Origin of the sequence: Pseudomonas sp. ATCC 13867 (genome assembly GCF_000349845.1) — a bacterium.
Lineage (GTDB): Bacteria > Pseudomonadota > Gammaproteobacteria > Pseudomonadales > Pseudomonadaceae > Pseudomonas.
This window is the reverse complement of record NC_020829.1, coordinates 5,195,422-5,423,037: the sequence shown is the minus strand read 5'-3', so window position 1 is coordinate 5,423,037 and position 227,616 is coordinate 5,195,422. Positions and strand designations below refer to the sequence as shown.

At 64.3% G+C, this 227,616-nt stretch carries 201 protein-coding genes, 1 tRNA gene and 1 pseudogene (1 of these 203 only partly in view); 97 read left to right on the top strand and 106 right to left on the bottom strand.

The window, feature by feature from the left end; translation table 11 throughout:
* Positions 1-280 precede the first annotated feature (280 nt).
* The gene (dut, locus tag H681_RS24265; RefSeq protein WP_015479549.1) at positions 281-736 is read right to left on the bottom strand and encodes a dUTP diphosphatase; all 456 of its coding nucleotides are present in this window, start codon (positions 734-736) and stop codon (positions 281-283) included.
* A 7-nt stretch (positions 737-743) separates the two neighbouring features.
* Positions 744-1,952: a bifunctional phosphopantothenoylcysteine decarboxylase/phosphopantothenate--cysteine ligase CoaBC gene (coaBC, locus tag H681_RS24260; RefSeq protein ID WP_015479548.1), complete on the bottom strand. Its 1,209-nt coding sequence runs from the start codon at positions 1,950-1,952 to the stop codon at positions 744-746.
* 142 nt (positions 1,953-2,094) lie between these two features.
* Between coaBC and radC the strand changes: the two genes are divergently transcribed.
* Positions 2,095-2,769 (top strand): RadC family protein, encoded by a 675-nt coding sequence (gene radC, locus H681_RS24255; RefSeq protein WP_015479547.1) that lies wholly within the window; start codon positions 2,095-2,097, stop codon positions 2,767-2,769.
* A 21-nt stretch (positions 2,770-2,790) separates the two neighbouring features.
* On the opposite strand, the gene H681_RS24250 is transcribed toward radC, so the two are convergent.
* Positions 2,791-4,362 carry an ABC transporter substrate-binding protein gene (locus H681_RS24250; protein ID WP_015479546.1) on the bottom strand — a complete coding sequence of 524 codons (1,572 nt, stop codon included), beginning with the start codon at positions 4,360-4,362 and terminating at the stop codon, positions 2,791-2,793.
* A 365-nt stretch (positions 4,363-4,727) separates the two neighbouring features.
* On the opposite strand from H681_RS24250, the gene rpmB reads away from it, so the two are divergent.
* Both rpmB and rpmG read left to right on the top strand, forming a co-directional pair.
* Positions 4,728-4,964: a 50S ribosomal protein L28 gene (gene rpmB / locus H681_RS24245; RefSeq protein ID WP_015479545.1), complete on the top strand. Its 237-nt coding sequence runs from the start codon at positions 4,728-4,730 to the stop codon at positions 4,962-4,964.
* 12 nt (positions 4,965-4,976) lie between these two features.
* Complete coding sequence (gene rpmG / locus H681_RS24240) at positions 4,977-5,132, top strand: 50S ribosomal protein L33 (protein ID WP_009614117.1); 156 nt, start codon at positions 4,977-4,979, stop codon at positions 5,130-5,132.
* Positions 5,133-5,476: 344 nt separating this feature from the next.
* On the opposite strand, the gene H681_RS24235 is transcribed toward rpmG, so the two are convergent.
* On the bottom strand, positions 5,477-5,839 hold the full coding sequence (locus H681_RS24235; RefSeq protein WP_015479544.1) for a cupin domain-containing protein: 363 nt from the start codon (positions 5,837-5,839) through the stop codon (positions 5,477-5,479).
* Between the two features lie 304 nt (positions 5,840-6,143).
* Here H681_RS24235 and H681_RS24230 point away from each other — a divergent pair, with 304 nt between their 5' ends.
* The gene (locus H681_RS24230) at positions 6,144-7,637 is read left to right on the top strand and encodes an aldehyde dehydrogenase (RefSeq protein ID WP_015479543.1); all 1,494 of its coding nucleotides are present in this window, start codon (positions 6,144-6,146) and stop codon (positions 7,635-7,637) included.
* Between the two features lie 199 nt (positions 7,638-7,836).
* A complete protein-coding gene (locus H681_RS24225; protein WP_015479542.1) occupies positions 7,837-9,006 on the top strand; it encodes an MFS transporter in 1,170 nt (389 codons plus the stop codon).
* Here the strand turns inward: H681_RS24225 and H681_RS24220 are convergent.
* The 3 genes from H681_RS24220 to dadR form a co-directional block, all read right to left on the bottom strand.
* Positions 9,003-10,556, bottom strand: coding sequence for a phospholipase D family protein (locus H681_RS24220; RefSeq protein WP_015479541.1), 1,554 nt, complete (start codon positions 10,554-10,556; stop codon positions 9,003-9,005). The genes H681_RS24225 and H681_RS24220 overlap by 4 nt on opposite strands.
* Positions 10,557-10,625: 69 nt before the next feature.
* Positions 10,626-11,945 carry an NAD(P)/FAD-dependent oxidoreductase gene (locus H681_RS24215; protein ID WP_015479540.1) on the bottom strand — a complete coding sequence of 440 codons (1,320 nt, stop codon included), beginning with the start codon at positions 11,943-11,945 and terminating at the stop codon, positions 10,626-10,628.
* A 147-nt stretch (positions 11,946-12,092) separates the two neighbouring features.
* Positions 12,093-12,581 (bottom strand): transcriptional regulator DadR, encoded by a 489-nt coding sequence (gene dadR / locus H681_RS24210; protein WP_015479539.1) that lies wholly within the window; start codon positions 12,579-12,581, stop codon positions 12,093-12,095.
* A 160-nt stretch (positions 12,582-12,741) separates the two neighbouring features.
* Between dadR and H681_RS24205 the strand changes: the two genes are divergently transcribed.
* The 8 genes from H681_RS24205 (at position 12,742) to H681_RS24170 (ending at position 20,330) form a co-directional block, all read left to right on the top strand.
* Positions 12,742-15,300 (top strand): YdbH domain-containing protein, encoded by a 2,559-nt coding sequence (locus tag H681_RS24205; protein WP_015479538.1) that lies wholly within the window; start codon positions 12,742-12,744, stop codon positions 15,298-15,300.
* Positions 15,301-15,317: 17 nt separating this feature from the next.
* Positions 15,318-15,509: a YnbE family lipoprotein gene (locus H681_RS24200; protein WP_015479537.1), complete on the top strand. Its 192-nt coding sequence runs from the start codon at positions 15,318-15,320 to the stop codon at positions 15,507-15,509.
* Positions 15,510-15,523: 14 nt separating this feature from the next.
* The gene (locus H681_RS24195; protein WP_015479536.1) at positions 15,524-15,868 is read left to right on the top strand and encodes a YdbL family protein; all 345 of its coding nucleotides are present in this window, start codon (positions 15,524-15,526) and stop codon (positions 15,866-15,868) included.
* Between the two features lie 361 nt (positions 15,869-16,229).
* On the top strand, positions 16,230-17,525 hold the full coding sequence (dadA, locus tag H681_RS24190; protein ID WP_015479535.1) for a D-amino acid dehydrogenase: 1,296 nt from the start codon (positions 16,230-16,232) through the stop codon (positions 17,523-17,525).
* On the top strand, positions 17,500-17,853 hold the full coding sequence (locus tag H681_RS24185; RefSeq protein WP_015479534.1) for a RidA family protein: 354 nt from the start codon (positions 17,500-17,502) through the stop codon (positions 17,851-17,853). Before dadA ends, H681_RS24185 begins: the two co-directional genes overlap by 26 nt.
* Positions 17,854-17,932: 79 nt before the next feature.
* Complete coding sequence (alr, locus tag H681_RS24180; RefSeq protein WP_015479533.1) at positions 17,933-19,012, top strand: alanine racemase; 1,080 nt, start codon at positions 17,933-17,935, stop codon at positions 19,010-19,012.
* Positions 19,013-19,176: 164 nt separating this feature from the next.
* Positions 19,177-19,725, top strand: a complete 549-nt coding sequence (locus tag H681_RS24175) for a cupin domain-containing protein (RefSeq protein ID WP_015479532.1) — start codon at positions 19,177-19,179, stop codon at positions 19,723-19,725.
* Between the two features lie 176 nt (positions 19,726-19,901).
* Positions 19,902-20,330: a c-type cytochrome gene (locus H681_RS24170; RefSeq protein ID WP_015479531.1), complete on the top strand. Its 429-nt coding sequence runs from the start codon at positions 19,902-19,904 to the stop codon at positions 20,328-20,330.
* Positions 20,331-20,575: 245 nt separating this feature from the next.
* On the opposite strand, the gene H681_RS24165 is transcribed toward H681_RS24170, so the two are convergent.
* Together H681_RS24165 and rep are read right to left on the bottom strand one after the other, a co-directional pair.
* Positions 20,576-21,151 carry a xanthine phosphoribosyltransferase gene (locus H681_RS24165; RefSeq protein WP_015479530.1) on the bottom strand — a complete coding sequence of 192 codons (576 nt, stop codon included), beginning with the start codon at positions 21,149-21,151 and terminating at the stop codon, positions 20,576-20,578.
* A gap of 241 nt (positions 21,152-21,392) precedes the next feature.
* Positions 21,393-23,402: a DNA helicase Rep gene (gene rep / locus H681_RS24160; RefSeq protein WP_015479529.1), complete on the bottom strand. Its 2,010-nt coding sequence runs from the start codon at positions 23,400-23,402 to the stop codon at positions 21,393-21,395.
* Between the two features lie 289 nt (positions 23,403-23,691).
* Between rep and H681_RS24155 the strand changes: the two genes are divergently transcribed.
* The gene (locus tag H681_RS24155) at positions 23,692-25,371 is read left to right on the top strand and encodes a putative bifunctional diguanylate cyclase/phosphodiesterase (protein WP_015479528.1); all 1,680 of its coding nucleotides are present in this window, start codon (positions 23,692-23,694) and stop codon (positions 25,369-25,371) included.
* A gap of 72 nt (positions 25,372-25,443) precedes the next feature.
* On the opposite strand, the gene H681_RS24150 is transcribed toward H681_RS24155, so the two are convergent.
* Entirely contained in the window at positions 25,444-26,829 is a 1,386-nt protein-coding gene (locus tag H681_RS24150; protein ID WP_015479527.1) for a NorM family multidrug efflux MATE transporter, read from the bottom strand.
* Positions 26,830-26,977: 148 nt separating this feature from the next.
* Here H681_RS24150 and H681_RS24145 point away from each other — a divergent pair, with 148 nt between their 5' ends.
* The 6 genes from H681_RS24145 (at position 26,978) to H681_RS26515 (ending at position 34,860) form a co-directional block, all read left to right on the top strand.
* Entirely contained in the window at positions 26,978-27,898 is a 921-nt protein-coding gene (locus H681_RS24145; protein ID WP_015479526.1) for a LysR substrate-binding domain-containing protein, read from the top strand.
* 161 nt (positions 27,899-28,059) lie between these two features.
* A complete protein-coding gene (locus H681_RS24140) occupies positions 28,060-29,112 on the top strand; it encodes a hypothetical protein (RefSeq protein ID WP_015479525.1) in 1,053 nt (350 codons plus the stop codon).
* Positions 29,113-29,325: 213 nt separating this feature from the next.
* Positions 29,326-32,976 (top strand): RHS repeat protein, encoded by a 3,651-nt coding sequence (locus tag H681_RS24135; RefSeq protein WP_015479524.1) that lies wholly within the window; start codon positions 29,326-29,328, stop codon positions 32,974-32,976.
* A 15-nt stretch (positions 32,977-32,991) separates the two neighbouring features.
* The gene (locus H681_RS26155) at positions 32,992-33,912 is read left to right on the top strand and encodes an RHS repeat domain-containing protein (protein WP_015479523.1); all 921 of its coding nucleotides are present in this window, start codon (positions 32,992-32,994) and stop codon (positions 33,910-33,912) included.
* 3 nt (positions 33,913-33,915) lie between these two features.
* Positions 33,916-34,293 carry a hypothetical protein gene (locus H681_RS26520; protein ID WP_157883357.1) on the top strand — a complete coding sequence of 126 codons (378 nt, stop codon included), beginning with the start codon at positions 33,916-33,918 and terminating at the stop codon, positions 34,291-34,293.
* A gap of 201 nt (positions 34,294-34,494) precedes the next feature.
* The gene (locus H681_RS26515) at positions 34,495-34,860 is read left to right on the top strand and encodes a hypothetical protein (protein ID WP_157883356.1); all 366 of its coding nucleotides are present in this window, start codon (positions 34,495-34,497) and stop codon (positions 34,858-34,860) included.
* A gap of 209 nt (positions 34,861-35,069) precedes the next feature.
* Here H681_RS26515 and betT read toward each other — a convergent pair whose 3' ends face one another.
* From betT to H681_RS24120, 3 genes are all read right to left on the bottom strand, one after another.
* Positions 35,070-37,046, bottom strand: coding sequence for a choline BCCT transporter BetT (gene betT, locus H681_RS24130; RefSeq protein WP_015479522.1), 1,977 nt, complete (start codon positions 37,044-37,046; stop codon positions 35,070-35,072).
* A 566-nt stretch (positions 37,047-37,612) separates the two neighbouring features.
* On the bottom strand, positions 37,613-38,416 hold the full coding sequence (locus H681_RS24125; protein WP_015479521.1) for a TlpA disulfide reductase family protein: 804 nt from the start codon (positions 38,414-38,416) through the stop codon (positions 37,613-37,615).
* Between the two features lie 109 nt (positions 38,417-38,525).
* Entirely contained in the window at positions 38,526-39,974 is a 1,449-nt protein-coding gene (locus H681_RS24120; protein ID WP_015479520.1) for an aminotransferase-like domain-containing protein, read from the bottom strand.
* 186 nt (positions 39,975-40,160) lie between these two features.
* On the opposite strand from H681_RS24120, the gene H681_RS24115 reads away from it, so the two are divergent.
* Positions 40,161-40,391 carry a DUF1127 domain-containing protein gene (locus H681_RS24115; RefSeq protein WP_015479519.1) on the top strand — a complete coding sequence of 77 codons (231 nt, stop codon included), beginning with the start codon at positions 40,161-40,163 and terminating at the stop codon, positions 40,389-40,391.
* Between the two features lie 157 nt (positions 40,392-40,548).
* On the opposite strand, the gene H681_RS24110 is transcribed toward H681_RS24115, so the two are convergent.
* On the bottom strand, positions 40,549-42,039 hold the full coding sequence (locus H681_RS24110) for a YifB family Mg chelatase-like AAA ATPase (RefSeq protein ID WP_015479518.1): 1,491 nt from the start codon (positions 42,037-42,039) through the stop codon (positions 40,549-40,551).
* Between the two features lie 54 nt (positions 42,040-42,093).
* Positions 42,094-42,378, bottom strand: a complete 285-nt coding sequence (locus H681_RS24105; RefSeq protein WP_015479517.1) for an accessory factor UbiK family protein — start codon at positions 42,376-42,378, stop codon at positions 42,094-42,096.
* 414 nt (positions 42,379-42,792) lie between these two features.
* Between H681_RS24105 and glnK the strand changes: the two genes are divergently transcribed.
* From glnK to sutA, 4 genes are all read left to right on the top strand, one after another.
* Complete coding sequence (gene glnK / locus H681_RS24100; protein WP_003457590.1) at positions 42,793-43,131, top strand: P-II family nitrogen regulator; 339 nt, start codon at positions 42,793-42,795, stop codon at positions 43,129-43,131.
* Positions 43,132-43,172: 41 nt separating this feature from the next.
* Complete coding sequence (locus H681_RS24095) at positions 43,173-44,507, top strand: ammonium transporter (protein ID WP_015479516.1); 1,335 nt, start codon at positions 43,173-43,175, stop codon at positions 44,505-44,507.
* A 106-nt stretch (positions 44,508-44,613) separates the two neighbouring features.
* Positions 44,614-45,039, top strand: a complete 426-nt coding sequence (locus H681_RS24090; RefSeq protein ID WP_015479515.1) for a secondary thiamine-phosphate synthase enzyme YjbQ — start codon at positions 44,614-44,616, stop codon at positions 45,037-45,039.
* 78 nt (positions 45,040-45,117) lie between these two features.
* On the top strand, positions 45,118-45,450 hold the full coding sequence (gene sutA, locus H681_RS24085) for a transcriptional regulator SutA (protein ID WP_015479514.1): 333 nt from the start codon (positions 45,118-45,120) through the stop codon (positions 45,448-45,450).
* 223 nt (positions 45,451-45,673) lie between these two features.
* Here sutA and H681_RS24080 read toward each other — a convergent pair whose 3' ends face one another.
* From H681_RS24080 to lptM, 6 genes are all read right to left on the bottom strand, one after another.
* Positions 45,674-46,366 (bottom strand): HAD family hydrolase, encoded by a 693-nt coding sequence (locus tag H681_RS24080; protein ID WP_015479513.1) that lies wholly within the window; start codon positions 46,364-46,366, stop codon positions 45,674-45,676.
* Entirely contained in the window at positions 46,363-47,280 is a 918-nt protein-coding gene (xerC, locus tag H681_RS24075; RefSeq protein ID WP_015479512.1) for a tyrosine recombinase XerC, read from the bottom strand. Before xerC ends, H681_RS24080 begins: the two co-directional genes overlap by 4 nt.
* An 88-nt stretch (positions 47,281-47,368) precedes the next feature.
* Complete coding sequence (locus H681_RS24070) at positions 47,369-48,070, bottom strand: DUF484 family protein (RefSeq protein WP_015479511.1); 702 nt, start codon at positions 48,068-48,070, stop codon at positions 47,369-47,371.
* Between the two features lie 52 nt (positions 48,071-48,122).
* Positions 48,123-48,953 carry a diaminopimelate epimerase gene (gene dapF, locus H681_RS24065; RefSeq protein WP_015479510.1) on the bottom strand — a complete coding sequence of 277 codons (831 nt, stop codon included), beginning with the start codon at positions 48,951-48,953 and terminating at the stop codon, positions 48,123-48,125.
* A 13-nt stretch (positions 48,954-48,966) separates the two neighbouring features.
* Complete coding sequence (lysA, locus tag H681_RS24060; protein ID WP_015479509.1) at positions 48,967-50,214, bottom strand: diaminopimelate decarboxylase; 1,248 nt, start codon at positions 50,212-50,214, stop codon at positions 48,967-48,969.
* A gap of 11 nt (positions 50,215-50,225) precedes the next feature.
* The gene (gene lptM, locus H681_RS24055) at positions 50,226-50,366 is read right to left on the bottom strand and encodes an LPS translocon maturation chaperone LptM (RefSeq protein ID WP_015479508.1); all 141 of its coding nucleotides are present in this window, start codon (positions 50,364-50,366) and stop codon (positions 50,226-50,228) included.
* Positions 50,367-50,519: 153 nt separating this feature from the next.
* Between lptM and H681_RS24050 the strand changes: the two genes are divergently transcribed.
* From H681_RS24050 to rnk, 4 genes are all read left to right on the top strand, one after another.
* Positions 50,520-51,581, top strand: a complete 1,062-nt coding sequence (locus tag H681_RS24050) for an AraC family transcriptional regulator (RefSeq protein ID WP_015479507.1) — start codon at positions 50,520-50,522, stop codon at positions 51,579-51,581.
* On the top strand, positions 51,578-51,913 hold the full coding sequence (cyaY, locus tag H681_RS24045) for an iron donor protein CyaY (RefSeq protein ID WP_015479506.1): 336 nt from the start codon (positions 51,578-51,580) through the stop codon (positions 51,911-51,913). Before H681_RS24050 ends, cyaY begins: the two co-directional genes overlap by 4 nt.
* A complete protein-coding gene (locus tag H681_RS26150; protein ID WP_015479505.1) occupies positions 51,891-52,097 on the top strand; it encodes a DUF1289 domain-containing protein in 207 nt (68 codons plus the stop codon). Before cyaY ends, H681_RS26150 begins: the two co-directional genes overlap by 23 nt.
* Positions 52,098-52,267: 170 nt before the next feature.
* Positions 52,268-52,672 (top strand): nucleoside diphosphate kinase regulator, encoded by a 405-nt coding sequence (gene rnk, locus H681_RS24035; RefSeq protein WP_015479504.1) that lies wholly within the window; start codon positions 52,268-52,270, stop codon positions 52,670-52,672.
* A gap of 47 nt (positions 52,673-52,719) precedes the next feature.
* Here the strand turns inward: rnk and H681_RS24030 are convergent, their stop codons facing one another.
* The 3 genes from H681_RS24030 to H681_RS24020 all read right to left on the bottom strand — a co-directional run bounded on the left by H681_RS24030 (position 52,720) and on the right by H681_RS24020 (position 56,239).
* Positions 52,720-55,569: a class I adenylate cyclase gene (locus tag H681_RS24030; RefSeq protein WP_015479503.1), complete on the bottom strand. Its 2,850-nt coding sequence runs from the start codon at positions 55,567-55,569 to the stop codon at positions 52,720-52,722.
* A 92-nt stretch (positions 55,570-55,661) separates the two neighbouring features.
* The gene (locus H681_RS24025; protein WP_015479502.1) at positions 55,662-55,895 is read right to left on the bottom strand and encodes a TIGR02647 family protein; all 234 of its coding nucleotides are present in this window, start codon (positions 55,893-55,895) and stop codon (positions 55,662-55,664) included.
* Positions 55,896-55,963: 68 nt separating this feature from the next.
* Positions 55,964-56,239 carry a hypothetical protein gene (locus tag H681_RS24020; RefSeq protein ID WP_015479501.1) on the bottom strand — a complete coding sequence of 92 codons (276 nt, stop codon included), beginning with the start codon at positions 56,237-56,239 and terminating at the stop codon, positions 55,964-55,966.
* 87 nt (positions 56,240-56,326) lie between these two features.
* Here H681_RS24020 and H681_RS24015 point away from each other — a divergent pair, with 87 nt between their 5' ends.
* Together H681_RS24015 and ppk2 are read left to right on the top strand one after the other, a co-directional pair.
* A complete protein-coding gene (locus H681_RS24015; RefSeq protein WP_015479500.1) occupies positions 56,327-57,295 on the top strand; it encodes a magnesium transporter CorA family protein in 969 nt (322 codons plus the stop codon).
* A gap of 164 nt (positions 57,296-57,459) precedes the next feature.
* Positions 57,460-58,341 carry a polyphosphate kinase 2 gene (gene ppk2, locus H681_RS24010; protein ID WP_162140841.1) on the top strand — a complete coding sequence of 294 codons (882 nt, stop codon included), beginning with the start codon at positions 57,460-57,462 and terminating at the stop codon, positions 58,339-58,341.
* A gap of 4 nt (positions 58,342-58,345) precedes the next feature.
* On the opposite strand, the gene H681_RS24005 is transcribed toward ppk2, so the two are convergent.
* Together H681_RS24005 and H681_RS24000 are read right to left on the bottom strand one after the other, a co-directional pair.
* Positions 58,346-59,113, bottom strand: a complete 768-nt coding sequence (locus H681_RS24005; protein WP_015479498.1) for a hypothetical protein — start codon at positions 59,111-59,113, stop codon at positions 58,346-58,348.
* A gap of 143 nt (positions 59,114-59,256) precedes the next feature.
* Complete coding sequence (locus H681_RS24000; RefSeq protein WP_015479497.1) at positions 59,257-59,946, bottom strand: Crp/Fnr family transcriptional regulator; 690 nt, start codon at positions 59,944-59,946, stop codon at positions 59,257-59,259.
* 74 nt (positions 59,947-60,020) lie between these two features.
* On the opposite strand from H681_RS24000, the gene H681_RS23995 reads away from it, so the two are divergent.
* Positions 60,021-60,545, top strand: a complete 525-nt coding sequence (locus H681_RS23995) for an Mpo1 family 2-hydroxy fatty acid dioxygenase (protein WP_015479496.1) — start codon at positions 60,021-60,023, stop codon at positions 60,543-60,545.
* A gap of 6 nt (positions 60,546-60,551) precedes the next feature.
* Here H681_RS23995 and H681_RS23990 read toward each other — a convergent pair whose 3' ends face one another.
* A complete protein-coding gene (locus H681_RS23990) occupies positions 60,552-61,340 on the bottom strand; it encodes an MmyB family transcriptional regulator (protein WP_015479495.1) in 789 nt (262 codons plus the stop codon).
* A gap of 144 nt (positions 61,341-61,484) precedes the next feature.
* Between H681_RS23990 and H681_RS23985 the strand changes: the two genes are divergently transcribed.
* On the top strand, positions 61,485-61,886 hold the full coding sequence (locus H681_RS23985; protein ID WP_015479494.1) for a hypothetical protein: 402 nt from the start codon (positions 61,485-61,487) through the stop codon (positions 61,884-61,886).
* Between the two features lie 105 nt (positions 61,887-61,991).
* Here H681_RS23985 and H681_RS23980 read toward each other — a convergent pair whose 3' ends face one another.
* Together H681_RS23980 and H681_RS23975 are read right to left on the bottom strand one after the other, a co-directional pair.
* On the bottom strand, positions 61,992-62,582 hold the full coding sequence (locus tag H681_RS23980; protein ID WP_015479493.1) for a 2-hydroxychromene-2-carboxylate isomerase: 591 nt from the start codon (positions 62,580-62,582) through the stop codon (positions 61,992-61,994).
* Positions 62,583-62,617: 35 nt separating this feature from the next.
* On the bottom strand, positions 62,618-63,349 hold the full coding sequence (locus tag H681_RS23975; RefSeq protein WP_015479492.1) for an SDR family oxidoreductase: 732 nt from the start codon (positions 63,347-63,349) through the stop codon (positions 62,618-62,620).
* A gap of 91 nt (positions 63,350-63,440) precedes the next feature.
* Here H681_RS23975 and H681_RS23970 point away from each other — a divergent pair, with 91 nt between their 5' ends.
* Positions 63,441-64,022, top strand: a complete 582-nt coding sequence (locus H681_RS23970) for a TetR/AcrR family transcriptional regulator (RefSeq protein ID WP_015479491.1) — start codon at positions 63,441-63,443, stop codon at positions 64,020-64,022.
* 95 nt (positions 64,023-64,117) lie between these two features.
* Here H681_RS23970 and H681_RS23965 read toward each other — a convergent pair whose 3' ends face one another.
* The 6 genes from H681_RS23965 to H681_RS23940 all read right to left on the bottom strand — a co-directional run bounded on the left by H681_RS23965 (position 64,118) and on the right by H681_RS23940 (position 70,714).
* Positions 64,118-65,107: a sulfate/molybdate ABC transporter ATP-binding protein gene (locus H681_RS23965; protein ID WP_015479490.1), complete on the bottom strand. Its 990-nt coding sequence runs from the start codon at positions 65,105-65,107 to the stop codon at positions 64,118-64,120.
* A 10-nt stretch (positions 65,108-65,117) separates the two neighbouring features.
* Positions 65,118-65,990: a sulfate ABC transporter permease subunit CysW gene (gene cysW, locus H681_RS23960; protein WP_015479489.1), complete on the bottom strand. Its 873-nt coding sequence runs from the start codon at positions 65,988-65,990 to the stop codon at positions 65,118-65,120.
* Between the two features lie 10 nt (positions 65,991-66,000).
* Positions 66,001-66,819 carry a sulfate ABC transporter permease subunit CysT gene (gene cysT, locus H681_RS23955; RefSeq protein WP_015479488.1) on the bottom strand — a complete coding sequence of 273 codons (819 nt, stop codon included), beginning with the start codon at positions 66,817-66,819 and terminating at the stop codon, positions 66,001-66,003.
* A gap of 123 nt (positions 66,820-66,942) precedes the next feature.
* Positions 66,943-67,953: a sulfate ABC transporter substrate-binding protein gene (locus H681_RS23950; protein WP_015479487.1), complete on the bottom strand. Its 1,011-nt coding sequence runs from the start codon at positions 67,951-67,953 to the stop codon at positions 66,943-66,945.
* A 166-nt stretch (positions 67,954-68,119) separates the two neighbouring features.
* Positions 68,120-68,302 (bottom strand): sulfur starvation response protein OscA, encoded by a 183-nt coding sequence (gene oscA, locus H681_RS23945; protein ID WP_015479486.1) that lies wholly within the window; start codon positions 68,300-68,302, stop codon positions 68,120-68,122.
* A gap of 138 nt (positions 68,303-68,440) precedes the next feature.
* On the bottom strand, positions 68,441-70,714 hold the full coding sequence (locus H681_RS23940) for a putative bifunctional diguanylate cyclase/phosphodiesterase (RefSeq protein ID WP_015479485.1): 2,274 nt from the start codon (positions 70,712-70,714) through the stop codon (positions 68,441-68,443).
* A 168-nt stretch (positions 70,715-70,882) separates the two neighbouring features.
* Between H681_RS23940 and desA the strand changes: the two genes are divergently transcribed.
* The 18 genes from desA (at position 70,883) to H681_RS23855 (ending at position 94,439) form a co-directional block, all read left to right on the top strand.
* Positions 70,883-72,064 carry a delta-9 fatty acid desaturase DesA gene (gene desA, locus H681_RS23935; RefSeq protein ID WP_015479484.1) on the top strand — a complete coding sequence of 394 codons (1,182 nt, stop codon included), beginning with the start codon at positions 70,883-70,885 and terminating at the stop codon, positions 72,062-72,064.
* 136 nt (positions 72,065-72,200) lie between these two features.
* On the top strand, positions 72,201-73,172 hold the full coding sequence (locus H681_RS23930; protein WP_015479483.1) for a GGDEF domain-containing protein: 972 nt from the start codon (positions 72,201-72,203) through the stop codon (positions 73,170-73,172).
* A gap of 577 nt (positions 73,173-73,749) precedes the next feature.
* On the top strand, positions 73,750-74,205 hold the full coding sequence (locus tag H681_RS26510) for a hypothetical protein (protein WP_157883355.1): 456 nt from the start codon (positions 73,750-73,752) through the stop codon (positions 74,203-74,205).
* 12 nt (positions 74,206-74,217) lie between these two features.
* Entirely contained in the window at positions 74,218-75,630 is a 1,413-nt protein-coding gene (locus H681_RS23925; protein WP_041712258.1) for a hypothetical protein, read from the top strand.
* Between the two features lie 53 nt (positions 75,631-75,683).
* Positions 75,684-76,778 (top strand): DegT/DnrJ/EryC1/StrS family aminotransferase, encoded by a 1,095-nt coding sequence (locus H681_RS23920; RefSeq protein WP_015479481.1) that lies wholly within the window; start codon positions 75,684-75,686, stop codon positions 76,776-76,778.
* 10 nt (positions 76,779-76,788) lie between these two features.
* Positions 76,789-78,309, top strand: a complete 1,521-nt coding sequence (locus H681_RS23915) for a lipopolysaccharide biosynthesis protein (protein ID WP_015479480.1) — start codon at positions 76,789-76,791, stop codon at positions 78,307-78,309.
* A gap of 2 nt (positions 78,310-78,311) precedes the next feature.
* Positions 78,312-79,241: a glycosyltransferase family 2 protein gene (locus tag H681_RS23910; RefSeq protein WP_015479479.1), complete on the top strand. Its 930-nt coding sequence runs from the start codon at positions 78,312-78,314 to the stop codon at positions 79,239-79,241.
* A gap of 31 nt (positions 79,242-79,272) precedes the next feature.
* Positions 79,273-81,486: a polysaccharide biosynthesis tyrosine autokinase gene (locus H681_RS23905; protein ID WP_015479478.1), complete on the top strand. Its 2,214-nt coding sequence runs from the start codon at positions 79,273-79,275 to the stop codon at positions 81,484-81,486.
* Positions 81,487-81,507: 21 nt separating this feature from the next.
* Positions 81,508-82,269: a WbqC family protein gene (locus H681_RS23900; RefSeq protein WP_015479477.1), complete on the top strand. Its 762-nt coding sequence runs from the start codon at positions 81,508-81,510 to the stop codon at positions 82,267-82,269.
* Positions 82,266-82,772, top strand: coding sequence for a transcription/translation regulatory transformer protein RfaH (rfaH, locus tag H681_RS23895; protein WP_015479476.1), 507 nt, complete (start codon positions 82,266-82,268; stop codon positions 82,770-82,772). Before H681_RS23900 ends, rfaH begins: the two co-directional genes overlap by 4 nt.
* A gap of 33 nt (positions 82,773-82,805) precedes the next feature.
* A complete protein-coding gene (locus tag H681_RS23890; protein WP_015479475.1) occupies positions 82,806-83,804 on the top strand; it encodes a glycosyltransferase in 999 nt (332 codons plus the stop codon).
* Positions 83,801-85,036, top strand: coding sequence for a glycosyltransferase family 4 protein (locus tag H681_RS23885; RefSeq protein WP_015479474.1), 1,236 nt, complete (start codon positions 83,801-83,803; stop codon positions 85,034-85,036). The genes H681_RS23890 and H681_RS23885 overlap by 4 nt, the downstream gene beginning before the upstream one ends.
* Positions 85,005-87,629, top strand: a complete 2,625-nt coding sequence (locus H681_RS23880) for a GH39 family glycosyl hydrolase (protein WP_015479473.1) — start codon at positions 85,005-85,007, stop codon at positions 87,627-87,629. Before H681_RS23885 ends, H681_RS23880 begins: the two co-directional genes overlap by 32 nt.
* A gap of 32 nt (positions 87,630-87,661) precedes the next feature.
* On the top strand, positions 87,662-88,753 hold the full coding sequence (locus tag H681_RS23875; protein WP_015479472.1) for a glycosyltransferase family 4 protein: 1,092 nt from the start codon (positions 87,662-87,664) through the stop codon (positions 88,751-88,753).
* 37 nt (positions 88,754-88,790) lie between these two features.
* Complete coding sequence (gene rfbA, locus H681_RS23870) at positions 88,791-89,666, top strand: glucose-1-phosphate thymidylyltransferase RfbA (protein ID WP_015479471.1); 876 nt, start codon at positions 88,791-88,793, stop codon at positions 89,664-89,666.
* Positions 89,667-89,774: 108 nt separating this feature from the next.
* Positions 89,775-91,175 carry an undecaprenyl-phosphate glucose phosphotransferase gene (locus tag H681_RS23865; protein ID WP_015479470.1) on the top strand — a complete coding sequence of 467 codons (1,401 nt, stop codon included), beginning with the start codon at positions 89,775-89,777 and terminating at the stop codon, positions 91,173-91,175.
* 42 nt (positions 91,176-91,217) lie between these two features.
* Complete coding sequence (locus H681_RS23860) at positions 91,218-92,342, top strand: polysaccharide biosynthesis/export family protein (protein WP_041712256.1); 1,125 nt, start codon at positions 91,218-91,220, stop codon at positions 92,340-92,342.
* A gap of 738 nt (positions 92,343-93,080) precedes the next feature.
* Complete coding sequence (locus H681_RS23855) at positions 93,081-94,439, top strand: OprD family porin (RefSeq protein WP_015479468.1); 1,359 nt, start codon at positions 93,081-93,083, stop codon at positions 94,437-94,439.
* 235 nt (positions 94,440-94,674) lie between these two features.
* Here the strand turns inward: H681_RS23855 and aguA are convergent, their stop codons facing one another.
* The 4 genes from aguA to H681_RS23835 form a co-directional block, all read right to left on the bottom strand.
* Positions 94,675-95,784, bottom strand: a complete 1,110-nt coding sequence (gene aguA, locus H681_RS23850) for an agmatine deiminase (protein WP_015479467.1) — start codon at positions 95,782-95,784, stop codon at positions 94,675-94,677.
* Positions 95,785-96,058: 274 nt separating this feature from the next.
* Positions 96,059-96,700, bottom strand: coding sequence for a TetR/AcrR family transcriptional regulator (locus H681_RS23845; RefSeq protein ID WP_015479466.1), 642 nt, complete (start codon positions 96,698-96,700; stop codon positions 96,059-96,061).
* Positions 96,701-96,755: 55 nt separating this feature from the next.
* Entirely contained in the window at positions 96,756-97,817 is a 1,062-nt protein-coding gene (locus H681_RS23840) for a polyamine ABC transporter substrate-binding protein (protein ID WP_015479465.1), read from the bottom strand.
* A 243-nt stretch (positions 97,818-98,060) separates the two neighbouring features.
* Entirely contained in the window at positions 98,061-99,440 is a 1,380-nt protein-coding gene (locus tag H681_RS23835; protein WP_015479464.1) for a glutamine synthetase family protein, read from the bottom strand.
* Positions 99,441-99,718: 278 nt separating this feature from the next.
* Here H681_RS23835 and H681_RS23830 point away from each other — a divergent pair, with 278 nt between their 5' ends.
* The 8 genes from H681_RS23830 (at position 99,719) to H681_RS23795 (ending at position 108,834) form a co-directional block, all read left to right on the top strand.
* Positions 99,719-100,468, top strand: a complete 750-nt coding sequence (locus tag H681_RS23830; RefSeq protein WP_015479463.1) for a gamma-glutamyl-gamma-aminobutyrate hydrolase family protein — start codon at positions 99,719-99,721, stop codon at positions 100,466-100,468.
* A 40-nt stretch (positions 100,469-100,508) separates the two neighbouring features.
* Entirely contained in the window at positions 100,509-101,867 is a 1,359-nt protein-coding gene (locus tag H681_RS23825) for a glutamine synthetase family protein (RefSeq protein ID WP_015479462.1), read from the top strand.
* 61 nt (positions 101,868-101,928) lie between these two features.
* On the top strand, positions 101,929-103,296 hold the full coding sequence (locus H681_RS23820) for an aspartate aminotransferase family protein (protein WP_015479461.1): 1,368 nt from the start codon (positions 101,929-101,931) through the stop codon (positions 103,294-103,296).
* A 117-nt stretch (positions 103,297-103,413) separates the two neighbouring features.
* Positions 103,414-104,514 (top strand): polyamine ABC transporter substrate-binding protein, encoded by a 1,101-nt coding sequence (locus tag H681_RS23815; protein WP_015479460.1) that lies wholly within the window; start codon positions 103,414-103,416, stop codon positions 104,512-104,514.
* Between the two features lie 220 nt (positions 104,515-104,734).
* The gene (locus tag H681_RS23810; RefSeq protein WP_015479459.1) at positions 104,735-105,829 is read left to right on the top strand and encodes a polyamine ABC transporter substrate-binding protein; all 1,095 of its coding nucleotides are present in this window, start codon (positions 104,735-104,737) and stop codon (positions 105,827-105,829) included.
* Between the two features lie 70 nt (positions 105,830-105,899).
* On the top strand, positions 105,900-107,054 hold the full coding sequence (locus H681_RS23805; RefSeq protein ID WP_015479458.1) for an ABC transporter ATP-binding protein: 1,155 nt from the start codon (positions 105,900-105,902) through the stop codon (positions 107,052-107,054).
* Positions 107,055-107,080: 26 nt separating this feature from the next.
* Complete coding sequence (locus tag H681_RS23800; RefSeq protein WP_086009633.1) at positions 107,081-107,962, top strand: ABC transporter permease subunit; 882 nt, start codon at positions 107,081-107,083, stop codon at positions 107,960-107,962.
* On the top strand, positions 107,959-108,834 hold the full coding sequence (locus H681_RS23795; protein ID WP_015479456.1) for an ABC transporter permease subunit: 876 nt from the start codon (positions 107,959-107,961) through the stop codon (positions 108,832-108,834). Before H681_RS23800 ends, H681_RS23795 begins: the two co-directional genes overlap by 4 nt.
* 400 nt (positions 108,835-109,234) lie before the next feature.
* Here the strand turns inward: H681_RS23795 and H681_RS23790 are convergent, their stop codons facing one another.
* Positions 109,235-111,622, bottom strand: coding sequence for a penicillin acylase family protein (locus H681_RS23790; protein ID WP_015479455.1), 2,388 nt, complete (start codon positions 111,620-111,622; stop codon positions 109,235-109,237).
* Between the two features lie 107 nt (positions 111,623-111,729).
* On the opposite strand from H681_RS23790, the gene H681_RS23785 reads away from it, so the two are divergent.
* Complete coding sequence (locus tag H681_RS23785) at positions 111,730-112,782, top strand: AraC family transcriptional regulator ligand-binding domain-containing protein (RefSeq protein ID WP_015479454.1); 1,053 nt, start codon at positions 111,730-111,732, stop codon at positions 112,780-112,782.
* Between the two features lie 6 nt (positions 112,783-112,788).
* On the opposite strand, the gene H681_RS23780 is transcribed toward H681_RS23785, so the two are convergent.
* Positions 112,789-113,292 (bottom strand): hypothetical protein, encoded by a 504-nt coding sequence (locus H681_RS23780; RefSeq protein ID WP_015479453.1) that lies wholly within the window; start codon positions 113,290-113,292, stop codon positions 112,789-112,791.
* An 83-nt stretch (positions 113,293-113,375) separates the two neighbouring features.
* Positions 113,376-113,945: a DUF6436 domain-containing protein gene (locus tag H681_RS23775; protein ID WP_015479452.1), complete on the bottom strand. Its 570-nt coding sequence runs from the start codon at positions 113,943-113,945 to the stop codon at positions 113,376-113,378.
* Between the two features lie 147 nt (positions 113,946-114,092).
* Between H681_RS23775 and H681_RS23770 the strand changes: the two genes are divergently transcribed.
* Positions 114,093-115,031, top strand: coding sequence for an alpha/beta hydrolase (locus H681_RS23770; RefSeq protein ID WP_015479451.1), 939 nt, complete (start codon positions 114,093-114,095; stop codon positions 115,029-115,031).
* A 138-nt stretch (positions 115,032-115,169) separates the two neighbouring features.
* On the opposite strand, the gene H681_RS23765 is transcribed toward H681_RS23770, so the two are convergent.
* Positions 115,170-115,910, bottom strand: coding sequence for a hypothetical protein (locus tag H681_RS23765; protein ID WP_015479450.1), 741 nt, complete (start codon positions 115,908-115,910; stop codon positions 115,170-115,172).
* Positions 115,911-116,009: 99 nt separating this feature from the next.
* Between H681_RS23765 and H681_RS23760 the strand changes: the two genes are divergently transcribed.
* Complete coding sequence (locus tag H681_RS23760; protein WP_041712254.1) at positions 116,010-116,633, top strand: 2OG-Fe(II) oxygenase; 624 nt, start codon at positions 116,010-116,012, stop codon at positions 116,631-116,633.
* Between the two features lie 9 nt (positions 116,634-116,642).
* Here H681_RS23760 and H681_RS23755 read toward each other — a convergent pair whose 3' ends face one another.
* Positions 116,643-117,191: a DUF6160 family protein gene (locus tag H681_RS23755; RefSeq protein ID WP_015479448.1), complete on the bottom strand. Its 549-nt coding sequence runs from the start codon at positions 117,189-117,191 to the stop codon at positions 116,643-116,645.
* Between the two features lie 253 nt (positions 117,192-117,444).
* On the opposite strand from H681_RS23755, the gene H681_RS23750 reads away from it, so the two are divergent.
* On the top strand, positions 117,445-117,939 hold the full coding sequence (locus tag H681_RS23750) for a DUF523 domain-containing protein (protein WP_015479447.1): 495 nt from the start codon (positions 117,445-117,447) through the stop codon (positions 117,937-117,939).
* Positions 117,940-118,071: 132 nt separating this feature from the next.
* The gene (locus tag H681_RS23745) at positions 118,072-118,503 is read left to right on the top strand and encodes a DUF4399 domain-containing protein (RefSeq protein ID WP_041712253.1); all 432 of its coding nucleotides are present in this window, start codon (positions 118,072-118,074) and stop codon (positions 118,501-118,503) included.
* 156 nt (positions 118,504-118,659) lie between these two features.
* Here the strand turns inward: H681_RS23745 and serA are convergent, their stop codons facing one another.
* On the bottom strand, positions 118,660-119,889 hold the full coding sequence (gene serA / locus H681_RS23740) for a phosphoglycerate dehydrogenase (protein WP_015479445.1): 1,230 nt from the start codon (positions 119,887-119,889) through the stop codon (positions 118,660-118,662).
* 193 nt (positions 119,890-120,082) lie between these two features.
* Here serA and H681_RS23735 point away from each other — a divergent pair, with 193 nt between their 5' ends.
* From H681_RS23735 to H681_RS23720, 4 genes are all read left to right on the top strand, one after another.
* The gene (locus H681_RS23735; protein WP_015479444.1) at positions 120,083-121,477 is read left to right on the top strand and encodes an FAD-binding oxidoreductase; all 1,395 of its coding nucleotides are present in this window, start codon (positions 120,083-120,085) and stop codon (positions 121,475-121,477) included.
* A 159-nt stretch (positions 121,478-121,636) separates the two neighbouring features.
* Complete coding sequence (locus tag H681_RS23730; protein WP_015479443.1) at positions 121,637-122,302, top strand: fumarylacetoacetate hydrolase family protein; 666 nt, start codon at positions 121,637-121,639, stop codon at positions 122,300-122,302.
* 82 nt (positions 122,303-122,384) lie between these two features.
* A complete protein-coding gene (locus tag H681_RS23725; protein WP_015479442.1) occupies positions 122,385-123,302 on the top strand; it encodes an SdiA-regulated domain-containing protein in 918 nt (305 codons plus the stop codon).
* A gap of 118 nt (positions 123,303-123,420) precedes the next feature.
* A complete protein-coding gene (locus H681_RS23720) occupies positions 123,421-123,798 on the top strand; it encodes a NirD/YgiW/YdeI family stress tolerance protein (protein WP_015479441.1) in 378 nt (125 codons plus the stop codon).
* Positions 123,799-123,971: 173 nt separating this feature from the next.
* Here H681_RS23720 and H681_RS23715 read toward each other — a convergent pair whose 3' ends face one another.
* From H681_RS23715 to H681_RS23685, 7 genes are all read right to left on the bottom strand, one after another.
* Positions 123,972-125,003 carry a histone deacetylase family protein gene (locus tag H681_RS23715; RefSeq protein WP_015479440.1) on the bottom strand — a complete coding sequence of 344 codons (1,032 nt, stop codon included), beginning with the start codon at positions 125,001-125,003 and terminating at the stop codon, positions 123,972-123,974.
* Between the two features lie 101 nt (positions 125,004-125,104).
* Positions 125,105-126,490 carry an APC family permease gene (locus H681_RS23710; protein WP_015479439.1) on the bottom strand — a complete coding sequence of 462 codons (1,386 nt, stop codon included), beginning with the start codon at positions 126,488-126,490 and terminating at the stop codon, positions 125,105-125,107.
* Positions 126,491-126,886: 396 nt separating this feature from the next.
* Positions 126,887-127,936 (bottom strand): ABC transporter substrate-binding protein, encoded by a 1,050-nt coding sequence (locus H681_RS23705; protein ID WP_015479438.1) that lies wholly within the window; start codon positions 127,934-127,936, stop codon positions 126,887-126,889.
* A 43-nt stretch (positions 127,937-127,979) separates the two neighbouring features.
* Positions 127,980-128,768, bottom strand: coding sequence for an ABC transporter permease (locus tag H681_RS23700; RefSeq protein WP_015479437.1), 789 nt, complete (start codon positions 128,766-128,768; stop codon positions 127,980-127,982).
* A complete protein-coding gene (locus tag H681_RS23695; RefSeq protein ID WP_015479436.1) occupies positions 128,765-129,679 on the bottom strand; it encodes an ABC transporter permease in 915 nt (304 codons plus the stop codon). Before H681_RS23695 ends, H681_RS23700 begins: the two co-directional genes overlap by 4 nt.
* Positions 129,676-130,725 carry an ABC transporter ATP-binding protein gene (locus H681_RS23690; RefSeq protein WP_041712251.1) on the bottom strand — a complete coding sequence of 350 codons (1,050 nt, stop codon included), beginning with the start codon at positions 130,723-130,725 and terminating at the stop codon, positions 129,676-129,678. Before H681_RS23690 ends, H681_RS23695 begins: the two co-directional genes overlap by 4 nt.
* A gap of 308 nt (positions 130,726-131,033) precedes the next feature.
* Positions 131,034-132,050, bottom strand: coding sequence for an AraC family transcriptional regulator (locus H681_RS23685; RefSeq protein ID WP_015479434.1), 1,017 nt, complete (start codon positions 132,048-132,050; stop codon positions 131,034-131,036).
* 138 nt (positions 132,051-132,188) lie between these two features.
* Here H681_RS23685 and H681_RS23680 point away from each other — a divergent pair, with 138 nt between their 5' ends.
* On the top strand, positions 132,189-133,118 hold the full coding sequence (locus tag H681_RS23680) for an SdiA-regulated domain-containing protein (RefSeq protein WP_041712249.1): 930 nt from the start codon (positions 132,189-132,191) through the stop codon (positions 133,116-133,118).
* A gap of 18 nt (positions 133,119-133,136) precedes the next feature.
* Here the strand turns inward: H681_RS23680 and H681_RS23675 are convergent, their stop codons facing one another.
* The 3 genes from H681_RS23675 to rpiA all read right to left on the bottom strand — a co-directional run bounded on the left by H681_RS23675 (position 133,137) and on the right by rpiA (position 136,372).
* Positions 133,137-135,080 (bottom strand): autotransporter outer membrane beta-barrel domain-containing protein, encoded by a 1,944-nt coding sequence (locus tag H681_RS23675; protein WP_015479432.1) that lies wholly within the window; start codon positions 135,078-135,080, stop codon positions 133,137-133,139.
* A 198-nt stretch (positions 135,081-135,278) separates the two neighbouring features.
* Complete coding sequence (locus H681_RS23670) at positions 135,279-135,611, bottom strand: YegP family protein (RefSeq protein ID WP_015479431.1); 333 nt, start codon at positions 135,609-135,611, stop codon at positions 135,279-135,281.
* Between the two features lie 89 nt (positions 135,612-135,700).
* Positions 135,701-136,372, bottom strand: coding sequence for a ribose-5-phosphate isomerase RpiA (gene rpiA / locus H681_RS23665; RefSeq protein WP_015479430.1), 672 nt, complete (start codon positions 136,370-136,372; stop codon positions 135,701-135,703).
* 201 nt (positions 136,373-136,573) lie between these two features.
* Between rpiA and ilvA the strand changes: the two genes are divergently transcribed.
* The 3 genes from ilvA to H681_RS23650 all read left to right on the top strand — a co-directional run bounded on the left by ilvA (position 136,574) and on the right by H681_RS23650 (position 139,108).
* Positions 136,574-138,088: a threonine ammonia-lyase, biosynthetic gene (gene ilvA / locus H681_RS23660; RefSeq protein WP_015479429.1), complete on the top strand. Its 1,515-nt coding sequence runs from the start codon at positions 136,574-136,576 to the stop codon at positions 138,086-138,088.
* A 74-nt stretch (positions 138,089-138,162) separates the two neighbouring features.
* On the top strand, positions 138,163-138,630 hold the full coding sequence (locus tag H681_RS23655; RefSeq protein ID WP_041712762.1) for a DUF2269 domain-containing protein: 468 nt from the start codon (positions 138,163-138,165) through the stop codon (positions 138,628-138,630).
* Between the two features lie 10 nt (positions 138,631-138,640).
* On the top strand, positions 138,641-139,108 hold the full coding sequence (locus H681_RS23650) for a DUF2269 family protein (protein WP_015479427.1): 468 nt from the start codon (positions 138,641-138,643) through the stop codon (positions 139,106-139,108).
* Positions 139,109-139,125: 17 nt separating this feature from the next.
* On the opposite strand, the gene H681_RS23645 is transcribed toward H681_RS23650, so the two are convergent.
* Together H681_RS23645 and H681_RS23640 are read right to left on the bottom strand one after the other, a co-directional pair.
* Positions 139,126-139,656 (bottom strand): hypothetical protein, encoded by a 531-nt coding sequence (locus H681_RS23645; RefSeq protein WP_015479426.1) that lies wholly within the window; start codon positions 139,654-139,656, stop codon positions 139,126-139,128.
* 29 nt (positions 139,657-139,685) lie between these two features.
* Positions 139,686-140,339 (bottom strand): HAD family hydrolase, encoded by a 654-nt coding sequence (locus H681_RS23640; RefSeq protein WP_015479425.1) that lies wholly within the window; start codon positions 140,337-140,339, stop codon positions 139,686-139,688.
* Between the two features lie 147 nt (positions 140,340-140,486).
* Between H681_RS23640 and H681_RS23635 the strand changes: the two genes are divergently transcribed.
* From H681_RS23635 to H681_RS23625, 3 genes are all read left to right on the top strand, one after another.
* A complete protein-coding gene (locus H681_RS23635) occupies positions 140,487-140,966 on the top strand; it encodes an RNA pyrophosphohydrolase (protein ID WP_015479424.1) in 480 nt (159 codons plus the stop codon).
* Positions 140,967-140,997: 31 nt separating this feature from the next.
* Positions 140,998-143,277, top strand: coding sequence for a phosphoenolpyruvate--protein phosphotransferase (ptsP, locus tag H681_RS23630; RefSeq protein WP_015479423.1), 2,280 nt, complete (start codon positions 140,998-141,000; stop codon positions 143,275-143,277).
* An 85-nt stretch (positions 143,278-143,362) separates the two neighbouring features.
* Positions 143,363-144,388, top strand: coding sequence for a sensor domain-containing diguanylate cyclase (locus tag H681_RS23625; RefSeq protein ID WP_015479422.1), 1,026 nt, complete (start codon positions 143,363-143,365; stop codon positions 144,386-144,388).
* Here H681_RS23625 and H681_RS23620 read toward each other — a convergent pair.
* Positions 144,385-145,131 (bottom strand): NRDE family protein, encoded by a 747-nt coding sequence (locus tag H681_RS23620; RefSeq protein ID WP_015479421.1) that lies wholly within the window; start codon positions 145,129-145,131, stop codon positions 144,385-144,387. The two genes, H681_RS23625 and H681_RS23620, sit on opposite strands and share 4 nt — an antisense overlap.
* A gap of 117 nt (positions 145,132-145,248) precedes the next feature.
* Here H681_RS23620 and H681_RS23615 point away from each other — a divergent pair, with 117 nt between their 5' ends.
* Both H681_RS23615 and lgt read left to right on the top strand, forming a co-directional pair.
* Positions 145,249-146,031 (top strand): sulfite exporter TauE/SafE family protein, encoded by a 783-nt coding sequence (locus H681_RS23615; protein WP_015479420.1) that lies wholly within the window; start codon positions 145,249-145,251, stop codon positions 146,029-146,031.
* Between the two features lie 20 nt (positions 146,032-146,051).
* The gene (gene lgt / locus H681_RS23610; protein ID WP_015479419.1) at positions 146,052-146,852 is read left to right on the top strand and encodes a prolipoprotein diacylglyceryl transferase; all 801 of its coding nucleotides are present in this window, start codon (positions 146,052-146,054) and stop codon (positions 146,850-146,852) included.
* Between the two features lie 151 nt (positions 146,853-147,003).
* Here the strand turns inward: lgt and H681_RS23605 are convergent, their stop codons facing one another.
* From H681_RS23605 to H681_RS23590, 4 genes are all read right to left on the bottom strand, one after another.
* Positions 147,004-147,450, bottom strand: coding sequence for an NfeD family protein (locus H681_RS23605; RefSeq protein ID WP_015479418.1), 447 nt, complete (start codon positions 147,448-147,450; stop codon positions 147,004-147,006).
* Complete coding sequence (locus tag H681_RS23600; RefSeq protein ID WP_015479417.1) at positions 147,450-148,376, bottom strand: SPFH domain-containing protein; 927 nt, start codon at positions 148,374-148,376, stop codon at positions 147,450-147,452. The genes H681_RS23605 and H681_RS23600 overlap by 1 nt, the downstream gene beginning before the upstream one ends.
* 107 nt (positions 148,377-148,483) lie before the next feature.
* On the bottom strand, positions 148,484-150,268 hold the full coding sequence (locus tag H681_RS23595) for a GspE/PulE family protein (RefSeq protein ID WP_015479416.1): 1,785 nt from the start codon (positions 150,266-150,268) through the stop codon (positions 148,484-148,486).
* Positions 150,269-150,405: 137 nt separating this feature from the next.
* A complete protein-coding gene (locus tag H681_RS23590; RefSeq protein ID WP_015479415.1) occupies positions 150,406-151,770 on the bottom strand; it encodes a CYTH domain-containing protein in 1,365 nt (454 codons plus the stop codon).
* A 174-nt stretch (positions 151,771-151,944) separates the two neighbouring features.
* Here H681_RS23590 and argE point away from each other — a divergent pair, with 174 nt between their 5' ends.
* Positions 151,945-153,084 (top strand): acetylornithine deacetylase, encoded by a 1,140-nt coding sequence (gene argE, locus H681_RS23585; protein ID WP_015479414.1) that lies wholly within the window; start codon positions 151,945-151,947, stop codon positions 153,082-153,084.
* 190 nt (positions 153,085-153,274) lie between these two features.
* A complete protein-coding gene (argA, locus tag H681_RS23580) occupies positions 153,275-154,573 on the top strand; it encodes an amino-acid N-acetyltransferase (RefSeq protein WP_015479413.1) in 1,299 nt (432 codons plus the stop codon).
* Positions 154,574-154,765: 192 nt separating this feature from the next.
* On the opposite strand, the gene gshA is transcribed toward argA, so the two are convergent.
* From gshA to H681_RS23565, 3 genes are all read right to left on the bottom strand, one after another.
* On the bottom strand, positions 154,766-156,352 hold the full coding sequence (gene gshA / locus H681_RS23575) for a glutamate--cysteine ligase (RefSeq protein WP_015479412.1): 1,587 nt from the start codon (positions 156,350-156,352) through the stop codon (positions 154,766-154,768).
* Positions 156,353-156,579: 227 nt separating this feature from the next.
* Positions 156,580-156,966, bottom strand: a complete 387-nt coding sequence (locus H681_RS23570; protein ID WP_015479411.1) for a PaaI family thioesterase — start codon at positions 156,964-156,966, stop codon at positions 156,580-156,582.
* A gap of 3 nt (positions 156,967-156,969) precedes the next feature.
* Positions 156,970-159,303 (bottom strand): Tex family protein, encoded by a 2,334-nt coding sequence (locus tag H681_RS23565; protein ID WP_015479410.1) that lies wholly within the window; start codon positions 159,301-159,303, stop codon positions 156,970-156,972.
* Positions 159,304-159,577: 274 nt separating this feature from the next.
* Between H681_RS23565 and ompR the strand changes: the two genes are divergently transcribed.
* Together ompR and H681_RS23555 are read left to right on the top strand one after the other, a co-directional pair.
* Positions 159,578-160,318 carry an osmolarity response regulator transcription factor OmpR gene (gene ompR, locus H681_RS23560; RefSeq protein ID WP_015479409.1) on the top strand — a complete coding sequence of 247 codons (741 nt, stop codon included), beginning with the start codon at positions 159,578-159,580 and terminating at the stop codon, positions 160,316-160,318.
* 104 nt (positions 160,319-160,422) lie between these two features.
* Positions 160,423-161,742 carry an ATP-binding protein gene (locus H681_RS23555; protein WP_015479408.1) on the top strand — a complete coding sequence of 440 codons (1,320 nt, stop codon included), beginning with the start codon at positions 160,423-160,425 and terminating at the stop codon, positions 161,740-161,742.
* 138 nt (positions 161,743-161,880) lie between these two features.
* Here H681_RS23555 and H681_RS23550 read toward each other — a convergent pair whose 3' ends face one another.
* From H681_RS23550 to rimB, 3 genes are all read right to left on the bottom strand, one after another.
* Positions 161,881-162,810: a S66 peptidase family protein gene (locus H681_RS23550; protein ID WP_015479407.1), complete on the bottom strand. Its 930-nt coding sequence runs from the start codon at positions 162,808-162,810 to the stop codon at positions 161,881-161,883.
* 259 nt (positions 162,811-163,069) lie between these two features.
* On the bottom strand, positions 163,070-163,975 hold the full coding sequence (gene rimK, locus H681_RS23545) for a 30S ribosomal protein S6--L-glutamate ligase (RefSeq protein ID WP_015479406.1): 906 nt from the start codon (positions 163,973-163,975) through the stop codon (positions 163,070-163,072).
* Positions 163,972-164,448 (bottom strand): retropepsin-like aspartic endopeptidase RimB, encoded by a 477-nt coding sequence (gene rimB / locus H681_RS23540; protein ID WP_015479405.1) that lies wholly within the window; start codon positions 164,446-164,448, stop codon positions 163,972-163,974. The genes rimK and rimB overlap by 4 nt, the downstream gene beginning before the upstream one ends.
* A gap of 101 nt (positions 164,449-164,549) precedes the next feature.
* Between rimB and H681_RS23535 the strand changes: the two genes are divergently transcribed.
* Positions 164,550-164,942 carry an RNA-binding S4 domain-containing protein gene (locus H681_RS23535; RefSeq protein ID WP_015479404.1) on the top strand — a complete coding sequence of 131 codons (393 nt, stop codon included), beginning with the start codon at positions 164,550-164,552 and terminating at the stop codon, positions 164,940-164,942.
* A 45-nt stretch (positions 164,943-164,987) separates the two neighbouring features.
* Here H681_RS23535 and H681_RS23530 read toward each other — a convergent pair whose 3' ends face one another.
* On the bottom strand, positions 164,988-165,788 hold the full coding sequence (locus tag H681_RS23530) for a phosphatase PAP2 family protein (RefSeq protein ID WP_015479403.1): 801 nt from the start codon (positions 165,786-165,788) through the stop codon (positions 164,988-164,990).
* A gap of 118 nt (positions 165,789-165,906) precedes the next feature.
* Here H681_RS23530 and hslO point away from each other — a divergent pair, with 118 nt between their 5' ends.
* From hslO to H681_RS23505, 5 genes are all read left to right on the top strand, one after another.
* Positions 165,907-166,800 (top strand): Hsp33 family molecular chaperone HslO, encoded by an 894-nt coding sequence (gene hslO, locus H681_RS23525; RefSeq protein WP_041712248.1) that lies wholly within the window; start codon positions 165,907-165,909, stop codon positions 166,798-166,800.
* Between the two features lie 169 nt (positions 166,801-166,969).
* A complete protein-coding gene (locus H681_RS23520) occupies positions 166,970-168,511 on the top strand; it encodes a phosphoenolpyruvate carboxykinase (RefSeq protein ID WP_015479401.1) in 1,542 nt (513 codons plus the stop codon).
* Between the two features lie 190 nt (positions 168,512-168,701).
* Entirely contained in the window at positions 168,702-170,639 is a 1,938-nt protein-coding gene (locus H681_RS23515; RefSeq protein ID WP_015479400.1) for a RecQ family ATP-dependent DNA helicase, read from the top strand.
* Positions 170,640-170,756: 117 nt separating this feature from the next.
* Positions 170,757-172,256, top strand: coding sequence for a flavin-containing monooxygenase (locus H681_RS23510; RefSeq protein ID WP_015479399.1), 1,500 nt, complete (start codon positions 170,757-170,759; stop codon positions 172,254-172,256).
* Between the two features lie 144 nt (positions 172,257-172,400).
* Positions 172,401-173,003, top strand: coding sequence for a nitroreductase family protein (locus H681_RS23505; protein ID WP_015479398.1), 603 nt, complete (start codon positions 172,401-172,403; stop codon positions 173,001-173,003).
* A gap of 145 nt (positions 173,004-173,148) precedes the next feature.
* Here the strand turns inward: H681_RS23505 and H681_RS23500 are convergent, their stop codons facing one another.
* Complete coding sequence (locus H681_RS23500) at positions 173,149-174,048, bottom strand: LysR family transcriptional regulator (RefSeq protein ID WP_015479397.1); 900 nt, start codon at positions 174,046-174,048, stop codon at positions 173,149-173,151.
* 104 nt (positions 174,049-174,152) lie between these two features.
* Here H681_RS23500 and H681_RS23495 point away from each other — a divergent pair, with 104 nt between their 5' ends.
* Together H681_RS23495 and H681_RS23490 are read left to right on the top strand one after the other, a co-directional pair.
* Positions 174,153-175,388 carry a 3-hydroxyacyl-CoA dehydrogenase gene (locus tag H681_RS23495; RefSeq protein ID WP_015479396.1) on the top strand — a complete coding sequence of 412 codons (1,236 nt, stop codon included), beginning with the start codon at positions 174,153-174,155 and terminating at the stop codon, positions 175,386-175,388.
* Positions 175,389-175,390: 2 nt separating this feature from the next.
* Positions 175,391-177,181: an acyl-CoA dehydrogenase C-terminal domain-containing protein gene (locus H681_RS23490; RefSeq protein ID WP_015479395.1), complete on the top strand. Its 1,791-nt coding sequence runs from the start codon at positions 175,391-175,393 to the stop codon at positions 177,179-177,181.
* A 247-nt stretch (positions 177,182-177,428) separates the two neighbouring features.
* On the opposite strand, the gene H681_RS23485 is transcribed toward H681_RS23490, so the two are convergent.
* The 3 genes from H681_RS23485 to H681_RS23475 are packed head-to-tail and all read right to left on the bottom strand — an operon-like array spanning position 177,429 to position 180,045.
* The gene (locus H681_RS23485; RefSeq protein WP_041712759.1) at positions 177,429-177,938 is read right to left on the bottom strand and encodes a dihydrofolate reductase; all 510 of its coding nucleotides are present in this window, start codon (positions 177,936-177,938) and stop codon (positions 177,429-177,431) included.
* Between the two features lie 20 nt (positions 177,939-177,958).
* On the bottom strand, positions 177,959-179,026 hold the full coding sequence (locus H681_RS23480) for a hypothetical protein (RefSeq protein WP_015479393.1): 1,068 nt from the start codon (positions 179,024-179,026) through the stop codon (positions 177,959-177,961).
* Complete coding sequence (locus H681_RS23475) at positions 179,023-180,045, bottom strand: hypothetical protein (RefSeq protein ID WP_015479392.1); 1,023 nt, start codon at positions 180,043-180,045, stop codon at positions 179,023-179,025. Before H681_RS23475 ends, H681_RS23480 begins: the two co-directional genes overlap by 4 nt.
* Before the next feature lie 176 nt (positions 180,046-180,221).
* Here H681_RS23475 and H681_RS23470 point away from each other — a divergent pair, with 176 nt between their 5' ends.
* Both H681_RS23470 and H681_RS23465 read left to right on the top strand, forming a co-directional pair.
* On the top strand, positions 180,222-181,607 hold the full coding sequence (locus H681_RS23470) for a DUF2868 domain-containing protein (protein ID WP_015479391.1): 1,386 nt from the start codon (positions 180,222-180,224) through the stop codon (positions 181,605-181,607).
* A complete protein-coding gene (locus H681_RS23465) occupies positions 181,600-182,973 on the top strand; it encodes a GTPase/DUF3482 domain-containing protein (RefSeq protein ID WP_015479390.1) in 1,374 nt (457 codons plus the stop codon). Before H681_RS23470 ends, H681_RS23465 begins: the two co-directional genes overlap by 8 nt.
* Positions 182,974-183,060: 87 nt before the next feature.
* Here the strand turns inward: H681_RS23465 and H681_RS23460 are convergent, their stop codons facing one another.
* Positions 183,061-183,528, bottom strand: coding sequence for a metallophosphoesterase family protein (locus H681_RS23460; RefSeq protein WP_015479389.1), 468 nt, complete (start codon positions 183,526-183,528; stop codon positions 183,061-183,063).
* A gap of 50 nt (positions 183,529-183,578) precedes the next feature.
* Positions 183,579-184,970, bottom strand: coding sequence for a uracil-xanthine permease family protein (locus tag H681_RS23455; protein WP_015479388.1), 1,392 nt, complete (start codon positions 184,968-184,970; stop codon positions 183,579-183,581).
* 103 nt (positions 184,971-185,073) lie between these two features.
* On the opposite strand from H681_RS23455, the gene H681_RS27155 reads away from it, so the two are divergent.
* Positions 185,074-185,712 (top strand): pilin, encoded by a 639-nt coding sequence (locus H681_RS27155; RefSeq protein ID WP_330217869.1) that lies wholly within the window; start codon positions 185,074-185,076, stop codon positions 185,710-185,712.
* 196 nt (positions 185,713-185,908) lie between these two features.
* Here H681_RS27155 and ilvD read toward each other — a convergent pair whose 3' ends face one another.
* Positions 185,909-187,747, bottom strand: a complete 1,839-nt coding sequence (gene ilvD, locus H681_RS23445; protein ID WP_015479386.1) for a dihydroxy-acid dehydratase — start codon at positions 187,745-187,747, stop codon at positions 185,909-185,911.
* Positions 187,748-188,123: 376 nt separating this feature from the next.
* Here ilvD and H681_RS23440 point away from each other — a divergent pair, with 376 nt between their 5' ends.
* Positions 188,124-188,438 carry a hypothetical protein gene (locus H681_RS23440; RefSeq protein WP_015479385.1) on the top strand — a complete coding sequence of 105 codons (315 nt, stop codon included), beginning with the start codon at positions 188,124-188,126 and terminating at the stop codon, positions 188,436-188,438.
* Between the two features lie 54 nt (positions 188,439-188,492).
* Here H681_RS23440 and H681_RS23435 read toward each other — a convergent pair whose 3' ends face one another.
* Both H681_RS23435 and H681_RS23430 read right to left on the bottom strand, forming a co-directional pair.
* Entirely contained in the window at positions 188,493-189,689 is a 1,197-nt protein-coding gene (locus tag H681_RS23435) for a class I SAM-dependent rRNA methyltransferase (RefSeq protein ID WP_015479384.1), read from the bottom strand.
* Between the two features lie 89 nt (positions 189,690-189,778).
* Positions 189,779-190,318, bottom strand: coding sequence for a type 1 glutamine amidotransferase domain-containing protein (locus H681_RS23430; protein ID WP_015479383.1), 540 nt, complete (start codon positions 190,316-190,318; stop codon positions 189,779-189,781).
* A gap of 192 nt (positions 190,319-190,510) precedes the next feature.
* Here H681_RS23430 and H681_RS23425 point away from each other — a divergent pair, with 192 nt between their 5' ends.
* On the top strand, positions 190,511-191,335 hold the full coding sequence (locus H681_RS23425) for an HDOD domain-containing protein (RefSeq protein ID WP_086009629.1): 825 nt from the start codon (positions 190,511-190,513) through the stop codon (positions 191,333-191,335).
* 163 nt (positions 191,336-191,498) lie between these two features.
* On the opposite strand, the gene H681_RS23420 is transcribed toward H681_RS23425, so the two are convergent.
* From H681_RS23420 to rfbB, 11 genes are all read right to left on the bottom strand, one after another.
* Entirely contained in the window at positions 191,499-193,397 is a 1,899-nt protein-coding gene (locus tag H681_RS23420) for a beta-ketoacyl synthase (RefSeq protein ID WP_015479381.1), read from the bottom strand.
* Positions 193,398-193,657: 260 nt separating this feature from the next.
* Positions 193,658-194,590: a carbamate kinase gene (gene arcC / locus H681_RS23415; protein ID WP_015479380.1), complete on the bottom strand. Its 933-nt coding sequence runs from the start codon at positions 194,588-194,590 to the stop codon at positions 193,658-193,660.
* 69 nt (positions 194,591-194,659) lie between these two features.
* Positions 194,660-195,670: an ornithine carbamoyltransferase gene (locus tag H681_RS23410; RefSeq protein ID WP_015479379.1), complete on the bottom strand. Its 1,011-nt coding sequence runs from the start codon at positions 195,668-195,670 to the stop codon at positions 194,660-194,662.
* 113 nt (positions 195,671-195,783) lie between these two features.
* Entirely contained in the window at positions 195,784-197,040 is a 1,257-nt protein-coding gene (gene arcA / locus H681_RS23405; protein ID WP_015479378.1) for an arginine deiminase, read from the bottom strand.
* 16 nt (positions 197,041-197,056) lie between these two features.
* Positions 197,057-198,505 (bottom strand): arginine-ornithine antiporter, encoded by a 1,449-nt coding sequence (gene arcD, locus H681_RS23400; RefSeq protein ID WP_015479377.1) that lies wholly within the window; start codon positions 198,503-198,505, stop codon positions 197,057-197,059.
* 573 nt (positions 198,506-199,078) lie between these two features.
* On the bottom strand, positions 199,079-200,473 hold the full coding sequence (dctD, locus tag H681_RS23390; RefSeq protein WP_015479376.1) for a two-component system response regulator DctD: 1,395 nt from the start codon (positions 200,471-200,473) through the stop codon (positions 199,079-199,081).
* The gene (locus H681_RS23385; RefSeq protein ID WP_015479375.1) at positions 200,470-202,281 is read right to left on the bottom strand and encodes a sensor histidine kinase; all 1,812 of its coding nucleotides are present in this window, start codon (positions 202,279-202,281) and stop codon (positions 200,470-200,472) included. The genes dctD and H681_RS23385 overlap by 4 nt, the downstream gene beginning before the upstream one ends.
* 123 nt (positions 202,282-202,404) lie before the next feature.
* A complete protein-coding gene (gene rfbC / locus H681_RS23380) occupies positions 202,405-202,950 on the bottom strand; it encodes a dTDP-4-dehydrorhamnose 3,5-epimerase (protein WP_015479374.1) in 546 nt (181 codons plus the stop codon).
* Positions 202,947-203,831, bottom strand: coding sequence for a glucose-1-phosphate thymidylyltransferase RfbA (gene rfbA, locus H681_RS23375; RefSeq protein WP_015479373.1), 885 nt, complete (start codon positions 203,829-203,831; stop codon positions 202,947-202,949). Before rfbA (H681_RS23375) ends, rfbC begins: the two co-directional genes overlap by 4 nt.
* Positions 203,828-204,754 carry a dTDP-4-dehydrorhamnose reductase gene (gene rfbD / locus H681_RS23370; RefSeq protein ID WP_041712244.1) on the bottom strand — a complete coding sequence of 309 codons (927 nt, stop codon included), beginning with the start codon at positions 204,752-204,754 and terminating at the stop codon, positions 203,828-203,830. Before rfbD ends, rfbA (H681_RS23375) begins: the two co-directional genes overlap by 4 nt.
* Positions 204,730-205,788 carry a dTDP-glucose 4,6-dehydratase gene (rfbB, locus tag H681_RS23365; RefSeq protein ID WP_015479371.1) on the bottom strand — a complete coding sequence of 353 codons (1,059 nt, stop codon included), beginning with the start codon at positions 205,786-205,788 and terminating at the stop codon, positions 204,730-204,732. Before rfbB ends, rfbD begins: the two co-directional genes overlap by 25 nt.
* Before the next feature lie 147 nt (positions 205,789-205,935).
* Between rfbB and H681_RS27005 the strand changes: the two are divergent.
* Together H681_RS27005 and H681_RS26145 are read left to right on the top strand one after the other, a co-directional pair.
* Positions 205,936-206,655: pseudogene (locus tag H681_RS27005) on the top strand (IS66 family transposase); the annotation flags it as partial.
* A gap of 148 nt (positions 206,656-206,803) precedes the next feature.
* Positions 206,804-207,823 (top strand): D-glucuronyl C5-epimerase family protein, encoded by a 1,020-nt coding sequence (locus H681_RS26145; RefSeq protein WP_080636257.1) that lies wholly within the window; start codon positions 206,804-206,806, stop codon positions 207,821-207,823.
* Positions 207,824-208,401: 578 nt separating this feature from the next.
* Here the strand turns inward: H681_RS26145 and H681_RS23355 are convergent.
* The 17 genes from H681_RS23355 to H681_RS23290 form a co-directional block, all read right to left on the bottom strand.
* The gene (locus H681_RS23355; RefSeq protein WP_086009578.1) at positions 208,402-210,402 is read right to left on the bottom strand and encodes a polysaccharide biosynthesis protein; all 2,001 of its coding nucleotides are present in this window, start codon (positions 210,400-210,402) and stop codon (positions 208,402-208,404) included.
* A 28-nt stretch (positions 210,403-210,430) separates the two neighbouring features.
* Entirely contained in the window at positions 210,431-210,982 is a 552-nt protein-coding gene (locus H681_RS23350; protein WP_015479368.1) for a sugar transferase, read from the bottom strand.
* Positions 210,983-211,082: 100 nt separating this feature from the next.
* Positions 211,083-212,036 carry a UDP-glucose 4-epimerase family protein gene (locus H681_RS23345; protein ID WP_330217868.1) on the bottom strand — a complete coding sequence of 318 codons (954 nt, stop codon included), beginning with the start codon at positions 212,034-212,036 and terminating at the stop codon, positions 211,083-211,085.
* A gap of 35 nt (positions 212,037-212,071) precedes the next feature.
* Positions 212,072-212,815 (bottom strand): glycosyltransferase family 2 protein, encoded by a 744-nt coding sequence (locus H681_RS26140; protein ID WP_015479366.1) that lies wholly within the window; start codon positions 212,813-212,815, stop codon positions 212,072-212,074.
* Positions 212,816-212,824: 9 nt separating this feature from the next.
* On the bottom strand, positions 212,825-214,099 hold the full coding sequence (locus H681_RS27000) for a hypothetical protein (protein ID WP_236620499.1): 1,275 nt from the start codon (positions 214,097-214,099) through the stop codon (positions 212,825-212,827).
* On the bottom strand, positions 214,086-215,231 hold the full coding sequence (locus H681_RS26135) for a glycosyltransferase family 4 protein (protein WP_015479364.1): 1,146 nt from the start codon (positions 215,229-215,231) through the stop codon (positions 214,086-214,088). Before H681_RS26135 ends, H681_RS27000 begins: the two co-directional genes overlap by 14 nt.
* A gap of 56 nt (positions 215,232-215,287) precedes the next feature.
* Positions 215,288-216,373, bottom strand: a complete 1,086-nt coding sequence (wecB, locus tag H681_RS26130; protein ID WP_015479363.1) for a non-hydrolyzing UDP-N-acetylglucosamine 2-epimerase — start codon at positions 216,371-216,373, stop codon at positions 215,288-215,290.
* A gap of 85 nt (positions 216,374-216,458) precedes the next feature.
* The gene (locus H681_RS26125; protein WP_015479362.1) at positions 216,459-217,691 is read right to left on the bottom strand and encodes a lipopolysaccharide biosynthesis protein; all 1,233 of its coding nucleotides are present in this window, start codon (positions 217,689-217,691) and stop codon (positions 216,459-216,461) included.
* A gap of 157 nt (positions 217,692-217,848) precedes the next feature.
* Positions 217,849-218,967 carry a DegT/DnrJ/EryC1/StrS family aminotransferase gene (locus tag H681_RS23335; RefSeq protein ID WP_015479361.1) on the bottom strand — a complete coding sequence of 373 codons (1,119 nt, stop codon included), beginning with the start codon at positions 218,965-218,967 and terminating at the stop codon, positions 217,849-217,851.
* Positions 218,968-219,552 carry a UDP-2-acetamido-3-amino-2,3-dideoxy-D-glucuronate N-acetyltransferase gene (gene wbpD, locus H681_RS23330; RefSeq protein WP_015479360.1) on the bottom strand — a complete coding sequence of 195 codons (585 nt, stop codon included), beginning with the start codon at positions 219,550-219,552 and terminating at the stop codon, positions 218,968-218,970. It lies immediately after the preceding gene.
* 7 nt (positions 219,553-219,559) lie between these two features.
* Entirely contained in the window at positions 219,560-220,510 is a 951-nt protein-coding gene (wbpB, locus tag H681_RS23325) for a UDP-N-acetyl-2-amino-2-deoxy-D-glucuronate oxidase (protein ID WP_015479359.1), read from the bottom strand.
* A 72-nt stretch (positions 220,511-220,582) separates the two neighbouring features.
* On the bottom strand, positions 220,583-221,887 hold the full coding sequence (gene wbpA, locus H681_RS23320) for a UDP-N-acetyl-D-glucosamine 6-dehydrogenase (protein ID WP_041712242.1): 1,305 nt from the start codon (positions 221,885-221,887) through the stop codon (positions 220,583-220,585).
* Between the two features lie 97 nt (positions 221,888-221,984).
* Positions 221,985-223,040 (bottom strand): LPS O-antigen chain length determinant protein WzzB, encoded by a 1,056-nt coding sequence (locus tag H681_RS23315; protein ID WP_041712241.1) that lies wholly within the window; start codon positions 223,038-223,040, stop codon positions 221,985-221,987.
* 681 nt (positions 223,041-223,721) lie between these two features.
* Positions 223,722-223,797: transfer RNA gene (locus tag H681_RS23305), tRNA-Thr, on the bottom strand.
* A 73-nt stretch (positions 223,798-223,870) separates the two neighbouring features.
* Positions 223,871-225,403 carry a DHA2 family efflux MFS transporter permease subunit gene (locus tag H681_RS23300; protein ID WP_015479354.1) on the bottom strand — a complete coding sequence of 511 codons (1,533 nt, stop codon included), beginning with the start codon at positions 225,401-225,403 and terminating at the stop codon, positions 223,871-223,873.
* A 13-nt stretch (positions 225,404-225,416) separates the two neighbouring features.
* Positions 225,417-226,601: an HlyD family secretion protein gene (locus H681_RS23295; protein WP_015479353.1), complete on the bottom strand. Its 1,185-nt coding sequence runs from the start codon at positions 226,599-226,601 to the stop codon at positions 225,417-225,419.
* A gap of 14 nt (positions 226,602-226,615) precedes the next feature.
* Positions 226,616-227,616, bottom strand: partial view of an efflux transporter outer membrane subunit gene (locus tag H681_RS23290; protein WP_015479352.1) — the 3' portion only. 481 nt of this gene lie beyond the right edge of the window; the window shows 1,001 of its 1,482 coding nt (coding positions 482-1,482); its start codon lies beyond the right edge, outside the window; it ends in the stop codon at positions 226,616-226,618.

Genomic DNA, 227,616 nt, shown 5'->3' with positions numbered 1-227,616 from the left:
GGCCTGGCCTTCCGACCAGGCGCTCGCCAGTTGCTGGCGATGGACCTGCTCGGCGCTGCCGAACAGGCTGAGCCAGAGCAGGGCGCCGGCCGCGACGACGCCCGCCACGCTGACGGCGAACGCGGGCGCCAGGGGTTTCAGATCGGATTTCGCGGCAGCGGGCACGCGTTTGGCTGCCTTGCCTGCCGGTATGAGCTCCGACAGGTCACCTGCGTCCTTGGCGGTGCGTTGGAAAAGTTTCATGCAACGTCTCCTCGGCGATTCATCCTGAAGTGAGCGATCAGTGGCTGCCTGAATGTCCGAAGCCGCCGGCGCCACGCTGGGTCTCGTCGAAGTGCTCGACCAGCTCGAAATGCGCCTGTACCACCGGCACCAGCACCAGTTGGGCGATGCGTTCGCCCACGGCGATGGTGAAGGCGCTCTGGCCACGGTTCCAGCAGGACACCATCAGCTCGCCCTGGTAGTCCGAGTCGATCAGCCCCACCAGGTTGCCCAGCACGATGCCGTGCTTATGGCCCAGGCCCGAGCGCGGCAGGATCAGCGCGGCGAGGCCCTCGTCGGCGATGTAGATCGACAGACCGGTGGGGATCAGCACGGTCTGGCCCGGTTCGAGGACGCAGTCCTCCTTGAGCATGGCGCGCAGGTCGAGGCCGGCGGAACCCGGGGTGGCGTACTGCGGCAGCGGGAATTCGTTGCCCAGGCGGGGGTCGAGGATCTTGGCTTGCAGAGAGTGCATTGAGTTCTCAGTGTCGTTTGATGCGGTCAGCGATGAAGGCGATCAACTGGCGGGCGATCTTGCCCTTGCTGGTCTGGGCGAACGCAGTTTCGTGCAGCTCGCGGTCGATGACCGTGATGGCGTTCTCTTCGCTGTTGAAGCCGATCGACGGATTTGCAACGTCATTGGCGACGATCAGGTCGAGATTCTTGTCCTTGAGCTTGCGCGAGGCGTACTCGAGCAGGTTCTCGGTCTCGGCGGCGAAGCCCACGCTGAAGGGGCGATCGCAGCGCTGCGCGAGGGTGGCGAGGATGTCGGGGTTGCGCACCAGCTGCAATAACAGTCCGTCGCCCTTGGTGGGGTCTTTCTTGAGCTTCTGCGAGGCGACCACTTCCGGGCGGTAGTCGGCCACGGCGGCGGCGGCGATCAGGATGTCCGCTGGCATCGCGGCTTCGCAGGCGGCGAGCATGTCGCGGGCGCTGACCACGTCGACGCGGTTGACTCGGTCCGGGGTCGGCAGGTACACCGGGCCGGTCACCAGGGTGACGCGGGCGCCGGCTTCGGCCGCGGCTTCGGCCAGGGCGAAGCCCATCTTGCCGGAGCTGTGGTTGGTGATGTAGCGCACCGGATCGATGTTTTCCTGGGTGGGCCCGGCGGTGATCAGCACGTGTTGGCCGGTCAGGTCCTTGACTTCGAAACAGTCGGCGGCGCGTTGCGCCAGCTCCTCGGCTTCCAGCATGCGGCCGGGGCCGACGTCGCCGCAGGCCTGGCTGCCGGCAGCGGGGCCGAACAGGTGCATGCCGCGCGAACGCAGCAGTTCGACGTTGACCTGGGTGGCCGGATCGCGCCACATGGCCTGGTTCATGGCCGGGGCGAGGGCGATCTGCGCATCGGTGGCGAGTACCAGGGTGGTCAGCAGGTCGTTGGCGATGCCCTGGGCCAGGCGTGCCATCAGGTCGGCGGTGGCCGGCGCGATCAGTACCAGGTCGGCCCAGCGGGCCAGCTCGATATGGCCCATAGCCGCTTCGGCGGCGGGGTCGAGCAGGTCCAGATGCACCGGGTGCCCGGACAGCGCCTGGAGGGTGAGGGGGGTGATGAACTCGCGGCCGCCGTGGGTCATCACGACACGCACCTCGGCGCCCTGGTCGCGCAGGCGGCGAACCAGTTCTGCGCTCTTGTAGGCCGCGATGCCGCCGCCGACGCCCAGGACGATGCGTTTACGATAGAGCCGCTGCATAGGCCAGCCTTAATTTACGGAAATGGATGACGCGCGCTGAAGCCGGCGACGCCTCCCCAGGCCTCCGGCTGCGCGAAGCGAGGCGGCTAAGATAACACAGCGCCCGCATGGGAACAGCGGGCTGGCATGACTGGGAGGTCTTGTGAGCATTCGTGACTGGCCCGCGGCGGAGCGCCCGCGGGAGAAGCTTCTCGAGCGGGGTGCGGCGAGCCTGAGCGACGCCGAATTGCTGGCCATCTTTCTGCGCACCGGCGTCGCCGGATGCAGCGCCGTCGATCTGGCGCGGCGGCTGCTGGGCGAGTTCGGCAGCCTTCGCGCGCTGCTGGAGGCCGATCTGGACTCCTTCTGCAGCCATCTGGGCCTGGGTGTCGCCAAGTACGTGCAGTTGCAGGCCGTGCTGGAGATCGCCCGGCGCCACCTCGCCGAGCAGTTGCGCCGCGACTCGGTGCTGGAAAGTCCGCAGGCCGTGCGGGATTTCCTCAAGGCGCGGCTGCGCCACGAGCCCCATGAGGTGTTCGCCTGCCTGTTCATGGACAATCGGCACCGGGTGCTGAGTTTCGAGGTGCTGTTCCACGGCTCCATCGACAATGCCAGCGTCTATCCCCGGCAGATCGTCAAGCGCGCGCTGGCGCACAATGCGGCTGCGCTGATCCTCACGCACAACCATCCGTCCGGCGTCTGCGAGCCGAGCCAGTCCGATCGCCTGTTGACCCGGCGCATCGTCGATGCGCTGGCGCTGATCGATGTACGCGTGCTCGATCACTTCATCGTTGGCGAGGGCGAGCCGCTGTCGATGGCCGAGCACGGCTGGCTGTAGCCGCCGTGCCCAGGCCGTGCCTCAGAAGGTGACCCTGGAGAAATCCTGGCGGCCGAACGGGCTCACCGCGTAGCCCTTCACGTCCTTGCGGATGATCGCCGAAGCCGTTGGGTGCGCCAGCGGCAGCCACAGCGCCTGGTCATGGATGATCTGCTGCGCCTGGTGGTACAGCTCGCTGCGCTTGGCCTGGTCGGCCACCGCCTTGCCCTGGCTGATCAGGCCGTCGAGCTTGTCGTCGCAGTAGCGCGCGAAGTTCAGCCCGGACTTCACGCTGGCGCAGGAGAATTGCGGGGTGAGGAAGTTGTCTGGGTCGCCGTTGTCGCCGGCCCAGCCCATGAACAGCAGGGCGTGCTCGCCGGCCTTGGCGCGGCGGATCAGCTCGCCCCATTCGATCACGCGGATCTCGGCCTGGATGCCGACCTGCGCCAGGTCCGACTGCAGCAGTTGCGCGCCGGTGCTGGGGTTGGGGTTGAGCAGGCTGCCGGAGGGGCGGGTCCAGATCGTGGTCTTGAAGCCGTCCTTCAGCCCGGCCTCGGCCAGCAGGGTGCGGGCCTTGGCCAGGTCGTGCGGATAGCCGGGGATGTCCTTGGCGTAGCTCCAGGTGTTCGGCGGATAGACGCCGTCGGCGGGGGTGGCGCTGCCGGCGAAAACTGCCTGCAGGTAGCTGCGCTTGTCGAAGGCGAGGTTGATCGCCTGGCGCACCTTGGGATTGTCCAGCGGCGCGTGCTGGCTGTTGATGCCGACGAACGCGGTCATGAAGGCGGGAGTCTGCTCGACCTTGAGGTCGGCGGCCTTGACGGCGGTCTCCACGTCCACCGGCTTGGGCGACAGGGCGATCTGGCACTCGCCGCGCTTGAGCTTCTGGATGCGCACGCTGGCGTCCGGGGTGATGGCGAACACCAGGTTGTCCACCGCCGGTTTGCCGCCGAAGTAGTCGGGGTTGGCGGTGTAGCGCACCACGGCGTCCTTCTGGAAGCGCTTGAAGACGAAGGGGCCGGTGCCGATCGGCTGGGCGTTGAGCTTTTCCGGGGTGCCGGCCTTCATCAACTGGTCGGCGTATTCGGCGGAATAAATAGAAGCGAAACCCATGCTCAGCATCGGCAGGAACGTGGCGTCCGGGTGGTTCAGGGTGAAGCGCACCTGGTGGGCGCCGATCTTCTCCACCGACTTCACCAGGCTCGGTAGTTGCATCGACTGGGCGTGGGGGAAGCCGCTCTGCGCCACCTTGTGCCAGGGCTGCGCGGGGTCGAGCATGCGCTGGAAGCTGAACACCACGTCGTCGGCGTCGAGCGCGCGATTGGGGTTGAAATAGTCGGTGCGGTGGAACTTCACCGCATCGCGCAGCTGGAAATCGTAGGTCAGGCCATCGGCGGATACCGTCCAGCGCTCGGCCAGGCTGGGGGCCAGCTCGCCGCGTGTGGCGTCGAAGTCCACCAGGCGGTTCATCAGCACGTCGGCCGAGGCGTTGGTGGTGGTCAGCGAGTTGTACTGGACCACGTCGAAGCCTTCGGGGCTGGCTTCGGTGCAGACGCTCAGCGAGGCGGCGCTGGCGAGAGCCGGGGAGATCAGGAGGGCGAGCAGGGCGAGACGCATGACGGACTCCGTACAGGGTGGCAAGATGCCCATCCGCGGGGTTGGGCGAGTCATGCAAGGCTGTTGGCAACCTCGAAGGCGCTACCCTAGACCAACATGCCCGCAGCGACAACGATGACAGGCGACGAACGGCACGAGTGCCACGCCCCACGGGGGCTGGCGTTGCGTTCCCGGAGTGGCGCCCGCCCTTGCAGCGCGGAGTGTCTTTCTGATATAAAGCTGCGCTCTTTTCTGGGGCCCTGCTCTGATCTTGCGACCCGTTCGCGGCGATGTGGCAGTTAAGACCCTGGTGAAACTGAGAATCCAATTGAGTTAAGCAGCCAACCCATGCCGGGTTTGGCATGTGGTTTACAGAGGGCTGAGCCATGTCGAGAGTTTGCCAAGTGACCGGTAAGGGTCCGGTTACCGGGAACAACATTTCCCACGCACACAACAAAACCCGTCGCCGTTTCCTGCCGAACCTGCAGCACCACCGTTTCTGGGTAGAATCCGAGAAGCGTTTCGTACGTCTGCGCGTTTCCGCCAAAGGCATGCGTATCATCGACAAGCGTGGTATCGAGGCCGTTCTGAACGACCTGCGCACCCGCGGCGAAAAATTCTAAGGAGCTGCAGTCATGCGTGAACTGATCCGTTTGGTGTCCAGCGCCGGTACCGGCCACTTCTACACCACCGACAAGAACAAGCGCACCAAGCCTGAGAAAATCGAGATCAAGAAATTCGATCCGGTTGTTCGCAAGCACGTGATCTACAAGGAAGCCAAGATCAAGTAATTGATCTTCGCCCTTGTGAAGAAACCCGCCCCTCGTGGCGGGTTTTTTCTTGCCTGCCGTTTCCCGCGTGACGCGGCAGGTACAAAAAAGCCCGCCAATCGACGTAATGCTGTTCACTTAGGCATTTAGTGGACAATCGCGAGCTCCGATAAACCGATACCAGGTGCTCTGGTATCGGTTTTTTGTTCCTTTTTCAGAGCCACAGAGGGAACAACCCATTCAAAATCTCCGCTTGAAGCGACCTGCGGAGCAAAGAAACGCCGCGATCCTGGCAAAGGAGTCGCGGCGTTTTTCTTAAGTGAACAGCATTACGCCAATCGACGGGCTTTTTCATGGTCGGGCGATCAGGCCTTCTGCTCGAAGATCACGTAGACCTTGCGGCAAGGCTCCAGCACTTCCCAGGTGCCGCTGAAGCCGGCCGGGATGACGAAGCGGTCGCCGACGCGCACGGTCTTGGCGCCGCCGTTGGCATCACGGATCACCGATACGCCCTGGAGGATCTCGCAGTACTCGTGCTCGGTGTAGCTGACGTTCCAGTGGCCCGGCTCGCCTTCCCAGATGCCCACGTTGAACTGGCCGCAGTCGCTGGCGTAGTGGTTGCGCACGCTCTGCGCCGGGTCGCCCTTGATGATGCGGTCCGGGGCGGGGCGGTAGTGTTCGGGGGCGGTGGTGGCCTGGGCGAAATCGACGATCTGCTCGACGTTCATGGCGGTCTCGGTTCTTTAGAGTTGTTGGCGAGAGTGCGTGCGGGCACGCGCAGCGCTGTTGGATATTTACTCCGATACGGCTGTCGGAAAACCATCAGCCGATGAATCAAGGCAGTCTATGTTTAATAAAACGAACGTGACAAGGCCATTTGGCCGCATAGTGTAAAAAATATTGAAAATTGCCAGGCTCCGGTTTAGGGTGGCGGACAGCATGCGTTTGCTCCGCCTTGCGGAATATTTGACAGCGCGCCCGCACCGGGCGCCTGGACCTTAGATAAGTACATTAATAAGAGGACACGTTGTCATGGGTACCCTCACTCGCGCCGATTGGGAAGCTCGCGCCAAGGATCTGAAGATCGAAGGCCGCGCCTTCGTCAACGGTGAATACGTCGACGCCGTATCCGGCGCCACCTTCGATTGCATCAGCCCCGTGGATGGCCGCTTCCTGGCCAAGGTCGCCAGCTGCGACCTCGCCGATGCCGAGCGTGCCGTGCAGGTCGCCCGTGCCACCTTCGACTCCGGGGTGTGGTCGCGCATGGCCCCGGCCCAGCGCAAGAAGGTCATGATCCGCTTCTCCGAGCTGCTGCTGGAAAACGCCGAAGAGCTGGCCCTGCTGGAAACCCTGGACATGGGCAAGCCGATCAGCGACTCGCTGAGCATCGACGTGAACAGCGCCGCCAACAGCCTGCGCTGGAGCGGTGAAGCGATCGACAAGATCTACGACGAAGTCGCTGCCACTGCCCACAATGAGCTGGGCCTGGTGACCCGCGAGCCGGTGGGCGTGGTTGCCGCCATCGTGCCGTGGAACTTCCCGCTGCTGATGACCTGCTGGAAACTCGGCCCGGCGCTGTCCACCGGTAACTCGGTGATCCTCAAGCCCTCCGAGAAGTCGCCGCTGACCGGTATCCGCATCGCCCAGCTGGCCATCGAGGCCGGCATCCCGAAAGGCGTGTTCAACGTCCTGCCGGGCTTCGGCCACACCGTGGGCAAGGCCCTGGCCCTGCACATGGACGTCGATACCCTGGTGTTCACCGGTTCGACCAAGATCGCCAAGCAACTGATGATCTACGCTGGCGAGTCGAACATGAAGCGCGTCTGGCTGGAAGCCGGCGGCAAGAGCCCGAACATCGTCTTCGCCGACGCGCCGGACCTGAAGGCCGCCGCCGAAGCCGCCGCCAGCGCCATCGCCTTCAACCAGGGCGAAGTCTGCACCGCCGGCTCGCGCCTGCTGGTGGAGAAGTCGATCAAGGCCGAGTTCGTGCCGCTGGTGGTCGAGGCCATCAAGGCCTGGAAGCCGGGCAACCCGCTGGACCCGGACACCAACGTCGGTGCGCTGGTCGACACCACCCAGATGAACAACGTGCTGAGCTATATCCAGGCAGGCCACGACGACGGCGCCAAGCTGGTCGCCGGCGGCAAGCGCACTCTGGAAGAGACCGGTGGCACCTACGTCGAGCCGACTATCTTCGACGGTGTGACCAACGCCATGCGCATCGCCCGTGAAGAGATCTTCGGCCCGGTGCTGTCGGTCATCGAGTTCACCGATGCCGAGGAAGCCGTACGTATTGCCAACGACACCCCGTACGGCCTGGCCGCCGCGGTGTGGACCAGCGATCTGTCCAAGGCTCACCTGACCGCCAAGGCGCTGCGCGCCGGCAGCGTATGGGTGAACCAGTACGACGGCGGCGACATGACCGCTCCGTTCGGTGGCTTCAAGCAGTCCGGCAACGGTCGCGACAAGTCGCTGCACGCGTTCGACAAGTACACCGAGCTGAAGGCCACTTGGATCAAGCTCTAAGGACGGCGCGGGGGAGCTCGCTCCCTCCGTAACGACCTTATCGATCCAGGCCTGGCCAGGTCGGCCCCGTTCAGGGGTCGCTCTGACAAGAGCCAAACCTGCGGCCGGGTTTCCCTCTGGGAAGCCCGGCCGTTGTGCATTGCGCATCGGGCAACCTGACGGGCCCGGCGTGCGCTCCGGATGGAACGGGAGAAAGACAATGCGTTGGGGTGCCTATTCTGCGGTCTGCCTGTCGGTCATCAGTATCGGTCTGGCCCTCGGGCTGACCATGCCGCTGGTGTCGCTGCGCCTCGAAAGCTGGGGCTATGGCAGCTTCGCCATTGGCGTCATGGCGGCGACGCCCGCGGTGGGTGTGCTGCTGGGGGCCGCACTGGCCGGCCGGCTCGCGGCGCGTATCGGTACGCCGCGGCTGATGCAGCTGTGCCTGATTTCGGGGGCCTTCTCGGTCGGCCTGCTGGCGTTGCTGCAGAGTTATCCGGTCTGGCTGCTGCTGCGCCTGCTGATCGGCGTGCAACTGACCGTGGTGTTCATCCTCGGTGAAAGCTGGATCAACCAGCTGGCCATCGAGAAATGGCGTGGTCGCCTGGTGGCGCTGTATGGCACCGGCTATGCGCTGAGCCAGTTGTCCGGCCCGGTGCTGCTGACCTTCATCGGCACTGCCGACGACCGTGGCTTCTGGTTCAGCGGGTGCCTGCTGATCGGCGGTTCGCTGCTGCTGCTCGGCCGTGGCGGCGCGCCCAAGGTCGATCCGCACAGCGCTTCCGGGCGCGGGCTGTTCGGCTTCTGCGCGCAGTTGCCGGCGATCGCTTGGGCGGTGGTGCTGTTCGCCGGTTTCGAGGCGATGATCCTCACCTTGCTGCCGGTCTACGGCGTGCAACAGGGCTTCACCCAGGCAGTGGCCCTGGCGATGGTCAGCACGGTGGTCATCGGCGATGCGCTGCTGCAACTGCCCATCGGCTGGCTGGCGGATCGCATCTCCCGGCAGACGCTGTTCAAGGGCTGCGGCCTGGTGCTGCTGGCGAGCAGCCTGGGCATTCCGCCACTGCTGCACGGTCCGGCGATCTGGCCGGTGCTGGTACTGTTCGGCGCCAGCGCGGGCGGGCTGTTCACCCTGTCGCTGATCCTCATCGGAGAGCGTTACCGGGACGATGCCCTGGTTCGTGCCAATGCGCACATCGCCCAGCTTTGGGGGATCGGCTGCCTGATCGGTCCGCTGGCCACGGGCGCCGCGAGCCAGTGGATCAGCGGTCATGCATTGCCGATGGTAATGGCGCTGGGCGCGGCGGGCTTCGTCGTGCTGGTGTCCTACCGCGGCTTGCCGCCGGCCATGCAGGCGACCGACGCCGAGCTGCAGCGGGAGCGTTTCTAAAGCATCTTCTCCAGCCCGATGGCACCGGCGACCCAGGCATTGAAGCGGCGCCAGAGGTTGCCCGGTTCATGGTGCCGCGTGTGGCGTTGGCCGTCGCGCTCGTCGATCCAGACCAACCGGGGCCGCGCGCCGCTGCGGTCGATCTTCACCTGGTAGCTGACGTTGGGCGACATGCCGGTCAGTGCCAGGCGGCGAACCTGTTCGGCCAGTTCCGGGCTGTCGACGATGACCCCGACTTCGGTGTTCCACAGCACCGAGCGCGGGTCGAAGTTCAGCGAGCCGACGAACACCTGCCGGCGGTCGAACACCGCCGCCTTGCTGTGCAGGCTGGCGCTGCTGGAGCCGCGCACCATCCAGGGAGCGCCGGCGATGCGCTGGTCCGGTTCGGCGCGCAGTTCGAAGAGTTTCACTCCGTGCTCCAGCAGGGCCATGCGGTACGGCGCGTAGCCGGCGTGGACGGCCGGTACGTCGGTTGCCTCCAGCGAGTTGGTCAGCAGGCGCACGCTGACGCCCTGGTCGGCGCGCCGGGTCAGGTAGTCGACCCCGGCGCGGGTCGGTACGAAGTAGGCCGAAACCAGGATCAGCTCATGGGAAACCCCGTCGAACAGCGGGGCGAGCTGGGTGCTCAGCAGTTGCTCGGGCCGGGAGTCGCCCTGGTCGAGCACTTTCAGCGGAGCGTCCCAGATGGCGTGGGCGGGCGCCCACACCAGGTCGTCCAGCCAGTTGTCCAGGTGCGGCCGGTTGCTGCTGAGGTTGAGCCGTGCGATATAGCCCGAGCGCTTGACCCGCGCACGCTCCAGGTAGCGGTCGAGGCGGCGCCGGACGCCGTCCAGCTCCTTCTTGCCCGGCCGGCTCCAGAGGTAGTCCTCGATGGGGCGGCTCAGGGTGCTGTTCCAGTACTGGTCGAAGCTCACCCCGAGGGACTGGGCGACCGGCCCGACGCCGAGCAGGTCGAGGTCGCTGAAATTCATCTCGGCCTTGGCGCCGAAGTACTCGTCGCCCAGGTTGCGGCCGCCGACAATGGCCACGCTGTCGTCCGCCAGCCACAGCTTGTTGTGCATGCGCCGGTGCTGCTCGGAGAGGTTGAACAGGCGCCCCATGTTGCGGGTGAAACCGGTGCTGCGGCCCAGGTGCAGCGGGTTGAACAGGCGGATCTGGATGTTCGGGTGGGCGGCGAGGGTGCCCAGCTCGTAGTCCCAGCCGTCGCTGCTGGTGTCGTCGATCAGCACGCGTATGCGCACGCCCCGGTCGGCGGCGCGCAGCAACTCGCGGATCAGGGCGCGGGTGGTGAGGCCGTCGTGGACGATGTAGTACTGGATGTCGAGGCTGCGCTGGGCCTTGCGGATCAGTTCGGCGCGGGCGAGGAAGGCGTCGATGCTGGAGGCCAGCAGGTGGAAGCCGGACTGGCCGGGATGGGCCGCGGCCTGCTCGCTGATCTGGTTGTCCAGCCGGGTACCCTGCACCGGCAGCACGTGCGAAGGCTCGGGCGGTGGCGCACTGGCGCAACCCCCCAGGACCAGCAGGATCGGCAGGAGCAGGCGATGAAGCAATGAGAAGTCTCCGACAAGCCCGCCGGTGACGGGCTGCGGAAGATTCTAGCCGCTGGATCGCGTGGGCGGTCAGCCGCCGAGGGTTTCCTTGAAGCGGTACCAGGCCATGCCCAAGGCCAGCAGCGGCGAGCGCAGCAGCTTGCCGCCGGGGAAGGTGATGTGCGGCACCTTGGCGAACAGTTCGAAACCGCTGCCGTGCTGGCCGGCGATGGCTTCGGCGAGCAGCCTGCCGGCCAGGTGCGTGGCATTCACCCCGTGGCCGGCGTAGGCCTGGGCGAAGTACACGTTGGGTTGGTTCGGCAGGCGGCCGATCTGCGGCAGGCGGTTGGCGCCGATGCCGATCATGCCGCCCCACTGGTAGTCGATGCGGACGTTCGCCAGGTGCGGGAACACCTTGAGCATCTTCGGCCGCATGTAGGCGGCGATGTCCGCCGGATCGCGGCCCGAATAGTGACAGGCGCCGCCGAACAGCAGGCGGTTGTCGGCGGAGAGTCGGTAGTAGTCCAGCGCTACGCGCTGGTCGCACACCGCCATGTTCTGCGGCAACAGGGCGTGGGCCTGCTCGGCGGACAGCGGCTCGGTGGCGATCACGTAGCTGCCGGCCGGCAGCACCTTGCCGTCGAGGTAGTGATTCAGGCCATTCTGGTAGGCGTTGCAGGCGATCACCAGGGTCTTGGCGCGTACGCTGCCGCCGGCGGTGCGCACGCGCACTTCGCTGCCGTAGTCGATCGCCGTGACCTTCGAATTTTCGAACAGGCGCACGCCCAGGCTCTGCGCTGCGGCGGCTTCGCCCAGGGCGAGGTTGAGCGGGTGCAGGTGGCCGGAGCCCATGTCCACCATGCCGCCGACGTACTGGTCGGAGCCGACGATGGAGCGCATTTCCTCTTTCGGGACCATACGCAGTTCGTGGCGGTAGCCGAGGCTTTTCAGTTCGTCGAAATCTTCCTGGAAGCCTTCGACGTCCGACGACTTGTTGGCCAGGTCGCAGTAGCCCCAGGTCAGGTCGCAGTCGATGGAGTACTGTTCGACGCGGCGGCGGACGATCTCCACGGCTTCCAGGCCCATCAGCTTGAGTTCGCGCACGCCGTCGGCACCGATCACCGGCTCGAACTGCTCGACGCCGTGGCCGACCCCGCGAATCAGTTGGCCGCCGTTGCGCCCGCTGGCGCCCCAGCCGATCCGGTGGGCCTCGAGCAGTACCACCGAGAGGCCGCGCTCGGCCAGTTCGATAGCGGTGCTCAACCCGGAGAAGCCACCGCCGATGATGCACACGTCAGCCTTTTCCTCACCGGCCAGGGGAGGCACTTCGAGGCGTCGATTGACGCTTGCGGCGTAGTAGGAAGGGGCGTGATGGTCGGTGTGCACCGGCTGGTGAACGCGGGCGTTCATGTGCGATATCCTGATTTTTATGTTGTTAAAATTTTACGCAGGATAAACGCCGACTTCCCGCCACGCCAATAGCCGGAGCCGTAAAAAGAGCCGGAAAGTTGTAAAAGTCTGGCAGGTTGCCGCGATCAGCCGGAATTCAATCCGCTCTCAATCCGGGATGGGCAAAGTCAGGCTTTCCTTTACTTCTTCCATGACGATGTAGCTCTTGGATTCGCGCACGTGCGGCAGCTTGAGCAGGATGTCGCCCAGCAGCTTGCGGTAGGAGGCCATCTCCGAGATGCGCGCCTTCACCAGGTAGTCGAAGTGGCCCGAGACGAGGTGGCATTCCAGCACGTGGGGCAGCTTGAGCACCGAACGGCGGAAGTCCTCGAAGGTATCGCCGGACTTGTAGTCCAGGCTGATCTCGACGAATACCAGCAGGCTGGCCTTGAGGTACTGCGGGTTGAGGCGGGCGTTGTAGCCCATGATGATCCCTTCGCGCTCCAGCCGCCGTACCCGCTCGGTACAGGGCGTGGTGGAAAGGCCGACCCGTTCGCCCAGTTCGGTGAAGGAGATTCGGCCTTCTTCCTGCAGGATGCGCAGGATATTGCGGTCGATCTTGTCCAGTTCGCGGCGGCTTTGGTGTTGGGTTCTCATCGGTGGACCGGCGTCGGCTTTGGGGGAATGTCGGCAATATAGTCGGTTGTGCAGGGAATATCACTGGTTGCGCTTGAACTTCCGGCGGTCGTTGGCCAGCCTGTAGACCCATGCTCCCACTGTAAGGTCGGAGCCAGACGTTTTTCCCCTGGAGCCCGGCATGTCGTTACCGCGTCTGCGCACTGCCCTGTTGCTGCTGTTGCTGATCCTGGCGCTGGCGGCGGGCGGCGTGTGGCTGGCGGTCCCGCGGCTGCTGGCCGGCGCCGGCGTGAGCATCGAGCAGTGGCAGGGCCTGGGTGTTTCGCGCACCGGACTGCGGCTGGAGCACCTCGCGCTGCAGCGCCAGACCCCGGAGGGCGGCCGGCTCGCGGTTCGCCTCGAACGACTGCGGGTGGGCTGGCCGCAGTATGCGGATGGTCGTTGGCGGTTGGCGGAAGTGTCGGCGCAGACTCTGGACGTGCGGCAGTGGCCGGACGCGGTGGAAAGCTCGGGCGCACTGCCGGCGCCAGAGCAACTGGGGCGCTGGCTGGCGTTGTTGCCCGGCCGTCTGGCCCTGGAGCGGGTGAGCGTCGAACTGCCCTGCGCCCGCGAGCAGCGCTGCTCGCTGAACGGCAGCGCGCACTGGGAGCAACTGCCGGGTGGCGCCGCCGCATTGGGTGGCGAGTTGCGCCAGGGCGGCCAGCAAATGGCCTTCAACGGGTTGCTGCAGCCCGGCGAGGGACAATGGCGCCTGCAACTGGACAGCTATCTGGATAACGAGCCACTGCTGTCCCTGCAATCGAGCTGGGCGCCGGCTAGCCGCCAGCTTGCCGGAACCCTGGCCAGCCCCGCGGTGCCACCGGTCCAGGCGGTGCGCAACTGGTTCGGCATGTGGCTGCCCACGCCGAACCTGCCGCTGCCGATTCCCGAAGCCGGCCGCCTGCGCCTGAGCTGGGACGCCACCCTGGCCGGTGATGCCGCCTGGCCGGACTGGCCGGGGCTGCGCGATGGCCGCGGCAGCGTCGATCTTGCCCTGCAACTCCCCCAGCCTTGGCCACTGCCCGGCCTGGGTAACCTGCAGGGGGACCTGCGGCTGGTCGCCAGCGCCGGTGAAACGGGCTGGCGGCCCTCGGTGATCGGCGGCGACCTGCGCCTGTCCGATCTCTACGGCGACTGGCTGCAGGCGCTGCCGGTCGGCCTGCGCCCGGCGCGCCTGACATTGCGCCTGGAACCCGGCGTGGACGACGAGGCCGGCAGCGTGCGGGCCGACCTGCGCGCCATCGGCGCCGCCGACCTGCGCCTGCGCTCGCGGGTGGCGCTGCTGGAAGCGACCCCTCTGGCGCTGCAATTGAATGAGGCGCGACTGGAGGGCAAGGTTCCGCACCTGGACGTGGCTGGCCTGCGCGCGGCCAACAGCCGTCTCGATATGCGCTTTGACGGCCGGGTGGACAGGCAGTCGGCGACCCTGGCCTTCGCTGCCGGCCCGCACGTGCAGGTCGGTACCCTGAGCGGGCCGGCAGCGCTCAGGATCAGCAAGCTCAGCGCCATCCTTGGCAAGGGCGCCTTCAACCTGGCCTATCCCGCCGATGCCCCACTGGGCCTGCAACTGGCCGCGCCACTGCAACTGGCACTGGGCGAACTGCGCCAACCCCGCGTCAAGCCGCTGGCCTGGAGTGCCAAGGGTGAGTTGTCCGTCAGCCTCGATGTCCAGCAGTTCAAGGGGCGGTTGCAGAACGGCGGCGGGCTGAACGCCACGGTCGATCTGAGCAACGCGGCGAACACGGGGCTGAGTCTCGACGCGCGGCTGCCGGAGTTTTTCCTGCGTACCGGCAACCCGCTGGAGAAGTCCCTGGCTGACTGGCCGCCGCTGCTCGGCCTGAACAACGGCAAGGCGAGTCTCGCGCTGAACTGGCGTCTACCACCGGGCAGCGCGCCGCAGAACCTCGATCTGCAACTGCGCGGACAGGGGCTGGAAGGCGTCTATGACCGCAGCGAAGTTCACGGGCTCGACCTGCAGGCGAAGCTCGGCCTGAAAGGCACGCAGTTGGAGCTGCAGTTGCCGCAGCTGAAGATCGCCACGCTCAACCCCGGTGTGACACTCGGCCCGCTGATCCTGCAGGGCAACTACAAGGCCGCATTGGCGGCACCCTTGGCCGGCCGTATCGATTGGCGCCAGGCGGAGCTGGCGCTGTTCGACGGGCGCGCCTGGCTGCCGGCTGGCGCGGTGGATCTTTCCGCACCGGGCCAGGGTCAGATGCTCAAGCTCGAAGGCCTGTCGCTGGAGGCGATCCTCAAGGCCTATCCGGCGGAAGGACTGACCGGCACGGGAATCCTCGACGGCACGCTGCCGCTGCGTCTGGAGAAGGGGAAGTTGAATATTCGCGGCGGCCAGGTCGCCGCACGCGCGCCGGGGGTGCTGCAGTTCCGTTCGGAGAAGATCCGCTCCCTGGGACGGAGCAACCCGGCCATGCAATTGCTGGCGACCGCCATCGACGATTTCCGCTACGACAAGCTGTCCAGCACGGTGGATTATGATGACACCGGCAAGCTGCTGCTCGCCTTGAGCCTGAGCGGGCACAACCCCGCGCTGGAGCAGGGCCGGCCGATCAACCTCAACGTCAACCTGGAGGAGAACGTGCCCAAGCTGCTCACCAGCCTGCAACTGAGCGAGCGGGTCAGCGACACCATTCGCCAGCGCGTGCAGGAGCGCCTGCGCAACGACCCGGCCGCCGCGCCATGACCGCAAGGAGAACCCCGATGCGCCTTCGCGCCTTACTCCCATTCCTGCTCCTGGCCGGCCTCGCCCAGGGCTGCACGCCCACCGTGCAACTGGCCGCCCCGAAGGAGCCGATCAACATCAACCTCAACGTGAAGATCGAGCACGAGATCTATATCAAGGTCGACAAGGCGCTCGACGGCATCATCAACGAGAACAGCGGCCTGTTCTGAGAAGGAGCCTTTTCATGAAATTGCACCGCAAACTGGGTACCGCGCTGGTTGCCCTCTGCCTCAGCCTGCCGGTCATGGCGATGAGCCTGGAGCAGGCCATGTCCGCCCTCGGCGGCGCCAAGTCCCAGGGACTGGTCGGCGAGCAGGCCGACGGCTACCTGGGCGTCGTCAGCAACAGCGGCCAGGCCGCCGACATCGCCGCGCAGATCAACGCCGCGCGCCGTGCCGAGTACCAGAAGGTCGCCAGCCAGAGCGGCGCCACCCTCAAGGACGTGGAAACCCTGGCCGGGAAGAAGGCCATCGAGCGCACGCCTTCGGGGCAGTACGTGCAGGTCAATGGTCAGTGGGTGCGCAAGTAGGCCTTCCAAGGGAATTTCCCTGCCCACCGTCGTCCGTGGCGGAGGGTGGGGAGAGGGCCATCGGAGGCAGGTAAGTCGTGCCTGGTCGGGCTCTGGCGAGAGAAGTTCCGGCAGATTGATCGTCGTTCGATATTTCTTCCTGATCTGGCGAAAATTTCGCCAGATCATCGACCATTCGGTTTCAGGTGAAAAGCGCTTTATCCTGGTGGATGTCCCTCCACAATTGCGGCTTTTGCCAGGATTTTTCGACAAATACCAATTGTTAAATAGTGAATATCACTGACGCTGTCTTCCTATACTGCGCGCATCTACGTTCAGAATAAAAAACGTCCGCGTTCTGACGCGGCGTGGGAGGCAAAGAATGCGTGTTCTGGTGCTCGGCAGCGGTGTGATCGGTACCGCCAGTGCTTACTATCTCGCCCGCGCGGGCTTCGAAGTGGTCGTCGTCGACCGCCAGCCCGGCCCGGCCCTGGAGACCAGCTTCGCCAACGCCGGCCAGGTGTCCCCTGGCTATGCCTCGCCCTGGGCCGCCCCGGGCATTCCGCTCAAGGCCATGAAGTGGCTGATGCAGACCCACGCCCCGCTGGCCATCAAGCTGACCGGCGACCCCAGCCAGTACGCCTGGATGTGGCAGATGCTGCGCAACTGCAACGCCAAGAGCTACGCGGTGAACAAGGAGCGCATGGTGCGCCTGTCCGAGTACAGCCGCGACTGCCTCGACGAACTGCGCGCCGAGACCGGTATCACCTACGAAGGCCGCTCCCTGGGCACCACCCAGCTGTTCCGCACCCAGGCCCAGCTGGATTCCGCCGCCAAGGACATCGCTGTCCTGGAAAGCACCGGCGTTCCCTATGAAGTGCTCGATCGCGCCGGCATCGCCCGCGTCGAGCCGGCCCTGGCCAAGGTGGCCGACAAGTTGGTCGGCGCCCTGCGCCTGCCCAACGACCAGACCGGCGACTGCCAGATGTTCACCACCAAGCTGGCCGAGATGGCCAAGGCCCTGGGTGTGGAGTTCCGCTTCGGCCAGGACATCCAGCGCCTGGACTTCGCCGGCGACCGCATCAACGGCGTCTGGGTCGATGGCGAACTGGTCACCGCCGACCGCTACGTGCTGGCGCTGGGCAGCTACTCGCCGCAGATGCTCAAGCCGCTGGGTATCGACGCCCCGGTCTACCCGCTCAAGGGCTACTCGTTGACCGTGCCGATCACCAACCCGGACATGGCACCGACCTCGACCATCCTCGACGAGACCTACAAGGTCGCGATCACCCGCTTCGACCAGCGTATCCGCGTGGGCGGTATGGCGGAAATCGCCGGCTTCGACCTGTCGCTGAACCCGCGCCGCCGCGCCACCCTGGAAATGATCACCACCGACCTCTACCCGGAAGGCGGCGACGTCAGCCGGGCGGAGTTCTGGACCGGCCTGCGCCCGGCCACCCCGGATGGCACCCCGATCGTCGGCGCCACCCGCTACCGCAACCTGTTCCTCAACACCGGCCACGGCACCCTGGGCTGGACGATGGCGTGCGGCTCGGGTCGCTACCTCGCCGACCTGATGGCGAAGAAGCGTCCGCAGATCAGCACCGAAGGTCTGGACATCTCCCGCTACGGTTCCGCCTCGGAGGCTCAGAATGGCCATCCAGCGCCTGCACACTAATCAGCGGATGAGCCAGGCCGTTGTCCACAACGGCACGGTGTACCTCGCCGGACAGGTGGCGGACGATCTTTCCGGTGGCGTCGAGCAGCAGACCCGCGAGGTCCTGGCCAGTATCGAGCGTCTGCTCGAAGAGGCCGGCACCGATACCTCGCGGATCCTCTCGGCGACCATCTACCTGAAGAACGTCGCCGTGGATTTCGCCGGGATGAACAGCGTCTGGGACCAGTGGCTGCCGGAGGGTGCCGGCCCGGCCCGCGCCACCGTCGAGGCCCGGCTGTGCTACCCGGAGATCCGGGTCGAGATCTCGGTCATCGCCGCCCTGCCCTGATTGTTTTTGCGTGGCCCGGCCGCAGTGCCGGGTTTTTTTCGCCTTCTGTTCTTGATCCACCCCACAAGAGAGCCTCGCCATGCGTCCCGCCCGTGCCCTGATCGATCTTGCCGCCCTGCGCCACAACTACCGTCTGGCCCGTGAAGTCAGCGGCGCGCGAGCGCTGGCGGTGGTCAAGGCCGATGCCTATGGCCACGGTGCCGTGGTCTGTGCCCGCGCGCTGGAAGCCGAGGCCGACGGTTTCGCCGTAGCCTGCATCGAGGAAGCGCTGGAGTTGCGCGACGCCGGTATCCGCGCGCCGATCCTGCTGCTCGAAGGCTTCTTCGAAGCCAGCGAGCTGGAACTGATCGAAGCGCATGACCTGTGGTGCGTGGTGCACTCGGTCTGGCAACTGGAGGCCATCGAGCGCGCCCGTCCGGGCAAGCCGCTGACCCTCTGGCTGAAGATGGACTCGGGCATGCACCGCGTCGGCTTCTTCCCGCAGGACTACGCTGCCGCCCTGGCGCGCCTGAAGGCGCTGCCCCACGTGGCCAAGGTGGTACTGATGAGCCACTTCGCCCGCGCCGACGAACTGGGCTGCGTGCGTACCCAGGAGCAGGTCGCGGCCTTCCAGGCAGTGCGCGAAGCCGTGGGCCAGGGCCATGAAGTCAGCCTGCGCAATTCCCCCGGCATCCTCGGCTGGTCCGAAGTGCCCAGCGACTGGGTGCGCCCCGGCATCATGCTCTACGGCGCCACCCCGTTCGAACAGGCGCACCCGCTGGCCGACCAGCTGCGCCCGGTGATGACCCTGGAATCCAAGATCATCAGCCTCCGCGAACTGCCGGCCGGCGAGCCGGTGGGCTACGGCGCGCGCTTCGTCGCCGACCGTCCGGTACGCGTCGGCGTGGTGGCGATGGGGTACGCCGACGGCTATCCGCGCCATGCGCCGGATGGCACGCCGGTGTTCATCGACGGCAAGCCCAGCCGCATCATCGGTCGAGTGTCGATGGATATGCTCACCGTCGATCTGACCGACCTGCCGGCCGCCGGCCTGGGCAGTCGCGTCGAGCTCTGGGGGCCGAACGTTCCCGCCAGCCAGCTCGCTGCACTCTGCGGCAGTATTCCCTACCAGCTGTTCTGCAACCTCAAGCGCGTGCCGAGGGTCTATAGCGGCGAGTGACGGGGACCGTCCGTAAAGTTTGCGCAGGATCGACAGTCGATCTGTTGTAAATACTGAACGGTGTTGCCATGATACGTGGCACTTGGAACCCGCTCGGCTCAAGCCGTTTGCGGGTTCTGCCTTTCAGAGCCTGCCTGAACACAAGAATAAGGAGGACCCCACCCTTGGACGTCGGTGCTCGTCTGCAAGCCATCCGTAAGCTCAAAGGTTTGTCCCAGCGCGAACTCGCCAAACGGGCGGGTGTGACCAACAGCACGATCTCGATGATCGAGAAGAACAGCGTCAGCCCCTCCATCAGCTCGCTGAAGAAAGTGCTGGGTGGTATTCCGATGTCCCTGGTCGAGTTCTTCTCCCTGGATCTGGAACAGAACAGCAATACCCCGGTGGTCTACAAGGCAGACGAACTCAGCGACCTGTCCAGCGGCTCGATCATCATGAAGCTGGTCGGCAAGGACTATCCCAGTCGCGCCATCACCCTCCTCGACGAGACTTATCCGCCGGGCTCCGACACCGGCGACGACATGTACGCCCACGAAGGCGAAGAGACTGGCGTACTGGTCGAAGGCCGCCTGGAGCTGACTGTCGGCGATGAGATCTTCGTGCTCGAACGCGGCGACAGCTACTATTTCGATAGCACCAAGCCCCACCGTTTCCGCAATCCATTCGATGCCCCGGCGCGGCTGATCAGCGCCACCACACCGGCAAATTTTTGAACAGCCGGTAGGACCGGCCAGACCAGCTGCGACCTAATGCCGCAAGGCCCGACAAGGTAGTGCAATTGTTTCGAGCTTGCGGGCTTTGCCGTTATACTTGCGCCCGCCCGCGCGGCCCGAGACTGTGATGACTGCTACCGCGCCTGGGTGTGATAAGCCACGATGAGGGTGAAAGGGTGAACCTGATTAAAAAAATGCTGGCAGCCCAAGCTGCCGTGCTGGCCCTGTGGGCTGTAAGCGCTCAGGCCGCGACCAACGATGACGCCATTGCCAAGCGTCTCGAACCAGTGGGGAAAGTCTGCGTACAGGGTCAGGAATGCGAAGGCGTTGGCGCCGTCGCATCGGCCGGTGGCGGCGGTGCTCCGCGTTCGGGCGAAGAGATCGTCGGCAAGGTCTGCACCAACTGCCACGGCACCGGCTTGCTGGGCGCGCCGAAAGTGGGCGACAAGGCTGAATGGGACAAGCGTGCGAAGGAGCAGGGTGGTATCGATGGCCTGCTGGCCAAGGCCATCTCCGGCTTCAACGCCATGCCGCCGAAAGGCACCTGTGCCGACTGCTCGGATGACGAGCTGAAAGCCGCGATTCATAACATGTCTGGCCTGTAAGCGCCGGCCTGTGCCGAAAGAGCCGCCTCCGGGCGGCTTTTTCATGCCTGCGATCTGTGCAGCACTGCGCGGCGAAACCGCTCCAGCGCCTGCTGCTGGCGGGGCTGACGGTCAGTACGGAACGAGCGAGCTTGCGCGCGAACCGCACGGCCGTCTGCCGGCGGATCGCGGACAAGATCCGCCGGGACACGGGCATGAAAAAAGGCGGGCCCTTGCGGTACCCGCCTTCTATACGCGTGGGGCGATCAGTCTTCGAGGAACTCGACCTGACCATTGACCAGGGACTTCACCCGGGCCAGGGATTCTACGCGGTAGCCTTCGCTTTCCAGCAGGGCGCGGCCTTCCTGGAAGGACTTCTCGATGACGATGCCCAGACCGGCGACGCTGGCGCCTGCCTGCTGGATCAGGTCGATCAGCGCCTTGGCGGCGTGGCCGTTGGCGAGGAAGTCGTCCACCACCAGCACGTGGTCGGCGCTGGTCAGGTGCTTGGCGGAGATGGCGATGGTGCTTTCGGTCTGCTTGGTGAAGGAGAAGACCTTGGAGATCAGCAGGTCGTTCTTCAGCGTCAGCGACTGGAACTTGCGGGCGAAGATCACTGGGATGCCCAGTTCGAGGCCGGCCATGACCGCCGGGGCGATACCCGAGGCCTCGATGGTGACGATCTTGGTGATGCCCTGGTTCTTGAAGCGTTCGGCGAACTCGTGGCCGATCTGCTTCATCAGCGCCGGGTCGATCTGGTGGTTGAGGAAGGCGTCTACCTTGAGGACCTGTTCGGAAAGAACGATGCCTTCGCTGCGAATTTTGTCTTTGAGAGTGTTCACGGGGGGGCTTCCGGAGCGGCTGTCGCTGATGAAGCGCGTAATTCTACAATGCCGGCGGGGTTCTGCGCGACGTTCCGACCAGTGCAATTGCTGATCGAATGGACAGTTTTTCGATGGGCGGCCGCGCGTGATCCCGGTGCGCTGCCTTTCTGTAAGGGCGAGCTTGCCCGCGAACCCGGTCGGCGTCGGAGCTGCCGGAAAATCCTGTTCGCGAGCAAGCTCGCTCCTACAGGAAATTAGATCAGCGCTTGAGCATCGCCCGGATATCCGCCAGCGCGGAGTTGCCCTTGGCCACCTTGACCTCCGGCGGCGCGTCTTCCTGGCCTTCCCAGACCAGGTCTTCGGGCGGCAGTTCGTCGAGGAAGCGGCTGGGCGAGCAGTCGATGATCTCGCCGTACTGCTTGCGCTTGGCGGCGAAGGTCATGGCCAGGTTCTTTTTCGCCCGGGTAATGCCCACGTAGGCCAGGCGCCGCTCTTCCTCGATGGTGTCGGCTTCGATGCTGGAGCGGTGCGGGAGGATTTCCTCTTCCACGCCGAGAATGAACACGTAGGGGAATTCCAGTCCCTTGGACGCGTGCAGGGTCATCATCTGCACGCCGTCGGCGCCTTCTTCCTCTTCCTGCTGGCGCTCCAGCATGTCGCGCAATACCAGCTTGGCGATGGCCTGTTCGATGGTCATATCGCCTTCTTCGTCGCGCTCCAGGGTGTTCTTCAGCGCGTCGATGAGGAACCACACGTTGCCCATGCGGAAATCGGCGACCTTGTCGCTGGAGGCGTTCTGCCGCAGCCAGTTCTCGTAGTCGATGTCCATCACCATGCTGCGCAGCGCGCCGATCGGATCATTGCCGGCGCACTGCTCGCGGACCTTGTCGATGAAGCGCTTGAAGCGCTGCAGGCGCTCGACGTAGCGGGCATCCAGATGCTCGGCCAGGCCCATTTCCTCGATGGCGTTGAACATCGAGGAACCGCGCTCGGTGGCGTAGTTGCCGAGCTTTTCCAGGGTGGCGGAGCCGATTTCCCGACGCGGCACGTTGATCACCCGGAGGAAGGCGTTGTCATCGTCCGGGTTCACCAGCAGGCGGAAATAGGACATCAGGTCCTTCACTTCCTGGCGTCCGAAGAAGCTGGTGCCGCCTGATAGGTGATAGGGAATCTGGTGGTGCTGAAGTTTCAGTTCGATCAGTTTCGCCTGGTAGTTGCCCCGGTAGAGGATGGCGAATTCGCTATAGGGTCGCTGCGTCTTCAGGTGGATGGTGAGGATCTCCATCGCCACCCGCTCGGCCTCGGACTCCTCGTTGCGGCAGCGGATCACCCGGATCGGGTCGCCTTCGCCCATCTCGCTCCACAGTTGCTTCTCGAACACGTGGGGATTGTTGGCGATGAGGATGTTGGCGCATTTGAGGATGCGGCTGGTGGAGCGGTAGTTCTGCTCCAGCATCACCACCTTCAGCGACGGGAAGTCTTCCTTCAACTGCATCAGGTTTTCCGGGCGCGCGCCGCGCCAGGCGTAGATCGACTGATCGTCGTCGCCCACCACGGTGAAGTGCGCGCGCTGCTGCACCAGCATCTTCACCAGCAGGTACTGGCTGGCGTTGGTGTCCTGGTATTCGTCCACCAGCATGTAGCGCACGCGGTTACGCCACTTGTCGAGGATCTCCGGGTGCTCCTGGAACAGCTTCACCGGCTGCAGGATGAGATCGTCGAAGTCCACCGCGTTGTACGCCTTGAGCGTGCGCTGGTAGTGCAGGTAGACCATTGCAGCGGTCTGTTCCTTGGGATTGCGTGCCTTTTCCAGGGCTTCTTCCGGAAGGATCAGGTCGTTTTTCCAGCTGCCGATCAGGCCCTTGATCTCGTCCAGACCGTCATCGCCGGAATACTCCTTCTGCATGATGTCGGTCATCAGCGCCTTCACATCGCTCTCGTCGAAGATCGAGAAGCCGGGCTTGTAGCCCAGGGCCGCGTGTTCCTTGCGGATGATGTTCAGGCCCAGGTTGTGGAAGGTCGAGACGGTCAGGCCCTTGCCCTCGCCGGAACGCAACAGGATGCTGACGCGCTCCTTCATCTCGCGGGCGGCCTTGTTGGTGAAGGTCACCGCGACGATGTACTGGGCGCGGATGCCGCACTGCTGCACCAGGTAGGCGATCTTGCGGGTGATCACGCTGGTCTTGCCGGAGCCGGCGCCGGCCAGCACCAGGAGCGGGCCGCCGACGTAGTTCACGGCCTCTTGCTGCCGGGGATTGAGTCGGGACATGAAAGGCGGGGGTCTGTAGTGGAGCGGGCGCGTATTCTAGCAGGCCATGCCGGGCGCCGGGGTGCCGCTCGGAATAGCGGCGATCTGTGACGGGATCGTGCTTCCTGGTTTTGGATAAATCCGTACTTGTATTAGGCTTGTGAAGGCAATAGTTGAAGAAAACTCTTAAGAGTTTCTCGGAAGCCACGTCCGTATCGGGGGAGCCGGATACGACGGAGGCTTCAAAACCGGGAGGGCAGGCACAGGGACGGCGCCATGTTTCTTCCCATCGCATGGACATGGGGGTCGCTTGGTAGCGTCGGTCGAACCAGCGCGCCTGCTCCTGTTGGCGGAAACGCCGCAGTGGGCCCAGCTACTTCGCGGGCACCTGGCCGCGTTGGGACAGGGCTATTCGCTGATCACCGCGCCCTCCTGGGAGGCCGCCAGCAGCCTGTTCGATGAGGAACAGGTCGGCCTGGTCCTGGCCACGCCTGGCAAGCTGCCGTGCCCACACCAGTGTCACCTGCCGATGGTCCTGCTGCTCGAACGCGAGCCCTCGGAGGATCCGGTGGGCGTCGCCGACTGGCTGGCTGCCGAAAGTCTCAATGCCGAAGTACTGCGCCGTTGCCTGCGCTACGTGCGCGAGCGCACCTCGCTGCAACACACCCTGCAGAGCCTGGCCGAACAGGACCCGCTGACCGGCATCGCCAACCGCCAGGGCTTCCAGACCCTGCTCGCCGCCCGCCTCAGCGAGTGCGGCGGCCGTGGCCTGGCGCTGGGGCATCTGGACCTGGACAACTTCCGCCACGTCAACGATGCCCTCGGCCACCAGGCCGGCGACCGGCTGATCCTGCAGGTGGTCGGCCGTCTCAAGGCGCAGTTGGACAACGGTGACCAGATTGCCCGCCTGGGCAGCGACGAGTTCGCCCTGCTGCTGGATACCCGCCGTGACCCGGAACGGGTGGAGAAGATCGCCGAACACATCATCGAGGTCCTGGGCGAGCCTTACTGGGTCGAGGGCGAAAGCCTGCTGCTGGGTTGCAGCCTGGGTATGGCCAACGCCCGCGCCGGCGACAGCGCCGACCCGTTGATGTGGCACGCGCACATCGCCATGCAGCAGGCCAAGTCTCGCCAGGGCTGTACCTTCCATGTGTTCGATGACCGCATCAACCGCGGCGCGCGCAGCCTTGCGGACCTGGAGAGCGAACTGCGCCGAGCCCTGCGGCGCGACGAGCTGGAGCTGCACTACCAGCCGCGCCTGGACCTGCACGATGGCCGCATCGTCGGCCTGGAGGCGCTGGTGCGCTGGCGCCATCCCGACCGTGGCCTGCTCACGCCGGGGGACTTCGTACCGCTGGCGGAGGAGAGCGGGCTGATCGTGCCGCTCGGCTACTGGGTGATCTCCCGCGCCCTGCGCGACATGCAGTGGCTGCGCGGGCGCGGCCTGCCGCCGCTGCACATGGCGATCAACCTGTCGTTCCGCCAGTTCCAGGACAGCCAGTTGCTGCCGACCTTGGAGCGCCTGATCCGCGAGCGCGGCGTCGACGCCCGGTGGCTGGAGTTCGAGCTCACCGAAACCGCCGTGATGCGCCGCAGCGACCAGGTGCTGCAGACCATGCAGGTTCTCGGCCGGCTGGGTGTGCGCTTCTCGCTGGATGACTTTGGCACCGGTTTCTCGTCCTTCGTGCACCTCAACAGCCTGCCGATCACCCTGCTGAAGATCGACAAGAGCTTCGTCGGCGGCATGCACGAGCGCCCCGAGAACCTGCAACTGGTGCGGGCGATGATCAACCTGGCGCACAACCTGAACCTCGAGGTGGTGGCCGAGGGGGTCGAGACCATCGAGCAGCAGAACCAGCTGAACCAGTTCGGTTGCGACCAGGTCCAGGGCTACTGGATCAGCCGCCCGCTGCCCCTGGCGGAGTTGACGCGTTTCCTGGTGTTCGGCGCCAATCGCGCCTTGCGCCTGCAGGATCCGATCAGTAGCTAGTGGCCTGTGTGGCTAATTCGACTAATCAATTTCGGCGCCAGGCTTCAATTGCCGAATTAACCGTACAGGTCACTAGCAGGTGCCGAGGGCGTTGCCCGCCGCCTGCGGCCGCAGCAGCCGGGCGGTCTTGGCTTCGAACGCCAGGCACAGGCCGATCGCCGCGCACGCCAGCCCCGATGCCAGTCCCCACCACACGCCGCCAGGCCCCCAGCCAAGCGGGAAGGCGAGCAGCAGCGCCATCGGCACACCCACCAGCCAGTAGCCGGCCAGCCCGACCAGGAAGGTGGTGCGCGCATCCTTCAGGCCGCGAATCGCGCCCATAGCGATGCTCTGGGTGCCGTCGAACAGCTCGAACCAGGCGGCGATGGCCAGCAGGCTGACGGCCAGTTTCACCACCTCCTGGTTGGCTGGGTCGTCATGGTCGAGGAACAGGCCGATGACCACTTCCGGCGCCAGCCAGAACAGTGCGGCGAAGGCGAACATGCAACTGGCGCCGAAGCCGATTCCCAGCCGTCCGGCCCGGCGCGCCTCGACCAGTCGACCGGCGCCGTAGTGCTGGCCGATGCGGAAGGTCACCGCGTAGGAAATCCCCACCGGCACCATGAAGGCCACGTACACCGACTGGATGGCGATCTGGTGCGCGGCCAGCGCGGTGCTGCCGATGGCGCCCATGCACAGCGTGGCGACGGTGAACATCCCCGACTCCACCGCGTAGGTACCGCCGATGGACAGGCCCAGGCGCAGGGACTCGCCGATCACTTTGAAGTCCGGCCGCGACAGCCCGCGCAGCAGCGGATAGGCGCTGTAGGCCGGGTGCCAGCGCAGGTACAGCGCGAGGATCACCGGCAGGGCGTTCATCACCACGGCGGTGACCAGGCCGATCCCCGCCAGCCCCAGGCGCGGCAGGCCGAACAGGCCTTCGATGAAGGCGTAGTTGAGGGCGAAGTTGGCCAGCGCGCCGATCACGCTGATCGCCATGACCGGGCCGGTACGCTCGATGGCGCTGGTGAAGCCGCGCAGCACCATGAAGACCATGTAGCCGGGCAGGGCGAAGACGATGCTGCGCAGGAAGCTCAGGGTACCGGTGACGGTTTCCGGCGCCTGGCCGAACGTCAGCAGGATCGGCCCCAGGTTCCACAGCAGCAGCCCCGCCAGCAGCGACAGCGCGAGGCCGATCCACAGGCCGGCCTGGGTGGCCTGGACTACTCCAGATGTGTCCCGCGCCCCGTGACGAATGGCGACCAGGTTGCCGGTGGCGGCCACCACGCCGACGCAGAAGGTGGAGACCAGCGCATAGCTGGACGCGCCCAGGCCGCCGCTGGCCAGGGCCTCGCGGCCGAGCTTGCCCATCATCACCGTGTCGGTGAACACCATGGCCACGTAGGCCAGCTGAGCGGCGATCAGCGGGCCGGCCAGGCGGAGGATGGCGGCGAGTTCGTCACGGTACAGGCGTTTCATGAGTCAGGCTCAGTCAGCAGTAGCCCGCAGTGGGGCCGTCCGAATGGAAAGTTCCTCATTTTCCGGTGTCTGCACGGGTGGGCACAAAAGGAAAAAAACGATGCCATTCATGAGTCATACTCATGCCTGTTTGTCCCTGGAGTCCGCGATGAACCGTCAGTTGCCGCCCCTCTATGCCCTGCGCGCCTTCGAGGCCGCCGCCCGGCATGCCTCCTTCACCCGCGCCGCCGAGGAACTGGCGATCACCCAGAGCGCGGTGAGCCGGCACATCAAGACCCTGGAAGAGCACTTCGCCTGCCGCCTGTTCCAGCGGCGCGGCCGGCAACTGGAGCTGACCGAGCCGGCGCGCCTGCTGCTGCCCGGCCTGCGCGACGGCTTCGATGCGTTGGAGCGCGCCTGTTCCAGCCTGCGCGCGGAGGAAGGTGTGCTGCGCCTGAAGGCGCCCTCGACCCTGACCATGCGCTGGCTGCTGGCGCGGTTGAGCAACTTCCGCATGCGCAACAGCGATGTCGAAGTGCAGTTGACCAGCGCCTGGATGGACGTGGACCGGGTGGATTTCGTCCACGAGCCCTTCGACTGCGCCGTGCTGCTCAGCGCCGGGCATTTCCCGCCGGATTGGGAGGTCACGCTGTTGTTCCCCGAGTACCTGATCCCGGTGGGCTCGCCCGCCTTGCTGGCGGACGGCCCCTGGGACGCCGAACGCCTGGCCGGCGCCGAGCTGCTGCATCCGACGCCGGACCGCCGCGATTGGCGTCGCTGGTTGCAGCGCATGGGGCTGAGCGAGCAGGTTTCGCTCAAGGGCGGCCAGGTCTTCGACACCCTGGAACTGGGCATCGTCGCCGCGACTCGCGGCTACGGCGTGTCCATCGGCGACCTGGTGATGGTCGCCGAGGATGCCAACCAGGGCCGCCTGGCGCTGCCCTGGCCCAGCGCGGTGGGCAGCGGCGAGAGCTATTACCTGGTCTGGCCACGGGCGCGCCGGCATCAGGAGCGCCTGCGCCGGCTGCGCGACTTCCTCCAGGCCGAGGTCCAGGCCATGCAGTTGCCGGCGGTCGAGCTGCTCGACTAGGGCGCCGCGAACAGACATGTCCTGGCGCGGACACGACGTTCCGTGTCGGCTTCGGTCGTCGAGTTGAAACAGGGCTTTGCTAGGGTCAGAGGTGGACTAGTCCAGGGAAGGGCCGCGAGGCGGACTTCCCCAACCTTCCAGACCACCACCGGGGGAACCCCATGAAGCCCTTCCGCTCCCTGATCGCCGGCCTGATACTCGGCGGCCTCGCCAGCACCGCCTTCGCCGCCACCGAGCTCAAGCACTGGCCGGAAGCCGCCGCCAAGCAGCTCGACGCCCTGATCGCCGCCAACGCCAACCAGGGCGCCTTCGCGGTCTTCGACATGGACAACACCAGCTACCGGTACGATCTGGAAGAGTCGCTGCTGCCGTTCCTGGAAATGAAGGGCGTGCTGACCCGCGAGAAGCTCGACCCGTCGCTCAAGCTGATTCCGTTCAAGGACGTCAACGGCCACAAGGAAAGCCTCAACAGCTACTACTACCGCCTGTGCGAGATCGACGACCTGGTCTGCTACCCCTGGGTCGCCCAGGTGTTCTCCGGCTTCACCCTCAAGGAGCTCAAGGGCTACGTCGATGAGCTGATGGCCTACGGCAAGCCGGTCCCCAGCACCTACTACGAGGGGGACGCGGTGAAGGCCATCGAGATCAACCCGCCGAAAGTCTTCACCGGGCAGGCCGAGCTGTACAACAAGCTGATGGAGAACGGTATCGAGGTCTACGTGATGACCGCCGCCCATGAAGAACTGGTGCGCATGGTCGCCTCCGATCCGAAGTACGGCTACAACGTGAAGCCGGAGAACGTCATCGGCGTCACCACCCTGCTGAAGAACCGCAAGACCGGCGAGCTGACCACCGCACGCAAGCAGATCAGCGCCGGAAAGTACGATCCCAAAGCCAATCTGGACCTGGAGGTCACCCCCTACCTGTGGACCCCGGCGACCTGGATGGCCGGCAAGCAGGCCGCGATCCTCACCTACATCGACCCGTGGAAGCGCCCGATCCTGGTCGGCGGCGATACCCCCAGCAGCGACGGCTACATGCTGTTCAACGGCACCGCCGACAACGGCATCCATCTGTGGATCAACCGCAAGCCCAAGTACATGGACCAGCTCAACGGGATGATCAAGCAGAACGCGGCTGCCCAGGCAAAACTTGGCCTGCCGGTCACCGCCGACAAGAACTGGGTGATCGTGACGCCTGAGCAGATCCAGTAATTCTGCGATATGGCTCAATCAGGCGCGCATTCCATGCGCGCCTACTGACAGACGTAATGGGGGACATAGTCTGACGGACGATTAATTCCACTGCAAAAGTGGGAAATTGGCTGAGGCGTTCCCATCCATGTTCCTGGGAACTTTTATATAGGTTTGACCTTGATATGCCTGGCTGCGAGAGCTGACCGGGCGTGCGGAATCAAGGAGAAACCTATGGTCAGTAAACGTGCAATCGCTGTCACATGGATGGTGTGCCTTGCCGGCTCCCAATACCTGGCTGCAGCTGAAGAGTTCAATAGTGCGGCAGTGGGGTCATACCAGGACCCAGGTTTCAATGCAGACCGAAACTATGCCAGCGATGGCCAGGTAGACAGCGTCGACCCGTTCAGCGGCGCACTCAAGATCCAGGTTCGGGATCTGGTGATTCCCGGCAACGGCGGCATGGATATCGAGATACTGCGTAACTACCAGAGTGTGACGAATAGCGTTGGTCCATACAGCAACGGGTATGCGGCTCGTACACCTTTTGGTACCGGATGGGATTTGCATTTCGGCCGGATCTGGGTTTCGCAGAAATACAACTATCTCAACCAGGCAGATACCAACCACGGCTGTCAGATATCTGAAATCTCCTCCAGTCTTAATCCGATTCTCGAATTGCCGGATGGCTCGCGGCAAGTACTGGCCAACGGTGACGGTAACGATTATGCGTTCATTACCAAGTCGCGCTGGATCGGTCGCTGTTTGCCGACTAGTCAGAACAAGGGCGATGGCGGTCTGCTGGTGTTTTCACCTGACGGGCGAAAATATATCTTCAACCTGAAAGGAACGGTCTCTCCCGATCAGCAACTGCGCAGCTACTTCGTCACCCGTATCGAGGATGCGGATGGCAATGCCCTGGACTTCAGCTACAACATCACCTCCTCAAACCAACTGGCGCCGCATCATCTACTCAAACGAATCAGCGCTTCGGATGGCCGTACGGTCAGCTTTTCGTATTCCGATGAAAGTGGGACGCGCGCGACCCTGAGCAGGATTTCCGCCAATGGTCGCTACATAGATTTCGATTATGTCGATGCGAACTGGGGCCAGGGGGCAAAGCCACACTACTTGTCGGCTGTCAAATACCCGGATGGTACGCGCTGGACCTACAGTTACAACAACTCGAACTCGATTGTGGGAACTGTCCCGGGGCGTTTTTCCATGACTGCCATGACCAGTCCCGCCAGATTGAAGACGAGCTATGACTATGACGTCCTGCAGTTGGGTGTGGATGTGGCGGAAAAGCTCAACGTCATCAAGCGCCGGACGCTGTCGGGTGTAACCGGTGTACAGCCTGGCAACCTGGTATGGGAGTACACGTACACCAAGGGTTATTCACCCGGAAATGATCAGACAGTGGAACGCGGACCACTGCAATGCATCACTTACGAACACGTTGGTACCAATACCATAGCCAATGGTGCATCCGGGGTGGACCAAGGGCTCTGGAAGGTGGGTAATCTGGTTCGCAAGAGTGTTGCAGCGCGAGGATGTGGCGCTGCCCTGCGAACAGAGACTTACACCTGGGATCGCCAGGATATCTCCGGGCAGAAGGAAATGCGGCGCTACAACCTGCTGGTCGAGAACAGCACGCGGGCGCCAATCCTCAAGCAACGTGTGATTACTCAGGATGGCAGCACCTATATCACGGGTTACACCTACGACCGTTACGGACAGCCGTTGACGGTCTCGGAGCAGGGCCAGGGTAGTCGCACTACCAGCTATACCTACACTCGGCCGGGCGGGCTATGGATGCTCGGCAAGGTGGCAAACAAGACCGTATCCGGTATTCCGGGCTCGATCAGCAACAGCTATACGAACTCCGGTCGTCTATCTCATACCTCCCGGTATGGTGTCGCCACTCGATATACCTATACCCCCAAAGGCGATCTGGCCAGCGAGACCGACGCCAATGGTCGAGTCGCCCAGCATTCCGATTACTACAGGGGCATTGCGAAGCGGACGGTACAGCCTGATGGCGGCATCATTGGGCGTGCGGTCAATGCAACGGGTACCCTGGCTTCGCTGATCGATCCCCTGGGGCGAGTCACCAGCTATGCCTACGATGCGATGAACCGCGTCACCATGATCCAGCTCCCCAAGAGCAGCGTTACTCGTTACGACATCGGCTACAACTTTACCTCCATTGGCGTCACGGAGACGGCGACGCGAGTGGGTTACACCCGGGTCCGTCAGTACAACTCCCTGGGGCATCTGATCAGCCAGAAGGAGCAGGGTGGTCCGTCTCCCATCGTGAGCAATGCGACCTACCAGGCGGATGGGCAGAAAGTTTTCCTTTCCCTGCCTGGATACGCCGTCGCCAGCAGCAATGGTGAGCGTTTCGAATACGACGGCCTGGGACGTCGCAAGCTCACCCGGCATGCGGATGGGACGAGTATCTCGGTTTCCTACGGGAGCAACTCAGAAACCTCTGTTGATGAACGAGGCAATCAGACCCGCCGAACCTATGCTTCCTATGGTGACCCAGTGGAGCGTGGACTCATTCGGATCGAGCAACCGGCGAGTGTCACCACGATCATCACCCGCGACCATCTGGGGCGCGTCACTGCCCTTGAGCAAGGCGGTCTGAAGCGTACCTATACCTATGACTCGAGAGGCTTCCTGGCGAGTGAATTCAATCCGGAAACGCAAACCACAACCTATGGCTACGATGCGGTAGGCAACCGCACGAGCCAGAAGGTGGGCGCCGCGGATGCGGACTACTTCGCCTATGACGCGATGAACCGCCTAACCGCCAGAAACCTCGCGGGAGGCCAGACCTTCGCATTCTCGTACGATCTCGGCGGCCGGTTGCTGAGGCAAACCTCTTATCAGGGGACCGTGTGGGACTTCACCTATAACGCCCATGACCAGATCATCCAGGAAACCCTGACGTTATCCACTCCCCGCCGCAGTTTCAGCATCGGTTATGGCTACAACTCCCTGGACCAGTTGCACACCATCACCTATCCCAGCGGGCTGCAGGTGTTCTACAACCCCGACATCTATGGTCGACCCACCCAGGCCGGTAGTTTTGCCAGCACCGTAGCGTACTACCCAAACGGTGCACTGAAGTCCCTGACCTTTGCCAGTGGGCGGACATTGACGGTCGGGCAGGATCCACAGCGACTGCATCCAACCGATCGGCGAGTCGGTGGCCTCACGCAGCTTCCCGTCCCCATGGCGCAGCGCTACCTCCATGACGGCGCTGGAAACCTGACGCAGCAGGTGGACGAAGTGGATGGCCGCTACAACCAGGTAATGAGCTATGACGGGCTCGATCGTTTGACCGGCTCCAGTGGTATCTGGGGTAACGCTATTTTCGCCTATAACAACCGCAATGACTTGACCGCCCAGAATATCGGCGGGCGGCAGTTGAACTACGGCTATGACAGCCAGGGGCGCCTGGCATCCATAGGCGGTACGCTCAATTTCGCGCTGACCTACAACAACCGTGGCAACACCACCCAAGGGCGCTCGCGCTACACCTATAACAGTGCCAACCAGATGATGCAGTTCTGCATCGATCCGAAATGGGACTGCCCGTCTCCCACCGAGAGCTACATCTACGACCCTCGCGGTTACCGCAGCGTCACTACCTTCGCCACTGGTATCCAGGAATTGGCTCTGTATGGCCAGGACGGTCGCCTGCTGCGCGAGGACTTCCCCGCCGATGGCGGGTTCGTCGAGCACATCTACCTGGCTGGCGAGCGAGTCGCCTCGCGAATGCAGTGTGAGTTCGTTGATAGCAATGGCAATGGCGTTTCCAACTGCCAGGAGCGCCGATATCCAGTTGCTGGACGCTCTGGGACCGTTTTTTGAATAGGGAGAACAACCATGCATCAGTGGATGAAATTGCTTGGCTTGTGTCTGCTGTCGATCTGCGGCGCGGCTCACTCCGCCGAAGTCTTCGTGACCTACTACCACAACGATCTCCTCGGCTCGCCCGTAGCGGCAACCGATGAGAGTGGCAAGGTTCTCTGGCGAGAACATTTCCGTCCCTATGGTGAACGGCAGGACACCCCGGCTTACCGGGGGTATGGCTCGATAGGGTTTACCGGGCACCTGCAGAGCCAGTCCAACGAATTGGTTTATATGGGCGCGCGGTATTACGATCCGGTAATTGGACGGTTTTTGTCGGTGGATCCATTCGGAGTTGATGCGAGAAAGCCAAAGACTTTAAATCGATATATATATGCAGTCGGAAATCCTTATGCGTATATTGATCCTGATGGGCGACAGATTGTGTCAGTTGATGCAAAAGATAATGGAAGAATTGCGTCTTGGATTAATAAATATGCGTCCGTGAGATTCGGGTTTAATGGGAATAATCAATTGCGGTATATTGGTGGAAAAAACAATAGTGGATCTGGTTATTATTCTGATCGAATTAAGAAGGCTATTAACAATGAAGGTGTGATCTATATAAGGGTTGGCGAAAGATATTTTGATGGAGGAACTTTAAAGGATGAGGATATATCCATGCAAGGCGGTGCAGTCACTAGCGGGTTGAGTGGGGATAGCTCTACAATGTTTGTGACTGTTAGTGCGAGTGAGGATAATTCTGCTGCTGCTTTGGAGGGGGGCGGATGGATGGGCTATGATCCGTCTGAGGCTTTGATGCATGAACTCGTTGGGCATGCAATTCCACATATGGTTGGCGCAGACACGGGTAATGCAATTTCCAATGAAAATAAAGCTCTCAAACAGATAAAAGGTCTTGCTCCTCGTTTAGCCAATCCTAATCACGTGGAGTGAGCTATGAAGAGTATAGTGAGTATAAGGTCTTTTGCTGTTCTTCTGATTTTGATCTTTTCGATGGATGTTGGTGCAAATAATATCACAAGGCAATCTTTCGAAGAGATTGTTCATGGCTCTGATTTGGTAGTAATTGGTCGGGTGGTTGGTATAGAAAAATCAGATTATCCTTATGATCGAGCAATAATAAGAGTTATGAGTACCTTGAAGGGGGATGAGAGAAGGCTTATTAATTTTGCGATCAATAGTAACATGCTTGGAGAACTTCCGGCTTGTTGTGTAAAGGGAAAGGTTTATTTGTTGTTTCTAGCTAGAAATAAAATTGGAGATTATTATCCAATAAATGGACCGTATGGTGTTTATCCTATAGAGAATGATTAGAGGGTGGGAAGGATTAAAGAGTTCTTCCAGTCAGGCGTCAAGGGGTTTAATTGCTGGTTAGATCGAGTCGGGTGAAGTTCTCATTTGTTAAGCTTTTTGTCTTGGAGGCGGCACGGGAGACGGAGTATTGAATGAAAGCAAGATGAGGCAGCAATTGCAGATCGCTCCGCTTCGATCTCCGTCATTTGCCGGAGCTCGAGAGTGAATAAGTATCTTCTGCGAGTCCTTGCAGGCTTTATGTTGATTATTCCTGCTATTTGTTTGGCGTGTTCACTAAGAAAACTATCTTTGGAGGGGGTTTCTGCTGCATCGGACGTGGTTTTTATAGGGAGAGTTACTTCTTTGGATAAAGTTGATCAGAGGGAAATTGCTAGATTCAGTCATGTCAAATTTTTGAAGGGAGGCGCAAGAGAGGTTAGATTTGTTTATAGAGGTAGTAGTGTGTCGGAGAATGATGCGGCACTATGCTGTGAGGTGGCGGGAGTTTATCTTGTTTTTGGAGTTAAAGGTTTGGATGGATATTATTACGGGGCAAATGGTCCTTATAGTACATACAGGGCCGAGTAATTACGCTGGGCCAGCCGCTGACCGCTCAAACCTGAAGACTTCCAGTAAATGAATTGTATGGTGATAGATGGGGTTGGTAATAAAGAGTGGGTTGTCGACTGGATGGGGAGCGTAATTGATGATTTGGGGTTCTTGTGGGTGAATGCCTGAAGTACGCCGATCCCGTTGCCCTGAAGTTAAAGAGGCCGGCATTTGCCGGCCTCTTTCATTCAGCGCACCACGTGCAGGAAGTGCAGGTGCCGTTCGTACTGGTCGAGGATGTCGCTGATCACCCCGTCGCGGCTCCAGCCCATGACGTCGTAGTCCTGGCCGCCTTCCTTGAGGTGCACCTCGGCGCGGAAGTACTTGCGGGATTCGCTGGTGTCCTCGGTGTCGCGCATGACGAAGCTGGGGGTGGTGAAGGCGCGCGGACGGACCTCGTAGATGAAGTCGACCTCGGTGCCATGCCCGACCTCCAGTCGCACCCGGCTGTCGTCGCCGGTCGTCACGCCGACGTCGTAGCCCTGCTTGCGCAGTTCGGCCGCGACATCCTCGCAGGCCGGGCGCGCCACTTCTTCGATGAAGCGGTTGACGTGGCTGCGCCGCGGGAACATGGCGATGTTGCGCAGGCGGCGCTGCCAGCCTTCGCCGCTGCTGCGGTGGCGGGCGGGAGAGAAGCTCAGCGCCTGGTAGCGGATGCCGCGCTTGGTGGCGTCCAGGCGCAGGGCCTTGAACAGCCCCCAGATCGAGGCGAGCAGGATGATCGCGAAGGGCAGCGCGCTGGCGATGGTCGCTGTCTGCAGCGCTTTCAGGCCGTCGGTCAGCAACAGCGCGATGGCCACCACGCCCATCAGCACCGACCAGAAGACGCGCTGCCACAGCGGCGAATGGTCGTGGCCGGAGGAGGCGAGCATGTCCACCACCAGTGCGCCGGAGTCGGCCGAGGTGACGAAGAACACCACCACCATCGCCACCGCGACCAGCGAGATCACGCTGCCCAGCGGGAAGTGTTCGAGGAAGGCGAAGAGCGCCACCGAGCTGTCCTGGTTCACCACGTCCGCCAGTCGGGTGAAGCCGTCCTGCAGGATCATGTGGATGGCGCTGTCGCCGAACACGGTCATCCACAGCAGGGTGAAGCCGGCCGGGACGAAGAGCACGCCGCAGACGAACTCGCGGATGGTCCGGCCGCGCGAGATACGCGCGATGAACAGCCCGACGAAGGGCGACCAGGACAGCCACCAGCCCCAGTAGAGCAGGGTCCAGCCGCCGATCCAGTCGGTAGGCTGGTAGGCGTACAGGTTGAAGGTCTTGTTGACGATATCCGAGAGGTAGGCGCCGGTGTTCTGCACGTAGGTCTGCAGCAGGAACACGGTGGGGCCGAAGACCAGCACGAAGAGCAGCAGGACGACCGCCAGCCCCAGGTTCAGCTCGGAGAGGATGCGGATACCCCGGTCGAGGCCGCTGGCGACCGAGAGGGTGGCCAGGCCGCAGGTCACGGCGATCAGGATCACCTGCACCGTCTGGTTCACCGGCCAGCCGAACAGGAAGTGCAGGCCGCTGTTGATCTGCAGCACGCCGTAGCCCAGCGAGGTCGCCACGCCGAATACGGTACCGATGATCGCGAAGATATCCACCGCATGGCCGATGGGGCCGTAGATACGTTCGCCGATCAGCGGGTAGAGCGCCGAGCGCAGGGTCAGCGGTAAACCGTGGCGGAAGCTGAAGAACGCCAGGATCAGCGCGACGATGGCATAGATCGCCCAGGCGTGCAGGCCCCAGTGGAAGAAGGTCAGCTTCATCGCTTCGCGAGCCGCTTCCACGGTGTGCGGCTCGCCGACGGGGGGTGCGATGAAGTGCATCACCGGTTCGGCGACGCCGAAGAACATCAGGCCGATGCCCATGCCGGCGGAAAACAGCATGGCGAACCAGGTGGTGTTGCGGTAATCGGGGCGGCTGTGGTCAGGGCCGAGCTTGATGTCGCCGTAACGGCTGACGGCGAGGAAGACCACGCTGATCAGCACCAGGGCCACGGTGAGGACATAGAACCAGCTGGCGTTGCTGATGATCCATTTCTGCACCAGGCCGAAGAGTGACTGGGCCTGCTCCGGCAGCAGCGTCGCGAAGGCGACGAGGGCGAGGATGAGTATGGCGGAGGTATAGAAAACCGGAGGGTTCAAGGTGCTCCGGGGGCGGGAAGGTGTCTCCATCTTGAGCTAGCTCTCCTTGTTATCGGATTGCCACCCTGAGGGCGGAAGACGCAGCATTCTAGCATAGATCGATAGCTTTTTTGATTTGAGATCATGGATTCGATAGTTTTTTGGTATTCATTAGTCGATCTCGAATATTTTCGAGGTTGTGTTCAGGCTGCGTGCCAGCAGTGGCTGCCTTTACTCAAGACCACGGCGAGAGAGACGGCAATTCCTGGCCGGAACGGCGCTGCCGGCGATCCGAAGCACGGCTACAACGTGAAGCCCGAGAGTATCGGCGACGGATCGCAAGACCGGTGAGTGGGATGGCCGGCAAGCAGCCCGCGAGCTTCTCCCGCATCGACCCGTGGAAGCGCCCGATCCTGGTTGGCAGCGTTATCCGCTGTACAGCGCTCTGTAGCTTTGCCTGTAGGAGCGAGCTTGCTCGCGAAAGACTACCTGCGCACGCCGGATGGCTCGGCGGAATACCAGGGTTCGCGAGCAAGCTCGCTCCTACAGGTGTGGGGTGGGTAGGGAAGGTCGGGCGGATAACGTCGAACGTTATCCGCCCTGCGGGTGTGGGTGGATCAATCCTTGAGGCGGCCCAGGCCGTATTCCAGGCTGGCGGCGGAGAGTTCGCCCATCTGGCTGTGCTTCAGGCGCCCCTGGGCGTCGTAGAACAGTGTGGTGGGCATGCCGTAGGAACCGGTGGCCTGGCCCAGGCGGTTGCCGCTGTCGAGCAGTATCGCCGCGTCGCTCAGGCCCTGGTCGCGCAGGAAGCCTCGTACGGCTTCGGCGGATTCACCCTGGTTGACCAGCAGGAAGCGCACGTCGCTGCGGTGTTGCTGCGCGGCTTCCAGCACCGGCATCTCGCGCCGACACGGTGGGCACCAACTGGCCCAGAGATTGACCACCATTGGCCGACCGTCCAGCACGCGCAGATCGACCGGTTGGCCGCCCAGGTCCAGCACCGTCAGCTCCGGGATCTGCTGACTGCGTTCCAGCGCCGAAGTCACGGCATTGCCGCCACCCCAGACGCAGGCGCCCACCACCGCGGCGACCGCCAGCGGCCGGCGCAGCGCGATCTTGCGCCAGGCCAGCAGCCCGCCGATCAGCACCGCCGCCAGGATGCCCGGCAGGGCGAGAAAGCCGCCATCGCGGATATCCACGATGCTCAGCGGCGTGGCCCCGTACTGTCCGGCATAGCGGGCGACGAAGGCCAGCCGCGCCACCAGCAGGCCGCCGAGGAACATGGCGAACAGCGCGCCTTCGGGGTTGGCGCCACGTTTGCGCCCGGCCAGCCAGCCGGCAAAGAGCGCGGCGAAGAAGCCGAGGTAGAGCAGGACGTGGGGCAGGGGAATGGCCAGGGAGCCGAGGGTGAGACTGGTCAACGCGAATCGCCTTGGGTCGGGAGCGCACGACGGCGCTTGGCAAAGGACCGTCAAGGTACCGCAGCCCGGCGCTGCGCGGCAGCGCCAGGCTGTGGATAAATGTTTCGTCTCAGGCCGGCAGCAGCGCCTCGTCCTGTGCGCGCAGCTCGGTGGTCAGCCGCGTGGCGCAGGCGCCGACCTTGCGCACGGCGTCCTCGATACGCGCCAGGTCGCGACTGGAGTAGTTCATGCGCAGGCAGTTGCGGTACTTGCCCGAGGCGGAAAAGATGCTGCCCGCCGCCACCTGCACGTTGTCGCGGCGCAGTTCCTGGTTGAGCCGCACGCTGTCGAACTGCGCGTCCAGCTCCACCCAGAGCATGAAGCCGCCGCGTGGGCGGCTGGCCAGGGTGCCTTCGGGGAAGTAGCGGCCGACCCATTCGCTCATCAGGTCGCGCTGGCGCTGGTACTGCGCGCGCATGCGGCGGATGTGCGGCTCGTAGTGACCGCCGCCGACGAACTCGGCCAGGGCCATCTGTGGCTGTGGCGCGCACGTGCCGCTGGCGATGTACTTGAAGTGCAGGATGCGGTCCAGGTAGCGCCCCGGCACCACCCAGCCGGTACGCAGTCCGGGCGCCACGGTCTTGGAGAACGAGCTGGCCAGCAGCACGCGGTCGTCGGTGTCGAAGGACTTGATGCTGCGTGGCCGCGGGTAGGCGTAGGCCAGCTCGCCGTAGACGTCGTCCTCGAGGATCGGCACGTCGTAGCGCGCCGCCAGGCACAGCAGGGCGCGCTTGCGGGCGTCGGGCATGATGTAGCCCAGCGGGTTGTTGCAGTTGGGGGTGAGCAGGATCAGCCTCACCGGCCACTGTTCCATCGCCAGCTCCAGCGCTTCCAGGCTGACGCCGTTGACCGGGTCGGTGGGGATTTCCAGCGCCTTGAGCCCGTACGCCTTGAGCGCCTGCATGGCGCCATGGAAGCTCGGCGAGTCGATGGCCACGATGTCCCCCGGCTGGCAGATGGCGCGCAGGGTGATGGCCAGGGCTTCCTGGCAGCCGGTGGTGATGACGATTTCGCTGGGCGGTACCTGGCAGCCGGAGTCGAGCATCAGTCGGGCGATCTGCTCGCGCAGCGCCAGCGAACCCTGGATGCCTTCGTAGCCGAGGCTGTGCATATCGGTGCGCCGGGCCGCCTGGACCATTGCGCGCTGCAGCGGTTTGAGCGACGGGCTGGCGATATCCGGCGTGCCGCGTCCGAGCTGGACGAAATCGCCGCCCGGCGCGCGCCGTACCTGTTCCAGTACCTGATCCCACTGCGAGACATCCACCGGCCGTTGTGCCGGCCGGGTCATCGCCGGCAGCGGCGGCAGGTGTCGGCGCTCGGGCACGAAGTAGCCGGACTTCGGTCGTGGCTCCACCAGTCCGGAGTCCTCCAGCACGCGATAAGCCTGCTGTACCGTACTGATGCTGACGCCGTGCTCCTCGCTCAGCGCGCGCACCGAGGGCAGACGGTCACCGGGGCGGTACAGCCCCTGCTCGATGCGTTCGCCGAGGGTGGCGGCGAGCTGCGCATAGCGCGTCATGACAGATATCCAAAGTCGTCGGTGGCTGTTCGAGTGCAGTACAGATTGCGCAAAAATACGCCATTCAGAGGTTTTTCGCGCCTGTCTGTATGGGAAAAATTCAGATGTGTTGAATCTGTAATGCTTTTGGTCGATTCGTCACGCTATCCCCACGTCTGGTGAACCCTAGAGTGGAGGAGCAACGACATGACCGGCATGAGCGATGTACGCCTGACCCTGTACCAACAGGAACTGCTGGAAATCCCGGGTACCCGCGTAGCCGCGCGTGGATCGCAGGAGAGCCGCTGGCAGCAGTTCTGGCGCCGCGTGCGCACCCGCAAGCAACTGCTGGAGCTCTCCGACGAGCAACTGCGGGACATCGGCGTCAGCCGCGAACAGGCGCGGCTGGAGGCGATGCGGCCGTTTTGGCGTTGCTAGTGGCCTGTGTGGCTAATTCGACTAATCAATTTCGGCGCCAGGCTTCGCCGTACTGCGTTGCCGCTCCTCACCGTAGCCCTGCTACGACTCGTCGCGGCGCCTTGTCTGGCAAACCCTGGCACTCGAACTTCAGTTGCCGAATTAACCGTACAGGCCACTAGTGCCCGGCGCGGTACTGCAGCGCCTCGGCCAGGTGCGCCCGGCCGATGGCCTGCGTCTGCTGCAGGTCGGCCAGGGTGCGCGCCACCTTGAGAATCCGGTGCAGGGCGCGCAGCGACAGGTTCAGGCGTTCGCCGGCCTTCTCCAGCCAGAGCTGGTCTTCGGCGCTCAACGCACAGAATTGGTGCATCTTCTTCAGATCGAGAAAGGCGTTCGCGCAGCCCTGGCGATTCAACTGGAGCTGGCGCGCGGCGGCAACCTGCACGGCCAGCTCGGCGCTGCTGGTGCTGGGGCCGCCAGGCGCGAGGCTGGTGCTTTCGCGGCTGACCGTCAGGTGCAGGTCGATACGATCCAGTAGCGGCCCGGAGAGCTTGGCGCGGTAGCGCTGGACCTGCTCGGGCGAGCAACGGCAGCGTCCGCTGGGGTCGCCGAGGTAGCCGCACGGGCATGGATTCATCGCCGCCACCAGCTGGAAACGCGCCGGGAAACGCACACGACCGCTGGCGCGGGCGATGACGATCTCGCCACCCTCCAGGGGCTCCCTCAGGACCTCCAGGACCTTGCGGTCGAACTCGGGCAGTTCATCCAGGAACAGCACGCCTTCATGGGCCAGCGTGATTTCTCCGGGTTGAGGACGGCTGCCGCCGCCCACCAGGGCGGGTGCGGATGCCGTATGGTGCGGCTGGCGAAACGGACGTTGCGGCCAGTGGGTCAGCGGTCCGCGTCCGGCCACGGAATGGATCGCTGCGACTTGCAGCGCTTCGTCTTCCTCCAGCGGTGGCATCAGGCCGGGCAGGCGGCTGGCGAGCAGTGTCTTGCCGGTGCCGGGCGGGCCGCTGAACAGGAGGTTGTGCGCACCGGCGGCGGCCACCAGCAGGGCGCGCTTGGCGGCGGTCTGGCCCTGCACTTCGGCGAGGTCGGGATAGGGTGGCGTGCTGCGCAGCAGGCCGTTCGCCTCATAAGGCCGCAGGCGCTCCCGGCCGCTGAAGTGCGCGGCCAGTTCCAGCAGGTGGCCGACGGCATAGACCGTCAGCCCGCTGGCAAGGCTGGCTTCCTCGGCATTCTCCCTGGGCACCACCAGTGCCCGTCCGGCGGCGCGGGCGGCCAGCGCGGCAGGGAGTACGCCCGGCACCGGGCGCAGGGTGCCGGAGAGCGCCAGTTCGCCCAGACATTCCAGGTCCTCCAGGCCACTGGCATCGGCCAACTGCCCGCTGGCGGCGAGGATGCCCAGGGCGATGGCCAGGTCGAAGCGGCCGCCGTCTTTCGGTAGGTCGGCCGGGGCGAGATTGAGGGTGATGCGGCGGGCGGGGAAGTCGAAGCCAGAGTTGAGCAGGGCGCTGCGCACGCGGTCCTTGCTCTCCTTCACGGCGCCTTCGGGCAGGCCGACCAGGGTCAGCGACGGCAGGCCGTTGGCCAGGTGCGCCTCGACGGTGACGCCGGGTGCTTCGACGCCGACCTGGGCGCGGCTGTGGACGATGGCGAGGGACATGGATCACTCCTTGATCACATGCCGCCCCGCCGGCGGGGCTTCCCTGCCTGCCCTTTATTCGGCTGGGGCGGCCGGGGCGGCGTCGGCGGGCGGCGAGAGCTTGGCTTCCATTTCCGCGACCTTGGCTTCCAGGGCCTCGAGGCGGGCGCGGGTACGGGCGAGCACCACCATCTGGCTGTCGAACTCGTCACGGCTGACCAGGTCGAGCTTGCTGAAGGCGCTCTGCATCAGAACCTTGAACTGGGCTTCCAGCTCGGCCTTCGGCAGGGGCGATTCGCCGCCGAACAGGCGTCCGGCTTGTTGGCTGATGGCGTCGAGGAAGGCTTTGGGCGGCAGCATGGTTCATGGGTTCCGGATTGAATCAGAGCGCAGTCTATCACGCAGCCGGTACCGGCTGCGGCGCGGAGGATTGCACGCTTTTTGAGCAGTATGCCCGCTGCATATGCGCGCTTTCGGTGCGCGGGATGGCAGCTGGCGATTGGCCAGGGACCGCGAATTTTCACCAAGTGACTGAAACCACGGGCATTTCATAGAGCTGGCAAGGTTCATGCTTTGGGGCAGATATGGCGTGCACCGACGCAGTTCCGGTGCGGCAGGCGACGCGGGGGATCGCGACGCATCAAGCGGCTGGATAAGAGTCGGAGTGCTGAGACAGGGCGGCCGGCGCATTACAAAAGCCAGACACTGCGCTTAGACTTGTCCTCGGGTTCGTTCTTCCTGGGGCGGGTCCACCAAAACACGGGAGAGAGTTACATGAAGCTAGTCACAGCCATCATCAAGCCGTTCAAGCTGGACGACGTTCGTGAGTCGCTGTCCGAGATCGGCGTGCAGGGCATTACTGTGACCGAAGTCAAGGGCTTCGGCCGGCAGAAGGGCCACACCGAGTTGTACCGTGGCGCGGAATACGTCGTCGACTTCCTGCCAAAGGTGAAGATCGACGTCGCCATCGCCGATGACCAGTTGGATCGCGTTATCGAAGCCATCACCAAGGCTGCCAACACCGGGAAGATCGGTGACGGCAAGATCTTTGTCGTAAATCTGGAACAGGCCATCCGTATCCGTACCGGCGAAACCGGCACCGACGCGATCTAAGCCAAGCCCACACCGAACCCCACGCCCCAGGAGAAACAACAATGACTCTGCGCAGATACGCAGGGCTAGGCGCCCTATTGCCTCTCGCAATGCCCGGACTGGCCCTGGCCGACGAGGCTGCGGCCCCCGTCCTGAACAGCGGCGACACCGCCTGGATGCTGATTTCCAGTGCCCTGGTGCTGCTGATGACCATCCCTGGCCTTGCGCTGTTCTACGGCGGCATGGTGCGCGCCAAGAACGTCCTGTCGATCATGATGCAGTGCTTTGCGATCACCGCGCTGATCAGCATCCTCTGGGTCGTCTACGGCTACAGCCTGGCCTTCGACACCGTGGGCATGGAAAAGGGCGTGATCAACTTCGCCTCCTTCGTCGGCGGCCTGGACAAGGCGTTCCTCGCCGGCCTGACCAACACCGGCCTGACCTCCGCCGCCGCGCTGTTCCCCGAAAGCGTGTTCGTGATGTTCCAGATGACCTTCGCGATCATCACTCCGGCCCTGATCGTCGGCGCGTTCGCCGAGCGCATGAAGTTCTCGGCCATGCTGATCTTCACCGCGCTGTGGTTCACCCTGGTCTACGCACCGATCGCCCACATGGTCTGGAGCGGTGATGGCGGCCTGATGTGGGACTGGGGTGTGCTGGACTTCGCCGGCGGCACCGTGGTGCACATCAATGCCGGTGTCGCGGGCCTGGTCGCCTGCCTGGTGCTGGGCAAGCGCAAGGGCTACCCGAATGCCGCGATGGCGCCGCACAACCTGGGCTACACCCTGATCGGCGCCGCCCTGCTGTGGATCGGCTGGTTCGGCTTCAACGCCGGCTCCGCCGCCGCCGCCAACGGCACCGCCGGCATGGCCATGCTGGTCACCCAGATCGCCACCGCCGCCGCCGCCCTGGGCTGGATGTTCGCCGAGTGGATCACCCACGGTAAGCCGAGCGCCCTGGGCATAGCTTCCGGCGTGGTCGCCGGTCTGGTCGCCATCACCCCGGCCGCCGGCACCTGCGGTCCGATGGGTGCCATCGTGATCGGCCTGGCCGCTGGCGTGATCTGCTTCTTCGCCGCCACCAGCCTCAAGCGCGCCATCGGCTACGACGATTCCCTGGATGCCTTCGGCGTGCACGCGGTCGGCGGCATCGTCGGCGCGCTGCTCACCGGCGTGTTCGCCGCGCCCGCCCTGGGCGGCTTCGGCACCGTCACCGACATCGGCGCGCAGCTGTTCACCCAGTTCAAGGGTGTGGCCTTCACCATCGTCTACACCGGTATCGTCAGCTTCGTGATCCTCAAGGTCCTGGACCTGATCATGGGGCTGCGCGTCACCGAGGAAGAGGAAACGATGGGTCTGGACCTCTCCCTGCACAACGAGCGCGGCTACAACCTGTAAGGGTTCGTGCATGTTCGACGAAGGGCGCCCTCGGGCGCCCTTTGCTTTTTTGAACATCACGCTAGAATGCGCGCGCATCACCGCTTCAGACGGAGGTCAGCCCGCCATGTGGCAGCAGAAGTCCATCACCCTGCACCCGCGTCCGCGAGGTTTCCACCTGGTCACCGACGAGATCCTGGCCGCGCTGCCGGAGCTTGCCAGGTGCCGGGTCGGCCTGCTGCACCTGCTGTTGCAGCACACCTCGGCGTCGTTGACGGTGAACGAGAACGCCGATCCCTCGGTGCGCCGTGATTTCGAGCGATTCTTCAATCGCCTGGTACCGCAGGGCGAGGGCGGCTATGAACATGATTACGAAGGCCCGGACGATCTGCCCGCGCACTTCAAGGCCAGCCTGCTGGGCTGCCAGCTGACCCTGCCGATACAGGATGGCCACTTGGCAATGGGCACCTGGCAGGGTATCTATCTCGGCGAGCACCGTGACCACGGAGGCCCGCGCAGGATACTGGCGACCTGGCAGGGCGAGCTTGTATGAATTTTTTCCGGCTGCGTTCGTCAAAGCGCGCAGCTGGGCTATAACTAACGTGCTTTGCAGCACCACAGAGGTTGAACAATGAGCGACGAAGAACTGGAACAGGACGAGCTGGACGGCGCTGACGAGGACGATGGCGAGGAGCTCGTCGCAGCGGACGACAGCGACGCCGAAGCAGACAGCGGCGATGGGGATGAAGCCCCTTCTCCCAAGGGCGGTGGCAAGAAAGCCAAGGCCGCTGCGGAAGAAGAGGAACTGCCCTCGGTCGAAGCCAAGCAGAAGGAGCGCGATGCCCTGGCCAAGGCGATGGAGGATTTCCTCAATCGTGGCGGCAAGGTGCAGGAGATCGAACCCAACGTGGTCGCCGATCCGCCCAAGAAGCCGGATAGCAAATACGGCAGCCGCCCCATCTGATATCCGACGCGACATGAAAAAGCCCCGCCAGTCCCGAGAGGGAGTGGCGGGGCTTTTTCATGGCCGTCTGTTGAGTGTATTGCCGTCTCCTGGCCTGAGCACCTAGCTCAACCAGTTGGGTAGCTGCCCTTGTAGGAGCGAGCTTGCTCGCGAACCGCCCAACATCAATGTGACCGGGAAATCCTGTTCGCGAGCAAGCTCGCTCCTACGAAGAGCCAAAGCCTCAGAGCTTCGCCAGAACTCCCGGCAGCTCGGAAAGGTTGTGGATGATCGCGCTGGGCTCCTCCTCGCCGTCCCAGACCTTGCGAGCCGGGTTGAACCAGATCGCCTTCATGCCCGCGCGTCGCGCGCCGGCGATGTCGTCGCTGGGGTGGTCGCCGATGTGCACCGCGTGATCCGCCGCCACGCCCCCGCGCTTGAGCGCTTCCTGGAACGGATGCGGATCCGGCTTGCCGACGCCCAGTTCCTCCGCGCACAGGGCGAACTGGAAGTAGTCGGCCAGGCCCAGCCGACGCACGTCGGCATTGCCGTTGGTGAGTACGCCGAGGATGAACTGGTTGGCCAGCCGCTCCAGCGTCGGATGCACCTCGGGGAACAGCGCCACCTGATGCCGCGCGTGGAGGAAGGTCTGGAAGCCGGCTTCGGCCAGGTCGCCGGCCTCGGCCTGTGGATAACCGGCATCGAGCAGCGCGTGGAACAGGATGCGCCGGCGTAGCTCGCTCAGGCGGTGCCTGAGCATCGGGTCTTCGCCCAGCAGGCGCGAGCGGATCGCCCACAGGTGTTCGATGGGGACCGGGCCGAGCTGTGCGGCATTCACCGCCAGCCATTCGCGCAGGGTGGCTTCCGCGCTGTTCATCACCGGGGCGACGTTCCACAGCGTGTCATCGAGGTCGAAGGTGACCAGACGGATACTCATTCTTCAGCTCCCGGCTCGCCGTCGGGTTTGCGGCGCGCCCGCGGGTGCGCCTGGTCGTAGACCGTGGCGAGGTGTTGGAAATCCAGGTGGGTGTAGATCTGCGTGGTGGCGATGTCGGCATGGCCGAGCAGCTCCTGTACGGCGCGCAGGTCCTGCGATGACTCCAGCATGTGGCTGGCGAAGGAGTGCCGCAGCATGTGCGGGTGCAGGTGCTGGCCGAGCTCGCGTACGCCGGCCTGGCGCACTCGCAGTTGAATGGCGCGCGGCGTCAGGCGCTTGCCGCTGCGGCCGATGAACACCGCGTTGTCCTGCGGCGAGACCAGCGCGCGCAGGGGTAGCCAGGCTTCGATGGCCTGCCGCGCGGCGCGGCCCACGGGCAGTTCGCGCACCTTGTTGCCCTTGCCGTGCACGCGTACCAGGCCTTCCTTGAGGTCGAGCCATTCCAGATCGAGGCCGACCAGTTCGGACAGGCGCAGGCCGGAGGAATAGAACAGCTCCAGCACGGCCTGGTCGCGGCGGGCGATGAAGTCGTCCTCGACGCCACCGTCGAGCAACTGTGCGGTACGGTCGGTGTCGAGGGTGCGCGGCAGCTTGCGCGCGCCCTTGGGGGCGGACAGGCCGTCCGCCGGATTGTGCCGGCAGCGCCCTTCGCGGATCAGGTACTGGAACAGCCCACGGGTCGCCGAGAGCAGGCGTGACAGGCTGCGGCTGGCGAGGCCCTGCTGGTGCAGGCGGGCGACGAACAGGCGCAGATCGCGCACCTGCAGCGCCGGCCAGACGGTGATCGAGGCTTTCTCGCAGAGCGCGGCCAGGCGCAGCAGGTCGCGGCGATAGCCGTCGAGGGTATGGACGGACACCTGGCGTTCGCTGCGCAGGTGTTCCAGGTAGGCATCGATGCCAGCTTCAAGCGTCAAAAGCTACAAGCTCCAAGTGAAAAGCGCCGTTCCCACCCACCGTACTGCGACCGCTTACGGCTTGCAGCTTATAGCTTGCGGCTTCGCGCTAGCGCACCGAACGCAGTGGCGTGGCGAAACGCGGCAGGACCCGCGCGAGGACTTCGGCGACGTAGCCCAGGAACAGGGTGCCCAGCGAGCTCTTGTAGTGTTGCGGGTCGGGGCTGCCGATCGCCAGCACGCCGTGCAGGCCCTGGAAGGTCAGCGGCACCACGGCGGCGGAGCCGACCTGCTCGCGTTCGTTTTCGCAGAACAGGAAGGCCAGCTCGTGGGGGCGCAGCACGCCGCTCACGGTCTTGCCGCCCGACAGCAGGCCGCCGATGGCCTGGTGCGCTTCGGCGCTGCTCACCGAGCGGCCCACCGGCAGGTTGTTGTCGCTGAACAGGATCAGGCTGACGTAGGGCACCTGAAATTCGTGGCGCAGGCTGTCCTCGACGGTGCTGACCACGTCTTCCAGGCTGGTGGCGTCGAGCAGGTCGAGCACCAGCCGGCGGGTCTTGTCGAACAGCCGGTCGTTGTCGCGGGCCACGTCCATCAACTGCGACAGTCGATGGCGCATCTCGATGTTGCGCTCGCGCAGCAGGCGCACCTGGCGCTCCACCAGCGACACGGCATCGCCCGGCTGGTGCGGGATGCGCATCTCCGGGATCAGCTCGTCATGGTCGACGAAGAACTCAGGGTGCCGACGGAGATAGTCGGCGACCTGGTCGGCTTCGAGGGTAACGGTGGGTTCCTGCGGAGTATCGGTCATAAGCGTCCCGGTTTATTGCCTGCGCCTGTTCATGCGGCGTTGGAAACAGGCCTTATAGACGTACCTGGCCTTCGAACACCCGCACCGCGGGCCCGGTCATCATAACGGGCTGACCCGGTCCTGCCCACTCGATGGACAACCGTCCGCCGGGAAGCTCGATCTGCACCGGCGATTGCAGCCAGCCCTGGCGGATGCCGGCGACCGCGGCGGCGCAGGCGCCAGTGCCGCAGGCGAGGGTCTCGCCGACGCCGCGTTCCCAGACGCGCAGGCGCGCCTGGTTCGGGCTCACCACCTGCAGGAAACCGATGTTGGCCTTCTGCGGGAAGCTTTCGTGGACTTCCAGTTTCGGACCCAGGGTGCGCACCGGGGCGCTGTCCACGTCATCCACGCGCAGCACGCCGTGCGGGTTGCCCATGGAGATCGCCGCCAGCTGATAACTCTGGCCGTCCACTTCAACGCCGTAGCTCAGCGCCTCGGCGTCGGCCTGGAACGGCACCTGCTCGGGCGCCAGGTGCGGCGCGCCCATGTTCACGGTGACCTGGCCGTCGTTGGCGATGGTCAGCTCGATCATCCCGCCCTTGGTTTCCACGCGGATGCTCTTCTTCGCGGTCAGGCGCTTGTCGATCACGAAGCGGGCGAAGCAGCGCGCGCCGTTGCCACACTGTTCGACCTCGCTGCCGTCGCAGTTGAAGATGCGGTAGCGGAAATCCGCCTCCGGCGTGCTCGGCGGCTCGACGATCAGCAGTTGATCGAAACCGACCCCGAAATTGCGGTCGCCCCACTGTTTCACGTGGCGCGGTTGCACATGGGCGTGCTGGCTGACCAGGTCCAGGACCATGAAGTCATTGCCCAGCCCATGCATCTTGGTAAAGCGCAGAAGCATCGTCGTCTCGGCCTCAGTCCGGCAGCAGGCTTTCGCCGGCGAACAGCTCTTGTATCGTCTCGCGGCGACGCACTTCGTGCGCGGCCGAGCCATCCACCAGCACCTCGGCGGCGCGGCCCCGGGTGTTGTAGTTGGAACTCATCACGAAACCATAGGCGCCGGCCGAACGTACGGCCAGCAGGTCGCCTTCTTCCAGGACGAGACTGCGATCCTTGGCGAGGAAGTCGCCGGTTTCGCAGATCGGCCCGACCAGGTCGTAGGCGCGCGCTTCGCCATCGCGGGCGACGACCGGCGTGACATCCATCCAGGCCTGGTACAGCGCCGGGCGGATCAGGTCGTTCATCGCCGCATCGACGATGGCGAAGTCTTTGTCTGGGGTGTGTTTCAGGTACTCGACGCGGGTCAGCAGCACGCCGGCGTTGGCGGCGATGTTGCGGCCCGGCTCGAACACCAGCGCCAGCGGGCGGTTGCCCAGGCGCTCGCGCAGGGCGCGGATGTACTCGGCAGGCGCAGGCGGCGTTTCATCGCGGTAGCGCACGCCGAGGCCGCCGCCCAGGTCCAGGTGGCGGATGGCGATGCCGCGCGCGGCGAGGCGATCCACCAGCGCCAGCAGGCGGTCGAGGGCGTCGAGGAAGGGTTCCAGGCTGGTCAGCTGCGAGCCGATGTGGCAATCGACGCCGATCACGTCCAGGTTCGGCAGCTGCGCGGCGCGGGCGTAGACCGCCTCGGCGGCGTCGATGGCGATGCCGAACTTGTTTTCCTTCAGGCCCGTGGCGATGTACGGGTGGGTCTGCGCGTCGACGTCCGGGTTCACCCGCAGGGACACCGGTGCCTTCACGCCCAGCTCGGCGGCGACCCGCTGCAGGCGCTCGAGCTCGACGTCGGATTCGACGTTGAAGCAGTGCACGCCGACCTGCAGGGCGCGGCGCATGTCCTCGCGGGTCTTGCCGACGCCGGAGAACACCACGTTCGCCGGATCGCCGCCGGCGGCCAGCACGCGCTCCAGTTCGCCACGGGAGACGATGTCGAAACCTGCGCCCAGGCGCGCCAGCACGTTCAGCACGGCGAGGTTGGAATTGGCTTTTACCGCGAAGCAAACCCGATGCTCGACGCCCGCCAGGGCATCAGCGTAGGCGCGGTATTGCTGCGTCAGGTGCGCGCGGGAGTAGACGTAGGTCGGCGTGCCGAAGCGCTCGGCGATTGCCGACAGCGGCACGTCCTCCGCGAACAGTTGCCCGTCGCGGACGGTGAAGGCGTCCATCGGAGCTGCCCTCAGAGACCGTAGCGGTCCTTGCTGTGTTCGCTCTTGGCCTTCTCGTCGTCCGGCAGGTACAGCGGACCTTTCTGGCCGCAGCCGGCCAGCGCGGCGGTCAGCACGGCCAGCGCTACGAAGGGAAGCAGCAGTCGCTTCATGGCGGAATCCTTGTAATAAAGCGTCAATTGGACCGGAGTATACCGACCCCCCGCCGCCTTGCCTATTCAAGCGGACTCCCGCCTGGCGGGGCTTGCGGGTCGCGCGGGGCGGGCAACTGGCCCTATGATTGCGGACAAAAAACGGAAAGCCCGATGGACTATCGCGATCCCCTGCCCAGTTCGGTGTCGGTGGCCTACCTGCAGGGCCTCGTGGAGCATCTGCAACGTCTGGATGTCGAGCCGGCGCGGCTGCTGGCGACAGTGCACCTGGAACCCTCGATCCTCGCCCAGCGCGACCAGCGCATCGCCGCCAGCGCGTACCTGGAACTGATCGGCGCCGGCGTGCGGCTGAGCGGCGACGACAACCTCGGCCTGCACCTGGGCGAGGCGGTGCGTCCCGGCTACTACGGCGTGCTCGGCTACCTGATCATGAGCTGCGCGACCCTCGCCGAGGCGCTGCACCGCCAGGCCCGCTACGCCGCGCTGGTGGGCAACCTGGGCCGCGTCGAGCTGGCCGACGAGCCACCCCGCGCGGGCTTCGAGGCGCTGGTGAAGCACAGCTGGGAGCCGCTGCTGCCACAGCAGCAGCGGCAGATGAGCGAGGAGACGCTGGCCGGCTGGGTCAGCTTCGGCCACTGGCTCAGCGGTGTGGACGAACCCCCCGTCGAGGTGCGTTTCCGCCACGGCGCGCCGACCGATACCCGCGAGCACCAGCGCATTTTCCGCTGCCCGGTGCTGTTCGATCAGCCGGACAATGCCCTGGTTTTCCCCAGGCGCCTGCTTTCGCTGCCCCTGGGCCAGGCCGACGCCCAGGTGCAGCGCACCCTGGACGCCTACGCCGAACGCCTGCTGGCACAGATCAACAAGGGCGACAGCGTGCTCGATCGCGCGCGCCTGGAGCTGGCGCGCCAGTTGCCGGAGCAGGGCGCGGACCTCGAACGCCTGTCGCAGACCCTCGCCCTGAGCCCGCGCACCCTGCAGCGCCGCCTGCGCGATACCGGGCTGTCGTTCAGCGACCTGGTGGACGAAACCCGCCAGCAACTGGTGCTCCACTACCTGCGCGACCCGGCGCTGGACAATGCCGACCTCGCCTACCTGCTGGGTTTCAGCGAGGCCGGCTCGCTCGCCCGCGCATTCCGGCGCTGGACGGGGCAGAGTCTGGGCCAATACCGGCGTAAACTGGTGCCTTTGACCGATCCCGAGGACGATGCATGAGCACTTTGAGCGAAGCCCGCTTCCATGACCTGGTGGACGCCGTACAGGTAACGGTGGAGGACGCCTTCGACGACAGCGACCTGGACGTGGACCTGGAGAATTCCAGCGGCGTGCTGACCGTACGCTTCGAGAACGGCACCCAGCTGATCCTCAGCCGCCAGCCTGCCCTGCGCCAGCTGTGGGTGGCGGCGCGCTCCGGCGGCTTCCACTTCGACTACGACGAATCCGGCTCGCTGTGGATCAGCGACAGCACCCGCGAGCCGCTGGGCGCGCTGCTCAACCGCGCCACGCTGGAGCAGGCGGGTGAGGATGTCGACTTCCCCGGCATCTGAACCGAGGGCGAGCGCCGCCTCGCCGTGCTGCCGGCGCTGCTGCCTGGACGAGGCGGATGTCTGCGTCGGCTGCGGCCGGACCCTGGGCGAGATCCTGGAGTGGAACGAGGCGGACGGCGAGCGCCGCCGGGCGATCCTGGCGGACTGCGAAAAGCGCCGAAACAACCACTTGCCGAAGTGCTGACGGGACGGTGTTGCTTATTTTCTGCACTGTGTTAGTGTCCGGAAAAACCCCGCCTTAGGGCGGGGTTTTTTCATTTTTCCGAATACCCGATCGCTTTCACCACAAGATTGAACCAGGGCCCCGAACGCGCGAGCGTCCGGGGCTCTCCTGTAAGGAGACTGCCAACCATCATGACCACGACACCCATCACCGTTACCCGACTCGACCTGCAACGTCTGGAGCGCCTGCTCGACAGTCTGGATGAGTACGGCCCCGCTGCCGAAGCGCTGGAAGCCGAGCTGTCCCGTGCCACGGTCGTCGGCCACGACGAGGTACCGCCGGGCGTGGTCACGATGAACTCCACCGTGCGCTGCCGCGAGGAATGCAGCGGCAAGGAATACCACCTGACGCTGGTCTACCCGGCCGATCTCGGCGGCGAAGGCAAGGTGTCGATCCTGGCGCCGGTCGGCACCGCGCTGCTGGGCCTGACCACCGGCCAGAGCATCGATTGGCCGGCGCCCGGCGGCAAGACCCTGAAGCTGACCCTGCTGGAAGTGGAATACCAGCCGGAAGCGGCCGGCGATTTCGATCGCTGATCCGCCGCCTGCTCGATGCCTCTCCACCGGGTGCCTGGCGCGGCCGTTCAGGCCTCGGCCAGTGCCCGGTTCAGTGCCTGCTCCAGGCTCTGCTTGTAACGCAGGAAGTGCACCGTCTGTAGTTCGCCGCCATCCTGCATCGCCGTCAGGTCGAGGTCGGTGATGTAGCAGGGGTAGCGTTCCTGGCCGCTGCGCTGGCCAAGGATGTGTTTCGCCACCGCCTGGAACAGCCCGTCGCCGTACTCCAGTTCGGAGAACTCGCGGTGGTTGCAGTACAGCGTGGTGCGCGCGCGCTGCCCGTCACCGGGCTCGATGATCGCCTGCACGTTGTAGTACGGCAGCGCCTCCAGCGCCTGCGGGGCGCTGCGCCGTTCGATCCGCCGCGTGCGCGGGTGCCCGTTGGGCAGCACCTCGTAGAAGAGTATTTCCGCACCCACCGTGCCCTGGCCTTCCTGCAGCGGCAGCATCGCGTTGCGCCGATATTGCACCGACTGCAGGAAGCGCTGCAGCGGCAGCAGCAGGCTCTCCTCGCTGTCGTAGGGCTGGCGGCGGCGCCAGAGCGCGTTGCGCTCGTCGAGAACGCTGATCTCGGCATGACCTTCGTCCAGGCGATAGAACACCTGGACGCAGTCGACACGGCCCAGCGGCAGGATCAGCGCCAGGTCTTCGCCTTCCAGGGCGTGCCGGTCCAGTTGCAGGAAGCCGCCGCCCTGCGGGGTGTCGCCCAAATGTTCGATCAGCGCCGGCAGCCCTTCCACCACCCGGTGGCTGACCTCGCCGGGGATCAGTTGCAGCAGGTGGAAGTGTTGCCGCACCTGCAGCAGGTAGCGCCCGCCGCGTCCGCCGGCGAGCTGCCCGTGGGCATCGCGGATCAGGTCTTCCACGCGCTGGGCGATGGCTACCGCGCGGTTGCGGCAGAAGCAGCGCACCAGCAAGCGTGGCGGCGGGGCGTCGGCGGGCAGGCCGTTGAGGAAGTCGCGCAGGCAGTCGAGCAGTGCGTGGGGGCCGGCGAAGCGGTTGACCACCAGCTCGTTCCAGCTGTTCAGGGTGAGCTGGTCGAGGGTCAGTACCAGATTGTCGCGCACGCCGGAGTAGCCGAGGGCGTCGGTGCGCTCGGTGGTCATGTGCACGTTCATCTGGCTGTGTTGGCGCAGCGGGTCGAGGCCGACGTTCACCAGGATCAGCGTCTGCGCCGGTACGCTGCTGCGCAGCAGGGCGCTTTCCGGCACCTCGGCGAGCGGCAGCGGGAAGGCCTGTTGCAGGCAGCCCAGCAGGTTCTGCAGCTCGAACTCGCTCAGGTCGCTGGCGCCCGGTTGCAGGGACAGGCGCGTGGTGGCGTCGATCACGCCGTTGCGGTGACTCCAGGCCAGCAGCTCCATCAGGTCGCGGGCGCGGCGCAGCGGGGCGAAGTCGGCCATTTCCTGCAGCGACAGGCTGCCGTTGAACAGCGCCCAGGACGGCGGCTTGCCGGCCTCGCTGGCGGGCAACTGGGCGAGGGTGAGGGTGTCTTCTGCGAGGTCCGGCGCGATGCCCGGGTTGATGAACTCGACCTTGCCGGCCTTGCGCTCGAAGGCCGCGTACAGGCGGCGGCCGAGCACGCTCAGGTCGCGCGGGTTGATGCCGCTGGCGGCCTGTTGCAGGCGGGCGAACTGCGAGAGGAAGCGGAAGCTGTGGGTCAGTTCGTTGACCAGTGCGCGGCGTTCCAGCAGCACCTGGCGGACTTTCCACTGGCTGCGGCTGTCGAGCAGGCCGTAGGTGCGGCTGTCCCAGTTCCATTCGGCGGACAGGCGCTCCATCAACGAGCGCTGCCAGCTCTTGCGGCCCAGGCGCGGCGGTCGGCTGAGCTTCTTGCCAACCTTCAGGTACAGACAGCGGCGGATCAGCTCCAGGCGCTCCCGTTCGCCGCGCGCCGCCAGGTACTCCTCCAGGCGGCGGTAGAGCATCACGTAGGGGTCGAGCTCGTCCTCGTCGAGCCGGCCGGAAAAGATCGCCTGCTTGTAGCGCAGGCTCAGGCAGGCGCCGTCCGGGTGCTCGCTGGCGTAGACCTCGGTAAGCAGGAGTTTGAGCACCGACTTGTAGGGCGACTCGATGCCCTTGAACAGTTGCCACATGCCGGCGCCGATGAACTCGCCCGGTGGGATGCGCGCCAGGTGGCCGAGGTCGAGGACTTCGTCGGCGCGGATGAAGCGTTTGCTCAGCAGGGTTTCGCAGTATTCGGCATAACGACCTTCCTCGTAGACCGGCACCAGCCACCACAGCGGTGTGCGACCGCCGAGCCAGAGGGCGGTGCGGTAGAACTCGTCGAGCAGCAGGTAGTGCTGGCTGGTGCCGCAATCGTCGGAGGTCAGGCGGGCGTCGCGCGCGCCCTGGGCGAAGCGCTGCGGCTCGATGAAGAAGCAGTGCACTTCGGCGCCCTGGGTGGCGGCCCATTGTTCCAGCAGGTCGCACTTGCGGCGCAGTTCGCCCAGTGCCTGCGGGGAGAGGTCGGCGGCGTGGCAGATCCACAGGTCCAGATCGCTCTGCTCGGCCTGGGCGACGGTGCCCAGGCTGCCCATCAGGAACAGGCCGTGGATCGGCAAGGCCGGGTTGCCGCGACGCGGCTTGTAGCTGAAGGAGCGGGTCAGGCGCTGGGCCTCGGCCAGGAGCTCGTCGTCCGGGACGAAACCGGACAGGCCCGCCGGCGTTGCGGCCGACACATAGCCGGGGAGCAGCGGATGATTGACGTCCAGCAGCAGCGGCAACAGGCGCAGCACCAGTTGCTGGCGGCTGGACAGCGCCTCGCTGGCGCGTCGCAGGCGGCCGGCGTTGACCTTGAGGAAGCGCTGGCGCAGCTGTGCCAGTACCTTGCGGTCGATGCCGTCGTCGATGTCCGGGCGAATCTCGGGGGGGAGCGTCATGGCGTACTGCTGCCTGGCCAGCGGCGCCGCATCGGGAGGTGCGGCGCCCGGAAATTTGCCAGGTTATCGCCCGCTCGTGGCGAATCTTGAGGTCAGCCGCGCAGGATGCCCAGCAGGACCTGGGCGTGCTCGGCGGCGTCGAGCCCCAGGCTGGTCAGGTAGCCGCCGTCGGGTTTGTCGATCAGGCCCTTGGCGTGCAGCCGTTCGGCGGCGGCGACCGTGTCCCGCGAGGCGTCATGGTGGACTTTCAAGCCCGCCTGGCTGTTCTCCAGATCGAAGAGCGCCAGCAGGTCCAGTTCCGCAACCATATCTTTCGTGAAAGCCATACACCCAACTCCCAATGGTCAATGAGGCCCCAGTGTAGTCCCAAGTCCGGCCCGTTCGGCAAGCGCCGTCACTCATCCTCGCCGGGCAGGGTCGGCAGCGCGCGCAGCGCCTGCTCGTACCATTCGCCGTCGAAGGCGCGGTCTTCGGCCAGCATGGCCTCGATCTCATGGGCGAGCACCAGGGCCATCAGGTGCAGGGCGTCCTCGCGTTCGTAGCCGACCAGGGAGAGTTTGTTGAATACCGCGCGGGCGGCCGGCGGGCTCTCGCTGTCGATCTGGTTCTCGATGGCCTGGATCAGGGTTTCCTCGGCGAAGGACTCTTCGCCGTCGTCTTGGTCGGTCATCGCATTGCTCTCCGATGGGCTTGTGAAGCGGCGGGAAGTTGGCCAACCTGCGGGCAACTTCCGGCTGTGAAAGGATCGTCGGGCGACATGATCACCTATTACACCCTCGTCGGCGACCGCCTGGTGCGCCACAACGGCAACGAATGCCACGGCATGCCCAGCGATACCCTGTGGATCGACCTGTTCCAGCCCACTCCCGAGGAGGAGCAGTTGCTGGAGTCGATCATCGCGGTGGACGTACCGACCCGCGAGGAGATGGCCGAGATCGAGGACTCCTCGCGCTTCTACGAGAACAACGGCGCGCTGTACATGACCACCACCGTGGTCGGCGGCATCCGCGAGCACAAGCCGAGCACCTCGGAGGTCACCTGCGTGCTGACCCCGCACTGGCTGGTGACGGTGCGCTACACCGACCTGCTGGCCTTCCGTACCTTCGAGACGCGCACCCAGCGCGGCGGTTGCCGGCGCGCCAGCGATCAGTTGTTCGTGACCCTGATGGACAGCGTGGTGGACCGTATCGCCGACGTGCTGGAAACGGTGCAGAAGCAACTGGACTCGCTGTCCAACGGCATCTTCCGCGAAGGCCAGGCCGAGGGCGGCAAGACCGATCTGCAGGGTATCGTCAAGCAACTGGGGCGCAGCAACTCGCTGCTGTCCAAGCTCAACGAAAGCCTCTTGAGCATCAGCCGGCCGCTGGCCTATTTCCGCCAGGGCAGCAACGGCTGGATCAGCGAGGAGGTGAAGCTGGGCATGAAATCGGTGGAGCGCGACGTGCGCTCGCTCAGCGAGTACCAGTCGAAGATGTCCGGGGAGATCACCTTCCTGCTGGACGCTACCCTCGGCCTGATCAACATCGAGCAGAACAGCATCATCAAGGTGTTCTCCATCGCGGCGGTGCTGTTCCTGCCGCCGACCCTGGTGGGCACCGTGTACGGCATGAACTTCCAGCACATGCCCGAGCTGGCCTGGCTGGCCGGCTACCCGATGGCGCTGGTGGCGATGGTGGTTTCGGCGATCATTCCCTACTACTGGTTCAAGTACAAAGGCTGGCTGTAAGGCGTTGATGCGGGTCAAGAAGGCGCGGCAACACGGGTGCACAGTGGAGAGCCGACCCCGTCTCACAGGAGGAGACCATGCCGCAGCCCGACTCCAACAAGCCCGCTCCCGCCAGCGCACCCACCGTGGGTGGCGAGGAAATCCGCGCGCAAAGCCACGGCCCGGTGGCGCTGACCGTCGCCCTGGCCCCGCGCGGCAGCAACGAGGACTCCACCTCCGCCGAGTTGCCCGCCGGCTATCCCTACCGCCGCCGCCTGCAACGCAAGGAGTACGAGGCACAGAAGGCGCAACTGCAGGTCGAGCTGCTGAAGGTGCAGAGCTGGGTGAAGGAAACCGGCCAGCGCATCGTCGTGCTCTTCGAGGGCCGCGACGCCGCCGGCAAGGGTGGGACCATCAAGCGCTTCATGGAGCACCTCAACCCGCGCGGCGCCCGCGTTGTGGCGCTGGAGAAGCCCAGCGACGCCGAGCGCGGGCAGTGGTATTTCCAGCGCTACATCCAGCACCTGCCCACCGCCGGCGAGATCGTCTTCTTCGACCGCTCCTGGTACAACCGCGCCGGGGTCGAGCGGGTCATGGGCTTCTGCTCGCCGCGCCAGTACCTGGAGTTCATGCAGCAGACCCCGGAGCTGGAGCGGATGCTGGTGCGCAACGGCATCCACCTGCTCAAGTACTGGTTCTCGGTGAGCCGGGAAGAGCAGCTGCGCCGCTTCGTCTCGCGCCGCGACGACCCGCTCAAGCACTGGAAGCTGTCGCCCATCGACATCCAGTCGCTGGACCGCTGGGACGAGTACACCCAGGCCAAGGAGGCGATGTTCTTCCACACCGACACCGCCGATGCGCCCTGGGTGGTGATCAAGTCCGACGACAAGAAGCGCGCGCGGCTGAACTGCCTGCGCCACTTCCTGCACGTGCTGGACTACCCCGGCAAGGACCTGAGGATCGCCCGCGCCCCGGACGACCGGCTGGTGGGCCGGGCCGCCGAACTGGACCGCGACGAGCTGGAGCGCCCGATACCGGCTCCGGTGGCGGAGCCGATACCGGCCTGAGCCCTTACTGCTGGCTGAGCTGCATCAACTGGCCGGACACCGCCCGAGCGTTGCGCTCGACGATGATCGGCGCCCAGGGCCGGCCCGAGGCGCTGACCACCGCGTTGCTCTTGCTGTTCATGTCCTGCAGCGCCGTGCTCAGGTACTCCCAGCGGGTGCGCAGTTTGCGGGTCGCGTCGTTGTCCGGCAGTTGCGCGATGCGCTGCGACAGCAGCGGCACCAGCACGCTCTCGTCCTGCCCCAGGTAGGCCTGGGGCTGCTCGCGCGCCAGCTCCAGGCCGCTCAGGTAGGCGCGGCCCAGGTACTGGGTGGCGAGGAACTCGACCCGTACCGGGAGCTCCCACAGCGGAACCTGGCTGGCGTCGGCGCTGGTCGGAACGAAGCGTTCGATCTGGGTCAGCAGTTCACGCAGGGCGCGGCTGAGGTCCTGGTTGTAGCGCCAGGGCAGATTCTCTTCCTTGGGGCCATAGGAAACGCCATTGCGTATTTGGGTAACGAAGTTGGCGTGGGCCTTCTTCAGCGCCTCGTCGGACCTGGGGTAGATCCTGATCGCCTGGTCCAGCGTGGCCAGGTCCTTTTCCAGCTTGGCCGCGTGGTTTTCCTGGAACCCTTCGCCGCGCAGCAACAGCAGGCTGTTGATCGAGCGGCAGGTATAGACCTGCAGGGTCTGCACCTGCAGTTCGTCGCTGGGCAGGTTGGCGTGGGCGGAGAGGGCGAGAAGTCCGAAACAGCACAGCAGGATACCGCGAAGCACATCGAGCTTTCGGAGCATGGCGGGAGTTTCCTTATTGTTATTGTGTGCCGCGCCAGGCGCCGGGTGCAGGGGTTCGGGTAGCAGCGTCGCGGCTACTCCTAGGCTAGCGCCGAACGCCGTCGCTGCAACCCTCCCAAAGGGGGATTCTTCAGGTCGAATGCCTAGGCATGCGCGGCGTGGCGCAAGCGCTCGCGGTCGAGGATCTCGATCCCGCCGTAGCTCAGGCGCAGGATGCCCTGGGTTTCCAGGTCCCTGAGGATCTGGTTGGTGGTCTGCCGTGACAGCGACAGCATGGCCGCCAACTGCTCCTGCGGCAGGTGCAGCTCGCGCTTGCAGGTGGCCGACTCGCCGTAGCCCTCGGCGATCATCAGCAGGCGCCGGGCCAGGCGCGGCGCGGCCGGCAGCAGCGACAGCTCCTCCAGCACGGCGAAGGTGATACGCAGCTTGTGGCTCATCAGCAGGGCGAAGTCGCGCCAGTACTCCGGGTGTTTCGCCAGCAGCGCTTGCAGTGGCGCCAGGGGCACCTGCAGCAGGGTCGTGGCGCCTTCGGCGCAGGCGTCGTGGGTGCGCGGCTGGCCGTCGAACAGGCAGATCTCGCCGAACCAGTTGGGTGACTCCACCAGCGCCAGCAGCGCTTCCTTGCCGGTCTCGCCGACCACGCTGATCCGCATCGCGCCGTCCACCACGCAATACAGGCCGCAGGGCGCATCGCCACGGGCGAACAGCCGCTGCCCGGCCGGCAGGCGGCGCACCGTGGCGGCGTCGCACAGGGCCTGGCGCAGGCCTGCGGGCAGCGCCTGGAACCAGCGGCCCTCATTGAGGCGGGGCAGGTAGGACTTGGCGTCGGTCATGGGCAATGTCGGCTAGCTGACAGAGTGGGAAGGCGTACGACGCCATCATGCCAGCACCTTGCGGGAGAACAACAATGAAAACGCTCGTCGATCATCTTGCCCAATATGCCGCCTACCACCGTGACCGGCGGAACATCGTCAGCCATTTCATCGGTATCCCGATGATCGTCCTGTCCATCGCCACCCTGTTGTCGCGCCCCGGCGTCGAACTGGCCGGCCTGATCCTGGCGCCCGCCACGCTGCTGGCGCTGGCCTCGGTGATGTTCTACCTGCGCCTGGACCTGCGCTTCGGCGTGCTGATGGCCGCGTTGCTGGGGCTGTCGCTCTGGGCGGGCGCGGCACTGGCCGCCGGTTCCACCGCCTACTGGCTCGCCTGGGGGATCGGCCTGTTCGTGGTGGGCTGGATCATCCAGTTCGTCGGCCACTGGTACGAGGGGCGCAAGCCGGCGTTCGTCGATGACCTCACCGGGCTGATCGTCGGCCCGCTGTTCGTCGCCGCCGAGGCCGCTTTCCTGCTGGGAATGCGCGATGACGTGCGCCACGCCGTGGAAGAGCGCGCCGGCCCGACCTGCATCCGCGAGAAGAAGGCGACCGCCTGATTCCTTTCAGTCCGCGCCGCTGAGCTGGCGCAGGATTCGTGCGCTGTCGGGGTCGGCGGGGAAGAAGGTTTCCAGCGCCAGTTCCGACAGCGTCACGTCCACCGGTGTGCCGAACACCGTGATGGTGCCGATCAGGCTGCAGACGCCCAGCTCCGTCTGCAGCTGCACCGGGATCAGCACCATGTCGCCATTGGCCGCCTCGTCGTAGGGCGGCGCCGGATAGGCCGCCACTTCGTCGCGCAGCGCCGCCAGCGCGGGATCGCCGCTGGCCTCGAAGTCGCGCTGCAGGCGCTCCAGCACATGCGCCTTCCACGCCCCCAGATTGAGGATGCGCGGCGCCAGTCCCTTGGGATGCAGGCTCATGCGCAGCACGTTGATCGGCGGCTGCAGCAGCTCCGGGGCGACGCCGATCAGGAAGATATCCACCGTGCGGTTGGAGGCCAGCAGGTTCCAGTGGCGGTCCACCACCATCGCCGGGTTCGGTTCGTGGGCCTTGAGCAACTGGTCGATGGCCTGCCGGGCCACGGTCAGCGCCGGGTCGTCCAGGCCCCTCTCCGAATACACCGGGGCGTAGCCGGCGGCGCTGAGCAGGCGGTTGCGTTCGCGCAGGGGGATGTCCAGCTGTTCGGCCAGATGCAGGAGCATCTCGCGGCTGGGCAGGGCGCGGCCGGTTTCGACGAAGCTCAGGTGGCGCGTGGAGATCTCCGCGTCGCAGGCGAGATCGAGCTGGCTGAGCCGGCGGCGCTGGCGCCATTGGCGGAGCAGGGCGCCGACCGGTTGGGCTGGATTATTCATGGCTGGACTGGTCATGGCATCGAACGATAGACCCCGGGCCGCGTTGCGGCCATTACCTGGCAGGTAATCGACGTGCGTACGGCTCGGGCGGATTCTGCAGTCACACGCCGCCAACCGGTGGCGATCGTTGAGGGAGATTTCGCCATGACTCTGCTGCAACCGTCCCCGCTGCTTCGCCGTGCCCTGCAACTGGACGCCCTTGCCGGCGGCGCGGTGGGGTTGCTGATGGCGCTGGCCGCGCAACCGCTGGGCCAATTGCTCGGCCTGCCGTTCGTCCTGCTGCTGGTGGCCGGTATCGTGCTCCTGCCGCTGGCGCTGGTGCTCTACTGGATGAGCAACCAGAGCATTCTGTCGCGCACTGGCGTCTGGGCGGTGATCGCCCTGAACGCACTCTGGGTAGTGGAAAGCGTCGCCCTGCTGGTGACCGGCTACGTGCAGCCGACCGCCCTGGGCTACGCCTTCGTCATCGGCCAGGCGCTGGTGGTCCTGCTGCTGGCCGAGCTGGAGTTCTTCGGGCTGCGCCGGTCGGCGGTCCTTGCGCTGTGATGTTCGCGAGCAAGAACTAGGCGTCCCCCTCGCTCCTACGAAGAGCGCATCGGCGCCGACCTGTAGGAGCGAGCTTGCTCGCCAACCGCTTCAAGGAGAAGCGCTTTACGCCAACGCCTCGCGGACGAAATCGAGACGGTCCTGGCCAAAGAACATCTCGCCGCCGACGAACATCGTCGGCGCGCCAAACATCCCGCGCTTGATCGCCACCTCGGTGTTGGCCTTCAGTGCATCCTTCACCTCCTGCTCGGCGGTCAGCGCCAGCAGCGCCTGCGGATCGAAGCCCGCCTCGGCCAGCAACGGGCCGAGCACCGCCGGGTCGCCCAGGTTCAGCGCGTCCACCCACATACCCTTGAACACGCAGGCCAGCAGTGCCTCGAAACGTTCCGGTTGGCGCAGCTGCACGCCGGTGGCGGCGCGCATCAGGGTGAGGGTGTTGATCGGGAAATGCGGGTTCATCTTCAGCGGCACGCCGTAGCGGCGGGCGAAGCGCAGCATGTCGATCATCGTGTAGCGGCCCTTGGCCGGGACGGCGATGGGCGAGGTATTGCCGGTGGCCTGGAACACACCGCCCAGCAGCACGGGGCGATAGACCAGCTCGGCGCCGGCTTCGGCGCAGATCGCCGGCAACTGGGTATAGGCGAGGTAGGAAGTCGGGCTGCCGAAATCGAAGTAGAACTCGACGCTCTTGCTCATGAGTGGCTCTCTTTCTGGTTGTCGTTATGGGCGGATCACCAGCGCTCGATCCACGGGCGCAGGTCCAGCTCGAAGGTCCAGGCATCGCGCGGCTGGCTGTGCAGGTACCAGTAGCTGTCGGCGATGTGCTCGGGGTCGAGGATGCCGTCCTGGTCCTTGAGCTTGTAGCGCTCGGGGAAGGTCTCGCGGATGAATTCGGTATCGATGGCGCCGTCGACCACCACGTGGGCGACGTGCAGGCCCATCGGCCCCAGCTCGCGGGCCATGCTCTGGGCCAGGGCGCGGATGCCGTGCTTGGCCCCGGCGAAGGCGGCGAAGCCCGAGGCGCCGCGCAGGCCGGCGGTGGCGCCGGTGAAGAGGAGCGTGCCGCGCTGGCGCTTGACCATGCGCCTGGCCACTTCGCGGCCGGTGAGGAAGCCGGAGAAACAGGCCATTTCCCAGATCTTGAAGTACTTGCGCGCAGTCTCTTCGAGGATGCTGCACGGCACGTTGGCGCCGATGTTGAAGACGAAGGCTTCGATGGGGCCGATGTCGCGCTCGATGGTTTCCACCAGTTCGATCACCGCCTCTTCCTTGCGCGCGTCGGAGGCGAAACCGTGGGCCTCGCCGCCTTCGGCGCGGATCGCATCCACCAGCGGCTGCAGCTTGTCGGCCGAACGCCGGGTGACGCAGGCGACATAGCCTTCGCGGGCGAAGCGGCGGGCGATGGCGCCGCCGGTGGCGTCGCCGGCGCCGATCACCAGTACGACTTTCTTGTTCTGCGACATCCTCGTTTTCCTCTTTGGTAAACGGTCGTTAGGTAAACGAACGTTATGTTAATCTTCGTCGTATCGTCAACCGTTTCCCGGAGTCGCCCTGATGCGCTACTCAGCCACTCACAAGGAAGAAACCCGCCAGCGCCTGCTCGACAGCAGCGGTGCGCTCGCCAAGCAGGGTGGCTTCGCTAGCACTGGCGTGGATGGGCTGATGAAGGCGGTGGGGTTGTCCGGCGGGGCGTTCTACAACCACTTCGGTTCGAAGGATGAGCTGTTCGCCGCCATCGTCGAGCGCGAGTTGCGGCAGAGCGTCGAGCGGCTGGCGGCCAAGGGCAAGGTGCTCGATCGCGCACGCCTGGAGCGTGGGCTCAAGCGCTACCTGAGTGTCGCCCACTTGCAGGACGCCGGCGCCGGTTGCGCGATTCCTGCCCTGGGGGCGGAGATTGCCCGGGCGGATGAATCGGTGCGGCAGAGCGCCGAGGATGCGCTGGTGGAATTGCAGCAGGCCTGGGCCGAGGCGCTGGGTTCGCCGGAAGACGCCTGGGCGCTGCTGGCGCAGTGCGTCGGCGCGCTGGTGGTGGCGCGGATGGTCGCCAGCGAGAAGACGCAGAAGGCGATCATCGACTCGAGCCGGGACTTCCTGTTGCGGCACCTGGATGAGGCGTCGCAGGACTCAACCCTGTAGGAGCGAGCTTGCTCGCGAACAAACCCCGCTGCGGGGCCGGGTTCGCGAGCAAGCTCGCCTACGAAAAGCGCCGTTGCCCCGGCGCGGGTCGCTGATCAGATATTCGCCACCGGCTGGAACGCCTTCGGCTTGAAGTACAGCGTCTCGCCACGCGCGAGACCGGTCAGGCTGTCGTGGTCCTTCACCACTTCGGCCTCGATCAGCTCGTCCTGGCCGTCGACCTTGAGCGTCACCCGGGTGATCGCGCCCAGCGGGCGGATGTCGCGGACTTCGGCGGCGCGGTGCTCGGCCACTTCGGAGCGCGACAGCGAGATCTCGTGCGGGCGGAACAGCACGTGCTCGTCACCGCCGATGTGCAGGCGGTTGGAGTCGCCGAGGAAGTGGTAGACGAAGTCGCTGGCCGGGTTCTCGTAGACCTCGCCCGGCGAGCCGATTTGCTCGATCACGCCCTTGTTCATCACGACGATGCGGTCGGCGACTTCCATCGCTTCTTCCTGGTCGTGGGTGACGAACACACTGGTCAGGTTGATCTCCTCGTGCAGGCGCGCCAGCCAGCGGCGCAGCTCCTTGCGCACCTTGGCGTCGAGGGCGCCGAAGGGTTCGTCGAGCAGCAGGATCTTCGGCTCCACCGCCAGCGCGCGGGCCAGGGCGATACGCTGGCGCTGGCCGCCGGAGAGCTGCTCCGGGTAGCGGTCGGCGAGCCAGTCCAGCTGCACCATGTTGAGCAGCTCGTGGACCTTCTCGGCGATGCGCGCTTCGCTCGGACGTTCCTTCTTCGGCTTCATGCGCAGGCCGAAGGCGACGTTGTCGAACACCGTCATGTGGCGGAACAGCGCGTAGTGCTGGAACACGAAGCCGACGTTGCGATCGCGCACGTCGTGCTGCGAGACGTCCTCGCCGTGGAACACGATGTTGCCGGCGTCCGGGGTTTCCAGGCCGGCAATGATGCGCAGCAGGGTGGTCTTGCCGCAGCCGGACGGGCCGAGCAGGGCGACCAGCTCGCCGCTGTGGATGTCCAGGTTGATCTCGTTCAGCGCCTTGAAGGCGTGGAAGTTCTTGCTGACGTTACGGATCTCGATGCTCATGGCGTGGCTCTCACTCTTCGTCAGCTTTGACTTTCGTACGGGACAGGCGCGACTCGCTCCACTGCTTGAGCAGCAGGATGACCAGGGCCATCAGCAGCAACAGGGTGGCGACGCTGAAAGCGGCGACGTGGTTGTATTCGTTGTAGAGGATCTCGACGTGCAGCGGCAGGGTGTTGGTGACGCCGCGGATGTGCCCGGAGACCACCGACACGGCGCCGAACTCGCCCATCGCCCGCGCGGTGCACAGCACCACGCCGTAGATCAGGCCCCATTTGATGTTCGGCAGGGTCACGTGCCAGAACATCTGCCAGCCGTTGGCGCCGAGCAGGCGTGCGGCCTCTTCCTCCTGGGTGCCCTGTTCCTGCATCAGCGGGATCAGTTCGCGAGCGATGAACGGGAAGGTGACGAAGAGGGTGGCCAGGACGATGCCGGGCACGGCGAAGACGATCTGGATGTCGTGGTCGCTCAACCACTGCCCGAAGTAGCCCTGGGCGCCGAACAGCAGTATGTAGATCAGGCCGGCGATCACCGGCGAGACCGAGAACGGCAGGTCGATCAGGGTCACCAGGATGCTCTTGCCGGGGAACTCGAACTTGGTCACGCACCAGGCGGCACTGACGCCGAACACCAGGTTCAGCGGCACCGAGATACCCACGGCGATCAGCGTCAGCTTCAGTGCGGACAGCGCGTCGGGTTCCAGGATGGCCTCGAAGAAGGTGCCGAAGCCCTGCTTCAGCGCCTCGCTCAGTACCACGAACAGCGGCAGCAGCAGGAATAGGGTGAAGACCAGCCAGGCCAGGCCGATCAGGGCCCGGCGGCCCCAGACATTGCCCCGGCGAGCAGCGTTGGCAGCGGCCGCGGCGGAAAGGCTTGCGGTACTCATGGCGCGCTCCTCAAGGCGTTTCGATGCGGCGTTGCAGCAGGTTGATCAGCAGCAGCAGGACGAAGGCGACGACCAGCATCAGCACGCCGATGGCGGTGGCGCCGGTGTAGTCGTACTGGTCCAGCTTGACCATGATCAGCAGCGGCAGGATCTCGGTCTTCATCGGCATGTTGCCGGCGATGAAGATCACCGAGCCGTACTCGCCGACGCCGCGGGCGAAAGCCAGGGCGAAACCGGTCAGCCAGGCCGGCAGCAGCGCCGGCAGCAGCACGTGGCGGAACACCTGCAGCGGCTTGGCGCCCAGGCAGGCGGCGGCTTCCTCGACTTCACGCGGGATGTCCGCCAGTACCGGCTGCACCGTGCGCACCACGAAGGGCAGGACCACGAAGGTCAGCGCCAGGGTGATGCCCAGCGGGGTATAGGCGATCTTCAGGCCGATCTCGGTGGCGAAGCGGCCGACCAGGCCGTTGGGCGCGTACAGCGCGGTGAGGGCGATACCGGCCACGGCGGTGGGCAGGGCGAAGGGCAGGTCGATCATCGCGTCGATGATCTTCCGTCCCGGGAAGCGGTAGCGCACCAGCACCCAGGCCAGCAGGGTGCCGATCACGCCGTTGATCAGGGCGGCGATCAGCGCCGTGCCGAAGCTCAGCTTGAGCGCGGCGATCACCCGTGGCGCGGTGATGATGGTCCAGAACTCGCCCCAGCTCAGTTGGGTGGTCTTGAGGAACATGGCCCCCAGCGGAATCAGCACCAACAGGCTGAGATACACCAGGGTGTAGCCCAGAGTCAGCCCGAAGCCGGGTATGACCGGGGAGATGCGTCGTGACATCGTCTGTCCTTTCTCATGAACGCGTTTAGCCCTTGTCTTGGGACCAGGGTTTTTCGTTCCACGCAAGCGGCGCGCCGCCTGCGTGGATCGTGTTGCCCGGCGCGAGGCCGGGCGCCGGGCGCATCACTGCGCCTGGTAGATCGTGTCGAAGATGCCGCCGTCGTTGAAGAACTTGGGCTGCGCGACCTTCCAGCCACCGAAGTCCTTGTCGATGGTCACCAGGTTGAGTTTCGGGAACTGCTGGGCGAACTCGGCGGCGACCTTTTCGTTGCGCGGGCGGTAGAAGTTCTGCGCGGCGATGCGCTGGCCTTCTTCGCTGTACAGGTACTTCAGGTATTCCTCGGCGACCTTGCGGGTGCCCTTCTTGTCGACGGTCTTGTCGACCACGGCCACCGGCGGTTCGGCCAGGATGGACACCGACGGCACGACGATCTCGAAGTTCTCGCCGCCCTGTTCCTTCTTGGCCAGGAAGGCTTCGTTCTCCCACGCCAGCAATACGTCGCCGATGTTGTTGTTGACGAAGGTGATGGTCGAACCGCGGGCGCCAGTGTCCAGAACCGGGACGTGCTTGTACAGGCTCTTCACGTATTCCTGGGCTTTCTCGTCGCTGCCGTAGGCCTTCCTGGCCCAGGCCCAGGCGGCCAGGAAGTTCCAGCGGGCGCCGCCGGAGGTCTTCGGGTTCGGCGTGATGACTTCCACGCCCTGCTTGGTCAGGTCGCCCCAGTCCTTGATGCCCTTGGGGTTGCCCTTGCGCACCAGGAACACGATGGTCGAGGTGTAGGGGGTGCTGTTGTCGGGCAGGCGCGCCTGCCAGTCGGCGGGCAGCAGTTTGCCCAGCTTGTTCAGTTCGTCGATGTCGCCGGCCAGGGCCAGGGTCACCACGTCGGCCTTCAGGCCGTCGATCACGGCGCGGGCCTGCTTGCCGGAGCCGCCGTGGGACTGCTGCACGATCAGGTCGTCGCCGCCCTGGGCCTTCCAGTGCTTGATGAAGGCGGCGTTGTAGGCCTGGTACAGCTCGCGGGTCGGGTCGTAGGAAACGTTCAGTAGTTGGGTCGCGGCGGATACCGGGCCTGCGACCAGTGTGGAAACCAGTGCGCTGGCCAGGGCGGCCAGGGCGAAACGGCGGATGGACATGTGCAGCTCCTGAAAAAATGCGGTCTTCTAGTGTTTGTCTGGCAGGGTTTTCGGGGCGATGTCAGCCGCGCATTCGCGGCTGGCTGCTGCAGTACCGGTGGGGCAGGGCGATCATGGCGACGCTCCGGTGGTCCGGTCATGTCACGTGTCGAGAACGCTCGGGTACTCAGGCTGGCTTGCCGGTGCTCTGTTGCAGGCGGAATTTCTCCTTGCGCTCGATCTGCACGACCTGGCCGTTGTGCACGGTGATCTCGACGGCGCCAAAACGCAGGCCACGCAGGGCGCTCTGCACTTCTCGCAGGATGTTGGCGTCGTCCTGGCCATCCAGGCTACGGAGGGTTGCGCTCATGGGTATCTGCTCCTAGTGGGTTGACCGGCGGCCGTTTCACTGACGACGCGTGCGGTGTGAGCGCATCTTAGGCAGGAGCTGAATATTCTTAAAAATAATGTTTAAGAATTTTTATATATCCGAAAGTTTTACAAGCGCTCAGCCGGGGTTGCGTGGCAGCTTCGCCAGCAGGGCCTCGGCGGGCTGCGGCTTGCCGTACCAGTAGCCCTGGCCGAAATCGCAGGCATGGGTGAGGAGGAAGGCGGCCTGGTCCGGCCGTTCGATGCCTTCGGCGACTACCCGCAGGCCCATGCTCTGCCCCAGGGCGATCACCGCGCAGGCGATGGCGGCGTCCTCGGCTTCGTCGGGCAGCCCGGCGATGAAACCCTGGTCGATCTTCAACTTGTGTACCGGCATGCGCTTGAGGCGCATCAGCGAGGAATAGCCGGTGCCGAAGTCGTCGATGGCCAGGTGCACGCCGAGCAGGCGCAGCTGGCAGAGCAGTTCCAGGGCCTGGTCGAAGTTCTGCATCACCGCGCTCTCGGTGATCTCCAGCTCCAGGTGATGGGGCTCCAGGCCGCTCTGCTCCAGGGCCAGCGCCACCCGCTGCTCCAGCCCGCCACGGCCGAACAGGCGGCTGGAGACGTTCACCGCGATGTAGTCCAGGGCGATGCCCGTATCGAGCCAGGCGCGCATCTGCCGGCAGGCCTGGTCGAGCATCCAGGCGTCGAGCGCGGTGATCAACCCGCATTCCTCGGCCACCGGGATGAACTCGCTGGGCGACACCAGGCCGCGCTGCGGGTGTTGCCAGCGCACCAGCGACTCGACGCCGATCATGCGCCCGCTGAGCAGGTCGTGGACCGGCTGGAAATAGATGCGCAGTTCGTTGTGGTCCAGCGCGTGGCGCAGGGCCGCTTCCACCTGTACGTGGGAGCGCGCGCGGGCGGTCAGTTCCGGGGTGTAGAAGGCATACAGGCTGCGCCCGCTGGCCTTGGCCTGGAACAGCGCGGCGTCGGCGTGCTGCATCAGGTGATCGACGTTGCGCGCGTCCTCGGGGAACAGGCTCACGCCGAGGCTGACGGACATGTAGATGGTCTGCCCGTTGACCTCGAAGGGCGGATCCATCGCTTCCAGCAGGCGCTGGGCGAGGCTGCTGGCGTGCTGTTGCCGGGGGCTTTCGAGGATCACCGCGAATTCGTCGCCGCCCAGGCGCGCCAGGGTACAACGCTCGTCGAGGCAGGTTTGCAGGCGTTCGGCGACGGCCTTGATCAGCAGGTCGCCGGTGCTGTGCCCGAGGCTGTCGTTGATGTGCTTGAAATGGTCCAGGTCGATGCTCAGCAGGGCGCCGCCGCCCTGTTCGCGTTCGGCGCGGGCCAGCGCCTGCTCGATGCGTTCGCGCAGCAGCAGGCGGTTGGGCAGGCCGGTGAGCGGGTCATGGTGGGCGAGGAAGTCCAGCTCATGCTGCGAGCGCTTGAGGCTGCTGAGGTCGGAGAACACCGCCACGTAGTGGGTCAGTTCGCCCTGTTCGTTGCGCACCGCGCGGATGTGCTGCCATTGCGGGTACACCTCGCCACTCTTGCGACGGTTCCAGATCTCGCCGCTCCACACGTCGTCACGCAGCAGGGATTCCCACATGCGGCGATAGAAGGCGGCGCCCTGCCGTCCGGACTTGAGGATCGACGGCTGGGCGCCGAGCACGTCCTCTGCCTGGTAGCCGGTGATGCGCGAGAACGATGGATTGATGTGCACGATGATGCCGCGGCTGTCAGTGACCAGCAGGCCTTCCTGGGTTGCCTCGAACACCGCCGCGGCCTGGCGCAGGTGATCCTCGTTGCTGCGCTGGCGGGTGATGTCGCGGCTGATGCCGGTCATGCGCAGAGCTTCGCCGTCGGCGCCCCGCTCGACGCGGCCGCGTGAGTGGATCCAGCGATAGCCGCCATGGCTGTGGAGGATGCGGTAGACGCAGTCGAGCCGTTCGCTCAGACCGTCGATGTGCTCCTGGTAGGCGGCGAGGGTGGCGCTGCGGTCTTCGGGGTGGAGGCGGTTTTCCCAGAGCAGGAAATCGTCGCTCAGGCGTTCGCTGGGCAGGCCGATCAGGTTGGCGTAGCCCTGCGAGTAGTAGACGCGATGGGTGCGCAGGTCCCAGTCCCAGACGCCGTCCTCGACCACGTTCAGCGCGCGGTTCAGGCGTTCCTCGCGGTCGGACAGGGCGCTCAGGGTCGCCTGCTGGCGGCGGAACTGCTGGTGCAGCAGCAGGAACAGCAGCAGCGCGCTGACGCCCAGGAACACGAACTTCTTGGTGGTCATCCAACGCAGGGTCTGGGCCGGCTCGCTGAAGGCCATGTGTAACCAATGGTCACCCAGCAGCATCCAGAGGGCAGCGAGCACCAGGTACAGCAGGCTGATGCGAAGGGCGCTAAGACGAGGGTTCATGCAGTGGCAAGGCGAAGATATTGGCTGTGCAGTATAAAGGATGCCCGGTGACGGTCGTTCTTATCTAAAAGACCGGATGGTTTTCCACACCCGCTTGGTGATAATGCGAGCTGACCTTGTCTGACGAGGTCGGTCTTTCACACCCCCTTTCGAGGTTCATTATCGACCATGTGGTACAACGGTTTTCTTGATCTGTCGCCGTGGCAGTTGGTGGCGGTCACCCTGGTCCTGACCCATATCACCATCGTCAGCGTCACCGTCTATCTGCACCGCTATTCGGCGCACCGGGCACTCGAGCTGCACCCGGCGCTGCAGCATTTCTTCCGTTTCTGGCTGTGGATGACCACCGCCATGAACACCCGCGAGTGGACCGCCATCCACCGCAAGCACCACGCCAAGTGCGAAACCGCCGACGACCCGCATAGTCCGGTGTACAAGGGCCTGGGCACCGTCCTGCGCCGTGGCGCCGAGCTTTACCGCGAGGAAGCGAAGAACGAGGAGACCCTGCGCATCTACGGCAAGAACTGCCCGGATGACTGGCTGGAGCGCAACCTCTACTCGCGCTTCCCCATCGGCGGCATCGTGCTGATGGCGATCATCGACCTCGCCCTGTTCGGCGCCCTCGGCATGACCGTCTGGGCCGTGCAGATGATGTGGATCCCCGTCTGGGCCGCCGGCGTGATCAACGGCCTGGGCCACGCCATCGGCTACCGCAACTTCGAATGCCGCGACGCCGCCACCAACCTGGTGCCCTGGGGCATCCTGATCGGCGGCGAGGAGCTGCACAACAACCACCACACCTACCCGAACTCGGCGAAGCTGTCGGTGAAGACCTGGGAGTTCGACCTGGGCTGGGCCTGGATCAAGCTGTTCAGCTTCCTGCGCTTGGCCAGGGTGGCCCGCGTGGCACCGATTGCCCACCGCGTGGAAGGCAAGGGCAGCCTGGACATGGACACCGCGATGGCCATCCTCAACAACCGTTTCCAGATCATGGCCCAGTACCGCAAGCTGGTGATCGGCCCGCTGGTGAAGCAGGAACTGGCCAAGGCCGACGAGTCGGTGCGCCACCTGTTCCGCCGCGCCAAGCGCCTGCTGTCGCGTGAAACCAGCCTGCTGGAAGAGCGCCACCATGCGCGCATCCAGGACCTGCTGGCCCAGAGTGCGGCGCTGAAGGTGATCTACGAGAGGCGCCTGGCCCTGCAGCAGATCTGGGTGAAGACCAGCGCCAACGGCCACGACATGCTGGCGGCGATCAAGCAGTGGGTGCAGGAGGCGGAAGCCAGCGGCATCCAGTCGCTGAAGGAGTTCGCCGAGCAGCTCAAGACCTACTCGCTGCGCCCCGCCATGTAACGCGCGACATCGTCCTCGGGCGATGCGCAGCCAGTGACGAAAAGCCCGCCGTTCGGCGGGCTTTTCGTTTATTTTGCAACGCTCTGGCGTAGCGTGCGGTCATAGTCCCGGTCGATGAGCGGGAGGGCGCCCATACATGGATGAACAGAACAAGATGCCTGTGGATCAGGATGAAGCCTTGCTGGCGCTGCTGCACAGCCGCGCCGAGGTGCAGCGGCTCAAGGAGCGCGAGCAGCTCTTCAGCGCGCTGCTGGCCAGCGTCAATTCGGTACTCTGGGCCCTCGACTGGCAGGCCCAGCGCATGGTCTATGTCAGCCCCGCCTACGAACGCATCTTCGGGCGTTCCGCGGCCCTGCTGCTGGCCGATTACAACGAGTGGCGCAACTGCATCTATCCCGATGACCTGGACTACGCCCAGGACAGCCTGCGGGAAGTGCTCGAACGCGGCGCCATCGAGCATCGCGAGTACCGTATCCTGCGTGCCGACGGCGAGGTGCGCTGGCTGAGCGACAAGTGCTTCGTCAGCCAGCACAGCGAGGCCGGGCTGCCGCAGATGATCGTCGGTATCGCCGACGACATCACCGACAAGAAGCACATGGAGACCGAGCTGCACCGCCTGGCCACCACCGACGTGCTGACCCAGAGCAGCAACCGCCGCTACTTCTTCGACAGCGCCGAGCAGGCGTTCCGCGACTGCAAGGCGACGTCCACCTCGCTGGCATTCCTGCTGCTGGATGTCGACGACTTCAAGAAGATCAACGACGCCTACGGCCACCAGGTGGGCGACGTGGTATTGCAGCGCATCGCCCAGAGCGGCGCGGGCGCGTTGCGCCGGGGGGACCTGTTCGGCCGTATCGGCGGCGAGGAGTTCGCCGTGCTGCTGCCGGGGTGCGACGAGACGATGGCGCGGCAGATCGGCGAACGCCTGCAACGGGAAGTTCAGCGTCTGCGCTTCAACGAGGCCGAGCATTTCTTCAGCGTGACCATCAGCCAGGGACTGACTTTGCTGCAGCCGGACGATCAGAACCTGTCGGCTCTCTACAGCCGTGCCGATGCAGCGTTGTATCAGGCAAAACGCACCGGCAAGGACCGCATGGTTCAAGGATGAAACACTGCCGCCCGTACCAGGGTGGCAGGATTAATACTTTTCGACTAATACCATGTGTGCATCAGGGTGTGGATAAGTCGGACCGTTGGTATTGGGGTGTCATTAAATTGGCATCTTGTAAAACAACAGGTTACAAGCTCCATGTTGCCTCTTGTCGGATTATTGGCGGTTCCGTGTTTCATGGATTGACATGCCCAAGGCACCCCCCTATTACTAATCACATAGCAATATCGTGTGGTGTCTGGATGAGACACCAGGGGATTTGTCACACGAGCAGCGTGTCACGGAAGATTCGATCCACCCCCTGTCTTCCCGCCACCTCCTGTCCTCCGCACGAGCACTTCCGTCGCCTTGGCCGCAACGGAAGCGAGATATTTTTTGCTGTCGTTTTCCAGATTTTCGGAGTTGGCCGAAGGGCGGTAGCTTTGCCCGATGAAAAGTAACGGCCATATCCAGGGATAAGCAGTTGACCAATCGTTGATTGAATCGGGTCATTCGAACTCGGGCGGTAGCCTTGTCTTCGAATTTTGCCGAAAGGCCCGGCGCACAGCGACCTCCGTGAGCGGAGCCACTGTCGATGACCAAAGAGAAGAAGACGGCGGACGGAACTTCAGATTCCGTCGAAACCGCCGGTAATCCCCCCGCTATTGCGCAGCGGTACGCCTCCGGCGGAACCGCCAGGAAGACAGGCGTCAATATTTACGAGTTTCCCAATAGGTTCTATCGGGCCTGCGGAAGTGTCGCCAAAGGTATTTATCCCTCTCTGCGAAGTTCCACGGGTTTTGCACTTCCAGTTGAACTTCAAAAGCACCAATCGCGATTTCCCCTATCGCAGAAACTGCAACTTCGGTCTGTTTCCGAGGTTTTCTCTCCGGCACTCGCCCGCGCTGTGCCGTTCACGCACCCCGTCCCTGCCATGACCGAGCACCCGAAGCGGGTGACGGGATTCCGGCGCGAGCGCGCGCCCCTTACCGGCCGGTCGAGCCGGCATCACGACGAGAGCCGCGCGGCCCGCTGCGCCCGCGCTCGCTAGGGAGTCAGGCTGATGACTGATCAATCCTTTCGCTCCAACTATGCCTGTGTGGTCGGTGGTGCAGGCCCGGCAGGCATGGGCTTCCTGTTCAACGCTTACAAGACCGGCGCGCTGGCCAGCCTGGCGCGCTCCGGCCTGCTGGTGGTGGATGCTGCGCTGGCGGTTGGCCGTGGTCGGCTGGGGGACTACCACATCACCGCCAACTCGGTGGGTGACGTGTTCCTCGACTGCCTGCGCGATCCGGCGCTGCTGCCGATCTTTGCGCCGCTGGAACATTCCGCAGCATTCCGCGCCCTGCGCAACGACCCTCATGGCGCGCCGATGCTCACGCAAGTGGGCGAGCTGCTGGCCCACGCCTCGACGCTGTTCATGCGCTACGTCACCCGTCACCTGGGTGTCGAGGTCGCGCTGGGTACCCGTATCGAGAAGATCACCGCCCAGGACGACGGTACCTTCCAGTTGGCCTTGCGCAGCGGTTCCTGCTCCTGGCAGGCGGCGGCGGGCGGCCTGGTGCTCAACCTCGGTGGCCGGCAGAACCGCGAGTACCTGCATTGGAGCCTTGCCGAGCAGGACCTGCACCTGACGTCCGACGGCCCCATCGTCTATTCCTCCGATGCGCTGCTCAGCCTCAGCCCCGCCGAGCTGGTGGAGCTGTTCAGCGACCGCGTGACCCCGGGTAGCCACTTCACCGTGGTCGGTGGTTCGCACAGCGCCTTCTCGGTGCTCGACAACCTGGCCTGCGCCCTCGACTGCCTGGGGCTCGAGCAACTGACCCTGTTGCATCGCGCGCCGATCCGCCTGTTCTTCGAGAGCGCCGAGGAAGCCCGCGCCGCCGGCTACACGGTGGACGAGGGCATGGACGTGTGCCCGGTGTCCGGCCGGGTCAACCGCTCCGGCGGGTTGCGTTATCGCGCCCACCAGGTGGGCAGCGACGTGCTCGCCAATGGCCATGTCAGCGGCACCCGGGTGAAGGTCGAGCTGCTGCGCCTGGAAGACCGCTCGCCCGCCGTCCGCGAGCGCCTGGAGCAGTGCTGCAGCGAGCCGGGCGTGATGGTCCAGGCCATCGGTTACCAGCCCTGCCTGCCGGCGCTGCGCCGCGCCAACGGTGAACCGTTGCAGGTACGCGAGAGCAAGGGCGGACTGGACTCCGACGCCGCCGGCCGCCTGCACGACCTCAGTGGTCAGCCGATTCACGGGCTGTACAGCTTCGGCCTGGGTTCGGGACTGGCGGCCAACCCGATGCTCGGCAGCGAGCGTTCCTTCGACAGCCGCATCTACGGTGTCTGGCAGTTCCACCACGACGCCAGCGGCCGGGTCATCGAAGCCCTCCAGGAACACCTGGCCGGCCATGCGCCGCAAGCGACGCCGTCGTTGCCGGACACCCCGCTCGAGGGCGCGCCTTTCGTGCTCTCCGCGCTGGGCTAGGCGGTGCGCCGGCCGCTATCAGGGATCTTTTCATCCATTAGAGGGATGCGACTGTGATCAATGTGACCAAGACGTACCTGGGCGATCTGGAAAAGTTCAAAGGCTACGTGGAGCAGATCTACGCCACGGGCTGGCTCACCAACCACGGGCCCTTCGCCACCGCGCTGGAGGAACGTCTGCAGGAGTACCTGGGGGTACGCAATGTGATCCTCACCTGCAACGGCACCATCGCCTTGCAGGTGGCCTACCGGGCCCTGGGCGTCACCGGCAGCGCGGTGACCACCCCTTTCAGCTTCGTTGCCACCAGCAGCACGCTGCAGTGGGAGAGCATCCGCCCGCGCTTCGCCGACATCGACGCGCGGACCTGGAACCTCGACCCTGCGCGCATCGAAGCCAGCCTTGCGCCGGATACCACCGCCATCGTCGCCACCCACGTGTTCGGTAATCCCTGTGCGGTGGAGGAGATTCAGGCGGTGGCCCAGCGCAACCAGTTGAAAGTGATCTACGACGGCGCCCATGCCTTCGGCTCGCGCTACCGCGACCGCTCGGTGCTGGCCTGGGGTGACGCCACGACCCTGAGCTTCCATGCCACCAAGCTGTTCCACACCATCGAGGGCGGCGCCATCGTCACGGCCGACGATGAGCTGGCCCGGCAGGTCCGCCTGATGTGCAACTTCGGCATTGCCGGGGTGGACCAGATCGTCGGCCTGGGGATCAACGCCAAGCTCAACGAGATCTCCGCCGCGATGGGGCTGTGCCTGCTCGACGACATCGACAGCATCCTCTCCCAGCGCGAGGAGATCGCGGCCCGCTATACCGCGGCCCTCAGCGGTTACTACGACCTGCAGGCCGTCCAGGCCGGCGCTCGGCAGAACAACAGCTACTACCCGATCGGCCTGCGCAACGAGGAGCAGGTGCTGCGCGTACGCAGCGCGCTGAATGCCATCGGGGTCAACCCGCGGCGTTACTTCTATCCCTCGCTGGATACCCTCGACTACCTCGCGCCGCAGGCGCCGCAAGTGCTCTCGCGGGAACTGAGCCAGCGCATCCTCTGCCTGCCGTTGTACCCGGGGCTGCCGCAGGACGTGCAGCGCGAGGTGATCGAGGTGCTGCTGCTGGAAAGCGGCCGGGTCGCCGTGGCGGTATGAGGGGACGGTCATGTCGGGTAAACGCTCGCTGTCGATGATCAGGAATACCCTGCTGAATTATGCGGGGCAGGCCTACGCCATCGTCATCGGCATCCTGATCCAGCCGTTCTACCTCGGCCACCTGGGCGCCGAGGCCTACGGCCTGATCGGTTTCTTCGCGGTCCTGCAGACCTGGCTGCTGCTGCTGGACGTCGGCCTCTCGCCGGCGCTGGTACGGCAGGTGGCCCATGTCCGCGGCACCCAGGGCGAGACGTATGGCCAGGCGAACCTGCTGCGCTCCTTCGAGCTGATCCTGCTGCCGCTGACCCTGCTCAGTTCGCTGGCGGTGTACGCCGGCAGCTCCTGGATCGCCGGGCGCTGGCTGAACGTCCAGGCGCTGAGCCCCGAGCTGGTGGCGCAGTGCATCAGCCTGATGGGGCTGCTGGTCGCCCTGCGCCTGTACGGCACGCTGTACCGCAGTGCGCTGCAGGGGCTGGAACTGCACGGCTGGATCAACGGGATCAACGTCTTCATCACCACCCTGCGCTACTTCGGCGGCCTGCTGCTGGTGGTCAGGGTCAGCCAGGATCCGCTGGTGTTCTTCGAGTTCCAGGTGACGGTGTCGCTGCTCGAAACGCTGTTGCTCGGCGCCAAGGCTTACCGCTGGATGGAGGTGCGGCCGCTCACGCGCTTCTGCTGGGACACCTTGCGGCCGGTGATTCCCTTCGCCCTGGGCATGAGCTTCACCTCCGGCCTGTGGATCATCCTCACCCAGCTCGACAAGGTGTTGCTGTCGAGCCTGATGCCGTTGCGGGACTACGGTTACTTCTCTCTGGTGGCGCTGGTCAGCGGCGGCATCCTCAGTCTGGTCAATCCGTTGGCGCAGTCGCTGCTGCCGCGCATGACCATGCTGATCGCCGAGGGGCGCCACGACGACATGCAGCAGCTCTACCTGAAGGCGAACCGTTTCGTCTGTGTGCTGCTGTTCCCGATGGTCGCGGTGATCGCCGCTCATGGTCATGACCTGGTCCTGGCCTGGAGCGGCGATGCCGTGGCCGCCAACTGGTGCCAGCCGGTGCTGGTCTGGTACGTGCTCGGCGCCGGCCTGATGGCGGTGAGCAGTTTCCAGTTCTACCTGCAGTACGCCCACGGCCAGTTGCACCTGCATGTCTGGTACAGCGTGGTGTCCGCGCTGGTGAGCATCCCGCTGGTGGTCGCCAGTGCCTACCTGTACGGCGTGCTCGGCGTGGCGCTGTGCTGGTTCGGCCTGCGCCTGGCGTCGTTCCTGCTCTGGCCGCCGATCGTGCACCGTCGCTTCGGCGATGACCTGCACGGCCCCTGGCTGCGCGACACCCTGCAGATCGCCGCGCTGAGCGCCGCGGGGCTGCTGCTCAGCGAACCCGTCTACGTGCTGCTGGCCCGCTCCGGCGAACGCCTGTCGCTGCTGCTGGCGCTGGCCGCCTGCGGCCTGATCACCCTGACCCTGGTGGGCGTGGGCTCCGCTCCGGCGTTGCTGCGCCTGCTCAAACCGTCCCAAAAGCCGAGTGTCTAGACATGGATATCCGCTCCGAGCTGCAGATCCTCTCCAACTGGCCGGAAGCCCCTGAACCGCTGCTGAGCGTCGTGTGCCTGGCCTACAACCAGGTGAACTACATCGGCCGTACGCTGGATAGCTTCCTCGAGCAGGTCACCGACTTCCGCTTCGAGGTGCTGGTCAACGATGACGCCTCCACCGATGGCACCGCCGAGGTGATCGCCGACTACGCCGCGCGCTACCCGCACATCATCAAGCCGATCCTGCACAGGGAAAACCAGTACTCCAAGGGCCTGTCCCACGGCATCGCGACGTTCCGCAAGGCGCGCGGCCGCTACATCGCCTACTGCGAGGGCGACGATTTCTGGACCGATCCGCACAAGCTGCAGCTCCAGGTCGACTTCCTCGAGCGCAACCCGGACTACGTGATCACCTATCACGACGCCTACGTCTTCAACGAGGGTGGCGTGATCAAGCCGCGCCAGCTCACCGGTCGCTTCCGCCGTGACGCCAGCCGTCGGGAGCTGCAGCAGGCGCGGGCGATTTCCACCCTGACCGCCTGCTTCCGCAACGTCCTGGGCGAGATGCCCGAGGAGCTGCGCACTACCCGCATGGTGGACCTGTGCTGGTGGTCGCTGCTGGGCGCCTATGGCAAGGGCAAGTTCCTCGAACAGATCCGCCCCGCCGCCTACCGCCGGCACAAGGGCGGGATCTTCTCCATGCAGGCCGAGCGCGTGCAGCAGCAGATGACCCTGCACACCTACTACTGCCTGGCGCGCTACTACCAGCGCATCGGCGACCAGGCGCTCCACGAGTACTTCCTCGTCCAGGTCTGCCGCCTGTCGATGGCCGCGATTCCCGTGCCGCGCAAGATCGAGGCCTTCCTGCTGCTGGTCGGCAACCACGGCCTGAACCTGCTCAAGCGGCTGAACCCGATCCACGCGCGCTGAACCGCGTCACGTCACCGGAGGATGGATATCCATGAGCATCATGTCCCGCTCGTCCCTGGAGACTTTCCAGGACACCCGTATCGACGTGGCCGGCCTGCTGCGCCTGCTCTTCGACCACAAGCGAATGATCCTCGTCGTCACCGGACTGTTCGCGGTCCTGGGGCTGTTCTATGCGGTGGTCGCCACCCCGATCTACGTATCGGGGGCGATGATCCAGGTCGAGCAGAAGAAGAACGGCCTCAACGGCACCCCCGAGGTGATCAACCGTCCCGACTCGGTGTCCCTGGCGGCCACCGAGATCGAGCTGCTGAAGTCCCGCGCGGTGCTCGGCAAGGCGGTGGAGATCCTCAAGCTCTATATCGTCGCCAAGCCCAGGCATATGCCGTTGATAGGCGACTACCTGGCGCGGCGCTTCAAGCCGAGCGCCGCGCAGCCGCTGGCCGCGCCGCTGTTCGGCATGGGCAGCTATGGCTGGGGCGGCGAGCAGATCAAGGTGTTCCAGCTGGAGGTGCCCGAGGACTATCTCGGCGAGCCGCTGACCCTGGTCGCCGAGGGCGGCAACGCCTATATCCTGCTCAATGCCGACGGTGAACAGCTGTTGCGCGGCGAGCTGAACAAGACCGTGATCGAGAAGGGCTTCACCATCGAGGTGGACCAACTGGTGGCGAATCCGGGTACCGAGTTCGTCCTCACCCGCGAGCGCCTGCTCAGCTCCACCCTGGCCTACCAGAAGCTGCTCAAGGTGGTGGAGGCCGGCAAGGATTCCGGGATCATCTACATGACCCTGGAAGACCCCAATCCGCTGCAGGCCGATCTCATCCTCGACAAGATCAGCCACCTCTACGTGCTGCAGAACGTCGAGCGCAGTTCCGCCGAAGCCTCCCAGCGCCTGCAGTTCCTGCGCTCGCAGCTGCCGATGGTGCGCATGGAGCTGGAACGCGCCGAGAGCGCCTACAACGCCTACCAGACCAGCGCCAAGTCCGCCGACATCAGCGTCGAGACCCGTGGCGTGCTGGACCAGGTGGTGACGATCGACAACCAGCTCTCCGAGCTCAAGCTCAAGCGCGCCGAGTACGACCGTCTCTACACTCCCAGCCACCCGGCCTACCAGGCGCTGATGAAGCAGATGGGCAGCCTGGAGGCCCGCAAGCAGGGGCTCCAGGGCCGCATCCAGAACCTGCCGGCCACCCAGCAGGAACTGCTGCGCCTCTCCCGCGACATGCGGGTCACCCAGCAGACCTACACCACCTTGCTGAACAAGGCCCAGGAGCAGGACATCCTGCGCGCCGGCACCATCGGCAACGTACGGGTGATCGACACCGCCCAGGCCAACGTCGAACAGCCCGCCAAGCCGATGCGCAAGGTCATCGTGCTGCTCGCCACCCTGCTTGGCTTCTGCGTCGCGCTGGGCATCCTGTTCCTGCGCCAGGCTTTCTACCGGGGCGTGGAGAATCCCGAGGCGATCGAACAGCTCGGTCTCTCGGTGCTCGCGGCGGTGCCGTATTCCCGCCAGCAGGAGCGCCTGGAAAGGGAGCGCAAGGGCGATATCGCCGCCCATGCGCCCAAGCTGCTGGCCGCCGCCCATCCGGGCGACCTGGCCAACGAGGCGCTGCGCAGCCTGCGCACCAACCTGCATTTCGCCCTGCTCGAAGCGCGCAACAACGTGGTGATGCTCACCAGCCCTGCGCCCGGCGCCGGCAAGTCGTTCGTCTCCAGCAACCTGGCGGCGATCATCGCCCAGTCCGGCCAGCGCACCCTGCTGATCGACGCCGACATGCGCAAGGGCTACCTGCACCGCGTCTTCGGCCTGACCCCGCGGCACGGCCTGTCCGATGCCCTGAGCAGCCATCGTCCGCTGAGCGAGGTGATCCTGCCGACCGAAGTGCCGGACCTGGACTTCATCTCCTGCGGTTTCGCCGCGCCGAACCCGTCGGAACTGCTGATGCATGACAACTTCGCCCAGCTGCTGCGCGATGCCTCGGCGCTGTACGACCTGGTCATCATCGACACCCCGCCGGTGCTGGCGGTGACCGACGCGGCGCTGGTTGGCCGGCTGTGCGGCATCAGCCTGCTGGTGACCCGCTTCGGCCAGAGCCCGACCAGCGAGATCGACACCGCACGCCGCCGCCTGGGACAGAACGGCATCCACCTGCAGGGCGCGATCCTCAACGGGGTCAAGCGCAAGGCCTCGACGGCCGCCTACGACTACGGCGCCTACGCCTACCGCTACGACTCGCGAGATTGAGACGCGAACAAGGATGAACTCATGGCCCATATCGTCAGCCTGATGCAGCCGTACCTGTTCCCCTACCTGGGGTACTTCCAGCTGATCGCCGCCAGCAGCCTGTTCCTCCTGGGGGACAGCCTGCAGTACACGCGGCGTGGATGGATCAACCGCAACCGCCTGCTGGTCGGTGGCCAGCCCTGGTCCTTCAGCTTTCCGCTGGAGCAGGGCTCGCGCAGCCAGGCGATCAATGAGCGGTTGCTCAGCACGCAGATGCGCCCCACCAGCCAGCGTCTGCTGCACACCATCCGGCACGCCTACAGCCGGGCGCCGTGCTATCGCCAGGTGTTCCCGCTGGTGGAGGAAATCCTCGAGCACCCGGAGCGCAACCTGGCGCGCTTCGCCGAGCACTCGATCCGCCGCATCTGCCACTACATGGGCATCGACACACCGATCGAGCGGGTCTCCGAGCTGGACCTGGCTCCGGACATCGACCGCGACCGGCGCCTGATCGAGGCGGTGAGGCGCTCGGGCGGCGACGTCTACCTGAACCCGGAGGGCGGCCGTCACCTGTACTGCCCGGACCTCTTCCACACCCACGGCGTCGAGCTGCGCTTCCTGCGCATGGACGAGCTCAGCTACCGGCAGTTCGACGACAACTTCGTCCCCAGCCTGTCGATCATCGACGTGCTGATGTTCAACCCGCCGGATGAAATGCAGCACCTGCTGGGGCGCTACAGCGTGGACCGTCCCGCACCGTCCCCGGGCAGCGCCCGACCCGGCGTCGAGGAGTACGAATCATGAGCCAAGCCGACCCGCTGCATCGCTGGTACCTGATCCAGACCAAGCCGCACCAGGAGCTGCGCGCCGAGGAAAACCTGACGCGCCAGGGCTTCGCCTGCTACCGGCCGGTGGTCGGGCAGGGTGCGCGGCCGCAGCCGCTGTTCCCCGGTTACCTGTTCATCCACCTGGATCAGCAGCACGACAACTGGTTCCCGATCCGCTCGACCCGCGGCGTGGCGCGCATCGTCAGCTTCGGTCCGCAGCCGCTGCCGGTGGCCGACGAACTGGTGGAGGACATCCGCCAGCGCCTGCGGGCGATGCCCGAGCGGCCGGCCAGCCGCTTCCAGCAAGGCCAGGCGGTACGGCTGCACTGCGCCGGGGATTGCGAAGTGGAGGCGATCTTCCTCTGCGACGACGGCGCCGAACGGGCGCTGATCCTGCTCAACCTGTTGCAGCGCGAACAGCGCGTGCGCGTTCCACTGAGCCGGCTCTCGGCGGCCGACGGGGACAGATGGCGGGCCTGAGCGCCCGGTAATCGACGAGGGAGATGCACCATCATGAGTGGATCGACTGTACTGGTGACGCTGACCTATGGCGACCGCCTGGAATACCTGGAGGAGTTGCTGGCCAGGGCCTTCCTGGAGCCGGACATTGGCCGCGCGATCATCGTCAGCAACGCCTCGGTGGCCGAACTGGACCGCTTGTTCAGGCTCTGGCACAACCGCGTCCAGGTGATCGAGCTGGACAGCAACACCGGCTCGGCCAACGGCTATTGCGTGGGCATCGCGGCCGCGCTGAAGACCGGCTGCGAGTACATCTGGCTGATGGACGACGACAACGCGCCGATGCCGGGCGCCTTCCCCCTGCTCAAGCAGCGCCTGCTCGACTGCATGCAACGCCACGGGGCGGACAAGACTGCGGTGCTGGGCTTCCGCCCGGAGCACCAGGCGGATGTCGTCGCCGGCGTGCCGACGCGCTTCATCGCGCCGCCGCGCTCCAGTTACTTCGGCTTCCACGTGCACCAGCTGCCGTACAAGCTCTGGCGCCGCACGCCCTGGGGCAAGCCGCACCCGCGTCCGGTGGAGCCGCTGCTGGAACTGCCGTTCGCCTATTACGGCGGACTGCTGGCGCATCGCAGCCTGATCGAGCGCATCGGCCTGCCGCGCCGCGAGCTGGTGCTCTATGCCGACGATACCGAATACACCTTCCGCATCAGCGCCACGGGCGGGCATCTCTACCTGGTGCCCGACGCCGGGCTGGATGACCTGGAGCGCTCGTGGAACCTCAAGCAGCGCACCTCCAACATCTACGAGACCTACCTGCTGGGCAGCTCGGACCTGCGCGCCTACTACGCCGCGCGCAACCAGGCCTGGTTCGACAAGAACCTGTGGGTCAGCTCGCCGCTGATGTACCGCTTCAACCGCTGGGTGTTCCTGCGCCTGCTGCACTTCTTCGCCCGGCGGCATGGCCGCGACGGACGCCTGCAACTGCTGCTGCGCGCCATTCGCGACGGTGAGGCCGGCGCGCTGGGCATGAGCCGGATGTATCCGCTATGAGACTCCTGTTCCTCAACACCCTCTATGCCCCGCACATCGGCGGCGGCGCGGAGGTGATGCTGCAGTCGATGGTCGAGGGCCTGCAGGCGCGCGGCCATGCGGTGCAGGTCCTGAGCACCGGCCCGGACGCCGGCCTGCGGAGCGACTCGCACAATGGCGTGCCGGTGCTGCGCGCCGGGATGCGCAACCTGTACTGGCCGTTCTCCGAGCAGCGCCAGGGCCCGCTGCGGCGGCTCGCCTGGCATGCCCTGGACCGTTACAACCGGGGCATGCGCGAGGTGCTGGCGCAGGTGCTGGCGCAGAGCGAGCCGGACCTGGTGGTGTGCCACAACCTGTCGGGCTGGTCCATCGCCGCCTGGGATGCGATCCGCGAGGCCGGGCTGCCCATCGTGCAGATCCTGCACGACCAGTACCTCACCTGCCCGCGCGGGATGCGCTTCAACAAGGGGCGGCATTGCCAGCGGCAGTGCGGTTCCTGTGCGCTGCTTAGGCGTTCCCATGCGGAGGCGTCGGCGCGGGTCGATGCGGTGGTCGGTGTCAGCCGCTACCAGTTGGCCGCCCTGGTCGAGGCGGGCTACTTCGCCCACAGCCAGCGCTATGTCGTCTACAACAGCGCGCCGTTCGCACCGGCACAGGGTGCGCCGGCCGCCGTGATGCCGCGTCGCCCGTTGCGCTTCGGCTTCATCGGTTCGCTGACCCCGAACAAGGGCGTGGAGTGGCTGATCGAGCAGTTCCAGAAACAGTCGCTGGACGCCTCGTTGCTGATCGCCGGGCGCGGCGAGGCGGCCTACGTGAATGCGCTGAAGTCCTCCGCCGACCCGCAGCGCGTGCACTTCGTCGGCTACCGCAAGTCCTCGGAGTTCTTCGCCGAGATCGACGTGGCCGTGGTGCCCAGCGTCGGCCCCGAATCCTTCGGCCTGGTGGCGCTGGAGGCCTGCGCCCATCGCCTGCCGGTGATCGTCTCGACCCGTGGCGGCCTCGTCGAGATCGTCCGCGACGGGCTCAACGGCCTGCACTGCGCACCCGAACGTCCCGACTCGCTGGGCGAGGCGATCCGCCGCCTGGCCCAGGACGCGCCGTTGCGCCAGCGCCTGGCCTCCCGCGCGCGGGACAGCGTGGCGTCGATGCTCAGCGTCGAGCGGATGCTCGACGAGTACGAAGCCATCCTGCGCCACACCCTGCTCAACCGTGGAGTCCGCCATGGATCTGCAATCGCCGTATCCACGCTTTGAGCCCTCGCGCGGGATCGCCTTCGACCGCTCGCTGCTGGCGCTGGCGGTGCTGGTGTCGCTGCTGCTGGTGGAGACGTTCAGCGGGGCGCTGCGTTTCTATGCCGACCAGGTCGGTCTGTCGGCGCTGGTCTACCTGCCGAAGGTGGCCTGCGTGATCGCGGTGGGCTGGGAGCTGTTCACCCGTCCGCAGCAGCGCGGCCTGTGGTTGCTGCTGGTGCTGGCGGCCGCCTCGCTGATGCTCGGGCGGTTGCACGGCGCCCAGTGGCAGGCCGGGGCGTTCAGCGTGTTCATCTACGCGCCGCTGCTGTTCGGCCTGCTCTGCGGACCCTACCTGGAGATGCACCGCAAGGCGGTGGGCTGGGCCATCGTCTTCTGCCTCGTCGCCTCGCTGGCGGGCATCGTGCTGGACATCCTCGGCAACGTGCCGTGGAAGGGATACACCTACTCGATGGGCGGGGTCGAGATCAGCGGCAACCGCGCCTGGAGCGCCTACGGACTGGATCGCATCGCCGGCTTCTCGCGGATGTCGTCGAGCCTGGCGATCATGCTGTCGATCTTCAGCCTGTACCTGGGCTCGTTCCGGCTACCGTTGCTGGTGCGCGGGCTGATCTACCTGGTGGCGCTGGCGGGGATCGCCCTGACCACCAACAAATCCTCCGCCGTCGCCTTCGTCATCGCCCTGCTGGTGATGAGCGTCGCCCGCAATCGCCTGCTGTTCCTGCTGGCCGCCCTCGTGGTGGTGCTCGGCGCGCTGGCGCTGCCGCTCTATGGCCTGTTCGGGGGCATCGAGCCGTACCTGGCCAGCTCCAGCGGCGACAACCTGATCGGCTCGATGGTGGATCGCCTGGTCAACACCTGGCCGAGTCTGATCAAGGTGATGGAATACAACGGCTGGACCGTCACCGGCGCCGGGCTGGGGATGACCGGAAGCGCCTACGGGGCGTACCCGGTGTTCGGCGTCGAGCAACTGGCGGTGGCGGACAACTCGCTGCTGTACCTCTGGCTGCTGTTCGGCGTCGCCGGCGTCGCGCTCTATGCGCTGGCGGTACCGATGCTGATGCGCCTGCAGCGCCAGCCGGGCAGTGAGGCGCGCGCGCTGCTGGGCATCGCCTACTGCACCCTGCTGGTCGGCTGGACCAGCGACGTGCTGGAGGCGCAGGTGCCCAGCCTGTTCCTCGGCCTGGCGATCGGCCGGGCGCTGCGTCTGCCGGATGAGCTGGCCACGCCGCCGGCGCCGCAGGCCTGGCGCCTGCAAGGCAAGGGACGGTTGCTGAGCCTGCTGCTGGGCGGGACACTGTTGTTCGCCGGAGCAGGGCAGGCGCCCCAGGCGCTGGCCAGCCAGACGCCGGCGGCCGGACAGGACGCGCCGGAATTCATCGTCGGCGCCAGCACGCACCAGAACCTCCGTCCGGGCAACCGCGACGGCATCAACCGCCTGGCGCAACGGGCCGGCATCCTATCGTTCCGCGACGACGCCTTCTGGTCCAGCGTCGAGCGCGAGGCCAACGTGCTGTCCATCGACGCCAGCTGGCGCGCGCAACTGCGCAGCACCCGCAGCCTGGGTATCAGCACCCTGCTGATCCTCGGCCTGGAGAATCAGTTCCACGGCAACGCCAAGCCGCGCGACGAGACCTCCCGCGCCGCCTTCCTGCGCTATGTGCGCTACGTGGTGCGCAGCTTCAAGGGGCAGGTGGCGATCTACGAGGTGTGGAACGAGTGGGATGTGGAAAACCCCACCGACAAGGCATTCAGCGACGACTACCTGACCCTGGTCCGCGCCACCGCCCAGGCGATCCGCGAGGAGGACCCGCAGGCCAAGGTGATCGCCGGCGCGGTGACCCTGCGCGGCATCCGCCAGGGCTTCGCCGAGCGCCTGGTCGCCGGTGGGCTGCTGGACGTGGCCGACGGCCTGTCCCTGCACCCGTCGGTGTATTGCGAGGGCGAGCTGGCGACGCCGGAGAACTGGCTGGCGTGGTTCAAGGGCGTCAACCAGACGCTCGAACGCGCCGCCGGCAAGCCGGTGCCGCTGTACTTCACCGAGTTCAGCTGGCCGGCCCACGACGGCGCCTGCGGGATCAGCCGCGAACGCCAGGCGGCCTACCTGGCGCGCGCCTACTTCCTGTTGCGCAGCCTGCCGAACGTGAAGGGCTCCTGGTGGTACGACCTGGTGGACGACGGCATCGACCGCCGCGACATGGAGCACAACTTCGGCCTGCTCACCGCCGACGGCCAGCCCAAGCCGGCCTACCACGCGATGACCAGCGTGGCCGCGATCATCGGCCACTACCGCTTCGCCGGCCGGGTGCCCAACGATGACCCGAACGTCTATCTGCTGCGTTTCGCCAAGGCCGACGACGAAATCCTGGTGGCCTGGACCCTGGGCCGCGAGCAGAGCCTGAAGATCACCAGCCAGCCGGGCAGTTCCGACACCCTCTGGCGCCTGCGCGACTTCGACGGCGTGAGCACCGGCCAGGGCGAGAAAGTGCCCTGGGACTGCCCCTCGGGCGGTGGCGCGTGCCAGGCCAGCATCCGTATCGATAACGCTCCGACGCTGCTGCGCAGCGCCCCGGGCTACCAGCTGTCGCTGCGTTGAGCACAACGCGACGACTCGCCGAGAGGACTTCCATGATCGTGATCAACGGGCGTTTCCTGTCCCAGGAAATCAGCGGCGTGCAACGCTTCGCCGAGCAGATCTCGCTGTCGCTGGCGCGCCTGCGCGGCGATGTGCGCTTCGTCGCGCCACCCGGCCCGCTGCCGCGGGAGGAGATCGCCCAGCGCCTGAACGTCGAGCGCATCGGGCGCCACCGCGGGCACCTGTGGGAGCAGGTCGACCTGCCGCTGTGGCTGGCGCGCAACGGCCGGCCGCTGCTGGTGTCGCTGTGCAATACCGCGCCGCTGGCCTACGGCCGGCAGTTGGCGACGCACCACGACATCGCCTATGTGCGCCATCCCGAGAGCTTTTCCTGGCGCTTCCGCGTGCTGTACCGGACGCTGACCCCGCTGATGCTGCGGCGGGTGCTGGCGCTGGTCAGCGTCAGCGAGTTCTCCCGCCGGGAGATCGCCGCGCACTACCGCTTCCCCGCCGAGCGCATCCATGTGATCGGCAACGCGGTCTCCGCCGCGTTCTGTCCCGGCCCCGTGGCCACGGGCGGGCGGCCCTATCTGCTGGCGGTGTCCTCGCCGGCGGCGCACAAGAATTTCGCCCAGATGATCGAGGCGTTCGACCTGCTGCGGGACCTGGACGTCGACCTGCATATCGTCGGCTCGGCCAGCCGCAGCTTCGTCGATTACCGGCTGCAGTCCAGCGAACAGCACGAACGCGTGCGCTGGCTGGGGCGCATCGACGATAGCCGGCTGATCGAGGAGTACCGCGGCGCGGCGGCCTTCGTCTTCCCCTCGCTCTACGAAGGCTTCGGCATACCGCCGCTGGAGGCGCAGGCCTGCGGCTGCCCGGTGATCGCCGCCCGCAGCGCTTCGATACCCGAGGTGCTGGGCAACTCGGCGCTGTATTTCGATCCCGTCGATACGCAGGCCCTGGCCACGGCGATGCGCCGCGTGCTGCGGGACGCGAAGTTGCGCGGCGGCCTGCGCAACGCCGGGTTGGAGAACGTCCTGCGCTACTCCTGGGACCTTTCCGCGCTGCGTCTTTCCAGCCTGATCGACTCCTTTCTAGCCGAAGGCGCGGACTGTCTGCCGCGCTTCAACTCGCTCGAATAGCCCGGTTTCGGGCGATTCCGCCAAGGAGGCAATTGCCATGAAAGGCATCATCCTCGCCGGAGGCTCCGGCACCCGCCTGCACCCCATTACCCTGGGGGTGTCCAAGCAACTGCTGCCGATCTACGACAAGCCGATGGTGTATTACCCGCTGTCGGTGCTGATGCTCGCCGGCATCGACGACATCCTGTTGATCTGCGCGCCCGCCGACCTGGCCAACTTCCGCGCGCTGCTCGGCGACGGCGAACGTTTCGGTGTGCGCCTGCAGTACGCGGTGCAGCCTTCGCCGGACGGCCTGGCCCAGGCCTTCCTGATCGGCGCGGAGTTCATCGGCGACGACTCGGTGTGCCTGGTGCTGGGCGACAATATCTTCTACGGCCAGAGCTTCACCCAGACCCTGCGCGAGGCCGCCTCGCGCGAGCGCGGCGCCACGGTGTTCGGCTACCAGGTGGCCGACCCCGGGCGCTTCGGCGTGGTGGAGTTCGACGACGACGGCAACGTGCTCTCCATCGAGGAGAAGCCACGGCTGCCACGCTCCAACTACGCGGTCACTGGCCTGTACTTCTACGACAACCGGGTGCTGGAGATGGCCCGGCAGATCCGCCCCTCGGCGCGTGGCGAGCTGGAAATCACCGACATCAACAATGCCTACCTGGCGCTCGGCGAGCTGCGCGTGAGCCTGCTGGGGCGCGGCTTCGCCTGGCTGGACACCGGGACCCACGAATCGCTGATGGAGGCCGGTCACTTCGTCCAGACCATCGAGGCGCGGCAGGGGCTGAAGGTCGCCTGCCTGGAGGAAATCGCCTTCCAGCAGGGCTGGCTTTCCACCGAGGGCCTGGCCTTGCAGGCCGAGCGCCTGGGCAAGACCGGCTATGGCCGCTACCTGCAGCAACTGCTGCTGGACGCCCGCCCTTGAGCCCGCTCGCCGCCGCCCTGGCCGGTCGGCCGTGGCGGCGCGTCATCGATCCGTCTGCCTTGAGTGGCAGCGGCGCCGGGATGGGCGCCGAGTGTTGTGAGGTTTTCCATGTCCATTCGATCGAAGGGAATACTGCGGGCCAACCAGTCACTTCTGGCGCTGGCTCACCGTCTGCTCGATCTGCTGGTCATCGTCCTCTCCGGGGCGATTCTCCTGAGTGACGGCAGCGGTCTGCCGGATTCCCGTGCCTGGGTGTCGGTGCTGCTGTGCGTGATGTTGTTCCACTGGCTGGGCGAGCTCAACCGGCTCTACGGTTCCTGGCGCGGCGAATCGATGCTGCGCGAGTCGCTGATCGTCACCAGCTACTGGTCGCTGACGTTCTTCGCCGTGCTGCTGCTGGACGTGGCCGTGCGCCACGGCATCGTCATCGACGCCTCCCGCTTCGTCTGGTTCGCCGTTGCGCTGCTGGTGATGTGTGCGTACCGCCTGCTGTTGCGCATCCTCCTGCGCCTGGCGCGCCGGCATGGTTTCAACAGCCGCAATGTCGCCATCTACGGCACCGGGGAAGTCGGCGCGCACCTGGCCTCGACCATCCTCGATGCACCGTGGATGGGGTTGCGCCTGGTCGGCTTCTACGACGACCGGCCGCAGCAGATGGCGTTGGATACGCGGGTGGCGGTCAAGGGCGGGCGCCTGGCGCTGATCGAGGCGGCGCGCAGCGGACAGATCGACAAGGTCTACCTGACCCTGCCGCTCTCCCGCGAGCCGCTGCTCAACGAACTGATTCGCGAACTCTCCGACACCACGGTGTCGGTCTACCTGATTCCCGACCTGTTCATGTTCGACCTGCTGCACGCGCGCAGCGAGAGCATCAACGGCCTGGAAACCATCAGCATCTTCGACACCCCTATGGACGGGCCCAACGCAGTGCTCAAGCGCATCGAGGACGTGGTCCTCGCCTCGCTGATCCTGCTGCTGGTGTCGGTGCCAATGCTGCTGATCGCTGTGGCGGTGAAGCTCACCTCGCGCGGCCCGGTGCTGTTCCGCCAGACCCGCTACGGGATGGATGGCCGGCCGATCCGCGTGTGGAAGTTCCGCAGCATGACCGTCATGGAGGACGGTGCGCAGGTGATCCAGGCCTCGCGCAACGACTGCCGTGTCACCCGCCTGGGCGCGTTCCTGCGACGCTCCTCGCTGGATGAGCTGCCGCAGTTCTTCAACGTCCTGCGCGGCGACATGTCGGTGGTAGGGCCCCGGCCCCATGCGGTCGCGCACAACGAGCAATACCGCCGTCAGGTCAGTCGCTACATGCTGCGCCACAAGGTCAAGCCCGGTATCACCGGGTGGGCCCAGGTCAACGGCTGGCGTGGCGAGACCGACACCCTGGAAAAGATGCAGAAACGCATCGAGTTCGATCTGGACTACATCGAGAACTGGTCCGTCTGGTGGGACCTGAAGATCGTTGGGCTGACCCTGTTCAAAGGGTTCGTCCACCGTAACGCGTTCTGAGTCAGTCCCCCTACCAACACCCTGCTTCAAGGAAGGATCGCCATGAAAACTCTGTTCGTGATCGGTCTTGTTGTCGGCAGTCTGACGCTACAAGGCTGTGTGTTCTCCCCCGGTCAGCACATGACGGATTCCGATATAGAAAAAGAGGCGCAGAAAGAGGGCATGCGCATCACCCTCGTCCCCATCACGCCGCAAGTGCTGCAAAGCCAGGAAATGGCCCGCGGCAATGATCCGGGGCTGCCGGCGGAGCTGCTGTCGTACCGGCCGCAGCAGGGCGAATACGTGATCGGCGCGGGGGACGTCCTGCTGGTCACCGTCTGGGACCACCCGGAACTGACCAGCCCCGGCTCGACGCAGCAGATGGAAGCCAACGGCCGCGTGGTCGGCGCCGACGGCAACATCTTCTTCCCCTACGCCGGCACCGTGGCGGCGGAAGGCCGGACGCCCACGATGCTGCGCGGCGAACTGGCCCGCCGACTGGCCAGGAAGGGCATCGTCGACCCGCAGGTGGACGTCACCGTGCTGCGTTATGCGAGCCAGCACGTGGTGATGTCCGGGGCCTTCCAGAACGGCGGCCAGATGGAGCTGAACAACACGCCGACGACGCTGGTGCAGGCCGTGAGCAAGGCCGGCGTGATCGCCGGCGAGGCCGACCTGTCGGGGCTGACGCTCAGGCGCGGTGGGCGTGAGTACCTTATCGACGTCGATGCGCTCAACCGCACCGGTTCCACCCTGAGCGGCATCTACCTGAAGAACGGCGACCAGATCCACCTGCCCTACAACGATCGCAAGAAGGTCTACGTGGTGGGCGAGGTCGAGCGTCCGCAAGTGGTGACCTACCGCACCACCGGCCTGACGCTGCTGGAAGTGTTGGGCAGCGCGGGCGGCCTCAGCCCGGAAACCTCCGACGGCGACTCGGTCTACGTGATCCGCGCCGGCCAGTTGCAGCCGAGCGCCAACGGCGCCCAGGCCGCCGTCACGGCACAGGTCTTCCACCTGGAAGCGAAGCGGCCCACGGCCTTCGCCCTGGCGCGCGACTTCGCCATGCAGCCGCAGGACGTGGTGTTCATCGGGCCGGCCAACATTACCCGTTGGAACCGCTTCATCAGCCAACTGCTGCCGTCGGCGTCCTTCATCGGCACCAGTTCGGCGGTAGGAAATAACTGACCGGGACCGTCCACCCCGCGGTTCCGTCTTTTCTTGGGCATCCCCTAGCAATGCCCATAACCCGTCAGCGTTGCAGCGTTGGCGGGTTTCTTTTTTTCTGCCATCGGGTATCCCGCCTATTGGCGTGGGAATCCGGCTATGCGCTGTTTCGCGCTTTCCCTCTATTTCGTACTGATTCGAGGTACCTCGTCCGAGGAGCAGCCTCGGGCGGAGCCTCGTGGTAACATATATTCCATACGGATATTACGTTCTAATAATTAATTCTTTTTTGATTTATAGAGCATCTTTTATCGTGACCCCAGCGCTGCCGCGAGGACGGTTGGCCAGTGCGGTTGGGGTGGCGGTTATCCGCCAGCGGAACCAAGGTTCGTGGCGGTTTCCCGCTGATGTGTCCGAGGGAATGGGTCGGCCGGCAAGCCTGAAAGGCTGAGCTGGCGGGGGATCGGGCAGGCGAGGCCGGTTGGCCTGGGGATTGCCTAGCCAGTGGTGCATGCCCTGTGCAGCGCCACAACAACAAGACACGAGACCCGATCCATGCACTCCCTTCCTTCTTCCGCCTTCCCGCCTGCTTGCCTGCGCGTCACCCCTGCCTAGGGGAGCGCTGAAAACCTGTGAATACCGCAGCCGCGCGCATCCGTACGCGCCGTGGCCGCTGCTTGCCGTTCGGGCGGGCTCCGGGGGAGCCGACTGTTGCGCTGAATGGCCTGTTTTCAAGATCAATAAAATGGGGAAATTCCAATGAAAAGCCGCACTCTCACACAATCGAGCCTGGCGCTCGCCATCGCTGCCGCAGGCCTGGCCCAGTCGGCCGTCGCCGGCGGGTTCATCGAGGACAGCAAGGCCAGCCTCACCCTGCGCAACTTCTACATCAACACCGATAACCGCAACGGCAGCAACGAGCCGAGCAAGCAGGAAGAGTGGGGCCAGGGCTTCCTGCTCAACTACACCTCCGGCTTCACCGAAGGCACCGTGGGCTTCGGCGTCGACGCGCTGGGCCTGCTCGGGGTTCGCCTCGACAGTGGCAAGGGCACACATTACAACCCGAGCAGCTCGAACTTTTCCGGGACTGTCTTCCCCACCGACAGCGATGGCCGTGCGGTGGACGATTTCGCCCACCTGGGCGCCACCGGCAAGGTGAAGGTGTCCTCCACCGAGCTGCGCTACGGCACCCTCCTGCCGAAGCTGCCGGTGGTCACCTACAACGACGGCCGCCTGCTGCCGCAGACCTTCGACGGCGGCCAGATCACCTCCAACGAGATCAAGGACCTGACCCTGATCGGCGGCCAGCTGGAACACACGAAGGGCCGCAGCTCCAGCAACAACGAGGGGCTGTCCATCGCCGGCGCCAACAACGCCCGCACCGGCGAGTTCGTCAACAAGTTCTACTACGGCGGCGCCGACTACAAGCTGACCAAGGACCTGACGCTGCAGTACTACTACGGCAACCTGCAGGACTTCTACAAACAGCATTTCCTCGGCCTGCAGCACAGCTGGGCGATCGGCCCGGGCGTGCTCAAGAGCGACCTGCGCTACTTCCACAGCAGCGACGACGGCAAGAACGGCCACGACAAGAACTTCTACACCACCGGCTACTACGGCAGCGGCGTGACCAAGGGCGAGGTCGACAACCGCGCCTGGAGCGGCCTGTTCACCTACACCGTGAGCGGTCACAGTTTCGGCGCCGGCTACCAGCAGCTCAGCGGCGACAGCGACTTCCCGTTCATCAACAACGGTGACGGCGCCACGGCCTACCTGATCACCGACGTGCAGATCGGCAAGTTCCTGCGCGCCGGCGAGCGCACCTGGCAGGTCCGCTACGGCTACGACTTCGCCCAGTCCGGCCTGCCGGGCCTGACCTTCCAGACCCTGTACCTGCGCGGCGACAACATCGACACCGCGTATGGCGACAAGAGCGAGTGGGAGCGTGACATCTCCCTGGCCTACGTGATCCCGGACGGCACCTTCAAGGGCCTGGGCTTCACCTGGAAGAACGCTGCCCTGCGCAGTGGCCTGCCGACCAGCGGCACGGGCACCGCGACCCAGCGCGACCAGGACGAGAACCGCCTGATCGTCAGCTACACCATCCCGCTGCTGTAAGTCTGGCGGGCTCTCCGAAAGCCGCCGTCCTCGCAAGAGGCGGCGGTTTTTTTCTTGGGCGCCGGGCTGCTTTTCGTAAGCGAGCTTGCTCGCGAACGGATTCGCCGGCGGCGCCGGAGCCGATGCGGTTCGCGAGCAAGCTCGCTCCTACACGAGACGTTCCGGTAGGGGCTTCTGCGGAATGTAAAAGGGCCGTCGTCCGGGAAGGCGACGGCCCTTTTTCAGTGCCAGCGAGTCAGCGCTTCTGCGGTGCCGGCTGCTGCTGGGTGATGCAATGGATGTTGCCGCCGCCCAGGAGGATCTCGCGGCCCGGTACCATCACCACTTCGTGCTCGGGGAAGATGCGCTTCAAGGTGGCTTCGGCCTCGGCATCCGCCGGATCGTCGAAGCGCGGGGCGATGATGCCGCCGTTGACGATCAGGAAGTTGACGTAGGAGCCGGCCAGGCGGATCGACGGATCGCGCGGCTGGGTGCCGATCACCATGTCGACGCCTTCGCACTCGGCTTCGGTCGCATGGATCGGACCGGGGATGACGATCTTGTGCACGGTGAGTTGGCGGCCCTTGGCGTCACGGGCGGTCTCCAGCACGCGCAGGGCGGCCTGGCAGCGCGCGTAGTTCGGGTCGTTGACGTCGTCGGTCCAGGCCAGCAGGACTTCGCCGGGGCGCACGTAGCAGCAGAAGTTGTCCACATGACCGTCGGTTTCGTCGTTGAACAGGCCGTCCGGCAGCCAGATCACGGTGTCGATGGCCAGGTGCCCGCGCAGGTTGGCCTCGATCTCTTCGCGCGTCAGGTGCGGGTTGCGGTTGTGGTTGAGCAGGCATTCCTCGGTGGTGATCAGGGTGCCTTCGCCGTCCACGTGGATCGAGCCGCCTTCCAGTACGAAGCCTTCGGTGCGGTAGCCGGCGCAGCGCTCGATGCCGAGGATCTTGCTCGCCACCTGGTCGTCGCGGTGCCAGGGGAAGTACAGGCCGCCTTCCAGGCCGCCCCAGGCGTTGAAGGTCCAGTCCACGCCGCGCACTTCGCCCTTGTCGTCGGTGACGAAGGTCGGGCCGGTGTCGCGCACCCAGGCGTCGTCGTTACTGATTTCCACCACGCGAATGTTCGTTGCGTCGGCCAGTTGGGCGCGGGCGTTCTCGTACTGACCGGCGGAGACGCCGATGGTCACCGGCTCGAAGCGGGCGATGGCGCGGGCCACGGCGCTGAAGGCGGCCTGCGCGGGCTTGCCGCCCAGGCGCCAGTTGTCCGGACGCTCGGGCCAGACCATCCAGGTCTGGGTATGGGGTTCCCATTCCGCCGGCATGCGGAAGCCATCGGCGCGGGGAGTGCTGGTCAGCGTGGTCATGGGGCGGTCCTTGGTGAGTGCTTCGACGGGTGTGGGCAAGGTGGATACTTATCGATGGGTACCGTTGCGTTCCACCCATCCTGCGGTGTGGGTTATGTCATTCGAGAGGACGTCGCCGTCGAGTGCCGCAAGCGGCCAGTATAGGTCGCCCGCCAAGGCACCGCGCCGAGGCGTCTTCAGGTGGAAGGATTTATAGCCGATAAAAATCGATTTATGAAGGGTGATATGGAAATATTTCGCCCGCCTGTCCGAGTGCTTGTCGGATATAAATCGATTATTTGAGGGGCGCGGGCCGTTTCGGCAGGCAGGGCGGCAGGTACAGCGACAGGTAGGCGTCGATCACCCGCATGCCTTCCTCGGCCAGGCGCTCGGTGATCTGCCCGTGGCGTTGCACGGAGAGGGCGTAGACGCGGTCGCCCAGTTCGATGGCCAGGCTGAATACTTCGAGGTCCTGCGGTAGCGGCGGCAGCTCGAAGTGGCGTTCGAACAGTTCGCGCATGGCCTGGCCGAGTTGCACGTCGTGCTGGCTGTCGGCCTGGGTGACTTCGGCGAGACCGTGGCTGGCGAGGATCAACTGGCGCGCGGCGGCGTCATCGGCGTACACCGCGAGGGTGCGTTGCTCGACCAGCCGCGCAAGGTCGCGCCAGTCGCGCAGGGAGGCGTGGTCGACGGGCTGCTCCAGGCAGGCGCGGAAGGCGGCGTGGACGTCGCTGGTCAGGCCCTGGAGCAGGGCCGGCACGCTGGGGAAGAAGTGGTAGACGGAGGATGGCGGTATCCCCGCGCGTTCGGCCACTACGTAGATCGACAGGTTCGCCGCGCCGCTCTCGGCCAGCAGGGTGCGGGCAGCCTCGAGGATCACGGCGATACGTGCCTGGCTGCTGGCGCGGGGCTTGCGAGTAGGAGAGGGGGCGAGCATGAAGACCTCCGGAGCTGGGCGGCTATTGGACGCCAGCTCCGGGGTACTCGGCAAGTCAGCTGCCGCCGGCGCGCAGCGTGTCCCAGACTTCGAGGATCACCGGAGCGGTCTTCTCCGGCGCGGTTTCCAGGGCGAACAGGCGGCGCTTGGTCTCCTGGTCCGGGTAGAGGCCGGGCTGGTCGCGCAGGGCGGCATCGAGGAACGGCGCGGAATCCTTGTTGCTGTTGGGGTAGAGGGTGGCGGTAGTGATCTGCGCGGCGATCTTGGGCTGCATCAGGTAGTCGATGAACCTGTGCGCCAGGTCGGGATGCTCGGCGGAGGTGGGGATCACCAGGTTGTCGATGAACAGCACCGAGCCTTCCTGCGGCACCACGAAGCGTACCGGCTGGCCGGCGTTGGCCGCGCCCAGGGCGTCGCCGACCCAGGCCATGGCGACGCACAGCTTGCCGGCATTGAGGTCCTGGATGTAGCGCTCGCTGTCGATGTAGCGCAGGTTCGGGCGCAGCTCGGCGAGCACTTCGCCGGCGCGGCGGATCTGCGACGGCGCGCTGCGGGCGAAGTTGCGGCCCTGGTAGTTCATCAGCACCGAGAAGGCTTCGTCCGGGGCATCCAGGATGCTCATCCCGCAGGCCTTCAGGCGTTGGCTCTGCTGCGGGTCGAACAGGATGCTCCAACTGTCGGGCAGCTTGCCGCCGTAGGCCTTCTCCGCTTCGGGTTCGTTGATCGCCAGGCCCACGGCGCCCCACAGGTAGGGTACGGCATGCCGGTTGTTCGGGTCGACGGCGGCCAGCTTGCTCAGCAGCTGGGTGTCGAGGTGGCTGCGGTTGGGCAGCTTGGCGAAGTCCAGCGGCTGGATCAGCTTGTCCCTGATCAGCGCCGGCAGGTCGTTGTGCGAGGGCACCGCGACGTCGATGTGCTCGCCGCTGGCCAGGGCCTTCTTGACCTCTTCGGCGGTGCTGTAGGTGTGGTACTCGACGCGGATGCCGGTGTCCTTCTCGAAGTCCTTGAGCACCTCGGGGGCGATGTAGTCGTTCCAGTTATAGATGCGAATGACCGAGTCGGCCCAGCCGGACAACGGGCACAACAGCAGCAGAATCAAGGCGTACAGGCGTGGCATTGGCGATCTCCCTGAATGAACCACGTAATCAGCGGATGCGGCGTCAGCCGCGGAAAGCGCGAGCAGCAAAGACACGACGAAGCGATGGACGCCCGGATCGGGCGGACGGAGGCATCGCGGGCAGGAGGGAGCGACGGATGCGGCTCGCCCTGGCGCCCCTCCTCGCCGTTGCGATGTCGCAGTCCCCTGTGTGCCAGAGGCACAAGAAAACGCCGGCGCGAAGGCCGGCGTTTCATTTACCACTTATACGGTATGCAGATACCAGTTGTACTCGAGGTCGGAGATCGAATATTCGAACTCCTGCATCTCATGCTCCTTGCACGCGACGAAGATGTCGATGTACTCGGGGCTGATGTACTTGTTCATCACGTCGCTGTCGTCCAGCTCGCGCAGGGCATCGCGCAGGTTGTTCGGCAGGCTCTGTTCCAACTGCTCGTAGGCGTTGCCTTCGATCGGTGCGCCCGGCTCGACCTGGTTGGTCAGGCCGTGATGGATACCGGCCAGTACCGCGGAGAGCAGCAGGTACGGGTTGGCGTCGGCGCCGGCGACACGGTGTTCCAGGCGCACCGCTTCCGGCGCTCCGGTCGGCACGCGCAGGGCGACGGTACGGTTGTCCAGGCCCCAGCTCGGTGCGTTCGGCACGAAGAAGGCCGAACCGAAGCGGCGGTACGAGTTGACGTTCGGGCAGAGGAACGCCATCGACGCCGGCAGGGTCTCGAGCACACCGCCGATTGCGTGGCGCAACGCGGCGTTCTGCTCGGGATCCTCGCTGGTGAAGATGTTCTTGCCGTCCTTGTCGAGCAGCGAGACGTGGACATGCAGACCGTTGCCGGCCTGACCCGGGTAGGGCTTGGCCATGAAGGTCGAGTCCATCTCGTGGTCGTAGGCGACGTTCTTGATCAGGCGCTTGAGCAGGACCGCGTAGTCGCAGGCCTTCAGGGCGTCGTCGACGTGGTGCATGTTGACTTCGAACTGGGCCGGGGCGCTTTCCTTGACGATGGCGTCGGCCGGGATGCCCTGGGCGCGGGCGCCGTCGATGATGTCCTGCAGGCAGTCGGCGTACTCGTCGAGGTCGTCGATGGAGTAGACCTGGACCGATTGCGGACGCTTGCCGGAAATCGGCGAGCGCGGCGGCTGCGGACGGCCGTTCACGTTCTCCTGGTCGATCAGGTAGAACTCCAGCTCGAAGGCCGCGACGATGGTCAGGCCCATGTCGGTGAACTTCTGCGCCACCTGGCGCAGCACTTCACGGGGATCGGCGAAGAACGGCTGGCGCTCTTCCATCTCGTGCATGGTCATCAGCAGTTGCGCGGTCGGGCGCTTCTGCCAGGGCTCCATCGACAGGGTGTTGGGGATGGGGTAGCAGACGCGATCCGCGTCGCCAATGTCCAGGCCGAGGCCGGTGCTTTCTACAGTGGAGCCGGTGATGTCGAGAGCGAAGAGAGAGGCGGGGAGATTGATGCCTTTCTCATAGACTTTGGGCAGGTTGGTGCGTTCGATGCGCTTGCCGCGGACCACACCATTCATGTCTGCAATCAGGAGGTCGACGAACTGGACCTCGGGGTGTTCCTTCAGGAACTCACTCGCTTCTTCAAGCGAAACGGCACTCTGGGGTACCGGCATGATGTAACACCTTTATTGTTAAAAATTTCAATCATTCGAAGGCTGAGGTGTGAGTCAATCCGAATTGGCAGGGGTTGTCAATGTCGCACCAAAAAGGGGCATATCAGCGCTGATAGGCCATTTATGGGGCGTTTCAGGTCGCTTTAGGCGCTCGGAAAGCCTTGGCTGGCGGGCTGTTCAGTAGGGCGTGTTTGATTTTTTACATCCCTATTGTGTAAAAAAATGAACAAGGCTAAGCTCGGTCCCAAGCCCATAACACATACAAACACGGGTGCCTCATGTCTCGCCTGCCGATAATCGGCGTGTCCGCCTGCCTCAAGCAGATCGGTTCGAAACCCTACCACGTCACTGGCGACAAATACCTCAGAGCTGTGATCTCCGGGGCCCGGGGCATTCCGGTGATCGTTCCCTCCCTGGGCGAGGCTATCGACCAGGAAGCCATGTTGGCCGCACTCGACGGCCTGCTGTTCACAGGCTCGGCGTCGAATGTCGAACCTCATCATTATAGTGGCTCCGCGAGCGTTGCCGGCACTCTTCATGATCCCGCGCGCGACAGCACCACGCTGCCGCTGATTCGCCGCGCCGTCGCGGCCGGGATTCCGGTGCTGGGGGTCTGCCGCGGCTTCCAGGAAATGAACGTCGCCTTCGGCGGTTCGCTGCACCAGAAGGTGCACGAAGTCGAAGGCTTCATGGACCACCGCGAACCCGCCGGTGAGCCGATCGAAATCCAATATGGTCTGCGGCACGTCGTCGACGTGCAGCCGGGCGGCGTTTTCGCCGGCATCGGGCTACCCTCGCAGTTCCAGGTCAACTCCATTCACGGCCAGGGCGTTGATCGTCTGGCGCCCGGCCTTCGTGTAGAAGCTCTGGCGCCTGACGGGTTGGTTGAAGCCTTCTCCGTCGAAGGTGCGGCCTTTGCCGTCGGGGTGCAGTGGCACCCGGAATGGCAGGTCGAAACGAACCCCAACTATCTCGCTATCTTCCAGGCATTCGGCAAAGCCTGCGGCAAGAGGGCGGGGAACCGTTGAGTCCGGCGTTGGGGCCGGACTCTCAACCCCTGAGGTCTTTATGACTAGCAAGTTAGACCAGCTGAGCAGCTGGCTGAAGGAACGCAAGATCACCGAAGTGGAATGCATGATCGCCGACCTGACCGGGATCGCCCGGGGCAAGATCGCGCCGACCGCGAAATTCCTCAACGAGAAGGGCATGCGCCTGCCGGAGAGCGTTCTCCTGCAGACCGTGACCGGTGATTACGTCGAGGACGACATCTATTACGACCTGCTGGACCCGGCCGACATCGATATGGTCTGCCGCCCGGACGAGAATGCCGTGTTCCTCGTCCCCTGGGCCATCGAGCCGACCGCGATGGTCATCCATGACACCTACGACAAGCTGGGCAACCCCATCGAGCTGTCGCCGCGCAACGTGCTCAAGCGTGTGCTCAAGCTGTACGCCGACAAGGGCTGGAAGCCGATTGTCGCCCCGGAAATGGAATTCTACCTGACCAAACGCAGCGACGACCCCGACTACCCGCTGCAGGCTCCGGTAGGCCGTTCCGGTCGCCAGGAAACTGGCCGCCAGTCCTTCTCCATCGACGCGGCGAACGAGTTCGACCCGCTGTTCGAGGACATGTACGACTGGTGCGAACTGCAGGGCCTGGATCTGGATACCCTGATCCATGAAGAAGGCACCGCGCAGATGGAGATCAACTTCCGTCATGGCGATGCCCTCGACCTGGCCGACCAGATCGTGGTGTTCAAGCGCACCATGCGCGAGGCCGCGCTCAAGCACAACGTCGCCGCGACCTTCATGGCCAAGCCGATGACCGGCGAGCCGGGCAGTGCCATGCACCTGCACCAGAGCATCGTCGACATCAAGACCGGCAAGAACATCTTCTCCAACGCCGACGGCAGCATGAGCGAGCTGTTCCTGCACCACGTCGGCGGCCTGCAGAAGCTGATCCCCGAGGCGCTGCCGCTGTTCGCCCCGAACGTCAACTCGTTCCGCCGCTTCCTGCCCGACACCTCGGCGCCGGTGAACGTGGAGTGGGGCGAGGAGAACCGCACCGTGGGCCTGCGCGTACCGGATTCCACCCCGGACAACCGTCGGGTGGAGAACCGCCTGGCCGGCGCCGACGCCAACCCTTACCTGGCCCTGGCCGCCAGCCTGTTGTGCGGCTACATCGGCATGGTAGAAGGCTTCAAACCCAGTGCCCAGGTCAAGGGCCGTGGCTATGAACGGCGTAACCTGCGTCTGCCGCTGACCATCGAAGCCGCCCTGGAGTGCATGGAGGGTAGCAAGACCCTGGAGAAATACCTGGGTGACAAGTTCATTCGGGGCTACGTCGCGGTGAAGCGCGCCGAGCACGAGAACTTCAAGCGAGTAATCAGTTCCTGGGAGCGCGAGTTCCTCCTGCTTTCTGTCTGATCGGCGTGGGGTCCGGCGCGTGGCCGGGCCCCGTGTTTCTTAGAAAAGAGGTTTTATCAAGATGACTAACCAGACCAGCGCCAATACCCAACATTGGCAGGCGCTCAGCCGCGAACACCACCTGGCTCCGTTCACCGACTACAAGCAGTTGAACGAGAAGGGCGCGCGCATCATCACTAAGGCCGAGGGTATCTACCTGTGGGACAGCGAGGGCAACAAGATCCTCGACGGCATGGCGGGCCTGTGGTGCGTGAACGTCGGCTACGGTCGCAAGGAGCTTGCTGAAGCCGCCTACAAGCAGATGCAGGAACTGCCCTACTACAACCTGTTCTTCCAGACCGCCCACCCGCCGGCGCTGGAGCTGGCCAAGGCGATCGCCGACATCGCCCCCGAAGGCATGAACCACGTGTTCTTCACCGGCTCGGGCTCGGAGTCCAACGACACCGTGCTGCGCATGGTTCGCCACTACTGGACCATCAAGGGCCAGCCGCAGAAGAAAGTGGTCATCGGCCGCTGGAACGGCTACCACGGCTCCACCGTCGCCGGCGTCAGCCTGGGCGGCATGAAGGCGCTGCACGAGCAGGGCGACCTGCCGATTCCGGGCATCGTGCACATCCCGCAGCCGTACTGGTATGGCGAGGGTGGCGACATGTCGCCGGAAGAGTTCGGCATCTGGGCTGCCGAGCAACTGGAGAAGAAGATTCTCGAAGTCGGCGAAGACAAGGTCGCCGCCTTCATCGCCGAGCCGATCCAGGGCGCGGGCGGCGTGATCGTTCCGCCGGAAACCTACTGGCCGAAGATCCGCGAGATCCTCGCCAAGTACGACATCCTGTTCATCGCCGACGAAGTCATCTGCGGCTTCGGCCGTACCGGCGAGTGGTTCGGCAGCCAGTACTACGGCAACGCCCCGGACCTGATGCCGATCGCCAAGGGCCTGACCAGCGGCTACATCCCAATGGGCGGCGTGATCGTTCGTGACGAGATCGTCCATACCCTGAATGAGGGTGGGGAGTTCTACCACGGCTTCACTTACTCCGGTCACCCGGTCGCGGCCGCCGTCGCGCTGGAAAACATCCGCATCCTGCGTGAAGAGAAGATCGTCGAGAAGGTGAAGGCCGAAACGGCACCGTATTTGCAGAAACGCTGGCAGGAGCTGGCCGACCATCCCCTGGTAGGCGAAGCCCGCGGCGTCGGTCTGGTGGCAGCACTGGAACTGGTGAAGAACAAGAAGACCCGCGAGCGCTTCGACGGCAAGGGTGTGGGGATGCTGTGCCGCGAGCACTGTTTCCGCAACGGTCTGATCATGCGCGCGGTGGGAGACACTATGATTATTTCGCCGCCGCTGGTGATCGAGAAATCGCAGATCGATGACCTGATCACCCTGGCGCGCAAGTGCCTCGATCAGACCGCCGCAGCCGTTCTGTCTTGAGTCTTTCACCGGACCTTTGACAGACTGCGCCTGTGCGTTGGCCAGGCTCACCGGGTGGTGACGGATCGAACTGTCCACGCCACCCGGAACATCAAAAAAACAAATGGAGCTACCCGCATGTTCAACACCTTCGGCAAATCCCTGCTCGCTGTGACGCTGGCGGGCGCTGTGGCTGGTATGGCGCAGGCAGATGACAAAGTGCTGCACGTCTACAACTGGTCGGATTACATCGCGCCGGACACCGTAGACAAGTTCACCAAGGAAACCGGAATCAAGGTCGTCTACGACGTCTACGACAGCAACGAAGTGCTGGAAGCCAAGCTGCTGGCCGGCAAGTCGGGGTATGACATCGTGGTACCGTCCAACTCCTTCCTCGCCAAGCAGATCAAAGCCGGCGTCTACCAGCCGCTGGATCGCGCCAAGCTGCCGAACTGGAAGAACCTGAACCCGGACATCATGAAGACCCTGGAGATCAGCGACCCGGGCAACCAGTACGCGATCCCCTACATGTGGGGCACCATCGGCCTGGGTTACAACCCGGACAAGGTCAAGGCCGCGCTGGGCGACAACGCCCCGGTGGACTCCTGGGACCTGGTGTTCAAGCCGGAGAACATCCAGAAGCTGAAGGCGTGCGGCGTGAGCTTCCTCGATTCGCCGACCGAAATGCTGCCGGCCGCCCTGCACTACCTGGGCTACAAGCCCGATAGCCAGGACCCGAAACAGCTGAAGGAAGCCGAAGCGCTGTTCCTGAAGATTCGTCCGTACATCTCCTACTTCCACTCCTCGAAGTACATCTCCGACATCGCCAACGGCAACATCTGCGTGGCCGTCGGCTACTCGGGCGACGTGTACCAGGCCAAATCCCGCGCGGAAGAAGCCAAGAACAAGGTCACCGTGAAGTACAACATTCCGAAGGAAGGTGCCGGTGCGTTCTTCGATACCGTCGCGATCCCGAAGGATGCCGAGAACCCGGAAGCCGCGCTGAAGTGGATCAACTTCCTGCTTGAGCCGAAGGTCATGGCCGAGATCACCAACGTCGTCCAGTTCCCGAACGGCAACGCCGCCGCCACTCCGCTGGTGGATGAGGCGATCCGTAACGACCCGGGCGTGTATCCGACGCCGGAAACCATGAAGAAGCTGTACGCCTTCCCGGACCTGCCGGCGAAGACCCAGCGTCTGATGACCCGCAGCTGGACCACCATCAAGTCCGGCAAGTGATCGGGTAGTCGCCGGTGCGCGCGCGCGCCGGCAGGTGTACCGGGCAGGTGGCGGGGGAGTTCGCTCCCCCGTCCTCCCGGCGGGCAATCCGTAGCTTCCATCAGTGGAATGGCTGCGCAAGTCGGGGTGCTCTCGCGCTCCTGAAGGCTTTGGCGCTATCCACGGAACGGCCGTCGTCGCCAACCGACAGAAGAAGTCAAAACAACGAGAGGACTCACGTGTGCGCACTCCCTTCCGCAGAACCCTGATCGCCGCACTCTCCGTTTTCGGCCTGGCCAGCGTGGCCCAGGCGGGACCGACCGTGCATATCTACAACTGGTCGGACTACATCGGCGAGACCACCCTGGACGATTTCGAGAAGGAAACCGGTATCAAGCCGGTGTATGACGTCTTCGACTCCAACGAAACCCTGGAAGGCAAGCTGCTGGCCGGCCGCACCGGCTATGACGTGGTCGTGCCGTCCAACCACTTCCTCGGTCGCCAGATCAAGGCCGGTGCGTTCCAGAAGCTGGACAGGAGCCAACTGCCCAACTGGTCGAACCTCGATCCGAAACTGATGAAGCAGCTCGAGGCCAACGACCCGGGCAACCTGTACGGCGTGCCGTACCTGTGGGGCACCAACGGCATCGGCTACAACGTCGAGAAGGTCAAGGCCGTCCTGGGTGTCGACACCATCGATTCGTGGGCCGTCCTGTTCGAGCCCGAGAACATGAAGAAGCTCAGCCAGTGCGGCGTCGCCTTCCTCGATTCGGGCGACGAGATGATGCCGGCCGTGCTCAAGTACCTGGGGCTGGATCCCAACAGCACCAACCCGGACGACTACAAGAAAGTCGAAGACAAGCTGATGGCGGTGCGTCCGTACGTCACCTACTTCCACTCCTCCAAGTACATTTCCGACCTGGCCAACGGCAACATCTGCGTGGCGGCGGGCTTCTCCGGCGACGTATTCCAGGCCGCCAACCGTGCCAAGGAAGCCGGCAAGGGCGTCAACATCGCCTATGCGATTCCGAAGGAAGGCGCCAACCTGTGGTTCGACATCCTCGCCATCCCGAAGGATGCCTCCAACCCGAAAGCCGCCCATGCCTTCATCAACTACCTGCTCAAGCCCGAGGTGATCGCCAAGGTCAGCGATTACGTCGGTTACGCCAACCCGAACCTCAAGGCTGGCGAATTCATGGATGAGTCCGTGCGCAACAATCCTGAGGTGTATCCACCCCAGGAGGTTCTCGACAAGCTCTTCGTGCAGCACGAGCTGCCGCCGAAGGTCCTGCGCCTAATGACCCGTTCCTGGACCAAGATCAAGTCCGGCAAGTAAGCCGCAGACGTAGTTATCCAAGCATGCCCGGCCGCGGGGGCCGGGCCTCTATGATTTGGGAGTTGTGGTAATGGCAATAGCCTCCGGTGCCTACAAGAAAGCCTTGAGTGGCGACCAGAAGCCTAAAGAGGTTCTGGTAAAAATCGACCGGGTCAGCAAGCAGTTCGACGAAACGTTGGCTGTGGACAGCGTGTCCCTTGACATCAAGAAGGGCGAGATATTCGCCCTGCTCGGTGGCTCGGGTTCGGGCAAGTCGACCCTGCTGCGCATGCTGGCTGGTTTCGAGCGTCCCACTGAAGGTCGCATCTTCCTCGATGGCCAGGACATTACCGACCTGCCGCCCTATGAGCGGCCGATCAACATGATGTTCCAGTCTTACGCCCTGTTCCCCCACATGAGCGTGGCGCAGAACATCGCCTTCGGCCTGAAGCAGGACGGCCTGCCCAAGGCCGAGATCGACAAGATCGTCGACGAGATGCTCAAGCTCGTGCAGATGACCCAGTACGCCAAGCGCAAGCCGCACCAGCTCTCCGGCGGCCAGCGCCAGCGCGTGGCCCTGGCCCGCTCGCTGGCCAAGCGTCCGAAGCTGCTGCTGCTCGACGAGCCGATGGGCGCGCTGGACAAGAAACTGCGTTCGCAGATGCAGCTGGAACTGGTGGAGATCATCGAGCGCGTGGGCGTGACCTGCGTGATGGTGACCCACGACCAGGAAGAGGCCATGACCATGGCCCAGCGCATCGCCATCATGCACCTGGGTTGCATCGAGCAGATCGGCAGCCCGATGGACATCTACGAGACTCCGGCCAGTCGCCTGATCTGCGAGTTCATCGGCAACGTCAACCTGTTCGACGGCGAGATCGTCGAGGACCTGCAGGACCACGCGGTCATCGCCTGCCCGCAGCTGGAAAACCCGATCTACATCGGCCACGGCATCAGTACTCGTGCCGAGAACAAGCGCATGACCTACGCGCTGCGTCCGGAAAAGGTCATGGTCAGCGCGCAGAAGCCGGAAAACCTCGAGCACGAAGGCTTCAACGTCGCCCAGGGCACCGTTCACGACATCGCCTACCTGGGCGGTCACTCGGTGTACTACATCAAGCTGGCTTCGGGCTTCATCGTCCAGGCCTTCATGGCCAACGCCGAGCGCCACGTGGCGCGCCCGACCTGGGACCAGCCGGTTTACATCAGCTGGTACGACGACAGCGGTGTGGTACTGCAATCATGAACATCAGCAAATCGCTCATGAAACGCCTGCCGAACGGCCGGCATGCCGTGATCGGTGTGCCGTTCCTCTGGCTGTTCCTGTTCTTCCTGCTGCCCTTCGCCATCGTGCTGAAGATCAGTCTGGCGGCAGCGGACGTAGCCATTCCGCCGTACACCGAAGTGTTCCAGTACGCCGACCAGACGCTCCAGGTCGTGATGAACCTGGGCAACTACCTGATGCTGACGGACGACCCGCTCTACATCGACGCCTACCTGGGCTCGCTGAAGATGGCGGCGATCAGTACCTTCCTGTGCCTGCTCATCGGCTACCCGATGGCCTACTCCATCGCCCGCGCCAGCAAGGAAATGCAGACCGTGCTGCTGCTGCTGATCATGATGCCGACCTGGACGGCGATCCTGATCCGCGTGTACGCCTGGATGGGCATCCTGTCCAACAATGGCCTGCTCAACAGCTTCCTGATGTGGCTGGGCGTGATCAACGAGCCGCTGACGATCCTCAACACTAATTTCGCGGTGTACATCGGTATCGTCTACTCCTACCTGCCGTTCATGATCCTGCCGCTGTTCGCCAACCTGGTGAAGCACGACATGAGCCTGCTCGAAGCCGCGTCCGACCTTGGCGCGCGCAGCTTCACCAGCTTCTGGAAGATCACCGTGCCGCTGTCCAAGAACGGTATCATCGCCGGCTGCATGCTGGTGTTCATCCCGGCGGTGGGCGAGTTCGTGATCCCGGAACTGCTCGGCGGCCCCGAGACGCTGATGATCGGCAAGGTGCTGTGGCAGGAGTTCTTCAACAACCGCGACTGGCCGGTGGCTTCCGCCCTCGCCGTGGTGATGCTGGCGATCCTGATCGTACCCATCATCCTGTTCAACAAGAACCAGGCTAAAGAGCTGGAGGGCAAGGTATGAACAAGCGTTGGTCGTTCTCCAACATCATGCTGGTGTTGGGCCTGCTCTTCATCTACGTGCCGATGCTCATTCTGGTCATCTACTCGTTCAACGGCTCGAAGCTGGTGACCGTGTGGGGTGGCTGGTCGATCAAGTGGTACGTCGGCCTGCTGGATAACCAGCAACTGATCGGTTCGGTGTTCCGCTCGCTGGAGATCGCCTTCTACACCGCAATCTCCTCCGTGGCACTGGGCACCCTGGCCGCCTTCGTGCTGACCCGCATCCCGCGTTTCCGTGGCCGTACGCTGTTCGGCGGCATGGTCACCGCGCCGCTGGTCATGCCCGAGGTGATCACCGGTCTGTCGCTGCTGCTGTTGTTCGTCGCCATGGCCCAGCTGATCGGCTGGCCGCAGGAACGCGGCATCGTGACCATCTGGATCGCCCATACCAGCTTCTGCTCGTCCTATGTGGCGGTGGTGGTGTCGGCGCGCCTGCGCGAGCTGGACCTGTCCATCGAGGAAGCGGCGATGGACCTGGGCGCCAAGCCCTGGAAGGTGTTCATGTTGATCACCATCCCGATGATCGCCCCTTCGCTGGCGGCGGGCGGCATGATGTCCTTCGCCTTGTCGCTGGATGACCTGGTACTGGCCAGCTTCGTGTCCGGTCCTGGCTCCACCACCCTGCCGATGGAAGTGTTCTCCGCCGTGCGCCTGGGCGTGAAGCCGGAGATCAACGCCGTCGCCAGCCTGATCCTGCTGACCGTTTCGCTGTTCACCTTCTTCGCCTGGTACTTCACCCGCCAGGCCGAGGAGCGTCGCAAGCGCGCCATTCAGGAAGCGATGGAATCCAACGCGACCGATTGGCAGCAAAAGAGTTCGACAGCCACCGCCTGACACCGTCTTGTCGGCCGGTTGCTTCCGGCGATTGTCGAACCACGGGCCACCTTCGGGTGGCCCGTGTTTTTTGTGTCCGCGTTATTCCGAAGTGTCTGGATTCCCTGGAATTATCGGAAAAATCTGTAAGTACAAAGCCCTACTCCGGTGAAATGGCCAACTAGTATTTAACTCGTTCGATGGCGTCTACCGGCCTCCCCCGAACCAGGGCCGGGAACGTCAGCGGCATCGTCTAGTGAAATCCTTGGCATACGTGCGGGAGAGGGCGCCCAATACAACACCCCAAGAGTTATCCCTAGGGGAAATAACGCGCCAGGGAGCTTCGGCATCTCCCGCAGCACTCTCTTTCAGGCCCCAAAAGAAAACCCCGCTTTCGCGGGGTTTTCTTTTGGGCGGGGGTTCAGCGGCTCGCCGGGACCAGCTTGAGAAGCCCCTGGGTGTTTGCCTTCACCTCGGCGTCTTCGTAGTGCTGGGGCACGTACTGGCCCTCGATGTAGGCCTGCGCCTGGTCGTCATAGTGCTTGTCGAACGGGACGCCGCTTTGCCCGACCGGGTTGATGCCCAGGCTGTGAGTGGGATCGGCGAAGTCGATCAGGCGCCGGGTGGACGGGCCATAGACGACCTGCCAGGGCGCCGGGCCGACGCGGGCGGACAGGTTGTTGGGCACTTCGTGGCCGCCAGGCGCTGCGAACGGGCCGACGTTGAAGATCCGATCCAGCGGCTTCTGCTGGCCCAGCGGGTGGCCGTGGGTGAGAGTGTGCGCCTTGCCCCACTGCCACTGTTTCGAGTCCTGGCCGAGGGTGGCGCGCAGGTGCGCCAGGCTGTCCTTCCAGGCCGCCTTGACGATATCGGCGCGGGTTTCCTTCTGCGGCGTCTTGCGGTTGTCCCACCAGGGCGAATTCTCGTCGGCGGCCAGGCGCGGCAGGGCCACGTCGAGCACGCGGGTGGACAACAGGTTGTCGAAGAAGGCGTCGCCCATCTCGTCGCGCATGGCGCCGTCGGCGACCTGGTAGAGCAACTGGTTGAACACTGTGGCAGTGATCGAATCCAGCGGGTGGTCACCCTGCCAGTTGGCCAGGTTGTCCACCAGCGCCTTCTCTTCGTCGGTCGCGGCCGCTTCGCGCAGGATTGGCAGCAGCGGCTTGAGGACGCGCGGGCCGTAGCCGGTGGCGGTGTCCAGTTGCAGTGCCTGGCTGTTCTGCAGGTCCCATTTCACCGATGCGTCGGCCAGGCGCTGGTTCAACTGCTGACCGCGATCGGGCAGGTTGTAGTAACCGGGCACCGGGCGGCCGTTGGCGGGCACCGGCTGGAAGTTGGCGGAGACGATGTAGCCGCGCGCCGGGTTCTCTTCCTGTGGGTTTTCGCTGAAGGGGTAGAAGCCGGACTTGTCGGCCTGGCCGCTGGCGCCGTCGAGCAGGAAGTTCGGATTGACCCCGTCCGGACGCACCGGCAGTTGCGCCGAGGCCCACCAGCCGATGTCGCCACGGGCGTTGGCCCAGACCACGTTGAGGCCCGGCGAGTGGATTTTCGAGGACGCGGCGCGGGCCTTGTCCAGGGTGTCGGCGCGGTTGAGCTGGTAGAAGGCGTCGAGGATCGGGTTCTGGGTTTCCAGGAAGGCCCACCACATGGCGATTGGCGTCTTGCCCGACGCCGTGCCGAGGGCATCGTTGACCAGCGGGCCGTGGGGCGAGCTGCGCAGGGTGATCTTCACCGGCGCCTCGCCCTTGACCGCGATGCTCTGTTCTTCGCTTTTCAGGTCGACCCACTGGCCGTGGTACCAGACCTGGTTGGGGTTGTCCGGGTTGACCTTCTCGGCGACCAGATCGACATCATCGTTCTGGAACATCGTCAGGCTCCAGCCGAACTGCTCGTTATGCCCGAGCGACGCGAAGGGGTTGAGCGCCTGGTAGTGCCCGTAGAGCTCGAAGCCTGGAGCGCTGGCCTGGATCTCGTACCACACCGCCGGTACGGCGAAGCGGATGTGCGGGTCGCCCGCCAGCAGCGGTTTGCCGCTCCTGGTGCGGCTACCGGAGACGGCCCAGGCGTTGCTGCCCTCGAACTGCGGCAGGCCGGCCTCTTCCAGCGCCGCATGGCTGATCCGGGCGATGGCATTGAGGTCCTGCCAGTCGGCGGCGGCCAGCGGGCTCGGCTTGAGCACGCCGTCGGGGTGCCAGTCGAGGTCGAAGACCTTCAGGTAGTCCGCGCCCAGCTCGTCGCGCACATAGGTCAGCACCGGTTCGGTGCGGAAGGCGGCGGCGAAGCTGTAGGCCATGTAGCCGGCGACGCTGACGGTGTCCTCGGGAGTGAAGGGTCGCTTGGGAATGCCAAGGATGTCGAACTCCAGCGGCCGCGGGTGGCTGGCCTGGAACTGGTTGACGCCGTCGAGGTAGGCCTCCAGGGCCTTCCAGGCCGGGGAGTTCCTGTCCTGGCGCGCCACGTACTCGGCCGCCTTGTCGCGGATGCGCAGGCTGCGGAACATGCGATCGGTGTCCACCAGCTTGGGCCCGAGCACCTCGGCCAGCTCGCCACGGGACAGGCGCCGCAGCATCTCCATCTGGAACAGGCGATCCTGGGCGTGGACGTAGCCGATCGCCCGGTACAGGTCATCCTCGCTGCCCGCCTTGATGTGCGGCACGCCACGTTCGTCGTAGCGAACCGTGACCTCGCTGTGCAGGCCGGCCAGGGGCAGTTGTCCATCGCGTACCGGCTGCTTGCCGTGCAGGTACCAGCCGGCACCCGCCGCGGCAGCGGCGACAACGACGGCGAGGACAGTCAAAGTGCGTTTCATGCGGCAACTCCTTGTTGTTATGCGGCGATTCTGCAAAGGAACGTCGCTGCCGTTCATTGACCAAATCTCTCCATGCTGAAATTCTTCGGTCAATCCAAGGAGAGCCCATGTCCTCCCCCGAACTGAACTTCCCCGAGACCCCGGCGCTGACCCAGTCCGCCACCTTGCGCCGCCTGCTGTACGAAGCGTTGGCCGAACTGGGCTTCGACCCGACCGATATCTATCGCCAGGCCTTGCAGAAGGTCCGCCTGCCGGCGCCGGCCCAGAGCGGGCGGCTGGTGCATGACGACGCCCCGCTGTTCTGGGCGACCCTCGACGAGATCACCGGCGACCGCGACATCGGCTTGCACCTGGGCGAGGTGATGAAGCCGCGCCTGCTGGATGTGGTCGGCTACCTGTTGATGGCCAGTGCCGACTTGCGTGAGGCGCTGGCCAGCTTCCTGCGCTTCCAGCACATCCTCTCCGGCGGCTTCGCCGCGCAGATGCGCGAGGAGGGCGAGCAGGTGCGGCTGATCCTCGACCTCAACTACCTCGGCGTGCCGAGCCTGCGGCAGCAGATGGAGTGCCTGATGCTGCTGTTCCTCAAGCTGCTGGCGCTGATCACCGACGGCGAGTTCCATGCCTGCGCCGTCGAATTCCGCCATGCCCAGCCGCGCCGCCTGACCGAGCATCGGCGGCTCTTCGGGCTGACGCCGAGCTTCGGCCAGCCCAACGATGCCCTGCTGTTCGACCGGGCGCTGTTGTCGCGCCCGTCACGCACGGCCAACCCCGACCTGCACCGTCTGCTCAGCGGGCATGCCCGCGAGCAATTGGGGACTTTCGACGAGAATGACCTGCTCAATCGTCTGCGCTACCTGATCGGCATTCGGCTCGGGGCGGGGGAGTGTTCGCTGCGCAGTTGCGCCGGCGAGCTGGGCGTGCGTCCGGGGCTGTTGCAGCGCAGCCTGGCGGCCAGGGCGCAGACTTTCAGGGATGTGCGGGAGGAGGTTCGACGGCAGCGCGCCGCGCAGATGCTGGAGCAGGGGGTGGCGATCCGCGAGGTGGCGCGGGCCTGCGGCTTCGCCGAGCTGTCGCCGTTCTACCGGGCGTTCCGGCGTTGGTACTCGGCGCCGCCGGAGCGCTACCGGCAGCGGATACGCGGGGGCGGTGCCGAGTCCTGAGGGGGCTTACTGGGCCAGCGGGATCTCGCGGGTCACGTCCAGCAGGGCCATTGCATCGAGCTGGTCTTCGATCTGCAGGAAGCGCAGGGCGCGCTTGGGCGACACTTCCTTGGCAATACGCTTGACGTATTTCTCCTTGAGGTCCTGCTTGTCGTCCTGCAGCTCCAGTACCTGCTTCTGCAGCTTGGCCGCGTCCTCGTCGCTCACCGAGCCGGTGTTATAGCTCTTCGCATAGTCGAGGATGATCTTCAGCGTCTGCTTGCTCAGCTTGTCCGCCTCGGTGCGGTAGCTGTTGTAGATCGGCCAGAATTTCTCGGTTTCCTTCGCGTCGAGCGACATGTTGGCTTCGACGATGCGCTTGCGCTTGTAGTCGATGTCGGCCAGGCGGTTGTCGATCGCCTGCTTGTGCTCGCTCATGACCGCGTTGCTGTTGGGTGCCGGATCAGCGGCGGTGGCGGTCAGGGGCAGGCCGAGAACGGCACACAGGGCGAGGGCGGGATGAAAACGCATGTGAACTCCTTGATAGCGAACGGCCCCTCATGGGCCGGCGCTACAAGTGTAGCCACGGATCGCCGATCATTTCTGCCGTTGTGTCATGACTTCGTCCAGGGGCAGTAGCAGCCGACGGCGAGGGTGTGGGTCGCCTGGACGCGCCGGCCCTGCACCAGCGCATCGAGGATCGGCTCGATGAAGCTGTTGCTCGAGGTGCACACGGCGCCTTCGCTGTAGGGGCCGACGTAGGCGAGGTTGCCCTGGGCGTCCCAGATCGCCACGGCGGGGCTGGCCGGCAGTTGTTCGGCGCCGGGCAGGGGCGGCAGCGTGCGCATGGATTTGAGGGTGTCGGGTAGTTGCCCGTGGCTGCCGGGCCGCTGTACGGCATAGAAGTCCACGCCCTGCGGCGCGAAGCGCGCGATCAGCTCGGCGAGGTGCTGCTGGTTGCCGACATTGCACGGACAGGCCGGGTCCCAGAAATGCACCAGGCGGATGTGTCCGGGGCCTGACAACTGCGCCGGCAGCATCAGGTGGTCGCCGGAGAACAGCTGCGGCTGGTGGCTGAAGGGTCGGATGTAGCGCTTCTCGTACCACCAGTAGGCACTGAGCAGGCCGGCGAGGCAGAGGGCGGCGATCAGCCAGCCGATGAGTGTTTTGCGGCGGGTGGACATGCTGTTCTCGGAGTGAGCGGCCAGAAAAACGGCCAGTGACAAAGCCGGTAAGATAGCTGCCAAGCTTGCCATGAGGACGGCCGCGGCTGAATATCCCGCAACGCGCAGTGCTCTTCCTTTCCCTCCCGTCGATAAGCGAATCGCCCCATGTCCGAAGCCTTCCAGCCCGATCTGCTGCGTCCGCTCCTGCGACCACTGACCGCAGCGACGACGGAGGGCGGGATCGCCTTGTACCAGCGTTTCTACGGGCTCGACCTGTCCGGGCGTCATCCCGGCCTGCAGAGCCGCCTGGGCACCTTCGAGGCGGGCGGCTATCGCATCGCCGCGCAATTCTGGCGGCCGGCGCTGGCGCGCGGCACCCTGCTGCTCTTGCACGGCTACTACGACCACATGGGGCTGTACCGCCACGTGATTGACTGGGCCGTCGGCCTGGGCTTCGCGGTGCTGGCCTGCGACCTGCCGGGGCACGGCCTGTCGGAAGGCAAGGCGGCCAGCATCGGCGACTTCTCCGAGTACCAGAGCGTGCTGGCCGGTCTGCTCGCCCAGGCCCAGGCGCTGGACCTGCCGCAGCCGTGGCACCTGTGCGGACAGAGTACCGGTGGGGCGATCCTGCTGGATTACCTGCTGACCGGCGATGCGCGGCCGGAATTGGGACGTACCATCCTGCTGGCGCCGCTGGTTCGTCCACGGGCCTGGGGCTGGTCGAAGTTGAGCTACCAGGTGCTGCGGCCTTTCGTGGATTCGATTCCGCGACGCTTTACCGATAACTCTTCCGATGCGGAGTTCCTGGCTTTCCTGCGGGATCGCGATCCGTTGCAGCCGCGCACGCTGCCAACTGCCTGGGTGGGGGCGCTGGCTCGCTGGATTCCGCATATCGAGGCGGCCTCGCCGGGCCAGCAGAGTCTGCTGGTGATACAGGGCGACGCCGACGAAACCGTGGACTGGCAATACAACCTGAGGGTGCTGGAGGACAAGTTCGAGAGGATCGAGTGCCTGCTGCTGACGGGGGCGCGGCACCATCTGGCGAACGAGAGCGAGACCCTGCGCCGGCGCTATTTCGAGTTTCTCAGCGAGCGCTTGGGATAGAGGCGGAACGAAGGCGGGAGGGGGTGTGTCCTTCACTCCTTGCGCCATCCTCCTCAGGCGCCACCCCCAGTACAACGGGGAGGATTCTACGGGCTCGGTTCCTCGGAATGGTCTTCAAGCTCGGCAGGAAAAGTCCGATTACTGAGCGCCAGACGAAACGGACAGCCCGGCGCGCAGGGCGGCCAGCGCGGCGCGGTAGTAGTCGCGTCCGGCCTGGGACTCGCTGAAGGCGGCGAACTGGCTCAGTTCGGCATCGCTCAGCCCGCGATAGACGTAGAGCAGGGTGTTATCCAGATCGGCGCCGATCTGCCCCATCAGCTTCTGCCGTTGGCCGTCGAGCATGCCCTGGGCCTGTCCGCCACCGAGCAGGCCGGGGAGCATCTGGCTCAGGCTGTCGGCGGCCACGCTGGCCAGCGCCAGGCTGACCTCGGCGCCGGCTTCGCGGGCCGGCAGAACCTGGCTCAGGCGATGGACGATCTGCTTGCGGGCCTCGCTGGCCTGCTGGCGCGGCAGGCCGTTGGCGTACTTCTGCAACTGGTCGCTGCGGGTGGCCAGGGACTCTGCGCCGGCGACCTTGCGGCCCAGCGGGGATTCGAAGAAATTCACCGCCGCCGTGCTGTCCGGCAGGTTCTGGCGCAAGCCGTTCAGGGCGCGCTGGTCGATGTCGGCGGCGGCGAAGCGGCGGTTGCTGTTGTCCACCAGGGCCTGGTAGAGCGCCGGCGGGAGATTGCCCTGGTAGCGCTTCTGCGCCGCGTGCAGGGCGTCATTGAAGTGCGCTCGCTGCTCCGGCCAGCCGGCGGCCTGGTACAGCCGCTGGTAGTTGTCGGCCAGGGCAGGCATGCCCAGTACAAGAAGGGTGAGGGCCAGCAGTACGCGCATTGCAACTCCTTTTGGGCGGCAGGGTTCGCTCGCCGGGGCTATTGTCGGCAAGGCTTGCCCTGCTTGTCGAGCCACTGGCGTCGGACGTTACAATGCGCAATGAACTTCGACGCCAATTCTCTCCCGTTGCAACGCATTGCCGACGACCTCGCAGAAAGGGGCTGGTCGGTGCAGGATGCCTTTCTTCCTGTTTCTCTGACCGCCGCGCTGGCGGCGGAGTGCCGTGCCTGTGACGTCGCCGGGATGCTGGCCGCCGCTGCCATCGGGCACGGAGACGGGCTGGCCGTGCGCGAAGGGGTTCGCGGCGACCGTACCCAATGGATCGAGCCCGGCCAGTCCGAGGCCTGCGACCGTTACCTGGCGGTGCTCGATGCCTTGCGCCGGCAGATCAACCGTTCGCTGTTCCTGGGGCTGGAGGACTTCGAGGGACATTTCGCCCTCTATCCGCCTGGCGCCTTCTACCAGAAACACCTGGACCGCTTCCGCGATGATGACCGCCGTACCGTATCGGTGGTGCTTTATCTCAACCCCGGCTGGCAGGAAGAGCAGGGCGGCGCCCTGCGGATGTACCTGCCCGGCGAGCAAACGCTGGACCTGGCGCCGTTCGGCGGACGGCTGGCGGTGTTCCTTTCCGGCGATTTTCCCCATGAAGTACTGCCCGCCAGCCATGATCGGTTGTCGCTGACCGGCTGGTTCCGCCGGCGCGGGGATTCGTCCTTCTGAGCCTTGGGCTCAGTGCCCCCAGACCTTGATGGTCCCGCTGATGTCTTGGATGTCGCGGACTTCCAGCCTTCCCAGGCGCCCGTTGCCGACATAGAGATCGCCCATCACCCGTACACGGATGGTCTGCGCCGGCAGGCCGCTGTTGTTGAGCTGCTGGTTGATGGCGGTGAGGTCCGGCAGCGTGAGGGCCAACTGTTGTGTGCCGTTGGCGCCTTGCACCACGTCGATCTTCAGGGTGGGCAGCTCGATGCCGAAGATCGGCAGGCTCAACCCCAGTTGCGCGGCGCCGTAGGGCAGGCTGCCGCCGCGGCCATTCGGGCAGTCGCCGGCGTTCACGCAGCCGTTGTCGATGTAGACGTTGCGCAGCGAGACGCTGCCGCCGTCATCGTTCCAGGCCGCGCTGCCGATGCGGGCCAGCACGTCGGCACGAATGCTGATGCCGTCCTGTCCGCTGACCGCGCCGAGGCGCTCGTTGTCGAGGGGCTCGAGGGCCGCCTGGCTGAGTGGCAGGTGGAATAGCGCCGCAGTGGCTGCGGACAGGGCGAACAGGCGGGACATGGTGGGGCTCCGTGGCGATTGGCCGGTGCGCCAGTCTGGTCAGGCGCTGGTCGGACGGCCAGTGCCGGGCAGCTGTTCCCGACAAAGGTTGTGCCCGGATGGCAGGCGACGACCGGTAGCGGAGCGCGCGCCCAGACTTTCGGCGGGCTCGAAATATCCGGAGGCGGATCGCCGATGAACGTCGTGTTACCCCGCGTGACCCGGTGGAGTCGAGCGGCTAGTCTGTGACGATTCGAAATGGAGTGATTGGCCCATGCAGAAGGTTCTCGTCAGCCGTTGCCTGCTCGGACACCGCGTTCGCTACGACGGTGGCGCGCACGGCCCGTTCGACCTGCTGGCGCGCTGGCTGGCGCAGGGGCGGGTGGTGGCGCTGTGCCCGGAAGTGGCCGGCGGCCTGCCGACGCCTCGCGCGCCGGCGGAGATTCCCGGCGGCCAGGGCATGGCGGTGCTGACGCGGGTCAGGCCGGTCGTCACCGTCGATGGCGAGGACGTCAGCCAGGCGTTCCTGGCGGGTGCCGAGGCGGCGGTGAAGCTGGTGCAGCATCACGATATCCGTCTCGCCGTGCTGAAGGCGCGCAGCCCCTCCTGCGGCCACCGCGAGAACTACGATGGCAGCTTCAGCGGGCAGAAGGTTGCCGGCGAGGGCGTCACCGCCGCCGCGCTCAAGCGCATGGGGGTCCTGGTGTTCAGCGAGGAAGAGCTGGATGCCGCCGCGGTCTGCCTGGCCGGGCTGGAAGCCGGGGGCTAGAGCGGTCGAAGACATTTGAAGACGCATTCTTTTTCTTGAGCCTGCGGTGGCGCCGCCTATGCTTGTGGGTTCCATGTGGGTGAGCGGCCCCCTTTTCGCCGCTTCCCGAATCCCGTGAAGAAGGAGAATCCCATGAGAACCATGCTGCCTTGCCTCGGCCTCGCTGCGCTGCTCGCCGCGACTTCCGCGGTCGCCGCCGATCTGCCGCGCACCCCCGCCCCGGAAGGCGCCAAGGTGTACTTCATCGAGCCGGCCGACGGCGCCACCGTCGGCAAGACCTTCACCGTCAAGTTCGGCCTCAAGGGCATGGGCGTCGCGCCCGCCGGCGTCGATTCGCCGGCCACCGGCCACCATCACCTGCTGATCGACCTGAAGGAGCAGCCGGCGATGAACCTGCCGCTGCCGATGACCGACACCATCAAGCACTTCGGCAAGGGCCAGACCGAGACCCAGGTGACCCTGCCGCCAGGCAAGCACACCCTGCAGTTGCTGGTGGGCGACAAGAACCACGTGCCATTCGACCCGCCGGTGGAGTCGCAGCAGATTACCGTCAACGTGAAGTGAGCCCGAAAGGCCGCTGCTTTTCGTAGGAGCGAGCTTGCTCGCGAACAATCCGCCATGACGCGGTTCGCGAGCAAGCTCGCTCCTACAAGGGAAACGCCCGGTGCAAAAACGAAAAAAGGAGGCCGAGGCCTCCTTTTTCTTGCCACCGTACCGCGCTTAGAACAGCACGCGGCTGCGGATGGTGCCGTTCACGTGCTGCAGCTTCTCCAGCGCCAGGTCCGAGTACTCGGCGTCGACGTCGATCACCACGTAGCCGACCTTGTCGTTGGTCTGCAGGTACTGGCCGGAGATGTTGATGCCGTTGTCGGCGAACACCTTGTTGATTTCGCTCATCACGCCCGGGATGTTGGCGTGGATGTGCAGCAGGCGGTGCTTGCCCGGGTGCGACGGCAGGGCCACTTCCGGGAAGTTGACGGAGGACACCGAGGTGCCGTTGTCGCTGTACTTGACCAGCTTCTCGGCCACTTCCAGGCCGATGTTGGCCTGGGCTTCGGCGGTGGAGCCGCCGATGTGCGGGGTCAGGATCACACGGTCCAGGCCACGCAGCGGGCTTTCGAATTCTTCGTCGTTGGAACGGGGCTCCACCGGGAACACGTCGATGGCGGCGCCGATCAGGTGCTCGTCCTTGATCGCGGCGGCCAGGTGGTCCAGCTCGACCACGGTGCCGCGGGCGGCGTTGATCAGGATGCCGCCTTTCTTGATGGCACGGATTTCCTTCTCGCCGATCATCCACTGGGTGGACGGCAGTTCCGGCACGTGCAGCGAAACGATGTCGGACATGCCGAGCAGATCGTGCAGGTTGCCGACCTGCTGGGCGTTACCCAGCGGCAGCTTGGTCACGGTGTCATAGAAGAACACCTGCATGCCCAGGGCCTCGGCCAGCACCGAGAGCTGGGTGCCGATCGAGCCGTAGCCGACGATGCCCAGCTTCTTGCCGCGGATCTCGAAGGAGTTGGCCGCGGACTTGATCCAGCCACCACGGTGGCAGGAGGCGTTCTTCTCCGGGATGCCGCGCAGCAGCAGGATGGCCTCGGCCAGCACCAGCTCGGCGACCGAACGGGTGTTGGAGTAGGGCGCGTTGAACACGGCGATACCGCGCTCGCGGGCTGCGTTCAGGTTGACCTGGTTGGTGCCGATGCAGAAACAGCCGACGGCGATCAGCTTCTTGGCAGCATCGAAGACTTCTTCGGTGAGCTGGGTGCGGGAGCGGATGCCGATGAAGTGTGCATCGGCGATCTTTGCCTTCAGCTCGTCACCGGACAGGGCAGTCTTGAGGTACTCGATGTTGGAGTAGCCGGCCGCCTTGAGGGTGTCGAGGGCGTTCTGGTGCACGCCTTCAAGGAGAAGGAATTTGATCTTGCTCTTGTCGAGAGAAGTCTTGCTCATCTGCTTTGAACCTGTAGTCCCGGGATGTGGCGAGAAATTGAACAGCTCAGGCCGGACCGGCCGGTGCCAGGCAGCTCGGCGCCAAGTGGCGATCTGTCTGGGGTGCGTATGCTAGCATGTTCTCCCTTTTCCTTGCCCGGTTGCGACCTGAGCTGTTCTCAGGACGACCATGAACCATTTGAGAGTTCCTCCAATGACCCGCGACGCCCTGATCGAATCGCTCAAGCCCCTGCTGGACGCCGGGAAGCTGCTGACAGACGCCGATTCCCTCGATACCTACGGCAAGGACTGGACCAAGCATTTCGCCCCGGCGCCCCTGGCGATCGCATTCCCCAAGAGTACCGAGCAGGTCCAGGCCATCGTCCGCTGGGCCAATGAGCACAAGGTCGCGCTGGTTCCCTCGGGTGGCCGTACCGGTCTCTCCGCCGCCGCCGTCGCCGCCAACGGCGAAGTGGTCGTGGCCTTCGACTACATGAACAAGGTGCTGGAATTCAACGAATTCGACCGCACCGTGGTCTGCCAGCCGGGCGTGATCACCAAGCAGCTGCAGACCTTCGCCGAAGAGCACGGCCTGTACTACCCGGTGGACTTCGCGTCGTCGGGTTCCAGCCAGATTGGCGGCAACATCGGCACCAATGCCGGCGGTATCAAGGTCATTCGCTACGGTATGACCCGCAACTGGGTGGCCGGCATGAAGGTCGTCACCGGCAAGGGCGACCTGCTCGAACTGAACAAGGACCTGATCAAGAACGCCACCGGCTACGACCTGCGCCAGCTGTTCATCGGCGCCGAAGGCACCCTTGGCTTCGTGGTCGAGGCCACCATGCGCCTGGAGCGTACGCCCAAGAACCTCACCGCGATGGTCCTCGGCACCCCGGACTTCGACTCGATCATGCCGGTGCTGCACGCCTTCCAGAGCAAGCTGGACCTGACTGCCTTCGAGTTCTTCTCCGACAAGGCGCTGGCCAAGGTCATGGCCCGTGGCGATGTACCGCCGGCCTTCGAGACCGACTGCCCGTTCTATGCCCTGCTGGAGTTCGAGGCGAGCACCGAGGAAGTGGCCAACGAGGCACTGGCCACGTTCGAACATTGTGTAGAGCAGGGCTGGGTGCTGGATGGCGTGATGAGCCAGAGCGAGCAGCAGCTGCAGAACCTGTGGAAGCTGCGCGAGTACATCTCCGAGACCATCTCCCACTGGACGCCATACAAGAACGACATCTCGGTGACCGTCGGCAAGGTCCCGGCCTTCCTCAAGGACATCGATGCCATCGTCGAAGCCAATTACCCCGACTTCGAAGTGGTGTGGTTCGGCCATATCGGCGACGGCAACCTGCACCTGAATATCCTCAAGCCCGAGAACCTGTCCAAGGACGAGTTCTTCGGCAAGTGCGCCACCGTCAACAAGTGGGTGTTCGAGACCGTGCAGAAGTACAACGGCTCGATTTCCGCCGAGCACGGCGTGGGCATGACCAAGCGCGATTACCTGGGGTACTCTCGCTCAGAGGCTGAAATCGGCTACATGAAGGCGGTCAAGGCGGTGTTCGATCCGAACGGGATCATGAACCCCGGCAAGATCTTCGCCGAGTAAGCCGACGCATACACAGGAGGGCCGGTTCTTTGGATAGAGGGGCCGGCCCTTCGCACGTCAGCGCCACAGGAAGTGGCGCGTGCGCCGGCAGGATGCGGGCAACCGCGCGGAACCACGAGCCCCGCGCGGCTCACTCTTCCATGCGTTCAGGAGTCGGTCATGAGTTACCAGCATCAGTATGTCGATGGCACCCCGATCCATTTCACCCTGGGCAAGGTGGTCTGCGTCGGCCGCAACTACGCGGAACACGCCAAGGAGCTGAACAACCCGGTGCCGACCGAGCCGCTGCTGTTCATCAAGCCCGGTTCCTGCACCGTCTCCCACGCGGGCGGCTTCGCCATCCCGGAAGACCGCGGCTCGGTCCACTACGAGGCCGAGATCGCCGTGTTGATCGGCAAGCCGCTGTCGCGCAAGCCGAGCACCGAGGAAGTGCTGGATGCCATCTCCGGCTACGCCCCGGCGCTGGACCTGACCCTGCGCGACGTGCAGGCCAAGCTGAAGGAAAAGGGCCTGCCCTGGGAGCTGGCCAAGTCCTTCGACGGCGCCTTCGTGCTGGCGCCCTTCGTCAGCGCCGACCACTTCCCGGACCCGACCGACATCGGCATCCGCCTGGAGATCGACGGTGAAGTCCGCCAGGACGGCAACAGCCGCGATATGCTCAACCCCATCGTGCCGCTGATCCAGCACATCTGCGGGCACTTCTCGCTGCAGCCGGGGGATGTGGTGTCCACCGGCACGCCGGTGGGCGTCGGCCCGCTCAAGAGCGGCAGCGCCGTGGTGCTGGAACTTCCCGGCGCCAGCCGTTTCGAAAGCCGCGTGCTTTAACCGTTGTCCCGCCGAAGGCCGCCGTTTGTGCGGCCTTCGCTTGTTGCGGGGTACCTTGCCGTGCTGACCAACAAGAGTCGTCATGACCATGTCCATCCTTCGTCCACGCTGGCTGCTGCTGGCTCTGCTGTTCGTCCTGGTGATCCTCGGCTACCTGACTTCCCGCTTCCATTGGGATGACCGCGCTCGCCTCTGGTTGCGCGAGCAGGACACCAGCGCCCAGGCGCGCTCGGAAAGCGTCTGGCTGCCCGGTTACCGCGCGGTGATACAGGCCAAGCCGCTCAAGGGTGGCCTCGAAGGACAGGAGACCTCCGACCTGGCCTACAACCCGGTGACCCGCACCCTGTTCACCGTCACCGGCAAGAAGCCGCTGCTGGCCGAGCTGTCGCTCACCGGTGATGTGCTGCGGGTGATCCCGCTGCTGGGCATGTCGAACCCCGAGGGCGTTGCGGTACTGGAGAGCGGCAATGTCGCCGTGACCGACGAACGCCAGAACTCCCTGACCATCTTCCATATCGACCCGCAGACCCGTGAGCTGAGCACCGCCAAGCTCTCCAGCTTCGACCTGGGCGAGCGCGGGAAGAAGAACAAGGGTATCGAGGGCATCGCCTGGGACCCACGGCAGCATCGACTGGTGCTGGGGCAGGAGCGTGACCCGCTGGCGCTGTTCACCCTCGCCAGTGACGGCGGCCCCCACCTGAGCGGTGCGCTGCAGCCGCTGCCCAGCGATCTGTTGATGACTAATGTCTCGGCTCTGAGCATCGACCCGCGTACCGGGCACACCCTGGTGCTGTCGGCGGAATCGCATCTGCTGCTGGAGTTGGACGAGAAAGGCGAGCCAATCAGCTTCATCAGCCTGCTCGGCGGGCTCAACGGCCTGGACGACCGCATCCCGCGCGCCGAGGGCGTAGCCATCGACGAGCAGGGCACCATCTACATGGTCAGCGAGCCGGACCTGTTCTACGTGTTCAAGCGCGAGCCGACCGCCAAAACAGATTGATCCAGAGCGGGGGAGTGCAGGTCGGATGGCTTTAAGGTTGGGTTAAGTCCGGATTCAGGCTGATTTCAGCCACTGGCACTAAGCTGACTCCATCGAAAACGCCGCAGGAGGCACTTCCATGAAACTTCGTCATCTCCCCCTGATCGCTGCCGCTGGTCTGTTCTCCACCCTCACCCTGGCCGCCGGCTACACCGGACCGGGCAGCGATGCCAAGCCCGTTGCCGCCGCCGCGCAGATCACCACGGTCAAGCAGGCGCAGTCCGCCGCCGACGATACCCCGGTGGTGCTCGAAGGCGTCATCACCAAGCGCATCGGCGGTGAGCACTACGAGTTCAAGGATGCCACCGGCAGCATCCAGGTCGAGATCGACCACGACGACTGGCCGGCCGGCGCCTCGGTCTCCGAGAACACCAAGGTGCGTCTGACCGGTGAGGTTGACCACCACCGGCAGAAGGCCACCGATATCGACGTGGACCGCGTCGAAGTCCTCCAGTAATCCGCTCTCGATAAAAAAGCCGCGCCGGGAACCCCATCCCCGGCGCGGCTTTTTTGCTTTTGGCATTTGATCTTTGTAGGAGCGAGCTTGCTCGCGAACATCTCCCAGCGCATGCCGGGCTATCTGTCGGATTGCCAGGGTTCGCGAGCAAGCTCGCTCCTGCAGAACAGCCCTCAACCGAAGCTTTCGAAACCCTGCAGCACGTTGATCGCGTTGATGCCGATCTCTTCCACCGCGTACCCCCCCTCCATGACGAACAGGGTCGGCAGGCCCAGCTTGCCGATGGCTTCGCCCATGCGCAGGTAGTCCGGGCTGTCCAGCTTGAACTGGGAGATCGGGTCCTCCTTGAAGGTGTCCACGCCCAGCGAGACGATCAGCACGTCAGGACGGTACGCCGAGATCTGCCGGATCGCCGCCTGCAGCGCCAGGCTCCACACCGACCAGTCGCTGCCCGAGGCCAGCGGGTAATTGAAGTTGAAACCTTCGCCCACACCCTCGCCCTTCTCGTCGGCGTAGCCGAGGAAGTACGGGTACTCGAAACGCGGGTCGCCGTGGATCGAGGTGAACAGCACGTCGGCGCGGTCGTAGAAGATATCCTGGGTGCCGTTGCCGTGGTGGTAGTCCACGTCGAGGATGGCCACCCGGCTGGCGCCCTGGTCGAGGATCGACTGGGCGGCGATGGCGGCGTTGTTGAGGAAACAGTAGCCGCCCATGAAGTCCGCCGAGGCGTGGTGGCCCGGCGGACGGCAGAGGGAGAACACCGAGCGCGCGCCCTTGGCCAGTTCGGCCTGGCCGGTCATGGCGACGTTCACCGAGCTGGTGATCGCCTGCCAGGTGCCGGCGGTGATCGGTGCGCCGGCGTCGAAGGAGTAGTAGCCCAGGCGGCCGTCGATGCTGTCGGGCTCCTTCTGCCGCAGGCGCCGGGTGGGCCAGGCGATGGGCAGCATGTCGTGGGTGCGGCCGGTGGCCAGCCAGTCGCGCCAGGCGTGTTGCAGGAAGCGCACGAAGCCTTCGTCGTGCACCCGCAGGATCGGCTCCAGCCCGAAGTCGCGCGGCGGCTGGATGTCGCCCAGTTTCACCGCCTTGACCCGGTCCAGCACCATGTCGGCGCGGCTGGGCTTTTCGAAGCAGGGAGTGAACTGGCCGCCGATCAGCTCGTGCTGACCGTGGTGCAAGCGATGGTCGTCGGTGTAGATCGTCAACATCACGCGCTCCTCATGGCGCCGGGTGGCGCCCGCTGGTTCCGGTTGTCGGGTCGCGTTCAACGCAGCAATGGGCATGGCCCGGCGCCGCGTCGAACACAGGGTCAGGCGTTTTCCTCGAAGTTCACGCTCGGCGCCTTGCGGCGGAAGCCGCCGGTGTGCAGCGCCAGGTAGGTGAAGCCGATGGCGAACCAGCTCAGGCCCACGATCAGGGTCAGCTGCGACAGGCTGGTCCACAGCCACAGGGTCAGGCACAGGCCGATGAAGGGAATCAGCCCGTACTTCAGCAGGTTGCCGGCGCCGCGGCGGCGTTCGACGCCCAGGTAGGTGCGGATCACCGCCAGGTTGACCACGGAGAAGGCCACCAGGGCGCCGAAGCTGATCATCGAGGCGAGGGTGGTCAGGTCCAGCACGATGGCCAGCAGGGAAACCGCCGAGACCACCAGGATCGCCACCACCGGGGTCTGGAAGCGCGCGTGGAGGACGCCGAACAGGCTGCGCGGCAGGATGCCATCGCGGCCCATCGTGAACAGGATGCGCGACACCGAGGCCTGTGAGGCCAGCGCCGAGCCGATGCAGCCGGCGATGTAGGCGGCGGTGAAGAAGTTGGTCAGGAACTGCCCGCCGGCCTTGAGCATCACCTCATTGGCCGCCGAGTCGGCGTTCTGGAACACGCTGCCGGGGAACACCAACTGGCTGATCACAGCCAGCAGGGTGAACATCAGGCCGGCGATGACAGTGGTGATGATGATCGCGCGCGGGATGTCGCGGCGGGCGTCACGGGTTTCCTCGGCCATCGTCGAGACGGCGTCGAAGCCCAGGAACGACAGGCAGAGCACTGCGGCGCCAGCCATCAGCGGGGCGAAGCCGGGCTGGCTGCCGTCGCCGACGAAGGGCAGGCTGAAGTCGATCGCGGCGCCACCGGCCAGGCTCTTGATCGACATCACCACGAACACCACGATGAACACCAGCTGAGCGCCGACGATGACGTTGCTCATGCCCGCCACCTGGCTGATGCCGACCACGTTGAGCACGGTGACCAGGGTGATGGAGGCGACCACGAACACCCAGGCCGGGACTTCCGGGAAGGCGATGTTCATGAACAGGCCGATGAGCAGGTAGTTGATCATCGGCAGGAACAGGTAGTCGAGCAGCAGCGACCAGCCGGACAGGAAGCCGACCGCCGGGCCGAAGCTCAGGCTGGTGTAGGAGTACGCCGAGCCGGCAATGGGGTACTTGCGCACCATGAAGCTGTAGGAGGCGGCGGTGAACAGCATCGCCAGCAGGGTGATCAGGTAGGCGCTGGCGGTACGCCCGCCGGTCATCTCGGTGACCACGCCATAGGTGGTGAACATGGTCAGCGGGACCATGTAGACCAGGCCGAAGAAGACCAGGGCGGGCAGGCCCAGGACGCGTTTCAGGCGGGCGTCGGCGGAGGCCGCGTCACCCTTGATGGTGTGTGCAGTGCTGGCGCTGTGTTGGCTGGCCATTGGGGATTCCTCGCGATTGTTCTGGCTTTTGTATGGAGCGCGATGGGACGGCGATCGGCGGCCGCCCGGTTGTCGTCGGGCTGCGGATCAGCCGCAGCAGCGACGACGGGCGAGGAATGAAGGGCTGTGCAGCAGGGTGACGCAAAAGCTGGTCATGGGCGTTCTCGGGGACTTTGTTCTTGTGGATAACGCGCTCGCGTTCCCTTGGGATTTTCCTGCGCCAGTCAGGTGGCGCCGGAGCTGGCCGCCTTTCCAGCCGCTCCCTGCGCGAGCCGCCCGACTCTAGCAACCGAGGGGGCCGGGCAGAACCTTGCAAAGGGTCAAAAAGGGATCGAGATGGCCAAATTGGCTGTCAGAGCCACCCGGCGCGCACCGCCGCGCCGGGTGACCTGCGGGTCATTTCTTCAGCTTGGTCCACACCTTGGAGCGCAGTTGCAGCGCCTTGGGCGAGCACAGCTGGAAGGGTTTGAGGCGGTCCAGCTTGTCGGCCGGGGTGTTGATCGCCGGGTCGTCGAACAGCTCCTTCTCCATGTACTTGTCCGAGCCTTCGATGGCGTTGTTGTACTTGGCGAAGTTGGAGGCGGCGGCAATGTTTTCCGGCTGCATCATCCAGTTCAGGAAGACGTGGGCTTCCTTGATGTTGGTGGCGTCCTTGGGAATGGCCAGGTTGTCGATGAACAGGCGGATGCCTTCCTTCGGATAGACGTAGACCAGGCTGGCGCGCTGGGCGTGGGCGCGGTGGAAGGCGCCGTTCCACTGCTGGTGCATGGAGACTTCACCGGCGGCCATGCGCTCGATGGTGCCGTCGCTGTTGTACATCGCCAGCATCGGCTTCTGCTTGAGCAGCAGGTCCTGGATCTTCGTCGCTTCCTTCGGGTCCTCGGTGCACTCGTCGATGCCCAGGTAATAGGACGCCGGGGCATACAGCTCCTCGATGGAGTTGAGCGCCACCACCTTGCCCTTCAGCTCGGCCGGCGGCTCGAAGAACGGCTTCCAGCTTTCCTCCAGCTTACCGCCGGGGACCTTGGCGCTGTCGTAGCTGTAGCCGGTGGTGCCCCACAGGTAGGGCACGGTGTAGTCGTGGCCCGGGTCGTAGGTCAGGGTCTTGAACTTGTCCTTGAGGTTGGCCAGGTTCGGCAACTGCGCCTTGTCGAGCTTCTGCAGCAGGCTTTCCTTGACGAAGATCTCGATGAAGCTGTCCGACGGCACCACCACGTCGTAGGCGCCGCCGCCGGCCTTGAGCTTGGCCAGCAGGGTTTCGTTGCTGTCGTAGGAGTCCAGGGTGGCGTGGATGCCGGTGTCCTTCTCGAACTTCTTCAGCAGCTCCGGCGGGAAGTAGTCCGACCAGTTGGCGAAGTGCAGGGTGCCTTCGGCGTGCGCGCTGCCGGCCAGCAACAGGCTGGCGGCGACGAGCGCGCGGGCGATGGGAGTACGGCGGAATTTCATCGGTGAAGCTCCTTGCAATGTTGTTTTGCTTGGCGGCAGGAGGTCAGCGGCGACGCTGGCCGACGTAGTACGACAACGCAACGAACGCGATGGAAATCAACAGTATTATTGAAGATATGGCGTTGATCTTCGGGGAAATCCCCATGCGGATGGAGCTGAAGATGTACACCGGCAGGGTGGTGGCCCCGGCGCCGGCGACGAAGTAGGTGATGACGAAATCGTCCATCGAGATGATGAACGCCAGCATCGCCCCGGACACTATCCCCGGCGTCAGCAGGGGGAAGGTCACCTTCCAGAAGGTCTTCCACGGCGAGGCATAGAGGTCCGCCGCCGCTTCCGCCAGTCTGGGGTCCATGCCTTCGAGCCGGGCGCGGATCGGCAGGTAGGCGAAGGGAATGCAGAACACGATGTGCGCCAGCAGGATGGTGAACAGCGACAGCTTCAGACCGATGAAGGCGAAGAACATCAGGGTCGCGACGGCGGTGACGATCTCCGGCACCAGCAGCGGCAGGCCCAGCACGCCGCTCATCAGGCCCTGGCCCCGGAAGGTACGACCGCGCATGCCGAGGGCGGCGAGGGTGGCCAGCGAGGTGGCGATGAGGGTGGCGAGGCTGGCGACGATCAGCGAGTTCTTCGCCGCGCGGAGGATTTCCGGGTCATCGGCCACCACGGCGTACCACTTGAAGCTGAAGCTCTCCCACAGCGTCGCCGACTGCCCGCTGTTGAAGCTCAATACCACCAGCACGATGATCGGGACGTAGAGGAAGGCGAAGAACAGCCAGGCGGCGGGCCTGACCCCAGTGAAGCGCCAGAGCGGATTGGCCGACTTCATGGATGACCTCCCGCGCCGCCCTGCTTGAAGCGCATGCTGTAGATCAGCATCGCCAGCAGCACGAAGGCCAGCAGGGCGAAGGACAGCGCCGCGCCGAACGGCCAGTTGTGTGCCGTGCCGAACTGCAGCTGGATCAGGTTGCCGATCATCAGCGACTTACCGCCCCCCAGCAGTTCGGGAATGATGTAGCTGCCCAGCGAGGGGATGAACACCAGGATGCAGCCGGCGACGATGCCCGGCATGGCCAGCGGGATGATGATCCGCCTGAGTGCCTTCCAGCGGTTGGCGCCCAGGTCGAAGGCCGCTTCCACCAGGCGCCAGTCCATCTTCTCCAGGCTCGTATAGACCGGCAGCACCATGAACGGCAGGTAGGTGTAGAGCAGCCCGATGATCACCGCGTTGTCGGTATAGAGCAGGCCCAGCGATGCATTGGCAAAGCCCAGCCCGTGCAGCCCCTCGTCGATCAGCCCGCCGTTGCGCAGCAGCAGGATCCAGGCGTAGACCCGCACCAGCAGGTTGGTCCAGAACGGCACCGTGACCAGGAACAGCAGCAGGTTGCGCCGACGCTCGTCCTGCAGCGCCAGGTACAGCGCGGTGGGGAAGCCGATCAGCAGGCAGCCCAGGGTGGTCAGGACCGACAGCCAGAACGAGCGCTGGAAGATGCCCAGGTAGTCGGCGTTGAACGCCAGGCTGTCGTCCAGGTCGCGTTCCCAGAGGAAGTTGATGTAGGCCTCGACGCTGTGCTGGCCCCATTTCACGCCGCCGTAGTCCCCCGGTGCCTGGATCGACACGGCGAACATGATGCCCAGCGGCACGACGAGGAACACCACCAGCATGATCATCGCCGGGCTGGTCAGGGCCAGGCGATTGAGCAGCGATTTGCGTTCGGCTTGTGCGCGCAGCGTACTCATTCGGCCAGCACCCGGATGGCGGTGGCGGGCACGCGGACCCGTACCCGTGCGCCCGGGGCGTGGGTGGAATGGGCGCCGTCGCGGTTCTGCTGACGGACGCGGAAGCCGCCCTGACCGGCGACGTTGAGGTGGTACACGGTGTCGGTGCCGACGTAGACGATGTTCTCCACCACGCCCTCGAGCTGGCCATCCAGCGCAAGCTCGGTGCGTTCCGGGCGGATCGCCAGGGTCACCTTGCCCGGCAGGGTGGTGGCCGCCGGCAGCAGTTGGCCGTCGGGCAGGCGCACGCTGTCGCCGCTGGATTCCCCTTCGAGGAAGTTGGTCTCGCCGATGAAGTCGGCCACCAGGCGGTTGACCGGCGCTTCGTAGATTTCCGTGGGCGTACCGATCTGCATGACCTTGCCGCGACTCATCACCGCGATGCGGTCGGACATGGTCAGGGCTTCTTCCTGGTCGTGGGTGACGAAGATGAAGGTGATGCCGGTCTCGTGCTGCAGGCGCTTGAGCTCGATCTGCATTTCCTTGCGCAGCTTGAGGTCCAGCGCGGACAGCGATTCGTCGAGCAGTAGCACCTTGGGCCGGCTGGCCAGGGCACGGGCCAGGGCGATGCGCTGCTGCTGGCCGCCGGAGAGCTGGTCGGCGCGGCGGTTGCCCACGTCCGGCAGGCGCACCAGGTCGAGCATCTTCTGCACGGTGGCGTCGATGTCGCCACGCTGCTTGCCCTGCATTTCCAGGCCGAAGGCGATGTTCTGGGCCACCGTCATGTGCGGGAACAGGGCGTAGCTCTGGAAGACGGTGTTGACCGGGCGGCGGAAGGGCGGAAGGCCTTCCATCGCGTCGCCGTAGAGGCGGATGCTGCCGGAGGAAGGTTGTTCGAAGCCGGCGATCAGTCGCAGCAAGGTGGTCTTGCCGCAGCCCGAAGGCCCGAGGAGGGTGAAGAACTCATTGGCGCGGATTTCCAGTGACACGTCGTCCAGGGCCTTGAGGCCTTGTCCGGGTGTACCGAACTCCATGCATATCCGCTCGATGGTGATCGCGCTGGTCATGCTCGTACCGTGCAGTTAAGCAGTTGTTATTGTTGAGGTTTTACGGTTTCTAGGACCGTTTCACCTAGCTGCGGATTGATAATGACCAAGGGCTGGGACGCGCAGAACGATAGATCAGGCCAATAAGGGATAAATCAGGCCAAGTTGAAAATCGCTTTTGGGGCACGGGATTCCGGGCGTCAGGAGATGTCGTGCGGAGTTCCGGCTCTTTGTAGGAGCGAGCTTGCTCGCGAACGAATTTCCCGGGAGCTCGGTGTGCATGCGATTCGCGAGCAAGCTCGCTCCTACAGGGAGGGGACGTCAGCGCCTCAGCCGCGATACAGGCTCGGGCTCGCCCCGCTCCAGCGCTGGAAGGCATGGCGGAAGCTGGCCGTCTCGCTGTAGCCGAGCTGCTCGGCGATCAGGTAGATCGGCAGGTCGGTGTCCTTGAGCAACTGCCGGGCACGGTCGAAGCGCACCTCGTCGAGCACCTGTTGATAACTGGTGTTCTGCTGCTGCAGGTGGCGGCGCAGGGTGCGGGTGGAGCGGTGCAGGTGCCGGGCCACGGCGTCCAGGCTGGCAGTGTCCTGCAGATGGCTGGCCAGGTGCTGGCGCAACTGTTCGATCACATCGCCGCGACTGCTGAGCGTCGCGCTCATGCGCAGGCACTGCTGCACGCCGTTGTGGCAGCTCACCGGGTCGGCCAGCGGCAACGGGCGGTCGAGCAGCGCCGGGCTGAAGCACAGGGCGCTGGTCGGCGCGCCAAACTCCACCGGGCAGCCCAGGCGCTCGGTATAGGTGGCGGCGTGCAGCGGCGGTCGATAAGCCAGCAACAGGCGACGTGGACGCACCGACTCGCCGAGCAGGTCGCGGATCACCGTGAGCAGCGAGGTCAGGCACAGTTCGGTGTTGAACACCGTCAGCTCCGGTGCGTAGCGGTAGCCGTCGGCGGTAAATCGGACCTCGTCGCCCTGCGGTTGCAGCGCCAGCCGGAAATAGGTGCCGAGCAGGTCGGGAAAGGACAGCGCCAGTTGCAGTGCATCGCGCAGGGTGCGGCTGGCGAGCATGCTGTAGCCGAGGATGCCGTACGCCGAGACATGCATGCGCAGGCCGAGGTAGAGGCCCAGCGCCGGATCGCGGTGGCAGCCCAGGGCGTTGGCGAAGACCCGCAGTTCCTGGGCATGGGTGATGAGCTTGTGCGGGGTCAGCAGGTCCGTTTCGTCGATGCCGCTGCCTTCCAATAGCCGCTGGCGCGGCACGCCCGCGTGATGCAGCACCTCGGTGGCCAGCACCACGGTATGCAGGGTGGCTTGCTGGCGTTGTTCGGGAAGCAGGGACGCGGGCATCGGTACACCTTTGCGGATGATCGATCGGTCTTGCGCTAACCTGACTCTAGCCTGCGGGCATTTCCATCGCCGCCTTTAAGTTTGGCTTCAGCCGTGGCTGCGAAGCTGCGCGGCCCTTCCGAGATCATCGAGTCCTCCATGCGCCGCCTGCTCACCCCTCGTCGCCTGATCGCCGCACTGCTGCTGCTCGCACTGGCGCTGTTGCTCTGGCTGGGGCAGGTCCTGCGCGTCTATGAGCGGGCCTGGTTCGCCGTCGAGGAGTGGCGTCACGCCGAGGTCTGGCGCGAGCAGTCGCTGTGGCTGCCGGACTACCGGGTGGTGCTGGAGGCGCAGCCGATCGAGGGGCTGGACGACGATGTCTCGGCGCTGACCTACGACCCCGACCGCCAGACCCTCTTCAGCGTGACCAACCAGCCGGCGCAGATCATCGAGCTGTCGCTGGAGGGGCGGGTTCTGCGCAAGATCAGCCTGGAGGACTTCGGCGACACCGAGGCCATCGAGTACATCAGCAAGGATGTCTACGTGCTGAGCGACGAGCGCCGCCAGCGCCTGTTCCAGGTGACCCTGCGCGACGACACCACGCACGTCGATGCCAGCGAGGCCCAGCAACTGTCGCTGGCCCTCGGGCGTGGTGGCAACAAGGGCTTCGAGGGGCTGGCCTACGACTCGGTCGGCAAGCGCCTGTTCGTCGCCAAGGAGCGCGATCCGGTGCGCATCTACGAGGTGCGCGGCTTCCCCCTGGCGCAGGCCGGCGAACCCTTTGCCGTGCACGTGGTGGACGACCTGCGGCACAACCGCAACCTGTTCGTCCGCGACCTGTCCAGCCTGCAGTACGACGAGCGCAGCGGGCACCTGCTGGCGCTGTCCGACGAGTCGCGGCTGGTGCTGGAACTGAGCGCGGATGGCGAGCCGATCAGCTCGCTGTCGCTGCGGCGCGGCATGCACGGACTGCGCCGCAGCGTGCCGCAGGCCGAGGGCATCACCCTGGACGACAACGGCACGCTGTACCTGGTCAGCGAACCCAACCTGTTCTACGTGTTCAAGAAGCGTGAGACGGGCACGCCCTGAGCGTCCCCGACTCCTTCCTCAGAACTGCCACTGCACCCCGAGCGAATAGGACGCCTGGCTGCCTTCGCTGTGGGCGAAGCGCGTATTGGCCTCGGCGAACACGCCCAGTTGCTCGGAGACGGCCAGCAACGCGCCGGCCTGGGCGCGGCCGAAATCCTTGTCCACATCGCCCAGGTCGGCCTCGCGGGTGCGGCCATCGCCCAGGGCGGCCAGCGCGATGTCATCCAGCCGGCCGTCCTCCAGTTCCTTCACCCAGCGCACGCTGGCGTAGGGTTTCACAGCCATCCGCTTGCCCAGCGCCAGTTCGCCGCGCAGGCCCCAGCCGAGGCTGGCCTCCAGCGAGTCGTAGTCCTGTTCCTCGAAGCCCAGCGCAGTGCGCAGGTCGTCGTCTTCGTCGAAGTCGTCGATGCGGTAGTGCACGTAGTCCAGTCCGCCCTGCGGACCGGTCCTGATGCCGGCCACATCGAAGTCGTAGCCGCCGTCGACGCGGGCGCCCCAGAACCAGGCATTGGTGTCGCCGTCGAGGCGCTGGTCGAGCAGGACGGGGCCGTTCTTCGCCTGCAGGTAGACCGCGCGCTTGCTGTCGAGGTCGCTGTAGCCGGCGCTCAGTTCGCCGCCCAGCCAGGCCGGGCCGCCGTCGTTGAACAGACCGTAGAGCCCCAGCTGCCAGGTTTCCGCTTCCAGGCGGGCGCTGTGGTCCAGGTTGTCGCGGCTGCGCTGGAAGCTCAGGCTGCCGCCGAGGGTCAGTGCCTCGCTGGCGCGGTAGTCGCCCAGCAGGTGCACGCCGGCGCGGTGCGAGCGCGGGTCGCCGGGCATGTCGAAGCCGCTTTCCGGGGTGGTTTCGCCTTCCACGCCGACTTCGCCGTCGAAGCTGCCCACCGCGCGGGTGCTGCCCAGCAGGCTTAGCCAGCGGCGGTCATGCAGCCGGGTAAGGGCCAGGTGCTGGCGCTGCAACTGGTCTTCCATCTGCCGCGCCATCGCGCCGCCGGAGGCGGTGGAGGCCAGCAGGTCGGCGTTGGTCAGCTCCAGCACCAGGCGCGTGAGCAGGCGCGAGAAGTCGCGCAGGCGCTGGTCGATGCGTTCCTGGCCGAAGGCGCCGGTGAGCACCTGCTCGTTGTCCAGGGCCGGATTGTGCCAGGTGGCGCCGCCGGGGATGGCCGGGTTGTCGGTCTGGATGTAGCCGTCCAGGTCGCCGAGTTCCCAGTTGGTCGCCTCGACGAACAGTACCGGCACGTTCAGGCCTTCGAAGCTCTCGCCATCGCTGCAGCAGCCGGTGCCGGCGGGGTATGCCGGGTCAAGCCCGGGATTGGTGAACAGCGGAATGTTCAGCTCCTGGGCGATGCGCAGGACCTGCTCGCGGTAGGCGGCCAGCGCCGGGTTGTCGACGCTGTTGAAGCCGGCGTGGGCGTACATCTTGTCGCCGGTGACCAGGCTGTCGAGGTTGATCATCCCCAGCAGGTTGGCGCGCTGCTCGTCGCCGAGCGAGGCGACGTAGGCGCGGGAGCCGCGCAGGCCTTCCTCTTCGGCGCCGAAGCCGACCACTTCCAGGCCGTTTTCCAGGGCAATGCCGCCCAGGTTGCGGGCGATCTCGGTCAGCACGGCGGCCCCGGAGCCATTATCGTCCAGGCCCTGCAGGGTCGGGCGGCCGTAGTAGGTGTCGTAGTGGGCGCCCAGCACCACGAACTGGCCGCTGCTGCCTGGCGCGCTGGCGATGACGTTCTGCGAGCTGCGGTTGCCGGCCCAGGTGAAGTCCTGGACCTGCGTCTGGTAGCCGAAGCTCAGGCGCGACTGCATCAGTGCGGTGGCCCCGGCGAAACTGGTGGTGCCGCGATAACGCCCGGGATAGTCGTTGATCAGGCTATCCAGGGTGTCCCCGGCGTAGTCCCCGTATTCATAGGCGTCGATATTGGCCGACAGCGCGGCGCATCCAAGGCTGACGGCAACGGCTAAGGGTTTGAACACGGCACTTTCCTCTGTGTCGGTTGAGTCGCGCATCGTTTGATGCGTGCGCCGAGCAAAGCAGGATGTGGACCGTTTCGCCGAAGATGGCCGGAATTTGACGCATGGGCGACTGGACGTGTCGCCTCGCTGTAACAATGATGATACACGGCCGGCCGTTGGGCCGGCCGTGTTGTCCGAGGCACTCCGAAAGGATGCGCTTCAGGTTTCGTCGCTGATCGTGGCCTCTGGCGCGTAGCGCTTCACCGCGGCCACGCCGCCCTCGGCATTGGCAAGGCTCGCGTACATCTGGCTCTGGCCGACGACCTGGCCGTTGGTGGCCTTGAGCACGAAGTAATGCTTGCCGTTGGAGGCGCTCTTCACCTCGAAGGCGCCTTCGCGCTGGGCGTTCTTGCGTACCGACTCGATGCCGTCCTGCGCCGAGGTCTTGGCCTTGTACAGCTCGCTGGTCAGCACGATCTCGCCGTTGCTGGCGTGCAGGTTGAAGTGGAACTGGCCATCACTGGCCTTCTTGAGATGGAACTTGCCGGCCATGCCGTTTCTCCGTTGGGTGATTGGTATCCCCAGCGTAGACGGTCGCGAGCGGGAAGAAAGGCGCCATCGGGCAGATGGCGCCCTGGCGGTCAGGCCTTGAGGGTCTTCACGCCTTCGGCGGTGCCCAGCAGCAGCAGGTCGGCCGGGCGCGCGGCGAACAGGCCGTTGGTGACCACGCCGACGATGTTGTTGATCGCCTCTTCCAGCTGTACCGGGCTGTCGATGCGCAGGTTGTGCACGTCGAGGATGATGTTGCCGTTGTCGGTCAGCACGCCCTCGCGGTACACCGGGTCGCCACCCAGCTTCACCAGCTGGCGCGCTACGTGGCTGCGGGCCATGGGGATGACTTCCACCGGCAGCGGGAAGCCGCCGAGCATCGGCACCCGCTTGCTGGCGTCGGCGATGCAGATGAATTCCTTGGCCACCGCGGCGACGATCTTTTCGCGGGTCAACGCGGCGCCGCCGCCCTTGATCAGTTCCAGGCGCTCGTTGGTCTCGTCGGCGCCGTCGACGTAGAACTCCAGTTCGCTGACGGTGTTCAGGTCATAGACCGGGATGCCGTGGCCCTTCAGACGGGCGGCGGTGGCTTCGGAGCTGGCCACGGCGCCGTCGAACTCGGCCTTGTGCCTGGCCAGCAGGTCGATGAAGAAGTTGGCGGTGGAGCCGGTGCCCACGCCGACGATGCTCTTGCTGTCGAGGTGCGGAAGGATGTGGTCGACGGCGGCCTGGGCCACAGCCTGCTTGAGCTGATCCTGGTTCATGGCGAGGGTCTTCTTACCTGGATGGGCGCAACGGCGCCGGAGAATGGTCGAAAGGGCGGATTATAGCGGTCGACGACGCGCCGGTGTTGCGCCGCCGGGCAACTGTTATGGTCATCTGCGCGCGGATTGTTCGGTGGCCCGCGCCGCGCCGGCTGGAGTAGACTCGCGGTTCCTCGAAAAGCCGCCGATATAGCCCTTCCGATGCTCGAACAATACGTCAAGAAGATCCTCACCTCGCGTGTCTACGACGTTGCCGTGGAAACGCCCCTGCAGCCCGCCCGCCAGCTCTCCGAGCGCCTGGGCAACCAGATTCTGCTCAAGCGCGAAGACCTGCAGCCGGTGTTCTCCTTCAAGATTCGCGGCGCCTACAACAAGCTGGCACAGCTGACGCCGGAGGAACTGGCGCGCGGCGTGGTCACCGCCTCGGCGGGCAACCATGCCCAGGGCGTGGCGCTGGCGGCCCGCGAGCTGGGGATCAAGGCGACCATCGTGATGCCGCGCACCACGCCGGAGCTGAAAGTGCAGGGCGTGCGCGCCCGTGGCGGCAAGGCCGTGCTGCACGGCGACGCCTTCCCCGAGGCGCTGGCGTACTCGCTGAAGCTGGTGGAAGAGAAGGGCTACGTCTACATCCACCCCTACGACGATCCGGAAGTGATCGCCGGCCAGGGCACCGTGGCGATGGAAGTCCTCCGCCAGCATCCGGGGCGCCTGGATGCGATCTTCGTCCCGGTCGGCGGCGGCGGCCTGATTGCCGGTATCGCCGCCTACGTCAAATACCTGCGCCCGGACGTCAAGGTGATCGGCGTCGAGCCGGATGACTCCAATTGCCTGCAGGCCGCGATGGCCGCCGGCGAGCGCGTGGTGCTGGGGCAGGTCGGGCTGTTCGCCGACGGCGTGGCCGTGGCACAGATCGGCCAGCACACCTTCGACCTGTGCAAGACGCATGTCGATGAAGTGATCACCGTCAGTACCGACGAGATCTGCGCGGCGATCAAGGACATCTACGACGATACCCGCTCCATCACCGAGCCGGCCGGGGCGCTGGCGGTGGCGGGGATCAAGAAGTACGTCGAGCGCGAGAGCGCCAGTGGGCAGACCCTGGTGGCCATCGATTCGGGCGCCAACATCAACTTCGACCGCCTGCGCCATGTGGCCGAGCGCGCCGAGCTGGGCGAGAAGCGCGAAGCGATCATCGCGGTGACCATCCCCGAGCGTCCGGGCAGCTTCAAGGCGTTCTGCGAGGCCATCGGCAAGCGCCAGATCACCGAGTTCAACTACCGCTACAACACCGACAGCGAAGCGCACATCTTCGTCGGCGTGCAGACGCACCCGGAGAACGACCCGCGCGCGGCGCTGGTGCAGCAGTTGCAGGAGCAGGGCTTCCCGGTGCTGGACCTGACCGACAACGAGCTGGCCAAGCTGCACATCCGCCACATGGTCGGCGGCCATTCGCCGCGCGTCTCCGGCGAGCAGGTGTTCCGCTTCGAGTTCCCCGAGCGGCCGGGCGCGCTGTTCAACTTCCTCAACCGCCTGGGCGGGCGCTGGAACATCACCCTGTTCCACTACCGCAACCACGGCGCCGCCGATGGTCGCGTGGTGGCGGGTCTGCAGGTGCCGGACGAGGAGAAGCACCTGGTGGCCGAGGCGCTGGAAGAAATCGGTTACCCCTACTGGGACGAAAGCGACAACCCGGCCTATCGCCTGTTCCTCGGCTGACGCCGGGGAGCGGGGCCGTCGCGGCGGGTGCTAGTCTTCGCTGAACGCAGGATTGTTCACAGGAACGCATGATCATGGAAAGCTACCAGACCTTCCGAATCCTCCACGGTGCCGCGGCGGTGCTGCCGTTCCTCGCGATCATCGGCCTGGCCTGGTACGGCTGGCGCAGCTGGCGCGGCGGCGACGCCGGGAAGATCGCCACGGCGTTGCAACGTATCGGCCTGGCCGGCTGGGTGCTGGTCGCCGGCAGCATCGCCAGCCTGCCGGTCACCGGCTGGCAGATGGTGCACGGCGCAGGCCTGCCGCTGGGGCAGACCTGGCTGCTGGGCAGCGCCTGCCTGCTGATCGTCGCCACGCTGTTCTGGCTGCTGTTCACCACCCGCCTGTGGCGTATCCGCGGGCTGGCGCTGGTGGCACAGAGCAGTGGCGAGCCGATTTCTGCGGGCGCGGCGCGGCAGTGGAAGTACGGCCTGGCGTTCTTCGTGCTGGCGCTGCTGTGCGTGATCGCGATTCTGGTGCTGATGATCAGCAAGCCGGTGTGATGCCTACCGCGTGAACCTCTACCTGCTGCTCAAGACTCTGCACATCCTGTCTTCCACGCTGCTGTTCGGTACCGGGCTGGGTTCTGCCTACTACAGCTGGCGCGCCTGGCGCAGCGGCAACCTGGAAGCCATCCGCATCACCTTCCGCCATCTGGTCACCGCCGACTGGCTGTTCATCGCCACCACGGCGGTGTTCCAGCCGCTGAGCGGCATCGCCATGGCGCACATGGCTGGCTGGCCGCTGGATTCGGGCTGGCTGCTGTGGAGCCTGGCGCTCTATGTGTTCGCTGGTGTCTGCTGGCTGCCGGTGGTCTGGCTGCAGATCCGCGTGCGTGACATGGCCGAGGCGGCGCACCGCGATGGTGCAGCGTTGCCGCCCAGGGCCTTCCTCTATATGCGCTGGTGGTTCGCCCTGGGCTGGCCGGCGTTCCTGGCCTTCCTGGCGATCTTCTACCTGATGGTCAACAAGACGCTGTAGGCTCCAGCGCTCGGCCGTCAGCAGTTGAAGACGGGGACGTAGCGGGATTCCGTCTTGTGGAAGCGAACGGGCTGGATATCGAGCGCTTCGCCGTTCACTCGAATGACTGGCAGGGTCAGGATGAAGTCTTCCAAGGCGCCGTCGTAGAGCTTTGCCCCACTGGATCGACTACTGATTCGTGGGTCGTTGCTCTGGAAGCCATTCTCCAGCAGGGGAACGCGAATGGTCCGGCGTTCTCCTGAGGGGAGTTCCAGTTCGACGTCTGCGGAATCGGCGCTGATCATTGCAGGCTCGGCGTCACTCGCACCGTAGCTCCATACGAACAGCCTCAGCTCGGTGCCGGCCGTGCTGGCGGTGGGCAGGTCAACGTAGATGAGCAGGCTCTCTGAGCGCTTGGCATTGAAGTACTGCAGTGCCTGCTTGGCGCCGGGACATGTTCTGTCAATTCCGCGAGGCTGGCCCGATTGCGACTCGGGTTGCAGGTATGGGCCTGTGCTGCAGCCTGTCAGTGCCAGCAGGGAAAATAGAGGCAGCAGTCTGCATTTCATCCTTGAAACTCCGGTTTGGCAGCTGCGAATCAGCGCAGGCTGATCACCGGCCAGCCGCGCTCGGTGGCAGTGGCGCGCAGGGTGTCGTCGGGGTCGACGGCCACCGGGTTGGCCACCCGTTCCAGCAGCGGCAGGTCGTTGCGCGAGTCGCTGTAGAACCAGGCGTCGTCCAGCTTCAGGCCGGTTTCGTCGAGCCAGCGCTGCAGGCGGGTCACCTTGCCGCCCTGGAAGCAGGGCACGTCGAAGGTGCGGCCGGTGTAGAGACCGTCCTTCATTTCGCATTCGGTGGCGATCAGCGTTTCCACGCCCAGGCGCTCGGCGATGGGGCCGGTGACGAAACGGTTGGTGGCGGTGATGATCACCAGCTTGTCGCCGGCGGCGCGGTGCTCGGCCAGCAGGGCCTCGCCCTTGGCCAGGATGATCGGCTCGATCACCTCTGCCATGAACTGGCGGTGCCAGATCGCCAACTGCTCCAGGCTGTTGCGGCCAAGGATGGCCTGGGTGAAGGCCTGGTAGGCGAACACGTCCAGGGTGCCGGCCAGGTAGTCGGCGTAGAAGGTATCGTTGCGCGCCTGGTACTCGCCGGCATCCACCAGCCCGCGCTGGCACAGCCATTCGCCCCAGCTGTGGTCGCTGTCGCCGGCCAGTAGGGTGTTGTCGAGATCGAAGAGAGCCAGTCGCACGTTCAATTACCGTTGGTTGCCAATGCTGGAAAGTCGCCTAGAGTAACGGCTTTTGCCGGCCCTGCACATGACGCCGCGCCTCGCGTTGCCGCTGTCACAAGCTTTGTGGAACAATGCGGGCACACGCGATTTCGAGGATGTACCGCCGTGATCGATCCCGATGGTTTTCGCCCCAATGTCGGCATCATCCTTTGCAACGATGTCGGACAGGTACTGTGGGCACGGCGAATCAACCAGGAAGCCTGGCAATTTCCCCAGGGTGGCATCAACGCCCGCGAAACCCCTGAGGAAGCGCTGTTCCGCGAATTGAACGAAGAAGTCGGCCTGGAGGAACAGGACGTACGGATTCTTGCCTGTACCCGTGGCTGGCTGCGTTACCGCCTGCCGCAACGCCTGGTTCGGACCAACAGCCAACCGCTGTGCATCGGGCAGAAGCAGAAATGGTTCCTCCTGCGCCTGACCGGCGAGGAAAGCCGGGTGCGCATGGATGTGACCGGCAAACCGGAGTTCGACGGCTGGCGCTGGGTCAGCTACTGGTACCCGCTCGGCCAGGTCGTGACCTTCAAACGCGAGGTCTACCGCCGGGCCCTGAAGGAATTGGCACCGCGCCTCCTGGCGCGCGACTAGCACGCAAGTTCAAGGAGTTAGACCCCGAGCCATGCTCAACACGCTGCGTAAGATCGTCCAGGAAGTGAACTCCGCCAAGGACCTCAAGGCGGCGCTGGGCATCATCGTGCAGCGCGTGAAGGAGGCGATGGGCACCCAGGTGTGCTCGGTCTATCTGCTGGACGCCGAGAGCAACCGCTTCGTGCTGATGGCCACCGAGGGCCTGAACAAGCGCTCCATCGGCAAGGTCAGCATGGCGCCGAACGAGGGCCTGGTCGGCCTGGTCGGCACCCGCGAGGAGCCGCTGAACCTCGAGAACGCCTCCGAACATCCCCGTTACCGCTACTTCGCCGAAACCGGCGAGGAACGCTATGCCTCCTTCCTCGGCGCGCCGATCATCCACCACCGTCGGGTGATGGGCGTCCTGGTCGTGCAGCAGAAGGAAAAGCGCCAGTTCGACGAAGGCGAGGAGGCCTTCCTCGTCACCATGAGCGCGCAACTCGCCGGTGTGATTGCCCATGCCGAGGCGACCGGCACGATCCGTGGCCTGGGCAAGCTCGGCAAGGGCATCAGCGAGGCCAAGTTCGTCGGCGTCCCCGGCGCGCCCGGCGTGGCCGTGGGCAAGGCCGTGGTGGTGCTGCCGCCGGCCGACCTGGAAGTGGTCCCGGACAAGCCCATCGATGACGTCGAGGCCGAGGTCGAGCTGTTCAAGCAGGCGCTGGAATCGGTCCGCGAGGACATGCGCAACCTCTCCAGCAAGCTGGCCACCCAGCTGCGCAAGGAAGAACGCGCGCTGTTCGATGTCTACCTGATGATGCTCGATGACGCTTCCATCGGCCTGGAGGTCAAGCGCATCATCCGCGCCGGCCAGTGGGCCCAGGGCGCCCTGCGCCAGGTGGTGATGGAGCACGTGCAGCGTTTCGAGCTGATGGACGACGCCTACCTGCGCGAGCGCGCCTCCGACGTGAAGGATATCGGCCGCCGCATCCTCGCCTACCTGCAGGAGGAGCGTAAGCAGACCCTGGCCTACCCGGACCAGACCATCATCGTCAGTGAGGAGCTGTCGCCGGCCATGCTTGGCGAAGTGCCCGAGGGCAAGCTGGTGGGCCTGGTGTCCGTGCTTGGCTCGGGCAACTCCCACGTCGCCATCCTCGCCCGCGCGATGGGCATCCCCACGGTCATGGGCGCGGTCGACCTGCCGTATTCCAAGGTCGATGGCATCGACCTGATCGTCGACGGCTACCACGGCGAGATCTACACCAACCCGTCGCCGCAGCTGGTCAAGCAGTACGGCGAAGTGGTTGCCGAAGAGAAAGAACTGAGCAAGGGCCTGGCCGCATTGCGCGAGCTGCCCTGCGAGACGCTGGACGGCCATCGCATGCCGCTGTGGGTCAACACCGGCCTGCTGGCGGACGTGGCGCGTGCCCAGGAGCGCGGCGCCGAGGGTGTCGGCCTGTACCGCACCGAAGTGCCGTTCATGATCAACGACCGCTTCCCCAGCGAGAAGGAACAGCTCGCCATCTACCGCGAGCAGCTTTCCGCCTTCCACCCGCTGCCAGTGACCATGCGCACCCTGGACATCGGCGGCGACAAGGCGCTGTCCTACTTCCCGATCAAGGAAGACAACCCCTTCCTCGGCTGGCGCGGCATCCGCGTCACCCTCGACCACCCGGAAATCTTCCTGGTGCAGACTCGCGCCATGCTCAAGGCCAGTGAAGGCCTGGACAACCTGCGCATCCTGCTGCCGATGATTTCCGGCACCCACGAGCTGGAAGAAGCGCTGCACCTGATCCACCGCGCCTGGGGCGAGGTGCGCGACGAGGGCGTGGACATCCCCATGCCGCCGATCGGCATGATGGTGGAGATCCCCGCGGCGGTGTACCAGACCCGCGAACTGGCGCGCCAGGTGGATTTCCTCTCGGTCGGCTCCAACGACCTGACCCAGTACCTGCTGGCGGTGGACCGCAACAACCCGCGCGTCGCCGACCTCTACGACTACCTGCACCCGGCCGTGCTGCAGGCGCTGAAGAAGGTGGTCGACGACTCCCATGCCGAAGGCAAGCCGGTGAGCATCTGCGGCGAGATGGCCGGCGATCCGGCCGCCGCCGTGCTGCTGATGGCCATGGGCTTCGACTCGCTGTCGATGAACGCCACCAACCTGCCCAAGGTGAAATGGCTGCTGCGCCAGATGACCCTGTCCAAGGCGCACGAACTGCTCAGCCAACTGATGACCTTCGACAATCCGCAGGTCATCCACAGTTCGCTGCACCTGGCCTTGCGCAACCTCGGCCTCGGTCGCGTGATCAACCCGGCGGCAACCATCCAGGCCTGACGCCGGGCCTCCTATCCTCCCGGCTCCGTGCATTGCCGGGGGGCTCCAAGACGGTGAGGCCGGCGTGCCGGCCAAGGCGAAGCTTATGGGCGAGCTCGACGTCGACCCTGGCACGGACTCCCACGACAATACCCTCACCTTGCGCCTGGCGCTGGACATCGTCAGCGACGGCATCTGGGACTGGCACATCCGTAGCAACCATGTCAGCCGCAGCCCCGGCTGGTACGCCATGCTCGGCTACGATGCGGACAGCCTGCCGGAGAACGTCGCCACCTGGCATGAGGTCATCCACCCGGAAGACTTCGAGCAGGTGATGAACGGCTTCAACGCCTACGTCGAGGGGCGCAGCCAGCAGTACGCCGAGGAATACCGTTGTCGTTGCCTCGACGGCAGCTACTTGTGGGTCAGCGATCATGGGCGCTTCGTCGAGTACGACGAGACGGGACGGGCGACCCGGATGATCGGCGCGCATCGCAACATCCACGAACGCAAGCTGGCCGAGCTGGCGCTGCAGCAGAAGAATCTGGAACTGCAGGCGCTCAACCAGCAACTGGAGGCCTTGGTGGACGCGCGCACCGAGGCGCTGCGCCGGGCCAACCAGGCGCTTGCCGAGCAGGCGGCCATAGCGCTGCGCCTCTCCGAGATCGATCCGCTGACGCAGATTGCCAACCGCCGCCGCTTCGAGCAGCAGTTGCACGCCGAATGGCAGCGTCTGCAGCGCCACGGCCATGCCTGCGCCGTGATGATGTTCGACCTCGACCATTTCAAACGCATCAACGACAGCCTGGGGCATCCGGCCGGCGATCGCGTGCTGGTGGCCGTGGCGGAAGTGGTGCGGCGGCGGTTGCGAGAGGAAGACTGTTTCGCCCGCTGGGGTGGTGAGGAATTCATCGTGCTGCTGCCGGAAACCGCCTGCGAGGAGGCGCGGGAACTGGCCGAGCGGCTGCGCCTGAGCCTGCGCCGCGCGGATATCTCCCTGCCGGTGCAGCTCACCGCCAGTTTCGCCGTTACCGCGATGCGCCCCGCAGAGGATCTGATGGGGCTGATGCGCCGGCTGGACGACGGGCTCTATCGCGCCAAGCAGCAACGCGACTGCATCGTGGCCTGCTAGACGCTCAGGCGCACATCGCCCAGGCGCGCGCCGCTGGGGCCGAAGCTGCGCTCCAGCAGCTCGCGGTGGCCGTCCGCGTGGACGATCAGCGCCGTGCTGGCGCGGGTGCCGTAGTTCTGGCTGGCGATGAATACGCTCGACAACAGCTTCTCGGTGGCCAGGCCCACGCCGGTTTCAGGCAGCTCCCCGTCGCTGGCCTGGCGTTCGTCGGCCAGCAGCGAGACGAGCGCTCCGGCGTCCGGCCGTTCGAGCCGGGTTTCCAGGGCGTTGCAGGCGCGGAGCAGCTTCGGCCAGGGCGTATCCAGCGCGGCATTGGACAGGCCGTGCACGCCGGGGGCCACGGCTGTCGGCGGGCCGATGCGCGGGTTGAAATAGCAGAGCTGTTCCGCGTCCCCGACCAGCAGGTTGAAACCGCTGTAGTCGCTGGCGCGGCGCGCGACGTGCTGCAGGTACTCCAATGGCGCCTGGCGGCCTTGCAGGAAGGCGGCGACCAGTTCGCCCCGCGAGCGCGGCCCCAGCGGCTGGCCTGGATCACGGACGTTGGTCAGCGCCGCGAAGCGGCCACCGGGCGCGATGCCCATCCAGGTGCCGCCGGCTTCCAGGTCGCGGCCGGCGTACAGGCCGGGGGAATCCTCCCACGCCGCCAGCGGCAGGGTGGGGCGGGCGTAGAACTCGTCGCGGTTGGCGGCAACGATCAGCGGCATGGCGTGGTCGGGACGCCAGGCGAAGACGATCAGGCACATCCGGCAAACTCCTCAGTGTGCCGGCAGTCTATCAAGTCCGCCGGAGCCCGTGGGTGGCTGGAGCGCCTGGGGCGCATCGGCTACCATGCCCGCTTTCATTCGTCCGAGGTTGCCCGCATGGAGTTCGTGCTCTATCTGGTACTGGGCGCCTGCGCCGGTGTGCTGGCCGGCCTGTTCGGCGTCGGCGGTGGGCTGATCATCGTCCCGGCCCTGGTGTTCAGTTTCACCGCCCACGGTTTTTCGCCCGATGTGCTGACGCAAATGGCGGTCGGCACTTCACTGGCGACCATCATCTTCACGTCGGTCAACTCGATTCTCGAACATCACCGCCGTGGCGCGGTGCGCTGGTCGCTGTTCATCTGGATGACCGTCGGTATCCTGCTCGGCAGTGCCCTGGGGGCGCTCACCGCGTCGAAGATCCAGGGACCGGTGCTGCAGAAGATCATCGGGGTTTTCGCCATCCTGGTATCGATCCAGATGGCGCTCGGCTTGCAGCCCAAGGGCAGCGGCGAGCCGCCCGGCCGCGTCGGACTGGGCGTCGCCGGCAGTGTGATCGGCTGGGCGTCGGCGATCTTCGGTATCGGCGGCGGCTCGCTGACCGTGCCGTTCCTGTCCTGGCGTGGCGTCCCCATGCAACAGGCGGTTGCGACTTCGTCCGCCTGTGGACTGCCGATTGCCATCGCCGGTGCGATATCGTTCATCGTCGTCGGCTGGCACAACGCGCAGTTGCCGGAGATGAGCATCGGCTTCGTCTATCTGCCGGCGCTGGTGGGCATCGCCCTGACCAGCATGTTTTTCGCGCGCATCGGGGCGCGACTGGCGCACCGCCTGCCGCCCCTGGTACTCAAGCGTTTGTTCGCCCTGCTGTTGTTCGGCGTGGGGCTGAGTTTCCTGATCTGAATTCCTGCTAGGAGAAGCGGATGCTGCCTTATCCACAGATCGACCCGGTCGCCGTAGCGCTCGGGCCGCTTAAAATCCACTGGTACGGCCTGATGTACCTGATCGGTATCGGCGGCGCCTGGCTGCTGGCGTCGCGCCAGCTCAAGCAGTTCGACCCGACCTGGACCAAGGAGAAGCTCTCCGACCTGGTGTTCTGGGTGGCCTGCGGCGTGGTGCTGGGCGGTCGCCTGGGCTACGTGCTGTTCTACAACCTGGACGAGTACATCGCCAACCCGACGCTGATCTTCGAGGTATGGAAGGGCGGCATGTCGTTCCACGGCGGGCTGATCGGCGTGATGCTGGCCACCTGGTGGTTCGGCAAGCGCAACAACAAGAGCTTCTTCCAACTGATGGACCTGATCGCGCCGCTGGTGCCGATCGGCCTGGGCGCCGGGCGCATCGGCAACTTCATCAACGGTGAGCTGTGGGGCAAGGTGACCGACGTGCCCTGGGCGATGATCTTCCCCACCGGCGGCCCGGAGCCGCGCCACCCGTCGCAGCTGTACCAGTTCGCCCTGGAGGGCGTGGCGCTGTTCGTCGTGCTCTGGCTGTTCACCCGCAAGCCGCGCCCGACCGCCTCGGTGTCCGGCCTGTTCGTGCTCTGCTACGGCATCTTCCGCTTCATCGTCGAGTTCGTCCGCGTACCGGACGCCCAACTGGGCTACCTCGCCTGGGGCTGGCTGACGATGGGCCAGGTGCTGTGCGTGCCGATGATCCTCGGCGGTATCGCGCTGATGGTCTGGGCCTACCGCCGCGCCCCTGCGCAGCCGGCGGCGAGCTGAGTTTCGCCTGAATGAAAAAGCCGCCCTAGGGCGGCTTTCTGCTTTTCGTAGGACCGAAGGGGACGCCCAGTCCTTGCTCGCGAACCGAACTCCGCAGCGGGGGCGGGTTCGCGAGCAAGCTCGCTCCTACAGATACCGGTTTGATCGGAGCTCAGATCGGCTCGACGAGCAGCAGCACACCGTCCTGCCCGGTCACGCGCACCTGCGCGCCGGCGGGCAGGTCAGGCCCGCTGACCAGCCAGACGCTGTCGCCGACGCGGATCTTGCCGCGGCCGCCGACGATGGCGTCGTGCAGGGCGAACTGGCGGCCGACCAGCTCGCTGCCGCGGCGGTTGAGGCCGGAGGGTTCGGCCTGGCGCTTGTTCAGGCGCTGGTGGTTCCACCAGTACAGCGCGGTGAGGATCGCCAGCACGCCGAAGGCCAGGCACTGCCAGAGCCAGTCCAGCCCCGGCAGCAGGAATGCCAGCACGCCGGTCAGCGCCGCGGCGATGCCGATCCACAGCAGGTAGCCGCCGGCGCCGAAGATTTCCAGGATCAACAGGACGATGCCCAGCCCCAGCCAGTCCCAGAAGCCGAGATTCTGCAGAAAGGCGGCCATCAGTTGCGGCCCTTGGCGTCACCGAAGGTGGCCTTGACGATCTCGCCGATGCCGCCGACCGCGCCGATCACCTGGCTGGCTTCCAGCGGCATCAGCACGATCTTGCTGTTGTTGGAGCTGGCCAGTTGGCCGAGGGCGTCGACGTACTTCTGCGCGACGAAGTAGTTGATCGCCTGCACGTTGCCGCTGGCGATGGCCTCGGAGACCACCCGGGTCGCCTTGGCTTCGGCCTCGGCCTGGCGCTCGCGCGCCTCGGATTCGAGGAAGGCCGACTGGCGCAGGCCTTCGGCTTCGAGGATCTGAGCCTGCTTCTTGCCTTCGGCGGTGAGGATTTCCGCCGCGCGCTTGCCCTCGGCCTCGAGGATCTGCGCGCGCTTCAGGCGTTCGGCCTTCATCTGGCTGGCCATCGCTTCCACCAGGTCGGCCGGTGGGCTGATGTCCTTGATCTCGATGCGGGTGACCTTCAGCCCCCAGGGCGCGGTGGCCTCGTCGACGGTGCGCAGCAGGCGTTCGTTGATTGCGTCGCGCTGGCTGAGCATGTGGTCCAGCTCCATCGAGCCGAGCACGGTGCGGATGTTGGTCATCACCAGGTTGCGCACGGCGTTTTCCAGCCCGCTCACTTCATAGGCCGCTTGCGCCGCGTCGACCACCTGGAAGAAGCACACGGCATCGATCTGCACGATGGCGTTGTCGGCGCTGATCGCTTCCTGCGGCGGGACGTCCAGCACGCGCTCCATCATGTTGATCTTCTGGCCGATGCGGTCGACCACCGGGATGATGATGCTCAGGCCCGGCTTGAGCGTATGGGTGTAGCGGCCGAAGCGCTCCACCGTCCATTCGAAGCCTTGCGGGACCACCTTGAAGCCCATCAGGACGATGGCGATGGCCAGGATGACGAACAACAGGACGACACTACCGATTTCCATGTGAAAAGCTCCTTGGTCGAAAACTGCCTGTGGGGCGGCTACGGGCCCTGCGCGCTATCGTGGACCAACCCCCGCGCCGGCCGGAAGGGCGATACCCCGCCGACAGGCTACTTCTGCTCGCTCTGCGGAGTGACCCGCAGTACTTCCTCGATGGTGGTCAGCCCGGCGGCGACCTTCTGCGCGCCGGACAGGCGCAAGCTGCGCATGCCCTCCTTGAAGGCCTGGCGGCGCAGCGGGATCAGGTCGGTGTCCGCGCTGATCTGCTCCTTCACGGTTTCGCTCAGCAGCATGATCTCGTAGACCCCGGCGCGGCCCCGATAGCCGGTGTCGCGGCACTCCAGGCAACCGACGGCGCGATGGGCGCTGGTCGGCAGCGGGGCGTTCCACGGCCGGGTCAGTTCCTGCCAGTCCGCCTCGTCCAGTTCCATCGGTTCCTTGCAGTGCGGACACAGGGTGCGCACCAGGCGCTGGGCCATGACGCCGAGCACGGTGGCGCGGATCAGGTAGTAGGGCACGCCCAGTTCGAGCAGGCGGGTGATGGCGGTGGGCGAGTCGTTGGTGTGCAGGGTGGAGAGCACCAGGTGGCCGGTGAGCGCCGCCTGGATGGCCATCTCGGCGGTCTCCAGGTCGCGGATCTCGCCGACCATGATGATGTCCGGGTCCTGGCGCAGCAGGGCGCGCACGCCGCTGGCGAAGGTCAGCTCGATGTTGTGCTGCACCTGCATCTGGTTGAACGAGGGCTCGATCATCTCGATCGGGTCCTCGATGGTGCAGACGTTCACCTCGTCGGTGGCCAGTTGCTTGAGCGTGGTGTACAGCGTGGTGGTCTTGCCCGAGCCGGTGGGGCCGGTGACCAGGATGATGCCGTTGGGCTGGCTGGTCATGCTCTGCCAGCGGCGCAGGTCGTCCGGCGAGAAGCCGAGCTGGTCGAAGGTCTTGAGCAGCACTTCGGGGTCGAAGATCCGCATCACCATCTTCTCGCCGAAGGCCGTGGGCAGGGTCGACAGGCGCAGCTCGACCTCGGCGCCGTCCGGGGTCTTGGTCTTTACCCGGCCGTCCTGCGGCTTGCGCTTCTCGGCGACGTTCATCCGGCCCAGGGACTTGAGGCGGCTGACCACCGCCATCGTGACCTGCGGCGGGAACTGGTAGACGTTGTGCAGCACGCCGTCGATGCGGAAGCGCACCGTGCCCTGCTCGCGGCGCGGCTCGATGTGGATATCGCTGGCGCGCTGCTGGAAGGCGTACTGGAACAGCCAGTCGACGATGGTGACGATGTGCGCGTCGTTGGCATCGGGCTCCTGGTCCGCCGCGCCCAGGTTGAGCAGTTGCTCGAAGTTGCCCACGCCGCTGACCTTCTGGTCCTTGGCGGTGGCGCCGCTGACCGACTTGGCCAGCCGGTAGAACTCCACGGTGAAGCGCTGGATGTCGGTGGGGCTGGCGACCACACGCTTGATCGGGCGCTTGAGGACGTGGATCAGGTTGCTTTCCCAGGCCTGCACGAAAGGCTGCGCGCTGGCGATGGTGACTTCGTCCGGCGCCACGGCCACCGCGAGGATCTGGTGGCGCTGGGCGAAGGCGTAGGACATCAGCGGGGTGACCGCCGCCACGTCGATCTTCAGCGGGTCGATGCGCCGATAGGGCTGCCCTGAGTAGTCCGCCAGCCAGTGCACCAGGGCGTCGAGGTCGAGCTTGCGCCCGCAGCGCTGGCGATCTTCGACCTGCTGCGCGGCGAGAAACTCCAGCGGGTGCTGCTGGTTGTTCACCGCGCTGCGGCGGATGGCCAGGCACTGCTCGGCGTCATCCTGGGCGACGCGGCCCTGGCTCACCAGTTCGCGCAGAATATCGCCCAGGTCGAGCAAGCGGTCCTGGGCGGAGGGGGCGTAGGCGGACATCTGAACTCCTGTTGGTCCTGGCGTGAAGTGACAGGCTTATGTAGGAGCGAGCTTGCTCGCGAACCGCTTTGGCTTGGTGCCAGGCCTGGTTCGCGAGCAAGCTCGCTCCTACAAGGGCCGGCGAGCTCGCCCGGAGCTTATTTCAAAAGCGCCTTCCACGGCTTGAGGGTGAGCACAGTATGGGCCTGGGCCGCCAGGGCATCCAGGCGATCCTCGGCCTCCGGGGCGGCCAGCAGTTCTTCCAGCTTGGCCAGTTCACCGTACAGGCGGTCGACCTCCGGCAGGTCCAGCACGCCGCGCGCCGGGCGCAGCCAGACCAGCATGCGCTGCAGGCGCGGCAGTTGGTCGGCGAGCACTTCGGGCAGTTGCTGGGCGCGTTGCAGCGGCATGGCCTGGGCCTCTTCGGCGAGCGTGCGTTGCAGCCACTTGCCGACCGCGGCGCCGCCCAGGCGGTTGGCGCGCTCGTTGCGCGCCTCGGTCCAGGCCTTGGCCAGCAGCCAGCGCGAGGTGCCCAGGGAGAACTGGCCCCAGCGGGTGTTCGCCAGTTCCTCGCGGAAGGCGTCCGGCATCTGCTGGCGCACGGCTTCGTCGTCGCGGCCCTGTTCGATGCGCGGCAGCCAGTCGGCGATCAGCGCATCGAGGGCGGCGCGCAGCTCGCGGGTAGTGGCGCGCGGCACGGCCTGGCCGAGGCTGCCGAGCAGGGCGCGCAGGTCCACCAGCTGGCGTAGCCAGTCTTCCAGCAGACGCCAGTGGCCGTTGAAGCGGTATTGCTCGGCCAGGCGCTGGCTGCTGCCCAGCAGCGCCCAGGCCAGCGCGGCGAAGGCGCCGTCGAGCGGAGTTTCCGCCAGCAGCTTCTGGGTATCGGGCTGGATGCTGTAGCTGGCCGGGTCGAACAGCCGGTAGCCGCGCTCGGCCTTGCTGATGTCGCAGGGCATCAGCGCCAGGTCGGCGGCCAGTTCCAGCGCCAGTTCCAGCAGCGCGGCGGGTTCGCCCTGGCGCAGCTCCAGCTCCAGCTCGCAGATTTCCTCTTCCTGCTTGCCGGCGATGACCTTGCCCAGGTCCAGCGCGGCCTCGATGACCACCTTGGTCTTGCCGCGACCCCAGGCGATCTCGGCGCGCTGGCGGGTGAAGTCGGTGCTGAAGATCGGCTTGAGCTGCTTCTTGTCCAGGTCGGCGAGGGCGGCCGGCCAGCACTGGTCGTCGAGCTTCTTCAGGTCGAGCTTGTTCTTCTCCAGGTCCCAGTCCCACTCGTTGCGCTCGGACAGCCCGGCGACGCTCTGGCCGCGGGTCTTCAGGGTCTGGATGAACTGCTCGCCGTCGCGGCGCATGCGCAGGGCGACGCGGGCGCGGGCCAGCTCGCGGGTGGGCGTGTCGTAGTACTGGTTGAACAGCTCGCGGAGTTCCCAGCCGGACTTGTTGCGCTTCTTCAGCGCCGGATGATCGCGCAGGGCGTCGAGAGTTTCGCGGCTGGCGCGCAGTTTGATTTCGGTTTCTTTCTGCATGGCGATGTCCGGTCAGAGCGGATGCGCCCGTCTGGCGAAAAGCCTGAAGAGGGGCACGGAAAAGGCGTCAAAGGTGTGCAGTTTACAGGTAGTTCGGTGCGCCTGCCGGGCGGCGCGAGGTTTTACCGCAGGCCGGCATGGTCCATAGTGGAAACCACGCCCTCGGAGGACACCATGCCGTTGCCGCCCTTGAAACAACGCTTTGCCGAACTGATCGCCCTGTCGTCGGTGAGTTGCACCCAGGCCGCGCTGGACCAGTCGAACCGACCGGTGATCGAGCGCCTGGCCGGTTGGCTGGATGACCTGGGCTTCACCTGCGAGCTGCAGGCCGTCTCGCCGGGCAAGTCCAATCTGATCGCCGTGCTGGGCAGCGGCCCCGGTGGCCTGGTGCTGGCCGGGCATACCGACACGGTGCCCTACGACGAGGCGCTGTGGAGCAGCGATCCGCTGCGCCTGGACGAACGCGATGGCCGCTGGTACGGCCTGGGCGCCTGCGACATGAAGGGCTTCTTCGCCCTGGCCATCGAGGCGTTGCTGCCCTTGTTGGACCAGCCGTTGAAGCAGCCGCTGATCCTGCTCGCCACCTGCGACGAGGAAAGCTCGATGGCTGGCGCCCGCAAGCTGGCCGAGTCCGGGCGGCCGCTGGGGCGTGCGGCGGTGATTGGCGAACCCACCGGCCTGAAGCCGATCCGCCTGCACAAGGGCGTGATGATGGAGCGCATCGACATCCTGGGCCAGAGCGGTCACTCCTCCGACCCCAGCCTGGGGCGCAGCGCGCTGGAGGCCATGCACGCCGCCATTGGCGAGCTGCTGGCGCTGCGCGGCGAGTGGCAGCGCGAGTTCGCCAATCCGCAGTTCAGCGTGCCGCAGCCGACGCTCAACCTCGGCTGCATCCACGGCGGCGACAACCCCAACCGCATCTGTGGCCAGTGCGCCCTGGAGTTCGACCTGCGCCCGCTGCCCGGCATGCAGCCGGAGGCTCTGCGCCAGGCCATTCGCGAGCGCCTGCGGCCGGTCGCCGAGCGCCATGCGGTGCAGCTCGACTACCGCCCGCTGTTCCCCGCCGTGCCGCCCTTCGAAGAGGCGGTGGACAGCGAGCTGGTGCGTATCGCCGAAAGTCTCAGCGGATATTCGGCGCAAGCGGTAGCCTTTGGCACTGAAGCACCGTATCTTCAGCAGCTCGGCTGCCAGACCCTGGTGCTCGGCCCCGGCGACATCGCCTGCGCCCACCAGCCGGACGAGCATCTTGCCCTGGACCGCATCGAGCCGACCGTGGAATTGCTGCGCGGACTGATCCGCCACTATTGTCTGTAGAGCGTCGTCCCTGGAGCGCTGCCTCCGGGAAGTCGCCTGCGGAGATTCGCCTGTAGAACGCCCGCAACAGGGCCCGACGTACTGTAGAGGAGAAGCCTGTCGATGTTCCTGCGACGACGATAACCGCGCCGCCCGGCCCCGGCCGCATTCGACAGACTTCCGCCCACTCGCACGACAGGCTTTTCAAGCAATGCACGACTACGTCAACTGGCTGCGCCACGCTTCGCCCTACATCAACTCGCACCGGGACTGCACCTTCGTGGTGATGCTCCCCGGCGAGGGCGTCGAAGACCCCAATTTCGGCAATATCGTCCACGACCTGGTGCTGCTGCACAGCCTGGGCGTGCGCCTGGTGCTGGTGCACGGCTCGCGCCCGCAGATCGAGGCGCGCCTGGCCTCGCACGGTCTGGCGCCACGCTTCCATCGCGGCCTGCGGGTGACCGACGCGCCGACCCTGGGTTGCGTGATCGACGCCGTGGGCAACCTGCGCATTGCCATCGAAGCGCGCCTGTCGATGGACATGGCCGCCTCGCCGATGCAGGGCTCGCGCATGCGCGTGACCTCCGGCAACTTCGTCACTGCGCGGCCGATCGGCGTGGTCGACGGCATCGATTACCACCACACCGGCGAAGTCCGCCGGATCGACCGCAAGGGCATCAACCGCCAGCTCGACGAGCGCAGCATCGTGCTGCTCTCGCCGCTGGGCTACTCGCCCACCGGGGAAATCTTCAACCTCGCCTGCGAGGACGTGGCCATGCGCGCGGCCATCGACCTGGGCGCGGACAAGCTGATCCTCTACGGCGCCGAACGCGGCCTGCTGGACAGCAACGACAAGCTGGTGCGCGAGCTGCGCCCGCAGCAGGTGCCGGCGCACCTGGAGCGCCTCGGCGCGAGCTACCAGGGCGAGCTGCTGGATGCCGCCGCCCAGGCCTGCCGCGCGGGCGTGCGTCGCAGCCATATCGTCAGCTACACCGAGGACGGCTCGCTGCTCAGCGAGCTGTTCACCCGCACCGGCAACGGCACCCTGGTGGCCCAGGAACAGTTCGAACAACTGCGCGAGGCGGGCATCGAGGACGTCGGCGGTCTGCTGGAGCTGATCCGCCCGCTGGAGGAGCAGGGCATCCTGGTGCGCCGCTCCCGCGAGGTGCTGGAGCGCGAGATCGAGCAGTTCAGCATCGTCGAGCGCGAAGGGCTGATCATCGCCTGCGCGGCGCTCTATCCCATCGCCGATTCCGAGGCTGGCGAACTGGCGTGCCTGGCGGTGAACCCGGAGTATCGCCACGGCGGGCGTGGCGACGAGCTGCTGGAGCGTATCGAGCAGCGCGCGCGCAACCTCGGTCTGAAGACCCTCTACGTGCTCACCACCCGCACCGCCCACTGGTTCCGCGAGCGCGGCTTCCAGCCCAGCAGCGTCGACCGGCTGCCAACGGCGCGCGCCTCGCTGTACAACTACCAGCGCAATTCGCAGGTGTTCGAGAAGACCTTGTAACGGCTGCCCTGCGTAGGAGCGAGCTTGTGACCCACAGGAATGTGGGGAATGCCGTTATCCGTAGGGAATGGATTCGGCCTCGCGAAGCAACCCCGCAGCGGGCCCATTCGCGAGCTCGCTCCTGCAGGGCGCAGTACCGTGGAAACGAAAAAGAGGCCCGAAGGCCTCTTTTTCGTTTGCGTGGCGGCGCGCTCAGACGCTGATCAGGCCGAGGATGCTCGCCTGGTAGGCAGCGATGAAGGTGTCGAAATCGCCTTCGGGCTGCGCTTCCAGTTCCGCCTGCTCTTGCAGCGATTGACTGGCCATGTCCTCGAAGCGCGCCTGCTCCTCGGCGGACAGCGGCTGTGCGCTCAGGGTCGCGGCGTGCTGACGGCTGTAGCGCAGGGCGAAGGCTTCGAAGCTCTCGCCGCGTTCGCGCATTTCCGCCAGGACCTGGGCGGATGGCGTCAGGTTGGCGTCGGCAACCTTGGCGCGCTGTTGCGCCAGGCTTTCGGCATGCAGGCTGCCGCCGTGGGCGCGGTCGAGCAGGTCGATGATCGGCGCGATGGCGTCGAGCAGGCCGTTGGCCCAGTCCTTCATTTCCACCTGCTGGCCGCCGCGCTCCAGTTTCAGGCCGGGGCGACGACCTTCCTTGACCACCTTGAGGAAGTTGCTGGTGGCCGCGCCGCACTCGCAGCCGCCCAGCGGCGGGCTGTCGGAGAGCGCGCAGTAGAGCAGGAAGGCGTCGAGGAAGCGCGCTTCGGTGACGTCGATGCCCAGCGGCAGGAAGGGGTTGATGTCCAGGCAGCGCGCCTCGACGTACTGCACGCCACGGGAGATCAGTGCCTGGATCGGCCGTTCGCCGGTGTAGGTGACGCGCTTGGGACGGATGCTCGAGTAGTACTCGTTTTCGATCTGCAGGATGTTGGTGTTGAGCTGCACCCACTCACCGTTGACCTGGGTGCCGACCTTCTCGTACGGCGCATAGGGTGTGCTCACCGCGCGGCGCAGGCTGTCGATGTAGCTGTCCAGGTCGTTGTAGCAGGGCGTGAGGCCCGCCTGGGCGTTGTTCTGGTAGCCCAGGTCGCTCATGCGCAGGCTGGTGGCGTAGGGCAGGTAGAGGGTGTTCTCGTCGAAGGCTTCCAGACCATGCGGGCGGCCATGCAGGAAGCCGGCGTCCAGGGCCGGGGACGCGCCGAACAGGTACATCAGCAGCCAGCTGTAGCGGCGGAAGTTGCGGATCATCGCGATGTAGCGGTGCGACTGGAAATCCCGCGCGCTCTTCTCGCTGCCTTCCTCCTGGCGCAGCAGTTCCCACAGCTCCTCGGGCAGGGAGAAGTTGTAGTGGATGCCGGCGATGCATTGCATGGTCTTGCCGTAACGCAGGGCCAGGCCCTTGCGGTAGACGTATTTCAGGCGGCCGATGTGGGAGCTGCCGTAGCGGGCGATCGGGATGCTCTCCTCGTCCGGCAGCTCGCAGGGCATCGACGGGCTCCACAGGTATTCGCCGTCGAGTTTCTGGTTGGCGAAACGGTGGATTTCGCCCAGGTTCTCCAGGGTCCTTTCGACGCTGGTGGAGGTGGGCGTGATGAACTCCAGCAGCGACTCGGAGTAGTCCGTGGTGATCTGCGGGTTGGTCAGCGCCGAGCCCAGCGCGCGCGGGTGCGGGGTCAGCGCCAGTTTGCCGTGTTCGTCGACACGCAGGCATTCGCGTTCGATACCGTGCAGGCACTGGGCGAGCAGGGACAGGTTGGCGGCATCGTCGAGCAGGGCCAGGCGGCGGGAGAGTTGGTCGCTCAAGTTGGAAATCCTTCACACGGCAGTCGACCCACTATGGGGGTGGACTGGGCGGTCTACAAGGGGAAAGCATGCCGGCGTCGCCGCCTGGGCAAGGGAGAAACGCCAATAGCCTAGTCGCGCGCAGTGTGCGGCGAAAGCCGGCGGCCTGGCGCGCGGCGATCCCGGATATGCGCGTGCCGCTTTGTGGCGGAATGGAAGCCGGGTGTCGTGCCCGGCTCCCGGGTGGGTCAGGTCCTGGCGAAGGTCGCCTGGGCCTTGGCGATCAGTTTCTCGCCCTGGTAGGTGTCCGCTTCGACCACCAGCGTGCGCTTGCCGTTGTGCAGCACCCAGGCGCGGCAGGCCACCTCGCCGTCGCTGACCGGACGGATGTAGTTGATCTTGCTCTCCAGGGTCACGCTCTGCGCCATGCCACCGGACAGGCTGTGGCAGGCCTGGCCCATGGCGGTGTCGATCAGCGAGAACAGCGCGCCGCCGTGCAGCTTGCCATGCACGTTGCGCAGGCCGTCGTGCATCGTCATGTGCACTTCGGCCTTGCCGTCGGCAGCCTGGACGATCTCCAGGCCGAGCAGGCGGCTGAAGGCGCTGCCGCTGGAAACATCGAGCTCTTCGGCCATCGGTTACTTCCTCAGTTGCTTGGCGTTGGCGAACAGCGAGGCCATGGCGTTGTTCGCCGGGGCTTTCTCCTGCTGGCGCGGGGCGCCACGGTCGCCACGCGGGGCACCGCCGCCCGGACGACCGCCGCGCTGGCCTTCGACCTTCTCGCCGGGGGTATCGCCCATGCGCATGGACAGGCCGACGCGGTTGCGCGGGATATCCACTTCCATGACCTTGACCTTGACGATGTCGCCGGCCTTGACCACTTCGTACGGGTCCTTGACGAACTTCTCCGACAGCGCGGAGATGTGCACCAGGCCGTCCTGGTGGACGCCGATGTCGACGAAGGCGCCGAAGTTGGTGACGTTGGTCACCACGCCTTCGAGCACCATGCCCGGCTTGAGGTCCTTGAGGCTCTCGACGCCGTCCTGGAACTCGGCGGTCTTGAACTCCGGACGCGGGTCGCGGCCGGGCTTGTCCAGTTCCTTGAGGATGTCGGTGACGGTGGGCAGGCCGAACTGCTCGTCGGTGAACTTCTTCGGATCTAGGCGCTTGAGGAAGCCCGAATCGCCGATCAGCGAGCGGATGTCGCGGTCGGTATCGGCGGCAATGCGCTGCACCAGCGGGTAGGTTTCCGGGTGCACCGCGGAGGCGTCCAGCGGGTTGTCGCCGTTCATCACGCGAAGGAAGCCGGCGGCCTGCTCGAAGGTCTTCTCGCCCAGGCGGCTGACCTTCTTCAGATCGTCGCGGGTGCGGAAGGCGCCGTTGGCGTCGCGGTGGGCGACGATGTTTTGCGCCAGGGTGCTGTTCAGGCCGGAGATGCGCGCCAGCAGCGCGGCGGAGGCGGTGTTGACGTCCACGCCGACGGCGTTCACGCAGTCTTCCACCACGGCGTCCAGGCTGCGCGCGAGCTGCAGCTGGGAGACGTCGTGCTGGTACTGGCCGACGCCGATGGATTTCGGCTCGATCTTCACCAGTTCCGCCAGCGGGTCCTGCAGGCGGCGGGCGATGGAGACGGCGCCGCGCAGCGATACGTCCAGCTCCGGGAATTCCCTGGCGGCCAGTTCCGACGCCGAGTACACCGAGGCGCCGGCCTCGCTGACCATGATCTTGGTGCACTTGAGCGCCGGGTATTTCTTGATCAGCTCGGCGGCCAGCTTGTCGGTCTCGCGGCTGGCGGTGCCGTTGCCGATGGCGATCAGTTCCACCTGGTGCTTGGCGCACAGCGCGGCGAGCACGGCGATGGTCTGGTCCCACTGGTTCTTCGGCACGTGCGGGTAGACGGTGGCGGTGTCCAGCAGCTTGCCGGTGGCATCGACCACGGCGACCTTCACGCCGGTGCGCAGGCCCGGGTCCAGGCCCAGGGTGGCGCGCGGGCCGGCCGGGGCGGCCAGCAGCAGGTCGTGCAGGTTGCGGGCGAAGACGTTGATCGCCTCGGCGTCGGCGCCTTCGCGCAGCTCGCCCAGCAGGTCGGTTTCCAGGTGGGTGTAGAGCTTGACCTTCCAGGTCCAGCGCACCACTTCGGACAGCCACTTGTCGGCGGCCCTACCCTGGTTACTGATGCCGAAGCGCTCGCCGATCATGGTTTCGCACGGATGCGCGGTGCCCGGCAGCTCCTCGCCGACCTTCAGAGCGACGCTCAGTACGCCTTCGTTGCGGCCACGGAAGATCGCCAGGGCGCGGTGCGACGGAGCGTTCTTCAGCGGCTCGTCATGCTCGAAGTAGTCGCTGAACTTGGCGCCTTCGGTTTCCTTGCCCGGCACCACGCGCGCGGTGAGGGTGGCGTTGTCCTTGAGGAAGCCGCGCAGGCGGTCCAGCAGGGTGGCGTCCTCGGCGAAGCGCTCCATGAGGATGTACTTGGCGCCTTCGAGCACGGCACGGGTGTCGGCGAAGCCCTTCTCGGCATCGACGAAGCGTGCGGCTTCGGTTTCCGGGGTCAGGGTCGGGTCGGCGAACAGCGCGTCGGCCAGCTCGCCCAGGCCGGCTTCCAGGGCGATCTGGCCCTTGGTGCGGCGCTTCTGCTTGTACGGCAGGTAGAGGTCTTCGAGGCGGGTCTTGGTGTCGGCGAGCTTGATCTCGCGGGCCAGTTCCGGGGTCAGCTTGCCCTGTTCCTCGATGCTGGCGAGGATCGCGCCACGGCGGTCCTCCAGCTCGCGCAGGTAGCGCAGGCGTTCTTCGAGCATGCGCAGCTGGGTGTCGTCCAGGCTGCCGGTGACTTCCTTGCGGTAACGGGCGATGAAGGGGACGGTGGAGCCTTCATCGAGCAGTGCGACGGCAGCGGCGACTTGCTGCGGTTGAACGCGGCCGGAGGGCAGTGCGGAAAGCTCTTCGGCGATACGGGTGTTGATGCTGTCCATGAATCCACCTGACAAGACAATCGAAAACGGGGCGCATGATCTGCGGCGTGAGCTCGCAGGATCATCGAGAGGTCCGTGACAGAGCGCCAATGCCGGGCTTCCCGGTCATTCGACAGGCTCTGTGACAACGCCCCGCCGCAAAAGCGCCGCATTATACCCACGACAATTTCACCCGGTGGTCGGCTGGTCGGGGAAAAATCTGCTAACAATGGACAGGCCGTGTGCCACGGCGGCTGGGCGATAATGCCCGTCGAATCAGATTCTGGGAGTTTCCATGAGCAACGCTGCCACCCTGCCGGAAGGCGAAAAGATCCTCGTGGTCGATGACGACGCGCGCCTGCGCCGTCTGCTGGAACGCTTCCTCGATGAGCAGGGTTACCGTGTCCGCGCCGTCGAAAACACCGAACAGATGGATCGCCTGCTGGCCCGCGAACTGTTCCAGCTGGTGGTGCTGGACCTGATGATGCCGGGTGAGGACGGCCTCTCCGCATGCAAGCGCCTGCGCGAGTCGAACAACCAGATTCCGATCATCATGCTCACCGCCAAGGGCGATGAAGCCAGCCGCATTTCCGGCCTGGAGCAGGGCGCCGACGATTACCTGGCCAAGCCCTTCAACCCGCGCGAGCTGCTGGCGCGGATCAAGGCCGTGCTGCGCCGCCAGGCGCCGCTGGTGCCGGGCGCGCCGGCGGGCGAGGACGAGATCGTCACCTTCGGCGACTACGAGCTGCACCTGGCCACCCGCGAGCTGAAGAAGGGCGAGGAAGTGCACATGCTCACCACCGGTGAGTTCGCCGTGCTCAAGGCGCTGGTACAGCATGCCCGCGAGCCGCTGACCCGCGACAAGCTGATGAACCTGGCCCGCGGCCGCGAGTGGGACGCCCTGGAGCGCTCCATCGACGTGCAGATTTCCCGCCTGCGCCGGCTGATCGAGCCCGATCCGTCGAAGCCGCGCTACATCCAGACAGTCTGGGGCGTGGGCTATGTATTCGTACCCGATGGCGCCGCCCGCAAGTGATGTTTGCCCTGTAGGAGCGAGCTTGCTCGCGAACAACACCTCGCGTCGATGCAGGTTCGCGAGCAAGCTCGCTCCTACAATTCGTGCTTCCTGGTAATCCGTTCTTGAAAACACCCCTCTGGTTCCCGCAAAGCTTCTTCTCCCGCACCCTCTGGCTGGTGCTCATCGTCGTGCTGTTCTCCAAGGCGCTGACCCTGGTCTACCTGCTGATGAACGAAGACATGCTGGTCGACCGCCAGTACAGCCACGGCGCGGCGCTGACCGTGCGCGCCTACTGGGCGGCGGACGAGAAATCGCGGGAGGCCATCGCCCAGTCCGCCGGACTGAAGTGGGCGCCCCACGAGCAGGGGCAGCCGGAGGAAGTGCACTGGCCGTACACCGAGATCTTCCAGCGGCAGATGCGCATGGAGCTGGGCATCGACACCGAGACCCGTCTGCGCATCCATCATCCGTCGATGCTCTGGGTGCGAGCTCCGACCCTGGGTGACGGCTGGATCGGCGTACCGCTCTACCCGCACCCGCTGCGCGGTCAGCAGATCTGGAGCGTGCTCGGCTGGTTCCTTGGCATCGGCCTGCTCTCCACCGCCGCCGCCTGGATTTTCGTACGCCAGCTCAGCCAGCCGCTCAAGCGCCTGGTGTTCGCCTCCCGCGAGTTCGGCAAGGGACGCAGCGTGCGACTGCCCCTGGGGCCGGAAACGCCCAGCGAGATGGCCGAGGTGTACCGCGCGTTCAACCAGATGGCCGACGATGTCGAGCAGGGCGGTCGCGAGCGCGAACTCATGCTGGCGGGGGTTTCCCACGACCTGCGGACGCCGCTGACGCGCCTGCGCCTGTCACTGGAACTGATGCCCGACAGCGACCGCGAGATGGTCGAGGACATGGTCCGCGATATCGAGGATATGGACGCCATCCTCGACCAGTTCCTCGCCTTCATCCGCGACGGCCGCGACGAGTCGGTGGAGGAAGGCGACCTCGCCGACCTGATCCGCGAGGTGGCCGATGCCTTCAACCAGAATGGCAACCGTGTGCGCCTGTGCCTGGAGACGCTGCCGTTGTTCCGTTTCCGCCGGGTGTCGATCAAGCGCCTGCTGGGCAACCTGATCGAGAACGGCCTGAACCACGGCGGCGGCAAGGTCGAAGTGGCGGCCCACGTGGCCGGTGGTGGCGGCGCGCCCTATGTGGTGCTCAGCGTGCTGGACCGTGGCGCGGGCGTCGATCCGCAGGAGCTGGAGAACATCTTCAACCCCTTCTTCCGGGGCGACAAAGCGCGCGGCGGCAAGGGCACCGGCCTCGGGCTGGCCATCGTCAAACGCATCGCCGAACAGCACGGCGGCAGCATCGAACTGCGCAACCGCGAAGGCGGCGGTGTGGAAGCGCGCGTCTGTCTGCCGCTGGGGCTGCTGCTGCCGCGCGACGCGCACTAAGAGCCTGCTTACGATCTGCTGCGCGTCGGCATAACTGCGTTGAGGCCAGCCGAGAAGTGCTCATTGACTACAGTCAACTCCGCTTTCTCAGCTGCCCTCGCCTTGTTCTGCTCTAGCTCGCGAGATCGTAAACAGACTCTAATCCCAGCGCAGGGACTTGCCTCCCAGAACCGCCCGCCGCCCATAGGGCCAGGCGCGGTTGTGCGCGCCGTGGCCGCTGGGTAGGCCGTGGTAGAGCGGCACGCCCAGCTGCGCGGCGTATTCGGCGAAGATTTCTTCCAGGCTGTGAGCCACGCCCTTGCGCGGGCAGTCGGTGAAGGTGCCGAGGCAGATTGCGCCGAGGCGCGCGCCGTCCAGGCTGTTCAGCAGTTGCCAGAGACTGCGCTCGAGGCGGTAGTAGGGCTCGCCGACGTCCTCGAGGATCAGGATCGCGCCGTCCGGCACGTACAGCGCACCTGCAGTACCGGCCATGCAGGCCAGCGCGGTGAGGTTGCCGCCGATCAACTCGCCTTCCACCGCCGCCTTCGGTCCCGCCAGATGCTGCGCCGCCAGCTTGCCGGGGCCGCCGGCCAGCACGTGGCTGATCGAGGCCAGCGACGCCAGGCGTTCACGTTGCTCGCTGGGGGCGCTCAGCGGTTGCAGGCCCAGCCCGGTGGCGACCATGCCGTGGATCGCCGGCAGGCCTTGGCGGTGGAAGGCGCTGAGCAGGATGGAGATATCGGAGAAGCCGATCAGTGGGCGCGGCGAGGCGGCCTTGATGCGCTGCCAGTCCAGCTGTGGGATGAGTTGTCCGCAGCCGTAGCCACCGCGCAGGCACCAGACGGCGCTGACGTCTTCCCGCTCGAAGGCGGCGTGGAAGTCTTCCAGGCGCTGCTCCGGCGTACCGGCCAGGTAGCGGTAGCGCGCGTCGGCGTGCTCGCCCAGGTGGTGGTCGATGCCCTGCACCTCCAACTGGCGCAGGGTGGCTTCCAGCACCTCCTCGGCAATCGCCGAGGCCGGTGCGACCAGCGCAATGCGGCCTTCTATGGGCGACCAGGTGAGTTCGGCGTGGGGGCGGGAAGCGGGCATGAGTGCATCCGATAGCGGTGGGAGGAGCCTGTAGGAGCGAGCTTGCTCGCGAATGGTTCAGCCTGGCAACGCAGGCAAGAGGTTCGCTCCCGTAGGGCGGATAAAGCGGGACGCTTTATCCGCCGTTTGGCTGGAAGGTGCTTCCTGAGAAGACAATTCAGACATCCCTGTCGTGACTACGTGCTCCTCTGAGACCCCTGCCAGGCTATCCCTGGCCTGGCGTTCGCCGGCGTGACGCATGCGTCACGAAAGCCCCGGCTCACCCTTTGCCCTTCGTCCGCGCCAGATGCGGCCCGCCGTTCTTCTCCAGGTACTCGATGATCACCCCGGCGATGTCCTTGCCGGTGGTGGTCTCGATGCCTTCCAGGCCCGGCGAGGAGTTCACTTCCATCACCAGCGGGCCATGGTGGGAGCGCAGGATGTCGACGCCGGCGACCTTCAGCCCCATGATCCGCGCGGCGCGGATGGCGGTCATGCGTTCTTCCGGGGTTATCTTGATCAGGCTGGCGCTGCCGCCACGGTGCAGGTTGGAGCGGAATTCGCCAGGCGCGGCCTGGCGCTTCATCGAGGCGATCACCTTGTCGCCCACCACGAAGCAGCGGATGTCGGCGCCGCCGGCCTCCTTGATGTACTCCTGCACCATGATGTTGTGCTTGAGCCCCATGAAGGCCTCCAGCACGGATTCGGCGGCCTTCTCCGTCTCGCAGAGCACCACGCCGATGCCCTGGGTGCCTTCCAGCAGCTTGATCACCAATGGCGCGCCGCCGACCATCTCGATCAGGTCCGGCACGTCGTCGGGCGAATGCGCGAAACCGGTGATCGGCAGGCCGATGCCCTTGCGCGAAAGCAGCTGCAGCGAGCGCAGCTTGTCGCGGGAACGGGCGATGGCCACCGATTCGTTGAGCGGGAACACCCCCATCATCTCGAACTGCCGCAGCACGGCGCAGCCGTAGAAGGTCACCGATGCGCCGATGCGCGGAATCACCGCGTCGAAGCCTTCCAGGGGCTGTCCGCGATAGTGGATCTGTGGTTTGTGGCTGGCGATGTTCATGTAGGCGCGGAGGGTGTCGATCACCACCATCTCATGGCCGCGTTGCTGCCCGGCCTCCACCAGTCGACGGGTGGAATACAGGCGCGGATTGCGCGACAGCACAGCAATTTTCATTGATCACCTGAAGGGGTGGAGGAAACCATGATGAGGGGTTTGTCCTGGACGTAGGTCAGGCCCGGGTTGACCACCAGTTGGCCGTGGACCAGGGCCTTGGAGCCTAGCAGCACGCGGTAGCGCATGGTCTTGCGGCAGGCCAGGGTGAATTCCACCGGCCAGGCGCGGTCGCCCAGGGCCAGCAGGGTGCGGATCACGTAACGGGTCTGGGCCTGGCCGTTGGAGCTCTTGATGGTCTTCATCGTCACCACCGGCGCTTCGCAGCGGTGGCGGCGCTGCACCTGGGTGCCGAGGTGGGCGACGAAGCGCACCCAGCTCTGGCCGTTGCGCTTGAACGGCACGATCTCGCTGGCATGCAGGCTGGAGGTGCTGGCGCCGGTGTCGATCTTCGCGCGCAGGCCGACCATGCCCAGTTCAGGCAGGGCGATCCATTCGCGCAAACCGATTACCGACAGCTGGTCGAATGTCTTCAAGGCAGGCGTCCCCGGCGTTTGCCGGCATTCTAGTCAGGCCGCTTGTGCCCCGCCAGCGGGGCGCGCGGTACACTCGCAGACCCGCATGACGAGGTTATGAAGTGAGCGAGAAAGACGACGACAAGGTCCGCCTGGACAAGTGGCTGTGGGCGGCGCGCTTCTACAAGACCCGCTCCCTGGCCAAGGAGGCCATCGAGGGCGGCAAGGTGCATTGCCGGGGCGAGCGCTGCAAGCCGGGCAAGGAACCCAAGGTCGGCGAGGAATACGTGATTCGCACCGGCTTCGACGAGCGCACCGTGGTGGTGAAGGTCTTGTCGATGGTGCGTCGCGGCGCGCCCGAGGCGCAGCTTCTTTATGAGGAGACCGCCGACAGCATGAAGCGCCGCGAGGACGCGTCAGCGCTGCGCAAGGCTGGCGCGCTGGGCGTGCAGACCGACGGGCGGCCGACCAAGAAGCAGCGCCGCCAGCTGTTCAGTTTCCGCGACCGGGAATGATCGACCGGCGCGGGCGGCGGGTGCCTCGCCGGGATCGGGCGGCCGTCAGGCCGCGACGACGCTCAGGCGGTTGAGCAGCGGGATCTTCGCGGCCAGGCGGAACAGTGGGTCGGTCCAGCGCAGCAGGGCGGCGCTGCCCCTGGCGGCGAACGGGGTGAAGCAGCTCCAGGCCAGGGCCACCAGCGCCATCTGCACGCCGCCGATGTAATCGTCCTGACCCCAATGGGCGCCGGCCACCAGGCGCGGCAGCATGAACAGCAGCGCCAGGCCCCAGATCACCACCCACTGCAGGGCATTGCGGGCGAACAGGGTGAGGAACAGCGCCCAGACCAGCAGCACCGAGGCGTGGTCGCCGGGGAAGCTGCGGGCGGACTCGTCCTTCACTTCGAAAGCGGTGTCCTGCCACTGCGGGAAGAAATTCTCCAGGCGTACGGTGTCCGGCGCCACGGCGGAAATGCTCGGATGCTGCCAACCCAGCTTGTGGGCGATCTTGGCGTAGAGGATCCGCACCACCACCAGGACGATGGCCGAGCACAAGAAGCCGAAGGTGGCGGCGCGGGTCTGGGTGGCCTTGAACACCCAGTCGCCGCGGATCAGCAGAAGCAGCAGGATGACACCCACCAGCAGGTCGAACGGCCGCGTGCTCGCCACGGCCCAGGTCAGGCGCCAGGCTGAGTGGGTCGCCAGCGGCTGGTTGAGCAGGCTGAACAGGCTGAAATCGAACAGGTCCATCGCGCCGCGAGTGGGTTCCCAGAGCCATAGCAGGAGCAGCAACAGTGCCATCAGGTGGCAGGCGATGAAGGGCTTCCAGGACCAGGTGGCTTGGAACGGCGTGGTTTTGTCCATAAAATCGATCCCCCCTTACGGAACCACCCGGGTACGGGTGGGTGCTGCAAAGCGCGCTTTATAGGCCTTTGCCATCAACTTGTCATTTATTTGTGCCTCTCCCAGCGTTGTGCCCAGCATGCCCCAGATCGATCAAAGTCAGCGTTTCCTGTTCGACAACACCGATGTTCGCGGTGAACTGGTGGAGCTCGAGCGCAGCTACGCCGAAGTACTCGCCAAGCATCCCTACCCGCAGCCGGTCGCCCAACTGCTGGGGGAAATGCTAGCCGCCGCCGCGCTGCTGTGCGGTACCCTGAAGTTCGACGGCCTGCTGGTCCTGCAGGCGCGCTCCAGCGGCGCTGTGCCGCTGCTGATGGTGGAGTGCTCCAGCGATCGCGAAGTGCGCGGCCTGGCCCGTTATGATGCGGATGCCATCGGCGATGCCGCGGGGCTCGCCGAGCTGATGCCCCACGGCGTGCTGACGCTCACCGTCGATCCGAAGAACGGCAAGCGCTACCAGGGCATCGTGCCGCTGGAAGGCGCGACCCTGGCCGAGTGCCTGTCGACCTACTTCGCCACCTCCGAGCAGTTGCCCACCCGTTTCTGGCTCAACGCCGACAGCCGCCGTGCCCGTGGCCTGCTGCTGCAGCAATTGCCGGCCGACCGCCAGCGCGATGCCGAATCCCGCGAGGCCAGCTGGCAACACGTCACCACCCTGGCCGACACCCTCACCGCCGAGGAACTGCTGGGCCTGGACAACGCCACCGTGCTGCATCGCCTGTACCACGAGGACGACGTGCGCCTGTTCGATCCGCAGCCGCTGGTCTTCCGTTGCAGCTGCTCGCGGGAACGCTCGGCCAACGCGCTGGTCAGTCTTGGGCAGGACGATGCCGAGCGTCTGCTGGCCGAGGAAGATGGCGAGATCGTCATCGACTGCCAGTTCTGCAACCAGCGCTACCGTTTCGACGGTTCGGACGTTGCCCAGCTGTTCTCCGGCGGTGGTAGCAAGACCCCGTCAGAAACCCGTCATTGAGCGCTTCTATCCGTCCGATAGCCGCACCAATGGCGCTCTTGCCGGATCAGAGGCTGCACGAGAACAGTTCTTTTCTGGCATAATCCCGCGACTTTTTTCCGCGGTAGTGGGAATTAGAAGTCACTACGCAAAGTTTGGAGGACTCGGCCTCTGGCCGATGGGGACCCACATGACGCAAGCCAATAAAGCCGTTTACACCGATCTCAGCGTTGCCCAACTGGTCGAGGAAGCCATTCGCCGCGGCGAAGGCGAACTCGCCGACAATGGCGCGCTGGTGGTGCGCACCGGCCACCGTACCGGCCGCTCTCCTGTCGACCGCTTCATCGTCGAAGAGCCGGGCAGCAAGGACTTCATCGCCTGGGGCGCGATCAACCGCCCGTTCCCGGCCGACAAGTTCGACGCCCTGTGGGACCGCGTCGAGGCCTTCAACAACGCCCAGGACCACTTCGTTTCCCACGTTCATGTAGGCTCCGCCGAGGACCACTACCTGGCCGTCAGGATGACCACCGGCACCGCCTGGCAGAACCTGTTCGGCCGCGCGCTGTTCATCGAGCCGGCGCAGTACAACCCGGCTGGCCGCGAAGAGTGGCAGGTCCTCAACGTCGCCAACTTCGAGTGCGTGCCCGAGCGTGACGGCACCAACTCCGACGGCTGCGTGATCCTCAACTTCGCCCAGAAGAAAGTGCTGATCGCCGGCATGCGCTACGCCGGTGAAATGAAGAAGGCCATGTTCGGCGTGCAGAACTACCTGCTGCCGGAAAAAGACGTGCTGCCGATGCACTGCGCCGCCAACATCGGCGAAGAGGGCGACGTGACCCTGTTCTTCGGCCTGTCCGGCACCGGCAAGACCACCCTGTCCGCCGACGAAAGCCGCTACCTGATCGGCGACGACGAGCACGGCTGGGGCGAAGGCGTGGTGTTCAACATCGAGGGTGGCTGCTACGCCAAGTGCATCGACCTGTCCGAGAAGAACGAGCCGGTCATCTGGAAAGCCATCAAGTTCGGCGCCGTGCTGGAAAACGTCGTCCTCGACGACAACCGCACTCCGGACTACGCCGATGACAGCCTGACCCAGAACTCCCGCGCGGCCTACCCGCTGGAAAACGTCGAGAAGCGCTCCGAGAAGAACCTCGGCGGCGAGCCGAACGCCGTGATCTTCCTGACCTGCGACCTGACCGGCGTTCTGCCGCCGGTGTCGATCCTGAACAACGAGCAGGCGGCCTACCACTTCCTGTCCGGCTACACCGCGCTGGTCGGTTCCACCGAAATGGGTTCGGGCGGCGGCATCAAGTCGACCTTCTCCACCTGCTTCGGCGCGCCGTTCTTCCCGCGTCCGGCCGGCGTCTACGCCGAGCTGCTGATCAAGCGCATCAAGGCCTTCGGCTCCAAGGTCTATCTGGTCAACACCGGCTGGACCGGCGGTGGCTACGGCGTCGGCAAGCGCTTCAACATCCCGACCACCCGTGGCGTGATCTCCGCCATCCAGAGCGGCGCTCTGGTCGGTGCCGAGACCGAGCACCTGGACATCATCAACCTGGACGTGCCCAAGGCCGTTCCGGGCGTCGAAACCAACCTGCTCAACCCGCGCAACACCTGGGAAGACAAGGCTGCCTACGACGAAGCCGCCAAGGGCCTGGCCGGCAAGTTCATCGAGAACTTCAAGAAGTTCGACGTGAGCGACGCCATCAAGAACGCCGGCCCGCAGCTCTAAGCGCGCCCGTTCTGCGAAAGAGCCGCCTTCGGGCGGCTTTTTCATTGGTGCCTGGGAATGGTCCTACGTCATTGGGCTCTTCGTAGGAGCGAGCTTGCTCGCGAACAGCCCAGCTCCGGTTCGCGAGCAAGCTCGCTCCTACAATGACGCTTCCTAGGCTGGGTGGACGCCCATGAAAGGAGTTACCCACATGCACGACACCCTCGAACGCGTCTTCGGCTTCCGCCAGTTCCGCCCCGGCCAGGAGGCAGCGGTCAGTGCGGTGCTGGCCGGGCGCTCGGCGGCGGCGATCTTCCCCACGGGCTCGGGCAAGTCGCTGTGCTACCAACTGCCGGCATTGCTGCTGCCGCACCTGACCCTGGTGGTCTCGCCCTTGCTGGCGCTGATGCAGGACCAGCTCGCCTTCCTCGCCCGCCACGGCATCGCCGCCGCCAGCATCGACTCGGCGCAGAGCCGCGAGCAGGCGGCGCAGACGATGGCGCGGGCACGCAGCGGCGAGCTGAAGGTATTGATGATCTCGGTGGAGCGCCTGAAGAACGAGCGTTTCCGCAATTTCATCAGCGAGGTGCCGATCTCCCTGCTGGTGGTGGACGAGGCGCACTGCATTTCCGAATGGGGCCACAACTTCCGTCCCGACTACCTGAAGCTGCCGGACTACCAGAAGCAGTTGCGCATTCCCCAGGTACTGCTGCTCACCGCCACGGCGACGCCAGCGGTGATTGCCGACATGCGCGGCAAGTTCGCCATCGCCGAGTCCGACGTGGTCACCACCGGCTTCTACCGCGCCAACCTCGACCTGCAGGTGGAGCCGGTGGCCAGCGCCGCCCGCCGCGCGCGGCTGGTGCAGTGGCTGGGCGAGCGCGCCGGGCAGCCGGCCATCGTCTACGTCACCCAGCAGAAGACCGCCGAGGAAGTCGCCGCGCACTTGGCCGAGCGCGGCATTCCCGCTTGCGCCTACCACGCCGGCATGGAACACCCGGAGCGCGAGGGCATCCAGCGCCGCTTCATGGAGGGGCGGCTGAACTGCATCGTCGCCACCATCGCCTTCGGCATGGGTATCGACAAGAGCGACATCCGCCAGGTGGTGCACTACGACCTGCCCAAGTCGCTGGAGAACTACAGCCAGGAGATCGGCCGTGCCGGGCGCGACGGCCAGCGCTCGGAATGCCTGGTGCTGGCCAACCGCGACAGCCTCAACGTGCTGGAGAACTTCGTCTACGGCGACACGCCCGAGCGCGAAGGCATTCGCTTCGTGCTGGAGGAAATCCGCCAGGCTGCTGGCTATCAGGGAGGTGGCCAGTGGGAGACCATGCTGGTGCCGCTGTCGGACCAGTCCAACATCCGCCAGCTGCCATTGAAGACACTGCTGGTTCAGCTGGAGTTACGCGGCATTATCGCTCCACGATTCGCCTATTTCGCCGAATATCGCTTCAAGCTGCTGATCGATTCCGCTGAGCTGCTAGGGCATTTCCAGGGCGAGCGGCGCCAGTTCGTCGATGCCATCCTCACCACCTCGGCGCGGGCCAGGACCTGGGCGACCCTGGATTTCGACACCCTCTACAACCGTCACGGCGCCGAGCGCGCGCGGGTGGTGAAGGCGCTGGACTACTTCCAGGAGCGCGGCTGGGTGGAGCTGGAAAGCAAGCAGATGACCGAGGTCTACTCGGTGCGCGATGCGTCCTTCTCTGTGGATGAGTTGAGCGACGAGCTGCATCGCTACTTCAAGCGCCACGAGGACAGCGAAATCGCCCGTATCGGCGCCATGCTCGAACTGCTGGGCAGTTCGGAGTGCCTGAGCTGGCGGCTGGCGCAGTACTTCGGCGACCAGCAGGCTCCCCGCCGTTGCGGGCACTGCTCGGTCTGCGCCGGCCGCGTCGCCCGCCTGCCGGAGCCGCCCGCGCTGCCGCCACTGGAAGGGCAGAACCTGCACAACCGCTGTGCCGCCTTCCTGGAGAAGTACCGCAGCGCCCGTGGCCTGGTACCCAGCGCCGACTGCGTGACGCGTTTCCTCTGCGGTATCAGCGTGCCGGCTTTCACCCGCATGCGCGCACGCACGCTGCCCGGCTACGCGATGCTGGAGGACTACCCCTACGCCAGGGTGCGCGATTGGGTACAGGCTCAGTTGTAACCGCGCCGGCGCCACGCACGACTAAAGGTCGGCGTGGCGTTGGGGGAGACGCTTGTAGGGTGCAGGGAGACATTCCCACCTAGACTCTTCAGGGCGTTGCAGCAAGGAGCCCCGCGCATGTCCACCGAGCACCTGGATGTACTGATCATCGGCGCCGGCCTGTCCGGCATCGGCGCGGCCTGTCACCTGCAGAAACAGTGCCCCGGCAAGTCCTACGCCATCCTCGAAGGCCGCGAGGCGATGGGCGGCACCTGGGACCTGTTCCGCTATCCGGGCATCCGCTCCGACTCGGACATGTACACCCTGGGCTACAACTTCAAGCCCTGGACCGATCCCAAGGCCATTGCCGACGGCCCGTCGATCCTCAACTACATCCGCGAGACCGCCCGCGAGTACCGCGTCGAGGACAAGGTGCGTTACCGCCACCGCGTGCTCAAGGCCGACTGGGACAGCAATAACGCGCGCTGGAACCTCGTCGTGCAGCGCGGCGATGAGGAAGAGCCGGTGCGCATGAGTGCGCAGTTCCTCTTCATGTGCACCGGCTACTACCGCTACGACGCCGGCTACACCCCGGAATTCGCCGGGCGCGAGAGCTTCGCCGGGCAGGTCATCCACCCGCAGTTGTGGCCGGAGAGCTTCGACTACAGCGGCAAGCGCATCGTGGTGATCGGCAGCGGCGCCACCGCCGTCACGCTGGTCCCCTCGCTGACCGACAAGGCCGCCCACGTCACCATGCTGCAGCGCTCGCCGTCCTACGTGATCACTCTGCCGGCGAAGGACCCGATCTCCAACTTCCTGCGCAACTTCCTGCCGGAGAAGTGGGTGTACCGCCAGGCGCGGGCGCGCAACGTGACCATGCAGATGATCTTCTTCATGGCCTCCAAGGCGTTCCCCGGCGCGGTGCGCAAGCTCATGCTCAAGCTGGCCAACCTGCAGCTGGGCAAGGATTTCGACATGCGCCACTTCAGTCCGCGCTACAAGCCGTGGGACGAGCGCGTGTGCTGCGTGCCCGACGGCGACCTGTTCAAGGCGCTGCGCCAGGGCCGCGCCTCGGTGGTCACCGAGCACATCGAGCGCTTCACCGAGAAGGGCATCCTGCTCAAGTCCGGACAACTGCTGGAGGCGGACGTGATCGTCACCGCCACCGGGCTGGATCTGGTGATGTTCGGCGGCGCGGAGCTGGCCATCGACGGCAAGCCCTTCGACGTCACCCAGAGCATGGGCTATCGCGGCATCATGCTGCGCGACCTGCCCAACCTCGCGGCCATCGTCGGCTATACCAACGCCAGCTGGACGCTCAAGGCCGACCTCTCCAGCGAGTACTTCTGCCGCCTGATCAACCACCTCGATGCCATCGGCATGCGCCAGTGCACACCGCGCCAGACCGACGGCTCGGTGAAGGAAGAGCCCTTCCTCAACCTCAACTCCGGCTACATCCAGCGCGCCGCCGACCGCATGCCCAAGCAGGGCGACCGCACGCCGTGGAAGCTCTACCAGAACTACGCGCTGGACCTGGCGCTGCTGCGCTTCGGCAAGATCGAGGACGGCTACCTGAGCTTCACCTCGCCCAAACAGCGCCAGGCCACGGCGGCACCGGTGGAAGCGCTGGAGAGCTGATCTCCGATCGGAGCCCGCCTACCCTGGCGGGCATCGTTCTATCGAGGCATCGGATAGACATTATCGATACGCCGCCCTGCAACGGGGCTGCCTCTCGGCTTACCATGCGCGCCATTTCCGCCCATGCCAGCCAGAGGATTTTCCATGCTGATCGAAGACGCCATCCGCAGCCGCCGTTCCATCCGTGGTTTCGATACTTCCTACGTGATGAGCCGCGAGGAGAAGGACGACCTGCTGCAACAGGCGCTGCTCGCCCCCACCTCCTTCAACCTGCAGCACGTGCGCCTGGTGGAAGTCAGCGACCCGCAGCTACGCGCGCAGATCCGCGAGGCGGGCTGGGATCAGGTGCAGATGACCGAGGCTTCGATGCTGGTGGTCGTCTGCGCGCAGGTCGACAGCTGGGAGAGGAACGCCGAGCGCGTGTGGGACGGCGCCCCGGTCGAAGTGAAGAACTACATGGTCGGCGCCATCGACGGCTACTACCGCGACAAGCCGCAGACCCAGCGCGACGAAGCCATGCGCAGCAGCGGCCTGGTGGCCCAGACGCTGATGCTCGCCGCCCGTGGCCGCGGCCTGGACAGCGTGCCGATGGTCGGTTTCGACTTCGACTCCGTGGGCAAGCTGATCAACCTGCCGGCCAACCATGTGATCGGCCTGATGATCGCCGTGGGCAAGCAGGCGGTGGAAGCCCGACCGCGCATCGGCCGTTTGCCGCTGGAAGAGACGATCGTTCGCGATCGCTTCTGAGCCACACGAAACGCGCCCTCGGGCGCGTTTCTGCTTTTGCTCTTCGTAGGAGCGAGCTTGCTCGCGAACAGATGTCACCCGATGCTCCGATGTTGGGCTGGTTCGCGAGCAAGCTCGCTCCTACAGGTGGGCTTTGCCCACTCATTCACCTCGGCGCCGCCTCCACAATCCGCTCCACCAGCCACTGCAACGCCGTATCCCGCTCCCGCTGGGCGAGATAGACCAGCTCCAGGTGGAACTGCCCCACGTCGAACGGCAGCTCCAGCACCTGCAACGGCAGCAACTGTGCGAAATAGGCCGCCAGCCGCGTCGGCAGCACCGTCAGCAGATCCGTGGTCGCCACCAGGTGCGCCGCCTGCAGGTAGTTGGGCGTGGTGTAGGCGATCTGCCGTTTCAGCCCCTGGCTGGCCAGCCACTGGTCGACCATGCCCTTGGTCTGCCCGCCGGAAACCCACAGGTGCCGCTGGCCGAGGAAGGTCTCCAGATCGATCGTGCCGTCCACCTGCGGATGCCCGCGCCGGGCCAGCAGGCGCAGCGTTTCGCTCGCCCACGGGCGGCGCTGGAATCGCGCTGGCAGCTCCTCGAAGCGCCCCAGCACCAGGTCGAGGTTGCCCTTGTCCAGCGCTTCGGCCGGCAGTGTCGGCGTCAGGTGCTGGATGGTCAGGCCCATACCCGGCGCCGCGCTGCCCAGACTTTCGAGCAGGTGCGGCATGCACAGCGCCTCGACATAGTCGGTCAGCGCCAGGGTGAAGCGCTGGCGGCTGCGCGCCGGGTCGAAGATGTCGCCGCCGGCCAGGCTCTGGCCGATGCGCTGCAACGCGTCGCGGATCGGCGCCTCCAGCTCAAGCGCCCGCGGCGTCGGTTGCATCGCCCGGCCGACGCGCACCAGCAGCGGGTCATCGAGCAGCTCGCGCAGGCGGTTCAGCGCGTTGCTCACCGCCGGCTGGCTCAGCGACAGGCGCTCCGCCGCGCGCGAGACGTTGCGCTCGCGCAGCAGCGCATCCAGCACCCGCAGCAGGTTGAGGTCGAAGGTGTTCATATTCATTGAGTGAATGCCACGTATCACAACTCAAAATTTCAAAAATAGTAGCGCCTTCCCTAAGGTGAGTGGTCTTCAAATGAGCGTTTTCGGCTGACAAGAGGAACAACATGAGCCAGAACATCCGCATCGCCAGCGCCGCCGTCATCGGCGCCGGCACCATGGGCCGGGGCATTGCCATGTGCCTGGCGAACGCCGGCGTGCAGGTCCTGTGGCTGGACAATAATCCGCAGATGCTCACCCAGGCCCTCGGCGCGGTGGCCGATACCTACGCCCACAACGTGCGCCAGGGTCGTATCGACGAGGCCGAAGCCGCCCGTCGCCGCGCACGCATCTCCCAGGTGGCGAACTACGCGGCGATCCGTGAGGTGGACCTGGTGATCGAGGCGGTATACGAGAACCTCGAGCTCAAGCAATCGATCTTCCGCGAGCTGGATGCGGCGCTGAAACCCTCGGCCATCCTGGCGTCCAACACCTCCTACCTGGACGTCGACGCCATCGCCGCAGTGACCTCGCGGCCCTCCCAGGTGCTCGGCCTGCACTTCTTCAGCCCGGCGCACATCATGAAGCTGCTGGAGATCGTGCGCGGCGCGAAGACCGCTCCCGCGGTGCTCGAAGCGGCCCTGGAACTGGGCGAGCGCATGGGCAAGGTCAGCGTGGTCGCCGGCAACTGCCACGGCTTCATCGGCAACCGCATGCTGGAGAAGTACGTCCAGGAATCGCGCCGGCTGATCCTCGAAGGCTCGCTGCCGCATCGGGTGGACGCGGCGATCCAGGGTTTCGGCTTCGCCATGGGGCCGTTCCGCATGTTCGACGTGGTCGGTATCGACCTCGAATGGCGCGCCCGCGAGCTGGCCGGTAAGGGCCAGGACGCGCCGACCGTGCAGGTGGACAACCGCCTGTGCGAGATGGGCCGCTTCGGCCAGAAGTCCGGCAACGGCTTCTACCACTACGAGCCGGGCAGCCGCCAGGCTGAGCACGACCCGGAAGTGGACGCACTGGTGCTGCACGAGTCCGAGCGCCTGGGCTACCAGCGCCGAGATATCGGCGCCGAGGAAATCCTCGAGCGCTGCCTGCTGGCCCTGGTCAACGAAGGCGCGAAGATCCTCGACGAAGGCATCGCCTCCACCAGCGCCGATATCGACACCGTTTACCTCAATGGTTATGGCTTCCCCAAGGACAAGTCCGGCCCAATGGCCTGGGCCGATGCCCAGGGCCTGCAGAGCGTGCTGGCGCGCCTGCGTGACCTGGCCGGCGAGCACGGCGCGCACTGGCAGCCGGCCGCGCTGATCGAGCGCCTGGCCGCCGCCAATGGCCGCTTCGCCGACGTGAAACAGGAGCATTGAACATGAGTTACCAGGCACCCCTGCGCGACATGCGCTTCGTCCTCCACGAGCTGTTTGACGTCAGCGCCCATTGCGAGCAACTGGGCAACGGCCTCGACCGCGAGCTGATCGACGGCGTGCTGGAAGAAGGCGCGCGCTACACCGGCGAAGTGGTCGCCCCACTGAACCGTAACAGCGACGAGCAGGGCGCGACCCTGCTGAACGGCGAAGTCACCACGCCCGACGGCTTCCGCGAGGCCTACCGGCAGTACTGCGACAACGGCTGGGCAAGCATGACCGGCCCGACCGAATTCGGCGGCCAGGGCTTCCCGCAGATGGTCGCGGCCAGTTTCCACGAGATGCTGATGGCCGCCTCGCTGTCCTTCCGCGTCTATTCCGGTCTCACCGAGGGCGCGGTGCTGGCGCTGTACAAGCACGGTGCGGCGGAACTGCAGCGCGACTACCTGGCGAAGATGGTCAGCGGCGTGTGGACCGGCACCATGTGCCTCACCGAGCCCCAGGCCGGCACCGACCTGGCCCTGCTGCGCACCCGTGCCGAACCGCAGGCGGACGGCAGCTACAGCGTCAGCGGCAGCAAGATCTTCATCAGCGGCGGCGAGCAGGACCTCTCCGAGAACATCGTCCACCTGGTGCTGGCGCGCCTGCCGGATGCGCCGGCCGGGGTGAAGGGCATCAGCCTGTTCCTCGTGCCCAAGTTCATCGCCAACGCCGACGGTACGCCGGGCGCGCGCAACGCCCTGAGCTGCGGCGCCATCGAGCACAAGATGGGCATCAAGGGCGCGTCCACCTGCGTGATGAACTTTGACGGCGCCACCGGCTGGTTGATCGGCCAGGCCAACCAGGGCCTGGCGTGCATGTTCACCATGATGAACGACGCGCGCTTCCAGGTCGGCCTGCAAGGTCTGGGCATCGCCGAGCGCTCCTGCCAGGGCGCGCTGGCCTATGCCCGCGAGCGCCTGCAATCGCGTGCGCTGACCGGTGCGGCCGAGCCCTCCAAGGCCGCCGACCCGATCATCGTCCACCCGGACGTTCGCCGGATGCTGCTGACCCAGAAGACCCTCACCGAGGGTTGCCGGATGATCGCCGCGCTCTGCGCCCGCGAGCTGGACCTGGAACACGGCCACCCCGAGGCGGACGGTCGCAGGGCAGCGAGCAAACGTGCGGCGCTGCTGATTCCCATCGTGAAGTCGTTCTTCACCGACGTCGGCCAGGAGGTGTCCAGCCTCGGCGTGCAAATCTACGGCGGCCACGGCTACATCCGCGAGTGGGGCATGGAACAGCTGATGCGCGACAGCCGCATCACCCAGATCTACGAAGGCACCAACGGCATCCAGGCGCTCGACCTGATCCGCCGCAAGCTGCTGGGTGACGGTGGCGCGGAGCTCAATGCACTGATCGGCGAGCTGGCCGCCGCCTGCGAAACCGCCAGCGCCCACATCGAGCTGTCGACCCTGGCGGAAACCGTCCGGCAACGCCTGCTGGAATGGCGCAGCCTCACCAGCGAAGTGATCGCCGCCTGCCAGCGCGACCCGCAGGAAATCGGCGCCACCTCGGTGGACTTTCTGCAGTACTGCTCCTACGTATTGCTCGGTGGTCTCTGGCTACAGGCCGCCGGCGTGGCGCAGGCGAAGCTGGTGGCCGGCGAGGGCGACGCGGACTTCTACCGTGCCAAGCTCGCCAGCGCCGAGTTCTACGTCAAACGCATCCTGCCGCGCGCCAGCATGCACCGCGAGGCCCTGCTGGGCGGCGCGGACTGCCTGATGGGGCTGGATGCGGAGCATTTTGCGTTCTGATGGGCGGGTAAAGAAAAACGCCGCGCCGGTTAACCGGGGCGGCGTTTTTCCCGGTGGGCCTGGAGTGGGACGTGCCCTCACCCCAGCCCTCTCCCAGGGGGAGAGGGGGCCGTACGTGCCGAGATAAACTCCATTCTCCCTGACTCACCGGCTGATAACAGACTCCCAGAGCGCTCCGGACAGTCCCCTCTCCCTCTGGAGCGGGGCGCGTAGCCAGGGTTAGGGTGAGGGGCCCTGCTCTGAAATTTCAAGCCCGCTCCCACACCTCGAACGCATAAGCCGGCGTCTCGCCCTCCGCGTCATGCTCGATGCTCGACGCCAGGTGCCAGTGCGCCTCGTCCACTTCCGGGAAGTGCGCATCGCCCGTCGGGCTCAGGCCCACGCGGGTCAGGTAGAGACGGTCGGCACGCTCCAGCGCCTCGCCATACAGCTGCGCGCCGCCGATCAGCATCAGCTCCTCGGCTTCCTCCTGCTCGGCCCATTGCGCGGCGCGCTCCAGGGCGGCGTCGAGGCTGGTGAAGACTTCCGCGCCGTCGAGCGTCAGGCCCGCCTGGCGGGTGACCACGATGTTCAGCCGGCCCGGCAGCGGGCGGCCGAGGGAGTCCCAGGTCTTGCGGCCCATGATCACCGGCTTGCCCAGGGTCATGGCCTTGAAGTGCTTGAGGTCCTGCGGCAGGTGCCAGGGCAGGCGGTTGTCGACGCCGATCACGCGGTTCTCGGCAAGGGCGGCGATCATCGCCAGGGGCAGTTGGGCCATCTCGACTCCAGTGGTGAACATCAGCGGGAACTCCCGTTGCCAGAGGATACCAGCCGCTCGCCGTCGGCGGGGCTGGCCGGTGGCGGAACGCGCATGAAGAAGGTGCCGTCCTCGTTGACCTGGGTGATGCCGGTGGCCAGCACCTTGCGATAGTCCTTGAGGTTGAAGGCCAGGGTCTGGTCCGCGTGCTCGGCCTTGAGCAGCACCTGGGAGTAGGTGATGAGGATCTCGAAGATCTTCAGGTCGCCCGATTGCAGCCAGATGTAGGACTGCCCGGCCTGGCGCGGCGGTTCGAAGGCCAGCGAGGCGGCGCCCGGCTTGGGCGCGAATTTCAGGTGCAGGCCCTTGGCGTCCAGCCAGCTGGATTCGACGCGGCCACCGATGCCCACCAGCGGAAAGACCTGGTGGTAGTTCAGGTGCATCACGTTGTCCTGCAGCACCGCGCCGGGGCGCTCCAGGGTCACCAGCGAATCCAGGCGCAGGCCCACCAGGCTCATGGCGCCGTAGCTGGGCACGCCGAGCACCTTCACGCTGTCGGGCTGGTAGTCGAGGTTGTCGCCGTCGAGTTTCACCGTGCCGGAGAGCCGCAGCGGCAGCCAGGGGCCGACGCCCAGCGGCTGCACTTCGCCCGCCACCAGCAGGCGGTCGCCTTCGACGCTCAGCTTGAAGTCGCGCAGCATGGTTTCCGGGTAGGCGAGAATGTGCTGGTTGAACAGGTTGGCGAGCTGTTCGGGGCTGAGGATCACCTCGCCCTCGGAGACCTCGATGCGCATGTCCTGCGGGCGGTCGAAGTCGATCGGCTCGCCGGCCTTGAGCGGCACCAGCCAACCCTTGAGCTGCGGGCTGTGGAAGCCGACGCCGCCCTGGAAATACATGTCCACGTTGTTGAGCAGGATGCCCACGCCGTCCTGGCCGGAGTCGCGCAGGCCGCCCGGCCGGCTGGCCTTGAAGTCCGCCGCCGGCGGCGTCTGCTGGAACCAGCCCTGGCGCAGTACGCCCAGTTCGCGCTGTTGCTTGTCGATGGCGCTCTCGGCGACGGCCTGGCCGGCCAGCGTGAGGCAGAGCAGGGAGGCAAGGAGGGTTCTCATAGGGCTTTCTCCTCCGGGGCGGGCGCCTTAACGGGCGAGACGGCGATGTGTACCATGCCGTCTTCGCGCAGGCGGATTTCGCCGTACTGCAACTGGCGGCGGTAGTCGTACAGATTGAACAGCAGCGGCGCATCGGGGCTCAGGCTGGTGAACAGCGCGTAGGCCTTCACCAGGATGGTCCGCGCCATCTTGATGTCGCCGCCTTCGATGAACATGTAGCTCTGCGGCGCCTTGAGCTGCGGCCATTTCAGCTCGGCCAGCTCGCTGCCCAGCAGCAGGTCCATGCCGCCGTCGGCGAGCTTCAGGCTACGCACGGTGAAGTCCAGGCGCGGCGGCGGGAACAGGCCGTCGAGGTCGACCAGGATGCGGTTGCCGATCAGCTGCATGTGCGCGGTGTGCAGTTGCAGCACCTCGGACATCTCGATGGAGGCGGCGCTCAGCGAGGGCGTGACGTCCACCCCGTCGACGAAGATCCGCTGCGGTACTAGCGCCACCTTCAGCGGCCCGGCCTGCTCGATCCCGGTGACCATCCGCAGCGGCCGCCAGCGGCCCTTGCGCAGCAGTTCGCCGTGGACTTCCTGGCCATCGGCGCGAGTGCTGAGCTTGAGGTTGCGCACCGGCGCGTTGGCGTTGCGCAGCTCCTCGTTGAGCAGCGTGGCGAGGGTAGCGTCGGCGACGAAGATGTCCCCGGCCTGGATGCGCGCGACCATGGATTTCGGATCATCCAGCATCAGCGGCGTGCCGGCGCCCGCTACCGGGCTCATCTGGATCAGCATCCTGCGGATGAAGAAGCCGATGTCGTCATGCAGGCGGAAGTCGGTGTGGCTGATCCACAGTTGCGAGGTGTTGCTGTCGGACTGCCGGGCGCTGACCTTGGCGTCCAGCACGCGCGGCGGCACCGCCTGCATCAGCGGGGTGTCCGGGCCCCAGTCGGAAGGGCGCACCGGCGGGGTTTCCACGGCCGCCGCGGTGGCGGCGGCGAGCAGCAGGGGCAAGGCACTGAGCAGCGAGCGCAGCATGGTGAGGCCTCATTGTTATTGTTGTAGGCGTGTTGTCCGGCGAGTCTGAGCCCGCGCGGCGTCGGTGCGAGCCCCTCCTTGGTTTGGTTGACGCCACCGGGTGTTACCGGCGGTGCCGGGACGCGGCGGCGAGCAGCGGTTATCCTTGGTGCCGAGTACCGATTGTCGGAGACCCCGTGAGCGAACCCCCCGCTTCCGCCCTCGAATCCCTGTGGCTGTGCGAGGCCGTGCGCCTGCGCGAGGAGCAGATCGGCCCGCTGGAAGACAGCGAAGCCAACCGCCGCGCTATCGTCAGCGGCGGTGATCTCGCCCGCCGCCTGCAACATCGCGCGCTGCTGCTCGCCGAACGCGACGGCCAGCTCGCCGCCCTGCGCACCTGGGTGCAGGGCTCGCGCCTGGCGTTGTACCTACTGCTGGCGCTGGCGCTGTTCACCGGCGGCGGCCTGGCCTTCGCCGCCCTTGGTGATGGAGTGCGCCCGGTCAACGTGTTCTGGGCCCTGGCCAGCCTGCTCGGCCTGCACCTGATTACCCTGATGGGCTGGACCCTGGCCTTCTTCGCCGGCGGCGAGGCGACCGGTGCGCTCGGCCGCCTGTGGTTGTGGCTGAGCGGCAAGCTCGCCCGCGACGCCCACGCCGCCCAACTGGCGCCCGCGCTGCTGGTGCTGCTGGACCGGCAGAAACTCACGCGCTGGGCGCTCGGCCTGCTGGTCCACGGTCTCTGGTTCGTCGCCCTGGCCAGCGCGCTGGGCGTGATGCTGGCGCTGCTGGCGACGCGACGCTACGGCTTCGTCTGGGAGACCACCATCCTCGGCGGCGATACCTTCATCGCCCTGACCCACGGCCTCGGCGCGCTGCCATCACTGCTCGGCTTCCCGCAGCCGGACTCGGAGTTGGTGCGCGCCAGCGGCGATGCCCTGGTGGCCAGCGAGAACGCGCGCCACGCCTGGGCCGGCTGGCTGGTGGGGATTCTGCTGGTGTACGGCGTGCTGCTGCGCGGTGCGCTCTGGCTGCTTTGCCTGTGGCATTGGAAGCGCGGGCGTGCGCAGCTGGCGCTGGATGTCTCGCTGCCCGGCTACGCCCTGCTGCGCGAGCGCCTGATGCCGGCCAGCGAGCGCCTGGGTGTCAGCGATGCCGCGCCGGGCGAGCTGGTCGAGCCGCAGGCGCAAGCCCCGGCGACCACCGCCGACGGCGCCGTGCTGGTGTCCATCGAACTACTCGACCGGCCCAACTGGCCGCCGAAGCTGGCCGAAGGCATCGCCAATGCCGGCGACCTCGACGACGGTGCCCAGCGCCGTCGGCTGCTGGAGCAGCTCACTCGCTACCCGCCGGCGCGCCTGGTGATCGCCTGCGACCCGCGTCGCTCGCCGGATCGCGGCACCCTGGCGCTGATCGCCGAACTCTCGCGCTGCGCCGCCGCCACCCGCATCTGGCTACTGCAGGCGCCGGCGGGCGAAGCGCTGGACGCCGAGCGCCTGGGCGACTGGCACGCCGGCATCGAGCGCCTGCAACTGCCGCACACCTCGGCATCGCCCCTGGGCTGGCTGGAGACCGGGCATGACTGATGCGCTGAAACTGGCCGTGGTCGGCCACACCAACGTCGGCAAGACCTCCCTGCTGCGCACCCTGACCCGCGACGTGGGCTTTGGCGAGGTGTCCCACCGTCCCAGCACCACGCGGCATGTGGAAGGCGCGCGGCTGTCGGTGGACGGCGAGCCGCTGCTGGAGCTGTACGACACGCCCGGCCTGGAAGATGCCATCGCCCTGCGCGACTTCCTCGATGGCCTGGAACGCCCCGGCGAGCGCCTGGACGGCCCGGAGAAGCTGCGGCGCTTCCTCGACGGCAGCGAAGCCCGTGGCCGCTTCGAGCAGGAGGCCAAGGTGCTGCGCCAGTTGCTCGCCTCCGACGCCGGCCTCTACGTGATCGATGCCCGCGAGCCGGTGCTGGCCAAGTACCGCGACGAACTGGCAGTGCTCGCCGCCTGCGCGCGGCCACTGTTGCCGGTGCTGAACTTCGTCGCCAGCCCGCAGCACCGCGAGGAGCAGTGGCGCGAGGCGCTGTCCCGTCTCGGCCTGCACGCGCTGGTGCGCTTCGACAGCGTGGCGCCGCCGCTGGATGGCGAGCGGCGTCTGTACGAAAGCCTGGCGTTGCTGCTGGAGCGCGCGCGCCCGCAGCTGGATCGGCTGGTGGCCGATCACGAGGCCCAGGCCGTCGCTCGCCGCGAGGCCGGGGCGCGATTGATCGCCGAACTGCTGGTGGATGTCGCCGCCTGCCGCCAACTGGTGCCCGCGGGGGATGCGGCGGTGCGCGACGCCACCGAGGCGCTGCGCAATCAGGTGCGCAAGCGCGAAGACACCTGCGTGAAGGCGCTGCTCAGTCTCTACGCCTTCCGCAAGGATGACGCCCGCGCGGCCGACCTGCCGCTGCTCGACGGACGCTGGGGCGATGACCTGTTCAACCCGGAAACCCTGCGCCAACTGGGCATTCGCCTCGGTGGCGGCGTTGCGGCCGGTGCGGCGGCGGGGGCGGGGATCGACCTGCTGGTCGGCGGCCTGACCCTCGGCGCGGCCACTGCGCTGGGTGCCATCGCCGGCGGCGCCTGGCAGACCGTTGGCCACTACGGCCAGCGCCTGCTGGGCAAGCTGAAGGGCAGCCGCGAGTTGTCGGTGGACGACAGCGTGCTGCGCCTGCTTGCGCTGCGGCAGCGGCAACTGCTGGCGGCCCTGCAGACGCGCGGGCATGCGGCGGTGGAAGCGATCCAGGTGCAGTCGCCCGAAGACAAGCAGTGGCGCGAGGGCAAGCTGCCCGAGGCGTTACGCAAGGCGCGGGCGCATCCGGAGTGGTCCGGCCTCAATGGCCGCTTGCGCAGCGAGAAGACCGAGCGCCAGGAGGCGGTGGCGCAGTTGGCCACGCAGCTGCTCGAGCCGTGAACACGGCGTGGCGGCGGTTCGCGAGCAAGCTCGCTCCTACGAAGAGCTGCGCCCGCGCTGTAGGAGCGAGCTTGCTCGCGAACACTCTTAGACGAGCGAAATCATCTTCACCTCGGCCTTTTCCTCGCTCAAGGTCAGGATCGCCAACGCAATCGGCAACTTGAACCGCCGTGGCCCCGCGCTGCCCGGATTCAGGTACAGCACGCCATCGCGCACCTCGTTCAGCGGTTTGTGCGAATGCCCCGCCAGCACCACATCGACGCCTTCTGCCACCGGGTCGATAGCCAGCTGCTTGAGGTCGTGGATCAGGTAGAGCCGCAGCCCGCCCAGTTCCAGCCGCAGCGTTTCCGGCAGCGCGGCGGCCCAGTCGTCGGTGTCGTTGTTGCCACGCACCACGTCCAGCGGCGCCAGTTCGCGGAGTTGATCGAGGAGTGATTCGGGGCCGATGTCGCCCAGGTGCAGGATGCGCGCGCAGCCTTGCAGCGCCGCCAGCGCTTCGGGGCGCAGCAGGCCGTGGGTGTCGGCGATGACGCCGATGCGCAGGGAAGAGGTCATGCCAGGGAGCATAAACGACGACGCCACCCGAAGGTGGCGTCGTGGCTGGATCAGCCGTTGTGCGAGACCTTGGTGGCGTCGAGCTCGGGCAGGAACCAGTTGAGCAGCAGGGCGCAGATGCCGCCGGTGGCGACGCCGGACTCCAGCACGTTGCGCAGCGCATGGGGCATGTGCGCGAGGAACTCCGGCACCTGCGATACGCCCAGGCCCAGGGCCAGGCTGACGGCGATGATCAGCAGCGCGCGACGGTCCAGGTGGATGCCGGCGAGAATGTTGATGCCCGAGGCGGCGACCGCGCCGAACATCACCATCGCGGCGCCGCCCAGCACCGGCTCCGGCACGGCCTGGATCACCCCGGCGACGCTGGGGAACAGGCCCAGCACGATGAGCATCGCGGAGATCCACAGGCCGACATGGCGGCTGGCGACGCCGGTCAGCTGGATCACACCGTTATTCTGCGCGAACACCGAGCTGGGGAAGGTGTTGAACAGGCCGGCCAGCAGCGAGTTGGCGCCGTTCACCAGCACGCCACCCTTGATGCGCTGCATCCACAGCGGGCCTTCCACCGGCTGGCGGGAGATCTTGCTGGTGGCGGTGATGTCGCCGATGGCTTCCAGCGAGGTAACCAGGTAGATCACCAGCATCGGGATGAACAGGCTCCAGGAGAAGCCCAGGCCGAAGTGCAGCGGTACCGGGACCTGGAAGGCCGGCGCTTCGTGCATGCCGGTGAAGTCCAGGCGGCCCAGGTAGCCGGCCAGCGCGTAGCCCACGGCCAGGGCGATGACGATCGCGCCGCTGCGCATCCATACCACCGGGATGCGGTTGAGGATGACGATGATCGCCAGCACCAGGCCCGACAGCATCAGGTTTTCGCCGTTGGCGAAGGTGCCGTTGCCCATCGCCGAGAAGCCGCCGCCCATGCTGATCAGACCGACCTTGATCAGCGTGAGGCCGATCATCAGCACCACGATGCCGGTGACCAGCGGGGTGATCAGGCGCTTCACGAAGGGCAGGATGCGCGATACGCCCATCTCCACGAAGGAGCCGGCCATGACCACGCCGAAGATCGCCGCCATCACCGCTTCCACTGGCGTACCGTTCTTCACCATCAGCGCACCGCCGGCGATCAGCGGGCCGACGAAGTTGAAGCTGGTGCCCTGGACGATCAAGAGGCCCGCGCCGAACGGCCCGAAGCGCTTGCACTGGACGAAGGTGGCGATGCCGGAAATCACCAGCGACATCGACACGATCAGGTTGGTGTCGCGCGGCGATACGCCCAGCGCCTGGCAGATCAGCAGGCCGGGGGTGACGATGGGCACGATGATCGCCAGCAGGTGCTGCAGCGCGGCGAGCCACGCGATCGGCAGGGACGGGCGGTCTTCCAGGCCGTAGACCAGATCGGGCTGGGACTGGGCGGCGGACGGGTTTTCGAAGGAACTCATGGGGGCGGTCCGGGAAAAAAGAGCGCGATTTTACTGGCCTGGACCGGGATCGCACAGTGCCATGAGACAAGGGAGGACGAACGGGAAGGAGGATTTCGTTCAGATGGGCACTAAAGGGCTGCGGCTGCGTCTTTCAGTGTTTCAGAAAAGGGAGAAATTTCAGCATCTTGCGCGGATTTGTCTGAATGCGGCGGTCTTTTGCGGCGACTTGAATGGAGCGAGTCCGGCCCGGCTCACCGGCGGCGGATTTCCATCAACGCTACAAAAGGATTTGATGATGAAGAACGTGCAACGTGGTTTTACCCTGATCGAACTGATGATCGTCGTGGCGATCATCGGCATCCTGGCTTCGGTTTCCCTTCCCTTGTATTCGAACTATTCATCGCGCGCGCGAGCGGCGGCGGCCAAGACCGAGTTGTCCGGGGTGAAGACGGCAGTCAGCCTCTGTATCGCGGAGGCGGCGAAATTGAGTGAATGCAAGACAGGCGACTTCGGGATACCCGAAGCCTTCGCGGAAACGTCGAACGTCACGGGTGGCTATTCGGTTGCCAGTGGTGTCATCGAAGCGAATACCGCGGCGACCGACGCGGAAGGCAATGCCCTGACTATCAAGTTGACGCCTGCGAAGGACAGCAAGACCGGCAATATCACCTGGGAAGAAAAAGGTTCGATCTGCAACGCGGAGCGTGGCATGAAGCCGGGGTATGGTGATTGTCCGAAGGCTGCGAAAGGTGACTCGTAAGGTTTAACGAGATCCGCAACCAGTCATCAGGTAGCGGGGTCGCATGAACCTGTAGGAGCGAGCTTGCTCGCTAACCCGATCAGCCTCGGCGTCACCGGTGGGCTCTGTTCGCGAGCAAGCTCGCTCCTACGAAAAGCATCGCAGACCGAAACAAGAAGCCCGGCATTCGCCGGGCTTTTCAGTGTCACTGCCAGGCTCAGCCGTCCAGCAGCGCCTTGTTGCGCACTGCGCCCTTGTCGGCGCTGGTGGCCAGCAGGGCGTAGGCCTTCAGCGCGGTGCTCACCTTGCGCGCGCGCGGCTGGGCCGGTTTCCAGCCCTTCTTGTCCTGCTCGGCGCGGCGGGTGGCCAGTTCCTCATCGCTCACCAGCAGGTTGATGCTGCGGTTGGGGATGTCGATCAGCACCTTGTCGCCGTCCTGCACCAGGCCGATGGCGCCGCCGGCGGCGGCTTCCGGCGAGGCGTGGCCGATGGACAGGCCCGAGGTGCCGCCGGAGAAGCGGCCGTCGGTGAGCAGGGCGCAATCCTTGCCCAGGCCCTTGGACTTCAGGTAGCTGGTCGGATAGAGCATTTCCTGCATGCCCGGGCCGCCTTTCGGGCCTTCGTAGCGGATGATCACGATGTCGCCTGGCTTCACTTCGTCGGCGAGGATGCCCTTCACGGCGCCATCCTGGCTTTCGAAGATCTTCGCGCGGCCTTCGAACACGTGGATGGATTCGTCCACGCCGGCGGTCTTCACGACGCAGCCGTCGAGGGCGATGTTGCCGTACAGCACGGCCAGGCCGCCTTCCTGGGAGTAGGCGTGCTCGACGCTGCGGATGCAGCCTTCGGCGCGGTCATCGTCCAGGCTCGGCCAACGGGTGTTCTGGCTGAACGCGACCTGGCTCGGGATGCCGGCGGGGCCGGCCTTGAAGAAGGTGTGGACCTTCTCGTCGGTCGTCTGGGTGATGTCCCATTCGGCAATGGCCTCACGCATGCTCGGGCTGTGCACGGTGCCCACGTCGGTGTGCAGCAGGCCGCCGCGGGCCAGTTCGCCGAGGATGGAGAAGATGCCACCGGCGCGGTGCACGTCTTCCATATGGTACTTCTGGATGTTCGGTGCGACCTTGCACAGCTGCGGCACCTTGCGCGACAGGCGATCGATGTCACGCAGGTCGAAGGCGATCTCCGCCTCCTGGGCAGCGGCCAGCAGGTGCAGGATGGTGTTGGTCGAGCCGCCCATCGCTATGTCGAGGGTCATGGCGTTCTCGAACGCCTTGACGTTGGCGATGCTGCGCGGCAGCACGCTGTCGTCGCCTTCGCCGTAGTAGCGCTGGCACAGCTCCACCGCCAGGCGGCCGGCGCGCAGGAACAACTGCTCGCGGTCGGCGTGGGTGGCCAGGGTCGAACCGTTGCCCGGCAGGGACAGGCCCAGGGCCTCGGTCAGGCAGTTCATCGAGTTGGCGGTGAACATGCCGGAGCAGGAGCCGCAGGTCGGGCAGGCGCTGCGCTCGTACTCGGCGACCTTCTCGTCGGAGCAGGAGTCGTCGGCGGCGACCACCATGGCGTCCACCAGGTCCAGGCCGTGGCTCGCCAGCTTGGTCTTGCCGGCCTCCATCGGGCCGCCGGAGACGAACACCACCGGGATGTTCAGGCGCAGGGCGGCCATCAGCATGCCGGGGGTGATCTTGTCGCAGTTGGAGATGCAGACGATGGCGTCGGCGCAGTGGGCGTTGACCATGTACTCCACGGAGTCGGCGATGATCTCGCGCGACGGCAGGGAATAGAGCATGCCGTCATGACCCATGGCGATGCCGTCGTCCACCGCGATGGTGTTGAACTCCTTGGCCACGCCGCCGGCTTTCTCGATCTCGCGGGCGACCAGTTGGCCCAGGTCCTTCAGGTGCACATGGCCAGGCACGAACTGGGTGAAGGAGTTGGCGATGGCGATGATCGGCTTCTTGAAGTCTTCGTCCTTCATCCCGGTGGCGCGCCAGAGGGCGCGGGCGCCAGCCATGTTTCGGCCGTGGGTGGAGGTTTTCGAGCGGTAATCGGGCATGACAGGTTCCTGCGCATCAGGTCACGGTGGGAGTCGATCCGGGTCTTTAAGTGCGGCGGCGTGCAGCGGGTAGGGCTGGCCGGCGAGACCTTGAGCGGACTCTGATTTCGTATCGTGAGCGCGGTACGCACCGGATGCAAACGGCAGATGGCCTTGCATGGGCGAGGTTGGCGCGGGGCGTGGCGGGGTCACCGCCTGCTCGGCCGGGGCTCACAGGCCCGCCGGGGGATAAATGGCAGGAATGCCCGGATTCTACGCCGGGCCTTGCCGCCAGGGAAAGGCTGGCGGTCGGTACGGGGCATAGACTTTCACCGCGCTGGCGTGGTCTGAATGGCCAGTGGCGCTTTCCCGTCCCATTCGTTGAAGGAGCAACCCCATGAAGGCTACCCGCATCGCCCTGCTCGCCGTGCTTTTCGTCGGCGCTGTGCAGGCTTCGTCCGATGAGGCCTGGCAGGCGCAGGACAAGCAGCAGCGCGAAGCCTGCCTGGCGCTGAGTCATCTGCAGAACAAGAAGGTGCTGGGTTCGCCGGTGCTGCTCGACGACGGTGTGGGCTATACGGCACTGATGATCGGTGGGCGCTATCCCCAAAAACACATGCAGGGCAAGCAGGGCCGCGAGCTGTGCCTGTTCGAGCGCAAGACCGGCAAGGCGGTGATCAGCGAGGCGGATTCGCTGATGCCGGTGAAATGAAAAACGGGGCGCTCCCTTGCGGAAACGCCCCGTTTTCTGACCTGCCGTGATGCCTTAGCCGTTGGGCAGCAGGCGCACGGTCAGGCTCTTGATGTAGCGGGTTTCCGGGATCGCCAGGTGGACCGGGTGGTCCGGACCCTGGCCGCCACGCTCGAGCAACTGGATATTGCGGTCCAGGTGGCGGGCGCTGCCCAGCAGGATGTTCTGCAGGTCGTCCTCGGGCAGGTGCATGGAGCAGGAGGCGCTGACCAGGATGCCGTCCTTGGACAGCAGGCGCATGGCCTGTTCGTTGAGGCGGCGGTAGGCGGTCTCGCCGTTCTTCAGGTCCTTCTTGCGCTTGATGAAGGCGGGCGGGTCGGCAACGATCACGTCGAAGCGCTCGTCGGCGGCCTTCAGCTCGCGCAGGGCTTCGAACACGTCGCCTTCGACGCAGGCGACCTTGTCTGCCACGCCGTTCAGCGCGGCATTGCGCTCCACGCCATCGAGGGCGAAGCCGGAGGCATCGACGCACATCACGTCGCTGGCGCCGAAGGCCGCGGCCTGGATGCCCCAGCCGCCGATGTAGCTGAACAGGTCGAGCACGCGCTTGCCCTGCACATAGGGCTGCAGGCGGGCGCGGTTCATGCGGTGGTCGTAGAACCAGCCGGTCTTCTGGCCGGCCAGCACCGGGGCTTCGAACTTCACGCCGTTCTCTTCCAGCGCGACCCATTCCGGGACTTCGCCGTAGGCGTTGGCCACGTAGCGCTCCAGGCCTTCGGCATCGCGGGCGCTGGAGTCGTTCTTCCACAGCACGGCGCTGGGTTTGAGCACCTGCAGCAGGGCGGCGAGCACGTCGTCGCGGTGCTTTTCCATCGTCGCCGAGGCGAGCTGCACCACCAGCACGTCGCCGAAACGGTCCACGACCAGGCCCGGCAGCAGGTCGGAGTCGCCGTAGACCAGGCGGTAGAAGGGTTTGTCGAACAGGCGCTCGCGCAGGCTGAGGGCGACGTTCAGGCGGTGAACCAGCAGGGATTTGTCGAGAACGTGCTTGGTATCGCGGGAAATCAGGCGGGCGCAGATGAGGTTGTTCGGACTCATCGCGACGATGCCCAGCGGTTTGCCGTTGGCCATTTCGAGGATGGCCTGTTCGCCGGCGCCGAAACCGTTCAGCGGGGTGGCGGCGACGTCCACCTCGTTGCTGTAGACCCACAGGTGGCCGGCGCGCAGGCGGCGCTCGGCGTTGGCTTTCAGACGCAGGCTGGGCAGGGTCATGGGGAAAGGCTCCGGCAAAAGAGCGCGATTATACCGTAGCGGCACGCGCCGCCGGAGCGGGGCGCGTGCGCTTTTGGTCGACTTCGGGGTCAGGCGGCGAGGGCTTCGATCAACTGCTTGCTGAAGGCTGGGATGTCGTCCGGCTTGCGGCTGCTGATGAGGTGGCCGTCCTTGACCACGGGGCGGTCCACCCAATGGCCGCCGGCGTTGCTGATGTCGTCCTTGAGGGAGTTCCAGCTGGTCAGGGTACGGTCCTTCACCAGGCCGGCGGAGACCAGCAGCCAGGCGCCGTGGCAGATCACCGCGATGGGCTTGCCGGCGTGGTCGGCGCGTCGCACCAGTTCCTGGGCCTTGGGCAGGCTGCGGATCTGGTCGGAATTGATCACGCCGCCGGGCAGCAGCACGGCGTCATACTCGTCGATGCGGGCCGTCTCGAAGGTACCGTCCACCTTGAAACTGTCGGCGGGCCGGTCATGGTTCCAGCCACGGACCTTGTCGGCGTTGTCGGAAAGAATGCGTACCTTGGCCCCGGCCTGTTCCAGGGCGCCGCGCGGGCCGGTCAGTTCCACCTGCTCGAAGCCGTCGGTGACCAGGATGGCGACAGTCTTGCCGTTGAGTGTCTGGCTCATGGCGAATCTCCCGTTTCGTCCTTTTGGGTGTAAAGGTTCCGACACTGCCGCCGATGAAAGTTCAGTCTAAAACGCCGGTTCCAGAACGTTGCGCTCTGGGTAAACTGTGCGCCCCGTCAACTTTCAACCTGCCCGCCCATGTCCCAGGAACTCACCGCCGAACAGATCCGTCAGGCCCTGCAGGGCATCAGCGTGCCGCCGCAGCCGCAGATCATGGTTGACCTGCAGATGGAGCAGTTCATGCCCAACCCGGATCTGAAGGCGATCGCCAAGCTGATCAGCCAGGACCCGGGGCTGTCCGGCGCGCTGCTGAAGCTGGTGAACTCACCGTTCTTCGGCCTGGCCAACCGCATCACCTCGATCCAGCGGGCGGTGAACCTGTTGGGCAGCCGCTCGGTGATCAACCTGATCAATGCGCAGTCGATCAAGGGCGAGATGAGCGACGACACCATCGTCACCCTCAACCGTTTCTGGGATACCGCGCAGGACGTGGCGATGAGCTGCCTGACCCTGGCCAAACGCATCGGCTACGAGTCGGTGGACGAGGCCTACGCGTTGGGGTTGTTCCACAACTGCGGCATTCCGCTGATGCTCAAGCGCTTCCCGCACTACATGGCGGTGCTGGAGGAGGCCTATGCCAGCGCCAGTGACGAGCGCCGGGTGGTGGACACCGAGAACCGCGTGCTGAACACCAACCATGCCGTGGTCGGCTACTTCACCGCGCGCTCCTGGCGCCTGCCGGAGCATGTCTGCGAGGCCATCGCCAATCATCACAACGCGTTGTCGATCTTCAGCGACGACAGTGCCCGCGACACGCAGCTGAAGAACCTGCTGGCGATCCTCAAGATGGCCGAGCACATCTGCGGCTCGCACCGCGTGCTGGGCAACCAGCCGGAAGACCACGAGTGGGAGAGCATCCGCGCCAGGGTGCTGGATTACGTCGGGCTGAGCGAGTACGACTTCGAGAACCTCAAGAGCAGCATTCTCGAACTGGGCGTGGGGCAGGGCACCTACTGACCGCCGCGTAGGCTCTTCGTAGGAGCGAGCTTGCTCGCGAACGAGTTTCCCGGCGGGTAAGGCGTTGAGCGGTTCGCGAGCAAGCTCGCTCCTACAAAAAAGCACTGCGTTCGGGCATGAAAAAGCCGGGCAGATGCCCGGCTTTTTCGTGGAGCGGCGGCGATCAGTCGAGCATGTCGCTGAAGCGCTCGTCCTTCTTGTAGGCGATGGCCTGGTTGAAGCCCGGCACCTGTACGCCCTTGTCGCTGATCTCGATGGCCTTCTCGTCGATCATGTCGTTGCCGAAGTTGTAGATGATGTCGAAACGCCCCTGGGTGGCGGCTTCATCATACTGCCGGGCAGCGCTGCGGGTGGCTTCGCGGCGGGCCTGGTAGTCGGCGAAGGCGGCATCGCCGTGGCGCTTGCGCAGCATCTTCTCGGTCACGGCGGGGGACAGCAGCACACCGGTGGCGTTGTTGCCGCCGAAACCCTTGGAGTTGATGAAGCAGACTTCCAGGTCGTCGCGGCGCACGTCGCTGCTGGACAGGGCGATGTGGTCCCTGAAGACGTCGTCGGCGAAGGTTTCGACGGTCTTGATGCCCGGGATCACGCCGTAGCGGAAGGTGCCCAGGGCGGAGATCATCTGGTCGGCGCTGGCGGTGGCCAGGGAGTGGCCGACGAAGGCCTTCACCGCGGTGATCGGCCAGTCGCTGATGCCGAAGGCGGTGGCGACGCGATCGAGGATTTCCGACTCGGTGACGCGGTTGGCCGGGGTGCTGGAGCCGTGGGCGTGGACGAAGCTGTGCTGGCGCACGCTCTTTTCGCCGACGATCTGCGTGGCGGCGGCCACGGCCTTGGCCATCGTCAGGTAGTTGCCGGGGCCGGGGGCGGAGATGGACTTCTTGAAGCCGTCGGCGTTGATGAACACGTCCGGCACCGAGCCGTGGATCTCGGCGCCCAGTTCCAGGGCCAGGGCGTCGTCCATCAGCACCACGTACTGGGCGGATTCGGCCAGGGTGAAGCCGCAGTTCTCGCCGAACGGGCGGCTGGCGCGGCGGAAATCGACGTCGTCGCGGCCTTCGATGTGGCGCAGGCCTTCCTCGGTGGCCAGCGCGCCCATGGCGGCGTAGCCCTCGATGATCTCGGAGGTGATCGGCGCTTCGGCGTTGCCGACGATGGCCACGCGGGCCTGGCCGCTGGTGATGACGTCGATGCCCTTCTGCAGGTTGTAGAGGAAGGTGGCGCAGGCGCCGGTGACGCTGCCGGTCATGCCGACGCTGCCCAGCACGTAGGCGTTGATGAAGTCGGTGGGCATGCTGTTGAAGCCCAGTGGCAGTTGCTTGGCCGACACGCGGTGGCCGCGCAGGCGCGACTGCAGCAGGCCGCCGAAGCCGTTCTCGTCCAACTGGCTCATGATGCTGCTGGAGAACACGGCGATCTCGTCGGGCTGCACCTTGTCGCAGATGGTCTGCCAGTCGATGCCGGTGGAGCGCACCGCGTCGGTGGCGGCGACCACGGACATCTGCAGGCCGCGCGGGTGGAAGCGCGAGTTGTACAGCTCGCCGGGTTCGAAGCCGGTGGGCAACTGGCCGGCGGACTTCACCGGCAGCGCGCGGTAGCTGTCGACCTTGAACTCGCAACTGTCGTGCAGGGTAACGCGCACCTCGCCGCCTTCGAGTTCTTCCACCGACCAGTTGGCCGGCAGCGGCTCGGGCAGTTGCTTGCGCAGACTGGTGAAGGTCACCGGGCCGCCGGCGGCGCTGACGGTCAGGCTCTTGTGGCAGTGCGCGGCGTCGACGTCGAGGTATTGCAGCTCGATGCGACGGATCAGGGTGGACTGGCGGATCTGCTGCTCGAAGCGCTGCTCGATGGCGGCGAGGTCGAGGCTGTCGCCGTCGGCGTCCTGGTACTGGCCGTCGACGACCTTGACCAGCTTCATCATCACCGCGAGGCCGGCGAGGGTTTCCTGGCGGGCGGCGCTCTCCATGGATTCGAGGACGGTGCGGCGGAACCCATGATGGAACGAGCTGCGACCCGCAGCGTTATACCCACCAAAACCAACGATGACCGGTAGTCGAGACATCTCTCGGAAACTCCTTCAGCAAGTCCATCTTGTACGGCCGGGCGGCGGTTGCCCAAGGCGGGGCGGCCCGGTGGCACAAAGCCAGGCGGTGGCTAGAGTGATTCGAATGCTTTAGCTGACGAGGATGATGACCGCCGAGTCACGCCAATGCCAGGATTTGGCGGAAGAAGACGACGAATTTCCGTATGGATCGAGCGGAGACTGCTGAAGGAAGGGGAGCCGGGAGCCACGGTGGGCTCCCGGGGTGTCGCGGGTAGTGCTCAGCGGTACTCGATGCCAGCCTTTTTGGTGCTGACGCGGGTGCCGGACTTGCCTTCGGTGATGGCGACGATGTTTTCCAGCGAGCCGATCACCGCGTCCTTGCCGGTGTTGCGGGCGAACTCGATGGCGGCCATGACCTTCGGCCCCATGGAGCCGGCGGCGAAGCCCAGGCGTTCCAGTTCGTCCGGGTGGGCCTGGGCGATGGCCTTCTGGGTCGGTTTGCCCCAGTCGATGTAGGCCGCGTCCACGTCGGTGGCGATGATCAAGATGTCTGCCGACAGCTCCTGGGCCAGCAGCGAGGAGCAGAGGTCCTTGTCGATGACCGCTTCGACACCGGAGAGCTTCTTGCCGGCTTCGTCATACATGGTCGGGATGCCGCCGCCGCCCGCGCAGATGACGATGGTGCCCTTGTCCAGCAGCCACTTGACCGGGCGGATCTCGAAGATGCGCTTCGGACGGGGGCTGGCGACCACGCGGCGGAACTTGTCGCCATCAGGTGCGATGCTCCAGCCTTTTTCCTTGGCGAGGGCTTCGGCCTCTTCCTTGGAGTAGACCGGGCCGATCGGCTTGGTCGGGTTCTGGAAGGCCGGGTCCTTGGCGTCGACTTCGACCTGGGTGAGGATGGTGGCGAACGGTACTTCGAACGGCAGCAGGTTGCCCATTTCCTGTTCGATCATATAGCCGATCATGCCTTCGGTCTCGGCGCCGAGAACGTCCAGCGGGTACGGGCTGACTTTCTCATAGGCCGCGCCCTGCAGGGCCAGCAGGCCGACCTGCGGACCGTTGCCGTGGGCGATCACCAGCTCGTTGCCCGGGGCAACCTTGGCGATCTGTTCGGCAGCGATCCGTACGTTGGTGCGCTGGTTGTCGGCAGTCATGGGCTCGCCACGACGCAGCAGGGCATTGCCGCCCAATGCGACGACGATACGCATATTCATTTCCTCCGAAAGAGTGGGAGCGCCCGGACCGGCGACGTCGTCGCGGTCCGGGGCTGTCCGGCATTACATGTCGGCGAGGGTCGAAACGAGGATCGCCTTGATGGTGTGCATGCGGTTTTCCGCTTGCTCGAAGGCGATGTTGTACGGGGACTCGAAGACGTCATCGGTGACTTCGATGCCGTTCTTCAGGTTCGGGTACTGTTCGGCGATCTGCTTGCCGACCTTGGTTTCGCTGTTGTGGAAGGCGGGCAGGCAGTGCATGAACTTCACGCGCGGGTTGCCGGCGGCCTTCATCATGTCCATGTTGACCTGGTAGGGCAGCAGTTCCTTGATGCGCTCGCCCCAGGCTTCGACCGGCTCACCCATCGATACCCAGACGTCGGTGTGGATGAAATCCACGCCCTTGACCGCGACTTTCGGGTCTTCGGTGATGGTGATCTTCGCGCCGCTTTCTTCGGCGAACTTCTTGCAGGCGGCGACGTGTTCGTCGGTCGGCCAGAGTTCCTTGGGAGCTGCGATGCGCACGTCCATGCCGAGCTTGGCGCCGATCAGCAGCAGGGAGTTACCCATGTTGTTGCGGGCGTCGCCCAGGTAGGCGTAGGCGATGTCGTGCAGCGGCTTGTCGCTGTGCTCGCGCATGGTCAGCACGTCAGCCAGCATCTGGGTCGGGTGGTATTCATCGGTTAGGCCGTTGAACACCGGGACGCCGGCGAACTTGGCCAGTTCCTCGACGATTTCCTGCTTGAAGCCACGGTACTCGATGGCGTCGTACATGCGGCCGAGTACGCGGGCGGTGTCCTTCATGGACTCCTTGTGGCCGATCTGCGAGGAGTTCGGGTCGATGTAGGTGACGTTGGCGCCCTGGTCATAGGCGGCCACTTCGAAGGCGCAACGGGTGCGGGTCGAGGTTTTCTCGAAGATCAGCGCAATGTTGTTGCCTTTGAGGTGTTGCTGCTCGGTGCCGGTGTACTTGGCGCGCTTGAGGTCGCGGGACAGATCCAGGAGATAACGCAGCTCGCGGGTGCTGTGGTGCATCAGGCTGAGCAGGTTACGGTTGTGCATGTTGAAAGCCATGATCGTTCTCCTTGTGGGATGGAAGTCTCTGCCTCGTCAGTGCCGTTTGTGGTTGGCAAGGCAGGCGGCCCTGTTCGGGCCGCCGTGTGAGGTATGTGCGCTCTGTTGGGTAATCAGTAGTCGATCGGGTCGCGGATGATCGGGCAGGTCATGCAGTGACCGCCGCCACGGCCCCGGCCCAGTTCGCCGGCGCTGATGGTGACCACTTCCACGCCAGCCTTGCGCAGCAGGGTGTTGGTGTAGGTGTTGCGGTCATAACCGACCACCACGCCCGGCTCCAGGCAGACCACGTTGTTGCCGTCGTCCCACTGCTCGCGCTCGGCGGCGAAGCTGTTGCCGCCGGTTTCCACGACGCGCAGTTTCTTCAGGCCCAGCGATTCGGCGACGACGGTGAGGAAGTCCTTGTCTTCGCGCTGGACATTGAGGCCGTAGGGGCTCTTCTCGTCCGGACGCAGGACGAAGGGAACGATCTCCTTCACCACTTCCGGGAAGACGGTGACCAGGTCGCGGTCGCAGAAGGTGAATACGGTGTCCAGGTGCATCGCGGCGCGGGACTTGGGCAGGCCGGCAACGATGACTTTCTCGGCCGCGCCCTTGGCGAACAGTGCCTGGGCAACCTGGCCGATGGCTTGGCGGGAGCTGCGTTCACCCATGCCGATCAGGACGACGCCGTTGCCGATTGGCATCACGTCGCCACCTTCCAGGGTGGACATGCCGTGGTCCTTGTCCGGATCGCCGTACCAGATTTCGAATTCGGCGTTGGTGAATTCCGGGTGGAACTTGTAGATGGCGGTGGCCAGCAGGGTTTCCTGACGTCGCGCCGGCCAGTACATCGGGTTCAGGGTCACGCCGCCGTAGATCCAGCAGGTGGTGTCGCGGGTGAACTGGGTGTTGGGCAGCGGCGGCAGCAGGAAGCTGGAGTGGCCCAGGTAGTCGCGGTACATCTTCAGCGCCTTGGCGCCTTCGCTGTCAGGGATATCGTCAGAGGCCACGCCACCGATGAGGAACTCGGCCAGCTTGCGCGGCTCCAGGCCTTCCAGCCAGCTACGCAGCTCCTGGGTCAGGCCCAGGCCGACGCTGTCGTTGGTGATCTTGCGGTCGAGGATCCACTTCAGGGCCTCGGGATTCTGGACGGTCTCGGTCAGCAGATTGTGCATTTCCAGGACGTCGATACCGCGCTCACGCATCTTGGTGACGAAGTCGAAATGGTCGCGCTTGGCCTGGTTCACCCAGATTACGTCGTCGAACAGCAACTCGTCGCAGTTGCTCGGGGTCAGGCGTTGGTGGGCGAGTCCAGGCGAGCAGACCATCACTTTGCGCAGTTTGCCAGCTTCAGAATGAACGCCAAGTTTGGTTTTTTCCGTGCTCATGAGATGTCTCCAGGAGTTACAGAGAGAGGAAGCCGTCGTAGAGGCCGTAAGCTGCGATCAGGAATCCGATTGCAACGATTGCGAAAATCAGCTTCTCGACATTGGTGAAGATGGGTTGGCCCACTTCACGTTTCGCGATAGCGAAGAGGATGACCCCCGGCGCATACAGCAGCGCCGACAGCAGCAGGTATTTCAGGCCACCGGCATAGATCAGCCAGATGGCGTAGATGACCGAGATGGCGGCGATGATCAGGTCCTTGCCGCGATCGCCCGGGTCCTTGTCGTAGGTCTCGCCCTTCACGGTCAGCAGCAGTGCGTAGGCGGCGGACCAGAAGTACGGCACCAGGATCATCGAGGTGGCCAGCAGCAGCATCCGGGTGTACGGGTCCATCCCGTCGGAGCTGCCCGAGGTGAAGAACACGATGACCAGGAAGACCTGTACGCAGATGTTGGTCAGCCACAGGGCGTTGGCCGGTACCTGGTTGGCGTTCTCGCGGCGCAGGAACTCGGGCATGGTGTGGTCCTTGGCCGCGGCGAACATGATCTCGGCGCAGAGCAGGACCCAGGAGAGCAGGGCACCCAGCAGGGAGATCAGCAGACCGACGCTGATCAGGACGGCACCCCAGTGCCCGACGATGTGCTCCAGTACCAGCGCCATCGACGGGTTCTGCAGCTTGGCCAGTTCCGGCTGGGTCATTACGCCCATCGACAGTACGTTCACCAGTACCAGCAGGAGCAGCACGGTGATGAAGCCGATGACCGTGGCCTTACCGACGTCCGAACGCTTTTCCGCACGGGAGGAGAAGATGCTCGCGCCTTCGATGCCGATGAACACCCAGACGGTGACCAGCATCATGTTGCGCACCTGGTTCATCACGCTGCCCAGCTCCGGATTGCTCGAGCCCCAGATGTCGGCGGTGAAGATGTCCAGTTTGAAGGCGAACACGCAGATCAGGATGAATAGGAACAGCGGCACGATCTTGGCGACGGTCGTGACGGTGTTGATGAACGCCGCTTCCTTGATCCCGCGCAGTACCAGGAAGTGCAGGGCCCACAGCAGCACCGAAGCGCCGATGATCGCGGCCAGCGTGTCGCCCTTGCCGAAGATCGGGAAGAAGTAGCCCAGGGTGCTGAACAGCAACATGAAGTAACCGACGTTGCCGAGCCAGGCGCTGATCCAGTAACCCCAGGCCGAGGAGAAGCCCATGTAGTCGCCGAAGCCGGCCTTGGCGTAGGCGTACACGCCGCCGTCGAGTTCAGGTTTGCGGTTGGCGAGGGTCTGGAAGACGAATGCCAGGGTCAGCATCCCGACCGCGGTGATGGCCCAGCCGATGAGGATAGCGCCGACGTCCGCACTGGCGGCCATGTTTTGCGGAAGGGAGAAAATGCCCCCGCCGATCATGGAACCAACCACCAGGGCCGTCAGCGCGCCGAGTTTCAATTTTTGGCTGCTTTCTTGCGACATTTAAGAATCTCCCTATAGGAAGTTGGAGAGTGAGGCTATTTAGCGCCCGTCTTGGCGGTGCACTCCTGATTCAGGTCAATAGCTTGCTATCCAATGTATTGGGCAGTACTTCCTGCTCTGCCCACCCCGCATAAACCATAGGAGAGGTTTTGCATTAGCGCCCGATTTAGAGGGGATTTCGTGAAGATTTGAGCGTGGTTTCATGACCGCAGCATGGCAGTCGAATTCGCAGGCCCGCGCAGGACGCGCCGTTGCGCTTGATTTGCAGATACAGGGAGGCACAAGACCGTTATGTAGGAAAGTCCTGAACGAAGCTGCGAGGAGGGAAAATTGGCCGGGGCAGGATCACTGCACCCGGCGATGCGCCTGTCGAATCGCAGGCGCGAGATGGCAAGAAGCCTGAAGGACACCGCCGGGTTCGTGGCCCGGAGGGCGTGCCGCAAGCGGGTGCGGCACGAAGCAATGCGCAACGCGCACTGGATAAATGAAGAGCAAGGGCTGTGCCAGCACGCCGTAGCCCCGGCTTCCGGGCTCTGCGTGATGAAGTGGTTAACCAGATAGGCGGATTCTTGCTCAGTTGTCGCCATCGTCGGCGGAATTTCCGCCACTGCCGGAGAACAGCAGCCCGTGTTTGCGCAGCTTGTCGTGCAGGGTCTTGCGCGGCACGCCCAGGGCTTCGGCAAGGCTGCGCAGCGAGTTGTGCGGGCGGCCCATCTCCGCGGCGATCAGCGAGCGCTCGAAGGCTTCCACCTGTTCGTTCAGCCCTCCGTCGGCGATGGCTGGCGCTCCTTGGGCGCCGCCTTCGTCCAACCCCAGGTCCAGTCCCAGTGCGTAACGCTCCGCGGCGTTCTGCAACTCCCGTACGTTGCCCGGCCAGCCGTGGGCGAGCAGTTGTGCGCGTTGTGCGGAGTCCAGGGCGCGCGCTGTCAGGCCATGTCGTTGGGCTCCGCGTTCGACGAAGTGCTGGAACAGCAGGAGGATGTCGTCGCCCCGCTCGCGCAGCGGCGGGATGCGCAGGCTGGCGACGTTCAGGCGGTAATAAAGGTCGGCGCGGAAACGGCCCTCATCGGAGGCCAGGCGCAGGTCCTCCTTGGTCGCCGCGATGATACGGATGTCCAGCGCAATGAGCTGGTTGGAGCCCAGGCGCTCGACGGTGCGCTCCTGCAGCAGGCGCAGCAGCTTGACCTGCACGTCCAGGCTCATGCTCTCGATCTCATCGAGGAACAAGGTGCCGCCGTTGGCGTATTCGAACTTGCCGATGCGCCGTTTCTGCGCGCCGGTGAAGGCGCCTTGCTCATGGCCGAACAGCTCGCTTTCCACCACCGACTCGGCCAGCGCGCCGGCATTGATGGCAACGAAGGGACCGTCGCGCCGGCTCGACAGGTCGTGCAGGGCACGGGCAACCACTTCCTTGCCCGAACCGGTTTCGCCGAGGATGAGCACGTCGGCCTGGATCGCCGCCAGCGAGGCGACCTGCTGCTGCAAGCGCTGCATCGGTGCTGACTGGCCAACCAGGCGGCCGCGCAATTCCTTCTGTTCGGACAGCGCCAGGCGCAGGCTGCGGTTCTCCAGCACCAGCCGGCGCACATCGAGGGCACGGCGTACGCTGTCGAGCAATGCATCGCTGGGGAAAGGTTTTTCCAGGAAGTCGTAGGCACCCGAGCGCATGGCCTTGACCGCCAGCGGGACGTCGCCGTGGCCGGTAACCAGGATCACCGGCAGCTCGGCGTCCTGCGCGTGCAACTGCTCCAGCAGTTGCAGGCCGTCGATGCCGGGCATGCGGATATCGCTGACGATCACGCCGGGCCAGTCCCGTGCCTGCTGCGTATCGAGTTGGCGCGCATCGGCCAGGGCGACGACCTTGAAGCCGGCCAGGTCGAGGGTCTGGCACAGCGCCTGGCGCAAGTGGGGGTCGTCGTCGATCAACAGCACCTGGGTGGTGGAGTCGAAGGGCGCTGTCGAACTCATGCGCGGGTTTCCTCTTGCGGCGTCGAAGTCACGCCGGGAATGCCCGGCAACAGGTGCAATTGTACGAGAGCGCCGCCTTCGGGGTGATTGCCCAATTCCAGATGCCCACCGAGAGTACGTAACAAGGTGTCGCAGATGGCCAGGCCGAGGCCGAGGCCCTTGGCACTGGTCTTGGTGGTAAAGAAGGGTTCGCGAGCATGGGCCAGCGCCTGCTCGGAGAAACCGGGGCCGTTGTCGCGCAGCGACAGGATGATGCGCTCCGGCGTCTGCTCGGCGGTCAGCCAGATGCGGCGCGGCGGTGCCTTTTCGGTGAGCGCGTCGAGGGCGTTGGAGAGCAGGTTGGAAAGAACCTGTCGTAGCCGGGTCTCGCCGGCCTGTACCCAGATCGCCGCATCTGGCAGATCGCGCAGTAGCTCGACGTTCATCGCTTGCCGGCGCGGCGCGACCAGCGCCAGGGCATCGTTGATCGCCGGTTGCAGCGCGACGTTCTCCGGCGCGCGCCGTGCGCCACGGGCATAGGCCTTGAGATGGCCGATGATCGAGGCCATGCGCCCGGTCAGTTCGCCGATCTGCTGCAGGTTGCCGCGTGCATCGTCGTAGCGTTCATGGTCGAGCAGCACGCGGGCGTTGTCGGCATAGCTGCGGATCGCCGCCAGCGGCTGGTTGAGCTCGTGGCTGATGCTGGCGGACATGGTGCCCAGGGCGGTCAGCTTGCCGGCCTGTACGACTTCATCCTGGGCGTGCATCAGCTCGCGTTGCGCCTGTTCGCGGTTGCTGACCTCTTCCTGCAAGCGGGTGTTGGCGTCTTCCAGTTCCTGGGTGCGTTCCTGTACGCGCAGCTCCAGTTCGTGCTTGGCCTGTTCTTCCAGCTCGATGCGCTCCAGGTAGTGGCGGCGGCTGATGGTCAGCAGCGACAGCAGCAGGAGCAGCGCGACGAGGGTGGCTGCGCCGATCAGCACGACGCTGCGCACCGGGCCGTCCACCTGGGTGCGGGGGGTATAGATGCTCACTGTCCAGCCGGTTTCCGGCAGAAGGCGACTCTGGCTGATCCAGCGGCGCTGGTTGATCTTCAACGGTGCCGGGTGGAGCACCGGATAAGGAATGTTCTCGGCGATTTCGCGCTGCTTGGCAGGCGATAGCTCCTTCGCGGTATGGAAACGCCACGCGTCGCTGGAAGACAGGATGACCACGCCGTTGGAGTCCATGACCAGCAATTGCTCCGGCGTGTTGCCCCAGAGCTGCTCCATGTGTTCCAGGTCGACCTTTACCACCAGCACGCCCAGCAGCTTTCCGCCTTCGCGCACGTCGCTGGCGAAGTAGTAACCGCGTCGCTTGGAGGTGGTGCCCAGGCCGAAGAAACGCCCTTGCTGACCTTGAGCCGCCTCCTTGTAGTAGGGACGAAAGGCGAAGTTGCGGCCGACAAAACTGTCCGGCTGATCCCAGTTGGAGGCGGCGTGGGTCATGCCGTCCGCCTGTATCAGATAAATGACGTCCGCCCCGGTACGCCCGCGGATGCGTTGCAGTTCGGAGTTGGCGGCGTTCTGTGCGGTGACGCTATCAGGCGCCTGCAGCGCGGCGCGAAGAGTTGGCAGCTCGCCGAGGATCGGCGGCAGGTCCTCGTAACGGCGCAGGGTGCCGAGCAGGTTGGCGACGTACAGGTCGAGGGTCTGCTGGTTCTGCTCGGCCAGTTGTTCGCTGTAGTAACGCTCGGCGAAGTGGTGGAGGGGCCAGAGCAGCGGCGCCAGCAGTAAGGCGAGAAGGGCCAGCGAGCGCCAGCGTGTGAGGTGATGGTTCAAGTCGGCATACATCGTATGGGGCGTGTTCGCTGTGGATGCTACACCGATCAAGGCCGGCGGGCTGCATCATGCGAACCGGCCCGCTTTGCCTGGCCGGTATGGATACCCCTCGATGCTCGCCTCGCCCTGGATGTTTCAGTCGAAGAGTTCGGCAGCCGCCAGACGGAGCCCTTCGCGGTCCTTCCCGGACAGCGCCGGCTCTGCGTCGAGAGGCCAGTCGATGGCAAGCTCCGGATCGTTCCAGGCGATGCAGCGCTCATGCTCCGGCGCCCAGAAGTCCGTGGTCTTGTAGAGAAACTCGGCGCTTTCGCTGAGCACCAGGAAACCGTGGGCGAATCCCTCGGGAATCCACATCTGCAGCTTGTTCTCTTCGCTGAGGACCTGGCCGACCCACTGGCCGAAGGTCGGTGAACTGCGGCGCAGGTCCACGGCGACGTCGAATACCTCGCCTCGGACGACACGTACCAGTTTTCCCTGGGGCTGCTGTATCTGGTAGTGCAGCCCGCGCAGCACGCCGCGGGACGAACGCGAGTGATTGTCTTGCACGAAATGGATCTGGCGGGCGATCGCCTGTTCGAATTTCTGCTGGTTGTAGCTTTCGAAGAAGAAGCCACGGCTGTCACCGAAGACTTGAGGTTCGATCACTAGAACATCGGGGATAGTCAACGGGGTGGCTTTCATCGGTAGACCGTTTGCGTCAGAAGGCGTTGGAGATACAGGCCGTAGCCGCTCCTGGAGAGTGGTGCAGCCAGGCGTTGCAAGTCTTCGGGGCTGATCCAGCCCTGGCGGAAGGCAATCTCCTCCGGACACGCGACTTTGAGCCCTTGCCGGTTCTCCAGGGTGGCAATGAACTGGCTGGCGTCGAGCAGCGACTCATGGGTGCCGGTGTCCAGCCAAGCATAGCCGCGGCCCATGATTTCCACCGACAGATCGTTTTGCTCCAGGTAGATGCGATTGATATCGGTGATTTCCAGTTCGCCGCGTGCCGAGGGGCGGAGGCTCTTGGCGATTTCGATGACACGCTGGTCGTAGAAATACAGCCCCGTCACCGCGTAATTGGATTTGGGCCGTGCCGGCTTTTCTTCGAGACTGATGGCCTTGCCACAGGTATCGAACTCCACGACGCCGTAACGTTCGGGGTCATGTACGTGGTAGGCGAAGACGGTCGCGCCGCTTACCCGTTGCGTGGCGTTGGTAAGGAGTTCCTGCAGGTCGTGACCGTGGTAGATGTTGTCGCCCAGCACCAGGGCGCTCAGGCTGTCGCCCAGAAACTGCTCGCCGATCAGGAACGCCTGAGCCAGACCGTCCGGTGAGGGTTGTACGGCGTACTGCAGTTCGATGCCCCATTGCTTGCCGCTGCCAAGTAGATGCTTGAATTGGGACGCATCCTGGGGAGTCGTGATGATCAGTATTTCCCTGATACCTGCCAGCATCAGGGTGCTGAGTGGGTAGTAGACCATCGGTTTGTCGTAGACCGGCAACAACTGCTTGGACACTGAGAGCGTGGCGGGATGCAGCCGGGTGCCGGCGCCGCCGGCGAGGATGATGCCCTTCCGCTTCATGCGGATTTTTCTCCTGCCAGTTCGATCAGCATCCGCTTCATGTGAGTTTCCCAGGCAGGCAGGGTCAGACCGAACGTCTCCCGCAGCTTGCGGGTATCGAGTCGAGAGTTGTGGGGGCGCGTTGCCGGCAGCGGGTACTCCTGGGTCGAGATCGGCAGAACCTGCGCTGGCGAGGTACGAAGTGGCAACCCCAGGCCAATGGCCTGCTCGATCACGAAGCGCGCGTAGCCATGCCAACTGATCTCGCCAGCTGCGGACAGGTGATAGAGGCCGGCGAGCGATCGGGCGTCAGCGCGATGGCGTAACTGTGCAAGCACCTGAGCAGTGACGTCGGCGATCAACTCGGCGCTGGTCGGTGCGCCGACCTGATCGGCAATCACGCGCAACTCCTCGCGATCCGCTGCCAGGCGCAGCATGGTCCTGGCGAAGTTCGCACCGCGTGCGGCGTAGACCCAACTGGTACGGAAGATCAGATGGCGGCAACCGCTGGCGATAATCGCCTGCTCACCTTCCAGCTTGGTCCGCCCGTAAACGTTGAGTGGTCCGGTCGGATCGACCTCGCGAAAGGGCTGGCTGCCGCTGCCGTCAAATACATAGTCGGTGGAGTAGTGCACGAGCCAGGCGTCCAGATCGGCGGCCAGTTCTGCCAGCAGGCCGACGGCTTCGGCATTCACTAGATGCGCACGGGTGCTGTCAGATTCGGCCTTATCCACTGCGGTATAGGCGGCCGCGTTCAGGATGATCGAGGGGCGTTCTGCGTTTATCAGGGCGCGCAGGCCCGCCAGGTCTTCCAGATCGCCACGCCGGCGATCACAGACGATCAGCCGCCCCAAGGGGGCGATGGCGCGCTGCAGCTCCCAGCCGACCTGGCCATTGGCGCCGAGGATCAGGATGTCGGTCACCTGTACTGCTTGTTCAGCCATTCACGGTAGGCCCCGCTGGCCACGTTTTCTACCCAGTCCTGGTTGTCCAGGTACCAGCGGACGGTCTTGGCAATACCGCTCTCGAAGGTTTCCGCAGGTTTCCAGCCCAGCTCCCGTTCCAGCCGAGTAGCGTCGATGGCGTAGCGACGATCATGGCCGGGGCGGTCCTTGACGAAGCGGATCTGCTCGCGGTAGCTGCGGCCATCGCTGCGCGGGGCTTCCTGGTCGAGCGTATCGCAGATTCGGTACACCACATCCAGGTTGGACTTCTCGTTCCAGCCGCCAACGTTGTAAGTCTCGCCCACTTGTCCGGCATCCAATACACGGCGAATGGCACTGCAGTGGTCCCTGACGTACAGCCAATCGCGAATCTGCTGGCCGTCGCCGTAGATTGGCAGCGTCTCTCCGGCCAGGGCATTGCGGATCACCAGAGGGATCAGCTTCTCCGGAAAGTGGAATGGCCCGTAGTTGTTCGAGCAGTTGGTGGTCAGTACCGGCAGGCCGTAGGTGTGGTGATAGGCGCGGACCAGATGGTCGGAGGCCGCCTTGGATGCGGAATAGGGGCTGTTGGGCTGATAGGGGTGTTGTTCGGTGAAGGCGGGCGCAGTGGGGGCGAGCGAGCCGTAGACCTCATCAGTGGAAACATGCAGGAAGCGGAAGCCGGATTTCTCCGGCGCACCGAGAGTTCCCCAGTAGCCGCGCACCGACTCAAGCAGGTGGAACGTCCCGACGATGTTCGTCTGGATGAAGTCCTCCGGTCCATGGATCGAGCGATCGACGTGCGATTCCGCAGCGAAGTTGATCACGGCCCGCGGTCGGTACTCGGCGAGAAGACGATTTACCAGTGCAGCATCACCGATATCGCCGTGCACGAAGGTGTGGTGTGGGTTTCCTTCCAGGCTTGCGAGGTTCTGCAGGTTGCCGGCGTAGGTCAGCTTATCGAGACTGACCACTGGTTCGTCATGGTTGGCGAACCAGTCCAGCACGAAATTGGCACCGATGAAGCCGGCGCTGCCGGTTATGAGGAGGGTCATGGGCCGGACCTGGATGAGGGATACCCCTGCATTCTGGGTGGAGCGGAAGAGATTGGGAAGGGGCAAGGCGTTTGGGTCGGGTGTAATGCAGTTCGCGCTGCGGCGGACAACGCAGGTGCGGTTTATGCGCTCTACAATAACTGTTCGACTACAGCCACCGCGCAGGAGGTGCTGTTGCGCCTGCTCGCCAGCTATTGTGGTCACCTGCCGATTGGCGACTATGCTGGCTACAACACCGTTGCCGCGCATGCGGAGATCGAACGCCTGGCTTTCTGGGCCCACACTCGGCACGAGTTTGCCGAGGCGTAAGAGGTACAACCCAAGGGCAAGACAACTAGCCGTGCCGATATGGAACGGAACCTGACTAACAAACTCTATGGCATCGAACGCGATCTGAAAGAGACCGTCGACTGCGAACGCCTGATTGCTCGCCGGCAACATGGTCTGCCGCTGCTGGATCAACTCAAGGCTTGGTTGGATATGAGCCGCAGGTTGTCGGGAGGACCGTTCTGGGCAAGGCGCTGAGCTACTTGGCGACAACTGGAGTCGATTGGGGCGCTACGTCGAAGGCGGGCATCTGCCCATCGATGACAACCATGCCGGGAATGCCATCCACCCCTTCGTGATCGAGAACAAGAGCTGGCCGCTCAGCGGCATTCCCAAGGGCGACACAACCAGTGCACAACTCTACACCCTGATTGAAACCACCAAGGGCCAACGGACAGGAGCCTTATGCCTGGCTGCGCTGCACCCTTTGAACGTCCGTCAATGGCACAGCGCTCCGAGGATTACGAAGCGCTGCTGCCCTGGAACTGCCTACCGACACGCATATCCATCTCACCCTTCTCTATATCTGGCGAAGGGTGAGGCTTCTGTGTTCTTGCCCCGCAATAACGGCAGCACGATGACGTGCAATTGAGCGACGGTAGGCCAAACCGGCTCTGCCAGTACCAGATTCAAAACGATGTTGGTGGCTAGATGATACTATGCGTCCCCTGTTTAGAATGGAGGTCGCATGCGCGCAATTTGGTTAGGGCTTATCTCAATGCTGGTCGTTCATGATGTGAGCGCAGCGTCTCTTCCCCCGTTGACGTTCGGGCATGAAGCGGATTCATTGCGGATGTTTGACTCATACCAGTCCGCAAAATATGAGCCGGCGAAGTATGCGGTTAGATATAGCCCTAGTGGTAAATATTTTAATATGGATGTTCTTAAGGCCTCGTACTCATCACCGACCTTCAAGTTCGATAGTTTCGGGATGCCGATGGTTTCATATGAGAAGCCAGGAGAAAGTCAGCGGACGTATCATTACAACCCTGTCACGTTGTCACAGTTTATCCTTCGTGAGCATTCTATAGTCATCAATGGAGACATGTCGGCGGCTAAGAAGATCAAAGTGGCTGCCGATAAGCTAATTGAGCTGCAGAGTGATGACGGTGCATTTCGTTATGATTACTCCTTCCGCATATGGCCAATGCCGGAGTTTAAACCAGGCTGGGTTTCCGCGCTCGGCCAAGGCAGTGCCATCAGCGCATATGTTAGGGCATGGAATACTACTGGGGACGAGAGATACGCAAAAGGTGCGGCAAAAGCGTTCGCGTTTCTTAAAGTTAAGAAGGAAAACGGTGGAGTTAGAACTACTCTCGCCGAGCTTGGAGATGGCCTTGGTCGGTACATGTGGCTAGAGGAGTATCCAGCTGAAATTACTCCATATACTCTTAATGGATTAATGTTTACGCTCATAGGTCTCTATGATTGGTGTAAGTCTAGTCCTTATTCAGATAGGGCGTCAGCTTGTTACTATTTTGATGAAAATCTGAAATCATTGAAGAAGGTTCTTCCACTCTATTCGGTCGGTGGTGCAAGCATGTATGACCTGAGTGTGTATACGTACGGAACTGAGAAGGCCAAATTTAATGCTTTCTATCACATGATTCATATTGTTCTTCTTAATGGTCTATATACCGTTACTGGGGATAGTGAGTTGGCAATCTATGCTCAGATTTTTGACTCTGCGTCAAGGGGAAGTAGATAGTCAATTAATTTCTTGGCTCATAACCTAATGTGCTTCACTTAAGAAGCAGATGAGTGAACGGCATTACCGCCTATGTATTCTTTCGCCCGAGCGAGGTGCCCCGAGCCCTGAATGGATGGGTTTTCTCGAAAACTTGCAAGGCACGGTGCTAGGCGGTTCGCGAGCGAGCTCGCTCCTACGAAAGACCTCGTTCCCTCGGCTGACGAATATCCGCTCATGGCGCACTTCGGCACACAGTTCGTTAAGTGAACAGTAGTACCGCTCATAGTCGTTTTTCTGTTTCTGGAGCCGACCATACCTCTCTTCGAAGCGAAGCTCCTGCACATCTACTCAACACCAACCAGAGGGCTGGTGTTGTTATTTGTCAAGGCTGACCATAGTCCGAAAGAGTACGCTTGGATAGGTTGTTCACTATCCGTGGCTCTTGATCTCTTGGAGAGAGCTTGCCCGCGAGCCGTCTGGCGCCTCTTGCCTTGCGGGTTCACTCCTGCAGGACACGGTGCACGGGAGGAAACACGAAGGCCCTGGGCGCAACTGGTGAGGCTCAGGAGCGGGACATTGCCAGTCGCCGCTGCGCCTCACACGTCCGTGCGACGTTGGATATAGATGTGATCGACGATGTCCCCATCCGGCACATAACCGCTGACGGTTTCACGTAGCAGTTGCCGAACCTGCACGAAATCGTCCGAATCGACAGCCTTGAGCAATGCTCCCAGGCGCTCCTTGAGCACATCCCAGGAAAGATATTCCTCATCGGCACGCATGATCATGGGATGCTCGGTCGGCTGTACGTTGTCGCCAATCAGAAGCTCTTCGTAGAGTTTCTCTCCCGGGCGCAACCCGGAAAACTCGATGCAGATATCCCCGTGGGGGTTGGACTCGGAGCGCACGCTAAGCCCCGACAACCTGATCATCTTCTCTGCCAGGTCGACGATCTTCACGGAGCAACCCATGTCGAGCACGAACACGTCGCCGCCCTGTCCCATGGACCCTGCCTGAATGACCAGTTGCGCAGCCTCCGGAATGGTCATGAAGTAACGTGTGATATTCGGGTGAGTGACCGTGAGCGGGCCACCGCGCTTGATCTGTTCGCGGAACAGCGGAATCACCGAGCCGGAAGACCCCAGTACATTGCCGAAACGCACCATGGTGAAGCGGGTCTTGTTCACCTGGTGAACACTATCGTCTCCGTACAAGGCCGGTGCAGCTTCCCGGCTCAGCGCCTGCAGCACCATTTCCGCCAGCCGCTTGGTGCTGCCCATGACGTTGGTCGGCCGCACCGCCTTGTCGGTCGAGATCAGCACGAAATTCGCCACACCAGCCTTGATCGCCGACTGCGCGGTATACAGGGTGCCCAGCAAGTTGTTCAGCACACCCTCGGCGATGTTGTGCTCCACCATCGGCACATGCTTGTAGGCCGCCGCGTGATAAACGGTATTCACCTGCCAGGTCCGCAGTACATCGTGCAGTCGCACCGGATTGCGGATCGAGCCGAGTATCGGCACTAACTGGATCTTCAGCGATTCACGAACGATGCGGCGCTCCAGTTCGCTGTGAATGCTGTAGAGATTGAACTCGGAATGCTCGAACAGAATCAGCACCCGAGCACCGGAAGAAAGAATCTGCCTGCACAACTCCGAACCGATAGAGCCACCGGCTCCTGTCACCAGTACCGACTGCTGCTTGATGCAGCGCTCGAACAACGCCTGTTGCGGCGGCACGGCATCGCGTCCGAGCAGGTCGGCAATATCGACTTCCTGCAGGTCGTCGACCTTGACCTTGCCGCTGGCAAGGTCCGTGACCCCCGGTACCGAGCGGACATGCAGCGGATAGGCTTCGAGCATTCCCAGCATTTCGCGGCGACGCCCACGGGACGCCGACGGAATGGCCAGCAACACCTCGCTCGCCGCGGTCTCATCGATCAACTGCGCGATATGCTTGGGCTTGTATACCTGCAACCCGGAAATGACCCGCCCGGCAATGGACGAATCGTCATCGATGAATGCTACCGGCAACAGGGTGCGGCCCATGCGCAAGGCCGCCACCAACTGGTTGCCCGCAGCGCCGGCGCCATAAATGGCCACGCGTATGCGTCCGTCACCGCGAGCGACATCGGTTCTTGTCCGTGGGTCGAACCAGCTCCCCATGAAGAACTGGCGCATCGCCAGGCGTAAGCCGCCGAGCAGCACGAGGCTCAGCCACCAGTAGTTGAACACCATCGAGCGCGGTACGACCACCGGACTTCCACGGTACCAATAGATCGCCAGGGACAGCAGCAGCGCCGAAAGCGAAACAGCTTTGACAATGGCGACCAACGCATCGTTACCCAGGTAGCGCATCACCGCCCGGTACATGCCGAAGCGGATGAAGAGCGGCAAGGCGATCAGCGGCGCACTGATGAACAACCATCCGTGGCCGTTGAAGGGGCGAACGGCATTGAATTCGCCCAGTCGAACGACGAAAGCCAGCCACAGGGCGATCCAGACCAGGAAGATATCGACAGTGACCTGGAGGATGCGCTTGTGGCGACGAGGCATCCGAAGCAAGCGCGTGCGTATTGAGTCAACTAATCCCAGCATGACGATATCTTATATAATTATATGGATTTTAATGTCGCACACGGTCGCCAGCGCCTTTTCCAACAACCGTTTGAATGATGAAGCTGAAATAATTCCGCAAGGACATTTCGCGGATCATTCTAGCATCGGTTTCCGCCAACAGCTTCGGAGTAGACATGTCGATCTCGTTTATCTGGGCCAGGCCGGTAATGCCGGGCCGGACGGCATAGATGCCCAAGGCTTCACGCTCGGCAATCAATTCATCCTGATTAAATAAATTAGGTCGCGGCCCGACAAGGCTCATGTCACCCTTCAGCACGTTCCACAATTGCGGCAGCTCATCGAGCTTGGTCTTGCGCAGAAAGCCTCCCAGCTTCGTAATGGAGGAAACTGATGCGAGATGGCTGGCAACAGAAGCAGTATCCACCTTCATGGTTCTGAATTTAATGAGGGTAAAAGGTTTTTTGGCCCGACCGACGCGCTCTTGTATAAATACTGGCGAACCAGTATCCAGTAAGCCAAGTACATAAATAACTAGCAAAATCGGAGAGCCGACAATTAGTCCCAGTAGAGAAAAAACGAAATCAAAAAAGCGAATCATCAAGCACCCATTGAGTCCAATCCATTTAGAAACCCGGCAGAGGCTGATCCATGGTCAACACTCTACCTCGCTCTCCGGGCCTTACAACCCGCATCGCTCTCTAGCGGCTGTAACGACGAGAGTACTCCCCCCCAGCCTCCAGCAGCGCCTGGCGCGCCGACTTTTGGGGCTGCCACCCAAGCAGATTTCGCGCCTTCGAGGCGTCGACGCGCAACGAATCACACAGCTGTGTATACATGGCGCGCTTACCAAGGAGGGTAGCCCCTATTGAGAGCAAGCGCACTGGCAGGGGGAATAGTCGTGCTCGGCGGCCCATCCCCTCTGCCAGAGTATGAACCAGCTCCGCAGTAGAGAGATCATCACCATCCGCTGCCAGGAAAAGCTCCCCCGCCGCCGCCGGATGCACCACGCATGTAGCGATTAAGTCAACCAGATTGTCCAAGGCGATCATGCTACGCTGGTTGTTCAGGGCGCTAAATGGCAGCGGTAAGCCCATCTTAACAATTCGCAGCAATCGGGCGAAGTTACCAGGCGCGTGCCCAGCATAGACCAGGGGAGGGCGAATGATGGTCAGCTCCATGCTGTACTCGGCTGCCACCAATTGCAGTGCCTGCTCGGCTTCAAGTTTAGATTGCGCATAATCTGAATGTGGAGCGGGGGCCGTGTTTTCAACGAACGGCTCAGCACTCGTCGTAGCACCATTGACGCCAATCGAACTCATGAACACGAAGCGACGAACTCCTGCCTTTGCCGCTTGCCGGGCAAGAATGACAGAAAGGTCGAGGTTAACCCTCCTGAAGCTGGCCAATGGATCACGAGCTTCGTCACGCAGTTGGTGAGCCCGCCCTGCAAGGTGGATAACACAGTCCACCCCCTGAAGTGCCGTGTTCAGAAGCTCGATATTAGACAGCTCGCCATGAAAGAAATTCAAAACAGTGCGGGGCTTGCTACGCCCTATTGCTCTGAGCTCATGTCCCTGTTCCAGCAAATAGTTCGTTAGAGCACTCCCGATAAAACCGGAGGCCCCAGTAACAAGGATTTTTATTTTATTCACACAGATACGCTCGATAAAAGTGTTGGTGCAAGATGTCAGTGGTACTTTCTAGAGTTTAGCATTGCATATCTAAGGCAATAGAAGGCAGAGCGTATCAGAGAGAATTTTTCCATATTATGGTAGATATTCCAGAAGAAAGACAGCATCCTGAGCTTGTTGGACGATACAGAGCCTGAGACGATGCGGTAATCAGCTAGTTCTTCCTGTATGCCTATAACAATATTCCCAGTTCGTAGCATCGAAAGCCATAGAGCATAATCCTCATGCCCGCATTTAGGGAAGCGAAGTTCCCCGAAGGCATTCCTATCATACATCAGCGTGAGGCACCCTATTGTATTTCCCTTGAGTAGGCCTGAGTAATTGTTACGCTCTGGAGGGTAAAAACTACCAACTCTCTCGCCGTTAATATCGATAACACTATATGCTGTACAGGATATTGCGGCGCCATTCTTGGTCATGCAATACAGTTGCTGGCTTAATTTATCCGGTCGCCACAAGTCATCTGCATCCAGGAATGCAATATATCGTCCTAGAGCCTGTTTTAATCCAAAATTCCTAGGTGCTGCAGGGCTGCCGCTATTCTTGTCGAGTCGATGTAGTTTTATTCGAGACTCACTGCTATATCGCTCATGTATAAAGCCGTAGGTGCCGTCGCTGGAGCAGTCATCGACAATTATTAATTCCCAGTCGGAAATTTCCTGATTTATGACAGAGTCTATAGCCATTCCGATATAACTAACAGAGTTATATGCTGGCATGATGATGGACACCAGAGCCATGCTCTCTCCCTACGCGGATTTTCTTACCAACTGCGGTTGCCAAAGGAATAAGTAAAGCAGTAAAGGCAATAATCCGCCGGTTAATAAAATAGTCAATGGGCTTGAGTTTAAAAGATAGAAAATTGTTGGGATGAAAATCGAAAGTCTGACATTTATGGGCATGCTGGCCACCAGGCCATCACAGATCTTAATCATGATCAAAATAATGAAAAAGTAAAGAAAACAACCCAGGCTACCAAAGTTTGCATAGCCATCGCCAATGAAATTCACATTCGCCCAGTCGCCATCGAAATAATAATTTCCAATTAACTCTGGAGGCTGGATGCCATAAGGGTTTTCGAAAAAATACTTTAGGACGCCATAGGATAGATACATGAGATTGTTAAGAGAAAAATACTCCATGTAGTAAAGACTCAGGACGGAAGGGGCAACTACCATTCGGTCGAACGTATATGGTGTAATCCTTCCTTGTCCTGATGTGAGGTCAATAGCCAAGATAAGGGAAAGTCCTGCTACGGCCAGTCCGATGAGTTTCAGTGCTGATAGTCGATTGCCAAATTTATAGAAGAAAATAATAAGAGCAGGTGCTATAAGTGCTGTTTTGTGACCTGCTGCCATATATATTAGGGAAAATCCCAGCAGGCCGACTAGTGCCAATAGGTACTGCCTTCTTAGTAGGCCGAAAACCAGTAGGACTGGCGAGGCAAATCCATATACCCAGCCTGTAAGGTAGTTCAGAAGGGGGGCGGAGTACTCTTTGGCCAGAGCTCTTTTTGCGTATACCTCGTCTATCCCGACGAGGCTAATCTCTCCCTTGTAAAATACTGAGAGATAGAGGACAAAGCAGAGTAAAACGGATCCAGGAAAAAGCCACCACCAATCAGAAAGAGAAAATGGAATTTTAATTTTTATCGTTGGCCAGTGGGAGTATAAAGAGAGAATTAAGGAGATAGTGGAAAGTATGAAAAGCATTTCAGATGAAAATATAATATTTTTCACCATGAAGCCAAGTAGAGTTGCTGGTGCGCACACCAATAACAAAAATAAGAGCGAGAAGAGTTTGTATATCGAGTTGATGGAGTTATATTGGCCTAGTAGCAATACAGAAGAAGCCCCCAGCCAAACGCAGGTTATGGTAAGTATCGGCGTAGAGTTTTGATAGCCCGCCGAAAAATAAAGGCCAAAATCAACGACTACGTAGCGATATAGTGCGTAAACTAGGAAAAGATAAGCGTATAGCAGTAAAAGCTTAATTAAAATTCCTGTGCAATCACGGAGCGACATTGCCACATTCCTGAAGTAAAGAGCGATAAGTCTGGATCATTTTTTTTGACTCGACCTCCCAGTTCAGGACGTCAAAGACTGCTCTCTTTCCATTGGCACCCATTTCAGTGCTTCGTTGAGGGTTTTCTAAAATCTCAAGCACCGCATTGGCAATGTGTTCTGGCGATTCTGGATCGACTAATATGCCACAGTCATATTTTTTGACTATTTCACGCCATAGCCTGAAGTCCGAAGCTATTAGGGGAATTCCGGCGGCCATATATTCAAAAAGCTTATTCGGTTGGGCATTTATATGGTTGTTAGCCGGTAAAAAGGTAACCAGCCCGCAGCGCGCTTCGGATAAGAGACGTGGGACATCATGCCTCTTCACTGGGCCGATGAAATCTACATGACGCCAGCCTTCTTCTAAGCTTAACTCTTCCAGATGACCACTTTCCTGAAAGAACCCCGCTAAGCAGAACCTCACATGATCTTTCTCAGTATTAATGAGGTTGAGAGCACGAACAATGTTGTCGATGCCCCGGATTTTAGTTATGGCTCCTAGATATACAATATAGTTATTGCCCGTGCTGGAAGGGGCGGAGGCTGAAAAATCGAATTCGCTTAGGGATGGATAGTTTTGCACCAGAACAGCTTTGTCAGAAGGGTAGCGTGACATTATGTCTGGTGTTGCGGCAAAGACCCTGTGGAAGAAGGGGAGACATAGTTTTTCAAGAAAAACATAAGCGGATGAGATGGTTGAGCGCAAAAATCTAGGGATCCAGTATTTATCTTTGATGTCCTCTGGTACATTTTCATGCACGTCAAAAATAATACGAATTCCGCTCATGGATAAAGCACAAGCGACAAGCATAAGTTCGGGGTCATGGAAGTGAACTACTTTCGGAGAGAGGCTTTTGGCGGTGCGATAAGCTTTGAAACCACCAACTAGAAATCTTAAGAATCGGTTGTTAGGTTTTCCAAGGTCAACGATGTTGTACTCGCTTCTCTCTTCGCCCCCGTGCCCGTCCGCAACTACCACTGTAACATCGAATTGGGGCTGTTTGCCTAGATCACGCGCTTGTTTGTGGAACACCCTTGTGTCTTCGCGAGAGTGAACTGTAGTCAATACAACGATTTTATCTTTATTCAACCCGCCATCCTCGCATGGAAAAAACTATGTTTCTGAACTATGTACAGTCTAGATGATTAATGGTTGCGTAGCATCTCGTTGACTATATATTGGCTGGCTTCGCCTTTACCGTATAAGTCTGCCTTTTGAGGTGGGAGGGCTCTCGAAAAGTCAAAGAATGCATTTTCTATGTTTTCTGTTGAAGCCCCAACCAGTCGATTCCACCCCGTCTCAACTGTTTCTACCCACTCGGTTTCATCACGTAAGGTAATGCATGGCTTGTTAAAGAAGTAGGCCTCTTTCTGTAAGCCGCCACTATCTGTCATGACGACATGGCAATTATCGATTAGCCATATCATATTCAGATATCCTAGCGGCTCTATAAGAGTTAGCCCTGCTGTGTCGATTCCGGCAGTGGCGATGATCTTTTTTGTCCTTGGATGCAACGGTAGTACTATCTGCATTTTTGAGGCGATTGATTTTAATGCGGAAACTATGCTCTTGAGTCTGTCCAAGTCGTCAGTATTTTCGGCCCGGTGCAAAGTGCATAATGCATATTCTTCTGAAAGTTGGACTTCTGCAGGTTTGCAAGATAAATTTCGGTAGAATATTGCGCCATCCAACATAACATCGCCGGAGATTGATGCTTTCGCTCCGCTACACCAACTGTCAATTCCTTCTTTTTGTAGGTTTTCATACGCAACCCTAGTTGGGCAGAATAGCTTTGAGCTGATCCGGTCAGTCAATATTCTATTGATCTCCTCCGGCATGTTCATGTTGTAACTCCGGAGGCCTGCTTCAATATGTGCAATCTTGATCTTTAATTTAGAAGCTGCGACGGCGCCTGCTAGTGTGGAGTTGGTATCGCCATATACCATGACCCAGTCTGGGGTCTCTTCAAGTAAGATTTTTTCCACACCCTCAATCATTTTTCCGGTCATGGCTCCATGCGTATTGCCGCCAATTCCAAGATGATATGCAGGCTTAGGGATTTTCATTTCGCTGAAGAAAATGTCGCTCATATTTGCGTCATAATGCTGGCCGGTATGAACTATAATCTCTTCAATATCCGCGCCGGATGATGCTTGTTTGATTATTTCACGGCTTACCGATCCTGCTTTAATAAACTGAGGGCGCGCACCCAGAATTGTTAAGATTTTCATGGAGACTCCAGGCGTAAACTATAGATAAGAAATAACTAGTTAATGGATAGATATGTTTGTAGTTGGCTGAGAATGCGCAGAAATACTATCCTCGCCGCCCCTGGCTGAAACGATAAGACATGGCGAGATATATAAGATACAGTGCAGCATAGCTGATGCTATATGCTTGGAGTGCAAGCTTGTACTCTGAGATCCACGCTAGACAGGCCAGTGTGACGCCGAGCAAGCCTATTTGCCATATCAGGTCAAGATGCTGCTTGTCTGCTATATAAACCATATAACTCAATGGGCTTGCTATAAATCGCAATGCAAACATCGGAAGTAGCCAGACTGCAATTTTTCCTGCGTGGCTCCACTCTTGGCCAAATGCTAATATAAATAAATTCTCGCCTGAGAGCGCCATGATGAAACAAAAAGCAAGAGAGCCTAAAGTTAATGCGTAAAAAGTTTTGATGTACTCTTCTCGGCACTCCCCGCGCTCGCGGTAGCTGCTGGCAGCATGCCGAACAAAAACATCAAGCACCGACTTTCCAAGTAGGCCTATTGGTGCGCCAAGTACTTTAATTGTCATTGCTAGTAGCCCTGCTATATCGCTGCCAAATCTTCCTGCAACAATTAAGACTGGTAGCTGAATGGCTGCTGTGTTTATAAAGCTTGCGGGCAGAGAGAATATTGGGAACCTGCGGTATTTCTTCCAGAAATTAATAGTATAGGCTAGTAGTTCAGATTTTTTGGGTAGGTTACTCAGCGGAATTATGTATATTGCCAGGGCAAGCGAAAAAAATAGCCCTAGAAGCTGGGAAATCACCAGGGCGGCTGAGTTGGAAAACCACACACCAGCTCCGATCTGAAATAGTGTGATTAACCCGGTTTGAATAATTCGCATGTAAGAGAGTTTTCGGTATTCCCCTTCGGCTGCAGCCCAAGCCTGCCAGAGGTTACTTGCTGCAAATAGAAAAGCAGTAGGCAGACACGTGGATACAAGTGTTGATGGGTATTTAGTTAGTAGGTTGGGAAATAAAATAGCCCCTATTAGTAAAGAGGCTGCCACTATGGCACTGACAAGAGTTGTAGTGATAAGTGTGGCCGCGACCGCAAGGCGGCGTGGTTGGCCGTCCTCCTCAATCGCAAGTGTCATCTCAAAACGAAAAGTCAGAAACACGACCAACAGCATTACCAATCCCAGCCAGGCGGAAAAAATACCAAATTCGGCTGGCGCGAAAAGACGGGTAATAATCAATGCCCCGAGCACAGGTATTGCCTGTGCCACAGCAGTGCCGGTAAGCACCGATACAACGCTTCTCCAGTACTTATTCATTGGTGGAACTCATTGCACATCCAATGCGGTTATTGCTTAAACTCTTGCCAAGAGAGTTTCTTTTTCTCCATGCGGACCAGCGGAAAAAATGAATCTCACATCGCATCTGGCTATACCACTATCATTCCTTGGGCAAAAGAGTACAGGGTGACGCTGCTCACCCTGCCAACGCCTGAATGATCTTTCGAATTACTGCCTCACCTATGTAGGGATGCATAGGTAGGCTCATTACCCTTTTCGCCATTTCGTCCCCAATAGGTAACCGTGCTGTTGTATCCGCTACTGCCGGTTGCTGATTCAGAGGGATAGGATAGTGCACCGCTGTTGGTATACCTGCTTCTCGTAGGCGTTGCTGTACGCTATCGCGATCGTCAACCTGAACGGTGTACTGTGCCCATGCACTTATATTGTGTGCTTCTATATAGGCTCCCCAAATAACTGAGTCTTGCTGTTTGCCTGAGCTCCCAGCTTCAAAACGGTAGGGAGGGTATGCCTCGCTGTACTTCTGGGCGACCTGATTGCGCAGGTCAATCTCTTCAGCAAGAATCTCCAGTTTGGGTAGCAAAATAGCAGCCTGCAAAGTATCCAATCTGCTATTTACGCCCACGCGAATGTGGTGGTAACGACGATCCTGACCATGACGGGCGATCTGGCGTATGACTTTTGCCAACTCATCGTCATTGGTGAAGATCGCTCCACCGTCGCCGTAGCAACCCAACGGTTTGCTGGGGAAGAAGCTGGTGCAGGCGATGGTACTGAGGTTGCAAGAGCGCTTTCCCTTATAGGTTGCCCCGAAGCTCTGCGCCGCATCTTCGATTACTGGAATTCCATGTTTAGCAGCGATGGCATTGATTGCATCGAAGTCCGCACACTGACCATATAGCGATACCGGGACAATCGCCTTGGTGCGCGGAGTAATGGCAGATTCCAGAAGATTGGGGTCAAGGTTGTATGTGCGCGGGTCTATATCCACGTAGACAGGCTTTGCACCTAAAAGAGCCACGGTTTCTGCTGTGGCTATATAAGTGAACCCAGGAGTAATGACTTCATCGCCAGGGCCGATCCCCAGAGCCATCTGTGCAATCTGCAGAGCATCAGTGCCGTTAGCACAAGTAATGCAGTATTTGGCTCCAGTAAAGACGGCAAGCGTTTCCTCTAACTCCGTAACTTCCGGACCTAGGATATATTGGCCATGAGCCAAAACCCGCTGGATACCCGCATCAATCTTGTCCTTGATACGGGCTTGCTGGGCCTTCAGGTCGATGAACTCGATCATTTACTGTGCATCCAATTTGTTCAGTCCATTGCCGCTCAACACATAGCGTGAGCCTGTGTGCGGACAGGTCACCTGTCCCTCTCCATGAAGTGGCAACTCGAGTTGCTCACCAAATTCACTCATCCAGCCGATTTGGCGTGCCGGTACACCGACCATCAGGGCGTAAGCAGGTACATCCTTGTTGATCACCGCGCCTGCCCCGATAAAGGCGAACTCGCCAATGGTCACACCACAAACGATGGTGCAATTAGCGCCAAGAGTGGCGCCGCGCTTCACCAAGGTGTCTCGGTATTGGCTCTTGCGCTCGATCAGAGAGCGTGGGTTGTAGACGTTGGTGAAAACCATGCTTGGGCCGCAGAACACACCCTCTTCGAGGGTGACGTTGTCATAGACGGAAACGTTGTTCTGCACCTTACAGTGGTCGCCAATCACTACCTTGTTTCCAACAAATACGTTCTGGCCAAGGGAGACGCCCTTTCCAATGCGTGCGCCGCTACAAACGTGAACGAAGTGCCAGACTCGCGAACCATCGCCGATCTGCGCGCCGTCATCGATGATGGCGGAAGGATGCACCTGATAGCTCATGGGGACCTCAGCGATTCAGGTTCTTGAGGAACGGATGGCCTTCATCGTTCTGTACGCCAGCGATCGCGGAGGAACGAATGGTATTGACGGTCTCCACGCAATGACGCGCATCCTCAATGCCATAGCCTCGTCCTGCGAGGATTTCCTGGTAGCTGGTAGTATGCAGATCCGTGAAGCCTTCCGAGAACTCCATTTCCTCGCCATTGACAGTGATGGAGCGGTAAGTAGGCTTTTTTCCTTTTACCGAGACAGGCAGATCATTGGCATCGATAGACAGGAACCAGCGGACCCGGGCCTTTTCGTATTCGAGATAGCCGGCGGCCTTGTTCTCGGCGGTGAAGTGCACCACGTTGCGCTGCAACTTGCCGAAGATGAAGTGCAACATATCGTAGAAGTGCACGCCGATATTGGTTGCGACGCCGAAGGATTTGCGCGGGTCGCCTTTCCAGCTCTCCATGTACCACTTGCCACGACTGGTGATGTAAGTCAGCTCCACATCGTACTTATGGCTGGCGTTTTCGCGGGCTACCTTGTCCTTCAGGTCGAGAATCGCCTGGTGGTGGCGCAGTTGCAGAATGTTGTAGACGCGCTTGCCGGTTTCTTGCTCGATCAACGCCAGTTCATCCAGGATTTCAGGCGTTGGAACCAGGGGTTTTTCGCAAATCACATCACAGCCTAGACGCAGGCCTGCGGCGATATGGGCATGGTGCAGATAATTGGGTGTACAGATCGAAACGTAATCAAGCGCAGTTGCCGGATCGCGTTTGATGCGGTGGGCATGCTCAAGAAAACGCTCAAACTCGGTAAAAAATTCACTTTGCGGCGAAATGCTGTCGATGATGCCGACCGAGTCGTTAATGTCGTAAGCAGAAACCAGCACGTTGCCGGTGTCCTTGATGGCGCGCATGTGGCGGGGGGCAATGTAGCCGGCGGCACCGATCAGGGCAAAATTTTTCATGGGTATTCCTTTCGAGTCGAGCGCCCTGCAAGGCAGTTGGACCTTGCAGGACAGGAGTTGCTTGACGACAAATCAGGCCTTGATGATGTGCTCGGCCGGGGCCCGGTATTTGCCACGGCTGTCGACGACCAGCCGGGCATGCTGCTTGATCAGTTCATAGTCGAACTTGTCGTGATCGGTGGCCAGTATCACGGCGTCAAAGCTGGCTAGGTTTTCTGCAGTCAATGCTTCGCTGCTCAGCTCGAAATGGTGTTCGCGCATTTTCGGGAAGACGGGGACGTGCGGGTCGCTATAGGCAACAATGCCGCCTTTCTCCTCAATCAACTCCATGATTTCCACGGAGGGCGATTCCCGCATGTCATCGACGTTCTTCTTGTAGGCGATGCCTAGTACTAGAACCCGGCTCCCCTTCAGCGCCTTGCCGCTGTCATTGAGCCCATCCATCAGCTTGCTAAGGACATACTCCGGCATTGCCCGATTGACCTCGCCGGAAAGCTCGATGAAGCGGGTATGCAGGCCATATTCGCGAGCCTTCCAGGTCAGATAGAAGGGATCAATGGGGATGCAATGACCGCCCAGGCCGGGCCCTGGATAGTAGGCGGTGAAGCCGAACGGCTTGGTGGCGGCGGCATCGACCACTTCGAAGATATCAATGCCCATGCGATCGGCAACAATCTTCATTTCATTGACCAAGCCAATGTTGACCGCACGATGGATATTTTCCAACAGCTTGGTCATTTCTGCGGCTTTGGTTGATGTAACGGGGACTACCTGATCGATTGCTTGCTCATACAAAGCAATACCAACTTCCAGGCAAGCAGGTGTGTGGCCACCAATAACCTTTGGAATGGTGCGGGTTTCAAAATTTGGATTGCCCGGGTCTTCCCGCTCAGGCGAATAGACGAGGAAGATATTTTCCCCTACCACCAGGCCGCCCTCTTGAACGCGTGGCAAGAGCTCTTCTTCCGTAGTGCCAGGATAGGTGGTGCTCTCCAGCGAAACGACCTGGCCTGCACGCAGATATGGTTTGAGTGCGTCGGTCGTATTGATTACGAAGCTCATATCCGGTTCACGGTATTTGTTCAGCGGAGTCGGAACGCAGAGAATCAATGCATCGCACTCGGCGACACGGCTGAAGTCGTTGGTCGCGGCAAATCCACTCGCTCGTGCAGCAAGAATCTTCTCGGCAGGTATGTGCTCGATATAGCTCTCGCCCGCATTGAGCATGGTTACTTTGCTTTCATCAATGTCGATGCCGAGCACATTGAAGCCAATTGCGTTGTAACGCAGCATCAGCGGTAAGCCAACGTACCCCATGCCAACTATGCCAATAATGGATTCCTTGGACTTGAGGCGCTCAATTGTTGCTTTGTACATATGTTAAAGTCCATTTAATAAAATGGTAGAAAACTGCTTATCGGATAAACCTGAAACTATACGGTCGTCTTGAGGCGCCGTGCGGTTGGTATCGTTATCAATCTGGCTTATTAGTTCGTCTAAGGAGTATGGTGCGAATAAACGCAACAAACACGCCAAGCATTCCACCCAAGACCAGTCCCAGTGCCACAATAAGCGCCTTTTTGGGTTTGATCGGGGTCTGCGGCACTTCCGCGCTGCTATCCAGGGTGTACACCGAAACGTTGTCCGGATTCACGTCCACGCCGCGGAGGAATGCCATCTGGTTTTCCAGCCCGCGCAGTTCGGGAATGAAGGGGTCGTCATTCTTGCGCTGTTCCAGCACGGTCAACTCGGCACCTATGGCCTTGGCGCCGCGCATGTACATCAGGTTGCCATCCATGAACTCTGCCAGATCGCCGTCGGAGGAGGTCTTGCCAGCCGTGACCTGGGGGGCATCGATGCCGACCGTTTCGGCCACTTGCTGCGCCTCGCGCAAGCGAATGATGCGGTCTTCTCGGCGCTTCTGTGCACTGGCGCGCAGCACTTCGATCTGCCGCTCAATGGATTGCGCCTTGGTGCCGATCTCGGTCAACAGGTTGGCCTTCATATCGGCTTCGGTCTTCTCCTCCACCATGCTCACATAGCGGTTCGCCCAGTCAGCGGCGGCTTGGGGATCTTCATGCTGCACTGTGATGGTGAAGTAGTCGGGGTTGTTCTTGGCGTCCGGTGCCTTCACCGTCAGCAGGTCGTTGAAACGGATCCATAGCCGATCCTGGGCCTCATTGGCTACGGCTTCCTTCAAGCTGGGCAGATAGGCTTTCTGGAACAGTTCTCGCTTGACGCCATCGGACAGCAGATTGCTCTTGAATACCCGATAAATGTCTTCGACTTTGTACTCAGATAGATCGGCTTCGCGACGTCCCAGGTTGTAGCCCGCGATATCGCTCAGTCGCGGAGGCAGCACCCCGGACTTGGCTTCATAGGTTGGCGTGCTGAGCAAGGCAAAGGCGGCAGCGCAGGCTACTGCAATGGCGGTAATGGCGGCAATTAGCCACTTCTGCTGCCAGAGGCTTTGGAATAACTCGATCAGATCGATTTCATCGTGCTGATTGCTTGGGCTAGCTGAGGTCAACTTGGGCTCCGCTTCTTATAGGCATTGGCTCTGGCCTCGGGCGGAAACCTTTGGGGCTGTAGCCGACCGGGCTGGAACACGGGTTAACGAGCAGGCACTCCGTAGTGCCGCTGCGCCCCGCAACGAGCGGGGACTCTCAGGGTCTTACAACCTCTACGACGCGACTTTCCGGGATAGGGCGGTGTCGCGGTGTTTCTGCCAGCGCCTGCTTGGCCGCCGGACCTCCATGTACGATTCGTACCACTGGCGCCCAATGGGGCAGGCCGGCAACGAAGCGAATAAATCCATTCTGATCCGCATGAGCGGGCCGCATATGATATGAACTTGCACACGAATGTCATAGCACTGCCTGTCCATTTCCACGTATCGGCTCTTGGGGACCGACGTGCTGGGACTGCCTGTTGGCTGTGACTCCGGCCTGGTGGCCGCCGAGCAAACGTTGCGTCTGACATCGCCCAGCCTGGTTTTAGTTGACGATAGGGGTACAGGAGCCCAAGTCATTGCTGACGGTCATGAGGCTCGGCTGGCAGGTTAGACCTCGATTGGGTCAAAAAATGCGACTGGGCGATGACGGCGTCCGTTGGAGTGCCTTCAGGTGGATGCAATCTGCGAGCATCGAGCAACGCGTCAGGCAGAAACACAAAGGCCCGCTGCGAGGCGGGCCTTTGTGTGTGGATCTGATGGTGCCGGCACCAGGAGTCGAACCCGGGACCTACTGATTACAAGTCAGTTGCTCTACCAGCTGAGCTATACCGGCAAGGAGGATGGCCATTATAGCGGCGCGGCCTTGGGTGTAAACCACTGATTTTACAGTGTGATGCAGTACCCGATCAGTGCCCTCCCGCCGCTGCCGCGCCAGGTTTGGCGCCGAACGGCGGCTTGGCCAGGCAGATGACCACCAGCATGGCGAGGAATAGCCAGCCCAGCAGGGTGAAGTAGTCGATGGTGGAAATCATGTAGGCCTGGCTTTCCACCATGCGTTCCAGCAGCGCGGAGCTGTGTTGGCCGGGGCCGCCCAGTTGCTCGATGGTGGCTCGGGTGGCCGGGTCGTACTCGCTGAGGTTTTCGCTCAGGTGGGCGTGGTGCATGGTCGCGCGGCGGTTCCACAGCCAGGTGGTCAGGGATGCGGCGAAGCTGCCGGCCAGGGTGCGCAGGAAGGTGGCCAGCCCCGAGCCGTCGGCGATCTGCTCGGGCGGCAGGTCCGAGAGCAGGATGCTGAGGATCGGCATGAAGAAGAAGGCCACGCCCAGGCCCATGAGCATCTGTACCAGGGCGACGTGGGTGAAATCGACTTCGGTGGTGAAGTTGGCGCGCATGAAGCAGGTTGCGGCCATCGTCAGGAAGGCGAGTCCGGCGAGCACGCGCAGGTCGAAGTTCTGTGCGTAGCGTCCGACGATCGGTGAGAGGAACACCGGCAGGAATCCGATCGGAGCCGCCGCCAGGCCGGCCCAGGTGGCGGTGTAGCCCATCTGCGTCTGCAGCCACAGCGGCACCAGCAGGCCGATGCCGAAGAAGCCGGCGTAGCCGCCGACCAGGGCCAGGGTGCCGGTGGTGAAGTTGCGGTGCACGAACAGCCGCAGATTGACGATCGGGTGACGGTCGGTCAGTTCCCAGATTACGAACACGGCGAGGGCGATCACCGCGACCGTCGTGCCGCCGATGATGAAGTTGGACTCGAACCAGTCCAGGTCATTGCCCTTGTCGAGCACGATCTGCAAGGCGCCCACGCCCAGTACCAGCATCGCCAGGCCCATGTAGTCCATTGGCGCATGCTTGATCACCACCGGGCGCTCGCGCAGTTGCTGGTAGACCACCATCGCCGCGAACAGGCCGATGGGTACGTTGATGAAGAAGATCCACGGCCAGCTGTAGCTGTCGGTGATCCAGCCACCGAGGATTGGTCCGGCAATGGGCGCGACCACCGTCACCATCGCCAGCAGCGCCAGTGCCATCCCCCTTTTCGCCGGGGGGTAGATGGAGATCAGCAGGGTCTGGGTGATCGGGTACAGCGGGCCGGCGACGAAGCCCTGCAGTGCGCGGAAGCCCACCAGCATGCCCATCTGCTGCGCCACGCCGCAGAGGAACGACGCGATCACGAAGAACAGGGTGGCGGCGATGAACAGCCGTACCTCGCCGACTTTCCGGCTGAGCCAGCCGGTCAGCGGCAGGGCGATGGCGTTGCTCACCGCGAAGGATGTGATCACCCAGGTGCCTTGCTCGGAGCTGACCCCGAGGTTGCCGGAAATGGTCGGCAGCGCCACGTTGGCAATGGTGGTGTCCAGCACCTGCATGAAGGTCGCCAGCGACAGGCCGATGGTGGCCATGACCAGGCTGGGCGGGGAGAAACTGCTGTTCTGGCTCATGGCGTCAGGGGCATCAGCGCTGGGCGGTGCGGTGGTTGGCGTCGGCCAGGTTGGCGTGGATCAGCTGTTCGATCAGTTGATCGGCAGAGGCCAGTTGCTGCTGGTAGACGTCGGTGGAGAACAGCGCCTCGCGCGGCGATTGCTGGGCCAGGGCAGGACCGCTCTGGTCGTGCAGGTTGACGTTGACGTCCATCGACAGGCCGATGCGCAGCGGGTGCCTGTCCAGCTCGTCCGGGCTGATGCGGATGCGCACGGGCACGCGCTGGACGATCTTGATCCAGTTGCCGGTGGCGTTCTGTGCCGGCAGCAGGGAGAAGGCGCTGCCGGTGCCGACGCCGAGGCTGTCGATGGTGCCGGAGTACTTCACTTCGCTGCCGTAGAGATCGGAGCGGATTTCCACCGACTGGCCGATGCGCATGTGTTTGAGCTGGGTTTCCTTGAAGTTGGCGTCGATCCATACCTGGTCCAGCGGAATCACCGCCATCAGCGCGGCGCCTGGCTGCACGCGCTGGCCGACCTGCACGGTGCGCTTGGCGACGTAGCCGGTGACCGGGGCGACGATCACTGCGCGGGCGTCGTCCAGGTAGGCCTGGCGCAGCTTGGCGGCGGAGGCCTTGACGTCCGGGTGAGAGCTGATGACGGTGTCGTCGACCAGCGCGCGGTTGGTGTCCAGCTGCTGTTCGGCGCTGGTCAGCGAGCTGCGCGCGGTGTCCAGCGCGTCGCGGGCGTGGGCCAGTTCTTCCTGGGAGATGGCGCCATCGTTGGCGAGATTCTGCCGGCGCTTGAAGTCCGCTTCGGCCTTGGCCAGGGCAACTTTCTTCGCTGCCACGTCGGCCTTGTAGCCGTCGACGTTGCTGAACAGGCCGCGCACCTGGCGCACGGTGCGTGCGAGGTTGGCTTCGGCCTGCTGCAGGGCGATATCGGCGTCGCTCGGATCGAACTTCACCAGCACCTGGCCCTTTTGCACCAGGTCGCCGTCGTCGGCGCCGATGCTGACCACGGTGCCGGTGATCTGCGGGGTGATCTGCACGACGTTGCCGTTCACGTAGGCGTCGTCGGTGTCTTCGTGCCAGCGGCCGTAGAGGATTTGCCAGGCTGCGCTGGCGATGCCGGCCAGCACGACGACGGCGAGCAGGATCAGCAGCCAGCGCTTGCGCTTGGGATTGCTGCCCTGGATTTCTTGCGGTGCGGTGCTCATGTCGGGTGCCTCGTTCAATGCGCGGCGGCCGCGTTCGCCTGGGCGAGCGGGGCGGGAGTGGAGGAGGTATCGGGCTGGTAGCCGCCGCCCAGGGCCTGGACCAGTTGCACCGAGAGGTCGATGCGCTGGGCGTCCAGATTGGCCAACTGGCGTTCGGCGAGGAGCAGTTGCTGCTGCACGCTGAGGGCGTCGAGGTAGTTGCCGACGCCTTCGCCGTAGCGGCGCATGGCCAGGTCGAAGTTGGACTTGGCGATGTTCCGTGCCTCGCGCTGGTCACCGATCTGCTGTTCCAGCGAGCGCAGCCGGCCGAGGTCGTCGGCGACTTCGCCGAGGGCGCCGACCAGGGTCTTGTTGTACTGGGCGACGGCCAGATCGTAGTCGGCATCCTTGCCGGCCAGGTTGGCGCGCAGGCGGCCACCATCGAAGATCGGCAGGGAAATCGCCGGGGCGATCTGGAAGAAGCGGCTCGGCGCCTTGAGTACGTCCTCGGTGTGCATCGCGGCCAGGCCGACCATCGCGCCGAGGTTGAGGTTCGGATAGAACTCGGTCCTGGCCGACTGGATGTCCTTGGTGCTCGCTTCGACACGCCAGCGCGCGGCGACGATGTCCGGGCGGCGCCCGAGCAGCTCGGCGGGCAGGTTGGAGGGCAGCGCCAGGGCGCCGGGGTTCAACACCTGCGGGCGTTGCAGGTTCTGCCCTCGGTCGGGGCCCTGGCCGAGCAGTACGGCCAGCGCAATGCGGTCGCTGGCGATCTCCTGTTCCGCGGCGGCCAGTTGCTGCTTGGCGCTGGCGACCTGGGTCTGCGTCTGCTGCAACTGGACCTTGCTGTCCAGTCCGGCATCCATGCGTTTCTGGCTGAGCTGGTAGAGGTGCTGCGAGCGCTCCAGCTCGTCACGGGCCAGGTCGCGGACGACGAAGGCGTGGGCCAGGTTGCTGTAGGCGCGGGCGACGTTGGTCGACAGGGTGATCGACGCGGCCTGGCGGTCGACTTCGGCGGCGTTGGCCTGGCCCAGGG

What these genes read in the sequence shown, in the direction of transcription:
- dut (WP_015479549.1), bottom strand. Translation starts at nt 736, where the DNA reads ATGCACTCTCTGCAAGCCAAGATCCTCGACCCCCGCCTGGGCAACGAA.
- coaBC (WP_015479548.1), bottom strand. Translation starts at nt 1,952, where the DNA reads ATGCAGCGGCTCTATCGTAAACGCATCGTCCTGGGCGTCGGCGGCGGC.
- H681_RS24250 (WP_015479546.1), bottom strand. Translation starts at nt 4,362, where the DNA reads ATGCGTCTCGCCCTGCTCGCCCTCCTGATCTCCCCGGCTCTCGCCAGC.
- rpmB (WP_015479545.1), top strand. Translation starts at nt 4,728, where the DNA reads ATGTCGAGAGTTTGCCAAGTGACCGGTAAGGGTCCGGTTACCGGGAAC.
- rpmG (WP_009614117.1), top strand. Translation starts at nt 4,977, where the DNA reads ATGCGTGAACTGATCCGTTTGGTGTCCAGCGCCGGTACCGGCCACTTC.
- H681_RS24235 (WP_015479544.1), bottom strand. Translation starts at nt 5,839, where the DNA reads ATGAACGTCGAGCAGATCGTCGATTTCGCCCAGGCCACCACCGCCCCC.
- H681_RS24230 (WP_015479543.1), top strand. Translation starts at nt 6,144, where the DNA reads ATGGGTACCCTCACTCGCGCCGATTGGGAAGCTCGCGCCAAGGATCTG.
- H681_RS24225 (WP_015479542.1), top strand. Translation starts at nt 7,837, where the DNA reads ATGCGTTGGGGTGCCTATTCTGCGGTCTGCCTGTCGGTCATCAGTATC.
- H681_RS24215 (WP_015479540.1), bottom strand. Translation starts at nt 11,945, where the DNA reads ATGAACGCCCGCGTTCACCAGCCGGTGCACACCGACCATCACGCCCCT.
- dadR (WP_015479539.1), bottom strand. Translation starts at nt 12,581, where the DNA reads ATGAGAACCCAACACCAAAGCCGCCGCGAACTGGACAAGATCGACCGC.
- H681_RS24205 (WP_015479538.1), top strand. Translation starts at nt 12,742, where the DNA reads ATGTCGTTACCGCGTCTGCGCACTGCCCTGTTGCTGCTGTTGCTGATC.
- H681_RS24200 (WP_015479537.1), top strand. Translation starts at nt 15,318, where the DNA reads ATGCGCCTTCGCGCCTTACTCCCATTCCTGCTCCTGGCCGGCCTCGCC.
- H681_RS24195 (WP_015479536.1), top strand. Translation starts at nt 15,524, where the DNA reads ATGAAATTGCACCGCAAACTGGGTACCGCGCTGGTTGCCCTCTGCCTC.
- dadA (WP_015479535.1), top strand. Translation starts at nt 16,230, where the DNA reads ATGCGTGTTCTGGTGCTCGGCAGCGGTGTGATCGGTACCGCCAGTGCT.
- H681_RS24185 (WP_015479534.1), top strand. Translation starts at nt 17,500, where the DNA reads ATGGCCATCCAGCGCCTGCACACTAATCAGCGGATGAGCCAGGCCGTT.
- alr (WP_015479533.1), top strand. Translation starts at nt 17,933, where the DNA reads ATGCGTCCCGCCCGTGCCCTGATCGATCTTGCCGCCCTGCGCCACAAC.
- rep (WP_015479529.1), bottom strand. Translation starts at nt 23,402, where the DNA reads ATGTCCCGACTCAATCCCCGGCAGCAAGAGGCCGTGAACTACGTCGGC.
- H681_RS24150 (WP_015479527.1), bottom strand. Translation starts at nt 26,829, where the DNA reads ATGAAACGCCTGTACCGTGACGAACTCGCCGCCATCCTCCGCCTGGCC.
- H681_RS24145 (WP_015479526.1), top strand. Translation starts at nt 26,978, where the DNA reads ATGAACCGTCAGTTGCCGCCCCTCTATGCCCTGCGCGCCTTCGAGGCC.
- H681_RS24140 (WP_015479525.1), top strand. Translation starts at nt 28,060, where the DNA reads ATGAAGCCCTTCCGCTCCCTGATCGCCGGCCTGATACTCGGCGGCCTC.
- H681_RS24135 (WP_015479524.1), top strand. Translation starts at nt 29,326, where the DNA reads ATGGTCAGTAAACGTGCAATCGCTGTCACATGGATGGTGTGCCTTGCC.
- H681_RS26155 (WP_015479523.1), top strand. Translation starts at nt 32,992, where the DNA reads ATGCATCAGTGGATGAAATTGCTTGGCTTGTGTCTGCTGTCGATCTGC.
- H681_RS26520 (WP_157883357.1), top strand. Translation starts at nt 33,916, where the DNA reads ATGAAGAGTATAGTGAGTATAAGGTCTTTTGCTGTTCTTCTGATTTTG.
- betT (WP_015479522.1), bottom strand. Translation starts at nt 37,046, where the DNA reads ATGGAGACACCTTCCCGCCCCCGGAGCACCTTGAACCCTCCGGTTTTC.
- H681_RS24120 (WP_015479520.1), bottom strand. Translation starts at nt 39,974, where the DNA reads ATGACGCGCTATGCGCAGCTCGCCGCCACCCTCGGCGAACGCATCGAG.
- H681_RS24115 (WP_015479519.1), top strand. Translation starts at nt 40,161, where the DNA reads ATGACCGGCATGAGCGATGTACGCCTGACCCTGTACCAACAGGAACTG.
- H681_RS24110 (WP_015479518.1), bottom strand. Translation starts at nt 42,039, where the DNA reads ATGTCCCTCGCCATCGTCCACAGCCGCGCCCAGGTCGGCGTCGAAGCA.
- H681_RS24105 (WP_015479517.1), bottom strand. Translation starts at nt 42,378, where the DNA reads ATGCTGCCGCCCAAAGCCTTCCTCGACGCCATCAGCCAACAAGCCGGA.
- glnK (WP_003457590.1), top strand. Translation starts at nt 42,793, where the DNA reads ATGAAGCTAGTCACAGCCATCATCAAGCCGTTCAAGCTGGACGACGTT.
- H681_RS24095 (WP_015479516.1), top strand. Translation starts at nt 43,173, where the DNA reads ATGACTCTGCGCAGATACGCAGGGCTAGGCGCCCTATTGCCTCTCGCA.
- H681_RS24090 (WP_015479515.1), top strand. Translation starts at nt 44,614, where the DNA reads ATGTGGCAGCAGAAGTCCATCACCCTGCACCCGCGTCCGCGAGGTTTC.
- sutA (WP_015479514.1), top strand. Translation starts at nt 45,118, where the DNA reads ATGAGCGACGAAGAACTGGAACAGGACGAGCTGGACGGCGCTGACGAG.
- H681_RS24080 (WP_015479513.1), bottom strand. Translation starts at nt 46,366, where the DNA reads ATGAGTATCCGTCTGGTCACCTTCGACCTCGATGACACGCTGTGGAAC.
- H681_RS24070 (WP_015479511.1), bottom strand. Translation starts at nt 48,070, where the DNA reads ATGACCGATACTCCGCAGGAACCCACCGTTACCCTCGAAGCCGACCAG.
- dapF (WP_015479510.1), bottom strand. Translation starts at nt 48,953, where the DNA reads ATGCTTCTGCGCTTTACCAAGATGCATGGGCTGGGCAATGACTTCATG.
- lysA (WP_015479509.1), bottom strand. Translation starts at nt 50,214, where the DNA reads ATGGACGCCTTCACCGTCCGCGACGGGCAACTGTTCGCGGAGGACGTG.
- lptM (WP_015479508.1), bottom strand. Translation starts at nt 50,366, where the DNA reads ATGAAGCGACTGCTGCTTCCCTTCGTAGCGCTGGCCGTGCTGACCGCC.
- H681_RS24050 (WP_015479507.1), top strand. Translation starts at nt 50,520, where the DNA reads ATGGACTATCGCGATCCCCTGCCCAGTTCGGTGTCGGTGGCCTACCTG.
- cyaY (WP_015479506.1), top strand. Translation starts at nt 51,578, where the DNA reads ATGAGCACTTTGAGCGAAGCCCGCTTCCATGACCTGGTGGACGCCGTA.
- H681_RS26150 (WP_015479505.1), top strand. Translation starts at nt 51,891, where the DNA reads ATGTCGACTTCCCCGGCATCTGAACCGAGGGCGAGCGCCGCCTCGCCG.
- rnk (WP_015479504.1), top strand. Translation starts at nt 52,268, where the DNA reads ATGACCACGACACCCATCACCGTTACCCGACTCGACCTGCAACGTCTG.
- H681_RS24030 (WP_015479503.1), bottom strand. Translation starts at nt 55,569, where the DNA reads ATGACGCTCCCCCCCGAGATTCGCCCGGACATCGACGACGGCATCGAC.
- H681_RS24025 (WP_015479502.1), bottom strand. Translation starts at nt 55,895, where the DNA reads ATGGCTTTCACGAAAGATATGGTTGCGGAACTGGACCTGCTGGCGCTC.
- H681_RS24020 (WP_015479501.1), bottom strand. Translation starts at nt 56,239, where the DNA reads ATGACCGACCAAGACGACGGCGAAGAGTCCTTCGCCGAGGAAACCCTG.
- H681_RS24015 (WP_015479500.1), top strand. Translation starts at nt 56,327, where the DNA reads ATGATCACCTATTACACCCTCGTCGGCGACCGCCTGGTGCGCCACAAC.
- H681_RS24005 (WP_015479498.1), bottom strand. Translation starts at nt 59,113, where the DNA reads ATGCTCCGAAAGCTCGATGTGCTTCGCGGTATCCTGCTGTGCTGTTTC.
- H681_RS24000 (WP_015479497.1), bottom strand. Translation starts at nt 59,946, where the DNA reads ATGACCGACGCCAAGTCCTACCTGCCCCGCCTCAATGAGGGCCGCTGG.
- H681_RS23995 (WP_015479496.1), top strand. Translation starts at nt 60,021, where the DNA reads ATGAAAACGCTCGTCGATCATCTTGCCCAATATGCCGCCTACCACCGT.
- H681_RS23990 (WP_015479495.1), bottom strand. Translation starts at nt 61,340, where the DNA reads ATGAATAATCCAGCCCAACCGGTCGGCGCCCTGCTCCGCCAATGGCGC.
- H681_RS23985 (WP_015479494.1), top strand. Translation starts at nt 61,485, where the DNA reads ATGACTCTGCTGCAACCGTCCCCGCTGCTTCGCCGTGCCCTGCAACTG.
- H681_RS23980 (WP_015479493.1), bottom strand. Translation starts at nt 62,582, where the DNA reads ATGAGCAAGAGCGTCGAGTTCTACTTCGATTTCGGCAGCCCGACTTCC.
- H681_RS23975 (WP_015479492.1), bottom strand. Translation starts at nt 63,349, where the DNA reads ATGTCGCAGAACAAGAAAGTCGTACTGGTGATCGGCGCCGGCGACGCC.
- H681_RS23970 (WP_015479491.1), top strand. Translation starts at nt 63,441, where the DNA reads ATGCGCTACTCAGCCACTCACAAGGAAGAAACCCGCCAGCGCCTGCTC.
- H681_RS23965 (WP_015479490.1), bottom strand. Translation starts at nt 65,107, where the DNA reads ATGAGCATCGAGATCCGTAACGTCAGCAAGAACTTCCACGCCTTCAAG.
- cysW (WP_015479489.1), bottom strand. Translation starts at nt 65,990, where the DNA reads ATGAGTACCGCAAGCCTTTCCGCCGCGGCCGCTGCCAACGCTGCTCGC.
- cysT (WP_015479488.1), bottom strand. Translation starts at nt 66,819, where the DNA reads ATGTCACGACGCATCTCCCCGGTCATACCCGGCTTCGGGCTGACTCTG.
- H681_RS23950 (WP_015479487.1), bottom strand. Translation starts at nt 67,953, where the DNA reads ATGTCCATCCGCCGTTTCGCCCTGGCCGCCCTGGCCAGCGCACTGGTT.
- oscA (WP_015479486.1), bottom strand. Translation starts at nt 68,302, where the DNA reads ATGAGCGCAACCCTCCGTAGCCTGGATGGCCAGGACGACGCCAACATC.
- H681_RS23940 (WP_015479485.1), bottom strand. Translation starts at nt 70,714, where the DNA reads ATGAACCCTCGTCTTAGCGCCCTTCGCATCAGCCTGCTGTACCTGGTG.
- desA (WP_015479484.1), top strand. Translation starts at nt 70,883, where the DNA reads ATGTGGTACAACGGTTTTCTTGATCTGTCGCCGTGGCAGTTGGTGGCG.
- H681_RS23930 (WP_015479483.1), top strand. Translation starts at nt 72,201, where the DNA reads ATGGATGAACAGAACAAGATGCCTGTGGATCAGGATGAAGCCTTGCTG.
- H681_RS26510 (WP_157883355.1), top strand. Translation starts at nt 73,750, where the DNA reads ATGACCAAAGAGAAGAAGACGGCGGACGGAACTTCAGATTCCGTCGAA.
- H681_RS23925 (WP_041712258.1), top strand. Translation starts at nt 74,218, where the DNA reads ATGACTGATCAATCCTTTCGCTCCAACTATGCCTGTGTGGTCGGTGGT.
- H681_RS23915 (WP_015479480.1), top strand. Translation starts at nt 76,789, where the DNA reads ATGTCGGGTAAACGCTCGCTGTCGATGATCAGGAATACCCTGCTGAAT.
- H681_RS23910 (WP_015479479.1), top strand. Translation starts at nt 78,312, where the DNA reads ATGGATATCCGCTCCGAGCTGCAGATCCTCTCCAACTGGCCGGAAGCC.
- H681_RS23905 (WP_015479478.1), top strand. Translation starts at nt 79,273, where the DNA reads ATGAGCATCATGTCCCGCTCGTCCCTGGAGACTTTCCAGGACACCCGT.
- H681_RS23900 (WP_015479477.1), top strand. Translation starts at nt 81,508, where the DNA reads ATGGCCCATATCGTCAGCCTGATGCAGCCGTACCTGTTCCCCTACCTG.
- rfaH (WP_015479476.1), top strand. Translation starts at nt 82,266, where the DNA reads ATGAGCCAAGCCGACCCGCTGCATCGCTGGTACCTGATCCAGACCAAG.
- H681_RS23890 (WP_015479475.1), top strand. Translation starts at nt 82,806, where the DNA reads ATGAGTGGATCGACTGTACTGGTGACGCTGACCTATGGCGACCGCCTG.
- H681_RS23885 (WP_015479474.1), top strand. Translation starts at nt 83,801, where the DNA reads ATGAGACTCCTGTTCCTCAACACCCTCTATGCCCCGCACATCGGCGGC.
- H681_RS23880 (WP_015479473.1), top strand. Translation starts at nt 85,005, where the DNA reads ATGGATCTGCAATCGCCGTATCCACGCTTTGAGCCCTCGCGCGGGATC.
- H681_RS23875 (WP_015479472.1), top strand. Translation starts at nt 87,662, where the DNA reads ATGATCGTGATCAACGGGCGTTTCCTGTCCCAGGAAATCAGCGGCGTG.
- rfbA (WP_015479471.1), top strand. Translation starts at nt 88,791, where the DNA reads ATGAAAGGCATCATCCTCGCCGGAGGCTCCGGCACCCGCCTGCACCCC.
- H681_RS23865 (WP_015479470.1), top strand. Translation starts at nt 89,775, where the DNA reads ATGTCCATTCGATCGAAGGGAATACTGCGGGCCAACCAGTCACTTCTG.
- H681_RS23860 (WP_041712256.1), top strand. Translation starts at nt 91,218, where the DNA reads ATGAAAACTCTGTTCGTGATCGGTCTTGTTGTCGGCAGTCTGACGCTA.
- H681_RS23855 (WP_015479468.1), top strand. Translation starts at nt 93,081, where the DNA reads ATGAAAAGCCGCACTCTCACACAATCGAGCCTGGCGCTCGCCATCGCT.
- aguA (WP_015479467.1), bottom strand. Translation starts at nt 95,784, where the DNA reads ATGACCACGCTGACCAGCACTCCCCGCGCCGATGGCTTCCGCATGCCG.
- H681_RS23845 (WP_015479466.1), bottom strand. Translation starts at nt 96,700, where the DNA reads ATGCTCGCCCCCTCTCCTACTCGCAAGCCCCGCGCCAGCAGCCAGGCA.
- H681_RS23840 (WP_015479465.1), bottom strand. Translation starts at nt 97,817, where the DNA reads ATGCCACGCCTGTACGCCTTGATTCTGCTGCTGTTGTGCCCGTTGTCC.
- H681_RS23835 (WP_015479464.1), bottom strand. Translation starts at nt 99,440, where the DNA reads ATGCCGGTACCCCAGAGTGCCGTTTCGCTTGAAGAAGCGAGTGAGTTC.
- H681_RS23830 (WP_015479463.1), top strand. Translation starts at nt 99,719, where the DNA reads ATGTCTCGCCTGCCGATAATCGGCGTGTCCGCCTGCCTCAAGCAGATC.
- H681_RS23825 (WP_015479462.1), top strand. Translation starts at nt 100,509, where the DNA reads ATGACTAGCAAGTTAGACCAGCTGAGCAGCTGGCTGAAGGAACGCAAG.
- H681_RS23820 (WP_015479461.1), top strand. Translation starts at nt 101,929, where the DNA reads ATGACTAACCAGACCAGCGCCAATACCCAACATTGGCAGGCGCTCAGC.
- H681_RS23815 (WP_015479460.1), top strand. Translation starts at nt 103,414, where the DNA reads ATGTTCAACACCTTCGGCAAATCCCTGCTCGCTGTGACGCTGGCGGGC.
- H681_RS23805 (WP_015479458.1), top strand. Translation starts at nt 105,900, where the DNA reads ATGGCAATAGCCTCCGGTGCCTACAAGAAAGCCTTGAGTGGCGACCAG.
- H681_RS23795 (WP_015479456.1), top strand. Translation starts at nt 107,959, where the DNA reads ATGAACAAGCGTTGGTCGTTCTCCAACATCATGCTGGTGTTGGGCCTG.
- H681_RS23790 (WP_015479455.1), bottom strand. Translation starts at nt 111,622, where the DNA reads ATGAAACGCACTTTGACTGTCCTCGCCGTCGTTGTCGCCGCTGCCGCG.
- H681_RS23785 (WP_015479454.1), top strand. Translation starts at nt 111,730, where the DNA reads ATGTCCTCCCCCGAACTGAACTTCCCCGAGACCCCGGCGCTGACCCAG.
- H681_RS23780 (WP_015479453.1), bottom strand. Translation starts at nt 113,292, where the DNA reads ATGCGTTTTCATCCCGCCCTCGCCCTGTGTGCCGTTCTCGGCCTGCCC.
- H681_RS23775 (WP_015479452.1), bottom strand. Translation starts at nt 113,945, where the DNA reads ATGTCCACCCGCCGCAAAACACTCATCGGCTGGCTGATCGCCGCCCTC.
- H681_RS23770 (WP_015479451.1), top strand. Translation starts at nt 114,093, where the DNA reads ATGTCCGAAGCCTTCCAGCCCGATCTGCTGCGTCCGCTCCTGCGACCA.
- H681_RS23765 (WP_015479450.1), bottom strand. Translation starts at nt 115,910, where the DNA reads ATGCGCGTACTGCTGGCCCTCACCCTTCTTGTACTGGGCATGCCTGCC.
- H681_RS23760 (WP_041712254.1), top strand. Translation starts at nt 116,010, where the DNA reads ATGAACTTCGACGCCAATTCTCTCCCGTTGCAACGCATTGCCGACGAC.
- H681_RS23755 (WP_015479448.1), bottom strand. Translation starts at nt 117,191, where the DNA reads ATGTCCCGCCTGTTCGCCCTGTCCGCAGCCACTGCGGCGCTATTCCAC.
- H681_RS23750 (WP_015479447.1), top strand. Translation starts at nt 117,445, where the DNA reads ATGCAGAAGGTTCTCGTCAGCCGTTGCCTGCTCGGACACCGCGTTCGC.
- H681_RS23745 (WP_041712253.1), top strand. Translation starts at nt 118,072, where the DNA reads ATGAGAACCATGCTGCCTTGCCTCGGCCTCGCTGCGCTGCTCGCCGCG.
- serA (WP_015479445.1), bottom strand. Translation starts at nt 119,889, where the DNA reads ATGAGCAAGACTTCTCTCGACAAGAGCAAGATCAAATTCCTTCTCCTT.
- H681_RS23735 (WP_015479444.1), top strand. Translation starts at nt 120,083, where the DNA reads ATGACCCGCGACGCCCTGATCGAATCGCTCAAGCCCCTGCTGGACGCC.
- H681_RS23730 (WP_015479443.1), top strand. Translation starts at nt 121,637, where the DNA reads ATGAGTTACCAGCATCAGTATGTCGATGGCACCCCGATCCATTTCACC.
- H681_RS23725 (WP_015479442.1), top strand. Translation starts at nt 122,385, where the DNA reads ATGACCATGTCCATCCTTCGTCCACGCTGGCTGCTGCTGGCTCTGCTG.
- H681_RS23720 (WP_015479441.1), top strand. Translation starts at nt 123,421, where the DNA reads ATGAAACTTCGTCATCTCCCCCTGATCGCTGCCGCTGGTCTGTTCTCC.
- H681_RS23715 (WP_015479440.1), bottom strand. Translation starts at nt 125,003, where the DNA reads ATGTTGACGATCTACACCGACGACCATCGCTTGCACCACGGTCAGCAC.
- H681_RS23710 (WP_015479439.1), bottom strand. Translation starts at nt 126,490, where the DNA reads ATGGCCAGCCAACACAGCGCCAGCACTGCACACACCATCAAGGGTGAC.
- H681_RS23705 (WP_015479438.1), bottom strand. Translation starts at nt 127,936, where the DNA reads ATGAAATTCCGCCGTACTCCCATCGCCCGCGCGCTCGTCGCCGCCAGC.
- H681_RS23700 (WP_015479437.1), bottom strand. Translation starts at nt 128,768, where the DNA reads ATGAAGTCGGCCAATCCGCTCTGGCGCTTCACTGGGGTCAGGCCCGCC.
- H681_RS23695 (WP_015479436.1), bottom strand. Translation starts at nt 129,679, where the DNA reads ATGAGTACGCTGCGCGCACAAGCCGAACGCAAATCGCTGCTCAATCGC.
- H681_RS23690 (WP_041712251.1), bottom strand. Translation starts at nt 130,725, where the DNA reads ATGACCAGCGCGATCACCATCGAGCGGATATGCATGGAGTTCGGTACA.
- H681_RS23685 (WP_015479434.1), bottom strand. Translation starts at nt 132,050, where the DNA reads ATGCCCGCGTCCCTGCTTCCCGAACAACGCCAGCAAGCCACCCTGCAT.
- H681_RS23680 (WP_041712249.1), top strand. Translation starts at nt 132,189, where the DNA reads ATGCGCCGCCTGCTCACCCCTCGTCGCCTGATCGCCGCACTGCTGCTG.
- H681_RS23670 (WP_015479431.1), bottom strand. Translation starts at nt 135,611, where the DNA reads ATGGCCGGCAAGTTCCATCTCAAGAAGGCCAGTGATGGCCAGTTCCAC.
- rpiA (WP_015479430.1), bottom strand. Translation starts at nt 136,372, where the DNA reads ATGAACCAGGATCAGCTCAAGCAGGCTGTGGCCCAGGCCGCCGTCGAC.
- ilvA (WP_015479429.1), top strand. Translation starts at nt 136,574, where the DNA reads ATGCTCGAACAATACGTCAAGAAGATCCTCACCTCGCGTGTCTACGAC.
- H681_RS23655 (WP_041712762.1), top strand. Translation starts at nt 138,163, where the DNA reads ATGGAAAGCTACCAGACCTTCCGAATCCTCCACGGTGCCGCGGCGGTG.
- H681_RS23645 (WP_015479426.1), bottom strand. Translation starts at nt 139,656, where the DNA reads ATGAAATGCAGACTGCTGCCTCTATTTTCCCTGCTGGCACTGACAGGC.
- ptsP (WP_015479423.1), top strand. Translation starts at nt 140,998, where the DNA reads ATGCTCAACACGCTGCGTAAGATCGTCCAGGAAGTGAACTCCGCCAAG.
- H681_RS23625 (WP_015479422.1), top strand. Translation starts at nt 143,363, where the DNA reads ATGGGCGAGCTCGACGTCGACCCTGGCACGGACTCCCACGACAATACC.
- H681_RS23620 (WP_015479421.1), bottom strand. Translation starts at nt 145,131, where the DNA reads ATGTGCCTGATCGTCTTCGCCTGGCGTCCCGACCACGCCATGCCGCTG.
- H681_RS23615 (WP_015479420.1), top strand. Translation starts at nt 145,249, where the DNA reads ATGGAGTTCGTGCTCTATCTGGTACTGGGCGCCTGCGCCGGTGTGCTG.
- lgt (WP_015479419.1), top strand. Translation starts at nt 146,052, where the DNA reads ATGCTGCCTTATCCACAGATCGACCCGGTCGCCGTAGCGCTCGGGCCG.
- H681_RS23605 (WP_015479418.1), bottom strand. Translation starts at nt 147,450, where the DNA reads ATGGCCGCCTTTCTGCAGAATCTCGGCTTCTGGGACTGGCTGGGGCTG.
- H681_RS23600 (WP_015479417.1), bottom strand. Translation starts at nt 148,376, where the DNA reads ATGGAAATCGGTAGTGTCGTCCTGTTGTTCGTCATCCTGGCCATCGCC.
- H681_RS23595 (WP_015479416.1), bottom strand. Translation starts at nt 150,268, where the DNA reads ATGTCCGCCTACGCCCCCTCCGCCCAGGACCGCTTGCTCGACCTGGGC.
- H681_RS23590 (WP_015479415.1), bottom strand. Translation starts at nt 151,770, where the DNA reads ATGCAGAAAGAAACCGAAATCAAACTGCGCGCCAGCCGCGAAACTCTC.
- argE (WP_015479414.1), top strand. Translation starts at nt 151,945, where the DNA reads ATGCCGTTGCCGCCCTTGAAACAACGCTTTGCCGAACTGATCGCCCTG.
- argA (WP_015479413.1), top strand. Translation starts at nt 153,275, where the DNA reads ATGCACGACTACGTCAACTGGCTGCGCCACGCTTCGCCCTACATCAAC.
- H681_RS23570 (WP_015479411.1), bottom strand. Translation starts at nt 156,966, where the DNA reads ATGGCCGAAGAGCTCGATGTTTCCAGCGGCAGCGCCTTCAGCCGCCTG.
- H681_RS23565 (WP_015479410.1), bottom strand. Translation starts at nt 159,303, where the DNA reads ATGGACAGCATCAACACCCGTATCGCCGAAGAGCTTTCCGCACTGCCC.
- ompR (WP_015479409.1), top strand. Translation starts at nt 159,578, where the DNA reads ATGAGCAACGCTGCCACCCTGCCGGAAGGCGAAAAGATCCTCGTGGTC.
- H681_RS23550 (WP_015479407.1), bottom strand. Translation starts at nt 162,810, where the DNA reads ATGCCCGCTTCCCGCCCCCACGCCGAACTCACCTGGTCGCCCATAGAA.
- rimK (WP_015479406.1), bottom strand. Translation starts at nt 163,975, where the DNA reads ATGAAAATTGCTGTGCTGTCGCGCAATCCGCGCCTGTATTCCACCCGT.
- H681_RS23530 (WP_015479403.1), bottom strand. Translation starts at nt 165,788, where the DNA reads ATGGACAAAACCACGCCGTTCCAAGCCACCTGGTCCTGGAAGCCCTTC.
- hslO (WP_041712248.1), top strand. Translation starts at nt 165,907, where the DNA reads ATGCCCCAGATCGATCAAAGTCAGCGTTTCCTGTTCGACAACACCGAT.
- H681_RS23520 (WP_015479401.1), top strand. Translation starts at nt 166,970, where the DNA reads ATGACGCAAGCCAATAAAGCCGTTTACACCGATCTCAGCGTTGCCCAA.
- H681_RS23515 (WP_015479400.1), top strand. Translation starts at nt 168,702, where the DNA reads ATGCACGACACCCTCGAACGCGTCTTCGGCTTCCGCCAGTTCCGCCCC.
- H681_RS23510 (WP_015479399.1), top strand. Translation starts at nt 170,757, where the DNA reads ATGTCCACCGAGCACCTGGATGTACTGATCATCGGCGCCGGCCTGTCC.
- H681_RS23505 (WP_015479398.1), top strand. Translation starts at nt 172,401, where the DNA reads ATGCTGATCGAAGACGCCATCCGCAGCCGCCGTTCCATCCGTGGTTTC.
- H681_RS23500 (WP_015479397.1), bottom strand. Translation starts at nt 174,048, where the DNA reads ATGAATATGAACACCTTCGACCTCAACCTGCTGCGGGTGCTGGATGCG.
- H681_RS23495 (WP_015479396.1), top strand. Translation starts at nt 174,153, where the DNA reads ATGAGCCAGAACATCCGCATCGCCAGCGCCGCCGTCATCGGCGCCGGC.
- H681_RS23490 (WP_015479395.1), top strand. Translation starts at nt 175,391, where the DNA reads ATGAGTTACCAGGCACCCCTGCGCGACATGCGCTTCGTCCTCCACGAG.
- H681_RS23485 (WP_041712759.1), bottom strand. Translation starts at nt 177,938, where the DNA reads ATGGCCCAACTGCCCCTGGCGATGATCGCCGCCCTTGCCGAGAACCGC.
- H681_RS23480 (WP_015479393.1), bottom strand. Translation starts at nt 179,026, where the DNA reads ATGAGAACCCTCCTTGCCTCCCTGCTCTGCCTCACGCTGGCCGGCCAG.
- H681_RS23475 (WP_015479392.1), bottom strand. Translation starts at nt 180,045, where the DNA reads ATGCTGCGCTCGCTGCTCAGTGCCTTGCCCCTGCTGCTCGCCGCCGCC.
- H681_RS23465 (WP_015479390.1), top strand. Translation starts at nt 181,600, where the DNA reads ATGACTGATGCGCTGAAACTGGCCGTGGTCGGCCACACCAACGTCGGC.
- H681_RS23460 (WP_015479389.1), bottom strand. Translation starts at nt 183,528, where the DNA reads ATGACCTCTTCCCTGCGCATCGGCGTCATCGCCGACACCCACGGCCTG.
- H681_RS23455 (WP_015479388.1), bottom strand. Translation starts at nt 184,970, where the DNA reads ATGAGTTCCTTCGAAAACCCGTCCGCCGCCCAGTCCCAGCCCGATCTG.
- H681_RS27155 (WP_330217869.1), top strand. Translation starts at nt 185,074, where the DNA reads ATGGGCACTAAAGGGCTGCGGCTGCGTCTTTCAGTGTTTCAGAAAAGG.
- ilvD (WP_015479386.1), bottom strand. Translation starts at nt 187,747, where the DNA reads ATGCCCGATTACCGCTCGAAAACCTCCACCCACGGCCGAAACATGGCT.
- H681_RS23440 (WP_015479385.1), top strand. Translation starts at nt 188,124, where the DNA reads ATGAAGGCTACCCGCATCGCCCTGCTCGCCGTGCTTTTCGTCGGCGCT.
- H681_RS23435 (WP_015479384.1), bottom strand. Translation starts at nt 189,689, where the DNA reads ATGACCCTGCCCAGCCTGCGTCTGAAAGCCAACGCCGAGCGCCGCCTG.
- H681_RS23430 (WP_015479383.1), bottom strand. Translation starts at nt 190,318, where the DNA reads ATGAGCCAGACACTCAACGGCAAGACTGTCGCCATCCTGGTCACCGAC.
- H681_RS23420 (WP_015479381.1), bottom strand. Translation starts at nt 193,397, where the DNA reads ATGTCTCGACTACCGGTCATCGTTGGTTTTGGTGGGTATAACGCTGCG.
- arcC (WP_015479380.1), bottom strand. Translation starts at nt 194,590, where the DNA reads ATGCGTATCGTCGTCGCATTGGGCGGCAATGCCCTGCTGCGTCGTGGC.
- H681_RS23410 (WP_015479379.1), bottom strand. Translation starts at nt 195,670, where the DNA reads ATGGCTTTCAACATGCACAACCGTAACCTGCTCAGCCTGATGCACCAC.
- arcA (WP_015479378.1), bottom strand. Translation starts at nt 197,040, where the DNA reads ATGAGCACGGAAAAAACCAAACTTGGCGTTCATTCTGAAGCTGGCAAA.
- arcD (WP_015479377.1), bottom strand. Translation starts at nt 198,505, where the DNA reads ATGTCGCAAGAAAGCAGCCAAAAATTGAAACTCGGCGCGCTGACGGCC.
- dctD (WP_015479376.1), bottom strand. Translation starts at nt 200,473, where the DNA reads ATGAGTTCGACAGCGCCCTTCGACTCCACCACCCAGGTGCTGTTGATC.
- H681_RS23385 (WP_015479375.1), bottom strand. Translation starts at nt 202,281, where the DNA reads ATGTATGCCGACTTGAACCATCACCTCACACGCTGGCGCTCGCTGGCC.
- rfbC (WP_015479374.1), bottom strand. Translation starts at nt 202,950, where the DNA reads ATGAAAGCCACCCCGTTGACTATCCCCGATGTTCTAGTGATCGAACCT.
- rfbA (WP_015479373.1), bottom strand. Translation starts at nt 203,831, where the DNA reads ATGAAGCGGAAGGGCATCATCCTCGCCGGCGGCGCCGGCACCCGGCTG.
- rfbD (WP_041712244.1), bottom strand. Translation starts at nt 204,754, where the DNA reads ATGGCTGAACAAGCAGTACAGGTGACCGACATCCTGATCCTCGGCGCC.
- rfbB (WP_015479371.1), bottom strand. Translation starts at nt 205,788, where the DNA reads ATGACCCTCCTCATAACCGGCAGCGCCGGCTTCATCGGTGCCAATTTC.
- H681_RS26145 (WP_080636257.1), top strand. Translation starts at nt 206,804, where the DNA reads ATGCGCGCAATTTGGTTAGGGCTTATCTCAATGCTGGTCGTTCATGAT.
- H681_RS23355 (WP_086009578.1), bottom strand. Translation starts at nt 210,402, where the DNA reads ATGCTGGGATTAGTTGACTCAATACGCACGCGCTTGCTTCGGATGCCT.
- H681_RS23350 (WP_015479368.1), bottom strand. Translation starts at nt 210,982, where the DNA reads ATGATTCGCTTTTTTGATTTCGTTTTTTCTCTACTGGGACTAATTGTC.
- H681_RS26140 (WP_015479366.1), bottom strand. Translation starts at nt 212,815, where the DNA reads ATGGCTCTGGTGTCCATCATCATGCCAGCATATAACTCTGTTAGTTAT.
- H681_RS27000 (WP_236620499.1), bottom strand. Translation starts at nt 214,099, where the DNA reads ATGTCGCTCCGTGATTGCACAGGAATTTTAATTAAGCTTTTACTGCTA.
- wecB (WP_015479363.1), bottom strand. Translation starts at nt 216,373, where the DNA reads ATGAAAATCTTAACAATTCTGGGTGCGCGCCCTCAGTTTATTAAAGCA.
- H681_RS26125 (WP_015479362.1), bottom strand. Translation starts at nt 217,691, where the DNA reads ATGAATAAGTACTGGAGAAGCGTTGTATCGGTGCTTACCGGCACTGCT.
- H681_RS23335 (WP_015479361.1), bottom strand. Translation starts at nt 218,967, where the DNA reads ATGATCGAGTTCATCGACCTGAAGGCCCAGCAAGCCCGTATCAAGGAC.
- wbpD (WP_015479360.1), bottom strand. Translation starts at nt 219,552, where the DNA reads ATGAGCTATCAGGTGCATCCTTCCGCCATCATCGATGACGGCGCGCAG.
- wbpB (WP_015479359.1), bottom strand. Translation starts at nt 220,510, where the DNA reads ATGAAAAATTTTGCCCTGATCGGTGCCGCCGGCTACATTGCCCCCCGC.
- wbpA (WP_041712242.1), bottom strand. Translation starts at nt 221,887, where the DNA reads ATGTACAAAGCAACAATTGAGCGCCTCAAGTCCAAGGAATCCATTATT.
- H681_RS23300 (WP_015479354.1), bottom strand. Translation starts at nt 225,403, where the DNA reads ATGAGCCAGAACAGCAGTTTCTCCCCGCCCAGCCTGGTCATGGCCACC.
- H681_RS23295 (WP_015479353.1), bottom strand. Translation starts at nt 226,601, where the DNA reads ATGAGCACCGCACCGCAAGAAATCCAGGGCAGCAATCCCAAGCGCAAG.